This window comes from Natronolimnohabitans sp. A-GB9, from assembly GCF_030848565.1.
In the GTDB taxonomy this organism is placed as follows: domain Archaea; phylum Halobacteriota; class Halobacteria; order Halobacteriales; family Natrialbaceae; genus Natronolimnohabitans.
In genome coordinates this window covers 1-218,484 of sequence record NZ_JAVDDV010000007.1, presented here as the reverse complement: position 1 = coordinate 218,484, position 218,484 = coordinate 1, and the positions used below count along the sequence as shown (strand labels likewise).

The following is a 218,484-nucleotide window of genomic DNA, read 5'->3' as shown; positions in this document are numbered from 1 at the left end:
GGGACAGATTACTACAATGCCCGTCCCGTACCGCTATGCTTAAACGACCGCAGTGTCTACACCCAAATGCGCCAAGGTGGCAGAGTCCGGCCGAACGCAGCGGCCTGCAGAGCCGCCTACCGCCGGTTCAAATCCGGCCCTTGGCTTTTATCGTGGGCTAACTCGTGAGCGGTAGCACTATCTTTTATTCTGTTTGTGGTAGTCCCGCTTCCGGCCATCGACGAATGGATAGTGTGGAAAGCCGATATACAAACCGTATCCATGTAGTTGTGTCCCGTCGTTGGTCACTCACTGTTCGATTTTTCTCGAGTTCGACGAACCGGAATCACTGTCCAAAACCGAACGATAACCGTTTGCAGCTGAGAAGTCGGCACTCTCGAGTCATGATACGCAAACGTGGAACCGAAGCGAATGCATAAACATCGTGTGAACGGACGATCCGGTGCGGTGGTGTAGCCGCGATCGACGAACTGTATAGAAACGACGTGTTCGCCAACGAAGAGTGAATTGACGGCACGAATTGCAGTTCGCTTTTGGGCCGACAACGATAGTACAGGTCCGTCGATCCCGTCGTCGGGTTTTAGGCGCGTCGAAGGGGCGCGATCGTGAACACACGATTGAACGTACGTACCCTCTGCGTTCGAGTCCCACCGATTAGATTACCTGTCGATCACGGATTTGTTCGGCGTCAGAAAGCGGGCCGGGCGCGATTTGAACACGCGACCGTCTGGTTAAAAGCCAGACGCTCTGCCAGACTGAGCTACCGGCCCTGTGGATACTACTTCCCGGGAGTGATGGTTAAACGTTTCTTTCTCCGACGGTCGTGGGATGGTCTATAATGCCACGGCAGTGGACTCCCGATAAACGTGATCGCGAGTTATTCACTCGCTTATTCGAAATAGTCCTCGAGTGCATCGCTGACGATTGCTCCGGGGTCGACACCGTCGATCGAGGCACGCCGTCGGAGGTCGCGGTAGGTCGACGGCGACAGCGTGAGTTCGAGTTCGCCTAACATAACGTCGTAGTCAGCGAGCGCCTGTTTGATCGGGACACCGTCGTTGACGGCGCTGGCAACGCTGCGGACCTGGCGAACGGTGAGGTCGCCATCGAGGATGGACCAGGCGAGCAAGAGCCGGGCTTCACCACCGACGCGAGCGATGTGCTTGGCGGCAGTCGGTGCGATTCGGCCAAGCGCGACCTGTTTGCGCACCGAGCGCGGTAGATCGTGGACGCGAGCCCACTTTCGAATGAACGAGATGGTGGCGTCACCGCCTGCACGTTCGGCGGCTGCCTTGTACGATCCTTCACCACGGACGAGAGCAGCGCAGGCGGCGGCGCCACGCAGCATGAAGAGGTGGTCGTCGTTGGTCTCGCCGCTGGCGAACTCGCGGACGGTTTCGGCGGCATCCGCGAGGCTGTCGGAGTCGTCGGGATCGAACTGGACGGCCTCGCGAGCGCGAGTTCCGGTGATCGATTCGTCGCCCCGGATGACGGGTGCACCGACGGGCGATTCACGGTCCGTCGGGATCGATCGATCATTCTCCTGATGACCACGTGAACGGTCACCGGGACGATCGTTAGACATGTATTACACTACCTGCTTTGACGGTAAAAAGTCGCCGTCGACGCGATTCGTTCATTCGTCGCGTTGTTCGGCGAGGTGCTCCCAGATCTCCGTGCAACCGGCCCCTTCCTCGATGTCGTTAAGGTGAGCATCGTCACGCACGTTGTCTTGCTCGTCGTCGATCGACTGTGGTTTGCATTCGGCTGCGTCAGTCATAGATACCCCTTTGAACGGTAAACGCATAAGTACCGTTTCGGCTGCAAACGATACCCGTGCTCGGCTGTACAGGATAGTCCTGCCGTTATCTCCGAGACGCTATTATCTCGAGCCAACGGATGACGGACGGGCCGTTTCGAACGACTTTCGAAGCGATAGCTGATTTAAGCGCCCGTGAGTAGACAGTCAACTTGTAAGTTCGAGGCGGCCCACGTTTGTACTCGCTGTCCTCGCGTACCAGTATCCCCGCACGGTACTGGGTACAGAGTGGGCGATCGTCGATAAAACCAGTCGGCGGGTTGGACGTGGTCAACCAAGCTGACTGTGAGTCGGTCGAGGGACACTGGACGAACTAGGCCCATCGTCGGATATGCGGCAAAAATGCCTGGTATGTAAGGCAAACTGTCCTCGAGTCACGGAACCGAAATGAGATACCGACGCACAGGTCCGATTTCGCCTGCTGTCGCAGGCTGGCGACTTTTTCGCGAAACCCGCAAACCACCGCTCGGAGCATGCGTACGGCGGCTGCCGAGAAGACCTGCCGCTACGAGACCGACGCGATTTCCACGGAGTGATTCAATGACTGACGACGAATCAACCCAGTCCGACGAGGAACAGACCCAGTACGGCGGTACGGAAGACCAGGAACCGACCACCGTGATCGGAGACGAAGACGAACGCGCCGAGACGGACAACGAAGGCGCCGACAACTGATCACGTTCTCGGATGGTGCTGTCGCATCCGAGAAACGGACGCGATGTCTCGTCCGAAATACGGACGGGACCGTTTTTATCGTTGGACACGCTACTGTCGTCCGTGACGAGGCCGGTGTCTGGAGCAGACGATGGGAGCGGGCTCTCGATCCGTCCAGCCAAGCGTGCGGATTTACTCGCGGTTGTCCGCATCGAGAACGAGTCGTTTCCCCAGCCGTGGCCGTACGACGCCTTCGAGCGGTTCCTCGGCGAACCCGGCTTCCTCGTTGCAGTCCAAAACGGCGAGATCGCCGGCTACGTCGTCGCCGACGTCAACCGGAACTTCGGTCGCCAACTCGGACACGTCAAAGACATCGCCGTCGACCCCGACTGCCGGGGCTCGGGCATCGGAACCGCCTTACTCAGACGATCGCTGGCCGTCCTCGCGGCCCACGGCGCTGACTCGGTCAAACTCGAGGTTCGGCGCTCGAACGAGGGCGCGAAACGGCTCTACCGCGAGTTCGACTTCGAGCCGCTTCGCCGGGTGCCGGGCTACTACGAGAACGGTGAGGACGCGATCGTGATGGTCCGCAAACTCGAGTGACTGTCTCGACGAGGTCAAGGCTCGGACGTGGCCGTTTTACCGCCGGCGCTCTAACCCGCGTCTATGGGATACGCGTGTCCAGTCTGTGGCGCCGAGCAGGCCGACGCGGAACACCTCGCGAACCACCTCGCTGTCACCGCCTCACTCGGGCGGGCGGATCACGGCGAGTGGCTCGCCGAGTACGCACCGAACTGGGGCGACTGTACCCCCGAGGAGTTAGGCGAAATCGTCAGCCAGCACGCTCCCGAGATCGAGACGCCGGAGTTCGAGGCGTCTGGCCACGACCACGACCACGACCACGGGCGGCCGGCTGGTCTCGAGGAGGGAATCGCCCAGCAAAGCCGCCAGCCCGGCCGCGGATCGTTGACCTCGGAGGCCGAAAGCGTCCTCCAGGAAGCCCGGGAACTGACCGAACGGATGCAGGAGTCCGGTGTCGACGATAGCGCCATTGACGACGACGATGGAACCGACGCTGCGGACGACGCGTAGAACGCGAAACTGGTAACTGGCTTCCCCGAGCACCTCGCGGTATGCACACTGTCGGGACGTTCGCGCCGACGTCGGCGGCGGAGGCTCGTGAGCAGTATACAGACGTCGGTCCCGCGGCACAGACCGTCGTTCGCGAGGTCGCCAAGGCCATGGAGTTCGACCGCGAGGAGTACGACGACCGCGTCTCGGGCGAGGTCGTCGAAACTGCCCGTGACGCCCTGTTCGCGAGCTTACTCGAGGTCCACGTCGGAACTCGCGAGGAGTTCGCTGCGTGGCGTGACGGGTACGACGGAACGGTATCTGTCGTCGGCCACGAGAACGTCGACAACGTGGTCTGGCACGCTGGCCCCGAAGATGAGGCCGTCGCCGCGACCTTCCAGAACGAGGAGGAGGCGGCGATCGCGACTCTTCGACGCCAGGCGTTCGGACGGCTCTACCGAGAGCTGATACAGTAATGCTGGCGGACAGCAGGCAGTGATCCGTCGGTCGCGAATTCGCGGCCGTTCCCGCGGATGACGGTCGCAGTCGCGCGACCGATCGTCGACTCGTGTTGTCCAACCGTCTCGTCGGAATCGCTATCTGAGCCGTACGCTTCTCGAAGCGGGAGCTATACGCCGACGGATCGCCAGTACGTGCCTTCGATCCAGTCCGGTTCGACCGGTCGCGTGAGTCCGGTCTCCTGATCGTACGATGGGTTGGCGTCCCCCTTCGTGATGTATCCCTCGTTCGGGGCCGGACAGTGGACCGCTGTCTCACAGGTGAGCGAATCGTCCTCGAGATCATCAACCCAGTTGTCGCCTTCGTCGACGTAGGTCACCGTCCGGTGGACCACGAGCTGGTCCGAGTCATCGCCGTCGACCCGAAAGACGATCACTTCCCCGTCCTCGAGGTCGTCGTGGTCTCCCCAATCGAGGACAACGATACTCGAGTCCTGTTCGATCGTCGGCTCCATGCTGTCGGTGGGGACCTCGTGGACGGCGACGGCTAGCGAGAGGCCGTAGAGGAGGCCGACGACGACGAGGAACGCACTGAGAAAAACGACGACGGAACGATTCATTCGTCAGTGATACCTGGGATACGGACGTGTACTGTTGCACTTTCAGTCGTCTCGACGACCGCTCCGATGTCCTCGTCGTCGTGTTCGAGGACGAGTTTGAAGTCAATCTTCGTTTTCCGTCCAACGCCTGGATACGGCTCGAACTGTCTGTAGGCAGTCCCGTCGTCCTCGTCGCCGTCAGTGATCGCATCGTGTTTCCCGAGTAGGATATTCTCTTCGTCGTCAATGATTTCGGAGAGTTTCACCTCTCCCTCGTCAGGAAAGTCATCGAGAGATACCGGTACTTCCTCGAGGATCGGTTCGAATTCGGTGGAACTACCTGTTTTCTCAGGCGGTTCGGGGTTTTCCTGAAGCTGTGGATAGTCATCTTCTGGCTCCGTTATCTCCTCCCACTTCTCCCCGCTTAATCCGCCCATCTCATCTAACGAACCACTTCCTGTCATGTCGTTAGTTGATAATCCTTCTAACCCATCTGGGCTTCCGATACCTCCGGCCCCAGGGAGATCTAACAGGTTGTCGTCCCAGTAACTACCCGTAATCTCGCCCTCCTTTTCATCACCCTCGTTCGCACCGACGAATCCTCCAAAGGCACTCTCATCTTCGTCGACATCAGCAACGTCAATCCGTTTCACTGCGGCATACGACGACTCAATCATCCCGGTTTCACTGGCGAGGTCGCCATCGTCAATGCCGAAGAGAAGGAGTCCAAGGAGATCCGTCAGTAGCTCAAGAACTATTCCAAGCAACCCAAGAACAAGGCCCAACAATCCGCCGATGTCGTCATCCTGTTCAGCGACGAAGTTTGAGCCGACAAGACCACCAGCAATCACCGCAGATGCTTCATCACCAATTCCACCGATGATGATACCGATTATAGCACCAAGTAGTGATTCAGGATCGGTCTCCCCTTCAGTCTCGAGTTCACCACGAGCATACGAATTCGAAATGGTTGCCAAATTAATGCCAGTTAACACGCCGGTAACGCAAGTGGTGTCCTCGTCTTCAATGTCGATATTCAATTTACAATCCGCATATGACTCCGACACTATCCCCTCTCTCGTCGTCTCCCCGCTTGTTTCGACATTTGCTCCAAGAAGCCCTCCAACTATTACTGCTTCCTCAGAAGTCGTAAGTTCTACTTGACACCCCGCATAGGAACGTTTTATCGAGCCGTTACTCAACGCTGCCAGTCCACCGATGACGACAGCGTCGTCATTGCCAGTAACTGTAGAATCCCATATATACGAATTTCGTATCTCTCCGGAGTTTGCACCTGCGATCCCACCTACAACATCTTCTTCACTCTCAATTTCGCATCCTACTAGCCCAATATTCTCGATCGTTCCATTATTTACACCGACAAACCCGATTGCCTCATCATCATATCTATTTATTGTCAAACCAAATACCTTATAGCCGTTTCCATTTATTTTTCCGGAAAACGGCACTTGTTCATCAAAACCCGGAAGCCCTCGATCAGGGCTCCAGATTGGATCAAAGCCGGTGGAAGAATCGGCTTCCCATTCCCACTGATCTGTTCCAGATGCATCAATATTTTGTGTTAGTTCGTAATGTGCCTTGAGGGAGTCTTCGGTGGCCTTTATCGCCTGTAATTCATGATCGTTGGTTATTTTATATGGGTTCTCTTCGTTTCCTTCTCCATCCAGGCTATCAAACACCGCTTCAAGATCGTCTGGTGGTTTTTCGTGTGGATCGCTCCACCCGGAGTGGTGAGTCCCATCTAAATGGGGTGGCAGGTCGCGATCAACGTATGGGTTCGCCTCGAGCGTAAGCTCGAACTCATCCTTGAGTGTGGATGGTATGTTTTTGTAGTCAATCTCAACCGTCGATTCCTTGCTAACTAACATTTTATTCACACGTCCTCCTTCTGTTGGGATTTCTTCGCCTTCAGTGGTCAACTCGAGATCAGTTTCTGCGAATGCTGATTCGTCAGTTCTAAGAAGACGGTCGTAGCCGATTGCTGATCCCGCGACGCCGCCCAGGAGACCGAGCAGCGCTGTTCGCCTCGAGATCGGTCGGTCGACACTCGAGGTCTCGTTTGTGTCGTCCATCGCTAGTCCTCCGAATTCGGGTCGATTGGTTCGTTTGCCGCTTGTCCTTCGAGAACGATCGTTCCACCGACGTCGACCGTCGCCTCGTCGTCCGTTGGTGGCTTCGACGGTCGGCTCGGCCTCGAGACGACAGTATCTTCCTCGTCGGTCATGATAATCACGACGCTAGTACTGTCGAAGGCTGTGACGTCGTACGTCTTCGATTCGACGAGGACGACGACCTCGAGAGTGGTGATGGACTCGCCCTCGTCGCCCGATTCGAACGCCGAGTACTCCGCTGAGATCGCGGAGTGGTCCGCGAGGTCGATTCGTTTCTCGGAGAACACGCTGGTTACTGTATCGGACGGTGTCTCACCCGCATCGATCGTACCCGTTGCGATCGTCTCGAGGTCATCGGAAAATTCCGGTCGGGCGAGGAGACTGACAGTGAACTCGTCGTCCTGATGAGCAACGTCGTCGTCGAATCGACGATAGGTTACGCCGATCGGAAGCGCTGGCCCGTCGATCGCCATCGACGTGATCTTGCCATCAGCCAGTTCGACGACAACTGCATCGTGAACCGGCCCGGAAGCGACCTCGAGGGCGACCTCCTTCAGGACGGTGACGACGACTGAATGGGTTTGCGACGCAGTGATACCGTAACTTCTGGATTCGGCAGTGACGATAATATCGACGACTGTTTTTGCTATTTCGTCAGTTTCGGCCGGTCTGAACTCGGTGTACTCTTTGGACACTGTTGGGTGATCGGCGAGGTCGAGTTTCGACGGCGAAAAGGTCTCCGAGTCGAACGACGCAGAGACGACGTCGTTTGGAACCGACCCCGATCCAACTGTCCCAGTCGCTATCGGTTCCGGCTCGTCGGCAAACGCCGGCTGGACTGCGATCGTCATGTCGAACTCCTCCGGCCGATCGACTGGAGCCCCGTGAATGAACCGGCGATGAAAGCCGCGGTACTCGAGTTCGAACGAGAGGTCCTCGCCTGGAACGATCACGTCGTCATCCAGGCCGACGGTGATGTCTGTACTCGGAACGTCGGTACGAATAGCAAGTGTGGGCTCTTCCCTGTAGATGCGGTGTCCAACCCCAGTCCCACCGATTGCACCGAGGCCCGCCGCACCAGCAATAACAGTCCGTCGAGAGATCGTATACTTATCATCAATATCCATAGCTATCTGTACGGAATGGGCAAATACTGCTCGAGTCCAGTAGACAGGAGTGCTGTCTACCAGGTCGGTTATTCAGGACGATACGAATTACCGGAACTGTGTTATTTTACTCTTCGTCTTCGTCTGAGTATGCTTCTGTTCCACTCTCGCCCTCGAGTTCGATAGTGCCGCCGACAGAGATTTCTGCGTCTTCGTCGGTCACGGTAACTGTCAGATCATCCGAGTCAGTTGCCGTGTGTTCCTCGTCTCCATAATCGGCCTCACTGAGAGTCGTCGACGTGACCTCGACTTCGAAGCGTAGATCGGTTTCTTTCTCATCCTCGTCATCTTCTGGTTCGAACTCGCTGTAGTCTTCACTGATCTCCGTGTGATCAGTGAGATCGACATCTTCCTCTTCGACATCTGCCTCTGATAGCGTCGTGCTTGGCTCGTGGTCGTCCTCGTCGTACTCGTTGTGGGGGAGATTATCGCTCGCGTTAGGTAAGTCGAGGGTAAACGTCGTTAGCTCGTCTTCTGTCCCGTCTTTCTCGAGTGAGATAGTGACCTCGAACTCGTCATCGATATTATCTGGTACCTCACCGTCATCCTCGAACTCGCTTTGCGGGAAATTTATCCAACTGATCTCGACGGTAGTCGCCTCGGGACTGAGTTCGATCGACTCGACGTTCCCGTCGACGGTGTTGATCTCTAGATTCTCTGCCGAGAGCCCTAGCTCTCCATCGAACGCGAACGCAGGCTCGTCTTCGGAAAGAAATGCACGGTAGCCGAGCAGGCCACCGCCGGCGACCCCACCGAGTCCGAGCAGTGCCGTCCGTCGCGTCAGCAGTCCTGTACCCCCGTTCCCATCTTCTGATTGCGGATTGATCATTGTATACTGAACATTCGAGAAGTATTATATATCGCTTTCGCTTATCTGTTGGTTTGACGAAAGAACGGACGTCGGCGTCGTTGCTGTCGAATTTCGAGAAGTATCGGAGAAGAAATTATTTATGGACTGAATTTTATGGACTTCGTGAAAACTATCGCAGTCACGGCACGGTAGTGCACACCCGCTCGCTCGAGGATTACGTGGGACAGACCGAGCGGTTGTGTCCTGTAACTCGAGCGACGGGCCTCCAACCAGTAGCAGTCGGTGTTCGGACCCCAACTGCTGATACGGTCTGCTGTCGTCACGCTCTGCCGATTACCAGAGCGAGGTCGACAGTACATCGTACAGCGGTCCGTCTGACATCCTCGTTCTACCATCGATCGGTCTGTGTCGGAACTTAAGATCGAGAGAAACGGTCGCTAGTGACAATTTCGAGTACTGAATAGTGATTCGAAATGTTTAATACTCAAACCTCTCTACGCCAAGATGAATGGCGACGATCATAATACGACTAGTAGAGATAAGTTAAAGTTGTGATCGAAGCCATTCGATTCAAAGGAGGTGAATACAAATGCTTGGTGGAATCCTACCTGATATCGACCTCGGACTCGGTCTCGGTCTCGAAATCGACGGGTAAGACCGAAGACACTGCACGGATCGCTAAATAAGCAAACGAGGTAGATTATTTCTACCTTATACTGGATCAGAATTCTCGATGAAGGGAACAAACCGTGGGCTAGAGGATAGTATGGGTGAAGTAGCAGAATCGGTTGACTCACACGTGGGTGGACATGAATATACGTACACTGAACATGCTGCAATTTCGGTCGAGGATCTCGTCAAAGAGTACGGCAGTGGTGAGAGTAAAGTACGGGCCGTTGACGGGGTAACTTTCGATATTGAGCAGAGTACGGCGGTCGGCATCCTTGGACCGAATGGGGCAGGAAAGACGACTATTATCAAATCGATACTGTCGCTGGTATACCCAACCAGCGGAACCGTTCGTATACATGGTCGTGACGTCCATCACGACCAACGAGCCGCGCACAAGCGGGTTGGTGCGATGTTAGAGGGGGCCAGAAACACGTACTGGCGATTGACTGTCCGTGAAAATTTAGAGATCTTTTCGGTCATCGGCGGGCTAGATTACAGAAGCCGGAAGGATCGGATCGACGAACTGTTAGAACAGTTCAATATTGCCGAGAAAGCAGATACCCCCGTTCGTGAACTTTCGAGAGGGCAAAAACAGAAAGTGTCACTTGCAGCGACGATGGTCAAAGAGCCGCAGGTGATTATTCTTGACGAACCTGCACTAGGACTTGATATCGAGAGTTCACTGGAGTTGCGAAAAGAACTCCGTCGCTTAGTGGACCAGGAGGGGACGACAGTGCTATTGTGCAGCCATGACATGGATGTTATCCAAGATGTTTGTGAGAGAGTGATCATTCTGAACGATGGAGACATCGTTGCAGACGATACTGTTGACCGTCTTCTCGATATTTTCAACCTGAAAGTGTACGAAGTGACTGTAGACGGGAGCCTGTCGGAACGTGATTGTCAACGTCTCGAGTCCGAACTCACCGTCGAATCGTTTGAACACTATCATGGCCAAACGACGTTTCGCGTCCAAGTCCCTGAAGACCAGTTTTACTGTATGGTAGACTCCCTCAAACGGCTCGGCGTGACTGTCAAATCAGTCGAAAGTGTCGAACCGGATCTAGAGGAGGTATTCCTACGGATTACTGACCAGAAGGGGACCGAAGAGTTACCACTGGCACAACAACGGAACGGAGGTACCCTGTGATGAGCAATGCGAAAGCCAGCGGTGGCACGTCGGCCCGTACTGCGAGTGTCGGTTTATTACTATGGACGGTTTTACGAATGAATTTTTTGCTGCTTGCTAGGTACAAGGTCAACTTCGCTGCACAAATACTAGGAATCTATTTGTTTTTCGCCATTATCTTCTTCGGAGGACAAGCTGCGGTAGAGAACGTTGGTGGATCCGGAGCTGGATCACTTGGATCGACGCTCGACGCTTTTATCGTGGGTTGGTTCCTCTGGACGATGGCCCAGACTGCGTATTTCAGCCTTTCAAGAGAAGTTACACAAGAATCGAGATGGGGAACACTCGAACAGTTGTATATGTCTCCTCACGGGTTCGGGACTATAATGATCTCAAAAGTCTGTGTGAATATCTTTTTGAGCCTCATTCTCGGCATGCTTATACTAGCTCTCATGATGGTCTCTACAGGGAGATATTTGGCATTTGATGTCATTTCGATACTTCCAATAGCGTTGCTAACGCTAATGTCGATCGTTGGTATTGGCTTTATTTTTGCCGGACTTACGCTGATATATAAAAAGCTAGATAGTGTGTCTCAACTCATGCAGTTCGTAATTATCGGATTGATTGCAGCACCAAGTGCGGGGAGTAATCTCCTGGCACTTCTCCCCCTGGTGCAAGGATCGTCGATGATGCAGGTGGCGATGCGAGATGGCGTTCGATTGTGGGAGTTTTCGCTCCTCGAAATTGGGATTCTTTGTGGAACTGCGATATTCTATTCAGTTGTTGGATACATGGTCTTTCAGTTCTGTGCCCGTGTCGCTCGTTCACGTGGATTGATGGGTCAATATTAATACGTTCCCCACTCGATTTACGTCCATCTCGTCCGACGGAACCGATCCGCCAAACGGCACCTATTACCCGCTCGAGGCCGACAGCTACTCCCGATGACGGCACCAGACGAGGACGGCGTTCCCGAAACGTGGGAACTCCGCGAGGAAGTCACCGAGTACGAGACGCCGTGGTACGACGGCGGCTACGACCTACTCGAACAGCCCGACGGCACGGCAAATCGCTACTACTGGGCGGATCTTCCGCCGGCGGTCGTCGTGGTCGCAAAGATCGAGGGCGACCTCGTCGCGTCCGTCGACGACACCGACTCGACGGACGATGACCGGCTCCTTTTCGTCGAACAGTTCCGGCCGACGATCCGCGAGACCCACCTCGAGCTCCCCGCTGGTATCGTCGAGGACGGCGAGTCCTACACGGCCGCGGCCGAACGCGAACTCGAGGAGGAAACCGGCTTCAGGCCCACGAGCACGGCTCTTCTCCAGGAATACGCGGTCGCAACTGGCGTCCTCCGCCACGACCGGGGGATCGTCTTCGCCGAAGGACTCGAGCCTGGCGAGCGCAAACTAGATACCAACGAGTTCCTCGAGGTGACGACGGTGCCAGTCGACGAGGCTCTCGAGCGCGCTCGCGAGCAGCCGGCCAACGACTCGACGATGACGGCGCTGTTGCTGGCGAAAGAAGACGGCCTGCTGTGATACGGTCGGCAGTTGTCAATCGAGTGGGTCGCCGGCGTCGGCGGGCCTCCTCGAGTCTCCCGGCGTAGCCCGTGTGACGGTCGCTCCGAGATTGGACTCGCTGCGGACTCGAGCCATCTGTGCGTGAAACCGACCCGTGGGCTTATTCACCCGGCGTTCTAACGCGACGGTAATGGACGGCGAAATCTCCCCAGACGAGGTCAAGGAACTCCTCGAGGACAATGGCGACGTCTGTGTCGTCGACATCCGCGACGAGCGGAGCTTCAACCACAGCCACATTCCCGACAGCGAGAACCTTCCGTTCCACGAACTTTCAAGTCGTATCGAGGAACTCGAGGGCGAAGACCACATCGTGACGGTCTGCCCGCATGGTAAGGCGAGCGTCCAGGCGGCACAGCTCATCGGCTCGTATGAGGGCACTGCAGACGCTCGCGTCGAGAGCATGGAAGGCGGACTCGAGAAATATGGGATGAAGTTCGGGCTCGTCCGCGAGGACGACGACACGGAGGAATCGACAAACGCCGAATCGCCGTTTTAGTGAAGTACCGCGGGCGCGGTGACCCGCGGCGTCCGTGTCTACCCTCGCTGCGCAACGATCTTTACTTTCTCCCGCGCTCACCGCAAAGTATGGTTCACGCCCGTTCAAGGGTGAATACCCGAACACGTGTTGTGTCCGTGGGAGTCGGCCCCTCCAGGACACGGTGGCCCGGGACACTCTGCCTGTCCCTAATGTAGACAGTCCGAACGACCGTATCGATCCCTCGTCCCGTCGCCGAGAGAAGTCGGAGACTTGGCGGCTGGAAAAACGGAAAATCGCGAGTCGCTGAGAAGGCGTTACGAGACGGCCGTGAGGTTCGGAAGTCGTCTCAGATCATCGGCGGGCTCGAGTTAGGCGACGTTGAAGCCGCGGTCCCGAAGGAACTCCTCGATACGTCCCGTGTGGTTGCCCTGAAGTTCGATCTGGCCGTCCTCGACGGTGCCACCACAGGCGAACTTGGACTTGAGATCCGACGAGAGACTATCCAGGTCGACGTCCTTCGGATCGAATCCTTCGATGATCGTTACCTCTTTACCGTATCTGCGCTCGTCAATGCGGATGTTGAGTTGCTGTTGGCCCTTGGCTACGTCCTCACAGACGCAGAGTTCCTCAGGCAGCCCGCACGTCGAGCAGACTTCCGACATTACGTTCCATGGTACGAATCGCCCATATTAAACACTATCGGGACCCGTATTCCGTCACGCGGTTCTTTTTCAGTGAGCGACCGATCAGTTCCGCCACGAACCGACGATCGGGAGCCGCTTCCGGGCGATATCGTCGACGACCGCGATCGCCTCGTCTGCCGTCGCGCGACCTACGCCGCCGCCGTATCTCGCGCGTTCGTAGCAGTCGACGACGGATTCGACGCGCGGATCGATCTCCGCGTCGGATTCGGCCTCGAGCGACTCGAGGTAGCGTCGGGCCGACTCGGAGGGTTCGCGCGGTCGGTATTCGCGGGCCAACAGGGACTCGAGGCGCCGATAGGCGCGTGCGGCGTCCCGGTCGGGGTCGTCGGTGGGCCGTTGCCAGTAGCGCCCGATGGTCCGTCGTAGCCGCGTAGTCATTCCGGCCCGGTGGACGCTTGCGGCCAGCCCGATCAGCACCACGACGCCGACGGTGGCCGCCTCTCGAGAGATCGAGACGAGCTCGAGGAGGGTCGTTCGCCAGTCTGCTTCGTCGTCTTCGATTGGCTCATCCGTCGTCGTAGAGTCGGGTGATTCGGTTTCGCCCGGTTCGGTCTCGTTTCGCTCCCTGTCTGTCCCGTCGTCGTCCGATTCGTAGCCGGGGTCCGTCTCGGAGTCGTTCCAGTCTCGGTCCTCGTCTTCGCCGACGTCCGGCGTCTCGGCGTTCTCTTCGGACGCTTCGCTCTCGTCTTCGTCGTCGGTGATCGGCACGTCTTCGCTCGTGTCGGTGTCGACGCTCTCGTCGCCGTCGGAGCGAGCCTGCTGGACCGCGTCGCTGTGGACGTCGTCGCGGGGATCACTCGGGGTCGGCTCGAAGGCGACCCAGCCCTGGTCGGGGAAGTAGACCTCGACCCAGGCGTGGGCGTCGGTGCCACGGACGACGTACTCGTCGTCGTCGACCTGCTGGCCGCTCGTGTAGCCGGTGACGTAGCGTGCCGGTACGTCTTCGGCGCGCAGCATCTGGACCATCGTCGTCGCGAAGTAAACGCAGTAGCCCTCGTCCATCTCGAGGAGGAACTCCTCGGCGACGTTGCCGTCGGGACGCTCGAGATCGAGCGAGTAGCCCTTCGACGAGCGGAGATGCGATTCGATCGCGACGGCCGTCTCGTAGGGCGTGTCTGCGTCGTCGGTGATCTCCGCGGTGCGCTCTTCGAACTCGCTCGAGACGCCCTCGGGTGTCTGGAGGTAGCGGTCAGTGACTGGCTCGGGGTAGTCGGTTCCTGCGTTCCGAAGCGCGTCCGGGTCGGGATCGGCGATCACGCTCTCGACGGCGTAGGTGTCTCCCTCGAGGACCGGCGTCTCGGGATGGAACTGTCCCTGTTGGGAGACGTCGGTGTACTCGGCGAGATCGCCCTCCACGGCGATCGGGTGTGGGGCCGCGGGCATGACGCCCAGTTCGGTCTCGGCGGTGACCAGCTGTTCGACGCGTTCGCCGTCGCCGGGCGGTTCCCCGAGTGGACCGTCGTAGTTGCCGTGCTCGCCGGTCCGGACCCACTCGTCACCGGTAAACCGGTCGTAGACGCCCGTTCGCCAGTAGGATGCCTGCTCGGATTCGACGGTAAATCTGACCGCCGGCGAGAGGTCGACGGAGCCGCCGATTCCCGACCGTTCGGAGGCGTAATCGATCGTTCCCTCGAGCGTCCCGTCCTCGTTGCCGGCGAAGTGTCCAGGCGTGCCCGAGCCGCCGGGGACGAACGTGACCGACAGCGAAAGGACGATGATCAGGGCAAAGAGGGCCGCGAGCAGGTCTGCCTGGGCGATCGATCCGCCTCGTCGCTCGAGTTCGCCGAAGCCGACGGCGCCGATAGCCGCGAGCGTTCCGAGCAGCGTGACCGTCGTTCCGGCATCGCCGGTCAGAACGAGAAAGCACAGTGCGGCGCCGCCGGGGACGACGGCGAGTCCGTACCGGCCCCGGACGGCGAGATACCACGAGAGGAACACCGGCGTCGGGACGAACGCCAGCGTCCAGGTCCCCGCTTCGACCATCCGGATCAGCGGGAGCCCGGTCGCGAGCGCGGCGGTGTCCCTCGCAATCGTATCGCTCGCCGAGAGCACGACGTCGACGCCGAGGCCGGCACGCTCGAGATAGTAGGCGAAGCCGACCGCGCCGGCGGCGACCGCAAGCACCGTCGCAGTCCGGGGGCGGATCGTCCAGGCGAGGACCGTCGCTGCGAGCACCATCGCGCCGACGAGGCCGAACAGCACCTCGGTGCCGCCGACCGCCCGGGTCACCTCGCGCAGGACGCTTACGTACGCCGCCGTCAGGACCAGCACGCAACAACACGCGAGCAGCCGGAACGTCTCCGGACCGATCGTGCCGTCGAGCTCGAGGTCGACTGTTCGGTCGCCGGCGTGCGAACTCCTGTCCGGCGACGAATCCGTGCTCACGGGACCACCCCCGATTCGCGCTCGCCGACGAGTCGCTCGAAGGGAATCGTCCGATCGTCGAGGACGACGGCCGTTCCGTCGTCGTCTACCCGTATCAGCACGTCTGCCGATTCCCGGATACTCTCCTCGAGTTCGCCGGCCTCAAGGACGGCGAACGCGGCCAGGAGATCGCGTCGGTGGTCTCCCCCTGAGCCCGGTTCGTACGCCGTGTCCGGCAGGACGACGCCGACGTCGACGCCGGCCTCGAGCAAGAAGTCGGCGACGCTCGCGACGGCCGTCGCCAGTTCGTCGTCTCGGCCGGGCACACAGTCGGCGGCGATCGTCACGGTGCCGGTGTCCTCGTCGGCAGCGTACTCCGTGACGACGAGGTCGGCGTCGGGACGCTTCGCGGCGGACTTCCAGTGGACGTCCCGCAGGGAGTCGCCCCGCTGGTACTCCCGGAGGTGGTCGAACGCCTCGCGGTCCCGGCCGGCGACCGCGTCGGCGAACGACTGGAGGGCGTCGCCGTGGCCAGCCCGGACATCGCGCACGCGCGGGTAAACAAGAGTAGTCGTCGACTCTTCGTATCGGAACCGGCGTTCGACGAGCCCGAGGACATCGGTGACGGTGATCGAAACCGGTCCGAGCCGGCGTTCGCCGCGGGCCTCGAGCCGGACGTCGTAGGCGAACCGATTCGTGTCCGTAAGCGTCGTCTCGACGACTGGCGTGTCGTCGTCGACTGTCGCCGTTCCACGACCCTCGCTCTCGAGGACCGAGAGCCCGTCGCCGACGGCGTCGCTGACCGTCGCCGAGACGGTCGCGTCGCTCTCGACGACGAGTTCAGCCGTTCGTCGCTCACCGACGGCTCCTTCGGCGACGGGGACGCGTCGAACCGTGGGACGATCGACCCGGACGGTCGCGACCACCCCGGCGACCAGGACGACGATCAGCGGAGCCACCACGGCGTTGAGCGCCCGTGGACCGAACTGCCAGCTCATGACCATCGCGGCCGCGACGACGACGAGGGCCGTCCAGCCGCGTCTCGTGGGTCGCATCGTTACTCGACGGGGACGCGCTCGAGGGCGTTCTCGACGACCGTCGCGCCGTCGCGGTCCCGGTCGGTCGTCTTGATCCGGTGGGGCAGAACGACGGGAGCCTCCGTCCGAACGTCGTCCGGGCGCACGTAGTCGCGGCCGTCGGTGGCGGCTCGGGCCTGTGCGGCCCGCAAGAGCGCGATCGTTCCGCGGGGGCTGACGCCGACGCGTGCGTGTTCGCGAGTGTACCCGACCAGCCGCGTCGCGTACTCCCGGAGTGGCTCCTCGACGCGAACGCTCGCGACGGTCTCGCGGGCGGCGACGACCGTCTCGAGATCGGTGACCGGCTCGAGGGTCTCGATCGGGTGTTCGCCGACCGTCCGTCCGAGCAACTCGACCTCCGCTTCGGGATCTGGGTAGCCCAGACGGAGTTTTTTCATGAACCGATCGAGTTCGGCGAACGGCAGATCGTAGGTCTGGTTCGGCTCGACGGCGTTTTGGGTGGCGACCACGGTAAACGGCTCGGGCAGGTCGCGGGTCTCGCCGTCGACAGTGACCTGTGCTTCTTCCATGGCCTCGAGCAGCGCCGACTGCGTTTTCGCCGGCGCGCGGTTGATCTCGTCTGCGAGGACGAAGTTACCGAAGACGGGACCGGGCTGGAACTCGAACTCGCGGGTCTTCTGGTTGAAGACGTTCACGCCGGTGACGTCGGTCGGGAGGAGATCGGGGGTAAACTGGACGCGACGAAACGTCGAGTCGATCGAGGTCGCGATCGATCGAGCGAGCATCGTCTTGCCGACGCCCGGGACGTCGTCGAGCAAGACGTGACCGCGTCCGAACATCGCGGTGACGACGTGTTCGATTACGTCTTCGTGGCCGACGATCACCTCGGCGACGTTTGCCTCGATCTCGGCACAGAGGTCGGCCACCGTCGATACCTCGAGGGGCGTACTCGCCCGACCGTCGGCCTGGGGCGGATAGTTCGCGTCAGTCATAGCTCGAACACGATCACGACCGCCGGGGACCTGGTCGAACCGCTCATCACTGCGTCAGTTGTGACTCCAGGACATATGCTTTGCGTCAGGTCGAACGACTGTACAGCGTCGACGACGGTCGTCTCCGGTGGTATCCGCCTGGAGCCGTCGCTGTGTCAGTTGTAACGATCAGAAAGCGATACCACTACCAGCGACGCCTTACAGACGCTCGAGGTTCGTCGCTCGGGGGCCTTTTTCGGCCTCCTCGATGTCGAACTCGACCTCCTGCCCCTCTTCGAGATCGGGGCCACCGACGTCTTCCATGTGGAAGAAGACGTCCTCGTCCGCGTCCTCAGTCTCGATAAACCCGTAGCCGCCAGTGTCGTTGAAGAATTCGACCGTACCTTTCGCCATTGCACCTGTATAAAACCACGACGGAGATATAAAGCTTCGGGAGGACATTCGCAGGCCGCCCCATCGAACCGGCTCGTTATCGTCTCACAAGGCCGATCGTAGGGGTTTGGCGTGAGATCACCAGGATTTGCAGTCAGGACAGACCAACGAGCCGTCCTCGCGCCAGACGCGTTCGACGTCGCTGTCGCAGCGACTACAGGTGTACGCACCCCAGGCGTACGTCGAGAGCCCCGAATCGATGGCCGTCGCGTCGGCGTCGTCGCCGTCCGTTTCCCCGGTTTCCCCCACGAACTCCGAGAGCGTCGCGTCGTCGGTCACGACCGCGTCTACGACCGGTGGTGGCTTATACGGTTTGCTATCGTCACTGACCGCCGATCGCCGACCGCGGGGCTGGCAACGCGCGACACAGGACCGGCACGGCCAAGTACCATCGGTGACAACCCCCGAACATGGACACCATCACACCGATGAACGTTATCGTCGACAACATCGTCGAAATGAACGAGTACTTCTCCGACGTCGCGATGGGAGAGGGGCTCGCACCGCTACTCGTTCTCGTCGGGACGATCCTGGTCGTCTTCACGCTCGGCGTCTTCGGCGTCCTCACGCTCGGCGCCATCGGGAGTCTCTTCTCCTCGAGTTCGAGCTAATCCGGTCGAATCGATTCGCCGACAGTACTACTCCTCTCGTCCCGTCGCAGTCGCAAGCGCGTCGCTGGCCCGGACTACCGCGTCCTCGAGGTCCGGCCCCAGCGGCGAGCCGACGACGATACCGTCGACGTACTCGAGAATGGCTTCGAACCGGTCGGCGACCGTCTCGGTCGTCCCGGCGATACAGAAGGCGTCGATCATCTCGGGCGTCACGTGGCCGAAGGCCTCGTTCAGGTCGCCTCGTTCGAGGGCCTCGCTGACGTCGCGTGCGGCCTCGCGGTCGATATCGTGGCGCTCGAGGACGGGTTCTGCTGCGCCGCCGACGATAAAGGCGACGGGCGGGCGGGCAGCCTCGCGGGCCGCATCCTCGGTTTCGGCGACGCTCGTACTCGCGAAGGCAAGCGACTCGAAGTCGCCGCGCTCGTCGGGACGCTCCGCGAGCCCCTGCTCGAGTTGGCCGGCGGCCCACTCGAGGTCGGTGGGGTGGGCCGCGTTGACCAACACGCCGTCTGCGTGTTTCGCGCTCATCCGAAGCATGTGTGGTCCCTGTGCACCGACGTAGACGGGGATCTCCTCGGAGGGCGTCTCGAGATTCAGCGAGGCGTCCCGGGCGGTGAACGTCCCCTCGTGGGTGACGGTCTCGCCGTCCCAGAGGTCCTGGGCGAGTTTGAACGTCTCGAGGACGCGACGGAGCGGGCTGTCGCGCTCGACGCCGAGGTTCGACAGCGTCGACCGATCGCCGGCGCCGACGCCGAAGACGGCGCGGCCGTCGCTGACCTCGTCGATCGTCGCGGTCTGGGCGGCGAGTTTCACGGGGTGGACCTCGTAGGGGTTGACGATCCCCGGCCCGAGGCGTAACTCGTCGGTCGCGTCGGCCATCCGCGTGAGCGTGACGAACGGATCCCGGTTGAAGTAGTGGCTGCTCGAGAAGGCGATATCGTACCCTTCGGCCTCGGCCAGCGCCGCCAGGTCGGCGATGCGCTCGGTCGGATGCTCGGGGGTGAGTTCGACAGCCCAGGTCGCGTCGTTCGCGTCGCTCATTCGATCACCCGTCGCTCGATCGATCGGTCGTCGTGATCGAACTCGAGCGTGCCGAACGCGTTCCGAACGCGACCGGCGACTCGAGCCGATACCGTCTGTCGGTTCATGTCCGCAGGGTAGGGTAGCGCAGTAAAAAGCCCACCGTCACCGGAGAGTAACGTCGGTGGCGCTGACTCTAGCGGTCTACTCGACGTCCGCCCGGAAGAACAGTGCCGCGCCGCGGCGATCGAAGTCGATCCGCGAGAACCCGGCCGCTCGAAGCCGCTCGCGAAGGCCCTCGACGTCGAAGGGCTCTGCGTCGAGCGCTCCGCGAGCGACCGCTCGAACCGGCGGGACGTCGAACACGAACTCGTCGACGAGTGCGCCGCCGGCGAACCGACCGCCAGGTTGCAGGACACGGTGGATCTCCCCCAGTGCCGCGTCGACGTCCGGAAAGAGATGTAGCGCCCAGCAACAGGCCACTCGGTCGAACGCGTCCGCATCGAACCACAGCTCGTCGGCGCTCATTCGCGCGAACGCGACGTCGTCGATCCCGTCCCGGCCGGCGTAGCGTTGGGCCCGCTCGAGCATGCCATCGGCGATGTCGATCCCGGTGACGGACCCGACGTCGTCAGCGATGTGGCGGGTGAACCGTCCGGTTCCGCACGCGACGTCGAGGACGGTGACGTCCCGACCGTCGTCCTCGAGGTCGAGCAGCGACGCGATCCGCGAGCGATCGTTCCACGGTGCGGTGGGACCGCCGACGAACCGGTACAGCGGCTCGAACCACAGCGGCGTCTCGTAGACGGGTGCCAGCCAGTCGAAAACGGTTCCGGACGATCCCGTCACCTCGGGTGTGGGAAACCGCGGGATTCCGTCCTCGAGGGGGACGGTTTGCTCGCAGTTCGGACAGCACAACGCATCTTCCTGCCAGTTGAGGTGCCGGTCGCAGTGCCGACAGACGTACTCCGGCGCGGTCGCGTCCATCGACGCATCGTACGGTCGCATCACCCTTGAGTATCAGCCGTCGAACTCCCACTCCCGGAGCGCCTCGCGCACGAGGTCGTCCGTGACGTTCCTGAACAGTTCGTCGCTGCCTTCGTGGTCGCCGAACTCCCAATCGCGGACGACGACGGCAGGAACGCCACCGGCACCCTCGCCCGTCACGAGATTCGCGGCGGCCGCGAGTTCGTCGACGACCGACTGGACGGTGACACCGAGTTCGTGGCCGTCGCGGTCCGTCTCGCCGCGCCAGTCCCGGCTGGCAGGCATCCCCGCCCAGCCGATCGCGACGCCGGTCTGCCCGTGGCGGAACGGCCGTCCGCAGGTGTCCGTAACGATCACCGCGACGTCCTCGTGGCCGCGGTCGGCGAGTCCGGACCGGATCCGTTCGGCGCTCTCGGACGGCTTTCTGGGGAGTAACAGGATGTCGTGGTCGGGCACGTTCGAGCGGTCGATCCCGGCGTTCGGAGCGATGTGACCGAACCGCGTTTCGGAAAGCACGAACGGTGCCTCGATCAGCAGTTCCGAACTCTCGTCGAGGATCGCCTGGGCGAACCGCGGATCTTTCTCCTCGCCGGTGAACTCCTCGAGTCGGTCGGCGATCTCCCGGGCCCGACCGCTGACGGGGTACTCCGCTAAGTCCGCCGTTCGGCCTTCGGCCTTCGAGACGATCGTGCTCGCGACGGTGAGGACGTCGCCGGCCTCGAGGTCGATCCGGTCAGCGACGAGGGCGGCGATGTCGTCGCCGGGACGGACCTCGGGCAGGCCCGTCACTGGGATGAGTTCCATATCGGTGGGTGGAACAGCGCTGGCAAAAAGTGACCGAACGACGTTTCCCTCTCGAGACGGCGACACGCCCAAACGAGGAAAACAAACATACTCTCCAAACACGAAAACAGAAGTATGCCGATCGATATCGAGACGTTTGAGCGGGAAACGGAGTTCGAAACGGAGCGGACGCAGGCGGAGCGAGTGCTCTCCTTTCTCGTAGCGAACGACGATAAGGCGTTCCGGCGACAGGAGATCGCCGATTCGACGGACATCGATCCGAACGCAGTCAGCGCCGTATTGAGCCGGTTAAAAGACCGCAACCTGGTTCGCCACAAACCGCCGTACTGGGCCGCCGGCGAGCGCCAGCGGATCCGGTCAGCGTTCGATTTCGGACGCAGCCTCGATGCCCTCAACGAACAGCTCGGAACGGAGGATATGGACGCGTGGCGCGAGGCCGGTACCGACGCGAATCACCCAGGTGAGCGAGGGGACGAAGACGAATGAAATACGAGATGGGGAACAGTACATCGCAGTGACGTTGACGACACGGACCTGGCACGACGAGACGATTCCGCTCTCCGAAGACGATTTCATCGATGGTGGGCTACCGAAACGGAGCTTTTTCGTTCCCTGGGGCGTCGTCTCTCTGTCACACGGCGATATTCTCGACTGGTTCGGACGCGTGGAACACGCTCCGCTAGACCAGGTAGTCGATCGGCTCACCGGCTATCTCCGTGAGTGAACGGAGATCTTATACTGTCTGACAGCAGTCAGTGAACCGACGGTCGCAGTAGTGCGACCGACGTTGAGGAGTTTTGTCCGACAGTATCACTCGACGTTATTGATGATCCCGTTCGAACAATGTCCCTACTCCGTCGAGAGCGACCTCGAGTCCCGACGCTCGGCAGGCGTCCCACAGCGTCGCACCGTTGCTGGTGATCACCGGCACCCCCAGTTTCGACTCGAGTTCGTCGACGGCGGCAAGCGACCGGTAGTTCGTACAGGAGACGAAGACGGCGTCGAGATCGTCCGCGTCGCCGACGAACTCGCGGACCTGTCGGCTGGCGTCGCCGGGTGTCAGCGAACCGATCGCCGTGTTCGCCTCGAGTCCGCGGCCGTCGATCGCGGCGACCTCGACACCACTGGCCTCGAGGAAGTCCCGCTCCTTGTCGTCGAGATCGGAAGTGTACGGCGTGACGACGGCGATTCGGTCGGCCTCGAGGGCCTCGAGTGCGCGGACAACCGAGCGAGCTGTCGCGACGGCAGGGACGCCGGCTGCCTCCCGCAGTCGGTCCTCGAGTTCGGCGTCGAACCCCGGACCGTGGATCAGGCTCCCGGTCGTACAGGCGTAGGCGACCACATCGACGTTGGCGTGGCCGAGCAGTTCGGCCGCTCGTGCGGCGTCGTCGCTCATCGCGTCGAGCGCGTCGACGGTCACCGACTCGAGTGCCATCCGCGCGCCGTGGACTGTGACCGCCTCCGGGAGGGCACGTCGAAACTCCGGTTCGGCCGTCGTATTCGAGGAGGGGACGATCAGACCCAGGCGGCCGCACACGTCGGGCGTCTCGGCCGCGTCGACGTCGGAACCCTCGGTCATCGATCGATCACACTCCGTCGTTTGCGTCGGTTCGTTTCCCGGCGACGCGGTCGGCCTCGAGGGACGAATCGTCGCGTTCGTCGGGTTCGCCGTGGCCGCCGCCACCAGGAGTACGGACCGTCACTGTCGTTCCCGCCTCCACGTCGACGGTCGTCTTCGCTGAAACCGACTCACCGTCGATCAGGTTTTCGCCGGTCGCGCCGTCCTCGCCGCCAGCGACGCCTCTTGGCCCGTGGCGCCGGCGTTCGGTCAGCAGCGAGACTGTCGCGTCTTTCTCGACGGTGACGGTTCGCTCGAGGCCGAGGCCGCCACGGAACCGGCCGCGGCCGCCGCTGTCGGGCCGGAGCGCGTAGCGTTCGACCCGCAGGGGATACTCGGTCTCGATCGACTCGACGGGGGTGTTCAGCGTGTTGGTCATCCCGACCTGGACGCCGTCCATCCCGTCGCGGTTGGCACGCGCGCCGAAGCCGCCGCCGATCGTCTCGTAGTAGGTAAAGGAGCCGTCCCGGGCGCCGATCGTGAGGTTGTTCATCGTCCCCTGGCCCTGGGCCGGGACGCGGTCGGGTGCGGCCTTCGCGAACGCCGTAAAGACGACGTCGGTGACACGCTGGCTGGTCTCGACGTTGCCGCCGACGACCGCCGCGGGCGGCTCGGGGTTCAACAGCGTGCCGTCGGGTGCGTTGACCTCGACCGGTTCGTAACAGCCGTGGTTCGGGGGGATCTCGGGATCGGTGATACAGCGCACGACGAAGTAGACCGCGCTTTTCGCTACTGCCAGCGGCGCGTTCAGGTTACCGTCGAGTTGGCCGTCAGTTCCCGAGAAGTCGACGTCGATCTCCGCGCCGTCGATCGTCACCGTGACCGCGATCTCGACGTCGTCGTCGGTGACGCCGTCGCCCTCGAGGACGTCGCTGGCCCGGTAGGTTCCGTCCGGCAATGACGCGATCTCGTCGGCGATTCGCTCGCGGGAGTAGTCGATCACGGCGTCGAACCCGGAGAGGACGGTCTCGCGGCCGTGCTCGTCGAACAGCGCGGCGAGTCGCTCCTCGGCGCGTTCGTTCGCCGCCTGCTGGGCGCGGAGGTCGGCCTGTCGCTCCCCCGCGTTGCGGACGTTCGCGAGGACGAGCGAGCGGACGTCCTCGCGAGGCTTGCCGCCCTCGACGAGTCGCGTCGGCGGCAGCCGAAGGCCCTCCTGGTAGATCTCCTGGGCGCCGGCGGGCATGCTGCCGGGGGTCATTCCTCCGACGTCGGCGTGGTGGGCCCGCGAGACGGCGAAGCCGACGATATCACTTTCGTCGCCGGCCGCGTCGTCGGCGTCGGGTGCGATCGGCGATACCATCGTCACGTCCGGCAGGTGCGTCCCGCCCTGGAACGGATCGTTGAGGACGAAGACGTCGCCCGGCTGTGGGTCGCAGTCGAGGACGGCGTCGACGGCGGCGGGCATCGCGCCCAGGTGAACCGGGATGTGTTCGGCCTGGGCGATCATTCGCCCCTCGGCGTCGAACAGCGCCGTCGAGCAGTCCCGCCGTTCCTTGATGTTTGGCGAGTAGGCACCCCGAATCAGGGTCTGTCCCATCTCTTCGGCGACGCTCTCGAGTTGGTTGCGCAACACCTCGAGGGTCACCGGATCGATACCGCTGTCGTCGGCGTCGGTCGTCGATTGTGTCATCAGTTGTCCACCCCCTCTCGGGTCATCACAAGGGTTCCGTCCGCGAGTATCTCGCCCGCCCACGTCGGCGGGACGACGGTCGTGCTCTCGGCCTGTTCGAGGACCGCGGGGCCGGAGATGGTCGCGCCGGCCTCGAGGCGGTCCCGGTCGTAGACGGTCGTCTTCCGTGGCTCGGTGCCGGACCCGGGGAAGTGTGCGTCCCGGGTGCCGACGAGGGCGCCACCGGGGCCGTCGTGGCGGACCGTCGGCTCCGTGCCCGGCACCGTCGCCGTCGCCCGGAGGTTGACGACCTCGATCGACTCGTCCATCGCGTAGCCGTAGGCGCGTTCGTGGGCCTCGTGGAACCGTTGTGCGACTGCCGCCGGGTCGAACGACTCGTCGACGGGGACGGTCAGCTCGAAGCTCTGGCCCGCGTACCGGCAGTCGGCTGCCCGCTCGATGCGGGCCGCGTCGGGGTCGGAGGCGTCCGCGAGGACGTCCGCCACGAGCTCGTCGTAGACGGCCTCGAGGTCGTCGGGATCCGCATCATAGAGACGCACTCCGACTGTCCGGACGGCGTCGTAGCTTTCGTCGGCCGCGAGCAGTCCGAACGCCGAGAGGACGCCACCCGGCCGCGGGACGACGACGCGATCCACCTCGAGTGAGTCCGCAAGTGCGGCGGCGTGCATCGGTCCGGCGCCGCCGAAGGCGACGAGCGCGAATTCGCGGGGGTCGTGACCCCGTTCGACCGTCACCGAGCGGATCGTTCGGGTCATCGTCGCGTTCGCGACGCGATAGACACCCCGTGCGGCCTCGAGTGCGCTGTCGAGACCGGCTTCGTCGGCGAGTCGCTCGAGGGCGTCGTGGGCCGCCTCGACGTCTAGGGTCATTTCGCCGCCAAGAGCCGTCTCGGGGCCGATGTAGCCGAGGACGACGTTGGCGTCGGTGACAGTGGGTTCGGTGCCGCCTTTTCCATAACAGACGGGTCCGGGTTCGGCGCCAGACGATCGGGGGCCGACTCTGAGGGCGCCGCCGGCGTCGACCCAGGCGATCGAGCCGCCGCCAGCGCCGACGGTGTTGACGTCGACCATCGGCGTTCGGATCGGAAGGCCGTCGATCTCGGCGTCGGTCGTCCGTGCGGCCTGCCCGTCACGGACGAGACTGACGTCGCTCGAGGTCCCGCCCATGTCGAAGGTGACGAGGCCCTCGACGTCCGTGTCGTCGACCGTCGCGGCGGCGCCGACGACGCCCGCGGCGGGCCCCGACAGCGTCGTCGTGACGGCGTGTTCCCGGACGGTCTCGGGGTCGGCGATGCCGCCGTTTGCCTGCATGATCCGTGGCGCCGGGACGCCTGCATCTTCGGCTTCCTCGACGAGACGACCAACGTAGCGGTCGATCGCCGGACGGACGTAGGCGTCGACGGCGGTCGTCGACGTCCGCTCGAACTCGCGAAACTCCGCGAGCACTTCGTGGGACGCCGACACGGGAACCTCGAGTTCCTCGCGCAGCGTCTCGGCCACGAGTCGTTCGTTCTCGGGATCAGCATAGGAGTGAAGCAGGGAGACCGCGACGGCCTCGACGTCGGACTCGCGAAGCGTCGCCGCGAGGTCCCGTACGTCCTCGGGGTCGACAGCCTCCTCGACGCCGTCGGCCGTCGTTCGCTCGCTCACCTCGAACCGTCGCTCGCGAGGGACCAGCGGTTCGGGCTTCTCGGCCTCGAGGTCGTACAGGTCGGGCCGATCCTGGCGGCCGATCTCGAGGACGTCCCGGAACCCGTCGGTCGTGACCAGCGCCGTCTTCGCGCCGCCGCGCTCGAGCAAGGCGTTGACCGAGACGGTCATCGCGTGTGCGAAGTCGTCGATCTCGCCGGGGTCGATGCCAGCGTCGTCACAGGCCTTGTACAGTCCCTCGAGGACGCCCAGGTGTTGGGGCTCGGTCGAGGGCACCTTCGCGGTGACGAGGCTGTCGTCGACCGAGAGGGCGACGTCGGTGAAGGTACCGCCGACGTCGACGCCGATCCGGGTGTCCGGATCGGCACTCGAGGGCTCCGTTCCGCCGTCGGATCGGAGCGTGCTGGCGTGGTCGGTCGTCGATACGGAGTCCGTCGTGTCGAAGTCGTTTTCGTTTGTCATCTGGTTAGAGTACGAGAACGTCGTACAGCGTCTGCAAACCGATACCGACCACGACGAGCGTGACGATCCCGCCAAGCAGGTTCTGGAGCGAGCTGTTCGTGTGCTCGCCTAACAGCTCGTCGTTGTTCATCGCGTAGATGAGGAAGACCGCCAGGATCGGCAACAGGAGACCGTTCGCGACCTGTGCGAAGACGATGACCTCGACGGGGTTGTAGTCGAGCGCCGAGAAGACGATGCCCACGCCGAGGATCGTCATCCAGATCGCCCGGAACCGGGTCGATTTCAGGTCGCGCTCCCAGCCGAGTGCGCCCGCGGTGGCGTAGGCGCCGGCAAGCGGCGCGCTCATCGCGCTCGTAAAGCCGGCTGCGAAGAGACCGATCGCGAAGAACGTCAGCGCGTAGCCGCCGAAGACGGGCTCTAGCTGGTTGGCCATCTCGCCGACGTCGCCGATCTCGGTGCCCGCCGGGAACACCGCGGCGGCGGTGACGACGATCGCCGTCGTGATGACTCCGCCGACGACGATCATCCCGATCGTGTCGGTGCGACACTCGGCGAGGTCGCTGGCGCCGTCCCATCGCTCCTGGACGGTGCTTGCGTGCAAGAAGAGATTGTAGCCGACGACGGTGGTCCCGATGAGGCCGGCGATCAGGTAGGCCGATCCGTCGGGAACCGTCGGCACGAGTCCGCCCCCGAGCGCGAAGGGATCGGGGCGAACGATGATCGCGTTGAGCACGAACGCAAGCCCCATGACGATCACGAGTCCGATGAAGACCCGCTCGATCAGTTTGTAGTTGCCCGTCCAGAGCAGTCCGGCGGCGACCAGCCCGATCAGCGGCCCCCAGACGTTCTCACTGACGCCGGTGATCGTCGCCAGCCCCGCGGCGCCGCCGACGATGTTGCCCGTCTGGAACGCCGCCGTTCCGATTCCGATCGCGCTCACGACGAGGACCACCGTTGCCCCTTTCGCAAACGGGTTGTCGAATTCGCTTCGGAACGCTTCACCCAATCCCTCCTTCGTGATCAGACCGAGTCGCGCGCTCATCTCCTGGAGGACGATCGTCGCCAGAATCGAGAACGCGATCGTCCACACGAGCAGATACGCATACTCCGCGCCGATCACGCTCGCGGTCGTCACAGTTCCCGGACCGACGAACGCCGCTGCCACCAGCGCGCCCGGCCCGATCGCTTTCAGTCGGTCGACAATACCCATGATATGTGTCCACATACATTGCTCGCTGAGGGAACCAAAAACCTTGTTAAGAGGTGGACATACGTCCACTAGATAACGACCGTTCGTTATGTTTGAGTTATGAAGTAGTATGAATGCGTGTGAACGAACGGCCGGAACTCTCGGGCTCGCTCGAGAACGCCGTTCGATCCCGCTCTCGAGGGCGGTCCGACTCTCGGACAACAGTCGGAATCCGCCGGGTCGCATCGCACGGTCCGTCGCCGTCGTGATGGCCGTTTGTCCGATCGTCCGACAGTCTGTTCGCGTCCGTATCGTCTGACACTCTCACTCAGGTGGTCGTTCGGTGATAAACACCTTCGAGACGCCGCGTTCGATCTCGATCTCGACCGGCATTTCGACCGTGCTGCGCTCGATAAACCGGGTCATGAACCAGCGAATCGCCTTCGAGGGGAACACGATGTGGTAGACGTCGCCTTCCTCCCGGCGGACCTCGAGAAAGCCACAGAACGAAAGCCATTCGAGCAGTTCGCCGACGCTCTCGAATCGCTTACCGTACTCACGGGCGTGGTAGTCGGAGACGCGGTCGGCTGCCGCGATGAACTCCGGGTCGGGATCGCCACCGTCGTAGCAGTACTCGAGGAAGGCATGCAGAAAGTCGACGTCCAGTAAGACGTGCTCGCCCGAGGTCAGCATCTGATAGTACTGCTCTAAGTTGTCGCTTGGGCGGCCACTCGCTGCCTCGAAGTTCGCCGCATAGAAGGTGAGCGCACGGCGGACGATCTCGCTTTGTCCGTTCCCCGTCTCAGCCACCAGCGTCTCGAGCGCGGCGCTCGAGTCGTCGTCGAGCGACACCGTAACACGCTGTGTCATGTCTGTAGATGCGCGTCGAGACGGGTATAGTTCACGGCATACGCCGAAAAGCGGGTCGACTGGTGGTCATTCGGAGCGGCATTCGACCTCGAGAGTCCCGTCGTCGACGGTCGCGACGAGCATCGTCTCGCGGCTGGCGGGGCTGGCACCCGTCGCGCTGCCGGGGTTGAGCACGCGGATACCGTCGCCGGACGAGCCGCCCTCGACGACCGTGTCGTAGCCCCGTGTGCCACGAGCTATCGGCGGGCGTTATCGCAGATGAACGTTCTATATGATAACTGTTTTGAAACTCATCTAAAAATATATTTTTACACTACCTAGACTAACAATAACGATCCGACGGTCGTCGGACGCGTCCGAAACAGAGACCCGTCGGGCACGCGATGGATCCGGTATGACCGCTCCCACCGACGAACCGACACACGTCGTTACCGCGTTCCTTCGCCATCGCGGTTCCGTCCTCCTCTTCCAGCGCAGCGATGCCGTCGGCACCTACCAGGGACAGTGGGGTGGCGTCTCCGGTTTCGCGGAGGGCGCGCCCGACGAACAGGTCCGCGTCGAGATCCGCGAGGAAACCGGCCTCGAGCCCGGTGAGTCGGTCTCGCTCGTCCGCTCGGGTCGGCCGGTCGAGTTCGAGGACCCGGAGCTCGAACGCGAGTGGGTCGTCCATCCATACCTGTTCGACGCCACCTCACGCGAGATCGATCTGAGCGAGGAACACGACGCTTCCGAGTGGGTCTCGCCGACGGCGATCCTCGATCTCGAGGACCACGCCGGCGACGACCTCGCCGTTGCCGACCGCAAGACGGTGCCGGAGCTGTGGACCGCCTACGAGCGCGTCGCACCGACGGTGCGATCGATCGCGGCCGACGACGAACACGGGGCCGCGTCTCTCTCCCTTCGAGCCCTCGAGGTGTTGCGCGATCGGGCCGGACTGCTCGTCGCCGAACGGGCCGAGTTCGGCGCCGACCCCGACGAAGAGTGGGACGAACTCGCCGAACTCGCCGGACGACTGCTCGAGGCCCGACCCTCGATGGCAGTCCTGCGAAACCGAGTGAACCGCGTGATGGCCGAGACAGGGGCAGCTACAAGCGACGGTGTGACGCCCGGCGCTCCGGCCGTTCTCGAGGCCGCGCTGTCGGGAATCGAGCGAGCGGCGACGGCCGACGCCGAGGCCGCCGCAAACGCGAGCGACCGCCTCGAGGGGTCGGTCATGACCCTCTCGCGGTCGGGGACCGTCCTCAAGGCGCTGCGTGGTGGCGATCCCGTCCGGGTCTACGTCGCCGAATCCCGGCCCGCAGGGGAGGGGATCGACGTCGCCGAGGAACTGGCCGCAGACGACGAGTTCGAGGCCCCGGTGACGGTCCACACCGACGCGGCAGTGGGACACGTTCTCTCCAGAGAAGACGTCGATCGGGTCCTCGTCGGCGCCGACACGATACGTTCCGACGGCGCCGTCGTGAACAAGACCGGCACCCGGACGCTGGCGTTGCTCGCTGACCGCGAGGACGTGTCGGTCTCGGTCGTCGCCGCGACGGATAAGGTGTCGACACGTGAGGACGTCAATCTCGAGTCCGGTGGTCGATCCGCGGTGTACGACGGCGACGCACCGATCGACGTCTTGAATCCCACCTTCGACGTGACGCCCGCCGACTGCGTCGACGAGTTCGTCACCGAGCGCGGACGCCTCGAGGCCGACGACGTCGCAGACGTCGCCGCGGAGTTACGGGACCTCGAGGCGTGGCGATAGTGTTCGCTGCCGTCCCATTCGTGGGGTTTTTGCCTGCGACGGACTAACCTCCAGTAGGTGGCGATGACGAAGTGTTACCCCCACTCAGCCCCTTGTGATGAGAGCTTTTACTGAGCCACCCCTTCGCTGAGACGGACACCGAGCGTCATCGTTGGTTTTGCCCAAACCTTCAACCCTGACTCGAGCGTACCGCTGGCTATGGAATTCGACCTCGAGCGACTCGGCGTCCACGAATCGGTCGATGCAGTGTTTCCGCCGGGAGAACTCGCCGACTACCTCGCCGACCTCCCAGTTACCGTCGACGTCATCAGCGACGACGAAATCGCGACCTGCGACGCCGTCGTGACCGTCGAGCACCGCCGCGATCTTCTCGAGTGTGCGTGGGTCCACTCCATCCAGGCGGGTGTCGATCGGTTCCCGTTCGACGCGTTCGAGGAACACGACGTGGTCCTGACCAACAGTACGGGCATGCACGACCGAACGGTCGGCGAGACGGTCGCGGGCTATCTGCTCTCGTTTTCACGGCGACTGCACGACCTCGCCGCCAACCAACAGGAGCGTCGCTGGGAGCGACCCGCGTGGGACGAGGCGTTTACGCTCCCGGGGACGACCGCCTGTGTCGTTGGCACGGGAACGCTTGGCCGCGGCGTCGCCGAGACCGTCGGCGCACTCGGCGTTCGGGTCACCGGCGTCCGGCGCTCGGACGAGTCCGTCCCCGGGTTCGAGGAGATCTACACGACCGACGACGTCCACGCGGCGATCGCCGACGCCGAGTTCGTCGTCGCCACCGTGCCGCTGACCGAAGAGACCCACCACCTCTTCGACGCCGAGGCCTTCGAGACGATGCGTGACGACGCCTACTTCGTCAACGTCGCCCGCGGCGCCGTCGTCGACCAGGACGCGCTGATCGCCGCCCTCGAGTCGGGAGCCATCACGGGTGCGGCACTGGACGTCTTCGAGGCGGAACCCTTGCCCGAGTCGTCGCCGCTGTGGGAACTCGACGAGGTGATCGTCACGCCCCACTGTGCGGCCTACACGGAGGACTACTACCGCGACGTCGGCGAGATCGTCCGCGAAAACGTCTCGCGACTCGAGGGCGGCGAGGACGTACACAATCGCGTGGTGTAAGTCGGTGTCTCGAGTTCGGCTCCGCGAGGCGAGAGCGACCGACGCCGCGACGATCGCCGACGTCCACGCGGCGTCGATCCGTGAACTCGGTCCCGAGGCCTACGACGATCGGCAGGTCCGGGCGTGGCGTTCGAACGTCGATCCGGAACGGTATCCGCTCGAGGAAGCCGACGCCCGAATGATCGTCGCCGAACGCGGGGACGACGGTCTCGTCGGCTTCGGGCTACTCGATCTCGAGCCGAACGACGCCGACGACCCGTCGGTCGGGACGATCGGGGCCGTCTACGTCCACCCGGAGCACGTCCGTGAGGGGATCGGTCGGACGATCCTCGAGACCCTCGAGTCGATCGCCCGCGATGCAGGGCTCGAGACGCTCGGACTGACGGCCTCGAAGAACGCGATCGGGTTCTACGAGCGCCAGGGCTACGAGGGCGTCGAGACGGTCGCCCTCGAGATGACCGACGGCGTGTCACTCGAGGCGCTTCGGATGCGAAAACAACTGGACTGACCGCGATCCACGACGAATCGCTGTCGCCCCGCTTTTCGGCCCTAGAAGAATTTGAACAGGTCGTCTCGGTTTTGCTCGTGGAGATGCGTCCGGATAGCGTCGTTCAGCGGCTCGATGCGGCCCTTCTTGGCGGTGATCGGGGCGATCGTCTCCTGCCACTGCTTCCAGGGTGGGTAGAGTCCGAGCCGGTCACAGAGTTCGTTCAGTCGCTCGTCTTTGTCGTCGACTTTGTCCATCTTGTTGACGGCGACCACTGTGGGGACGTCCAGATCCTGCAGGAAGTGAAACATCTCGACGTCGTAGGGGATCTCGTCGGGCCCAGAGTGGCGATCGATGATGTCGATGACGCTTTTGCCGTCGACGACGAGCACGGCGACGAGGATGTTGTCCGCGTACTCCTCGAGATAGTGGACGATGTTCGTCTTGATCTCCTCGCGATACTCCTCGTCGACGCCGCTCATGAACCCGAAGCCGGGGAGGTCGGTGATGACGAAGTCCTCGGGCGCCCAGTCGTAGTGGTTGGGCTGGCGCGTGACGCCGGGTTTCCCGCCGGTATCGAACGTATGGCCGGTCAGTTCACGCATGAGTGTCGACTTGCCGACGTTGGAGCGGCCGACGAGGGCGACTTCGGCCTCGCGGTCGGGACGCGTATCGAACATACGTCTGGATAGGTTCGAGACGGGTTATAAACTACGTGACGCGAGGTGCTGTCCACTCGGTGGGTCGGCGATCCGCCGTGGATGCTGCGGTGTGAGAAGAATCGTCTCGACACCATTCTGCCTACCTGTGCACTTTGTATTCCAGCAAAGTATCATGCGTAGAAAAATATACCGTGATTACAGTCTTTCTATAATCCAGAGTGTGTTAATATCCTCCATACTCCTTGTGGCAAAGCGTTACAATCACTCATTCGGGATGGTTGGTTGATGATTCGAAAACAATATTCGGATTTCGTTTCTTGGTTAGGGCCTATAGACCAGATTCACTCGATGAACGTTCATTACTGTTCGGGGGTGTTAACGTGACATCTCACGACAGGACATGTAGTTGTTGTCGTCCTCGTGATCAGTCAGCGATGCCGGAAGTCAAACGTCGGGCCGAAGCAGTCTACGCACCGGAAGAGCGACTCGATCGGCGTTCGTTTCTCTCGAGTACCAGCAGTCGTCGGTCGTTTCTTGCCACGAGCGGAGTCGCAGCGTCGACGCTGATCGCCGGGTGTGCGGAGTTCGTCGGTGGAGGTGATGGCGACTCGGCTGGACAAAGTAACGAACGGGACGACACGAGCGGAAGCGATGCGGTGGACGACGACACCCCGACGACCCTTCAGGGAACGATAGTCGTTGGCGAAGAGATGCAGGTCATCGAAGGAACGGTCGAAGTTGCCGACGGTCGAATCGAACGCATTACTGAGGAAGGGGTCAACTCGGACGAGATCATCGTTCCCGCGTTCGTCAATCCTCATACACATATCACGGACTCCGTAGCGAAAGACAGCGAACGCGCGCAGAACTACTCGTGGGAAGAGCTGTTTATCGAACCGGATCTGAAAGGCGAAATCCTCGAGTCAGCGAGCCGTAAGGAGAAACTCGAGTCGATGAGCCGAACGATGGAGTTTATGAAGACCACGGGCACGGGCGCGTTCGCCGATTTCAAAGAGGAGGGAGTTCAGGGTGTCGAGGACCTCGAACTGCTCGACGACGAGAGTGACGTCGACGCGACGACGCTCCTGACGGGCCACTATCTGGACGAGGACGACGATCTCGAGGAGGAAATCGAGAAGGCCGATGGCTACAACTCCTACTATCCGTACGACGAGACCGACGAACGGGCGCGAGAGATCTGTGCAGAACTGGGGAAGGTGTTCGCTCTCCACTCCGGTGAGCCGAGTGCAGAGGACATCGACGACAGTCTCGCGTTGAACCCGGACTACACCTCCCATATGGTCCATGCGCGGCCGAAAGACTACGACGTCATGGCGGACAACGATATCGGTCTTGTTTCGCTACCACGATCGAATCTCGTCATCCGAGATCGTCTCCCACCGCTCGAGGAACTTCACGAGGCTACGACGGTCGCGATCGGAACGGACAATGTGATGTTGAACTCCGCCTCGATGCTCCGCGAGATGGAGTTCACAAGCAAGCTGTTCGATTTCACGCCCACAGAAGTGTTACAGATGGCCACAATAAACGGTGCGAAGCTGATCAAGCAGGCCGACGACGTCGGTTCGATCGAAGAAGGAAAACGAGCGCGAATGACGGTTATCGGCACGTCAAAGGAACTCAAAGAGGTCGAAGATCCCGTCGGTGGCGTCGTGAGACGGGCGACCGCGCAGGACGTCAAACGTATAGTGCTTGAATAGTTACTGTCTCGCCTTCGTAATTCAGACGTCAGACAATCGATGCGAGAAGCGCCCCCACTCCCAGCGACGCGACTGCGAGGACGACGACGCCGACGAGCTGGCGCCGAGAGGGGGATCGATCGTGATCGACGTACCGACCGTCCCGTGCGGTCTGGGTGCCGAGCCACGCGAGCACGGCGCTGCCGACTACTAATCCGACCGCGACGAGCCGCGAACTCCCCGTTCCGGTGGTGACGGCGGTTCGGATGCCGAGTACCGCGACGACGGCCGCGATCGTCACGTGCGAAGCGCCGAGGAGGAACTGCTGTGAGAGGGTTACGGAGCCGATCGAGACGTCACCGAAGCCACTGGCGATCGACAGGACGCCGGCCATCGCCAGCCCCGCACAGAGCACGAGGAAGACCGGATCGGCGAGGATGGCACGTCCGAACGTGGCGAAAAAGGCGCCGACGAGGACGAGCAGGAACGCACCGAACCAGGGACCGGAACGAGACATCGTGGCCAGATACCACAACTCGCTCAAAGAAGCTACCGTCCAGTTGCCAACGGTGATACTGTTCAGTATGAACCGACAGGCGGTCGGATGCGGGCCGTACTCCGATAGCCGTCGCCTCTCCGACCGCCACTGGCGAGGTATGCCCGCAAGTTATGCTCCCGGGGGTACTCACCGGGACGTGTGCGGCTCGTTCAGTTGACAGTCCCGACGGGTAAGCGACAGACGATCATCGAGACGCTCGAGGAGCGGAAGATCGACTACGTCGTGACCGACGAGAGCGGCGACCGAGATTACACGGCGGTCGTCTACTTCCCGTTGCCGTCGCCGGCAGTCGAACCCGTCCTCGACGAACTGCAGGACGCGGGCGTCGACGAGGACGCCTACACGGTCGTCGTCGACGCGGAGACGGTCGTCTCCCGTCGATTCGAGGCGTTACGAGACGAGTACGAGAACGGCGACGTCGCGACCGACCGGATCTCGAGACAGGAACTCCAGAGCGAGGCCGAGTCGCTGACGCCGACGTTTTCGGTCTATGCGATCATGACGATCATCAGCGCCGTCGTCGCGACGGCGGGGCTCTTCCTCGACTCGCCGGCCGTCGTCGTCGGTTCGATGGTGATCGCGCCGCTGATCGGTCCGGCGCTCGGACTGAGCGTCGGTTCGGTGATCGACGACGAGGAGCTGTTCAGGGAGAGTCTTTGGTACCAGATCGTAGGAATCGTCCTCGCGATCGCAGCGGCGGCAGTCTTCGCCTGGCTGGTCAGGATGACCAATATCGTTCCACCGGGGCTCGATCTCCTCGCGGTCGACGAGATTTCCGAGCGACTCGCGCCGGATCTGCTCTCGCTTGCGATCGCGCTCGGCGCCGGCGTCGCGGGAATTATCAGCATCGCGACGGGGACCGCCGTGGCCCTCGTCGGCGTCATGATCGCCGCGGCATTGATCCCGCCCGCCGCGGCCGCAGGGATCGCCATCGCCTGGGGACAGCCGTCGGCGGCGATCGGTTCGACGGCGCTCGTGTTGGTCAACGTCCTCTCGGTCAATCTCGCGGGGCTGTTGACGCTGTGGTACGTCGGCTACCGCCCGGAGAATCTCTTCTCGCTCGGCGAGACCGAACAGCGCGTCCGCCGACGGGTTTTCGGACTCGCTGCGATCGTCCTCGTCTTCGCCGTCTTCCTCGGAGCGATCTCCTACACCTCCTACGTCGCCTCGACGTTCGAGCAGAACGCGCAGAACGAGGCCGAGATGGTTCTCTCCGAGGAGGAGTTCGCGGAGTACCAGCTCCTCGAGTTCGAGGTTATCATGGACGACGACTACCCGTTCGTGAGTCCCGAGCGCGTGGTCGTCACCGTCGGCGGACCGACCGACGAGGCCTCACCCGAACTGGCCGATCGATTGAACGAGCGGATCAGTCAACACGCCGACGAACCGGTTACCGTCGAGATCAGATACGTCGGCCTCGTCGAGCGCTGACGGACGGCTGTCCGCACGACCCGAATCGGTCGGGGACCCGCCGGGATTTCGTCTCGAGGAGATCGTCCACTGTCAGTTGTTACCGGCCGAATCGGCCACGGAGGGACGATCGATCGTCGGTGGCGTCCTCGTCGTTGTCGTCGTCGCTCGTGTCACGAGTACTGTCGGGACTCTCTTCGCGGCCGATCCGACGACGGATCCACGTTCGCGGGCCGCCGATCCGTCTGAGCCGCGCGCCGAAACGGTTGACGAGGAACGTCGGGAAATAAAGCACGAGTAGCCCGAATCCGAGAAACGCGACGCCGCCGACGTACTGCCCCGTGAGCAGGTAGCTGCCGGCGAGGTAGAACAGCGGACCGGCCATCGACATGCCGGCTGCGGTCTGGAGCATCCAGAGGATTCCCGGGCCTCTCATCGCCGTGGTACTCGCGTGTTACCGGTCCGCTTCGAACGGCAGTTCGGGCTCGTAATCGACGGCTTCGATCGCCGCCTCGAGCACCGTCTCGACGTCCTCACCGGTCTCGACGCTCATAGTGTAGTCGGCCGCGAGCTCCTCGAGCAGGTCCTCGTTCCACACCTCTTTACGGTCGGCTTTGTTCGCGATGGTGAGTACCGGAACGGTTTCGAACTGGGCGGCGATCGAGTCCCGCAACTCGAGTTGGGACTCGAGGGGGTAGCCACACTCGCCGCTGGGATCGACCATCACGAGCATACAGTCCGCGAGGTGTTCGATGGCGCTGACAGCCTGGTTTTCGATCTCGTTGCGCTCGTCGGCCGGCCGGTCGAGCAGCCCGGGGGTGTCGACCAGCTGGTAGCGGATGTGCTCGTGTTCGAAGTGGCCGACGCCGATCCCCTTCGTCGTGAAGGGGTAGGAAGCGGTCTCGCCGCGGGCGCTGGTGACGTCGTTGACGAACGAGGACTTGCCGACGTTAGGGTAGCCGGCGACGACGATCGTCGGCTCGTCGGGATTGATATCGGGCAGGTCCCGCAGGTCGTTGCGCGCTTCGTTGATGTACAGCAGGTGGTCGTCGACCTGCTCGACGATGTCCGCGAGGCGGGCGAAAGCCTGTTTCCGGTGCTTGCGTGCGGTATCGACGTCGGTCTTTCTGAGTCGGGGCTGGTACTCCTCGTGAATCTCGCGAGCCTTGCGGCTGGCCCACATCACCTCAGAGAGGCTCTGTCGAAGCTTGTCGACGTCGACGATGGCGTCTGCCAGCTCGTAGTAGAAGGGATGGACGTCGTCCTCGTACTCGAAGTCCGGCCACGCCGTGACGACGTTCTCTAGGTTGTCCGAGATGATGTTCGCCGCCGTCTGGAGCATCGACTGCTGGGCCTCGAGGCCGCCTTTCGCCTTGCCAGCCCGTGCCGCCCGCGAAAACGCCTTGTCGATCAGCTCTTCCGACGTGGGCGTCGTCGGAAGGTCTTCGAAAATCATACCGATAGCTACGGGATGGGGTCCTAAAAGGTCGTTCGTTACGAGCCGCGGGTTTATCCTTTCGCGTGACCGTTATGTAGCTATGACAAACTGGCGTGCCGTCGTTATCGGCTTTCTCATCGCGACCGTTATCGGGCTGTTCGGCATCGCCGTGCCGGGGCTTGGACAGCTCGCCGCGGGGCTGATCGGCGGCTTTGCCGCCGGCTATCTCGCCGGCGGCGGTCTCCTGCGTGGGTTCTGGCACGGACTGCTCGCTGGCGCGCTCGGCGGGCTCATCGCCGGGCTGCTGATCGCCGTTATCGTCGCGATCGCCGGCTGGGCGGCCGGCCCCGCCGGCGGCATACTTACGGGAGTGGCCGGCCTCGGTATCTTCGCTGCAGTGGTGCTCGTCGCGTTCGTGATGGCCATCGAAAGCGCGCTCGCGGGCGCACTCGGCGGACTGCTCAACCCCGACCCCGACCGCGACCGTGGTCGACGACCCGATCGGAGACCGTATCAGTGAGCCCGACTCCGACGGTCACGACTGCACGATTTTAGACGGATAGCGGTGTCTCATACGGATTGCTGTACCGATTTCCCGGCGTAACCGCCGCCCGGGTCGCGGTTACGCCGGCAATGACGTACAGTAACCCGTATCACTGCGCGTCCCGAATCGCCTCGAGCGCGCGCCGCTCGGCGATCGGCGGGCAGTGACGACAGGAGACCGTATCAGGTCGATGCCATCTCTCGACAGCTTTCGACGCAGTCGGGCAGGATCTCTGCACAGGCTTGACAGTGATCGTGATCGTGTTGGGCACACTCCTCGGCACACGCCTCGCAGATGTCTGCACAGAGTTCGCCGAGTTCCTCGTGATAGCTCGAGTCCCGCGCCATCCAGCGGGCGTGTAGCGACGCGATGTCCGCAACGTCCCGACAGAGGCGAATACAGCGGGCCATCCCCTCGCCCTCCTCCGCACAGGCGTCGGCACACCACTCACAAACCTGGGCGGCCTCGAGACAGTTGTCGATACACTCCTGCATGTGGTCGTCCGCGTGCTCGATTCGTTGAACTGCCATCACACGGACGAACGCGTGAGACGTCCATCAAGCTATGACGGGCGTCTGCAAGCGGCGCTGACCCCGACCGCTATCGGCGCGCCTCGAGTTCGGCCTCGAGGTCCTCGAGGCTCATCTCCTTCATCGAGAGCAAAACGAGTAGGTGGTAGACGATATCGGCGGCCTCGTAGGCGACCTCGTCGTGGTCGTCGTCTTTGGCCGCGAGCACGAGCTCGGTCGTCTCCTCGCCGAGTTTCTCTAACACCGCGTTCTCGCCTTTCTCGTGGGTGAACAGCGAGGCGGTATAGGAGTCCTCGGGCAGCGTTTCCTTTCGGTCTTCGATGACGGCGAACAACTCTTCGAGCGTGTCTTCCATCTAAATGTCACCCGATACGTTGCGAATATCCTCGAGTTGCTCGAACTTTTCGCTCTCGTCGCGGCCGTCTTCGAAGACGTCCTTGGTGACCTCGATGGGTGCGTTGGTCCGGGCAGCAAGCGCAAGCGAGTCGCTTGGCCGGGCGTCGATGACGGTTTCGCCGCGGGGCGTCTGAACGTGGAGATCGGCGATATACGTCCCGCCCTGGCCGTCGTCGCGGCGTTTGATCTCGCTGATCACGACGCGGTCGATCCGGCCGCCCAGTTCCTCCATCACGTCGAGCAGGAGGTCGTGTGTCAGCGGTCGGCCGATGTCCTCAGCCTCGAGGCCGCGAGCGATGCTCGTCGCCTCGTCGAATCCGATGAAGATCGGGACGACGTCGGTCTCGTCGTCGACGCTGAGGACCACCACCGGCACCGGTCCCTGTGGCGTCCCCGCGACGCGAACCGCATCGATAGAAGCCTGCATATCCTATGTCTTGCGTGCAAGGGAGAAAACAGGTCCGGTCGCGAATGCATGCACGAGACATATCCAGCAGTATTACCACTGGCGATCGTCGTCGGTCGGATCGGTCGACGAGTCGTCGTCCGACATCGGCTCCGTCACTGCCTCCGCTTTCGACTCCGTCGTCCCTTCTGAGTCCGTAGTCGTCCACGAATCCACCGGTAGCTCCGTTCCCGTCCCCGGTGACTCACTCGAGGTCGTCGTCGACTTCGACCCCGCGCTCGTCGCCGTCTCCCCGAGCAAAGCCTCTGCGATCCGGCCACAGACGTACGCGAACGCGTTGACGATGTGTAAGAGGACGATCGCAACGACCAGTCCGATCGGTACGGCGAGGATCGCCTCCGGTAGCGAGTCGATCGTCCACGCGATCGGCTCGTCGTTGATCGTGACGAACTCCACCTCGAGGGGGTACCGAAGCGGCGCGGTCAGTACCGAGAGCGAACTGACGAACAGGGCGACGAGGATGAGTCCGACGATTCCGATCCAGAACTTGAGCAGGAGAAAGCCGGTTCCTCGCCAGGTGGACGCCGCGTCGAGATACGCCTTGCTTTTCGCCCACACACCCGTCGCCGACGTGTCGACGTCGGCCGCGGGCTCGAGGTCGACCGCCAGCAACGCGTTCGCGAGCCAGCGCTCGAATCGGGCCAGCACACGACAGAGAGCGACGGTCACGACCAGGATCCCGATTCCGATCAGAAAGACCGAGAGTATCGCCCCGAACGCGAGTCCGAAGGTGACGACCATCATGTACAGGAAGCCAAGCAGGAACGCCAGGAACAGATACAGGAGGTTCTTGTACGTCTGCCAGTCGGCGACGACACCGACGATATCACGGGCGGCGAAGTCGTCGGTCCCCGATGGAGGTTCTGAGGAGGGCATGTCATTCAGGAATTGTCATTGGAGTAGTAAATATATTCTGTCGGATAGAGCCGTCGCGCTCGGTTCGGATCGATCGTGCTCCCCGTGGAACGCTACTTAGCTCCCTCAAGTGTAGGTACGTCCGCGGCTTCGTTTTCGAAGAAAGCTAGGCCGTGAATCCGGCTGTCGGGGGTCAGTTCGGGGTGAAAGGCCGTGCCGACGACGGGACCCTGCCGTACGGCGACCGGGCGGTCGTCCCAGGCGGCAAGCACCTCGGCGTCACCGCTCTCGACGTCGTCGATCGCCGGCGCGCGGATGAACACCGCTGGATACGGCTCGTCGTCTGCGAGTCCGTCGACCGCGAGCGGGGCCTCGAAGCTGTCTCGCTGGCGGCCGAAGGCGTTGCGCTCGACGGCGACGTCGAGGAGGCCGAGTTCGTCGACGCGGTCGTCGTTCGGATCGCTCGAGGCGACGATCAGGCCAGCACAGGTCGCAAGTAGCGGCTTGCCGGCGTCGACGTGGTCACGAATTTCAGGGGCGATTCCGTCGCTGTGGATCAGTCGGGAGATCGTCGTCGACTCACCACCGGGCATCGCCAGCAGGTCACAGTCGGGGACGAGCCCCGACTCGCGGATCTCGTGGACGGTGACGTCGTAGTTGTGAGCCTGTGCGGCCCGCTCGATAGCGGCTGCGTGTTCTTCGACGTCGCCCTGGACGGCGACGACGCCAGCGGTCAGCGACATGCCCGCGGGTAAGCAGAGGGGGATCAAAAAGCTCGTGCCCCCGGTCAGTCTTCAACGGCGAGGCGAATCTCGAGTCTCGCTCGAATCGCGGCGAACGCGTCGCTCTCGAGCGGATCGTCGACGAGGAGGTGGGAGCGTCGCTTACGCGGCGAACGTCAGGAGCTGTACCAGAATCCCGATCATCACGCCGGTCGCGATGACCGTCTTCGGATCGATCTGGATCGCGTTCGAGTCCTCTGCGTCGAAGTACCGGACGAGTCCGGCACTGGACATCAGCCCACCTGAATTCTGTCCTCGGTCCATACACGGTACTATGAGTCGACGGAACTAAATCTTTCGTCCCTCCGGTCGCGGACGTGTCACGGTTTGCGGCAATCTCCAAGCGGTGGGAAACCCTTATGCGCGCCGCGTCGGAACTAGCGATGAACCGATGACTGTCACACTGAAGGATTTCTACGCGGACTGGTGTGGCCCCTGTAAGACCCAGGACCCGATCCTCGAGGAACTCGAGGAGGACTGGGAGGGCCGATTCGAGGTCGAGAAGATCAACGTTGACGAACAACAGGACGTCGCCAACGAGTACCAGGTACGCTCGCTTCCGACGCTCGTTGTCGAGAACGAGGACGGAATCGTCGAGCGCTTCGTCGGTGTTACCCAGCGCGACGACCTCGAAGACGCCCTCGAGTCCGCCGGCGCCTAACGCACGTCTGCGAACTCCCTTTTCGACGACCGAGATCAGTGGTGAAACTGCCGGACAGCAGTCAGTGCGCCGTCGGTCGCGAATTCGCGGCTGTCACTGTCGGCGACGGCCGCAGTCGTGTGACCGCCCGGTGAATCGTGCTGTCCGACAGTATGAGCGACGGCTCTCTTGGGTCTGAGGTACGTGTTTAGCCCCATAGAGTTGCCGCCTGAGGGGCTAAGACTGCTGAAAATCGCACCCAATATAGCATTTATAAGTCAGAGCGAGGCAAGAGAATTGAGCGAACCGACAGACGTAGCCCGATTTCACTGAACCTAGTGATACCGTGGTGATTTTGAACCCGTTTCCCTCCCCGGTTTCTGGGGGTAAACACTTACGGTCTGAGGTTAGGTCTCGTCCGGGTCGATATCGTCCGTGTCGTCGACGCCGAACTCCTCGTCGGAATCGAACTCGTCGTCGACTGGTGTCTCCTCGGTAGCGCCGAACACGTCGTCGGCGTCGACTTCACTGTCGGATTCCGTCTCGTCGATGACGTCGGTCCCGTCGTCGATTTCGATCTCGGTGTCGGCCCGCTCGGCCGGATCCGGAGACGGCTCCTCGAAGTCGAACTCGTCGGTCGCGAGTTGCTCGCCGTCGACGCTGACCGTTCCCGCTTCGATCTCGATAACGACGCCGTCGTCGCTCTGACTGCGGCCGAGCAACTGATTCGTCGTCGACTCGACCTCCTGGTTGATCGACCAGACGAACCGGAGAACCGACTCGAGTTCGGTTCCGGCCCGGCGTACGTTTTGTTCGGGTGAGAGCTCACCCAGGCTCTGTGCGCCCTCCGGATGCAGATACTGAATCGGATGGTCGTTTGGGACCTCGTGGAGGTCGACGTCGAACGACCAGAGATAGGGCAACAGCTGGATGGCGTACCCCTTCGGTTTGGGCGCTTTGCGACCGATGGCCGTCGTGGCAACGCCGATGGCCGTCGTCCCTGAATCGGTGTCGTAGTAGACGCCAGGGAGGCCAGGTATCGAGAGACGCATACGCGAGCCAAGGGGTCCGTGACGGGTGAGTCTACAGCCGGCACGTGCTACCTCCCTTTTCAAAGACTACCGTCAGTTTTGGTGCGACCGCGAGCAACCCAACGTACCGGAAACTCCGGCGGGCCGTTTCATACTGACTGCTGTCCGGCAGTATCAGAACCGATCGGCGAACTTGTCGCGGCGATTGATGTCGATCTCGCTGATGCTCGAGTGTGCCTGGCTCGCGGCGAAGGCGATGGCCTCGGCGACCTCGTTGGGTTCGCTGGCTTTGCCCTCCTCGAAGTGCTCTTCGAAGGTTTTCCCGTCGGTCGCCTCGAACTCCGTGCGCACCTCGGCGGGATTGACGACCGTGACGCCGACGCCGTCGTCGCCGACCTGTGCCGCGACGCTCTTTGCGAAGCCGCGGGTCCACCACTTCGTCGCCGCGTAAATGGGGTTGAACGACCGCGGATACTGGCCGGCGAAACTGCCGACGAAGATCAGGTGACCGTCGGTCTCACGGACGTGGGGGATCGCCGCTCGTGTCGCATAGAAGAGGCCGTCGACGTTGGTCTCTTGCATCGTCTCGTACTCGTCGGTCGACATCGTCTCGATCTCGCTGCCCCGCGAGAGGCCGGCGTTGTTCACCAGTACGTCGATACCGCCGAAGGTCTCGACCGTTGCTTCGATCAACGCGTCGACGTCGTCCTCCTCGCGGACGTTCGTCGGGACGACCAGCGTCTCGACGCCGTGGTCGGTCTCGAGTTCGTCGGCCAGCTCCGTCAGCCGGTCCTCGCTTCGGGCCGCGAGGACGACGTCTGCACCTTCAGCTGCGAACTCACGGCAGGTCGCTGCGCCGATGCCCGAACTCGCACCCGTCACGATCGCCGTCTTCGACTCGAGTGACGTCGTTGCCATAGTCGGCTCTGACGACGACAGCTGCCTAAAGAACGTGGTTTTCGAGTGCGCGTACGGCGGTCCGTATCAGTACTCCTCGAGTCCGTACAGTTCGCCGTACTTCTCGTCGACGTACTCGAGGAAGTACGCCGCCGTCAGCTCCTCGCCGGTCGCGCGTTCGATCAGCTCCTGGGTCGTGTACCGCTTTCCGTGCTGGTGGACGTTCTCCCGAAGCCAGCCGTTGAGCTCGTCGAAGTCGCCGTTGCGGATATCGTCCTCGAGGTCGCCCAGCTCGTCCTCGGCGGCCGCGTACAGCTGGGCCGCGAGCACGGAGCCAAGCGAGTACGTCGGGAAGTACCCAAAGGAGCCGTGCGACCAGTGGATGTCCTGGAGACAGCCCTCGGCGTCGGTTTCGGGACGGACGCCAAGGTACTCCTCGTACTTGTCGTTCCAGACCTCGGGCACGTCCGAGACCTCGAGGTCGCCACGAATCAGGTCGCGTTCGATCTCGAAGCGGATGACGATGTGGAGGTGGTAGGTGAGTTCGTCCGCTTCGGTCCGAATGAGGTTGTCGTCGTAGACCTGGTTTGCAGCCTCGTAGGCCTCCTCGGGGGTGACGTCTTCGAGAGCGGGGAACCGATCGCGGGCGATCGGCAGGAACTGCTCCCAGAAGGGGCGCGAGCGACCGACGTGGTTCTCCCAGAGGCGGGACTGGGATTCGTGGACCGATAGATCACGCGCTTCACCGAGAGGGGTGCCGTAGCCGTCGTCGGGGAGCCCAAGCGTGTAGTTGGCGTGGCCGAACTCGTGGATCGTCGAGGTGATCGAGCCCAGCAGATCGTCCTCCTCGAAGCGGGTCGTCACGCGGGCGTCGAACTGCGTCCCCGAGGAGAAGGGGTGGGGTGCGGTGTCGAGTCGACCACGATCCCAGTCGTAGCCCAGCGAGTCGAGGACGTCACGGGCAAGTGCCTCCTGGCCGTCGTCGTCGAACTCGCCGGCGAAGGCGTCGGTCTCGAGGTCGGCACCATCGTCGATCGCCTCGATCAACGCCACGAGCTCGTCACGCAGTCGCTCGAGGACCCGTTCGGCCGTCTCCAGATCGATGTAGGGTTCGTAATCGGCAAACAGCACGTCGTAAGGGTCGGCGTCGGGGTCGATGTGCTCGGCGTACTCCCGTTTCAGCTCCACGAGGTCCTCGAGGACGGGCGCGAACGTTTCGAAGTCGTCGTTCTCTTTGGCCCGCTTCCAGACGGGGTGGGCGTTGGCGGTCGTCTCGGAAATCTCCGCGACGAGCTCGCCCGGAACGCTGGTTTCGCGGTCGTAGCGCCGCCGGACTTCGCGGACGACCGCGGCCTGCTCGTCGTCCAGTTCGCTCGACTCGAGTGCCTCGAGCAGTTCGCCGGTCTCGTCGGCGGTCAACAGTTCGTGGCTAATCGAGGACAGCGTCGAGAGCTGCTGTGCGCGGGCGGGCGTTCCCTCGTCGGGCATCACTACTTCCTGATCCCACTGGAGCACGCCCGACGCGTTCGAGACGTTCGCGATCCGTTTGACGCGTTCCTCGAACTGCTCGTAGGTCTCGGTGTCAGCCGCCTCCTGGGCCTGATCGGTCGCCATCGACCGTTCCTACGTGCGGTGATCGTATCAACGTCGGGGTTCCGGTGGACCGACGAACGTGGTGTGGAATCTGCAAGCAGTGACGTGTTCGGTCGCGCTGACGTGTGTACTGGTACCTATGGTCCTTGCATCAGCCGTCGTGTTCTTCGTGAGCCTACTGATCGGTGCACTGGGCATCTACGTCGGTGCTCGCATCATCGTCGGTGCCGGCGATTACGATCACGCGATCGTCACTGCGCTAATCGGGGCGATCGTCTGGGCCGCCGTCGGCTTCTTCGTGGGCTGGATTCCGCTGCTTGGACCGTTGCTGGCCTTGCTGGCGTACATCGCGGTCATCAACTTCCGGTATCCCGGCGACTGGACCGCCGCCGCGATGATCGGGCTCGTCGCCTGGGTGACGGTCCTGATCGTACTCTACGCCCTGGCCGCCGTCGGGGTCACCGGCTTCGAAGCCGCCGGCGTCCCCGGCGCCTGATACTTCCGGACAAAACGATGCACACACCGATCGCACTCGAGACGCTGTCGTGTTCCGCGACAGGCGTCGAGACGCGACCGGGTGTGTATTGACTGTTGTCCGGTAGTATGAACAGCGGTCCCGTCGGCCGGGACAACTGGTTTCTGACGGCCGAACCACCCGGGCGTCGCGTTACTCGTGGGAGTGATGGCCGGCGTCGGAGAGCTCCGGCGGGAGGTAGTGTGGGAGGTCCGGATGGGGGAGATGGATCCCCACGGCCATCAGGCCGTGTGCGAGGAGGACGTAGCCCAGGACGACGAACGCGACGCCGAGAACGCGGTGAAGCCGACTCGCGTGGCGCGATCCAAGCGAGTTGAGGGTGATTCCGTAGAGGAACACGGCGGGAAACGTCCCGAGACCGAGCGCGGCCAGCGACGCGGCGCCGAGGACAGGCGAGCCGACGGCGAAGGCGTAGACGAACGCGGCATACAGCATCGGACACGGGACCAGCCCGTGTGCCAGACCGAGCCCGACGATTCCCGGCCCGTCGGCGATTCGTCGCACCCGATTCGCCGCCCCCTGTAGTGTGTGTTTGAGACCGACGTTCGGAATCGGGAGTCGGTGGAGATCGAACGTGTGCCGTCCGATCAAGGTGGCGACACCGTGGGCGATGATGACGAGCCCGAGTGCGACGCCAACCGTTCCACGGATCGGATTCGCAACGGCCAACAGTGACTCCATCGTCAGATACACCAGTCCGCCGATCGTCCCGAAGAGGGCTCCGAGAAGCGTGTAGCTCGCCGTCCGGCCGAGATTGAACAGTCCGTGGTAGTACAGCGACTCGGTCGACACGCCGGTTGTCGACTGGCCGCTCGAGTGTGCTCCGTCGTACATCGTCACGATCGGCCCACACATTCCGATACAGTGGACGCCACCGAGGACACCGATCGCGAAGAACAACAGGAGATCGACGCGGGTCAGGACGCCGAGCTCGATCATTCGACTCCCTCCGGTGATCGGTTCGGGTCTGACCGGCGTTGACGTGGTTTCATATCGGACGTGAACGTTTGCAACACGAACATCGTGGTTCGGTACCGCTCGAGAGTCGTCCGCTCGGCGGTGGCCGGTTCCTGTCGGACGCGACGCCGAGAAGCGACCGAGCCGCCGTCCCGGTCAGTCGCTCTCGGGACCGGTGTGGTCATCCGGTCTGCCGTACCGAATTACCGGAGCCCGAAAGACGGGTCGTGGGTGTTCCGGAATTGACTTACAGTAACCCGTATCAGTCGTCGTCGCTGGGACTCGTAATGTCGTACTCCGTGTGACACGGCTCGGGCGGCAGATCGATCGAGGGGTTGCCGTCGAGGAATCCTTCGGGTTTCAACTCGAAGTTCGCGATCTCGACCGGCAACACGGGCCAGTCCTCGGCTCGAGGGACGTGGTTGACCCCCTGCGTGTACCAGACGACGAGATCCTCGTCGACGAGCGATCGGTCCTGTTCCGTCCACTCGGGCAGGCCGGTCGTGTCGTCGTTCAGGTTCGGATAATCGCCGGCGGCGAACCGTTCGTCGTCGTCGTGTGGCGTCACCCAGAAGTTGTTCTGGATGAATCCCGACCGCTCTTTGTAACTCGAGGTCGGCTTCATCGGTGCCGAGACGTTCGTGTGGGGCTCGAGCTTGTAGCCACAGCTGCGTCCGTAGGAGTTTTCGGTCTCGCTGTTGGCGATCCGCCAGTATCGACCGCGGAGGGGATCGATATCCTGGCGGGCCTCGTTTTCGCGCTCGAGTAACGTCTCCTTGGCTCGGAACCCGTTCTTTCGGTTGCGTTCGCTGCCCGTCGGCTCGTTGTGGACCTCGTAGGCCCGCATCGGGCCGTCGTCGATGTCGAAGTCCAGCCGGAAGTTGAAGAAGTGCTGGTGGATGGGGGCTTTCACCTGTGGCGCGACGATGGCGTACTGGCCGTACGTGTCCTCGGCGGTCTCCTCGGCCGGCACGACGCCGTTCGAGTCGATGCCGGTCAGTCGGACCTCGGCTTCGATACTCCCGTCGGGGTAGAAGTACCAGTAGAAGCCGTAGTCGTAGTTGTACACCGTCGCGATAAAGGAGACGACGAGCCGACGTCGCCGTCGGACCTCGGTGTGTGGTTTCCGTTCTTCGGTGTGTTTCCAGAGGACGCCGTCGTCCTCCTCGTGCATGCAGATCGCACTCTCTAGGGTCTCGGACTCGCCCTCGATGGTGTTCATCTCGACGTCGAAGTACTTCATGACGCCAAGACAGTCACACCCCTCGGTGAGCCTGTTGGCCATCCGGCCGACGTGATACTCGCCGATGTCGAAGGCGTTCTTCCAGGAGTGGTTGGGGTCCGGGTCGCCGTAGGGAACGGCCATCTCACAGGCCGACGCGCGATGGAGGACCGACCGGGACTCGTCGCCGTCGTCGAACGTGATATCGTGGAAGACGAGCCCCTCGCGGGCGGTCCAGCCGACACGGAACTCCCAGTCGAGCCACTCGACGTTGTGGCCGTCGACTTCCCAGCTTGGGCCGTCGGGCTGGACGACGTCTAGGTGTTCGAAGTCGTCGCGGGTTTCGACCCTGTCGGCCCGGTAGTCGGCGTCCTCCGGCGGCAGCGGATTCTCCGGATCCGGGACGCCGTTGTCCTCGATGTCGACGACCTCCATCTCGTCTAGGTCGACGAACGCGAACAGCCCCTCGATCGGCCGTGCCCGACCGTTGTCGCTCTCGCTCGTTCGAATCCACGAGATCGCTCTACAGAGCCGTTTCCCCTCGTGTTCTTCCGGTTCGAATCCGCTGGCCGACCAGGGGTCGACCATGACGAGATCGAAGTTCTCGACGCCGCGTTTCGCCGCCGCCTCCCGCCACTCGGGGTCGTTCTTGACGACCTCTCGAGCCGCCTCGATCTCTTCGGGCATCACCGCGGGCTGGGCGTCGGGCAGGTGCTCCCACTCGAGGAGCGTCTCGTCGGATAGTGAGACGGTCCCCTCGTAGGTCTCCTCGTCGGCCCTGGCGACGACCGACGCCTCCCGTTCGAACGCGTCACCGGGTTCGAACGCCTTGACCAACTCCTTCGGCGGTTCGTTGAGGACGATGTTGTGGAACTGTATCTCGTCCTCGAGATCAGTTTCCGACTCGACGGTAGCGGCTGCGGTTTCGATTTCGTCGGCAGTGAGCGGATCGAGCGGATGATCGACGGTTACGGATTCTCGTTGTTTGCTCATAGGTTGTGCTGGCCCGATCGCGGTGCTCGTCGTGGATCGGACCGATACGCGTCTTTCTGTCGGGTTTTGTATTGGTGTTTGGTAACAACTCACCAGTAGTAACCTGGCATTCCTGCGCTACTGCGGCCGTCCCAGCGGGTGACAGCCGCGAGTTCGTGACCGACGTGTTACTGACTGCTGTCCGGCAGTATTAGGCCGTGTCACGGCCACCAGACGGGACTCGAGCCACGGGTGTCGGCTACGAGTTCCCCGCTCTCGGACGCACAAGATCGTTGTGTGGTGATGAACCGTCGCCGCACGAACGACACGATAACTCCGTTCGAACTCTCTTTCTCGGACTTCTCGAGTTGATATATTTAATTCGAAAGATACTGAGAATGCATTTCTGGGCCCGGTGTGTGAATACATGACGAACTCTTAACTCGGTCGTCGATGCCGTATGGGTATGGAGCGACGGGTGGTAATGTATCTCAAGGAGATCGGGTTGTCCGAGTACGAGGCGCAGTCGTACGCGTGTCTCCTTCGGCAGGGTGTATCGACCGCACAGGAAGTTTCCGACGGTGCTGACGTTCCACAGCCACGTGTTTACGACGCGCTCGACGAGCTCTCACAGAAAGGGTTCGTCGACGTCCAGTCCGGCCGACCGAAGAAGTTCGGGCCCGTCGAACCCGACACCGCGATCGATCGGTTCAAGCAGTACAAACAGCGCCAGTACGACGAGCGGCTGGCGGAGATCCAGCGCCTCGGCGAACAGCTCGCCGAGACAGTTGATACCGAAACGCGCCCTCCCGGCCAGTCGGACGTCTGTTGGACCTACTCCAACCGTCACCGCATCCTCGAGAAGCTGTCCGAACTGACGAGTTCGACGACCTCGGAGATCCGGATGATCACGACGCCGATCAGCTTCGAGCGGATCCTCAACCACCACGCCGAGGAACTGGCTCGGAAAGCCGACGCCGGAACGACGATTCAGGCGATCGTCTCCGAGGACGAGTCGATCTCGCCCGCCGTCTACGAGCGCGCTGCGGAGATCATGGACATTCGACGCGTCGAGACCATCGAGGGGCGGATCTATCTCTACGACAGCACGCACGTGTTAGTCGCGTTCCCCGTCAGCGACGCCGACGGCTACGCTGCAATCTCCACCACGAGCGACACCTTGTACCGGACACAGGCCCAGCTGTTCGATCTACTCTGGACCAACGGCCGAGAGACGGATCGTCGACCGGCCGGCCCCGTTCGGGCGGGAGACGACGCCGTTTAGGATTTCTCGGACGTCGGCGACGCCGCGAGCCACGACGACGCCGCCAGCCGGTAGGTCTCACGACAGCGTCGCAGCACCTCGAGCGAGACGCTCTCGTCTTCGGTGTGTGCTTCGCCGGGCTCTGCGGCACCGTAGATCACACACTCGGTTCCGGCGTCGGAGAGCCACCCTGCGTCGGTCGCGTGGGGTTTCGTTACCAGTTCCGGCGTCCCCGACTGTGCGCGGTCGGCTGCCTCGAGTACCGCCTCCGCGAACGCGTCGTCGTGACACTGCATCGGCGGCAGATCCTGATCGACGGTCCACTCGACGCCCTCGATCGACTCGACACGCTCGAGATCGGCCCGCTGTCCCGGGACGGTCCGCTCGTCGACGGTCAGCTCACAGCGGTCGGGGACGACGTTCATCGCCGTCCCACCCTCGATTTCGGTGACCGTGAGGCTGCCCTCGAGGCGGTCGCCCGCCACTTCGACGGTCGGGACCTCGAGTCTGCGAACGCGGTCGACGGCGTCGGTCGCGCGGTAGATCGCGTTCTCGCCGGCCCCGACCTCGCTTGCGTGGGCCGCGGTGCCGACGGCGGTGATCGTGCTTCCGCGCCGACCCTTGTGGGCGACGGCGACGTCCGTGACACCCGGACTCGAGTAGCCCGTCGATCCCTCCCCGACGATGGCGTAGTCGGGAGTAAACCCTCGTTCGATGGCGTGGCGTGCGCCGACGCCGCCGACCTCTTCACCGACGAAACTCGCGAAGACGAGTTCGCCCTCGACCGACGCGTCGTCCCCGGTCGTGACGTCGCGAAACGCACACATCGCGGCCGCGACGGCGCCTTTCATGTCCGCCGCTCCGCGGCCGTACAGGCGTCCATTCCGCCGTTCGACGACGTACTCGCCGCTCGAGTCGATCTGAGAGTCGGCCGGTTCGACGACGTCGTGGTGACCGACGAGCGCCATCGTTGGCCCGTCCTCGTCGCCGCTGCGAGCGATCACGTTTCCGGCCTCGTCCCGGACGACGTCGGCGTCGGTTTCGCGTCGCAGCCACTCCTCGATGTAGTCGCCCGCGCCCGTCTCGTCGTCGTGGCTCGGAATCGAGACGAGGTCGCGGGTCAGTTCGGCGACGTCCATGGTCGCGTTATCGGTACGCTGGGTGTTGATTGTGCCGATAGAACCCACGGCAGCCACCGTTTCTCTGCCGGCTCTGACTCTGGAAGTTCCGTACGAACGAGAGATGCGATCAGTCGAGTTGCTCGTACACCGGCGTCTGCTCCCCGGCCGCTCCCTCGTCGGTCAGCCGTGACACCGTCTCGCCGACCTCCTGGAGGCTGGCGGTCTGCTCCTGGCTCGCCGCCGCGACCGACTCGGCGGCAGTGGCGACCTCCTCTGCGGTCTCGGAGATGTCCTCGACGGTCGCCGCCGCCGTCTCGACGTTGCGCGCCTGCTGGTCGGTCGCCGCCGCCACGTCTTCCATCTGGGCCGCCGTCGTCTGGGCCGAGTCGTGGATCGCCTCGAGCGAGTCCATCGCCGCCCGGATCCGATCGGCGCCGTCGTCGAGCCGATCGACGGTGTCGTCCGTCGCTTCGACCGTCTCGACGGCCTCCTCGCGGACGCCCTGGACGGCGTCTTCGATCGCCTCGAGGTCACGTCGCGTCTGTTCGGCGAACGACTCGACTTCGTCGGCAATGACACCCATCGTCTGTGCGCTGTCCTCGCCGTCCGACCGGGAGGCTTCGATCTTCGCGTTTTTCGCCAGCACGGTCGTCCGGTCGGCCACGTCGTCGAGTCGGTCGAGGACCTCGTCGATCTCGTCGGTTCTGTCCTCTAAGTCGCCGGCGGACTGTGCGACGGCTTCGGTCGCCGACTCGATACGCTCGAGTTCCTCGAGGGCCTCGTTGGCCGCCGAGACGCCTTCGGCGGTGAGCTGTTCGGTCCGTTCGCTTTCCTCGGAGACGTTGTCGGTCACGCTGGCGACCTCCTCGATCGCGGCGCTCAACTCGCCCAGCTGGGTCGCCGCCCGATTGGTGTCTGTCGCCTGGTTCGAGGTGTGGTTGCTGATCGCCTCGGCGCGGGTGGCGATCTCCTCGCTGGCCTGGTGGAGCTCCTCGATCGGTCCCTGGACGTCTTCGTCGACCTCGCGGGCGAGCCGTTGGCGCCGTTCGATCGAATCCTCGAGGTCCTGGGCGTAGGAGTCGACGTACGTCTCGGTCGCGATCTGCATGTCTAAGTTGATGATTCGCAACAGCGAGAGAACGTCGTTCATCCCGTCGTCGATCGCTTCCCTGACGGTCTCCTCGAACGACTCCTCGAGGCCGTCTTCTCCGTCGTCGCTGCCGCCGAATCCGAGCGCACCGGCGAGTCCGCCGAGCCCACCGCCGCTTTCGTCCTGTTCGGCCGCCCACGCTTCGATCTCGTCGACGACCTGCTGTTGGATCCGTTCGTTCAACCGCTCGAGAAGGAGATCGTAGTAGACGCCGTACTGCCCGATGTAGTGTTTCAGGGGCATGTCGAGCAGTTCGTGGAGCTTGCCGACCCGGGCCCGGTTCTCGAAGAACTGCTGATCGTAGGGGCCGGTCGCAAGCGAGACTAGATAGGCACGCTGGGTCTGTTTCAGCGCCTCGATGTCTTTGGGAGAGCGTCCGATTACCTCCCGAGTCTGCCGGGACCGAATCAGGTTGTCGTAGAAGTCCTCTGCGATGTCGTTTTGGTTGTCACGCAACAGCGGTTCGAGATCGGCGAGTCGCCGTTCGTCGTCTTCGTCGAACCCGATAAAGTCCTTTCGCCAGGCGATCTCCTCTTCGTCGAGGCCGATTCGGTCGACGAGCTGGTCGGCATCGAAGAAATCGTTGAGTTCACCCTTCCCGAAGGTCTGTTCTGGATTCATCATATGGACGTGTTCGATTTCCGGGTTAAGATGATAGGTGTTTTCCCATCAGTTTAGAAGACAGTCACGTGAACTGTTGGAAGTAGTGCGAACCGCTCGAGGGAGTGTTTCCCGTCGTTTGTCTGCCGTTGCTGGTGGAACACCCTTATAGGGATCCGACGACCAGTTAGCATATGAACGTCGTGCCGGATACGAGCGTGGTCATCGACGGCCGCGTTTCGGCGACGATCGAAGACGGGCAGTTCGAGGGAGCGACGATTTCGGTACCCGAAGCCGTCGTCGCGGAACTCGAGGCGCAGGCAAACGACGGCATCGAGACCGGCTGGGACGGGCTCGAGGAGCTCCAGCGACTCGCTGCACTCGCCGACGAGGGGACAGTCGACCTCGAGTACGTCGGCGAGCGGCCAAGCGCGATCGAGCGCGGCCACGCTTCCGAAGGCGAGATCGACGCGCTGATTCGGGACCTCGCGGAGGACCTCGAGGCGACGTTTCTCACCAGCGATATCGTCCAGGCGGAAGTCGCCCAGGCGAAGGGTCTCGACGTCGAACACGTCTCTCCCGAAGTCAGGACGGTCGGGACGCTGACCGTCGAGAACTACTTCGACGACCAGACGATGAGCGTCCACCTCAAGACGGGGATGGTCCCGATGGCCAAACGGGGCGAACTCGGCGACATGCACTACCAGGAGATCGCCGACGATCCCCTCGAGGAGGAGACGATGGACGAGTACGCTCGCGAGATCGTCGACGGCGCGAAGGAGGCCGCCGAGGGCTTCATCGAACTCTCCGAGCCTGGCATGAAAATCGTCCAGTTCCGGGATTACCGGATCGCCATCGGTCGACCGCCGTTCTCGGACGGCATCGAGATCACTGCCGTTCGACCGATCGCCCAGACGGACATCGAGGACTACGAGAACGCCACTGAACTCAAAGATCGGCTGCTCGAGCGCCAGCGTGGCGTCCTCATCTCGGGGGCGCCCGGAGCCGGGAAGTCGACGTTCGCCCAGGCGGTCGCCCGATTCATCTCGGATCACGACTACGCGGTCAAGACGATGGAAAAGCCCCGGGACCTGCAGGTCGGCCCCGAGATCACCCAGTACACCGAACTCGGCGGCGAGATGGAAAAGACCGCCGACGCCCTGCTGATGGTCCGACCCGACTACACGATCTACGACGAGGTCCGCAAGACCGACGACTTCGAAGTCTTCGCGGACATGCGCCTGGCGGGCGTCGGCATGATCGGCGTCGTCCACGCGACGCGACCGATCGACGCCCTCCAGCGCCTCGTCGGCCGTGTCGAACTCGGGATGATCCCGCAGGTCGTCGACACCGTCGTCTACATCGAGGCCGGTCAGGTCGAGACCGTCTACGACGTCCGCACGGAGGTCAAAGTTCCCGCCGGTCTCACCGAGGAAGACCTCGCGCGGCCGGTCATCCAGGTCACGAACTTCGAGACCGGCGAGCCCGAGTACGAGATCTACACCTTCAACCGTCAGGTCGTCACCGTCCCGCTGAAAGACGAGGAGGGTGGCCCCGGCAGCGAGTCTGGCGTCGACCGCATCGCCAAACAGGAGATCGAACGCGAGATCCGCTCGATCGCGCGGGGCTACGTCGACGTCGAACTCAAGAGCCAGGATCGCGCGGTCGTCTACGTCGAGGAGGACGACATCTCGAGTGTCATCGGGAAAGGCGGCGGTCGCATCTCCGACGTCGAGAACCGACTGGGGATCGACATCGACGTCCGTACGCACGACGAGAACCCCAACTACGGCGCCGGTGCTGGTGGCGGTGCCGGCGCCAGTTCCAACAGCGCCGGCAGCCAGGGGGCGGCGGGCCAGATGGTCACCCCGGAGATCACCTCGAGACACATCGTTATCCCCGTCGACGGCAACCACGGCGAGACCGTCGAAGTCCAGGCTGGCGGCGACTACCTCTTTACCGCGACAGTGAGCCGCGGCGGCGAGATCCAGGTGTCGCGCGGAAGTGCGATCGCCGACGAACTGGAGCAGGCGATCGACCGGAAGGAGCCAGTCACAGTCGTTCCGTCATAGAGGACGTAAAACGCCGCGATCGCGAGGTAGTACGTGATCGTCGGCAACAGCCACGCGACGGTCATCAGCTTCGCGTCCTGATTGCTGAGATGGGCGAGTTCGTGAGCCAGGACGGCCTCGAGTTCGGCCTCGTCGAGTTCCTCGAGCAGCGCCGAGGTGACGACGATGTGCTCGTCTCCGCCGCCGGCGACGGCGAAGGCGTTCGGGGCTTGGCTTTCGACGACCGCGATCTCGGGTTTTGCAACGTCGACCTGGGCGGCCAGCCGCGTTACGGTCGCGTGGAGGTCGGGATATGCGTTTGCGTCGACCGGGCGACCGTCGACGGAGCTGACGACGGCACTCGGACCGAACCAATACTGGACGACGAGGCCGCCGCCGACGACGACGGTAAGCAAGACGGGATCGACGTAGAACTCGCCGTGATACGGCCGCTCGTTGGCCCACTCGAGCAACGCGATGCCGAGGGTGTTTGCGAGAACCACGAAGGTGTAGACGAACGCGAACGGGAGGACGACGAGCAACCCGAGCGCGACGAGCATTCGGAGGCGGAGGTCGTGATCGTCTGGCAGGGACATTACGACAGTGACCGTAGCTGTCGTTCGTTTGTAATCTATCGATATAATGGTGTTCGTCGCCAGCCGAGGGACACCCCTATTTCGTCTGGTCACTCTCGATCGGCTTTGGTGCCCGATCGATCATTGGAACTCGTTACCACTATTGTCTGTTTAAGGGTTAAGCATTTATACGAGACGAATGTCCAACCAGGTACGAAATAAGATGGTGATTGAACGCAATGAGCGTCGATGAGGAAACGACTGTATACTCGAGCATCGGTCACACGAAGGGGTCGTTCGTGACCGACCGGTCGGACCTCGATCGCGTCCGATCGCGGATCGTCGACGATATTCGAACGGCCGTCGCCGACGCCGGTGCCGAAGGCGTCGTCGTGGCGATGAGCGGCGGTATCGATTCGACCGTGACGGCCGCCCTGGCCGTCGAAGCACTCGGCGGTGACCGGGTACTCGGACTCGGCTTACCCTGTCACAAACGAGATCAGACTGACGTCAGCGAGGCTCGAACCATCGCCGACGGACTGGGGATCGAGTTCGAGGAGATCCGACTCCGGCCGGTCCTCGAGGCGTTCGAGGAGACGATCACCGACACGGTCGACGACCGCGATTCGGACGGCAACCGTCCCTACGAGCGCACCCATGCGGTCGGGAACGCGACCGCCAGATTGCGGATGTGTTGTGCGTACTACGCCGCGAACAGGCAACGCCGGCTCGTCCTCGGGACCGCAAACCGGTCGGAGCTGTTGCTCGGCTACTTCACCAAGTACGGAGACGGAGCGGCCGACCGGTTTCCGCTCGGCGACCTCTACAAGACCGAGGTCCGGGCGCTTGCGAAACACATCGGCGTTCCACGACGAATCGTCAGCAAGGAGCCGTCGGCCGGATTCTGGGCGAACCAGACCGACGCCGACGAACTCGGCGCAACTTACGACGATATCGACCCGCTGTTACAGCGACTCGTCGACGACGACGAATCGATCGTCGACGCCGCGGACGCACTCGAGATCGATCGCGAGACGGCCCGATCGGTCGCGTGGCTCTGTGCCGAAACCGAGCACAAACGGGCGATGCCGCCGACGCCGGGGATCGGCGGTCGCGATCAGTAGCGGTCGGCGTCCCGGTACAGCTCCGGGTTTCGCCACCAGAACAACCCCCACGAGAGCATGAAGCCGACGCCCATGGCGACGACGTCACGTGCGATCTGTGGCAGTCCCGTATCGACGAGGGGGACGAGTGCGATGGCCGACCCGATCGCGGCACCGACGAGGATGAATGCCAGGTCGCCGGCGATGTGTTCCCGCGAGTGGTCCCAGTACTGTTGCCGATCCTCGTCGTACCAGATGCCGATATAGATCAACACTGGCGCCATCGACGTGATCACGGTGATCACGTGATACTCCTGGGGCACTCCCGCCGGACCGAGAACGAAGATGTTCACGGCGTTGGCGAGCATCGCCATCACGAACAGTGCCAGTAAGAGCCAACCCCACCGTGGCAGCGTCTCCTTGTCCATGCAAGGTGGCGGTTATCGTGGGAAAATAATCCTCCCGTTTTCGATCCGACTATTGCCGACGGCTACTCGGCACAGCAGGCGTCTTTCTTGGGGGAGTCTTCGACGCCGTTTCCGTCGGCTGCCACCGGTTCCTCGAGACGGTAGAGACTCTGTCGTGCGTCTGCAAAGTAGATATCCTCGTCGACGATACCGATTTCCTCGAGGCGCTCGAGCGCGTACCGGACGGTTCGGGCCGAGAGCATCGACTCCTCGACGATCTGTTTCTGCGTCAGCGGCCCATCGTACTCGAGAACCTTGAAGACTAATTTCGCACTCGGTGGCAAATCTTCGATCTCCTCCCCGTCGGTCTCTGCCATATTACGAAGCGAACGGTCCCAGCAGCATAAAAGTTGAGCCTTACGCAGAGTGAGAATCTTGAAATTTTACAACTAATATAATGTAGTAAAATGGCCGCTAACGATCTGTAGTCCAGTATATCGAGAGTTGACTCGCCAGTCAGGGACCGGTGAAATTTGGCAGCATCGAGAGTTACCGCCGATCGATCAGACGGACCGCTGTCGGCCAGTGCCGGCGCGACCGCGACTCGTCGTGTGAGTTCGTGCCGGCGTGACCGCGACCCATCGTGTGACCGTGTCGGGACATCGGTACAGCAGTCCGTCTCAGAGTTTCTTCCAGACGTCCTCATCCCCGTCGAATCCGTCCTCGGGGTCGTCGAACTCGGCGCTGCCCTCCAGATCCAGATCATCGGGCGAGATCGGCACGTCACCGTCTGCGTCGGCGGCCGTCGTAGACTGGTCCGAGAGGTTCATCTCCGGCCAGGCGGTCTCCTCCCAGCGGCCGCGGTCGCTGTAGTAGTAGACGACGCCGTCGGTGACGACGGCGAACAGCCCCCGCTGCTCGTCGTGGACGACGCGCTCGTTCGTGTCGATCGCGACGTCGACGACGTCCTCTAGGGTGTCCAACGAGACGTGGTAGTCGCCGATCCACATTGGGATCGAGCCACGCGAGATCCACTCCGCGTAGCGCCGTTCGTGGACGGCACGGCGGGCGGCTTCCTCGTCGATCGGCGCCCGGCGAGCGACGACCGCCCCGGCGGCCAGCGACAGCGTTCCCACCAGCGAGAGGCCTGCGATCATCGCGAGGCTTCGCGACTCGGTCGTCTCCTCGAGACCCGTTCTGTGTGTGTGCTCGTCCGACACGGAAAGCGACTCCTCGAGCCAGTAGGCGTCGTCGGTCACCCGAAACGGTGTCGACGCCGTCTGTACGTTCCCGGTCGTTCCGGTGTCGTACTCGGTGCGGAACTCGAGGACGAGGTCGACCGAGCCGACACCGGAGAGTTCGGCCTCGAGTTGCTGTTGTCGGTCCCGGTAGGACTCGACGTCGACCGTCGTCTCCGAACTCGCGACACCGTTCTCGAGGGACGTCGATTCGTCGATCAAAGTGTGTGTCTCGTTCCAGAACGTCGCGTCGTTTCGGGTCGCTTCGAACCGAAGCGTCAGTTCGTGGTGGACGTCACCGTCTTCGATTGGCGTCCCGTCGGTCTCGTTTTGCAGCCGAGTCGTCGGCTCGACGGTCAACTCCGGCGAGTCGTTTAGCAGGTAGACCTCACTGTTCTCGAGGCGATCACCCTCGTTCCAGAGCGTCCCGTCCTGGACGACGACGGTGCTCGTGTCGACGTCGCTCGAGACCCGTTCCTCCGCGTACTGTGGGGTCGTCGTCGTCGCGGGATTCGCGACAGCCCACCCCGAAGCGAGAAGCGCCAGTACGCCGACGGCGACCAGTGCGATCGCGATCGTCCGGCCGTGTCTGGCGAGCAACAACTCGAGGCGTGGGCTATCGATCACGACCCGACCACCCCCGGTCGACTTCGGCGAGCCGACGACCCTCCCCCAAATTCCGAGTCGACCCGCCCCCACGGGCCGACCGACTGACACACATGCGTACAGTCACGTTCTGCGACCAATATAACGGTACTGGCCACCGTTCGATGGCGGCTTGCGTGATCCCGATCATTCTCGCCATTTTCTGAGTTTTCGCTCGAGACGCGTCGACAGCGGGACGTGAGTGCCGGCCGAACGCAACCGAAGGTCGTTGCGACCGAAGACGACGAGCACGAGTGCGACGGCAACGCCGACGATGACACCGTTGACAGCGGCGATCGCGAGCAGCGGGTGCACGCCGTGTAGCCAGACGAGCACCGACGGTGGGAGCACCGCGAGATACCGATACTCGCTAACGTGGCGCGTGTACTCCCCGGTTTCTGCCGGCGCTGTCAACGAGACCGTCGCCTCGCTACTCGAGCGGAGTCCGACCGTCTGGGACGCAGGCTCGACGGCGACGTCGTCGCGTTCGGTCTCGTGGATGGTCACGATCGGCAGGTAGCCCGCGTTGTCGACGGTTCGGGTCAGTTCGCCGGTCTCGCCCGGCTCGAGTACCTGCGGGTCGTCGCTTGGCGAATCGGTGCTTACGAGTCCGTACTCGACCGTTCCAGCGGGGACGACCATCGCTGCGGTCGCGAACGTGACGAACACGAGCAAGACCAGCCCCAATGCCGTCCAGAACGCGATCACGTTCTCACGCGAGCGCGAGCGACGGGGTTCCCGCTGGCCGGGTCCGAGACGGTCGAACAACGCCCCGAACCCGAGCAGGGCGACGCCGATCGCGACCAGGACGGCGCCGAGGCTCTCGGAATCGGTGGTCGTCGTGATCCCGGCGACCGACGCGACGGTCCCGTAAGCCGATTCCGTGACGCTCTGGACGCCCATGATCGCCGTCCCGAGGTGTGGGATCGTTACGACCTCGCCGTTTACCTGCAAGGCTGTGGCGACGATCTGGCTGTCAGAGACGTGTGGCTCTCCACCGTCCTGGTCGGTAAAGGGGTTCGCGTCCCCTCGAGTGACGTACCCCTCGTCGGTCTCACCGACCACGCGATGTGTCGTCAACGCCCCGCCGTGGAGGTCTCGGGCCTCGAAGACGACGACGTCGCCTTCCTCGACCGAACCGGACGCGACGTCCGGAATCGCGACGAAGCCGTCGCCGGCTGCCATCGTCGGCTCCATGCTGTCGGTCGCGACGTACCCAAGCAGAATCGGCTGGCCGAGGAGTTGGCCGACCACCAACAGGACGATGACGAGGGCGACGACCAGACCCAGCGCTCGTTTGAGCAGGCTCGCTCCCGTCATCGTCAGTTGTTGGTGACCGTCATCGTTGAAGTACTATTCAGTGGCATGATCTGTTGGGTGCTGTTCCCCATAAAAACCGCGAGAGTTCCAGCCTCTCGAGGACGCCTCGGGCGACCACGGCGCTCGGCCTGATACGGATCGCTGTAACGGTTTCCCGGCGCAACCGCCGCCCGGGTCGCGGTTGCGCCGGCGATGACTTCCAGTAAACCGTACGACCGAAGACGATCACGTCGACACCAGCGCCCAGCGTCGGTTCGCGGCGATGGATAGACACAACAGCCCCATCGCCATCGGCGGGGCGAGCGCTGCCGTCGCCGCCGCCGAGAGCTCGCGGGTCTCGACGGAGACGGGATCGGGCTCCGAGACGGTCACCGAACCGGCCGTGACGCCGCTGACTGCGACGTCGTACGTCCCTGCCTCGTCGAACTGTCGCTCGAAGGCGACCGTCCGCTCGTCGTTCGGCTCGATCGACACCGTTCGCGTCTCGACGACGATGTCGTCGACCGCGAGCTCGAGGGTGCGTTCGACCGTCCGATCGGTCGGGTTCGACACCGTCGCTTCGACCGTCCCGACTCCACCGGCCGTGAGTTCGGTCTCGGTGACGTCGGCCTCGAGGACGTCGACTGGCGGCCCCTCGACGGTCACCGACTCGCTTGCCGCGCCATCGACGCCGACTTCGTACGTCCCGGGCCACTGCATCGACCGCTCGAACGTAACCGTCTCGGTGGTATCGGGCTCCAGGTCGACCGTCTCGGTGTCGACGATGGTTCCGTCGACGACCAACGCCGCCGTCGTCTGTTTCGTCTCCGAGCCGTGATTGCGGTAGGTCGCGTTCACGACCACCGAGTCGCCGACCGCGACTGTCGACTCGCCGACCGCCAGTGACTCGAGGGCGACGACCTTCGGCTCGTCGTCGTCGGAATCGTCCTCGCCGTCGCTCCCGTCCTCGTCTTCGTAGGCGACGTGTACCGAGAACGTCTCCGTTCCCTGCTGGGCGATGCGCGTATCGACCGCGGCGCCGACGGCGATCGTCTCACCCGCCGCCGGCTCGAGCGGGCTCGAGTCGGTAATCTCGGTCGTCGGATCGGCAGTGCTGTAGAACTCGAGGCCGTCGACGTCGTTCTCGAGCCAGACCGCCTCGACAGTGTCGTCGGTGACCGTGATCGCGAACACACCGTCCGTGTGCGTGACTGCACGCTCGTTGAGCGCCTCGAGATCGAGGCGGAGTTCGTCGTCGTGGACCACGGCGTACTGGGAGGTCGGCTCGAGGACGACGTCGTCGCTCGCTGAATCCTCACCCACCGTGATCGCGACTGTCGGGACTGCGAGTCCGAACAGAAAGCAGACTGCCGCAGCAGTAAGCAGGATCTTGGTGGATGGCTGTCGAGCGATCACAAATGGCGTCCTATCTATGCGAGTCGGGTGTCTTTCAGCGATCGGTAAACCGAAATTTCGTAGAGGGATCAGGGACGAATACTCTTTCCCTTCAGTCTGCTGTCTCTTCGGCGACGATCGTTATCTCTGCTGAGTCGTCTATATCAGTGTCACTATTGACCTCAATTTTGGCGTTGAGGTGTGCCTCATCATTGTCTTCGACAGTTGGTGTAGTCCCATCATCGAGATCGTCGAAGTAGAACTCCACATCCGCAACGTTCCCATCGCCATCGTTTACCGTGACCTGTGTCGAGTCATCTAAGTCACCTGTCTCTCCGAATCCGACTTCGATATCTGTACCGTCTGCTGCATTGTTCCGTAGCGTGACGATTCCTTCAACGACGGTGGTTGCATCCCGGTTGAAACCGCTGTCACCGTCAGGTCCGCCGAGATCGAGTTCCAGTGTATCGTCATCACCGCCACCGTCAGTCACGTAGTCATCGTCACCTTCCATCTCGAGGTACGCACTCCCGTCACCCGCAGTCTCGACGGTCACGTCTCGATCGGCTTCCACGCTACTGAACGCGCCCGTCCCCAGTGCAGCGCCACCGCCCGCGACGATCGTACCCAATCCAACTAACACATTGCGTCGGTTCATGCTCATGTTTGTGATCTCCATCTAACCGCGCCGTGACCCTCACCCGTGGGGTCCGGGCCGCGGTTCTTACTCCACCCTTGGAGCGCCACCCACTTCGTATTGAGTGCCAAGATACTCTACAGACCTGATAATACTCGCTACAGGGCAATCCATACCGGCTTCAAGCCCGGCCTGAACTGCCGAAAACGCCGGTTCCTGGAACACACATAGATATCAATACGCATGTATCCGAGTCACACGGTGGATCGAGTCACTGTCACATCCATCACGCTCGCGACGACTGTCACGACCGGCCACGTTGTCATATCCCACCCGGCGTCGCGCTCCATTGTATGTCATTCTTGAACAGTACCGTGATCTTATACGTCCACACACCGTAGTCTTTGTACGGAATATCTCCTATCCCTACATGTCACGGATACTTTCAGTCGTCGCGATCGGGTTAATCGTCCTCGGAGCGGTAGTCATGGCCGGGCCGACCTTCGGATTCGGGACGATCGCCGCCGATCGCGGCGTGAGCGTCGAGACCGCCCCTGACTCGGAGGCCTACCTCGGTCTCGAGGATCGCTCGTCGTCGGCTGCTATCGACTCGCCGACGGAGACTACGGTCGTCTACACGCTGACCGACGGCCTCGGCGGGCTCGAGCAGGACGATATCGACGCCTCCGTCGTTGGCCTCTCTGGCGACGGCGACGCGACGGCGTCGTCGCTCGAGGCGACGGTTCAGCAGGGAAGCGAGACTGGCACGTTCGACGTGGAACTCGCGTGTACCGACGCGGGAACGGTCGACGGTGCCTACCAGGTCGAACTGGAGTTCGTCGCGTCGGCCACGTCCTCGAGCGTCGACGCGACGCGAACGACGGCCGCGTTCGTCCCTGTGACGTGTGGGACGGACGACCCCCTCGAGATTTCGACCGACGAAGACGGCGACGTCACCACTGGCGGCGACGTCACAGTCGACAACAACGTTGCCGTCGATGGGACGATCTCCAGTGGCGGCTCGGTGACCGTCGACAACAATGCGAACGTCGGAGAGATCGTCTCCCAGGGCGATATCACGGTCTCGAACAACCTCGTCAGTGGTGATATCGTCGCTGGCGGGGACGTCACGATCGGGAACAACGCCGAAATCGACGGCGACGTGACAGCCTGTGGATCGGTCGAGATCGGGAACAACGCGGACGTCAGCGGCACGGTTTCGGACGAGCAGACCGACGTCGATGGCGTCCAGTGTTAGCCTTGTCTCGAGACACCGACCGTCGGTGGAGAGTCAGTCGATCGGCTCGTGTTCCCAGCCGACCGGAATTGGCCAGAATACTTATCGATCCCAAATCAGGAACATCCAGTACGGGTTTCAATGGGGACACAGGGTGAGACACGGCCAGGTCGCGGGGAGATTTTCGACCTGCTGAGTAACCATCGGCGTCGGTACGCCATCCACTACTGCAAACGCGAGGACGAACCCGTCGAACTCGGCGACCTCGCCGAACACGTCGCCGCCTGGGAACTCGACAAGGAGATCGAGGAACTAACCTCGAGCGAGCGCAAGCGCGTCTACACTGCGCTCCAGCAGCAACACCTGCCCACGCTCGAGCGTGCGGACATGATCGAGTTCGACGACCGAACCGTCGAGCTCACCGACGAGGCGAGCCAACTCGAGGTCTACCTCGACGTCGTCCCGGAGAACTCGATTCCGTGGGGGCTGTACTACCTCGGCCTCTCGGTGCTCGCGGCGATTGTGATGGCTGGACTGTGGCTCGAGGTCGTGCCGACCGAGACGGTACCCGAACTCGGCTGGGCGACGCTCGTGTTCGCGCTGTTCGCGGTGTCGGCGATCGTGCACGTGGTACAGAGCCGACGGATGCGTCTGGGTGAGATGGAAAAACCACCATAACAGTCGAATCGATAGAACAGATGCGATCGCTCACGTATCTCGGTGCTGGACTGCTACTCGTCGGCGCGCTGCTCGTCGTCGCACCGAGCGGTGCGTTCGACTCGCTCGTTGCCGATCGGGGAGTCGGGGTCCAGACGGCCGACGACGAGGACGCGTATCTCGGACTCGAGTACGACGACGAACTCGACGATCGAACGCTCGAGTTGGACAGTGACGACGCCGACGATGGTGGTGGCTGCTTTTTCGGTCTCTGTGGCGACTACGAATACAACGATCGAGAGCTGCTCACCCTCGAGGACAACACCCCCGACGGCGGGTTGACAATCGACGACGTCTCGATCGAGTCGGACAACGACGACATCACTGGCGGCGACGGACTTCGAGTCGAACACGACGAGGGATTAGGCGTCGCAAAAGGCGACTTCCGCTGTCCAGCGAGTGGGTTCTTCGGATCCGGCGATCAAGAGTCACGGTCGGCGACAGTCTCGATTTCGGTCATCGCCAGCGACGACGAGGTGACGATCGAACTCGAGCGACAACTCGAGATCGAGTGTCTCGAGGATTGATACGGCCAGGTGTTCCACCGGCGGTGAACCCACGGTGTGACGACCGGCGTCGGTGACGGTGTCCTCGAGGCGGTTGTCGACGACGGTGTGGCATCGCGGCCGATTCGTGAGAGTGAACCGGCGTGCGAGTGTCCACTCCCCGTCTGGCGGCCTCGTTCGGTCCCGTCGCGTCGATCGCTGTCAGAGTCAGTTCGTTGGAATCACCATGAAGATATATAATACATCGTGAATGGATTTCAGTAAATGAAGTCGTGGGAGCGTCCCGAAGAACGGGGTGGGGACTCCGAAGACCGTGCAGCTGCGCCGATACTCGGACTGGTGTTGCTCTTTGCGATGGTGATCCTCGGCGCGATGCTGGTTTTCGTCGCTGCCGGACCCCTGTTCGACGCATTACAAAGCGAAAGCGAACGGGAGCGTGCCGTGACGTATATGAGCCAGACCGATCAGTCGCTCGCGACGGCGACGATTTCGGACGATCCGCAACCGCTCGAGGTGCCACCCGACGCCGACCTGTCCGTCGTCGAGGACGGCGAGCTCGAGGTCGCTTGGTACAACGATTCAGAGAATCCATCGGAGACCCGTTCGGGGGATTCCGTGACTCTCGGTGCACTCGAGTACGAACTCGACGACCGGACGATCGCTCATCAAGGTGGTGCGATCTGGGAGCAAACTGACTCTGGAGTCAGAATCGAATCCCCGCCGGAGACAGGGTTTGATTCTGATGGCACTCTCGAACTGGATCTCATGCAGATCACCAGTGGGACCGATGAGAAATCATCCACACAGATACGAAACAATCCCGAGACTGCGATGGAGGCGGCTGAGGATCTCGAGCAAGTAAAGGAAAACCCCACTGGAGATCATCTTGCTCTCAGGATCGAAAGCACGTATGCTGAAGGATGGGCACAGCACTTCAGTGATGAGAAAGCGGACGTCGACGAGTGGGATATCACTGTAGACGGACCGACTGAGCTGGGTGAAGATGCCGTCGTCGTCAAAATAAACGGCTTCGGTGATCCACAGTCGCAGCCATATTTCCTGGTTGAGGACGATAACGGTCTCACTCCGCACAGTGAGGGGGAACCACACACGATCACCGACAACGTCGTCGAAGATGGTACTGATTTCCATATCAATACTACACTGAGGAACGACGGCGACTCCGAAGAGACAGTTACTGCTACTCTTTCGATCCGTGATGAGTCGGGTGATCTGATCGAGGAACGCGAGATAACGTCGAAAGCGGCGATCGAGTCGGGTGAAAAGATACGAACGGATGATCAAAGTGAGTGGGAAGGTGGAAATCACTTTTTCCGAACAGGCAACGGTGGAAACACCATTGGTGTCGAACCTGGAAACGAGTATCAGTACGATGTTAAGACCGACCCTGGAGGGGACACGTTAGATGAACAAGGGACGTTCATCGTCGTCGATGACGAGCCGACGTTTACTATCGATGATATCGAGTTCAACGATCCGGTCAAGCCCGGTGAGCCGTTAACAGCCGATGTCGAGATTACGAACGAAGGATCGGTTACCGACCAGCAATTCGTCGGACTCGAGGGATTCGATGGGGAGGTAGTCGATATCGAGGCAGTCGAACTCGATGATGGCGAAACCGGCACAACCGAACTCCAGTGGGGTGCTGTCGAAGAGCCGGGACTGAACGATCAGGTAACGATCACGACGGAGACGGATAGTAGTACGACAGACGCTGACAACCTAATCGAGTATATCGAACTAGTCGATCTCGATGTCGAGGAGCCGATTAAACAGGGGCAGACTGTGGATATCGAAGCCGATGTCCTCAGAGCCAGTGGCGATTCGGACGACTACGTTGCTCGATTAGTGGATTCGGACGGCGACGAGATCCAGACCATCGAGTATGGCAATAATGACTGGAGGGGTGGAACGGTAGATTTCGAGTACGAGACTGACGACGATGAGATCACTCACCGGGTTACGGCCGAGGTCTACGACGAGGCAAACGATGTCGTAGACGACGAGATGGAAACCGTCGTTGTACTCGAGCGCGACGGTCCTGTCTGCAGTGAGATCAACTACGAGGGAAGTGGTACGAGTGACGATCCGTACCAAGTGAGTACCGTCGACGAACTCCAGTGTATCGACGATCACGACCTCGAGGCCCACTACGAATTGGTCGATAATATCGACGCCCACGGAACGGAGTTCTGGAGCGACGGTGCTGGATTCGAACCGATCGGCCAGGACGGTAACGAATACGCTAACAGCGACGTAGACGATGGGACTTCCAGTGGCTCGTTCAAGGGAACGTTCGACGGTAACGGCCATCTGATTGATGGATTGTATATCGACCGGCCGGACGAGCGGTTCGTTGGACTGTTCGGTGCAACTGGCCACACGACGAACGTCGATCCGATCGGCTCCGGTTCGACGATTGAGAACGTCAGGCTGGCGGACGTAGATGTCCACGGACGACAACACGTCGGAGCACTCGTCGGACAGGCCGGCGGGGAAGTGATCCAGTCACGGAGTGAAGGCAGAGTGGAGGCCGAAGAGCAACTCGTCGGTGGGCTAATCGGTGACGGCGTCCACGCCAGTCTCGACAACGAACTCGTCGCGGAAGGGACCGTCATCGGTGGGCCGAACAGAGACGGTATGAACGGTGAAGGAATCGGTGGCTTGGTCGGTCGGTCGACGTTCCAGACCGAAGTGTCCGTCGGCTACACACAGAACATGACGGTAATCGCCGACGGGGAGAAGTATAACGGGTACGGGTTCAGCAGCCCACCGGATCGGAGTCACGCAGGTGGACTCATTGGGACGTCGTCCTATCGGGACTCCACGTTCGAACAGATGTATACGATCACCAGCGCGGAGGGATTCGACGACGCGACCGGTGCGGTCGTTGGAACGGTCCTGGGTAGTTGGCGTGAGAGTACCCAAGGCGATACGTTCGCTGAGAGCGTCTACTGGCGAAACACCGAAGAGCCTTACGGCGTCAACGACGTCGACTGGGGTGCGCCGGACCCCACACTCGACTGGAACGGACGGAGTAAAGACGAGATGACCGGTATCGACGTGAACCAGGATGGACGGATGGGGAACCTCAAATTCGAAGAAGAGGGTGGCCCCTGGATTGCGATTCCCGACGACTATCCACGGTTCACCTGGGAACTCGAGGCGGAGGGTATCTTCGAGGTCGAGATCGACGACGTCGAGGAGAACGTGACTGCTGGTGAGGACGCGACAGTCTCTGCGACGATCACCAGCCGATACCAGGACAGAATAGAGTCGACCGAGACACAGCAGATTACGCTTACGGCCGACAATCGAACTGTCGATACAAAGGAAGTAACGCTCGAGAGTCTCCTGGAGGAAGACGATGACGAGCAGATCACACTCGAGTGGGATACCAGCATCGACGACGCTGGGACCAGTGAACTTACGGTTCAAAGTCAGGATAGAGAGGATTCAGCGGAGATCGAGATCGAGGAAGCCAATCTAGAGAGTCGATTTGGAGAGGCAGGTAGTGACGGCGAGATTTCGACCGAAACAGCGATCGATATCGCAATCGACGCTGTTAGCGCCGGCTGACCCGGACTAGTATGCTCGTCGGGAGATCGTGGTTTCGTCGGGACATCGGTACAGTAATCAGTATATGGCGAACGCGACCGTTGCTGATCTACAGCGCGTCCACTGCCGATTATCGATAGCGATCCAACCCGAACCCCTTTTCACTGCTGACCACAGACTTCGATTCATGTCGACCGAATCGATTAGCGACCGACGCGAGCACATTCGCTCGATCAGCGTGACGGCGCTGGCTGCGTTGCTCGGCGTCGCCGCGGCGCTGGCCTCGATGGCGATGGTTGGCGACGTCGAGTCGCTCGAGGCGGCGAGCGAGGCGGCGTCGGACACCCGGGCGCTGTTGCTCGTGTTGGGGGCGATCCTTGGTCAGTTCGTCCTGTACGACTTCACGAGCATCTACGATGACGACGAGTTCGGGGCGAAACACTACCTGTTCATCGTCTTCATGACGTTCGCGCTGTGGTTCGTGACGTGGGGAATCCTGCTCACCGTGGAGGCGACCGCGTAACCATGGCCGACGACAGTATCGCCGTCGTAGACCTCGATCGGTGCCAACCTGACCGGTGTAGCTACGAGTGCAAGAACTACTGTCCACCAAACCGGACGGGCAAGGAGTGTATCACCCTTCGTGGCGAGGAGACCGACGAGGGCCAGCCCGAGCAGGTACAGATCTCCGAAGAGATCTGTCTCGGCGAGAGCTGTGGGATCTGCGTCGAGAAGTGTCCCTTCGACGCGATCGAGATCATCAACCTGCCCGAGGAACTACAGGACGATCCCGCCCACCGCTACGGCGAGAACGCCTTCTCGCTGTACGGACTCCCCGCACCGCAGGAAGGGAACGTAACGGGGATCCTCGGGCCCAACGGGATCGGGAAAACGACCGCCGTCCGCATCCTCGCCGGCGAACTCGAGCCGAATCTCGGCCGCCACGACGAGGACGTCGACTGGGACGAGGTCCTCGAAGCCTACCGTGGGACGGAACTGCAAGATTACATCGCCGACGTTCGCGACGGCGAGGTCACCGTGGCCCGCAAGCCACAGTACGTCGACCAGATCCCGAACACGTTCGACGGCAACACCCGCGAACTGCTCGAGCGAACGGACGAACGCGACGTCCTCGACGAACTGGCCGAACGGCTCTCGATCGAGCCGGTCATGGACCAGTCGATCGACGACCTCTCCGGCGGTGAGCTCCAGCGGGTCGCCATCGCGGCGACGCTGGCTCGAGACACCGACTTCTATTTCTTAGACGAGGTGACGCCGTATCTCGACATCGGGCAACGCGTTACCGCGGCACGGCTGATCCGTGAACTCGCCGAGGAGGAGGACAAGTCGATGCTGGTCGTCGAACACGACCTCGCGATCCTCGATCTGCTCGCCGACACGCTCCACGTCGCCTACGGTGAGCCCGGTGCCTACGGTGTCATCACGGCACCGAAATCGGTCCGCAACGGGATCAACGAGTATCTCTCGGGCTACCTCGAAAACGAGAACATGCGGATCCGTCCGGATCCCATCCAGTTCGAGGAACACGCACCCCGTGTGGGGTCCCACGGCGACACGCTCGTGGAGTACCCGGATCTCACAAAGAGTTACGGCGACGGCGAGTTCACCCTTGAGGTCGATGGCGGCGAAATCCGAGAGAACGAAGTCCTCGGCGTCGTCGGTCCCAACGGGATCGGGAAATCGACGTTTGCGAAGCTACTGACCGGAAACCTCGAGCCCGACGAGGGCGACGCGGACCTCGATCTCGACATCTCCTACAAACCCCAGTACGTCACGATCGACCAGCACATGCGGGTCGACGCCTTCCTCTCTTCGATCACCGATCAGTTCGGCTCTTCGTACTGGAACACCGAGATCGCCCAGCCGCTCCAGCTCGAGCGGATCATGGAACAGAACCTCTCGGATCTCTCCGGCGGTGAGCGCCAGCGAGTCGCCATCGCGGCCTGTCTTTCCGACTCCGCGGATCTGTACCTGCTCGACGAGCCATCGGCTCACCTCGACGTCGAACAGCGCGTCCAGGCTACGAGCGCTATCCGGCGCTACGCCGAACAGCAGGACGCGACGGTGATGGTCATCGACCACGACATCTACATGATCGACCTGCTGGCCGACCGACTGATGGTCTTCGACGGCGAACCCGCCGTCCACGGCCGCGCCGGGAACCCACAGACGATGCGGGAGGGGATGAACGACTTCCTGGCAAACCTCGAGGTCACGTTCCGTCGGGACGAACGAACCTCTCGGCCACGTATCAACAAGCCCGACTCGCAACTCGACAAACAGCAGAAATCCGAAGGCGAGTACTACTACGCGCCCTGACCGGACGTCCACCCGAAATCTCAGTTCTTTGGTAACTTCTTTAGGGATCCACACGGAACCGTCGACCGAATGGTGTGTGGGAAGTCGGATGCTGTGTGGTCGACAGCGACTGATCCGTTAGCCGACCACGGAAGCTCACGGCGAATCCGTCGGTCCGTCATCGGCACCGTGAGTCGTCTCGAGTCGCGTCCGTCCTCGACCGGCCAGTTCGGGCTCGTTTTGAGTCGAAATCGAGGATGACAGGGAGCGATCGATCGGGCGCCGACGAGACGCCCCACGTGTTACTTCTAGAGGACGACGACTCACTGCGTCGGTTGCTCCGGCAGAAACTCGAGGCGAGTGGCTACGAGACGACGGCACTGGCCGACGGCCGGGAGTGTTGGGCTTACCTATCTACCGAAGAACCGCCGGATCTCGTTCTCCTGGACGTCATGGTGCCCGGACTGGACGGGTTTCGGTTGCTGGGCCGTATTCGAAACGACGATCGCCTCGAGGACGTACCGGTCGTCGTCGTGTCGGCCCGCGCTCGTGAAGAAGACGTCCTCGAGGGCTACGATCTCGGGGCCGACGACTACGTGACGAAACCGTTCAGTCCGTCCGCACTCGTCGCCCGCATCCGTCAGTTGTTGTCGTAGCCGTGTGGCCGTACACCTCGAGTATCGGACTGTCGTGTCACGCCGGAGCGGCGCGAATCACGGCGAACAGGCCGTCGCCGTGGCCCGTTCGGACGTCCGGCTTGCCGGCTCCGGTGTTCGACGCCTCGAGTTCGCTTGGGTCGTCGAACACCGTCTGGAGCCGTCGCTCGACGACGAAGCCGGCGTCCTCGAGGGCCGTACACGCTTCTGTGGCGGACAGAAACGACGCATCGGCATAGAAGATCGTCTCGTCTTTGTGTTCCTGGTAGACCTGTCCGACCGGACTCGATCGATCGAGGACGGCGACGACGAGTGTTCCATCTGTGGACAGAACACGCCGCGTTTCGGCAAGCGTCGCCTCGAGATCGGTGACGAACGAGAGAACCGTGACGAACACGGCGAGATCGATCGTTTCGTCGGCGAGAGGAAGAGACTCGGCAACCCCGCGGATCGGCTCGACGCCCCGTTTGCGTGCTCGCTCGAGAGGCGATCGAGCGGGGTCGACGCCGAGCGAAACGTCGAGCGACGCGGCGAAGCGGCCGGTACCGACGCCGATCTCGACGGCGCGTCCGGGATCGTCGGGGAGGGCTCGCTCCAGGGCGGCCAGCTCGGCCCGGTAGGCACCTTCGTTCGCGTCGTACCAGGCGTCGTACTCGTCGATATGCGTCTCGAACGGGTCGGTCACTGCCATTACTGGACCTACGGGCGACGGACGGAAAACTCTCGGTGGGACAGCGAGTTACAGCCGCTCGTCGGCGCGTTCACTTAATCATCCGTTGACAGCTTCCACAGAGGTTCTCCTCTTTGATGTCGACTTCTCGAACGGTCGGCGAGAAGTTCATGACACAGCGGTTGTTGTCGCAGTGTTCGAGGCCATAGGTGTGGCCGATCTCGTGGACGATCTCCTTGCGAACCCGGTCTTCGAAGATGTCCTCGGCGCTTTGGTTCGAGAACCCGCCGTCGCTCGAGGTCTGCAGGCGGTACGTCGAGACGACGCTGCCGCTGCCGTCGAGGTACGCCAGTCCGAAGACGTAGTTTCGCCGCCGATAGAAGAGGTCGTGTGGCGTGATCGCGATGTTCTTCTCCCCCCGGCCGACCCGCTCGGCCAGTTGGATGAAGGTTTCGGCGGTGTACTGGTTCCGGTCGGCGTCGTAGGCGCCGTTGGGAACGGACTGGGCGTCGTTGATCGTAACGTCGCAGTCGTAGACCGATCGCAACGCAGCCGAGGCCGCCCGCTTGACGTTAGCGGAGACGTTGCCGACCGGCACGATATCGACGAGCATAGCAAGGGCTATGGCCGCGGATGTCATAAACGTCCCGCCGTGTCCCACTCTCACCGGAACGAACGGGAATTACTCGCGGTTCTCGCCGACTACGATCGGGTCGTCGAGATCGGAATCGGCCGCCGAACCGACGTCGCGGCGACGCTCGTCGACCGTGGTGTGACCGTTACCGCGACCGACGTCTACGACCGCGCGGTACCCGACGGCGTCCGATTCGTCCGCGACGACGTCGTCGACCCAGAGTCGGCGATCTACGCCGATGCCGACGCGATCTACGCCCTGAACCTCCCGCCCGAACTCCACCGGCCCGCACTCGAGGTCGCTTGCGGGGCCGACGCCGCCTTCCTGTTTACGACACTGGGTGGCGATCAGCCTACGGTACCGGTCGAGCGTCGAACCCTCGAGCGGGAGACGCTGTACGTCGCTCGAACGGCCGCTCAGTAACGCTCCAGGATCGATCTCGGCCAGGACTCGAGTCCGCGTCGAAATACGTTCCCAGTCGAAGGAGTTACCACCGTGTACGATAGTTCAGCGATCGATGGTCGTCGACTCCGTCCCGTTCGCGGTCGCGGTCGTGCTCGGCCTCCTGGCCGTCGTGGTTGGCGTCGCCGTCGTCGACTCGCTGGCCCGTGTGTTCTATCGCCTCGCGATGGCCCCCGGTGTCGTCGTCCACGAGTTCGCCCACCGGCAGGCCTGCCGGTTCGTCGGCGTTCCCGTCACCGAGGTCGTCTATTTCAGGTTCGGTGATCCACCCGGCTACGTTCGCCACGCCCAGCCGGGTCGGTACCGGGAGTCGTTCGTCATCAGCGTCGCGCCGTTTTTCGTCAACACCGTCGTCTCGCTCGCCGCCTTCCTCGGGTTTGGCGTGCTCGCGTGGTCGATCGGTGTCGCGGACGCGATCGTCGTCGGGAACGTCGGCGAAACCGTGAGCGGATTGTGGGCGGTCACGAATGCCGCGTCGCTCGAGACGCTGGCGCTGCTGGTCGTCCTGGGCTGGCTCGGCCTCGTCGTCGGTCTGCAGGCGTTTCCCAGCACTGGTGACGCGAACGCGCTCTGGACTCGCTCGCGGGCGGAGTGGCGTCGGTCGCCGGTCGTGTTGCTCGGGGTGCCCGTCGTCGCCGTGATCTACGCTGTGAACCTGCTCTCGTGGTTGTGGGCGGACGTACTCTATGCGCTCGGACTCGCGATTCTCGCGTTCTACGCGGTCGGGACGCTGGGAATGTGACTCCGGCTCGTATCGGTAAAATCAGATGATGACCATCGATTTCACCCAGCAGTACAGGCGTGGACCGCCATTAGTGTCGCCGATTACGGCAGCCAGTCTGACCCGTCCGGGAGCTGATCGGCGGCTCCCGGTCCGTCGTCCGGCACCTGGGAGTCCGGATCGACGTCGCTTGGCTCGTCGGGACCGGACTGGTCCGTTTTCTCCCCGGTGACGAGGAAGTCGGCGACGTTGCCGATGAGGACATTGTTGTCGGCACGGTAGGCGTTTTCGGGCTCCAGGAAGCTCGAGTCGCCGATGACGGCCAGATCTCCATCGTGTGCGGCCACCGAGTAGGCGTCGGCCTCGCGGGTTGTCGACAGTCGCGTCTCAGCGGCGGTCGTCATTGCGCGTTCGCCCTTGGTGGTCTCGACCACCGCGGCGCTTCGAAGGACGACGGTCTCGACGTCAGCCGTCAGCGGCGACCGATCTTCCGGCTCGGCGTAGATGCTCAGGTAGTTGTTGTCGTTCTCGACGAGGTTGTAGAGATAGCCCGGTTCGGCGTGGATTCCGGCAGTCGAGCCGAGTTCCGTGACACTCGCGGAACTGCCCGGGTCGGCGGTGATCAGGACGCGGCCGCCGGCGTCGGCGAACTCCTCGAGCGCGTCTTGCTCGGCGTTGGTTAGCTGGTCCGGTGCGGTCGTTACGAACGCGTCTGCGTCGGCGAGACTCTGCTGTAGCGGTCCGTCCTCGAACTCGTCGGCGTAGAACTCGACGGCGTGGCCGTTTTCGACGAGGGTCGTGGTGAGCGGACCGACGCTTCGCTCCGGACCGCCGACGGACCCGGTAGAGAGCTCCCGGTCGGCGCCGTCGGCCAACAGCGACTGCATCGGATCGACCGCCATCGCGTCGCCGGTGTGGATCACGACGTCGTTTGCGGGCTCGGAACTGTCCATCGCGATCTCGCCGCCGTCTGGTGTCGTGTCGGGGAGTGCGTGTTCCGGCTGGAAGTGCTCTCTCTCGACTGTCGGCTGCTCGGTGCCGTCGTCGACCACCACCGTCCCGACCGAGACGAGTCCGACGGTCAGAACGAACGCAACGACGAACGTCGCGGCCAGCAGTCTGCCGTGTCCACTCATTGGCCCTCACCTCCGTCGGCTGCCGGCTGTGCGTTCGGCCAGTCGCTCGAGTCGCCGACGGCGTCGTGCCACACTTCCGGCGCGATCAGCTGTGGTTGGTATGGATTCACGTTGGCGCTTGTGTTCGAACCGTGTTCGTCAAGCCCGAACCCGAGCCCGCTGCTCGTGGTGGCGTTGTACGTGACCACATCGTAGGAGTCCAGTCCGGCGTCAGTGGCGACGTCGTGGATCGCGTCGTCGACCGTTCCGATCCCGTCTGCCATCCCGTTGTCGACAGCCTCCGTTCCGTAGTACGTCCGTGCGTGGGCGACCTCCTCACGGGTGAGTTCGAGCCTGTCGCCGCGCTGTTCGAACACGCTCTCGACGAACGTCTGCTGGATGAGTTGGGCGTTTGCTCGCTGGTCGTCTGGGTGTGGACCGCCTTTGTCCGGTGCGGAGTCGCCTTCGTCCGGCCCCGACGGCATCGGCTCCCCGCCAGCGACGCCGACGCTGCCCACTGCCGACGACGAGGTAACGTAGATCTCGTCGGCCGGCAAGACGGTGTAGTAGCCACCGGAGGCACCCATACTATCGACGGCGGCGATCACTGGCATCTCCGCCGTCGTCCGTTCGACCGCCGTATACATCCGCTCGCTCGAGGCGGGCCGACCGCCCGGGCTGTCGACGTCGAGGACGACGCCATCGATCGACTCGTTCTGTCGCACCTCGCGGAGCTGTTCCTCGAACTCCTGGGCGCTGTCCGAATCGATGCCGCCGTCGACCTCGACGACGGCGATCGTTCCGTCGGAATCGTCCGCGTACGCGTAGACCTGTGGTGCCGCGAGTGCACCCGCCGCGATGGCGACGAGCGCGACGGCGGCGACCTGCTGTCGCCGCGTAAGTCGTTTCCATAGTCGAACAGTCATGTGTCGGTGACGTTCTCAACAAGGATATGTGTTTCCAGCAGAGTGTTTTCTGATCGTGAAATAACGAATTTGAATTTATATGTGCGTCGCGACGATCGGGGGACGATGATCCCCAGACGATCACTCCTCCGAACCACCCTTGCACTCGTCGGCGGAGCGACCCTTTCGACGGGTGTCACCGCCGGATCGGCGGAATCTACCACCGCGTCGACTCAGCGGGACGATACCGTGACGACGGCCGTGGCAACCCTCGAGCCTTCGGTGATCGAGGTTACCGGACTCCCCGATCCGCTCGATTCACTGGTCGCGGACGCACGCGACCGAACACGATCACTCTCGCTCGAGGACATCGCAAGCGTGACCGGACGCGCGGCCATCCACGGCGACGCCGTCGTCGGTGGCCGCGCAGTCGTCACCGGTTCGTTCGACACCCAGGCGATCGAATCTGAGCTTCGGGACCACGACCTCGAGTTCGTCGCTGCGGATCGCCGCGACGACGGGGACAGCCGGTTCGTCGCCTCGAACGATTCGTACGCGGTCGCGGTCGGACCGTCGGCGATCCGGATCGGATACGGCCGAACGCGCTCGCGGGCCCGGAGCCGGCTCGACGCGGCGTTCGAACCCCTCCTCCCGGCTCGACGCCGGACCAGACCGACCGCAAGCTATGGGGCCCTTTCGGCGCTGCTCGACGGCCACGCCGTCGTCTACGCCGATCTTGGATCCGGGACCCGCAGCCATCTGCTCGACTCTCTCTCGGACGCACCCGACGAACTCGGTACCGTCGTCGAGGCCGCAAATGCGCTCGGCGTCGCCCTCGAGGCGGGCTCGGCTCGCACCCGGCTTCGATACGGCGTCGTCGCGGATCCGGCTCGGCTCTCCGGGGAGCTACTCGAGACACTCGTCGACGAGGCCACGACTGGCGACAACTCGCTGTCGTCGGCGACGATTCATCGCGACGGGCAGACGGTCATCGTCGACGCGGCCGTCGAGACCCGGTCGCTGTGGTGTGCCCACGAACGGCTCGTCACCGACTCGTCGTAACGACCGCCGCCGTCCATCGCCGATCCGTCGGCCTTTATCCTGGGAGGCCGTTGGCTCGGGTATGCCTATCCGTTCCGACGCCGTCGTCCTCGACATCGATGGCGTACTCGTCGACGTCGCCGACTCCTACCGGCGCGCGATCGTCGAGTCCGTCGAGCGCGTCTACGACCGGACGATCCGCAAGGAAGACATCCAGCAGTTCAAAGACGCCGGTGGGTTCAACAACGACTGGGAGTTGACCTACGCGGCCGCGTTGTACGTCCTCGCGACGAGTGAGGGGTACGACGAATCGATCGACGACGTTACCGACGAGATCGCCGCAAGCGGCGGCGGCCTCGAGGCAGCCGAGACCGTCGTCCGTGACGGCCTCGGCGCCCAGGCGACACAGCGCGTGGTGAACCGCTGGGACTGCGACCGGCTCCGCGACGTCTTCCAGCAGCTGTACCTCGGCGCTGACCTCTACCGTGGACTCGAGGGCGGCGAGCCGGACATCGAGAGCCGCGGATTCATCCACGACGAACCGGTCTTGCTCGAGGAATCGACCCGCGACGCGCTCGTCGAGGACGACGACCTCGGTGTCGGCGTGCTCACCGGCCGTCCCGAGGCTGAAGCCGAGATCGCCCTCGAACGCGTCGGTCTCGACGATGCCGTTCCCGCCGACCGCCGGTTTACGATGGACGACTGGGAGGAAGGAAAGCCCCATCCCCGGGCGCTCGTGACCCTCGCCGAGCGGTTCGACGCCGAGACGGTCGTCTTCGTCGGCGATACGTTAGACGACGTTCGAACGGCGACCAACGCCGCCGATGCGGACCCCGACCGCGACTACCACGGAATCGGCGTACTCACGGGCGGGCTGACGGGCGAAGAGGGGCGCCGAAAGTACGAGGCCGAAGACGCCGCGGCCGTCCTCGAGTCGATCAACGAACTCCCCGACCTGCTCGAATCGTAATCCGAAACTGGACTTGCAGGTCCGCCCGCCCCTTTTTTGCCCGCTGTCGGTGTAACCCTCCCCAGTCGTATGCCCGACTTCTCTCGCGGTAGTGATCTCCCCGGTGAACCGACCTCCCCCTGGCTCGCGAAGACACTCGAGTCGGCTCCCAGTGACCCGACGGAGCGGCGTTCCGAGCGATTCGATCACGATCCTCTCTCGACCGACCGATCGGTCGATGTCGCCGTCATCGGCGGCGGAATCGCCGGCCTCTCGACGGCGATCGAGGGACGCAAACGCGGACAGTCGGTCGCCGTCCTCGAGCGCGATCACGTCGCAGCAGGGACGACTGGCAAGTCGACGGCGAAGCTGACCAGCCAGCACGGCCTGATCTACGACCATCTCCGCCGGGAGTTCGGCCGTCGGCAGGCCCACCAGTACGCACAGGTCCAGGAGGACGCGATCGACACCGTCGAACGGCGTGTCGACGAGCTGGACGTCGACTGTGGGTTCGAACGCCACCCCTCGTATCTCTACAGCAACGAACCGGACGAGATCCGGCGCGAGGCCGACGCAGCACAGGCGGCAGGCCTCGAGGCGACGTACGTGACCTCGGTTCCGCCGTTCGAGCGGGCACAGGCAGCCGTCCGGTTCGAAGAGCAGGCGTGGTTCGATCCGCGGTCGTACCTGCTCGCGATCGCGGCCGAACTCGCGGCCGACGACGGCGCAGGGATCTACGAGGGAACCCGCGTGACCGACGTCGAGCCCGGCTCTCCCCCTCGCGTCCACACCCGAGAGGCGACGGTGACGGCGCGCAAGGTCGTGCTCGCGACCGGGTTTCCGCTTCTCGACCGCGCGGGCTACTTCGCGCGAATGCACCCGAAACGGTCCTACGTGCTCGGGATCCGACTCGACGGCGACCCGCCGGAGGGAATGTACTACCGATCGGGGGACAACTACCGGTCGGTACGAACCCACCGCGACGACGACGGTGAACTGCTGCTGGTCGGCGGGGAAGACCACAAGACGGGCCAGGGCAGCCCGACGGGCGAGCGGTACCGACGACTCGAGCGCTGGGCCCGCAATCGGTTTCCGGTCGACGAGATCGCCTACAGCTGGTCGACCCAGGACTACGTCACGGCCGACAAGGTACCGTTCGTCGGCCGTGCCGGCCCACGAGCCGAGAACGTCCTCGTCGCGACGGGCTTTCGCGGCTGGGGGATGACCAACGGCGTCGCTGCCGGTCGTGCCCTCGCCGAACGCATCGCCGGCGGCAAGCCCCAAGCTCGAGAGCTGTTCTCACCCCTTCGGTTCACGCCGAAGACGTCCCTCGCGGACACGCTTACCGAAAACGCCGACGCGGTGAGTCAGTTCGCCACCGACTGGGCCCGGACGCTGCTCGCTTCCGATCTCGAGTCACTCGACCCTGGCGAGGGCACCGTCGTCCGCCGCGGCGGTAAACCGATCGCCTGCGCTCGTGACGACGACGGCGAACTCCACACTACGTCGGCGGTCTGTACCCACATGTACTGTCTCGTCGAGTGGAACGACGCCGAACGGAGCTGGGACTGTCCCTGTCACGGCTCGCGGTTCTCGCTCGAGGGAGAGCGCCTCGAGGGGCCAGCGACCGAGGATCTATCGACGCAGGGATCGACGCCGGAGCGTCCACCTCGCCGCGACTCGGATTGGTGAGTCCGGGCCACGACAGCCATCTGTCGAGCCGAGGCCGACGGCTGATAGCCGATCGGAACGGTTATCTGTCACTGCTGAGGAATTTTGGCGATGTCGAGGTCCCTGTTCGACGTCGCCTGGCTGACCACCACACCGATCGGCGCGACTATCGCGGTTGGCGTTCAGTTCGCCGCCTGCTGGATCGCTCTCCGGTGACTACTCGCTCGAGAACGCGTCCAGTCCCGGATAGTCGGCGATGATCCCGTCGACGCCCGCCGCGGCCAGTTCGCGGAACTGGTGCCAGTTCGAGACCGTCCAGACGTTGACCGTACGGCCCTCGGCGTGGGCTTTCTCGAGGATGTCGAGTGTCGGCTCCGCTCCGAAGCCGGCGTACGCGGTGTCCGTGAGCGAGGTCCCGACGATCGCGTTTCTGGGCGGATGGATCGCCTCACAGTCGTAGCGACGCGCGATCTCGAGGCCCGCCTCGAGGTCGTCCCAGACGAGCGTCGCAGCGGCGTACTGGGGTGCGATTTCGCGGACGGCCGCAAGCGCTCCCTCACAGAACGACGAGAAGAGGAGTTCGCCAGCGAACGCCTCACACTCCTCGAGGACGCGCTCGACGAACGGTTCCCAGACCGCGCGGCGCTCGTCGCGCTCGTCGTCGGGGAGCGACTCGGCGAACCGCAGGTCGGCGGTTCCGGGGGTCTTCAGTTCGACGTTGATCCCGACGGTCTCGGGGACGGCCTCGAGCAACTCGGCGAGCGTGGGTATCGGTTCGTCCGTTCCCAGAACGCGGGTCGTCCGAAGTTCCTCGAGAGCGGTCTCCCGGACGAGTCCCTCGGCGTCGGTCAGCGGTCTCCCGTCGCGAGTTCCCTCGAGTCGCTCGTCGTGGATCACCACGGGAGTGCCACAACGGGCGGGCTGGACGTCGATCTCGACCATCGCTGTCCCGTCGTCTTCGGCGGCCATCGATACGGCGCCGACGGTGTTCTCGGGCGCGACGCCCGCAAAACCCCGGTGGGCGATGACAGAAGGATCGTCCATACGTGGTCGATGGCCGCCGGAATAATGGGTGCTACGCTCGCTCGAGGCGGGTTGCGATACGGTCTCCTGCCGTCACGTCCCGCCGATCGCGGACCCCGTTCGGGCGATTGGCGGACATCGATACAGCAGTCCGTATGAGACGAACTCGACTTCTCACTGACTGCTGTCCGGCAGTATTACGGTTCGTATTCCTCGCGGTGGACTACTAGCTCCTCGTCGTCGACGAGTGCGGTGACGACGATCTCGTCGCCCTCGGGATCGAAGGGCAACGTCAGCATCGTAATCGGGAGTCCATCGACGTCGTCGGAGCCATAGCCTGTGTTTTCTCGTTCGAGACTCGTCGAGTAGATGTTGACCTCCTCGACGTCGATTCCGAGGTCCCGCTCGAAGTGGACCTCGACTCGTTCCGCCGCCTCGTCGAACTCGAGGTTCTCGACAATCCGGTAGGCCTCGTCTTCGACGGGGTCGTCGTCGGGAATCTCCGGTGGCGCCTCGTACTGGACGAAGACTGTCCACTCGCCGTCGTCGGTCAGCGAGACGAACGTCTCCTCCTCGAGTATCGTTTCGCCGTCCTCGACCATTTCGGTCTCGACGGCGACCAGCGCGGCCTCCTCTCCCTCGAGGACGGTCTCGAGGTCGACGTCCTGGAACCAGAACTCGACGTAGGGAATCTCGTAGACGTCATCGGGCTCGTACTCCGCGTCGACGAGCTCGACCTCGTAGTCGTCGATCTGGTCGCTCTCGAGCGTGAAATCCGTGTTTTCGTCGTCTTTGGCGGCTTCGGACATCTCGAGCGGATCGAACGGGTGGTGTGTGTGCATCGCGTCGGACATCGCCTCCAAATCACCGTCTGCGGCGGCCGCTATGTATGATTCGACTGCCAACACTGCACCGTGTTCCTCGCCGTCGGTCTCGTTCTCTCCACTGTTGTCATCGTCGCCGTTTTCGTCGTTATCGTCCGTCCCGAGCTCGCTGACACAGCCCGCGAGCCCGGTCACAGCACCAGTTCCGACAATCGCAATGAATCTCCGTCGATTCATATCTATAACAGCTCGCAGTTCGGATATATGGTTTATTGAGTTACCAATATAACTATGAAACTATCGATAGTATTCGAATTATCGTTACTATAGTGTCCGTCGCCGTCCGACCGTCGTTGTTCATGCTGTCGGGCAATACACTTCATACACCGATCACACGCGAGATGCCGTCGCGGGACGACAGGCGTCGAGACGCGATCGGGTGTGTACTGAGACTGTCGGATAACATTATTCACTGGTCGGTCACACGACTGCGGCCGTCGCCGACGGTGACGGTCGCGATATCGCGACCGACGGGTCACTGACTGTTGTCAGCCAGTATCCTCGTCGGGCGGCACCGTCACCACTGGAATCGAGGCGAGTTCGATGGTCCGTTGTGTGACGCTTCCGACCAGGAACTTGTGGAGGCCGGTCCGTCCGTGTGTTCCCATGACGATCATGTCGACGTCGTGGTCGTCGGCGTACTCGACGATTTCCTGGGCGACGGGTCCGTGTCGCCGCTCGCTCTCAAACTCGAGGTCTGCCTCCGCGACCAGTTCCTCTCCTCTCTCGAGTGACTCGGTCACGCGTTCTTCCCACTCTTCGCGGAGTCGGGCCCCTCTGGTCATCTCGGGAATCACCGCCAGCACGTGAACCGTCGCATCCGCTGGCTCGGCGATCCGAGTCGCTTGCGCTATCGCTCGGTAGCTGTTTTCGCTCCCGTCCGTCGGGCACAGAATCTCTTGAACCATCGTCTCTGCCCGTGTCTGCCCACGGTGTGGGTAATATAGACGGGGGGTCGTCAGATTCGTCGCCGCCGACCCCCGACCCGCCCATGACGGGCCAGCTTTCAGGACGCTCGCGGTCGAAGCCCGTTTGATGACCGAGACCACACTCGAGGACGTCGAACGGAGTCTCGATCGTGCGACCGACCTCGAGACCGAGGAGGCCGTCTCCGTGCTGCAAACGGCACGCCAGGATCTCGAGGACCTCTCGACGGCCGCGGACGTCGACGAACAGCGACGGCGGGAACTCGAGGACCGACTCGAACAACGGATCCGTGAGGTCAAAGAGCGGGACGCCTACGACAGCGAACTGGGCGCAGCGATGAATCCGGAAGAGGAGGACGCGCCCTGAGACGGATTGCTGTCGGTTAGACAGGACGTTACACATGAAGCGGGGTAACTGACAGCTCGCTGGTCGAAAATCCGGCGAGATCGGCCACTCTCCACCCCTTTTATTCGGATTCCGTCCCGAAGCCAGTGTATGCGCATCGCACTACTCGGCGGAACCGGTGATATCGGACAGGGACTTGCCCTGCGTTTTGCTCGCGATACGGACCACGAGATCCTCATCGGCTCGCGCGATCCCGAGAAAGCACGGGACGCAGTCGAGAGCTACGAGGCCGAACTCGAGGAGCGTGGCGTCGAAGCCAATATCAAGGGCTTTGCAAACGAGATGGCGGCCGACCGGGCCGACGTCGTCGTCCTCAGCGTGCCGCCGTACCACGTCGCCGACACGGTCGACGCGGTCGCGGACAGCCTCGATTCGGACACGATCCTCGTTACGCCTGCGGTCGGCATGCAGGGTGACGAAGACGGCCTTCACTACCACCCGCCAGGGACCGGCAGCGTAACCGAACTCGTCGCCGAACGGGCTCCGGACGCGGTCCCCGTCGTCGGCGCGTTCCACAACCTCGCGGCCGACGCGCTCTCGGATCTGGACACCGACCTCGAGCTCGATACCCTGCTGGTCGCGGACGACGACGACGCCAAGACGACCGTCCGGAACCTGGCAACCGAAATCGAGGGGCTGCGCGCGCTCGACGTCGGCCCGCTCGCTAACGCCAGCGAAGTCGAGAGCGTCACCCCGCTGGTCATCAACATCGCGAAGTACAACGACGACCTGCACGACGTCGGTGTGAAGTTCAAGTAGGTTGTGAGGCGGATTCCACGGGCCACAGTGCCCGTGGCAGTTGACGTAGCCGTCGGTGACCGCTTGCGGGGATCGCCATCCCGGCCATCTGACGGGTGACCGACTCACGATTGACAGCGCTCGTTCCTGTACCGTTAACGTCCGCGAGACCGTACGTCACGGTAATGAGCTCGAGTTCTGCCCAGGCTACCGACCTGCCGGTCGCTGCGGGCGCTGCCGTCGGTCTCGTGACGTGGCTGTTGGGGTACGCGATCACCTACATCGTCGTCGCGCCGGACGTCCGTGATTCGCCGCTACAGCGCTTCGTCGAGGCGTTCGAGGGAGAGCCGGCGACGTACGAGATGGTCGGCTGGGTGTTCTACAACGCTCATTTCGCCAACACCGTCTTTCGTGACTTGCCGATCGTCGGCAGTCACACCACGTCGTTCGTCGGTGGCGAGGAGGGGTTCGCAGCGCTGCTGTACCTCGTCCCGATCGTGACGTTGCTGGCGGGCGGCTTCGCACTCACGAAGTACCAGCGAATAGCTGCGCCGGCTCGCGGAGCGACCGTCGAGCTGACGGTCCTCCCCGGCTACCTGGTGGCGTCGCTTGCCGGCGCGTTCCTCTTTGAAGTGACCATCGCCGGCGCGACCGGCGCGCCGGATCTCCTGCCGGCTGTCTTCCTCGCCGGGATCGTCTATCCGCTCGTGTTCGCCGGAGGCGGCGGGGCCATCGCGGGCGCCCTCGAGACTCGAGCGGGAGAAAGCGCCACGACGTCCAGAACAGAACGGTAACCCGCGTGCGGTCCGATCCGATGACGCCGTTTTTGGTCGCTGCCACCGTACGGCAACCCATGCGAATCGTCACGACGCTCCCCTCGGCGACCGAAACCGTCGCCGCCCTCGGCCTCGAACCGGTCGGTGTCTCCCACGAGTGCGACTACCCGCCTAGGGTCGAGTCGCTGCCGTCGGTTACCGACTCTCGCATCGACGCCGACGCCTCGAGTGCCGATATCGACGCGCAAGTCCTCGAGGCTGCCGACGAGGGCGTCTACGAGGTCGATACCGAGTTGCTGGACGACCTCGAGCCGGACCTGATCGTCACCCAGGGGATGTGTGACGTCTGTGCGGTCGACGAAGTCGCGATCGCCGACGCCGTCGCGGAGATCGACGCCGACCCGGAGATCCTGACGACCGATCCCCACAGCATCGACGACGTCCTCGAGGATCTCGAGCGGATCGGCCGCGCCACCGGACGCGAGAAACAGGCTCGCGAAGTTCGCCAGGACCTCGAGTCCCGAATCGATGCGATCCGGGAGCGAACGGCCGAGATGGACCCTGCCGATCGCCCGCGCGTGGCGATCTTCGACTGGACCGACCCCGTCATGGTCGCTGGCCACTGGACGGCCGAACTCGTCGCGTGGACCGGCGGCGAGTACGGACTCGCGGACGTCGGCGAGCGCTCGCGACCCCGAGAGTGGGACGAGATCCGGGCGTACGATCCCGAACTCGTCGTCGTCGCGCCCTGTGGCTTCGGCCTCGAGCAGACCGCCGCGAACGCGACCGACCTCACCGAGCGCGAGGGCTGGGAGGAGCTGACTGCCGTCCAGGAGGGTCGCGTCTGGGCGATGGACGGCCACCACTACCTGAATCGGCCAGGGCCACGGCTGGTCGACACGCTCGAGGCACTCGCTCCGATCGTCCAACCCGACCGGTTCGACGAGACGACGACGTCCGTGGCGCTCGAGGAGATCGCGGTGCCGTTCGATACACTGTCGGACCGACTCGAGACGACGGGTGCCAGACCGTGACCGACGAACCCGTGCCGACCGACACCGATGGGAGGACCGAACTCGTCGTCCCGGCCGAGATTCGCGACGAGATCCTCGAGCGCGCCCGTGACGGGCATCCGGAGGAGATCTGTGGAGTCTTCGGCGGCACGTACGACGCCGAGGGGCGAAGCCGCGTTCGTTCGCAGTATCCGGCCGAAAACGTCGCCGAGCGGCTCCGGACGCGGTACCGAATCGATCCCGAGGAACAGCTCGCGATCTTCGAACGCCTCGAGGATCGCGGTGAAGAGATCGTCGGCTTCTATCACTCCCACCCGCAGGGACCGCCACGACCCAGCGAGACCGACGCCGCACGGGCTACCTGGCCGGATCGGTCGTATCTGATCGTCTCGCTCGAGCCACTCGAGATCGGCTCCTGGCGGTGGCGAGTGGACGACGATGGTAGCGGTGCTGGGGACGGCTCCGGAACCGACGGTCGCTTCGAGCGGGAACGGGTCATCGTCGATTGATGCAGTATTGACAGCGCATCAGGACGCGTTTCTGAGGACGTTAGGCACCCAGCCACGGTTTGGATCGTCGGTTTCGTCCATCCACTCGATCAGCCGCTCGCGCAGCTCTCGGCGGACGTCCTCGTAGCCGGGATGGTCGATCAGGTTCTGGAGTTCGTCGGGATCGGCCTCGAGGTCGTACAGTTCGTCGATGTCCGGCCCGTTGTAGACGTACTTGTACCGCTTGGTGCGGACCATCCGCTGGGTGTAGAGACCGAACTCGTCGCCGTGGTACTGAGCGAAGACGGAGTCGGGCCACTCGGGGACGTCGTCCGCGCCGACGGTTCCGTCCGCGGCATCTCGGCTGACCTCGAGCAACGATACGAGACTCCGCGCGTCGAAGCGTTCGGGAACGTCGACGCCACCCCACTCGAGAAACGTCGCAGCCAGATCGTGGAGGTGGACGGGCACGTCACAGACCGATCCCGGTTCGGTGACGCCGGGCCAGCGCACCTGCAACGGGATGCGATAGGTATCGTCGTACATCAGCGGTCCCTTGTTGAACTGGCGGTGGCCGCCGATGAAGTCGCCGTGGTCGGAAGCGTGGACGACGGCGGTCTCCTCGGCGAGGCCGTGCTCCTCGAGTGCCGTGAGGATCCGCTCGAGTTGGTCGTCGATCATCGTGACGAACCCCCAGTACTTCGCGATGGCTTCGGCCCAGTGGTCGCGCTCGAGGCCGTCGGCGCCGCGGTACGCGAGGTAGTTCTCCTGTACTCGCGGTTTCCCGGCGTACGTTTCGGCGTAGCTCGCGGGGAGATCGATCGCCTCGGGATCGTACATCGAGGCGTAGGGCTCGGGCACGACGTAGGGGTGGTGTGGGCCGTAGAAGTCCGCCCGGTGGAAAAACGGCCCGTCGCGGCCGTCCGCCGCGTGGGCCTCGATCGCGTCGATCGTCCGCTCGGCGAGGAAGTACGCGCGGGTATCGTCGACGTCGACCGGCGTTTTCGCGGCGACGAACGTCCCTTCGCCGGTATTGCGAGGGTCGTCGCCGGTGTAGAGTTCCTCCTCGAACTCGACCTCGCCGACGGGGACACCCCGTTCCTCGCGGTACTCGCGAAACGCCCGATCGATGTCGTCGTGGTGTTTGTCGCTGCCGCCGAGATACGAGAAGCCGAACTCCTCGGGCGTCTGGTCGCGGCCGACGTGCCACTTGCCAGTGTAGCTGAGTTCGTATCCGCTCTCGGAAAGCAGCTCCGAGAACGTAGGGAGCTCGGACGGCAGATTCGGACGGATCGCGTCGGCCTCGTGGCTGTTGTTGAGCATTCCGTTGCCGTGTGGATAGCGCCCGGTCAGCAGCGACGCGCGGGCGCTCGTACAGATGCTGATCGGCGTGAACGCGTGCGAAAATCGCAGTCCCTCGCTCGAGAGGCGATCCATCGTCTCGGTCTCGACCGGCGGTCCCTCGGGTGCACTGCAGTCGTATCGCTCCTGGTCGGTCAACACGAACAGGACGTTCGGACGGCTGTCGGCGTCTGCATCGGCCATCGAGCGTCGTACACCGACGCCGTAGTTAAAGCGTGGCCCTGCTGCGGTGTCTCGCCGGTGTCAATCCTGGAGCCGGTACTCGATCGAGACTCCTACACGACGTCGTCGTACGTCGGCCGCTCGAGGTCCCCGGGGAACGAATCGACTGGCACCTGCGTCTGATCACCCGATTCCATGTCCTTGATCGTGACCTCGTCGTTCTCTAAGTCCTGTTCGCCGACGATGACGACCGTCTCGGCGTTGATCGAGTCGGCGTAGTTCAGTTGCGAGCCGAACGAACGGCCGGCGACGTCGGTCTCGACGACGTGGCCGCGCTCGCGCAGCTCGCGGGAGATCCGTGCCGCTTCGGTCCGCGTGTCACCAATCTGGAGCACGTAGTAGTCGGTCGTGACCGCTTCCTCGGGCCAGACGCCGGCACGCTGACAGAGCAGGGAAAGCGTCGCGTGACCCGGCGCGACGCCGACCGCGGGCGTCGGCTGGCCGCCGAAGTCTTCGATGAGGTCGTCGTAGCGACCGCCGCCGAAGATCGACCGCGAGACCTCGCCGGTCGAGTCGAAACACTCGAAGACGACGCCCGTGTAGTAGTCGAGTCCGCGGGCCGTCTCGAGCGAGATCGTACAGTACTCCCGGGCCCCGAAGTCCTCCGCGGCCGAGAGCACGGCCTGGAGGTTCTCGATGGCCGCGTCGACGCGGTCGGTCTCGGCGAAGGCCTTGACGGCCGCTAAGTCGCCGCCGGCGACGAGATCGTCGACCTCGGCGGCCTGATCGTAGTCGAGGCCGGCGTCGACGAGCAGATCGTGGTACTCCGCGGTCGAGATCTTGTCCGACTTGTCGACCGCGCGGATCGCGTCGTCGACGTCTACATCGGCGTCGAAACTCTCGAAGATGCCGCCGAGGATATCCCGGTGGGAGATCTGGAACTCGAAGTGATCGCCGGTCAGACCCAGTCCCGTCAGGGCGTCGGCGGCCCACGCGAGGATCTCGGCGTCGGCCTCTGGTTCCGACGAACCGAAGATGTCGACGTTGGTCTGGTAGAACTCCCGCTGGCGGCCCTGCTGGACCTGCTCGTAGCGCCAGAACGGACGCGTCGAGAACCACTTGATCGGCTTCGACAGCTCCTGTTGTTTCGCGACGACCATCCGCGCGACGGTCGGGGTCAGTTCCGGCGTCAGCGTGACGTGGCGTCCGCCCTGGTCTTCGAAGGCGTATAGCTCCTCGACGATGTCGTCACCGCTTTTGTCGGTCCACATCTCCGCCCGCTCGAGTGCGGGCGTGTCGATCTCTCGGAAGCCATACCGGCGAGCGGTCTCCTCGACGGTATCGATCGTCTCCCGCCTGGCGGCCATCTCGCCGGGATAGAAGTCACGAAAGCCCTTGATCCGGTCGTACATGACAATGGGTTCGGGTACGGCGAACTTCTATCCTGTTATTCGGCGACGGACCCACCGCTTTTCGATTCGGACTGGGTGGGAAAACGAGCGGCCGAACGCGTATCGTTTCGACCGGGATAGCGATCCGCGTGCCGGAACGCGACTTGATCTCGAGTTGTGAGTCTCGAGTGCTGAGTCAGTCCCGATGGACGCCGGTCACGTACGTCTGCGTGTGATCCGGGAAGATATCGGCGATAACCTCTGATCCGTCCGTCTCGGCGATGAGCGTCCGGAGTTCGGCCTCGTAGTCGGCTCGATCGATCTCCTCGCTTGGGCCGACGGTCACCTCGAGTCGCGACGCTACCAGCCGATCGACGGCGGTCCGGCCGAACCCGGACAGCGGCGCGATGTAGTCGACGCCGTGGCGGTCCTCCAAGCTCTGCGCTTGGGCTCGGGAGACCGTCGGCACGCGGTCGTCGCGGCGGGTACCGTCGGCGACTGCGTCGTACTCCGTCGCGGCGAGTTCCTCGAGGGCGTGCTGGTGGACCTGCTGAATTCCGTTTCGCGGGAAGCCGTCTTCCTTGATCCGATCGGCGGCCTCGTGAGCGACGTCCGGATCGAGCTCGAGCCGTTCGAACGCGAACCCGATCGCGTCGGCGGTCTCGCGGGCGTGTTTCCAGTCGTCACTGATCCCGAAGTGGCCGGTCACCAGCGTGACGTCGTAAAACTCCTCGAGGAGAAGGGCCGCCAGCGTCGAGTCCTTGCCGCCGCTGTAGAGCACTCCGACCTCCATCAGCGCCGCTTGATGTCGAAGCTCTTGGAGTCGGGCTTTAGCTCCTGGAGGAGCTGTTTCATCTTCTCGTCGTCGATCTTCCCCTGAATGCGTCCGCTGCGGGCAAGCGTGACGACCTGCCGTTCGACCTGTTCGCCGAACTGTGGTTTGCTCATCTTGACGGTGTTGAGCCGTTTGCGCGCGTCGTCGGTCAGGTGCTGGCGCAAGAGCGCGTTCTTCTGGGCCTCGGCCTGCTGCTGGGCCGCCTCCTGGGCGTCGCCGCCCTGGCCCTCGGCGCGCTCCTGAAGTTCTTCCATCTTTTGTTGTCGTAGCTCCTCGAGTTTCTCTTCGTCAGGTGCGCCACTCATAGCTATACGACCGTGTTAGTTCGCGCGGCGGAAAATGATTACGGACCGCGTCGCTACTGGCGGTGCTCGGGGGTTGCTTCGGCGTGAAAACAGGACAATACTCGTCTCTACGCGTAGCGCTCGAGTTCCGGACGGTCGAGTTCCTCGAGGACCTCACCGGCGGTGTCGTCGAGCAGGCTCTGACCCTCTGCCGTGATGCGTCGGCCCTCACCCTCGGCGGTCTCGACGAGGTCTTCCTCTTCGAGTTGCTGGAGGATCGTTCGGATGAGGTTCTTCGAGCCGTCGGCGCGTCGGTCGGGGGCAACGCGGTAGCGGTTCGAGCCACCTTTCGCGCCGCCGTACTCCGTCGAGAGTCGCTCGACGCCGACGGGGCCGCGGTCGGCGACCTTGCGCAGCAGGCTCGCAGCGCGGGTCGCCCAGAAGTCCTCCTGTTCGGGCGGCAGTTCGCGGTCGACGCCAGTCTTGGCGAATTCGCTCCACTCGGGTTCGTCGAGTCGGTCCTCGAGTTCGTCGGCGAGCGCCTCGATGAGGTCGTCCGCCGGAACGTCGTACATCGTAGCCATTGGCGTGTGGTTCCCGTCGGCGGCATTTAAGAGCATCGTATCTCTCGTACAGCGAGCGCGTGGCGACCGGTTCGGGCCGCTTTTCGTCCTGGACTCGAAACGGCCATCTATGGACGAACGCGCCGCCCTGGCGCTGCTGGAGGACGAACTCGATCCCGTCGGTGACGACGCCGCTGTCGTCGACGGGCTCGTGATCACGACGGACATGCTCCACGAGCGGACGGACTTTCCAACGGGGACGACGCGGTATACGGCGGGGTGGCGGGCGGTCGGTGCCTCGCTCTCGGACGTCGCAGCGATGGGTGCCGAAGCCACGGCCGCGGTCGCGGCCTACGCCGCCCCCGAATTCGACGGCGAGGAGCTGCTGGCGTTCGTTCGAGGCGCACGCGACGTCTGCGAGCACGTCGGTGCGAAGTACGTCGGCGGTGATCTCGACGGCCACGAGGAGTTTACCGTTGCGACGACGGCGGTCGGCCGGACCGACGCGCCCGTCTTACGAAGCGGTGCCAACCCCGGCGATCTGGTCTGTGTGACCGGTGCGCTGGGCCGGAGCGCGGCCGCCCTCGAGCAGTTCGAACGCGCCACACAGGGCGAGGAGACCGACGCCGACACACTCGAGAGTGCAAACGAACTCTTCCGGTTCGAACCGCGGATCGAAGCCGGCCTGGGGCTTTCCCCGCATGCCACGGCGATGATGGACTCGAGCGATGGGCTCGCCCGCTCGCTCCACCAGCTCGCGGCCGCAAGCGACTGTGGATTCGCGATCGAATCCGATTCGATCCCGGTCGCCGACGCGCTGTGTGACGTCATCGACGATACCGACACGGCACTCGAGCGTGCGACGACGTTCGGCGAGGATTTCGAACTCGTCGCGACGCTCCCCGAGGCGGCCCTCGAGGACGCTCGCTCGGCGACGGACGTCGAGATCTCGGTGCTCGGAACGGTCGAGGACACCGACGCGGGGATCACGATCGACGGCGAGACGTTGCCGGATCGTGGGTATACGCACGGCGCCTGATACGGACGCGGGACGCCGACCGCGATCACTCGGTCACTGGACGAGCTCGAGCGGCACGGGCATGAAACAGAGCAGCCCCAGGCCGAAGGTGACGAGACCGATGACGAGACGGCCCGTTCCCAGCCGCTCGTCGGTGACCGGTCTCGCAGCGCCGGCCGCCGCGAGGACGGCCGTCAGGAACCCCCAGAAAACCCAGACGAACACCGCCTGGCCGCCGTAGTCGGCGACGTAGTAGAGGTAGCCGGCCAGGAGGAACAGCGCGCCGGGAACGAGCGCGGCGATCGTCTCGTGGAACTCGCCGGTCATCGCCCGGAGGATGTGGCCGCCGTCGAGCTGGCCGACGGGGATCAGGTTGAGGAACGTTACGAACATCCCGACCCAGGCGCCGATGACGACCGGATTGACGGCTGTCGCCGGATCGTCCCGGTACAGTGGCTGGTCGAACGCCGTCGCCAGCAACTCCAGCAGCGGGGGATAGCCGAGCTGGAGCTGGATCGCGTCGGGGTCCTGGACGACCGACTGCGGCGCAGTGACGGGCGGTAGATGGAGGCCGATGACGGCGACGACGACCGTCGCGACGAGTCCGGCCAGCGGGCCGGCGACCCCGATGTCGAACAGGGCCTTGCGGTCGGGCATCCGGCCTTTCAGTTTGATCACCGCACCCATCGTCCCGATGAGCGTCGGCACCGGGATGAAATACGGGAGCGAGGCGTCGACGTTGTGGTACCGACTCATCACGTAGTGGCCCATCTCGTGGACGCCGAGCACGCCGAGAATCGCGACGGTGAACGGCCAGGCGCGCCAGATCTCGGTCGGGTTGGCGATCGGATCGATGTGATACCACATGGCGCCGGCAAACAGCGTCGAGACGACCGTCGCCAACAGGAGCGTGACGTTCGTCCACGGAATTCCGTCGACGCCGATACCGATCGGTTCGGCGACGATGACGTACTCCCCGTATCGTGTCGTCAGTTGCGGCTCGTAGCCCGCCTCCCGAAACGCGGGCCAGAGCTCCTCCATCGCCCGTTCGGGGTGGACACGCGGATCGCCGTAGTAAATCAGCTGGTCGTCTTCGGCCTGCATCTCGTAGACACGAAAGACCGACTCGATGCGTTCGAGTGACGGGCCATCCCGTAGCGACGGTTCGCCCGGTTGCGAGGAGCCGACCCCGGACGATTCGACGTCGTCCATCACTGATTACTCAGGACTGCACGATATAAAACGCCTGTCGTCGGCGAACTCGCCGTTCTCGAGGGTCGGAAACGGGAGACAGAACGTCGGAGCGGACGAGCGATACCGTCCGACAGAACGAACGGGGGCCATTTCAGGGGGACGTGTCGGGTGGCGTCGACGACGCGCCGACACGCAGAGCGTGGTTCGAAACGAGTCACGTCGAACTGGTGGTCATACCGCCGGACAGAAGTCACTGAAGAGAATTCCCGGACGGAAGCGGCGAATTCTCACAATCGTTCTGTCCGGCAGTATCAGCGGCGTTCCGACGGATAGCGGATCGTACCGCTGTCGAGCACGGTCAGGCCGGTTCGACGCGCCACGTGGTCGCACTCGTGTACGACCATTTCTCGATCTCGAGGTCGGTCGCCGACTCCGAGAGCTTGACCATCAGCGCGCCGATCTCCTTGGGGGACATGCCGACGTCGTCCGCGATGAACTTGCCTTTGAAGTAGAGCTCTCCGTCCTCTGCGCGTTCACGCAGGTAGCGCTTCAGGCGGCGTTCCTTGCTTTCCGTGGAGGGTTGGGCTGTCGTGCTCATCGACAGCTACGCCTTGTAGCGAGGAGCTGTTATAATGGCTAGACGGTTAGGGGCAGTTCGTTTGTGTTCAGGAATTCGAGGGGTAATAGACGTTTTATTCTCGTTTTGTTGAGTGTTTATAGAACGATGAGATCGCTCGAGACCTTTTAGAACCGATTCTAATCTATTATCTCCGATCCGATTATCATGACCGATAGACAGTCAGTTTCTGGAACCGTTGGAGAATTTTGAACGAGTCTGGGGTGAAAACTATTCCGTCCGTTCGTGCACCCAGAACTCGTCGTCGACCGTCACTTCCTTCTTGAAGAGGGGGACTTCGTCTTTCAGCCGGTTGATCCCGTCTTCGACGGTGCGAAACGCTTCCTCGCGGTGGCCTGCGAGCACGACGACGAAGACGATATCCTCGCCGTCTTCGACGACGCCAGTCCGGTGGTAGAGTTCGACCTCGAGGACGCCCTCGCGCTCTTCGAGGTCCGTCTCGAGGGCGGCCATCCGTTCGTCGGCGACGCCCTCGTACTTCTCGAACTCGAGAAACTCCGTGCGAGCGTCGTCGGGGTCGTCTTTTGCGCGGACTCGTCCCGTAAAGGTCGCGATCGCACCCGATCGCTCGGCCTTCGGCGACCGCTTGACGCGATCGACCAGTGACTCGAGAGTCTCGTGGGGTTCGGTCGCCTCGAGAGCGGTGACGACGGTCTCCGGGTCGAGGTCAGCTGGTGCCTCGACGGCAGCGAGGACGTCCTCGTCGGGCTCGTCCGTCCCGACGACGAGTTTTGGATACCGGAGGTCGGCGACGCCGACGATCACCGCGTAGTCACAGCCGACTGCGAGTTCGTCTATCGCGTCCGCGACGTTCATTCCGGTTCCCGACGCCGTCCAGTCGCCGTCGGCACCGAGTTCGTAGCTGACGTCGCCGCCGACGACGTTCGGTTCGTGGAGGGCCTGTCCGTCCGCGATCGTCGCGTCGTATCTGACGACGCCGACGCGTCCAGTCCGTTCGAGTCGATCGACCATCCGGTCGACGACGCGCTCGATGGCGTCGCCGTCCGCTCCACGGTCACAGATGCCGAGTACGTGCATATCCGACACAAAGCGGCGTCGGGGTTTGTAGCTGTCGACGGTGAGAGAGTTTTGATCCTTCGGCACGGAGACACACACATGACACGCCGGATCGGCTTTACGGGTGACGTGATGCTCGGTCGACTGGTCGACGACCGACAGCGCCGGCGATCGGTCGACGCCGTCTGGGGGACCGTCCTCGAGCGACTCCGCGCGCTCGACGCCCTCGTGATCAACCTCGAGTGTGTGCTCTCGACGCGTGGCCGGCAGTGGCAACGGACTCACCGGCCGTTTCACTTCCGTGCCGATCCCGGCTGGGCGATCCCTGCACTGGAACGCGCCGGCGTCGACGTCTGTGCGCTCGCGAACAACCACGTCCTCGACTACGAGGAAATCGCCCTGCGGGACACGCTCGAAGCGTTGGACGAGGCGGGGATCGCCCGGACCGGGGCCGGCGAGACGATCGACGAGGCCCTCGAGCCGGCAGTAGTGACGGTCGGTGACGGGACCGACGCGGTGGACGAACACGACGACCCCGAGTTGGCCGTCGTCTCGTTTACCGACAACACGCCCGAGTACGCGGCCGACGAGGACTCGCCGGGGACCGCCTGGATCGAGGTCGATGGCGGCCAGTGGGACTCGAGTGATCGACCCGAGACCGACGGCACGGAGACGAAATCCCGGGTCAGTGCGGCCCTCGAGCGAGCCCGCAAACGGGAGCCCGAGCTACTGGTTGCGTCGCTCCATCTGGGCCCGAACATGGTGACGGAGCCGCCGCCGTCGTTTCGCGAGTTTGCGCGCTGGCTGGTCGAGGCTGGCGTCGACGTGGTCCACGGCCACAGTGCTCACGTCTTCCAGGGGATCGAAGTCCACGAGGGCCGGCCGATCATCTACGACGCGGGCGACTTCGTCGACGACTACGCGGTCGACAGCCGGTTGCGAAACGATCGGAGCTTCCTGTTCGTTCTCTCGGTCGAACCCGTAGACGGGAGCGAAAACGGTGATCGGGCGTGGCGACCGACCGAACTCAGACTCGAGCCGACCGAGATCGACGGCTGTGCCGTCTACGAGGCGAGTCCGGAGGCGGCCCGGTGGTCCCGTGACCGAATGCGGGAGCTGTCCGACCCCTTCGGGACCGACTTCGACCGTGACGGCGAGGCACTCGTGATCGACCTCGAGTCGTAACGCTGTCAGGTGGTTCTCGCTCGACAGCGGACGTCGAGATTCACCCGCGTGGGAGCGTGAGACACGCGCGCTGCCGGGAGTTGGCAACCCTTAAGATAGCGACCCCGTTACACCGGGGTAGTATGAAAGTGGTCGTCTCTATCGGCGGGAGCGTGCTCGTCCCCGAACCCGGTGCGGACCGGGTCGCCGAGCACGCGGCCGTCGTCGAAGACCTCGCCGCGGATGGCTGTCGCATCGGGGCCGTCGTCGGGGGCGGCGGCGTCGCCCGCGAGTACATCGGTGCCGCTCGCGATCTGGGGGCAAACGAGATCGAACTCGATCAGCTGGGAATCGACGTCACGCGACTCAACGCGCGTCTGCTCATCGCCGCACTTGGCGAGGAGTCGGTCACCGCGCCAGCCCGCGACTACGAGGAAGCCAGCGAGGCGCTGCGCCGCGACGACGTCTGTGTCATGGGTGGCGTCGCGCCGGCCCAGACCACAGACGCCGTCGGCGCCGCCCTGGCGGAGTACATCGACGCCGACCTGCTCGTCTACGCGACGAGCGTTCCCGGCGTCTACAGCGACGATCCCAACGAGACCGACGACGCGACCAAGTTCGACGAACTCTCCGCGACGGATCTGGTCGACGCCATCGCCGGCCTCGAGATGAACGCCGGCGCCTCTGCACCCGTCGACCTGCTGGCCGCGAAGATCATCCAGCGGTCGGGAATGCGGACGATCGTCTTAGACGGGACGGATCCCGACCGGATCGCCCGTGCTGTCCGTCACGGAGACCACGACGGCACCGACATCATCCCCGAGGGTGCCGGCGAGGAACCCACTTACTGGGCCGCCGACGAACAATGAGCGACGAGAGTCCGTACACGCTCCAGCGCGACGACGAAAAGCGACACGCCTTCTGGGCGGACACCGTCGCTGATCGAGTCGAAGACCGCGTGGCCGACCAGCGCGAGGCTACGGGCGATGTGAGCGAGGATTCCGAGGAGCCGATCGTCATCAAGGGCGGCATCTCGCCGTCCGGCGTTCCCCACCTCGGCAACGTCAACGAGATCATGCGGGGCTACTACGTCGCCGAGGTCCTGCGCGAACGCGGCCACGAAGTCCGGCAGGTCTTCACCGCCGACGACCGCGATCCACTGCGCGGGCTCCCACGGACGCTCTGTGACTTGGAGGGCAACCTCGTCGACCTCGGAGACGTCGACGCCGGTGCCCTCGGACGCAACCTCGGGGCTCCCTATACGGACATCCCGGATCCCTTCGGCTGCTGTGACTCCTACGGCGACCACTTCTCGACCATCATCCAGGACAGTGCCGACGCCGTCGACGTCCCGATCGAACTGGTCTCGAACACGGAGCTATACGAGTCGGGCGCGTTCGAGGACGTCACCCGGTTCGTCCTCGAGCATCGTGACCGTGCACGCGAGGTCCTCTCCGAGTACCAGGACAAAGTCGACGCCGACGGTGACTACGTCCCGTTCAATCCGATCTGCGAGGAGTGTGGGAAGATCACCGAAACCGTCACGAGCGTCGACCTCGAGGGCGAGACGCCGACCGTCGACTACAAGTGTACCGACATGGACGCCGGCGATCAGACGATCGACGGCTGTGGCCACGAGGGCACCGCGACGCTGCGGGAGGGCAAACTCCCCTGGCGATTCGAGTGGCCCGCCCAGTGGCAGGTACTCGGCGTCGACTTCGAACCCTTCGGAAAGGACCACGCCGAAGGATCGTGGCCAAGCGGCCAGGACGTCGCGCGCAACGTCCTCGAGATCGAGCCGCCCGTACCGATGGTCTACGAGTGGTTTACCCTCGAGGGCGAGCCCTTCTCCTCCTCGGCGGGCAACGTCATCCTCGTCTCTGACGTCCTCGAACTCCTCGAGCCGGAGGTCCTGCGGTATTTCTTCGCGAAAGATCCTGCGAAGGCCCGTGACTTCAGCATCGAACGCCTCGACCAGCTGGTCGACGAGTTCGATCGGCTCGAGGCGATCTACTTCGGGGAGGTCGAAGCAGACGAAGACGAGACGGCCTTCGCGGAGCGTGTCTACCCACTTCTCGTGGACGAGCCACGTGAAGAGCGGATTCGACTGCCCTACACTTTCGCTGCCGTCCTCGGGATGACCGACGACCCCGATCTGCGCGAAGAGATCGCCCGCCGTGAGGGTCACATCCCCGACGACGCACCCGACTGGGCCGTCGAGGACGCCCTCGCACGCGTCGAGAAGGCCCGCAACTGGGCGCGACGTACGGGCAACGAGTTCGATTACGAACTCAAACGCAGCGAGATCCCCGACCACGAGTTCGATGCGGCGACCGAAGCCGCCCTCGAGGAACTCGCCGATTTCATCGAGGAGGGTCACGAGCCCGAGGAGATCCAGGGAGAGATCTACGAGACCGCAAAGCGCCACGACGTCGACGTCGGCGACTTCTTCGCGGCCGGCTACCGCCTGTTCTTCGACGAGGATCAGGGACCGAAGCTCGGTCCCTTCCTCGCGAAGGTCGATCGCGAGTTCGTCGTCGCGCGACTGCGACGGGAACAATAACCCGATCGGATCACTAGTTCGAGACTGACATCCCTCGGCGAGATAGACAAAAGCCCTTTGAGAACTCCTCCCGGAAATACGAGCAATGGATTACGGTTTCCCGGCTGTCGTCTCGGTCCCCGAACTCTACGGTTCGGAGACGCTGACGTGGGTCGTCATCGGGCTCCTCGTCTACTGGTTCGCAGTCATCGCGCTCCGGAACGCGGACCTCCTGCCGTCGTACATCGGCACCCAGGGCCCAATTTTGACCTTCCACACGACTCGTGGGCGAGAGTTCCTCGATCGGCTCTCCGCACCAAAGCGGTTCTGGCGTGCGTGGGCGAACGTCGGCGTCGGCATTGCCGTCGTCGTGATGGCTGTGATGTTCGTCCTGTTGTTGCTTGCAGCCATCTCTGCGATCACCTCGCCACAGCCCGCCGAAGGCGTCCAACAGCCCCGCAACGTCGTCCCATTCCCCGGCGTCAACGACTTCCTGCCGCTGTCGGCGACGCCCGGTATCGTCGCCGGCCTCATCGTCGGGTTGGTCGTCCACGAGGGCGGTCACGGCCTCCTCTGTCGAGTCGAGGACATCGACATCAACTCGATGGGCGTCGCGATGCTCGCGGTCATCCCGATCGGTGCGTTCGTCGAACCCGATCAGGAGGGCAGCAAGGAGGCTTCCCGGGGCGGCCAGACACGGATGTTCGCCGCCGGCGTCACCAACAACTTCGCGATCACGTTGCTCGTCTTCGCGTTGCTGTTCGGCCCGATCGCCGGCTCGATCGCCGTCGCTCCCGGCGCCGCGGTCGGTGGTGTCGCTCCCGACTCACCTGCCGAGTCCGCCGATATCGAGCCCAACGATCGTATTACTGCCGTCGACGGTACCGCAGTCGAGACCAACGACGAACTCGCAGATCAACTCGAGGCCGCCGACGGCGAACAGGTCGAACTCGAACTCGACGGCGAGCGGACAGTCATGGTCGATCGATCGCTGCTCGTGACGGCAGCGATCGAGAACGGACCGGGTGCGCTGTCGGCTGGTGATGCGATCGTCGCGGTCGACGGAGAGCGCGTCGCGACCGAACGTGGCTTCTTCGACGAACTCGGCGACGACGAAGTCGTCTCGCTGACGGTCGACCGCAACGGCGAGACCGAAACGCGCGAGGTCCCGATCGGCGCCGCCGTCGACATCACCGAAGACGACCCGCTCGAGTCGGCGACCGGGCCGACCGACGAGGCGTTCGTCGTCACCGCGTTCGAAGGCGAACGGGTCCATACGTTCGACGATCTCCACGAGTTGCTTTCCGAGACCGAGCCCGGCGACGAGGTCACCGTCGCGGGCTACTTCGGTGACGAACGCGAGGAGTACGAGGTAACTCTCGACGAGCACCCACGTGAGGATAGCGGCTTCCTCGGAATCGTCGGCAACCCCGGAACCTCCGGATTCGAAGTCAACGATATCGGCCTCCAGCTCTATCCGGCCGAGGAGTACCTGGCGATGCTCGGTGGCAGCGACGAGGGGAGCTTCGGCAACCTGACCGACTCCTTCGTCGGGAAGACCGCACTGGCAGTGGCGCTGCCGGTCATCGGCGTTATCGGTCTGTTGCCGTTTAACTTCGCCGGCTTCACCGGCGGCGTCCAGAACTTCTACGAGGTCCAGGGATCGCTGGCGATGCTCGGCGACAGCACGGTCTTTTTCCTCGCGAACGTCCTGTTCTGGACCGGCTGGATCAACGTCCAGCTCGGGCTGTTCAACTGCATTCCGGCGTTCCCGCTAGACGGCGGGCACATCCTCCGGACGAGCACCGAGGCGATCGTCTCGAGACTCCCCATCGAATCGACGCGAGGACACGTCCGAACGGTCACGACGACCGTCGGGCTGACGATGCTCATCAGCTTCCTCGTCGTCCTGTTCCTTCCCTTCGTCATCTAGGGCCGTTGGCCACCTCGCGGCGGCCCTCGTTGTATCCGGTCGAAAAGCAGGTTAACACGCCGGCGCGAAACCCTGTCCTTCTTTGCGTCTCCCTCCTAACCGACGCATATGGAACGACGGCAGCCACCACAGACCGAAGAGGGCTGGTACGTCCTGCACGACTTCCGGTCGATCGACTGGGACGCCTGGCGCGATGCACCCAAGCGGCGTCGCGAGCGGGCGATCGAAGAGGGTATCGAGTTCCTCTCCGCCGCCGAGAACGTGACCGACGCCGACGAGGGCGACTCGGCGACGTTCTCGGTGCTCGGCCACAAGGCCGACCTGCTGCTTTTGCACCTGCGGCCGACGCTCGAGGAGATCGACGCCCTCGAGCGCCGATTCGAACAGACGGAGCTTGCGGCCTTTACCGAGCGGTCCGACTCCTACCTCTCGGTGACGGAGGTCTCGGGATACATGTCCCAGGAGTTCTTCGAGGAAGGCGAGGAAGTCGAAGACACCGGGATGGCCCGGTATATCGAGACGCGACTCAAACCGAACATTCCGGACAGCGAATTCCTCAGCTTCTACCCGATGGACAAGCGACGCGGGCCGGAACACAACTGGTACGAACTCCCCTTCGACGAGCGTGCCGACCACCTCGCCAGCCACGGCGAGATCGGCAAGGAGTACGCCGGTCGCGTCACTCAGATCATCTCCGGCAGTATCGGGTTAGATGACTTCGAGTGGGGTGTTACCCTGTTCGGCGACGATCCGACCGACGTCAAGGACCTGCTCTATGAGATGCGGTTCGACCCGTCGAGTTCCCGTTTCGCCGAGTTCGGCCGGTTCCTCTCGGCCCGACGGTTCCCGCCCGAGAACCTCCCGGCGTTCCTCGCCGGCGAGCCGGTTCCACAGGAGGGCGGCGACGAAAGCGGCCACCCACACGGCGATGCCGGTGGCCACCCACACGGCGATGCCGGTGGCCACCCACACGGCGACTCGGACTCGAGTGGCCACCCACACGGTGACGATGGCGGCCACGGCGGCCACGGCGATTCCGGCGGGCCACACGGTGACGACGACGAGTCGGACATCCGTAGCGAACTCGCCGACATGGACGTCTACGCGGGCCAGCCACACGGCGAGGATATCCATGCGGTTGTCCTCTACTCGGCGGCCGACGCCGACGAACTGTTCGAGGAAGTCGAGGGCCTGCGGACGAACTTCGACCACTACGACACCCACGTCAAGACCGCGGTGTACGAACCGCGAAACGACGACAGCGAGGCCGCAGTCGTCAGTCTCTGGGACACCGAGCGCGCCGCGAACACGGCCGCCGGCTTCCTCGCCGACCTCCCCGAGATCGTCCGGCAAGCCGGCGACGATGACGACGACTCTTGGGGGACGATGGGCATGTTCTACACGGTCAAACCCGAGCACCGCGGGGACTTTACGGACACCTTCGACGACGCCGCCGCCTTGCTCGCCGACATGGACGGTCACCGCAAGACCGACCTGCTGGTAAACCGTGAGGACGAAAACGACATGTTCATCGCCAGTCGCTGGGACTCCCGCGAGGACGCGATGCAGTTTTTCCGCAGCGATGCCTTCTCCGACGCCGTCGAGTTCGGTCGCGACATCCTCGAGGACCGTCCGCGACACGTCTTCCTGGCCTGATCGCTGCTCGAGGCCGGGTTCGGTTTTCGCTTTGTGCCGGCCGTCGAACGACCGTCATACGGGCTGTTGTCGTCACTTACTGCCGATCACCGATCACGTGTGGTGACCGGCGGGACAGCGATACAGCAGTCCGTAGACTGCGATGGGTCGTCCCGCTTCGAAACGGCTATTTGGATTACGTCGAATCCCTCGAGTACAATGGATCTCGCCGCGTTCCTCCTCGCAACGCTGGTCGCCCACGTCGGCTTCGCGATCTTCATCGCGGGCCACGCAGCGTTTACCGGCGAAGACGCCGGGAACTGGCCCTACATCACGCTCGCGCTCGGATTGGCTGGCATCGCCGGCTACTTCTTCTACGACGAGTGGGACTGATACCGGCGGCCGACGCGGTTCGACTGGTGAGGTCGATCGACTGCGAGTTTCCGTCGACCGCATCGGCGATCCGAAACGGCACTCGAGTCGTCACTGATACGGATTGCTGTATCGATTTCCCGGCGCAACCGCGACCCGGGCTGTGGTTGCGCCGGTACCGACTTCCAGTAGTTCGGATCAGGCGTCGCCGGGTGCAGCTGTGGCAGGTTCGTCGACTTCGCCAGGAGCCCGTTCGCGGTTCCGGTAGGAGAGACCGACCAGCATCGCGAGGCCGACGACCCGCAGCGGGAAGGTGACCTGGAAGACGGTCAACGCCGAGGGGATTCCAAACAGCGCGAGTCCCGCTTCGGCGAGGAGAAGGGGGATCTCGGGCACCATCAGGAAGATCGAGGCGACCGAGAACAGTCCGCGGGCCCACTGGTCGACGGACGCGTACTGGTGACCGATGATGGTGACGCCGAGAGCGTAGACCCCGAGGAACATCCCGAGAACCGGGATCACGACGTCGGGGACGAAAAAGCCCAGGTCGGCGACGTCGGCCCAGCCGATGAGCGACCACTCCCCGTCGGTCTGGCGGAACAGCAAGATGCCCGGCGAGAAGACGAACGCGAACGGGACCAACACCTTGTTCAGCGAGAGCACGAACGCGATGATCGCGGTCTGCATCTCCTCGGCCTTCGCGACGCCGGCACCGGCGAAGGCGGCGACGGCGACCGGCGGCGTGACGTCGGCCATCAGTCCCCAGTAGAGGACGAAGAGGTGAGCGGCAAGCACCATCACACCGGCTTCGACCAGCGGCGCCTCGAGCATCGCGATCAGGATGATGTACATCGCCGTCGTCGGCATTCCCATCCCGAAGATGATCGAGGCGATTCCGGTCAGCGTCAGTAAGACCAGCATCGACTCGCCGCTGACCTGACTGATGAGCGCCGCCAGGTTCGGTCCGAGGCCGGAGACGCTGATGACGCCGGGGACGACGCCGGCGGCGGCGACGGCGACGACGACCGTCGTCGCGGTGCGGGCCCCGGCGTCCATCGATCGCAGGACGAACGCGCCGAACCGGTAGGCACGGTTTTTCGACAGCGAGGGACGACCGATCGCGTCGGCGGTCCGGTCGGCTGCCTCGTCGACTGCCGGATCGAACTCGAGCAGCGGTGCGTCAGAACGCGGGCGCAACAGGACGAAGACGAGACTGACGAGGAGGACGATCGTCGCGAAATCCCCCATCGTAGCCGAGGCGGCGGCGCTCAACGACAGCGGGTCCGCCGCCGGCTCGAGTCCGGCCACGACCAGAATCGCGTCGGCGATACCGCCGCCGAACGCCGAGTACGACCAGATCTGGACGATCGAGAGACCCGCGATCGTGACGAACAGTGGGACGCGAGTTCGCTTGTCGTAGGCAGCGAGGACCGCGATCAGGGCGATAACCGCGACGATCGTCAGCCAGCCGGCGCGATTGATCGAGAGCCGGGCGACGATCAGGTAGTACAGCAACAGGACGACCGGGATCAGGTAGAACCACCCCCGTCGCAGTGCGGCTGGAATGTTTGGGAGTTTCTCCCTCGAGAGGCCGCCGATCCCCCCGCGTACCGCCTCGAAGTGGACCATCACCCACATCCCGAAGAAGAACGCGAGCGCGGGCAGCGTGGCGGCGATGATCACGTCCGCGTAGGGTGTCCCCGTAAACTCGACGATGAGAAACGCCGCGGCGCCCATCACGGGCGGGAGCATCTGTCCGCCCGACGAGGACGACGACTCGACGGCCCCGGAGAACTCCGGGGAGTATCCCGAGCGCTTCATCAGCGGGATCGTAAACGCGCCCGTCGTCACCGTGTTCGCGATCGACGAGCCGCTAAGCATCCCCATGAAGCCACTCGAGACGACGCTTGCCTTCGCCGGACCGCCGTCTCGGGTGCCGGTCGCCGAGTACGCAAGATCGATAAACCACTTGCCCGCGCCGCTCATCTCGAGGAACGCGCCGAAGAGGATAAAGATGTAGATAAAGCGGACGCTGACGGAGACAGGCTGGCTGTGGACACCCGCCTCGACCGTGTACCAGAGGTTGAAGACGATGTTGTCCCAGGTGTCGGGCTGGATCGCCAGCGCACCGATCGCCGAGTCACGCGGGATATGGTACCCCCACCGCGCGTAGATGATGAACAAGCCGACCAGCGAGGCGAGCAACAGTCCAAGCGATCGCCGCGTCGCCTCGAGGACGAGCAACATCCCCATGACCCCGAGTAGAAACGCCGCCGAGGCTTCGTCGAGGGGGATGCCGACAGCTGCGAGACCGACGACCAGCGGCTCGAGGATCGGAACCACTTCGTGAAGCGCCTGTGTGTCCTCGAAGCGCTGGACCGAGATCTGGCGAATCTCGTCGAACTGCGTCGCGATGTAGTAGGCTGGAAGCACCGAGAGAACTGCCAGGAGGACGTCGACCGGCGCGATCCGCTTCATGTGGGGATCGAGGAAGAACCAGCGAAAGCCTCGGGCAACGGCCGAGATAGCTCGAGTGAGCGGATGACCGTCCCCCAACCGGCGCTCGACGGCCGGCTCGATTCGACCGAGGCCCCGAGCGACGAACCCGTCGCCGCGACTCGTCGGGAACAACAGGAAGGCAAGCACCAGCGCGAACGCGACGTGGATCGCGTTGACCTGGAGTTGCTGGAACGCGGCGAGTTCGACCTCGCCGATAACCGGCAGCGTCGCTCCGAACGCACGCCCGCGGGCAGCGATCCACATCTGGAACGCCGAAAAGGAGATCGCGATCAGAGAAACGATCACGACCGCCAGCCCGCGATGGCTGCGGCGGCGCTGGACCTCTTCCATGAGCTCTTGCTGTTCCTCCTCGCTGAGTTCGTCCGTGTCGTCGGTGTCGATACTCATGCGTTCGAGTCAGTCGGTCTCCGTGTTTCGGACGGCATTTCGTTCCGGCCGTCCGACGAGCCGTCGCGCTCGAAGGCGTCGGAAACGAACCGGTCGGTTATGAATAGGACGACTCGACCGTCGGACGCGTCGACGAGGTCGTAGCGCTCGCCGGCGACGACGAGTTCGTGACCGGCGATCTCCCCCGGGGCGACGAACAGTTCCGTGTGCGATTCGGAGCCCTCGACGACGTAGCCTTCGTCAGTCCGTTCGACGTCGGCAGGGAGGCCCGCGCCGAAGGACTGAAACACCGAGCGGTCGGCCCGCAGTTCGGACCCGTCGACGACGTAGACGTCCTCGACCGGCGTTCGCTCGACGCTGTGGGTGTACGCGATCGTCACTTCCTCGCCCTGGTCGACCGGAATCTCGAGCAGGTGGTCGTCGGTCTCGGCGTCCGCAACGACCAGCAGGCTGTCGGGTACGACGGACGAGACGGTCGCGGCCGTCGCTCCGAACAGCGCGAGGGCGAACACGACGAGTCGCCGTCTGGTCAGTGCAACCACGGGGGGAGATCAGTGACAGGTGATACGGACTGAGCAGTGACGCCGATCGGTCGAGTCGTAACGGATGCTATTCGTCGTCCTCGTCGTCTGCATCGTTCTCGTCGGGATCGACGTCGTCGACGTCGTCGAAGTAGGCCTGTGCACCGGCGTGAAGCTCGATCGGCATCGCCTCCTGGGACGTCTCGAGGTCGATGAACTCCGACTGGGTGGTGAAATCGTCGACGTTGTCGAACATGGCCGCCGTGACCTCCTCGATGACCGCCTCGTCCATGGCTTCGTAGGTAGCGAGCATCGCCTGGACCGAGATCGTCTCGACGTCGTCTTCGACCCCGTCGTACGTGCCGCCGGGGATGGTGTCCTCGGCCAACCACTCCGCGTCGTCGAGTAACTGATCGCGGACGTCGCCGTCGACCTCGACGAAGGAGATGTCCTGGGTCGTCGCGAGGTCCTCGATCGCCCCCAGTGGGAAGCCGCCGACGGTGATCGCGGCGTCGACGTCGCCGTCGGCGATCTGGTCGGCCGCCGTCCCGAAGTCGGTGTTCGATTCGTCGAAGTCGTCGATCCCTGCGGAATCGAGGATCTGTAAGGCGTTGACCTGCGTTCCGCTTCCGAGGTCGCCGGTGTTGACTGCGGCTCCCTCGAGGTCTTCGACCGACTCGATGCCCGAATCTTCCTGGGTCACGAGATGGATCGTCTCCGGATACAGCGAGGCGATCCCACGGATGTTCTCGAGCGGTTCGCCCTCGAACTCCTCGAGTTCGACCCCGTTGTACGCGAAGTAGGTGATGTCGTTTTGGATCAACGCGAGTTCTGCCTCCTCGCGGCCGAGGCTGGCGGCGTTTTCGACACTGGCGCCGGTCGACTGGACCTGGATGCCGTGTGGTGTGTGATCCTCGACGATAGACTTCATGTCGCCACCCAGCGGATAGTAGGTCCCTTCGGTACCGCCAGCGTGGAGGGCGAGCACCTCTCCGCCCTCCTCGGGTTCGGCCTCCTCGAGGTCGCCGTTTTCGTCCTCCTCGCCGTTCTCGACGTCCTCGCCGATACAGCCCGCAACCGTGACCGTTCCAGCAATCCCTGCCGTCGCAATAAACCGACGGCGTGGCATATGGTTACCCATACCATGATAATATAGCGCGATGTTCTTATGTCTAATTCATTATGTTTGGAACGTCTCACGAGTCGACTACTCCGCCATCGCGGGACCGACTGCGAGACCGTCGCGATCCATACGAACCGTCAGCGACCGTCTTATAATTATAGCAGTCCGCCCCAGCCGATACTGATAGTCCTGCCGGCAGGCCTGTTCGAGACTGAACGTCGTCCTAGAAGTCGTGGTCCGGATCGTCTTCGACGGCGCGTTTCATCGAGTCGCGACGGGCCTTGGCGTCACGGCCGGTCGCCTCGAGCAGGAAGTCGTTTTTCGCGTCGACGGCGTCGGCTGCGGCCTCGAGCTCGTCGGGACCGAGCTCCGTTGGATCGCGCTCGTAGAACTCGACGCCGAGTTTGTCCTTCTTGCCGGAGTACTCGACGGTCCCGACGACGATCTTCTCGAAGACTGGGTTGTCGGGTTCGCCGATGACGTAGAGGTCGCTCCCTTTGTACTCCTGGGTCCCGGTGATGGGGCCGAAGTAGTCCACGACTGTCGACTCCATATCGGGAATTCGCTCCTCGAGATACTCACCGCGACGCATCTTGTACTCCTTCATGGATTGGAGATACACGGGGGAGTGTTTACCTCTTTTCATAGTCGACGCTTTACTCAGCCGACAAACGGCTCGAGAGCGCCTCCAGGCGAGGTGACGGCGTCTCGAGTGATCTGCTCTGAAACCGTTTTTCCCAGTCGATCACCGACGGTCGCGTTCGCCGAGATACCCTTTCCGACACTCCGGACAGATGTCGCCGGCACGAAGCGAGCTGCGGTCGCCGGCCGCAACGTAGTTGCAGTTCGGACAGTAGAACTCCGTCGGGACGCCCTTCCGGGAAGCGTCGTCCTGACCCGGTTCCGGCGCCGTCGTCGCACGTTCGATTCCCGATCCGGTGGTGTCGTCCGTCTCGGCGGGCTCGGATCGGGGCTCGGCCTCGAGCGCGTCGCCGTCGGTCTCGTTGGACTGCGCTGCGGTCATCGATCGGGCGTCGGCTGCGACTCCGGATTCCATGCTGCCGGTGTCGTCCTCGAGGACGATCGCGTCGTCGGTGATCGGTTCGTCGGGATCGGCCGGGTCCTCGAGTTCGCTGTCGGTCGTGGCCGCGGTGGCGGTCGCCGGATCGTCGGCGTCGGGCCACTCGGTCGGTTCGGTTTCGGCGTCGACCGGCGGGCCGACGTCGTCGGAGTCGGGCCACTCGCCGTGGCCGCGGTCGCGATCGATCGCCGTCTCGTCGTCGTCGAGAATTTCGCCGTCGTCGGTCACCGGCTCGCCGTTCTCGTCGGTAGGGACGTCGAACTCGTCGTCGTCATCGTCCGCCCCGGCTGTGGCGGTCCGGGTCTCCGTACCCGACGCGCCGGTGGCGGGGCTGTCGGCATCGGCGTCGATGAGTTCGGCGTCGGTCTCTCCCTCGTCGAATTCGACCGTGGTTCCGTCGACATCGGGTTCGACGGGCTCGTCGGTCGGTGGTTCGACAGCGTCGCTGTCGGTCGGCTCCGCTTCGCGCTCGGCGTCGGGGAAGGAGTCGACGTCCGCCTCCGTGGAGATACTCCTAACTTCAGTGTTCTCACTGATGACGTTGCGATCGCCACAGCGGGCACACTCTTCGAACTCCTGGACGGTTACGACGACTTCGCTGCCCCGCTCTTCGCGCTCGTGTTCGACTTCGGCATCACCGTAGTCGTGTCCGAGCAGCGAACATCGAAGGGCCATTGTCCCACCGTACCCAGCCATACCATAAAAAACGTACTGCCTCCGTGGACTTTCGACACCCCGTCGCAGTGACGTCGGCTACGAGCAGTGACGGCCTATCGGCCTCGTCGCCGGGAAATCGAACGGCAAACGTCAAATCCCCGGTCGTCGAATACGTCGATGGATGAGAGCAAAGCGGGAGTACCGGGACCGAGAATCGACCCAGGTGGCGGTACTCGACGCACTCGTCAATCGGGCCGAGGAGGGGATGAACGTCTTCGAGCTCCGGGCGGCGGTCGAAGTCGACATCGACGACCTCGAGGACGCCCTTGCAACGTTAAAGGAGGACGACCTGATCGTCGTCGAGTCCGAATCCAACGAGACAGTCATCAAGCCCGACGAGCGGGTCGTTCCCGAGGTCCCGACGGACGAGACCGACGACCAGTCGATCGGCGAGTGGCTCCGCGAGCGACTGCCCTTTTGAATCGAAACCCCTGAAGGGACGAGGCACCTCAATTCAGGCATGACCGTCATCGAGTCTATTCATCGCGAACACGGGGCCACGTTCGGCGAGCGTGACGGCCGAACGATCGTCGAACACTTCGGTCGGCCCGAACGGACCCACCAGGCGGTCCGCAACGTCGTCGGCGTCGTCGAGATGGCCTACGGCGTCGTCGTCGTCGAAGGCGAGGACCGAGTCGAGTACGTCGACAACGTCGTCTCGAACCGGGTCCCGGCCGAGGACGGCCAGGGCTGTTACGCGCTCGTCCTCGATCCGCAGGGCGGCATCGAGGTCGAACTCTACATCTACAACGCGGGCGAGCGACTGCTCCTTTTCGTGCCGCCGTCGGAGGCCGAGCCGCTGGCCGAGGAGTGGTCCGAGAAGGTGTTCATCCAGGACGTCGAGATCCGCGTCGCGACCGACGACTACGCGATCTTCGGCGTTCACGGACCTACTGCGACGGAGAAGATCGCCAGCGTCTTAAACGGTGCACCGTCGCCCGACGAGCGCTACTCGTTCGTCCGCGGCTCGATGGGCGATTCGGGCGTCTCCGTCATCCGTACCGACGCGTTGACCGGCGAGGAGAGCTACGAGGTCGTCTGTACCGCCGACGTAGCCGAAAGCGTCTACGACGTCCTCGAGACCCAGGGATTGAACGCTGCTCCCTTCGGCTACCGGACCCTCGAGACGCTCGCGCTCGAGGCCGGCTCGCCGCTGTTTGCGACCGAACTCGAGGGGACCGTCCCGAACGTGCTGGGGCTGCGAAACGCCTTGGACTTCGAGAAGGGCTGTTACGTCGGCCAGGAGGTCGTCTCCCGCGTCGAGAACCGCGGCCAGCCGAGCCGGAAGCTGGTCGGGCTGGCCCTCGAGGGCGAGGCCGTTCCCGAAGCCGGCGCGGCCGTCTTCGACGGCGATTCGACGGTCGGCGAACTCACCCGCGCCGACGAGAGCCCGCTGCTCGAGACCGTTATCGCGCTTGCGATCGTCGACTACGGCCTCGAGCGCGACGACCTGACGGTCCGTGTCGACGGCGAGGAGGTTCCCGCGACGGTGACCGAGTTGCCGTTCGTCGAAGGGTCGGATCGGTCGGATCGGCTCCCAACGTATCAGTAGCGGCAGTCGCGACGAGCGGTCGCGTCCATCGTTCGTCTGCAGCTCCTGTTTCGAAGCAGAACGTTTTCGCCCCGGTAGGCGGTAGCCCTCCCCGTGAGAAGCGATTCTGCTGAACGTCCTGATAGCCGCCACAGCTGGCTCGTCGCGCTCGCCGGGGCGATCGGGATGGTCTTTACGTTCGGTACACCGTTTTCCTACGGCGTCCTTCGAGCGCCGCTCAGTGAGGCCTTCGGGATCTCGCCGATCGCGCTCTCGAGTGTCTTCTCCGTCATGCTGTTTACGTTCTTCATCGGATCCGGGCTCGTCGGCATGTTCGCCGCCCGGGTGCCGGTTCGGGTGGTGCTTCTGGTCTGTGCGGCGGTTGCCGGTGCGATCGCGCCCGCACTGTACGTCACGGGATCGTATCTCGGACTGCTCGTCGTGTTCGCGCTTCTCGGGATCGCACTCGGGACGGTGTTCGTACTCATCGCGTCGGTCGTCCCGCGCTGGTTCGACGAGCGCCGCGGCGCCGCGACGGGGCTGATCTTCGTGGGCAACGGGTTGGGGCTGTTCGTCCTGCCGCCGGTCTGGCAGTTCGCGATCGCCGAGTACGGCATCGATCGTGCGTTCCTCCTGATCATGGCAGCGACCGCGGCCGCCTTCCTGCTTACTGGTCTCGTCTGCCGGCGACCGCGATGGACCGACGGATCGACGGCGACCGTTACCGAGGTCCTCGAGTGGGTCGGTCGTCTGATCGGCACGCGGACGTTCAAGCTGCTGTTCGTCGGGATCGCCTTCGCGTTCTCGTGGTACCAGCTGCTGGCGGCGTTTGCGGTCGATCTCTTCGCTGCCCGCGGGCTGACGGCCGCCGGTGCCTCGGCCGCGTTCGGACTCATCGGCGGCGTGAGTATCGTCTCACGGATCGGCAGTGGCTATCTCGCCGACAGGATCGGCTCGAGGCGTTCGTTTCTCGCGTCGCTTGCCTGTGCGACCGTCGGCATCGGACTGCTCTTTACGTCTCGTCCGTCGCTTCTCGCCGTCGCGATCGTCCTGCTTGGAATCGGACTCGGCGGGACGGCGACGCTGTATATTCCGTTGCTGATGGAAATCTACGATCCGAATCGAGATACTGCGATCGTCGGCACGTTCAACGTCGCGACTGGGATCAGTGCGCTGGCCATGCCGCCGCTTGGAACCGCAAGCGTCGCGTACACCGACGGCTACGCCCTCGCGGTGTCGCTTACCCTGATCGTTACCGTCGTCTCCCTGTGGACGGTCTCCGTCGCTACGCGTCCGTAGCACTCATACTGTCGGACAGCACGATTACGGCGACTCCTCTTGTTCCTCCACGTCGATAGTCGCTCGAGCATGCGTTACATCGAGGTGACGGTACCCGAGGGGAAACGCCAGCGGGTCCTCGACGTCCTCGAAGACGAGGGGATCGAGTACGTCGTCAGCGACGAGACCAGCGACCGGGGATACACCGCCGTCGTCCGGTTTCCGCTTCCGACGCGGGCCGTCGAGCCGACGTTGGATCGGCTGCGGGAAGCCGGCATCGGCGACGAATCGAGCGTCGTGGTGATCGACGCCGAGACGGTCATCTCCGAGCGCTTCGCTACGCTACGAGACCAGTACGGGTCCGGCAGTCAGGTTGGGGCTCGGACCTCGAGACAGGTGTTGCGGACGAAAGCCGACGAACTCACGCCACCGTTTCCGATCTACGCGGTTATGTTGCTCATCAGCGCCGTCGTCGCCACGGCCGGGCTGCTCGCCGACTCGCCGGCGGTCGTGATCGGCGCGATGGTCATCGCGCCGCTTTTGGGGCCAGCACTCGCGGCCAACGTCGGTATCGTCACCGGCGACGACCGTCTCAAGCGGTCCGGGTTTCGGTACCAGCTCGGCGGCGTGGCGCTCGTTATCGCTGCCTCGATCGGACTCGCGGCCCTCGCCCGATTGGCCGGACTCGAGCCCGCGGGTGTCGACATCGTCGTCGTGGCCGAACTCGAGGAACGGGTCTCGCCGAACCTGTTCTCGATCGCGGTGGCGCTTGGCGCCGGTATCGCCGGCATCCTGAGTCTCACGCGGGGGTTTTCGGAGGCGATCGTCGGCGTCATGATCGCCGCGGCGCTGATCCCGCCCTCTGCTGCCGTCGGGATCACGGTCGCCTGGGGGATGTCCGGCGCGGCGACCGGCGCCGCGACGCTCGTACTCGTCAACCTGCTGTCGATCAACGTCGCCGCGCTCGGCACGCTGTGGTTCGGTGGCTATCGGCCACAGGGACTGTTCGAGGTCTCACCGACGCGGCGACCGACGTACGTCTACGGAGCCGTCTTCGCCGCGGCGTTGCTGGTACTGGCAGCGCCCCTGGCCGGAATCACCCTGCTCGACTTTCATACGACGGAACTCGAGTCGTCGGCTGAAACCGAAGTCGAGTCGGTACTGAACGAATCGGCCTACGACCACCTCGAGACCGACGACGTCGTCGTCGAACTCGACGGCGACTATCCGATTCAGTCGGTCGATCGGGTGGTCGTGACGGTCACCGGCGGGGAACCCGGACCGGAACCGGGGCTGGCCGATCGGCTCCACGAAGCGATCGAACCCCACGCAGACGAGTCCCTGATCGTCGAGGTCCAGTACGTGATCGCCGAGGAACGCGGTGAGCCGGCGGACGCGGATCCGTCGATCGAGCGGTCCTCGAGCGATTCGTGAGCTGTTCGGTTCAAAACACGGTCTCAGAGTCACCAACAGAATCGGCTTAGCCTGTCTCCGACGACGGTCGGTACCGTCGACTCACGGCCTTCCAGCGGCCCCTGTGGAACAGCCAGTAGTTGATCCCGCCCGGAACCGCAGTCTCGAGCAGCAAGGCGAGATAGAGCGCAGCGACGCCGAGTGGCGTCACCAACCCGAGCGCGGCCGCCGGAAGGGCGAAGCCGTATCGGCCGATCAGCGAGGCGAGAAACGGCAAGCGCGTGTCGCCAGCGCCGAGCAGGGCACCGGTGGCGGCGCCGTCGACCCCAAATCCGATCGAGCTGACGGCGCCGACGGCGACGAACGTCGCCGCGAGTGCGAGCTCGTCGGCGCCGCTGACGAACAGGCTCGCGATCGGTTCGGCGAAGACGACGACCAGTACGGCCAGGCCGGTGTAACAGACGGCCGACAGCCGGATGATGGCCGCGCCGTAGGCACCGGCCTCGTCCTCGTCGTTCGCGCCGAGTTGCTGGCCGACGAGCGAACTCGCGGCCAGCGAGAGCCCCCAGTTGACGCTGTTGATCAGGCTACGAACCCGTCGTCCGACCTCGAGGGCGGTGACGACGACCGGTCCGAACGAGGCGGCGATCCACAGCAGCGGGAAGACGGCGATACCCTGGGCGAGTCGGCGGCCGATCTCGGGCGTCGAGATCTCGACGATCTGTCGGAGCAGCCGGGGCTCGAGCCACGGTCCGGATCGCGTGATCGGGACCGGACTCGGTTGCATCCCGAAGACGCCGTAGGAGCGACCGACCATACCCCAGGCGAGCACGACCGTCACGAACCCCGTCGAAAGGGTCGTACCGATCGCCGCGCCGGCGACGCCCATTTCGAACCCGAAGATGAGGACACCGCTCAAGACGACGTTGAGGACGGCACCGCCAGCGCGGACGACCATCTCGGTGAACGTGTCGCCGACGCCAGTGTAAGTTCGGCTGGCGATCAGGTTCAACAGCTCGAACAGGACGGCCGGCGCGACGAGTGTGAGGTAGGTGGCGCCGTGGGCAAGCGAGGCCGGGCCGGCACCGAACAGGCCGATCAAGACGTCGGCGAAAAGCCAGAACGCGGCGACGATCGGGAGCGCGATCGCGACGGCCAGCAACACGCTCTGTGTGACGACGAGCGAGGCACGCTCGGCCTCTTCGCCGCCGTAGTTCTGGGAGACGAGGCTGACGGTGCCTCCCGCAAGCCCTAAGCCGACCATTACGACGAGCTCCCAGAACGCGAGCGCAAACGCCAGTCCCGCGGTGCCGGCCGTCCCGACGGCGATCCCAACCATCGCGAGGTCGGCCGTCTGCTTGGACATGATCGCGAAGCCAGTGACGATCCGGGGCCACGCGAGCTCGGCGGTCGGGCGGAACCGCTCGGCGTCGATGATTCCGAGTCGCTCGAGCGCGCCGGCGACGGACTCGAGTACGGCCGACTGCCGTCCTGCCATCCTCGGATGATTTCTCGAGGGTCGCCTTCGGTCTGTCGACTACGGGGAGCGCCAGAAAGTACCGTCGACGGCGGTGCGTGGCGTCGACGGTCCGTGAGAAGCGAACGGATTCGGGGCAACGCTGGTATCGTGGCGAGTGGCTGTCGTCAGTTGGCACACGGACGACTGCTGTGTTGGGGACAGCATCACAGCCACTCGCATGGTATCGTTCAGCGCCGACATTGATCACTCGTCTGGTACGGTTCTCGATAGCTGCGGTCGACCACCGACGACGCTGGCCATCGTTCCGTCCCGATAGCGACGCCGGCGTCGGCTCAGCGAAGCCGTGAGAGCATTGCTCGCAGATGCGACGGTGAGACGAGCGAGGTCGGGCGATCCATGTGGACGCCGATCTCTCCCGAGAGCGCGCCGAGCCCGACGTGCTGGACCGGTTCCGGAAGGGAGTAGGCCCGGCGCAGGTAGTGGCCGAGGGCCTGCTCGCGCTCGAGGTCGTTGCGCCAGGCGTGTTCGTAGGCCGCAAGCGTCGTCGGACGGTCCGGATCGATCTCGCGGGCGGCGTGGTCGGCGCTGGTCATGCTATAGAGGATCCCGCCGCCGGTAAACGGCTTCGTCTGGGCGGCCGCATCGCCGATGAGGAAGGCGCGACGGGTCGTCACGCGATCCGGCGGTCCGATCGGGATCGGCCCGGAACATCGGTGAGAAACGTCGATCTCGTAGCCGTCGATCAGCTCCTCGAAATGTTTGGTCACCTGGACGCCCGGCGGCGCCGCGAGGCCGTACTCGACGCCAGCCTCGCCGCGTGGAATGCGCCAGGCGAAAAACGTCGGTGCCGTCAGGTGGACGTCGACGAAGTCCTGGTGGTCATCCTCGTCGGAGAAGGCGAGGACGCCGTGGAGCAACTCGTCGGGTTCGGGGAGTCCGAGCGCGTCCCGGACCCGCGACCGAGCGCCGTCACAGCCCGCGAGCATCTTCCCTTCGAATTCGACGACACCGTCGGGGCCGTTGGCGACGACCGAGACGCGATCGTGGTGTTCGGTAACGTCGGTGACCGTATGCTCCTCGCGGACGTCGGCCCCCGCCTCGCGTGCGAGGTCGGCGAGGTGGCGATCCAGCCCGACGCGGTCGATGACGTTCGAGGCGATCTCCTGCTTGTAGAAGGGGTAACCGTCGCTTCGGGGGCCGCCGACGTGAAACCGCGCCCCGTAGATTTCGTTTTGGAACAGTTCCTCGCGGGCGCCGGGGCCAGTAAACTCCCAGATATCGGTGCTTACGTGTCCCGAGCAGGCCAACGGCTCACCGACATGTCCCTTCTCTAAGGCGAGCACGTCGTAGCCGTCTTCGGCGGCCCGCCTGGCGAACCGGGCCCCCGGTGGCCCGACACCGACGACGACGAAATCGTACATGTTCGTCCAGTTCTCGTCGGACGGTAAATAGTTTCTCGAGATTCGCTCGCTGCGTGAGAGTCTACCGGGTGCCGTCATCGCCGCCAGAAACAGGGATCGTATCAGGCTGTCTCGAGTACCGCCCAGAACCGGTCGGTGTCCCCTTCGAACCGGTCGAGCAGCGCTCTGGCCTCCGCACGGGTGTCGTCGGTGACGGACACGTGGACCATTCCCTCGTCGGGCTGGCCGTAGACGACGCTCGCTTTCTCGGGCGCAGCGACGATCGCCGGCAACGCGACGAGGTCCTCTTCACCCTCGACCAGGATCGTCGTCGGATCGTCGCGTTCGAGCCCCTCGAGTAAGGCTTCGATCACGTCTTCGGAGATCACCGCCGGCGGGTTGACGGCCTCGAGGGTCGTCTCTTCGGTGACGGTCTCACGGATCTCCTCGTCGACTGCCTGGCGTTTGGTCCGTTCGTCGACGAGGGCGACGTCCGGTGGACGGCCGGCTTCCAGGAAGTGGTAGGTGACGACGTCGCCGACGGCGATCAATGGTCCGTCGACGTCCTCGAGGAGCCGTTCGGCCTCGGTCTCGATCGGACCCATCGGCTCCTTGAGTTCGTGGCGAAGGTCGTCGGGCAGGACCAGTAGCTGCTCGTCGACGTCGGCGTCGGCGTCCGCTGGGTCCGCGGGTGGGTCGTCGCGGCTCACGGCTCGGTCAGCGGACCTTCAGCGCGTACGCGCCGGGTTCGGTGACCTGCATCTCGCTTGCGATTTCGCTGTCCTCGGGGTGGGCGATGACGACGTAGCCCGCCCAGTCCTCGGTCAGCGACGAGGAGTTACAGGCCTCGCAGGTGTCAGCGTCGGGGTCGTTGACCCGGTGACACTCGCGACAGACGAGACGATCCGATGCCATGGTTACTCACCCTCGGCCGTCGTCGCTTCACGTTTCTCGTGTTCTTCCTCGAGCCAGCCGTGTTTGCCCAGCCCCGGCTGTTTCGCGGTGAGACCGATCTTCGAGTCACGCGGGTTGCGCTCGTCGATGCTCTTGGTGACGATACGTGCGCGGACGGCGTCGTCGACGCCCAGCGTGCGGTTGGACTCGTTGGAGGCGAGTTGCTGGTTCTCGCCGTCGAACGCGAGGTACTCGTCGGAGATCTGGGAGACGTGGAGCAGTCCGTCGACGGGACCGATGCCGACGAAGGCGCCGAACTCGACGACCTCGACGACCGTCCCGTCGACGACCTCCTGCATCTGTGGATCGAAGGTGACGGCGTCGAACTCGGCCTCGTAGTAGACGCCCGGTCGATTCGGCAACACCGTCCCCTCACCGATGTCGTGGACGTCGGTGACGGAGACGACGCTCCCGACCTCCTCGTCCATGCGCCCCTCGAGTTTGTCCTGGAGCAGTTTCTTCACGAGGTCCGGCGAGACGTCGCCGAGCTCCTCCGGCGGTACTTCTACCGTATCCGTTAATCTGACCCGTTTGTACATTCTATGGTTGAGTGATCGCTAACTTGTTTCTCCCGCGTAATGCAATTACCGGTACACTCGCCTTGAGCACCCGGTCGCGCAGCGGGCGGTCGTTCGTGACGACGTAGTCGACGGTCCCTTCGCGGGCAAGTTCGACGAGGGCGTCGTCAGCGTACGATGCCTCCGTGTCGACGACGAGACAGCGTTCGGTCGCCAGATCGTGACCCACGTTTGCGGCCGTCCCCTCGGTTCCACCTTTCTCCGAGAGCCGTCGGAGTTCCTCGATGACGGCCTGTGGAGCCGTCGGTTTGAACTCGTCGACCAGCCGTTCGAGTTCGTCGAACAGCCGGACGTCGAGTTCGACCGGCATCATCAGCGCACTCGTATCGAGGGCGACCCGCGTGGGGGTGGACATTCGTGTGTCTCGTCCTCGTCGACCGTCTTATTCTTTGAGCGTGCCTAAGCCGATCAGCCGCCAGCGAGCGCCGATTCGGCGGTTGATCGCGATCTTCGCGCCCGGTTCGGCGGCAACGGGCCGTTTGAGATTGACCTCACACTCGTCCTCGCGAGCGCTGGTGACGGCGCCGACGGTCGTCGCCGTGCCGACGGTCATCATCAGCGGCTCGCCGGTGCTGATCTCGTCGACCGTTTCGCCGCTCTCGGCGCCGACGACACGCTCGAGGAGGTCGACGTCCATCGTAAAGCGCTCCCAGGTCGGGGGGAGCGAGCCAGCGGGACCGGCGAGTCGGCCGGCCAACGCGTCCCCCTTCGTCAGCGAGGGGTCGAGCCCGGTACCGACGCCGAGCAGACCGCCCGGCGTGACGGTGTCGACGGTCTCGCCGCCGGCCTGCAGCGAACGAACCGTCGTCTCGATCGGAACGTACTCGGTCTGACCGCCTTCCTCGACCTCGCGGCCGGGGCGGATCTCGATTTCGTCGCCGACCTCGAGTTCGCCTTCGACCAAGCTGCCGCCGAGGACGCCGCCGGCGAGGTCCTCCGCCGTGGTCCCCGGTTTGTTGATGTCGAAGCTGCGGGCGACGTGCATCCGGGGATCGGCGTCCGGATCACGGTCGGGTGTCGGAATCTCGTCCTCGATCGCCTGCATCAGCAGGTCGAGGTTGACTTCCTGGCCGGCCGACACCGGGACGACGGGGGCGTCTTCGGCGACGGTCCCCGCGACGAACTCCTGGATCTCCTCGTAGTTCTGTCGGGCCTGATCGGTGCTGACGAGGTCGACCTTGTTCTGAGCGATGACGATGTTGTCGATCCCGATGATGTCGAGTGCCATCAGGTGCTCTTCGGTCTGGGGCTGTGGGACGGGTTCGTTGGCGCTGATGACCAACACGGCGCCGTCCATCAGCGAAGCGCCCGACAGCATCGTCGCCATCAGGGTCTCGTGCCCTGGGGCGTCGACGAACGACACGGTCCGCAGCGGCTCGCTTTCCGAGCCGTCCGGACACTCCTCCTCGACGGTGTAACACTCGGGTTCCTCGAGATCCTCACAGTGACGGAACGTAGCGTCGGCATACCCCAGTCGGATGGAGATACCGCGTTTCATCTCCTCGCTGTGCTGATCCGTCCACGAGCCACTCAACGCTTGCACCAGCGTCGTCTTGCCGTGGTCGACGTGGCCGACGAGCCCGATGTTCACCTCCGGTTGTCGATTTCCTACCATAAGACGATGAGTAATCTTAGGTAGTGGTTCCGCCGTGCGCTTGATAAACCTACTGTTCTGGGACCGGCACTGGCATCACACGACGAACATCATGCCGGTAAACTCCGCGCCGTCCGGGAGCCGACAGCCGAGCTCGTATGCCCCTTCGAACGGGAACTGCCACTCGTGGTCTGCACCGTCTTCGACGCCCGACCACTGACAGCCGTCCGGGATGTCGATCGGATAGATCTCGTAGTTTGAATCTCCCGTCCATCTGATCTCAGCCATGCTGTCGACCATCACGGGATCGGGATCGAACCGTGGTTCGCCGTCCGGTGCGACCTGGATGTGGACCGACGACTCTCCCGTTCGATCGACGGGGTCGTACTCCTCGATGCGTTCCTCGAGGTCGGCTTCGTCCTCACTGTCGGCTTCCGTTTCGTCGTCCGTGTCTCCATCGTCCCCGTCGTCTCCGTCGTCGGTATCGTCTCCGAGACAGCCGGCGAGAACGGCCGTTGTACAGACTGCGCCGACGAACGTCCGGCGGTTTACCATGCTCGATCGTACGGAGACGCCGACGATAACGCTTCGCCGAAATTCGACGATCGGACCATCCCCATCGCTTGCTGTCGGCTATCTGTCATAAACGTGGGGCGGTCGCGGTTGCGCCGATACAGTGGTACAGCCATCCGTATGAAACACCGCCTGAACGTCCACGGCGAGTCGTGGCACGAACACATGGCCGAAGAACTCGGCGCGGCGCCAGCCACAGCGGTCGTATAGGGTGTCTGGGGGCCCGTGTTGAGACGATCGCTGTTCGCTCGGCCACTGGCGCAACTAGCATCGTGTTCCCGGCGCCGAGACCACGTTCGCGCGTCAACGCTTGGGAATCAGTAGATCAGTTCGTCGTCGTTGTCGACCATGTACAGCGTTCGCGCGGCGATGTTGACCGCGTGGTCGCCGACGCGTTCGAGGTCACGGATCGTCAACAGCATCCGCCGAACGCCCTCGAGTAATGTGTCGTCGTCGACGGCGTTGCCGGCCGGCGTTTCGACGTCGATCAGGCTTCGGACGACGACCTCACTCGCGTTCGCACAGAGAGTATCGATCTCGTCGTCTGTCGCTGCGATGTCGCGAGTCGACGCGGTGTCGTCGGTTTCGTAGGCTTCCATCGCTTGCTCGACCATGTGGACGGTTCGCTCGCCGATGTAGCCGACGTCGACGTCGCCGTAGCGGTCCCGTTCGGCCTGCAGCGTGTACTCGCCGAGATTTACCGCCAGATCACCGATTCGTTCGAGATCGGTGCTGATCTTGAACGACGACGCGATAAATCGCAGGTCGCCAGCAACGGGCTGTTGAAGCGCCAGCAGGTCGATACATTGGCGTTCGATCTCGAGATACAGGTCGTTGATCTCGTCGTCGCCCGCGATGATCGCCTCGGCCAGTTCGTCGTCTTTCGTCTCGAGGGCCACGAGGGCCTTTCGGAGCCGCTGGCAGACGAGCGCGCTCATCTCGAGGACGTCCTCGCGGAGGGCCTCGAGTTGTCGTTGGTAGTCGTTGCGTGCCATGGTCAGCCGAATTTACCGGTGATGTAGTCCTCGACGCGCTGGTCGTTGGGGTTCTCGAAGATTTTCGTCGTGTCGTCGAACTCGACGAGTTCGCCGCCCGTGAGGAAGACCGCCGTCTTGTCGGAGAGACGAGCCGCCTGCTGCATGTTGTGCGTGACGATGACGACGGTGTAGTCCTGGGTGAGGTCGGCGATGAGGTCCTCGATCTTCGAGGTAGCGATGGGGTCAAGCGCCGACGCCGGTTCGTCCATCAGGATGACCTCCGGGTCGGGGGCGATGGCCCGGGCGATGCAGAGGCGCTGTTGCTGTCCGCCGGAGAGATCGAGGCCCGACGCGTCGAGTTTGGCGTTCACTTCGTCCCAGAGTGCCGCGCCGCGCAGCGCTCGTTCGACCGCTTCGTCGAGATCGACCTCGTCGTCTTTTCCCTGGACGCGTAGCCCGTACGCGACGTTGTCGTAGATCGATTTCGGGAACGGGTTGGGTTTCTGGAAGACCATCCCGATCTTCCGGCGGAGGGCGACGGGATCGACGTCGTCGTCGTAGACGTTCTTTCCGTGGAAGTAGAGGTCGCCCTCGACGCGCGCGACGTCGATCTGGTCGTTCATCCGGTTGATGCAACGGAGGAACGTCGACTTTCCACAGCCCGACGGACCGATGATCGCAGTGACTTTCTTCTCCGGAATCTCGATCGAGACGTCGTCGATCGCACGATCGTGGCCGTAGTAGACGTCGAGATCCGAGGCTTCGACGACGGTTTCGTCGGGTCGATTTCGCTCGTTGGTGTTTATCTGCTGTACACCGGTCGTGATGATCGTATCGTCGTTCGTATTCGTTGCCATTTACAGATCCCTCTCGTACTTGTTTCGCAGGTAGATCGCGATCCCGTTCATCACGAACATGAAGGTGAGTAGCACGACGATCCCGGTCGCCGCGAGATGGATGAAGTGCTGGCTCGGCTCGGCCGCCCAGTTGTAGATCTGGGTCGGCATCGCGCTGAACCGATCGAACGGACCGAGCGCGATCCGGTTGGTAAACAGCGCTCCGACCATAATCAGCGGCGCCGTCTCTCCGATCGCTCGTGCGAGCGCGAGGATCGTCCCCGTCATGATTCCGGGCATCGCGGCCGGGAGGACGACCTGCCGAATGGTCTGCCACTTCGTCGCGCCGGTGGCGTAGGAGCCGTTTCGCATCCCGTCTGGAACCGCGCGCAGCGCCTCCTGGGTAGAGACGATGATGATCGGCATCACCAGCAACGCGAGCGCGATCGCCCCGGCCAGCAGGATCGGTCCCATCCCGACCCCGTTGACGAACGCGGCCAGCGCGAGCAGTCCGTAGACGATCGACGGCACGCCCGCGAGGTTCGCCAGGTTCGCCTCGATGAGCCGCGTGATCCGGTTGTCGGGTGCGTACTCCTCGAGATAGATCGCCGAGCCGACGCCCACGAAGAACGCCAGGATCGCGGTGAAGAGCATCAGCATGATCGAGGCCACGATCGCACCCCTGAACCCGGCCAGTTCCTCGCGTCGCGAGCCGTCTCGCGTGAAGAAGTCGACGAGACTGATGCCGAACTCGGTCTGCCCGCGGTAGAAGTCGGTCGCGACGTCGAGCAACAGCAGCGCCAGCATGACGACGCCGAACATCGACGCGGCGACGATGATCCCGAGGAAGATCCGGTTCTTGCGGTGCTCCCAGTCGAGATCGATGCCGGTAAACGGGGTATCGTCGGTTTGGGTGCTCATCGGTACTCCTCCTGGAAGCGTCGTTTGAACCGGTCGTTGAGCAGATTCATCGACAGCGTCATGAGAAACAGCAACAGCCCGACGGCGAACAGGCTCTGGTACTCGACGGTCCCGACCGCCGACGTCCCACGGGCCTGCGAGACCATGTACGCCGTCATCGTCATGACCTCGTCGAACGGGTTCGCGGTGATGTTCGCGTTGAACCCCGCCGCGAGCGTGACGGCCATCGTCTCGCCGATCGCCCGCGACACCGCGAGGATGTACGACGCGAAGACCCCCGAGATCGACGCCGGCAGTACGATCCGCGTCGAGACGTCGTACTTCGTCGCCCCGAGAGCGTAGGCTCCGTTCCTGAGTTCGTCGGGTACCGCGCTCATCGCGTCCTCGCTGATCGAGGACACCATCGGAATCGTCATGATTCCGACGACGAGCATCCCCGAGAGCATACTGTACCGGCCGATATTGATTCCGAACAGTCTGCTGGCTATGGGGCCGAGGATGACCGGATTGATGAAGGCGATCGCGAAGTAGCCGTAGACGATCGTCGGAATCCCGGCGAGGATCTCGAGCGTCGGCTTGAGTTTCGCACGTACCTCCGGGGAGGCGTACTCCGAGAGGTAGATCGCGGTCGCGGTGCCGATCGGGATCGAGACGAACGCCGCGCCGACGGTGATCGCGAGCGTCCCGAAGATGATCGGGAGCGCCCCGTGGGCCGGCGTCGCGTGAGTCGGCGCCCACCGCGTTCCGGTGAAGAACTCGGTGAACGTGACGAGCTGTTCGACGCTCGCCCCCGTGAGTATCTCGGTGATCCGCGCACCGAAAAAGTAGCTGGCGGCGTTGTCGAACAGCACGAAAAAGATCGCGAGCGTCGTGAGGACCGTGATCGACGCACAGCCAAAGAGGACGCGTCGGATCCGGCGGTTCGACTCGATGTCGTCTCGAGCGACGCCGCCGGTGATCCCCGGTCCGGAGTCGGTTTCAGTACGCATCCTGAATCCTTTCCGTTACTCTCGCTGTACGGTGATTTCGTCCGGATCAGCGCCAACCTGCTCGAGCCACTCGTCGATCTTGTCGTGGTTCTCCGCCTGGGCCTCGTCGGTCGTCGCGTAGAACCCCTCGTCGCGGGCGAACTCGTGCTGGTTGTTGACGTAGAACCGTGCGAACGATCCGATGAGGTCGGGCTCCTCCTCGAGGCTCGCGAGGTTGATGTACGCGAACAGGGGTCGGGCGAGCGGCGAGTACAGGCCCTCTTCGATGTTCTCCTGTTCGGGCAGGTAGAACTCGCCGTCTTCGTCGCTCTCGACGGGCACCGCCTCGATCGGCTCGTCGTCTTCGATGTCGCGGAGGTAGCCGAGACCGCCCCAGCCGAAGCCGTGTTCGTTGCCCGCGACGGCGTTCATGATCTCGTTGGTCTGGCTGGTTGCCGAGTAGTCGTCGCGGATGTTCCCCATCTCGCCGTTGATCGCCTCGGTGAAGTAGTCGAACGTCCCCGACGCGTCGTCCCGGGCGTGCAGCTGGATGTCCTCGTCGGGCCACTCCGAGCGGACGTCGCTCCAGGTCTCGACGTCGGACTCGAACTCCCAGACCTGCCGCAACTCGTCGAGCGTGATCTCATCGACCCAATCGTTCTCCGAGTTCTTGACCACCGATAGGCCGTCGAGACCGACCTCGAGGAAGCCGTACTCGACGTCGTTCTCCTCGCAGAGGCCGACCTCGTCGTCCGTGATCTCCCGGCTCGCACTCTGGACGGCGGAGTTCCCGCGACAGAACTCCTGGAACCCGGCGCCGGTCCCCTCGGGTGCGACGTCGACGAGCACGTCTGGATACTCGTTCTCGAAGTTCTCACCCGCCCAGTCAGTGATCGGTGCGACCGTGTTCGATCCGGACGCATCGATCGTTCCGGAGGGTCCGTCGCCGCCTCCACTCATACAGCCGGCGACCGCCACGACACTCGTCGCGCCCGCTCCCGCGAGGAAACTGCGTCGTGATCGCTTCCCGGTGCCACTAGTTTCGGACGTTTCGTCCGTCATCACCTGGACTGTCGTACAGATCTCATAAAGGAACTGCTATGATCTATATAGCTATTCCCCAATATCAATATCCGACTACGTATTGGAACGTAGGTCTCGGTAACGAGTTCGGGTCGAAGCCTAAACTCGAGTAGTGGTCGGCACACGTACGGCTCACTGTCGGCGGAGGCGTCCTCAAGCGCCGACTATCGTCCACTCCCCATCGGTACTGAGAACTACTGTGTCGAACACCCACATATCTATATAGACACAGTCCAATTTATGGTGTGCCATCGTAATGACAGCGTATGGAAACGCGTAAGGTCCAGGTGACTGGCGGATCGACCTATACGGTCTCACTCCCCAAGGAGTGGGCGATCGAGAACGGTATCAGCAGCGGCTCCATCGTCGAGATTTATTCCGAAGACGACACGCTATCGGTCACGCCGGAGTGCGACACCGACCACCAGGAAGGAGTGCTCGACGTCTCCGCGCTCGAAGACGACCAACTGATCCGCGCCGTGTTCACGATGTACGTCGGCGGCTTCGACGTCATCCGCCTCGAGGCCGGCCGTGTGACGACGACCCAGCGACGGGCGATCCGCAGCGCCGTCCAGGGACTGGTCGGCGTCGAAGTCGTCGAAGAGGGGAGCGATCACGTCGTCGTCCAGGACCTGTTAGACTCCGCGGAGCTGTCGATCGTCAACGCCGTCTCGCGGATGCGCCTGATCGCGACGTCGATGCTCGAGGACGCCGTCACCGCACTCGTCGAAAACGACGACGACGTGGCTCGCGACGTGATCGAGCGCGACGACGACGTCGACCGGCTCTTCCTCGTCGTCTCGCGTATCTTCCGGGCGACGCTGCGCTCGCCGCGGGCCGCCGAAGGTCTCGCTGTCTCTCGCGAGGACTGCTTTGACTTCCACTCGAGTGCTCGCCAACTCGAGCGCGTCGCCGACCACGCCGTCAAGATCAGCCGACTCGCGACCGAACTCGAGGCCGTTCCGGAGACCGTCGCCGAGGGGATCGCTGACTTGCATGCCGACGTCGGACGAATCCTCGAGCAGTCGATGGACGCACTGTTTGCCAAGGAAGGCGACGAAGCGACCGACCTCGGTCACGACGCCCTCGAGTCCGTTCGCGAGATCGACGAACACACGCGACGGATCGACGATATTCTCCGCGACCTCGAGCCCGTCCAGGTCCAGTCGCTCGGGCTGGTCCTCGATTCGCTGTCCCGCAGCGCGGACTACGGTGGCAATATCGCCGAAACGGCGCTACAGAAAGCGGCGCCGCGGCCGTGAAGTCGGCGATTCGCGTACCGCTCAAACGGTAGGGTCGCCCGAACGAAGCCGTTCTCGAGGGTCCCTTTCGAGCGGCGTCGACGGCTGCCACGCTGCCGATAAACGCCGTCAGTGACGACTCGTGTCCGATCAGTGACTCGCTCCGGCAGTCACACGTTAGCGCTCATCGTTCGGCCATCCTCGAGTCGCCGCCGAGTTTCGACTCGAGGTCGTCGAACAGTTCCTGTACGCGAGTCTCGACCGTCGACCGAATCTCACGAACTCGTTCGAGGGCCTCGCCGTGAGGGTCGTCGAGAGCCCAGTCACGGACGTCGACGTCGTCGGCCTCGAACTCGAGCGTCGAACAGCCCATCGTCGCGACGACGTCGCAGGCGGCCAGTTCGTCGTCGGGAATTTCGCGTGGCGTCCGCTGGGCGAGGTCGATCCCGACCTCGGCCATCGCGTCGACGACGACAGGGTGGACCTCCTCGGCGGGGTGGGTGCCGCCGGTGTGGATCTCGATCCGGTCGTCCCAGCCACGACGGTCGCGTTCGCGCTCGGCGAAGGCGGTCGCCATCTGGCTGCGGCCCGCGTTCTGGACGCAGACGAAGCCGACGTGGATGGCGTCGTCAGTCATCGCGTTCACCGCGACTCACGTCGCGTCGACTCCGTTGGTCGGTCTCGCGTTGGCTCGACATTTGGTGACGCTAGTGGCTGCTGGTGAAATAGCGTTGCTATGTTCGCTATATAGCGGTTTGGCTGGTTACGGAGATAGCGGACGCGACCGCCGACGCGCTTCGGTGAAAGAGCCGAACGTTCCCCAGCCCGACGACCTTTTCTCGAGCCGGCCCCTCGCTCCGTCCGTGTCGGAGTTCGCGTTCGAACTCGAGTTGTGTGCCCACCTCGAGGCCCGCAGCGACGACGTCGTCGCCCGCCAGCTTGGGGCGAGCGTGGCCGACCCCGGCGGCCGAATCCTCGACGTCGTCTGTCTCGAGCCCGGACCCGGATTCGACGACCGCGCGGCCATCACGAGCGAGACGATTCCGGACGCGGCGATCGAAGCCGACGTCGGGGCCGGTCGGGCCCGCTACTGGAAAGACGCCTTCGACTGCCATCCCGATCGGGCCCGACGGGCGATGGAGCGAGCCTGCGAGATCGGCTTCTTCGAGCGCGAGTACCGCAACGGTCGCGCGTACGTCCGGCAGGTCGCCCGCTACCCCGACTGGTACGGCCGGCTCGTCGGGATCGAGAACAAGCCCGATCTGGGCCGTCCGGGCGACCTCGAGGCCCAGCTGCGGACCGACGCCAGCCTCGGGCTGGTCGACGAGGTCGTCCTCGCGACCGAGAGCTACGTCACGCGGGCACACCTGCACCGCATTCCGAACGAGGTCGGCGTCTGGCGCGTCCATCGCGACGAGACGACGGGCTCGACGGGCGGTGCTCTCGAGGTCGAGGTGATCCGCGAACCCGAACCGCTGTCGGTCGACGAACCCGGTATCGAACCGCTCGAGTACCATCCCGGGCGGACCGAGATCGCCGTCGTCGATCCGGTCGAAAAGGAACGGGCGCGCCGTCGGCTCGCCGAGCGGGCCTATGGGAAGGGGTGGCGTACCGACGGCCTTCCGGAGTGTGGGGCCTGCCGGGTCGACGACTCGAGCGGCGCGACCCTGCCCTACTGCTCGTGGAAGGGACGGGTGGTCGATGCGAGCGCCGAGTGTGCCCCCTCTTGTGGCGGGTACGAGCCGACAGTCGATCCGCATCCGGGCGAGGAGATCGACCTCGAGGCCGAGCGCGACCGGCGAACGCCCTGGGTCGCGGATCCGGACGGACGACGACGTCGGCAGTCGGGGCTGGACCGGTTCGGATGAACTCATCGCGTCCACGGATTTCGTTTCGAGACGTGCCGTCAGTTGCTGGTACATCACTTTCAACGGTGAAGGTTTTACGATGAATATGCACGGGATCGATCAGATCACCCGTCGACGCATTCTCGAGGGTGTAGGGGTTGTGGGAGCGGCAGCTCTGCTCGCCGGCTGTGCTGACGAAGACGACGAGCCCGAGGAAGAGCCAGAGGACGAACCCGAGGAAGAACCGGAGCCCGACGACGATGAGGACGACGAAGTAGACGATGACGAGGAGGACGACGAGGACGAACCCGAGGACGATATCGAAGCGGACGACGAGGGAGACGACGACCAGGAAATCGACCACGCACCGGACGAGAACGACGACGAAGACGAAGACGACGACGGGTAACGGACGGCACAGAACTTTTGTCGCCGCCGGTTTCGCACGATCTGTGCCGCAGTACGTACCGGTCACACACAGGCGCGAGCGCGACGCCACATCGTCGACGTGTCTACGGCCTGAGATGGTGGAGCGACGCGTTTCCCGAACAGGATCCGTCTGTCGGCACCGGTACTGATTTGCCCCTTCTCTGTGTATTGGTGACTATGTCCATAGATGCGATAGTCGAGTCGAGCGCCGCGTCGATGAGCGAGGACGAGATGCAAGCGCTCCTGACTCAGGAAGGCGTCGGGACGCTCGCCCTGCCGACCGACGACCTCCCGTACGTGATTCCGATGTCGTTCGGCTACGACGGCGAGTCGACGCTCTACTTCGTCTTCCTGCTTTTTGGAACGGACAGCCGCAAAGAGGTCCTCTCGGACCAGTCCCAGCGGGGACGGTTTCTCGTCTATCGCGCCGAGTCAGTACACGAGTGGCAAAGCGTTTCGCTGACCGGCCGTATTACGCCCGTCGACGACGACGGCGAGTGGGACGCCCTTCGGGACGCCATGGAGAACGCCTGGCACCCCAGCATCTTCTCCGCCGCTGCGCCGATGCGTGGCGTACAGGGGTATCGGTTCCAAATCGAGGAGTGGACGGGGATTCAGCAGGAAACCAGTTCCGAGTGAGTGGGTCTATACCACGCTCGAGGGGATCCGCGGTACGCAGACGTCCGAAGAGAGCCGGCAGTATCACTCGTCTCCGTCGTCACCCTCGCGGACCCGAAAGACACCGGTGAACTCCTCCCCATCTGCATCACGACTGCCGTAGAGATACGCTCCCTCGGCCCAGAAGAGCCGATCGAACGCCTCGCCGGCCGTCCGTTCCTCGACTGTCCCTTCGTCGACCGCTTCGTCCCAGATACACTCCTCGGGGACGTCGATCGGGTACACGACCGTACTCGTGCCCTCCCAGACCCAGTCGACGGGCGTGTCCGATTCGATCTCGAACGCCGCGGGCTTGACCCCCTCGTCGTCGGGGTCGACCGTGACGTCGACCGCTCCCTCGTCTGTGTAGTCCTCGAGATCGCGGTCCTCGAGGACTGCGTCTGCGTTCCGCTCGTGGCCGTCGCTGTCGGTGGACGCGTCGTCGTCACTCTCGTCGGATTCGTCGGTGTCATCGGCTCCCTCGTCGCTGTTCCCCCTGTCCTCGCCAAGACAGCCGACGAGGGCGGTCACTGTCACGCCTGTCCCGACCGCGACGACGTGGCGTCTGGTCCAGGCCATAGGTCCTCGGCACCCTCGAGGCTCTTGATACTGCTGGACAACGCGATGCACGGACCGATCGTACGTGCGGCCAACTGGACCGTGCTGAAACCAACGGACCAATGTACTGCCGCGTTGCCCGGGCAATACGGCCGAACCACCAGCTCTTTTCTGTCAGGATATACTATACTCGCTCGCGTACGAAACAACGAAAAACAGGTTCACAGAGACATCCAGCGAAGCGGCTTGATACAGCGATAGACGGTGATCGCGTGCTAACCGATTGCGGTTGCGGTCTTGTCGTTGATGAAGCCATGAGTGTAACCGATGGATTCACGAAGTGGACCGCTCGCGAAATACCCGCGGTAGTCGAAGAGTACGGACTGGCGTTCGTCATGGTCGCCAGTTACTTCGGCTCCGGTTCGGTGTTTATCGCCAGTCAGGCCGGCGTGATGCACGGCTACACGCTGTTGTGGGCCGTCATTGGTGCCGCGCTGCTTGGCTTTATGGCCCAGGACATGAGCGCTCGGCTGGGCATCCACGGAACGCCGTTGATGCGGTTCGTCCGCCACAAACTCGGCCGTGGTCCGGCGACGGCGATCGCGGTGTTTCTCTCGATCGGCTGTGTGGCGTGGACGCTTGGACTGGTCGCTGCCGTCGGCGCCGGCGTCTCGTTTCTGACTGGCGGTGCCGTCTCGTGGCAGCCGGTCGCCGTGGGCGCGACCGTCCTCGCCATCGTGATCGGCCTGCTGAACTACGAGCGCGTCGAGTATCTGATGATCGCGATGATGCTGTCGCTGATGATCGTCTACATCGTCGTCGCCTTGCCGAGCAATCCCGAGACGACCTCGCTCGCGCTCGGGTTCGTGCCGACGCCCGATACTCTCGGCACGCTGGCGATCGCAGCGGGCGTGTTGGGGACGACCGCGCTGTGGCCGAACTTCTTCCTCGAGTCGCGACTCGTCGAAAAGAAGGGGTGGACCGACAAAAGCGACCTCTCGACCGCTCGCAAGGACCTGGCGGTCGGCTACGCCGTCGGCGGCGTGACGACGATCGCGATCCTGATCGTCGCGGCCGCGCTGTTGCGACCGATGGGCTACACCGAGGTGACGACGTTCATTATGCCGGGTGAAGCACTCGTCGAGATCCTCGGCACGTGGGCCATGGTGTTGTTCGTCGTCGGGGTTACGGCCGCGGCGTTCAACAGCATCATCCCGATCATGTGGACGCCGGCGTACATCATCCCCGAAGCGATGGGAACCGAAGTCGGACAAAGCGACCGCCTCTTCAAGCTCCTGTTCGTCGCTGGCACGGCAACCGGCTTCGCGTCGCCGCTGATCAGCAGCGTCCTCGACCTGTCGGTCGTCGACATGGTCATCCTCTTCCCGACGTACAACGGGATCTTCGGGCTGCCGCTTGCGGCTGCCCTGCTGTTCTGGGCGGTCAACGATCGTGAGACGATGGGCGAACACCGGAACTCGCGCTGGCTGAACATCGTCAACGCGGTGCTTGTCCTGCTGGCGATCGTACTGGCGGTGTTTGCCGTCCAGGACTTCCTCGAGTTACTCTTCGGCGGCGGATTCTAACCTGTCGCCGTGACGACTCGAGGCCGTCGTCTCGATCGCTGACCGTTTCATCTGTTCCGTCGTTGACGTGCTCGAGCGACAGCCACGGCGATAGCGATATCGGCGGTAATCGACGACAGTAGACCGTATCAGGCAATACGAGCGAACGATAGTACGGCTCCTGTCCATCAGTGCCGAAGCATCAATCGGCCGACAGCGCTCGATCGAGTTCGATCGTGACGACGCTCCCGCGGGGTGCGTTCGCCTCGAACTCGAGGCTCCCGCCGGACCTGCGGACGATCCAGTAGACGAACCACAGGCCGAGCCCGCTTCCGTGGTACAGGTCCTCTTCGGCCCGGGTTACGTCCAGTATCCGCCGTTCCATCGCCTCGATACCGGGGCCGTCGTCGGCGATGCGTATCCGAACCGTCTCTCCCTCGAGGCGAACGCCGACGTCGATGGTCGGTTCCGATCGATCGGTGTGCTCGATCGCGTTCTCGAGGAGTTCCGCGATCGCCTCGTCGATCCGTCCCGTCGCCGTCGCGACCGCACGTGCCGGCAGGTCGGTCTCGATCCCAACGGAGTCGGCAGATCCCCGAGCCGCCGCGGCCTCCCGTTCGACGACGTCGACGAGATCGATCGGTCGCCGTCGTGCTCGTTCGGACAGCAACTTCGTGATCTTGCGCCCTTTCTCCGCGGTATCGAGGAGATCCGTGGTGCTCTCGAGGATCCGTTCGGCGTAGTCGTCGACCGGTGTCGTTCCCTCGGCCTCGATCTGGCTCGCATAGCCCTCGACGACGGTGAGTTCGTTACGGAGATTGTGTCGGAGGACGCGATCTAACGTCTGTAACTGCTGGTTCTGCTCTTTCCGCTCGGTGATATCGGTCTGGATCGCGACGAACTCGCGGACGGTCCCGTCGTCGTCGGTGATCGGGGCGATCGTCTGCTGGGCGTGATAGATCTCGCCGGATTTGCGCCGGTTGACGATCTGTTCTTCCCACACCTGTCCCGAGAGGACCGTCTCCCATTGCTCTTCGAAGTACTGTTGGTCCATCCGCCCCGAGTTCAGTATGTTCGGCGTTTCCCCGACGGCCTCGGCGGCGGTGTAGCCCGTGATCGATTCGAAGGCGGGATTGACGTAGGTGATCGTTCCATCTCGATCGGTCAGGAAGATGGCGTGTGCGGCGGCCTCGATCGCTCGTTGAAAGCGTTCGAGCTCTTGCTCTCGTTCGTTCCGTTCGGTCACGTCGCGGCTGACGGCGATAATTCGCTCGTCGCCGTCGATCTCGACTTTGTTGAGCCGGACCGAAGCTGGAAACGTCGAGCCGTCTTTCCGCCGGTGGACGCCGGCGACCGCACGCCGCTCGCCGACGTCCATCTCCTTCCAGGTTTGCTCGAGTTCGTCTAACTCGACCCCTACCTCGAAGTCAGAGACGTGCATCGAGAGCAGTTCTTCACGGGTGTATCCCAGGTTCGAGACGTGCGTCTCGTTGACGTCGAGGACGGTTCCCGTTACGTCGTGGACGATGATCACGTTCGGGGACTTGTCGAACAGCACCCGCAGTCGCTCGCTTGCGCGCTCGAGTTCTCGTTCGCGCTCTTTCCGGCCGGTAACGCCCTGGATCGTTCCGCGGACGCGAACTACATCGCCGTCCTCGGTCTGTGGATCGCCCTTCGCCCGGATCCATCGGCTCCCGTCGCCGCGTGTCCGAAGTTCGATCTCGAGGTCGTACGCGATGCCGTCCTCGACCGCACGGTCGAACGCGGCCTCGAACGCGTCCCGGTCGTCCGGGTGGACGGCCTCGAACGCGGCAGGAAGCGACGGCTCGGCGGCTGAATCGTAGCCGAGCAGTCCGGCGACGTACTCGCTCCACCAGAGTTCGTCCGATAGAACGTCGTACTCCCAGGCTCCGACGTCCGCGATCTCCTGGGTCTTGTCGAACAGATCGTCGCGACGCTCCCGCTGTGGTGCCGGCGTCCGTTCAACGGGCTCGAACCACCGGACAACGAGCGTCCGTCCGTCCTGTTCGACGTGCTCGGTCGTGACGTCGACACAGCACCGTCCCGTCTCGGGACGATCGACGACGATCGGCGAGCCGTCCTCGAGCTCGGAGACTGTCCCCGTTGCCGCAAGCGCCTCGCGGTGGTTCCCTCGCGTCCGATCGGGATGGAGATCGAGCAACGCAAGCTCACGAAGCCGTTCACACGAGCGCTCGAGAAAGTCGACAGCGGCCGTGTTGGCGTCGAGAACCCGTCCCGTTTTCTCGTCCGCGACGACGACCGGCTTCGGAACCGCATCGAGAAACAGATCGGCCGACATCGACGTCAGTGGGGGATCCGACCCATCGGCGGACTGATCAGTGCCCATAGGAGGACTATCGGTTTCGGCCACATCATCAGATAGCTGTCGGTTCTCCCAAATTCCCCCGACGGCATTGGATTCGAGCACTACGACGTCGTTCGAACCTGAGGGGAAGCGAACCGATGGCTCGCAGACGACAGCGCCCCATCTCAGGGAAGCACGAACTCCTCGCCGTCGACTGCAAGCGGCTCCTCGAAGGCTTCGTCGGCGGGGTAGTAGTGGGCGACGTGAACGAGCCGTGTTTGCTCGGCGTTTAGCTCGTCGGCCAACGCGAGCGCGCCCTCTCGAGTCATGTGTTTCGTGCCGAACGTCCGCGGGACGCCGTCGTCGGTCTCGTGGCGACCGCCGATCGGGTGATAGTCGGCCAGGTGAGCGGGGACGATGGCGTCGGCGAGTAACAGGTCGGGGTCGGCCAGCACCTCACGGGACTCCTCGGGGACGTTGTAACTCGTGTCGCCCGAGATCGAGAGCTTCGACCCCGTGACGGGGTCCTCGATCGCGAGCCCATAACAGAGCAGCGGCGGGTGTTCGACCGGAACCAGCGTCACGGTGAAGCCGGCGACGTGGATCGGCTCGAGCGGCGTCGTAGGGTGGACCTCGATCGGCTCGAGGTAGTGGTAGTCGTCGCGGACGGTCTCGGCGACGCTTTTGTCCGTCTTGGGATCGGTCTCGTCGGCCGCGTAGACGTCAAGCGAGTCGAAGACGCGGAAGACGTTACCCATTCCGTCGAGGTGATCGAAGTGAATGTGGGTGACGATCGCCGCGTCGGGCAACGGGACGTCTTCGCGAAGGAACTGCGAGCGGAAGTCGGGACTGAAGTCGATCAGCAGCGACTCGTCGACGCGTTCGTTCTCGACGTGGACCGAAAAGCGCGTGCGTTCGACTCCGCGTTCACGGGCGGCTTCACAGGTGTCACAGTCACAGCCGACGGTGGGTGTCCCGGTCGTGTCGCCGGTGCCGAGAAGCGTCACACGCATCGTTACGGTCGCCCTCCGTCGGCGACGTCGATCGAACCGGCCCGAACGGGACGTGGCGCGAACGCTCGTCGCTGCTCATACGAGTCACCCGCCGCCCGCGGCCGGTCGGCAACCGCGGCCGTGGCTTCTCCCTGTCGCGGTTCGTCGCTCATTGGCGTGTGCTTAGAACCCATCACATAAAGGGTATTTCCCCACGAACCGGGCCGTCGCTACTCCGTCCCGGAGTCACCGACTGCGTCCGTCGTACTCGTGTTCCCGGAGCAGATCCGGCTCGACGTCGCGCAACACCGCCTCGTGGGTCGCCTCGAGGACGACCGGCGGGGCACAGTCGGCGTCTTCAGCCTCGAGCCAGCGAGCCAGACAGAGACACCACCGGTCGCCCGGCTCGAGCCCGGGAAACTCGAGTTCGGGTCGCGGCGTGACGAGGTCGTTGCCCTGTGCTCGACTGAACCGCAGGAACTCCTCGGTCATCACGGCACAGATCTCGTGGCGCCCACGGTCGCCCTCGACGCGGCGACAGCAGCCGTCCCGCAGAAATCCGGTCATCGGGTCGGTGCTACATGGCTCGAGTTCGGTCCCGTAGACGTTCCGGTCGTCGGTCATACACGGGCCGTCGGATGCCGCGGGCAAAAACGTGTGGTCCGCGGCGTCGATTCGGCCGTTCGCTCCGAATCAGCAGTACCCGTATGAAGGAGGTCAATTCAGTCCCGGCGGTACGACCGGCTCGAGGTCGCGTTCCGCGACGAACGCCTCGAGGAACGCGGCGCGCTCGCCGATCTCGCCCGGCCGGTGGGAGTCGGTTCCGATGGTGATGGAGACGTCGTACTCCTGGAGGATCTCGAGGAAGGTCTCGGAGGGGTGGACGATCGCCATGTCGGCGACCGCTCGTCCGGCGTTGATTTCGGGGACCGTCCGCGAGTCGGCCAGCGCCCGTGCGATTCGGTCGTACTGGTCGGTCGTCGCTCGCCCCCGCAGCGCGGGCGTTCGCTCGATCAGATCGAGGTGGGCCGCGACGTCAAACAGCTCCGACTCGATCAACGAGACGAGATCGTCGACGTAGCCCTCGACGATGGCGTCCAGTTCGGGCTCACTCATCGCCGTGAAGTTACTGGGGACCTGGACGTTTAGTCCGTCGACGGCGTGGACGCTCCCGATAGTGTACTCGAAGTCGGCGTCCGCGAGGAACTCGCGGATCTCGACCTCGTCGCGCCGATCGTAGTCCATCTCGACGCCGTCGTAGATCGACACCGAGAGGTCCTCGCGGTCGCGCTGAGCTTCGATCGCCCGTCGCCGCCGCTCGTAGGTCAGGTCCAGATTGAAGCCGTAAACTGTCCGGACCGTCGCCGGCTGCTCGCGGGTCGATACCGTACAGTGGTCGGTCAGACCGACGCCCTCGAGTCCGGCCGCGTCGGCGGCCTCGACCATCCCCTTGAGAAATCCCCCGTCAGAGTAGTTGGTGTGGGTGTGGAAGTCGTTCATATTGCAACGACGCCGAAGGGACAGTTGGGCGTTTCGCCCGCGACAGCCACGTCCCGACGCCGTCGGCGGTCGTCCTCCGCCTCGAGTGGCGTGATCGAAATCAGTGATCGTGGTCGTGGTCGTGGTCGTGGTCGTGGTCGTGGCCGTGGTCGTGGTCGTGGTCGTGTGAGTGGCCACTCGGCTCGCCCCCGTCGCTGGCTTTTCCGAGATCGCCGCCCGCGACGAGCGCGTCGTGGTCACCGCCCATCATGTCCATGTTCTTCAACGTGTCACGTTCCTCGAACTCCTCGACGGCGTGGAGCAGGTCCTCCTGGGTCAGCGTCGTCCGATCCTCGGTTAGGGCCTCGAGGACGGCCTCCCGGAGAACCATCCGGAGATCGCTGCCGGTCAGCCCCTCCGTGGCCTCGGCGATCAGTTGCGGATCGAACTCCTCGATGTCCATCTGGCGGGTGATGACCTGAAGGATGTCCGCCCGCATGTCGTAGTCCGGCTTGGGGAAGTTGATGATCTCGTCGAACCGGCGCCAGGCGGCGTCGTCTAACTGATCGGGGTGGTTGGTCGCGCCGATCAGCAAGACGTCGTCCTCGATCAGCGAGATGTTGTCGATGCTCTTGAGTAAGGTGTTGACGGCCCGTTTCAGGGCAGCATGTTCGTCGCTGCTGCGGGTCTTGGCGACGAAGTCGAACTCGTCGATAAAGAGAATACACGGCGAGAGCCGTTTGGCGACCTCGAACGTCTTATCGACGTTTTTGGCCGTCTCGCCGAGGTACTGTGAGGTAATCATCGACAGCTTGACCTCGACGAACGGGAGATCCATGTCCTGAGCCAGTGCCTGTGCCGTCGAGGTCTTCCCGGTTCCCGGCGGCCCGACGAACAGCAGCTTGCCGATCTCGCGCAGGCCGATATCCGAGAGGTAATCGCGGTGTTCGATCGCCTTCGAGATCTTGTCGAGTTCGTTCTCCTGGTCCTCGGTGAGGACGAGTTCGTCGAGGCTGGTGTCGACCTCCTCGGGTGCCCGAACCTCGACGAGGTCGAGCATCTCCTCGTCCTCATCTTCGTCGAAGTACTCGTCTAAGAGCCCGTCGATCCAGACGCGATCGGCCTGTATCGGCCGGTTTTGCTCGCGGGCCTCCTCGTGGGTGACGTCGAACTGATCGCCGTACTCCTCGTGGTTGGCAAAGTGTTTTGCCAGCGTCGGATTCTCGCGCAATCGCTCGTCGTCGACGCGCTCGGCAAACCACTGTTCGGCCATTCCTTCCTGGGCGAGCGTGATCGTTCCCGAGAACTCGTCGCGCTCGGTGAACATCAGGTCGGACACCGCCTCCCAGGGCTGGCTGACGCTGGTCGCCTCTCGTGCCGTTCCGTTCGTCACCGAGAGCGGCCGGCTGATCCCTGCGGGCTTGCGCCCGCCGCCACCACCGTCGCTGTCGTCGTCGCCGTCGTCTACGCTACCGGTCCAGTAGACTCGGCGAAACGATGGGGGGAGGTCGTTCTCGTCCAGCGTCCGGTCGTCCGAATACACGCTCGCCGTGAGCAGGAACTCAACGACATCGAGCGCTGCGTCACTCATTCGGTCAACGTATTCACCACACGCTCTTAACGTCGTCGTCCTGTGCAACGTCTGCGACAATCAATCATGATAGATTTGCACACGCTCGAGACCGCGATCGGGGCCGACAGTCGCCGTCGCTGGCCGGCTGTGGCACAATTGTTTTCGTTCATCGGTACACAAGCATGCATATGAACGTCTTAGTGGGCCTCGTCGGGAGCGACGAATCAGTTAAAACGCTTCGTCAAACCGTCGATCGGACACACGATGTCGGCGACGACCTCACCGTCGCCGTCGTCGAGAAGCCCGAATCGAAGCGATCCCAAGAGGAGATGGTCGAACAAGCCGAAGAGTTGCTTGCTGACGCCGACGTCGAGGCAGAGATCGTTACACTCGAGGGCGACCCCGGAAGCGCGCTGGTCGACTATGCCGAACAAGGCGAGTTCGATCAGCTGGTGATCGGTGGCGGCACGCTGAGTCCAATGGGGAAGATTCAGCTCGGCCCGATCACTGAGTTCGTCCTGCTGAACGCTCCGACGACCGTCAAACTGGTGCGATAACGATGGCTGGAACGCGACCGTACCCCGACGAACCGGTGGGACCGTTCCCCTCGCCGCCGACGACCGACGAGGACCGGGAGGGACGAGCGATCGAGTTCGTCGCACCGGACGACTTCGAGGACGTCATCGGCGACGTCGTCGAGATGTACGTCCAGTTCGATCCGACCGATCGGGCCCAGGGCATTCCACCGACCGGCGAGGACCGTATCCGCAACTGGCTCGAGACGATCGCCGAGGAGAGCGTCAACGTCGTCGCTTACCACGACGACGACGTAATCGGACACGCGATGCTCGTTCCCGATACGAGCGATCCCGCGGCGATCGAGGACAAAGGCGACATCGAGTGGGAGCTCGCGATCTTCGTCCTTCAGGACTACCAGCGGGCCGGTATCGGGACGAAGCTGCTCGAGCACTTACTCGGCCACGCCAGCGACATCGGCATCGAACGCGTCTGGCTGACCGTCGAGCGCTGGAACAACCCGGCGATCGCCCTCTACGAGCGGGTCGGTTTCGAGTCGACCGGCACCGAAAGCTTCGAACAGGAGATGGCGATCTTGCTGGAGTGACCGACTACACCGAGAGGACGGGCTGGCTCGCATACGAGAGGACGTATTCGGCGACCTGCTCGAGGACCTCCGCCGAGGCGGTGTCGGTCGGCTCCCTGGGGAGGACGATGAAATCGGCGTCGACGGCGTCGGCGGTGTCGAGCACGACGTTGCCCGGATGACGGGTCTTTCGAGTCTGTGAGAACCCGTCGTCGACGGAGGTTACGAGCGGGACGTTGGCCTCGTCGGCGATGAGGCTCACGTCGTCGAAGAAATCCTGTGTGTCGGCAGCGATCGCGTCTTCGTCGACGGTTCCGGCGTTCATTCCCTGGATGACGCCCCGTCCGAGGACGAACAGGGCGTGAACTGAGGCGTCGTACCGATCGGCGACGGCGACGGCGTACTCGACGGCGGTCGCTGACTCTTCACTCCCGTCGACCGGTGCGAGAACTGTGTCGACGGTAACCGGCTCGTTGGGGTCCATACGCGCTGGTGTGTCCCGCGTCGCAAAAAAGCCATCCCACATCCGACGCTCGACAGTACTGCGTGTTACCGTCCACCACACGGTCGACAGCGGCTTCTCGAGTCGGAACAGCGGGACCATGCCGCCGGTGTTTAAGCCGGTTCGGCTGTAACCCCCGTGTATGTTCGATACGGTCGTTGTCGCCACCGACGGCTCCGAGAGTGTCAAACGGGCCGTCGACGTCACACTCGATCTCGCCGACCGGTTCGACGCCGATGTCCACGCGCTCTCGGTCGTCGACGCCAGCGAGGTCGATGCCTCTCCCCAGCAGCTCCGGGACGAACTGCGGACCGCCCTCGAGACGACCGCCGACGCCGCGCTCGCGACTGTCGAGGATCGAGCCGACGAGGAGAACGCACTCACCACTGCGGTCCGCGAGGGTCGGCCGGCCGCCGAGATCTGTGCCTACGCCCGCGATATCGACGCCGACCTGATCGCGACCGGAACGCGGGGTCGACACGGTGAGAACCGCCTCCTGCTCGGTAGCGTCGCCGAACGCGTCGTCCGCTCCGCACCGGTGCCCGTCCTGACGGTCCGGCAACTCGAGACGACGGACAGCGATGGCGAGACGGCAGCGGCCGGCGACTGAGACGGTCTCCTGTCGTCACGTCCCGCCGATCGCCACATGGGGGTCGGCGACCGGTGAGACATCGGTACAGCAGTCCGCCATCGACGCCTCGAGACCGTGGACCTGAACACGAAGACCGGCGGTTACTTCCGCTGGCGGGCCGCAGTAGCCGACATGTACGACGAACTGATCGACAGCGGCGAGTTGCCGATCGCTCGCAAGTCGGTCCTGCCGGGTACCGGTTTCTTCCTCCCTGACTCCCTCGAGGAGGACCTCGAGGACGAACAGACTGCGGCCGCCTTAGCGGGCGCCGAGGTCGCCGTCGTCGCCGATCCCGACGCCGACGGGCTGGCCTGTGTCGCGTTGCTTCGGGAGGCCTACGACGACGTCCGGAACGTACCAGAACCCGACGCGGACACGAGCGAAGAGCCAGCGGAGGAGATACGGTCCGCGGCCGACGCGGTCGACGACGCCGACGAGCCGACCGCCGCGCTCGCCGACGACGAGACACCGCTCGAGGAACCCGAGCCGACACCCCACGAGGTCGCGCTGGTTCCGGCGAGTCCCCACGACGTCGAGGATGCCCTCGCTCGCGTCGCCGAACACGGCGACGAGGGGATCGACATCTACGTCTGTGATCTCGCACCGGACAAATACGAGTACGTCGAGGACGAACTCGACGCGGCACTCGAGACCGCCGACGCCGTCGCGTGGTACGACCACCACCAGTGGGACGACGAGGTCGAGACGGCAGTTCGAGCGGCCGGCGCCGACCTCGAAATCGGCGACTCCGACGAGGAGTGTTCCGCCGACGTCGTCTATCGGGAACTCGAGTACGAGTTCGACCCGATGTACGCGGAACTGGCCGAAGTCACCCGCGATCACGACCTGTGGCTGCGCGAAGATCCCCGTAGTGACGATCTGGCCGACTACGCCTACTGGACCGATCCCGCCGAGTACGTCGAAGTCGTCCGCGAGTACGGCGCCGAGTTGCCCGACTGGGTCCAGGAGTTCCTCGCCGAGCGCCGCGAGGAAAAAGAGGCGCTGATCGAACGCGCCCTCGCTCGCGCTGAGTTTCGCGAGATCGGCGGCTACACCGTCGGGATCACCTACGGTCGCTGTTCACAGAACGAGGTCGCGGAATCGATGCGCGAGGACGGCGCCGACGCCTCGGTGATCGTCAAGCCAGCCGGCTCTGCGTCGATCCGTGGCACCGATGCCTTCGACCGCTGTCACGAGGTCGCAAAGAAGGTAAACGGCGGCGGCCACCCCAAAGCCGCCGGCTGCAAGCCGGATATCTACGACGACATGTTGGACTACGCGAATCACTGGACCTCCCGTGGGGCGGTGACGAAACAGGTCATCCTCGACGCGTTCCGCGAGGTCGTCGACGAGGCGGCCGAGGCTGACGACGACGACGCGTAACCGACTCGAGCGTCGTCACATTGCGAACGGTATACGAGGTTTGACTCGATTTGTGACGGTGGTGATCGTTCAGTATAGTCGATGGTTCATCGATCCAGGGTAGGATTTCTGGGATGGGTTTTATTCCGGAGATTGTGGGATAGGGGTTGATGTGCCCTAATGAAGACGCAGTATACAGGAGGTATGAGTTGTCCAGCGATCAACCGTTAAGTGATGTGGTTCTCGAAACGATCGCCGAGCTGAAAGGGGAAGAGATCACGGAAGAGACGTGCATACTGTACAACGATATTGATCCAACAGGACTTGATCTCCTGTTCGGAGAACCTATCGCTGGCGACACTGTTGTAACATTTGAGTGTGTGGATTGCGAGGTAACGCTTCTCGTTGACGACGAGATTGAGATCCGCGCCACGCCGATCCCCGATGAGTAGAAGTAAAGTCAGGGAACCGATCAGTCCTGCGAAGCCATATACCGCATCACGAGCTGGAGGACGTGGACGAAGACACCGGCAACAGCGATGTAGACGCCGATCGTCTGGAGCGTGGCCGACGCGTCGCGCTGGTCCCGGACCTGCCAGATCTCGTAGCCCAGTCGGAGCAAAAACCCGAGGAAGATCAGGACGAAGCCAACGAGCAAGACGGGAGCGACGAACGTCCCGATCAGCACGGCGACGACACCACCGATAAACGAGAAATTGGCGTACCGTCCCCAGCTCTCGAACGTCTTCGCTCGAGCGTAAATGTAGCCGGCGATGATGGCCGTCAGCAGGGCCGTGACGATCGCCGTCACGCCGAGGATCGTCAGATGTGTCTCCGGCGGTGCAAAGCGAAGCACCCCGGCGCCGAAGATCCCGAAGGCGAGTTGCAGAATCACCATCCCGACGAAGGCGACCCCCATGTCGCCGCCCTTGACCCCCCGCTCGGCGATCAACTCGCCGCCCATGATCGCCGCCCCGTAGACGAGGACGCCGACGATCGGGAACTGGAACAGGTACTCGTTGACCTGCTGGAGCGGCGTCGCCGTGATGACGTACATCAACAGTACGTTGATCGCCATCAGGATGCTCGCACCGCCGATCACCCGCAGTTCGCGACTCGAGAGCCCGAAGCCGCGGCTGGTTTCGTGTGGTGTCTCGAAAGAACTCATTGCTCGAGCGTAACCGATCAGGCCGCAAAAACGTATGCCTTACCGCACGCCGCCTGTGGCCCGATCAGACGTCCGGAACGTTCCACTTGTCGGAGTACGCCGTTCCACACGTACACCGTGCGTACGCGTGAATCACGTCGCCATCGGCGTAGATCCCGCCGACGTCCTCGTTTTGTGCCTCGGCGAAGGCAAAGACGAACTGGACCGCGTGCTCGTCGTCGTCGGGTGCCTCCGGACAGCTGCCACCCGCCAGGTCGTCGTCGATGATCCCCTCGAGTTCCATCGCAGACTTGGCGAACTGCATCGCCTGCATCCCGGTGGCGGCCTGGAACGCGTTACGGCCGCGCTCGCCGTCGACGACGATTACGATGCCGTCGTCGACCGGTTCGCCGAACTGCTCGAGTCGGTCGTCGGAGACGTAGGAGTCGGCCAGAAACAACGCGACGTCGTCGAGTCGCTCGCCAGCCAGAAACTCCTCGCGTGGGTCGGTCATGACGCCCAATCGTCGCTCGAGGTGGAAAAAGGGCCCGTCATCGGGTCGTGAACGGTCGCTTGGGTTACCGTCTTGGCTCGAGCACAGCGGCGCTGCTCTCGAGAGGGTGTGGCGGTCGATCAAGCGAGTGCGTCGCCGCTACCGATCCTCGAGTTCCGCCGCGATGTCGCTGAGACTATCGCTTGGCGGTTCCCGGGCGTCGTAGTAGATCGTTTCGCCGGGTTCGCGCAGTCCGTAAAGGAACTCGGGTTCGATGACGTCGATCAGGACCGAGCCGCCCACGACGACGCCGTGGTCGTCGGTCCACTCGAGGAGTCGGTCGGTCGCGCCGCTTGGATCGCGAGCGAGATCCGGCGTCTCGTAGATCCCCGGCACCGAGAGGTCGTCACCGGTCAGCGCTCGCTCGACCCGGCCGAACAGTTCCTCGCCGTCGAGAACGAACCGGACGATCTCGTCTGCCTGAAAGGCGTCGCGGTCGCCGGCTGGGATCTCGAGTCGAACACCGGTCGCGGTTTCCGCACACGTCGCTCTGACCGTTTGTACTGACGGATGGTCGCTCGCAATTCGATCTGCCATTGGAGAAGACTCGCTTCGGTCGTTACTCGCCGTCCTCGCCTTCGCCGAGGAGTTCGTCGACGTCGGTGCTGCCGCGGTCGACGATCGAGGCGTTGATCTGTGCGACGGCATCGGAGACTTCGCTGCCGCGAACCGTGACCCGGCGTCGCTCGCCGTCTCGGGACGGCTTGTAGCCGGTCTGTCGGCCTTCCATCAGCACTTCCTTCAGGTTCGAACCGGCAACCTCGGGGTTGAGCGGGCGGCCGGCCTCGTCGGAGCCACCGGTGATCTCGAGCGTGTAGCCGTCGAGACCGACGGCACCGCCGTCGACCTCATCGCCGATCGACTTCCCGATAAAGCGGTTTGCGTCCTGTTCTTCCGCCTCGAGCTGGTAGGACGACCCGGAATCGGGGTCGCCGACGACGACAGTGAAACTTGCCATACCCGACGAAAGAGGGTCGCCGCTCAAAAGAACATCGATCGAACTTTCGGCTGTCGTTCGAGAGCGCTCTGTGCTCTCGGGATCGAGCGATCCGCCGGCTCCGGTCCGTGTCGTTCGGCGCTACGCGCGCGTGGTCGAAGAATCAAGTGCATCGACGACCTACGCTCGAGTGTGTTCATCGATCCCGAACGACTCGAGACGCGCCTCCAGGAGGCGTTTGGCGGAACGGACAGCCAGTCACGCGTGGTCGTCCGCCAGGCCGTCGATCTCGCCGATTCCGGCCAGTACGAAGCCGATACGGGGGTGCCCCTGACGAACGACGTCGTCGTCGACGAACTAGCCGACGCCCCGGAGGGACCGCCGACCGACCGGTGGAACTGGTGGATCGGATCACTCGAGATCGCCTACGGTGACTACGGCCGGTTCGGGATCCGTCGGTATCGAACCGAAGAGTGAACGGGCCAGGAGAACGGGCGAACCTGTTCGAACCGAAACGTCTTTTGTTCCTACGGACTGACTACTCGGTCAGTGACCAGTCCAGACACACGTGACGCGATCATGGGTGCCACCTACGAGGCGCTTTGCGAGGAGGGATACAGCGACCTCACCGCCCAGGCGATCGCCGATCGGACGGATCGCAGCAAGTCCGCGCTGTTTTATCACTACGACTCGCTCGAGGCGCTGGTCGCCGACTTCATCGAGTATCTGCTCGAGGGACTCGACGAGCGAGTCGAGCAGACGCGGGATCGGCCGGCTCTCGAACGCCTCGCGATATTCATCGACTGGTTTCTCAGCGGACCGGACGAACACCTCGGCTTCCATACCGCGTTGCTCGAACTGCGTGCACAGGCGCCGTACAACGACGTCTACCGGGAGAAACTCCGTGAGAGCGACGATCAGCTTCGGGGTACTCTCGAGGCGATTCTCAGCGACGGTATCGAGGAGGGTGTCTTCCAGGATCACGACACGGAGGCCGTCGCGGCGCTGTTGCTCGCAACCTTCGACGGCGCGCGGATCCGTCAGTTCACACTCGGTCGCGACGAGTATCTCGAGACGATCAGGTCGAGAAGCGTCGACCACGTGCTCGCGGATATCCTCGAGCCAGGCGTCGAGCTTCCCGACGATATCGACGCCGAGTTCCCCCGTGACGAGCGCCTCCTGGGCGAGGTCGAGACATCGACGGCGGAATCGAACCAGTCCGACGCGGACGACGAGGGTTCCGAATGAGCGAACGCCGCGCCCTCCAAGACGCTACTCCCGAGGGAACAGTCGACGACGTTACGAGCCCGGCCGACGCGGTGTCGGGACTGGCGCCGTCGATCCGATCACTGGCTACTGCATCGCTCCCGTCGCGTGAGCGGTCCCTTCCCGCTGCGCTTTGTACCGTCGCCGGCGAGATCGGTCTCGAGGCCGCCGACCGCCAACCGCCGGACACCGATCGGATCGATCACGTTCTCGAACCGCCGTCGAACGCCATCGTCCTCCTCGAGGGGTACGTCCGGCTCCGATTCGCACTGGTAGCCACTGCCGACGGCGCCGGCAATCACGGCGAGACGGCTCTCGCGATCGACCCACAACCCAGTTGGCTTCCCGACCTACTCGAGGACCTCCAGTTGCCGGCCGATCGGGACGCCGCTATCCTGGCGAGTGACCACCTTCACGCCAGCGCCGACGCGGTCATCGCCGACACGCCGATCCCCGACCGACGCCACCTCGAGCTCTACCGGCTGTTGACGGCGGGATCGACCGCGATCGCCCACCGATTCTTGACACACGCCGACGCGAAGCGAGACGACGGCAAACGGCCGTCAGACGCCTGTGCCGGCGTGGAAGCGAAACTGGCAGCGACGGCAAGCGCAGTCGGTGCGGCGGCCGTCGACGCCCCGACCGAAACACGGAGGGCCCTGGAGACCTACAGCCACGCCATGATGGCCGCACTCGCGTCGCAAGCGACGACTGACGCCGACGACGATCCGCGCTCGCGCGTCGCTCGTCTCCTCGCCGGCGAGGTGCCACAGCGGACGATCGGAAACGACACCGGCGGCGAGCCCGCCGTCGATCGTCACCTCGAGCGCGCCCGCAACGCACTCGAGACGATCGCCGGGACGATCGATGCCGACGCGACCGACGCGAGTATCGACGACGACTCGACACCGCTCGAGCGACTCGAGCGAGCAACGCATATTCCGTTCCAGAAGTAAGGCGAGCCGACGATGAGTCCACTCTCGCGACCGATCTGGCCGGCCTATCCCCTTTCGGTCTTCGTCGCCGGACTCGGGCACTGCTATCTCGGCGAGTGGAAACGCGGTGCGATCTGGTTCGTCCTCTATATACTCGCACTCGCGTTTCTCTCCGCGCGGACGCTGTCGGGCGCGTTCGACCTGAGCGAGCCGTTTTTCGTGACAGCATTACAGTTCGAATCGGTCGCCTACACCGACGTCGCCGTCCCCCTCGCCGTCTTGCTCGTCTGTCTGCTCGACGTCTATCTCATCGGTCTTACGAAACGGTCGGATTCGATCGCGGCCAGTCCGAACGAGACCCACTCGAACGGCTCGTGACACGTCGGTGGTATCTCACTGGGCTGCTGGTAGGCTTTTGTTGGTGTAGACCAAACAGTACGTATGGCACGTCTCGGCCCACTCCTCCTCAAAGGAGCAGGCGCCCTCCTGCTTGTGATGATCGTCCTCGGCGTCGTCGCAACGATCGCCGGCGTCCTCCTCTCGATCGTCGCCACCGCCGTCGCGGCGGTCGTGACGCTCACCGTTTTCGCGGTCCTCGTCCTGGCCGTCTTCGGACTCGTCTCGCTGCTCGGAAGCAACGACGGGGCCGGAGACAGCGGTGAATACACCACCGACATCACAACGTCGGCCGACGCCACCGACCGCGCCGACCGGCTGCAGTCGCGCTACGTCGACGGCGAACTCAGCGAGGCGGAGTTCGAACGGGAACTCGAGCGACTGCTCGAGGACGACAGCGCTGGACGAGCCGACGTTCTCGATTCGAATCTCGACCTCGAGGGAGATCGTTCGCGTGAGCCGACGAGCGATCGGTCGCGGCTCTGGGATCGATAGCTGAGACGGACTGCGCTGCTGTCCCGCTATCCCGCTGATCGCCGTCCCTGTGTGGCGATCGGTGGGCAGTGACGACAGGAGACCGTATGAGCCGTCGCAGAAGCTGGCGCGTTTGCTACCGCTTATTCGCCTCGAGCACCGACCACCGACAATGGATATTCGGTTTCTCGGCGGCGCTCGCGAGGTGGGCCGCAGTGCGATCCTCGTAAACGACTCCTTGCTGCTTGATTTCGGAATGCTGACGGCCAATCCGCCGCAGTTTCCCGTCGAAACGCCCGACCCCGAGGCGGTCGTCGTCTCTCACGGCCATCTCGACCACGTCGGGACCGTTCCGGCGTTGCTGTCGGGCGATTCGCGGCCGCCGATCCACTGGACACCCCCGACGTACGAACTGACGCTGACGCTCGCTCGGGACACGCTGAACCTCCACGGCGGGTCGTTTCACTGCCCGTTCACCGAGACCGACGTCGAGCGCGTCACGCAGGTCTCGGAGACCCACGGCTACCGGGAGCCGTTCGACGCCGCTGGCCACGAGGTGACGTTTTTCAACGCCGGTCACATTCCCGGCAGCGCACACGTCCTGATCGATGACGGCGAGACACGGCTGTTGTATACGGGCGACTTCCACACCGACGACCAGCGTCTCGTGTCGGGGACGACGGCCCGACCCGACGCCGATATCGTGCTCTGTGAGAGTACCTACTCCGACGTCGAACACGAGGATCGCTCGAGCGTCGAGGAACGGTTCGCCGAAAGCGTCGAGACGACCCTCTGGGAGGGCGGCACGGTCGTCGTCCCCGCGTTTGCGATCGGCCGGACCCAGGAGATGTTGCTGGTCTGTGCGGCCCACGACATCCCCTGTTACGTCGACGGGATGGGCAAACAGGTCACTGAGATGCTCCGTCAGTATCCCGAGTTCGTTCGGGACGCCGACGCGCTCTCTCGAGCCATCTCGAGAGCGCGGTTCGTCACCGGTCGGAACGGCCAGCGAAAGCGAATTACGGACCAGAAGGCCGCGATTATCACCACCAGCGGGATGCTCTCGGGCGGCCCAGCGATGACCTACATCCCCGAGATTCGGGCCAATCCGACGAACAAGATCACGATGACCGGCTACCAGGTCGAGGGGACGCCCGGCCGAGAGCTCCTCGAGACCGGCAGCGCCGAGATCGACGGCCGGATGATGCCGATCAGCGCCCAGGTCGAACAGTACGACTTCTCGGCACACGCCGACAGAGACGGGATCCTCGAGTTCCTCGAATCCTATCGCGACAGCGAACTGCTGATCAACCACGGCGACCGCTGTGTGGCGTTTGCCGAGGAACTGCGCGCCGACGGATTCGACGCGAGCGCCCCCGAGATCGGCGAGACCGTGACCGTCTCCGGGTGAGACTGTCGGGCGGCAGACGGTGTTCTCGAGTTCCGCTCGCTCGTCGAATCCAGCTGGGCGGTACGGCGACGGGCCGGCTGACGGCCCGCGGGACAGCCGTCGCTCGGCAAAGATTTATCCGCGCTTCGGTGGTCCGTCACCCATGCCGACGTCGCCACGCACCAATCTCCTTCGCCAGACCCTCGAGGACGACGCCGTCGCGCTCGGCGTCCTCGAGAACACGTACAACCCGACGCTGGTCGAGTTCTACGGCGAGCTCGGCCTCGAGTTCGTCTGGATCGACTTAGAGCACGCGGGTCCGAGTCCGTTCGACGGTGACCGACTCGAGGAGCTGGTCCGGGCCGCCAACGTAACGGGGACGGAACTACTCGTCCGGCTGCCGGAGCCCGATCCCGGCATGATCCGAAAGACGCTGGATGCCGGCGTGCGGTCGCTGTTCGTCTCGCGGATCGAGACGGCCGACGAGGTTCGACGGGCCGTGGAGGCGTCGCAGTTCGAGTACGATGGCGATCCCGGCAAGCGGGGCTTTGCGAGTCCGCGAGCGAGCCGGTGGGGGACGACCGACGACTACGCCGGCACCGAGGACGCGGAGATCGTCGTCGGCGTGACGATCGAGAACCCGACCGCGGTTGCGAATCTCGAGGACATTCTCGCGGTCCCCGAACTCGGCTTCGTCTTCGCCGGGCCGTTGGATCTCGCGGTGTCGCTTGGCCACCCCGGCGAGCCGACACACGAGGACGTCGACGCCCACATCGAAGCGATCCGAACGACCACGCTCGAGACAGACGTTCCGCTGGGCGGTCTCGGCTTCGGAATGGACGACGTCAACGAGAAGGTCGACTCGGGATATCAGCTGCTGAACCTGGGGAGTACGACCGGTGCGCTGCAGGGTGTGGTACGGTCGTGGCTCAACGAATATCAGGGGGACCGAGCAGTCTGACGCCTTTCACGGCTCACAGTGGCTGCAGATCTGGTTGCTGTACAGATCAGCAACGACTGTGAGACGGACTACCGCTGTGATGTTCATACTGGCGGACAGCAGTCAGTGAAGCGAATTCGCCGGACGGAAGCGGCGAATTCACACACTAGTTCTGCCCGGCAGTATCAGTCGTCGGCTTTTGCCGCCTCCTGTTGCTCGAGGTAGTCGACGATCTCCGCGGTTTCGTCGACGAACTCGTCGACGTCGACCTCGCTCCCGTGGAGTCCCGTCGAGAAGTACTGGGTGGAGCTAGCGATCGTAACCGTTTCCTCGAGTTCGGCCTCCGTGACGCCGGCCAGTCGCGCCTCTTCCTTGTGGAAGTGGGTACAGTAGGGGCAGTTCATCGCGGCCGCTACCGCGGGCTACAGATAGTTATCCGGTGACGGTTTCGCAACTGCTGCCGTCCGTACAACCGTCGGGGAATCGTCAGGGTCCATCTCGAACGTCCCGCTGTGCGAGTCACAGCGACGAACGGAGTCGGCCGAGAGCCCTCGCCCGGCGCATCGGGATCGCGGTCTGGAGCGGCGTGGTCCGCTCCGCGCTGGCGCTTTTGGGAGTACCGTACTGGTTCCCGGAGCCGTATCCGACGCCGGTCGTCGTCCTCGCGATGCGCATCCGGCCGGTCGGAGCCGCCGTCGAGCCCGCGTCGCTCGAGGAGCGGCGACGCGACAGCCCCGCGCTTTGAGATCTCCCTGTGCCGACGCGAGACTTCGTCCCGAGTGAGTGTGCCGGGTGAGGAGACACGGGACCGGATCAGCGCTCGTCGTCCGTGTTGGCGTCAGCACCGGCGTCATCGGCATCATCGGCATCGGAACTGCCTTTCTGGCGTGCCGGCGGCGTCTTCGACATCACCCGTCCCCACTTGTCGCGGTTGTCAGCCACCTGCCGGTAGCCCCACTCGCGGACGCGCTCGTAGTCCTCGAAGTTCCGCAAAAACCGGAGGGCGCTGCCGACGGGGCCACCGCTGTCGTACCGGCGCAGCGCCTCCTCGATCGAGGCTCCACAGGAGTAAACCCGCTCGTCGGTCACAAGGTGTGAACACTCCTCGTAGTACTCGGGGAGCCGCTCGCGGACCTCGGGGTAGTCGGGGAGGTCCTCGAAACCGATAACACGGAGATCCGTCCGCTCGTCGAAGTAGTCGGCCCACCACGTACAGAAGCCGCAGTCGTCGTCGTAGACGAGGGTCGGCTCTGGCATATACTGCGGTAGGACCTCGAGACACAAACGCCTGACCCGGAGTTGCCCGAACTGATAGCACGACGGTCAGACGGACGGGTGACCGGCTGATACTTGATGGCTCGGCACATACGTCGGCTATGGAGTGGTTCGTCCAGCTCATCGTGATCGGCGGCCTCGTTCTCGTCGGTGCGCTCTGGATCGTAGCGCTGTTCGAAGCGGGCTCGATGCCGTGGATCGGCGGCCTTATCCTCGCCGTCCTCGGTGTGGGTGGCGTTATGGCCGGTATCGTCATCGAACTCGAGGCCGACGCGTTTCGCACGACCTGAGACGGACCGCTGCCCGTCAGCTCCACCGCGACAGCGAGCCGTCGGAAGGTTATTGTGGCTTCTGGCGAATCGGAGCGCATGAGCAGCGCGGCCGGATCGTTGTCGGAACCGCAGGTGCTTGCCCACACCAAACGGCGGCTCTTTCCGATAGAGGAGAGGGATGCGTCGAGATCGTACGTCGTGGCCGATACGCAGTTCTCACAGGACGAGTGGCTCCCCGGACGTCCGATCGAGCCCGAGATCCGGGATCGTCTGGCCCCGTTCAATCGCGTCCAGGTCGGCGGCGGCTATCCGGACCTCGTCGGCGTCTGCGACCTCGAGTCGGAGCTGTTGGCGGTCGATCGGCTCGGCGAGGAGCCGCCGCTGATCGCCATCGAGGCCAAGGGACACACAAGTGGCGGCGTCGACACCGAACGCGGAATCGTCCAGGCGTACGACCGCCTCCACGAGGCCAACGCGGCCTACCTCGCTGCGCCGACGGCTGCGATCACGGGCACCGATCGGACGCTGGCTCGAGAGCTAAACGTCGGCGTGCTCGGCGTCGACGCCGGCGGCGAGGTCGAGGTCCTCGAGGTGCCCCGTATCGTCGGGAACCGGACCTCGAGCGAGGCCACCGCATTGCGGTTTCAGGCCGGCGCCCAGGGCGTCGCGGACAAATCCTTCGGGCTGAACCACCCGAAGAACTACCTCGGCTACCCCCTGGCCCACTACGCAGAGGGCGATACCGAGACGCTCCTCTCGGAGTACGACGTCGTCGGCGCTGCCGACAGCGCCAGACAGGGGGCCGCGTTTCTGGGACTGATCGAGGACGGAGCCAGGGTCGAACTGACCTCGCTCGGACGAGAGGTCGTCCGGTTTGCCAATGCGCGCTATGGGTCCGTCGAGGACGCACTCGAGGAGTTTCGGGACTGGTATCGGTCACGGAAACGGTTCGTCGAGATCGCACCTGGATGGGGCCAGCTGGCTCGACGGGTGATCTTCGCGTATCCGGCGACGGAACTGCTCGTCACGGAACTGCAGGCGATGTGCGACGACTGGCAGCCGGAGCCGTCGCTCGTGGATCTCGTCGACCACCTGCATACGGTCCATCCGACGTTTACCGTGGAGCTGTTCCTTCGCGGTGACGACGACGTCCGACGACGGGTGTTGACCGCCGACGGCGAGTTGCGCCGCGAGGCGCTCGCGGACGGCACCGTCTACCACTCGCCGACGGTCTTCCAACTCAAGACGATGCTGTACCATACCGGGATCCTGACCGAACGCGGGACCGAGCCACATCGACTCGACCCCCTCGAGGACGTCTGGGCGCTCCGCGAACCCGTGTGACCGGAGGGCGGTCCGTGTGTACCGTTCCGGCGCGTGGCGACGACGCGAGTCGCGGGACCGATCGTCGAATCGTGCTGTCCGACAGTATGAATAGCGATCCTCGCCCGCCAGGGCAGGGCGGAACTCACGCCTCGGGGAACGGAGCGATGCCGATGGCGTAGATCGACAGTACCGCTAGTGCGACGGTTGCGACGAGCAGGGTGGGCCAGATTCGGGTGCCGTCGACCGGCGGGGCGACGCTACCGCCGCCGAAGTACTTCACGAGCAGTTCGATCCCGAACAGCGTGGCCGTCGCCGCCGCGGAGAGCATACAGAACGGGCAGATCGCCCCGATAGGGATCAGTTGGAGGTAGACGAAGTACGCCGAGGCCGCGAGTCCGGCACCGGTGATCCCGAGGATCGGCAGTTCGAGACGGTCGTCTTTGGTCTCGAGCCAGAGCCCGCCGAGGACGACCATCGTCAGGTAGTAGCCCACGCCGAACAACGCGAGTGGAAGTGGGCCGACGTAGGCCCACGTGCTGCTGAGAACTATGAGTCCGCCCTCAGGTGTGACTCCGTCGGGAAGCGGCAGTACCAGGAAGTGAACAGCCGTAAGAAGGAGGCTCGTCCCCAGGCCGACCACTGCGACGACCAGGAACGCGCCGAGCAACGTGTTCACGATGGGACGGCTGTTCTCGGCGGTGTCCGTCGTTGCTCGAACCGGATCGGTCATGGTACTACTCTTCGAGCCAGCCGACGTCGAGGTCTCCCTCGACCGTTCTGACGTGTGGTTTCAGATCGAGCACAGGCGTCCCATCGACGAGGTCGAGTCCACGGACACGGACTCTCGGGCCATCGATCTCGAGTACCTCGACGACCGTCTGGGCGATCGGGGTCGGTCGGAAGGGGCTTCGCGTCGCGAACACGCCGACCTCGACGTCGTCGACGTGTGGCGGCCGTGCGGTGAGCCGACTCTCGTCGACCTCGTCGAGATGAGCCAGGACGACGGCGTGAGAGAACTCCTCGAGTCCCTCGAGTCCACGCTCGTACTCGTCCTCGAGGACGATCTCACCCGTCGTGTCGGCGACTTCGTCGTGGGCGACGTCTTCGGGTGTGTCGTGTGGCGAGTGAACGTGACCGATCGGTGTGTAGCGTACTTCCATCGGAGACATCGTCAGTAGTCGATAGTCGTCCATAAGATAGTGCTTACTACTGAATATTGTGGTGTTCGAGAACTGAACCAATTGGACCATAACCGCTTGCTATTCGATAAACCCGATCAATTGGACCTCATCACCCTCTAGTTGCTGGTTTAGTATTGTGTGTCCTAAGCAATTATGAAGTCGGCCTCTACAGAAAAAGAGTCCGTGCCGTGGAACCGGACGGACGTTTCCGACTCCGTTCGAGGCTGTCGGATCGATGGACGGCGGCTGTTCTCCGCGGTCCGCACATCCGCCGCGGTTCCGCCCCTGGCCTTTTTCACCTTGTTCGGATAGTATCGACCATGAGCGACGGGCTCGAGCCTACGGAAGAGTACGACGGATCGATCACGGTACGGCTTCTCGACGACCGGGCGGGTCGAGAGGAGATCCGGTGTTCGTCGTACGAACGCGCGATCGAACACGTCAAGACACGCGAGCATTCGGTCACGGTGGCGAAGATCGTCGACGGCAGCGACAGCGTCGTGTTCACCTCCGCCGAGATGGACATCGACGACTGGGAACGTGCCTGGAGACGGGAGAAACGCCGCCAGTCAGTGCAGGTCGAGGATCACGACTGCCCGTACGATAGCGTCTCCTGTTTCGCCGACGACCGCTGTGTGCAGTGTCAGATCGACGCCGTCCGGGACCAGTACTGATACGGTCTACCGCAGTCATGTCGGCTGCTGTCCGACGTGACCGCTCGATCGTGCTACGCAGATTCGAACCCGTGGCGCTTGCGGTGTGCAGCCAGAAACGTCGCGTGTGGTCGCTTCGTTTCGTCTGCCGGCAGCGTCAGTTCGTCGCCCTCGAGTCTGACGAACTCCTCGTAGCCCTCGAGGTCGGGTCGATCGGCAACGAGGATACGATAGTCGTCGGTGACTGCGAGCCACCCTGCGTCGAACGCCCAGTGGTGGAGCCGACAGAGTGCAAGCCCGTTGCGTACGTCGTCGCGGCCGTTTTCGCGTTTCGGATAGATGTGTGCGGCCTCGATATCGACCGTTCCGGCCGGTGACTCGCGTGCGGTATCACAGATCGCACAGCGAAAGTCGTACGCCTGCTTGACTCGTGTCGCGAAGGCACTCGAGCGGACCCGTCGCTCCGTCACGGTGAACGCTTCCTCGTCATCGGTGAGGGCGGGTTCGTCCTCGTCTGCGGCCCCATCGTCGACCACCGATTCCGCGAGCGACTCGACCATCGTCGGATCCTCGAGGTCGAGTCGCTCCATCGTGAACCGATAGACCATCCGTTCGCCGTCCGCGTCGGAGACGTACTCGGCGTCGACGACGTCGACGACTCCCTCGTACCGGAGCTCGTCGCGGTCCGCCGGCTGGTAGAAGAAGTAGACGGGCACGACGCCGCCTTCGGCGTGCTCGAGCAACGCCGTATTCGCTGGCGTTGGCCGCTGATCGCCTTTCGAGGGCACACCCTCCCCGATGTAGGTGAACCGATCCCCGTCGAGATCGTCGCGATAGGGACTGTCTTCGTGGGCTTTCAGGACGATGTACGCCAGTTCGCCGTCGTCGCCCGTTCGCGGATTGATTCCCTTGATGTACGACCCGAAGCTCGTGTCGAACGCCGCCTCGAGGTCGGCCTGCGCGTAGTAGTCACCGCGCTCGAACGCCGGCAGTCCGGACGTCACTCGTCGCGCCAGCTGCCGTCCGGAGTCTGTAAGCGAGTTTACGCCGTCCGAGCGGTCGACGTAGCCGAGGCTCTGCAACCAGCCACGATGGCCCGCCGGGCCGGTGGGATCGTTCCAGCCGAACTCGGCGTGGGCGGCCGCGATCGCCTCACCCAGTTCGGCGTCGGTCTTCGGCCCCTCGAGCAACGCTTCGAGGACCGTCTCGAACCCGGTGACGGTCTCGGTGAGCGCGTCGAACAGGCGTTCGTGATCGCCCGTCGAAACCCACTGGAGTCCGCGCTCGGTCACGCGAACGCGATCCGACTCGATCTCGAGCACGCCGAGAGCGGCCACGAACCGTAGTCGTCGTGAGATCCCGTCCTCGCTCGAGGCTCGCGTGTTGGTCCTGACCCACTCGACTACTGTGTCTTCGTCCGGTCGCTCGGCGAGTACGAATCGACAGAGGTCCTCGAGGACGTCCGTGTAGTTTCCCGCCCCACCGAAAAACCGAACCGCGATGTTTCGTTCGTCCGTGCCCATCGGCACGAACTTGTTCGAACATCGAACTCATAAACTGCCTGGTCGATAGCGACCGAGCGTACCGCCGGTGACGCCGCTGGTCGGTCACCGAGCCAGAAATTCGCGACTGCACCGCGAAAACGATAGTTGTCACTGCAGTCTGTGGATACTCGATCGGCGAACTCGTTTCAGTCGCTACTATAGTAACAGCTGAAACTGTTTGCACACCGATCCACAGCCCTCGTGCGATCGGGTGCGTACTGACTTTCAGTGGCTACTATAGCGCTTAAGCAGACGGTCCGCTGTCTGCAACGTCGACCGTTCGCTCGGAGCCGATCGTCACCGGCTCGAGCGAGATCTCGATATCGGTTCCGACCTGTTCGACGACGACGGTACGACCCGAGTAGTCGAACTCGAGCGAGGAGAATCCGGAACTGTCCGTACAAAGCGAGTCGAGCGCTTCGGGATCGATCGCATGATAGAGAGGTTCGAGCTCGAGAGCATCGACGCCGGTTGCTTCGGCAACGAGATCGATAACGGCCATGCTCGGCCGCTGCTCGTCGGTCGCCGTCACTGTCGTCGAGTAGGTAGAGTTCATAACTACCGGTGAGGGGACCATGGGTGAAGAAAATGACTCAATATTTCGGTCCAGGACCGACAGTGAAAATCACCGTTCCAAGAAACGGAATATCCAGTTCGATGTCGAACGCTGACCGGTTTCTACACCAACGGTTTCGGTCGACTGTATACCGGCGTCGGTCTTCAAGATTCTCCGAGTCGTGTGAACATCTCTCTACCTCTCGCCTTTCGATCCGCCATCAGTCATCCGAGGTGTGCGCACGAAACCGCGCTCTTCGGGACAGAGTCACTCCCGTCGCGGGACCTCGTGCCGGCCGAAACCGTACCGAAGTCGGTTGGCGAGTCGACGCGAGAACCGGCCGTCGTCGGCCCGCGAGCCGAACCGTTCGGACAGTGCGGTGTAGATAAGCGGCAGCGGTACTTCCTGCTCGAGCGCTTCCTGGACGGTCCAGGTGCCCGTCGAGCCGCCCTCGACGCGGTCGGCGACGTCGCCGAGGTCGCTTCCTTCCTCGCGGAACGCTTCCTCACAGAGTTCGAGCAGCCACGAGCGGATCACGGCGCCGTTGTTCCAGACCGACGCCACAGACTCGAGGTCCAGATCGTACCGACCCTCGTGGAGTAGTTCGAAGCCCTCGCCGTAGGCTTGCATCAGCGCGTACTCGACGCCGTTGTGGATCATCTTCACGTAGTGGCCCGAGCCCGCGGGGCCCATGTGCTCGTGACCGTCGGGACCGGTCGCGACGGCGTCGAAGACGGGTGTCAGTTCGTCGTAGGCCCACTCGGGGCCGCCGATCATCAGCGAGAAGCCGAGTTTCGCCCCCGCGGGCCCACCCGAGGTCCCACAGTCGAGATATGCTGCGGGACAGGATTCGGCGCGCCGGACGGAGTCCTCGAAGTAGGAGTTGCCACCGTCGACGACGACGTCGTCCGAATCGAGGTGGGTCTCGAGTTCGTCCAGCGTCGCGTCGACGGCCTCGCCCGCGGGGACCATCAGCCAGATCCGTTTCTCCTCGCCGAGCCGATCGACGAGATCCGCGATCGAGTCCGCCGGCTCGGCGCCCGCATCGGCCGCGGTCGCGACGGCTTCCGGTTCGAGATCGTAAGCGACGACGTCGTGACCTGCCTCGAGGGTTCGGTCGACGACGATCTGTCCCATGCGTCCGAGTCCGATTACGCCCAGTTGCATAGAGGCCACTCGGCGGGGGTCGGTGGTAGTGGTTGTGATTTCGGGCCTCCGCGATTACACACTCGAGTCGAGATCGAACGACCCGCAGTCACCGGAGGGACCGACGGACGCCGAGACCGAACGACTCGGCTGGGTCATGTCGGAGATTCGGTACAGGAGACCGTCTTAGTGCAGCGGTTCCTCGAGTCGGGCCCAGCCGATCGCGTCGAGGACGACGACGTGGTCGCCGTACCGAACGTAGACGCCGTTGTACTCGTGGCTGGATCCATCGTAGTAGGGGAGCGATTCACGGATCGTGTCGACGACCGACCAGGCACCGTCGCGCTCGAGGGTGACGTGTTCCCACTCCTTGCGGGCATCGTTGCGGACGGCGCGTTCGATCGCACGGCGTGCGCCGGGGATCTCGGCCAGTCGCTGCGAGGTCGCATCGACGAGGGTCACCCCGTCGGGTACCTCGTCGTGCCCGACGATTCGCGCGCCGAGGTCGGCTTTCGACCGTGACGGGCGATCGACCTCCTGGCCCGAGCGAAGCACGTAACCGGCAACCGCCGCCGCCCCGACCGCCAGCAGCGACAGCGCCATTTCTTTACCCCTGATCATCATGGGAGTACCTTACAGTAACTGACTAAGTATCTTTCGCAAGAATGTATCGATTCTGTCGACACTCGAACGACGGAATTCGTAAGAACGTGAAGAGGAGTCGCCGGAAATGGCACCGTCAGAGGAGCCGTGGCACGTTCGGAATCGCACCGGCAACGACGAACAGCGCGATACCGACGATCGCCGCCACCCGATACAGCGGCAGAGCGTCGCTTGCGGGTTCGCGCAGTTTCTTCCCGTTGAGTCCCGCCTCGAGTCGCTTGGCACCGATCTCGACTAAGGCAGCCAGGATCGCCCAGAGGACGACCATCGCGAGCACGAGGTGACCTCGAGTCGAACCGAAGAGGCTTTCGACAGTGTAGCCCGTCCCAGCGAGGTGACCACCCGTCAGGAGCAAGACGAGCGCGCTCACGCGCGAAATAGTGGTCAACTTTCCGGAGATCGTCTCGAGGGGTTTCGTCGTGTTGAACGCGCCGTCGCGGGCGAGAGGCAACACGACGAACGCGACGTAGAAGACGCTGCCGGCCCAGATCGCGGCAAACACCAGATGAACCGTCTGGGCGACGAACGTATCAACCATACCGAGTTCCTCGGCGGGTGGCAGTATCAGCGTTCCGACTCGCGGCTGGCGCGATCACAAGCGGGCGGTCGAGTTGCTCGTCCCCGTATTACTCGACCCAGTCGGGCAGCCACGCGACCAGTCGCCGCCGGAGTGCGGTGTAGGCGAGCGTGATGGCAAGTCCGACGACGACGACGGTAGTGACCCAGCCGTCGAAGACCAACAGCGTTGGGATGGCAAGCGCGACGGCGAGGACGGCGTCCTCGGGGGCGCCATCGTAACGGATCCAGCGCCGTGGGCGGATCCACCGGCCGCGAACGTGGTCGTAGACGGCTCGCTCGCTCCGATCGTTCCAGGGATCCATCTCGGGGCCGCCGCCGATGGCGTCGCTTCCGGCGTGGAGCCACGCGGCGACGGTAAACGCAGCGACGGCGACGGTGAGACTCGAGGGTGTGACCGCGGCGAGTCCGGCTGCGGGAACGGCGACGGCGCCTCCGGCGACGGGAAAGTGAAACGTCCGCCGGTGCGTGCCGACGAAATCGAAGTCGGGTGCGAGCCCGCCCAGTATCGCGCCGGCGGCAAGCGACGTCGCAAACTCCGGATAGTGGATAGCAACGGGGGCGACGACAGCGAGGCCGGCGAATACGTGAGTCGTCGCCATCATGTGTACGAACGACTCCGGTAGGAACGGTCAAAAGCGTGTCCGAAACGACCCGCTATCGTACGGACTGCTGTACCGGTTTCCCGCCGATCGCCAGGACGGGGTCGGCGATCGGCAGGGCGTGACGACAGGCGACCGTATCACTCGAGGTTTTCACGCTGGTAGCTTCCGTCGTAGACGTCCTCGTGGTCGGCTTCGGCCAACACGAGCTGGGCGATCCGGGCGCCGCGTTCGATCTCGATATCGTGGTGGACCTGCAACAGTCCCTCGCCACGGCCCTCGTAGCCGGCGTCCCACACCGCCGTGTTCAGCATACAGGAGTTACGCAGCAGCGACGATCGGGGGTAGACGAAGCCGACGTGCCCCTCCGGAATCCGCAGCTGTTCGCCGTACCGGACTACGTAGGCCCCTTTAGGCAGATAGTAGGTGTCGGGATCTTTCTGCTCGAGTTCCTCGAGCGGCCGGGCGACTCGATCGCCGATCTCCTTTCCGTCCCGGCCGATGCGACCCGGCTCGAGTTGCTCAAAGACGATGTCGACGGTGAGGTCGACCCCGTTGGGTTGGATCTGGTCTTCGGTCGTCGGCGAGACGTGCTCGCCGACGAACGTGCCGGCGCGGAACATGTCCTAACAACGCCGTGGCATCGAGAAAAGCGTGTCCGTTCACTGGCCGTTCGGGTCGGTAGGACGTGGCGGTTGACAGGGCCTCTCTCCCGTTTACTCGGATTATGATATGTATTCATTGTTGGCCAGACGTTCGTCCACTCGACGAGCAAGTTTTGCGCGAAACGTATCGAACTTCATGGTCCGTGGGGGCTGACCCTCATGGAAACACGCTGGATTTATCAGGCAGGACAGCCGAGTTCAGAGTGCTATGGGACAGACTCTCACCGAAAAGATCCTCGACGACCACCTCGTCGAGGGCGAACTCGAGACCGGCGAGGAGATCGGGATCGAGATCGACCAGGTGCTCACACAGGACACGACCGGTACGATGGTCTGGCTCCAGTTCGAAGCGATGGGACTGGACGAGGTCCAGACCGAGATCGCAGCCCAGTACTGCGACCACCAGACATACCAGTTCGACTTTAAGAACACTGACGACCACCGCTTCCTCCGTTCTGCGGCCGGCAAATACGGCGCTTACTTCTCTCGCCCCGGCAACGGTATCTGTCACAACGTCCACCGCGAGAACTTCGCGGCCCCCGGCAAGACGCTGCTTGGCTCCGACAGCCACACGCCGACCCCCGGCGGACTCGGCGAACTCGCGATCGGCGCCGGCGGGATCGACGTCACCGTCGCCATGGGCGGCGCTCCCTACTACATCGAGATGCCCGAAATCGTCAACGTCCGCCTCGAGGGTGAACTCCCCGAGTGGGCCACGGCGAAAGACGTCATCCTCGAGTTGCTGCGGCGCCTCTCCGTCAAAGGCGGCGTCGGCAAGATCCTCGAGTACACGGGCCCGGGCGTCGAGACGCTCACCGCGCCCGAGCGGATGACGATCACCAACATGGGTACCGAGCTCGGCGCAACGAGTTCGATCTTCCCGACCGACGAGCAGACGGAAGACTACCTCGAGCGCGTCGGCCGTGGCGACGAGTACGTCGAGCTCCAGCCCGACGACGACGCCGAGTACGACGACGAGATCGTCGTCGATCTCTCGGACCTCGAGCCGCTGATCGCTCAGCCGTCGATGCCCGACAACGTCGTCCCCGTCAGCGAAGTCGAGGGCGAGTCCGTCGAGCAGGTCATCGTCGGTTCCTGTACCAACGGTGGCTACGAGGACATCCTCCCCGCCGCGAAGATGCTCGAGGGTCGCGAGGTCGACAAGAAGACCGAGATGATCGTCGCGCCCGGCTCCAAGCAGGCCTCCGAGATGCTCGCCCGTGAGGGGTGGGTCGCGGAGATGATGGCCGCTGGCGTCAATTTCTCCGAGGCGACGTGTGGTGCCTGTATCGGCATCGGTCACGTCCCCGCCTCCGATTCGGTCTCGCTGCGGACCTTCAACCGCAACTTCGAGGGCCGCTCGGGTATCGAAGACGACAACGTCTACCTCTGTTCGCCGGAAGTCGCCGCCGCCGCGGCGATCAAAGGCGAGATCATCGATCCGCGCAACCTCGCGGAAGAAGAGGGCGACCTCGAGGCCCCCGGCGTCGAGCTTCCCGACGAGTACGACGGCTCGAAGACCGACCTCATCACGCCCGAAGAGGCCGTCGACGACGAGCTCGTCAAGGGCCCGAACATCGGCGACGTCCCGCTGCGTGACGAACTCGGCGACGATATCGAAGGTGAGGCCCTCCTGAAGATGGAGGACAACATCACGACCGACCACATCATTCCTGCGACCCAGGACATCCTGATGTATCGGTCGAACATCGACAAGCTCTCGGAGTTCACCCTCTCCCGCGTCGACGACACCTTCGCCGAGCGCGCGTCCGAAGCCGACGGCGGCGTCCTCGTCGCCGGCGAGAACTACGGTCAGGGCTCCTCCCGGGAACACGCCGCGATGTGTCCGATGTACCTCGGCATCGAGGCCGTCCTCGCACAGAGCTTCGCACGCATCCACCGTGCGAACCTCTTTAACTTCGGGATCGTTCCGCTGACGATCGACGAGGACACCTACGAAGAGATCGACCAGGGCGACGAGATCGAGATCGTCGACGACGTCTACGATGGCGTCACTTCCGGTCAGGAAGAGTTCACGGTCCGCGTCAACGGCGAGGACGAGTACACGGCCGTCCTCGACGCCTCCGAGCGCGAGCGCTCGATCCTCGCGGCCGGTGGCAAGCTCTCCTGGACGAAAGAGCAGGCCGAAAGCGGCTCCGGCGCTGCACCCGCCGACGACTGATCGGCTACTCAGCGTCACCACGACGAGTCGTCGTTCCCGACGTTCTCCATTTTTCGACGCGCAGACAGCGACCCTGTCTCGACCGACAGACTTCGGTCCGTAACCGCGGCCAAACGGTGTCCGGTGATCGTCATCGTCATCCGTCCGTGTCCGCTACCGCGAGTGAATGTCGACAGGATACGAACACGCCGGCTATCGTCGTCTCTTCGACGCGGACGGTCTCACCTTCGGTGCCGGATTTCCACTCACCGGCGCGAACCGTTCGACGCCCGACGTCTCCGAAGAACTCCGACTCGCGCGCCATGCAGAGTCGGTCGGCTTCGACGGGCTCTGGGTCCGGGACGTCCCGACCTACTGGCCGAAGTTCGGCGATGCAGGCCAAACGTTCGACGTCTGGCCGTGGCTCTCCCACGTCGCCGCACACACCGACGATATCGCGCTTGGCACTTCGAGTGTCGTCCTCACGCTTCGGCATCCGATTCACGTCGCCAAGTCGGCCGCAACGGTCGATCAGCTTTCGGACGGGCGACTCGTCCTCGGGGTTGCCTCCGGCGACCGTGATCCCGAATACCCCGCGTTCGACGTCGACCGCGAGGAACGGGGCCGGCTGTTTCGCGAGCGGTTCGAGGCGCTCCGAACGCTGTGGGGCGAGGCGTATCCGGAACTCGAAGGGGAGTGGGGTCGTCTCGAGGGCGATCTCGACGTCGTTCCGAAACCGACCGCGGAGACGATTCCGCTGCTTCCGACGGGCAACGCCCGCCAGACGCGGGGCTGGATCGCCGACCACGGCGATGGCTGGCTGTTCTATCACCTGCCCGAGCGCACGCTCGAGGACTACATCACCGACTGGCGCGAGACCGCAGGCCAGAAACCGTTCGCGATCGCCGTCCGGGTCGAGTTGGCCGACGAGCCGACGGCCGAGCCCGAGCCGTTACATCTCGGCTTTCACGCCGGTATCGAGTGGTTCCGCGATTATTTCGATCGACTCGAGGGCTACGGGCTCGATCACGCGATCGTCGGGATCGAAAACGACGACGCGGAGTGGGCGGTATCGACGTTCGCCGACGAGATTATCCACGGCCGGTAGCGTCGGAGCGCTCTCCTCGAATGCCGGAACGGTGTGCGTCTTCCAGTAATCCGTTATACGGTCTCCTGTAGTCAATTACCGCCGATCGCCGACCCCGGTCCTGGCGATCGGCGGGAAACCGGTACAGCAGTCCGTATCAGCCGTTGCTGTCGTCCAGTTGTGCCAACGAGATCGGGATCGTGGTCGTCGTCTCGGTCTCGACGGTCGTGTCGGGATCGACCTCGACGACGACCGATCTGGCGGTCCCGGTATGGTGGTCGACGGCCGTCTCGGATTCCGTCTCGATGGACCGACTGTTGGGTTCCGTCTCGACGTCGACCGCGACGTCCCCGGCCGCTCTCGTGTCGATCTCCCGTTTGTCGCGTTGGCCGTGATCCGACCTGGTGGACGCGGCTGTAGCCGCCGGTCGCCCGCTTTCGTTTAGCTCCGTGAGTCCCTGTATGTCGAGTCGAAGCGCCTGCTCTGGCCGACACGGGACGTCCGTTACGAAACGCGAATCGCTGGCGAGACACGTGGTTGTCTCGATCCGTATCAGTTTCTTCCCGTCGTCTACGACGTGTCGAACGACGATCACGGCGCTTTCGAGCACCGAGATTCGTGCGACGACGTTCGACTCGAGTGTGAACGGACGCGCTGCCTCGATCAACGTACTGTCGCCTTCGGCGGTGACGGTAAGCGTCGCGTCTTCTCGCTCACCGTCCAATGGTACGTGCTCACACCAGTCGAAGTCGACCGCGAGGTCGGCGCTTCGTTCGCCGGGGACCAGCGTCGTCGTCATTCGGTCGGTCGTCCCGGCGTCGTCACCTCGCTCGAGTCGGACGCCGGACCCCTCGAGTGCGAGATCGACGGTAATCGGTTCGGCCACCTGATTCGTTACGGTAAATTCCGTCGGTGGTCGGCGCGGCGCCCCCTCGAAGAGCACGCCGCCGTCTTCGAGGCCGTCCGCCGTCAACCCGAGGTAGGCGTCTCGATCACCGACGGTATCGACGGTGAACTCACGTTCGGCTTTCGTACTCGAACTCCCCAGCGTGTCGACGGCGAGTACGCTACTCGAGCCAGCGATCAGCGCCAGCGCAGCCCGCCTCGTTCGTTTCATGGTCGGTTATCGTAGAGCGGTCGTATCGGACGCAAGCGGTCGTGGTCCCGTTTCGGCGTCGGTCATCGGTCACCTAACTCGTCGTACTCGAGTGTGGTTCCCGGCGGATCAGTACCGATCCCGAGTCGATTGCGTCGGGCGAGATATCGATGTGCCAGCGCCGACACGCCAAGCGTGACGACGACGAACACCATCCACGCGGACGTCGAAAGGAGCGAAAACGGCCAGAACTCGAGTGTGGCACCGGTCAGTACGATCGCGATGAGCGTCGTCAACCCGAGGTAGTAGTCACTCCAGGGAATCTCGCGGCCCCGGACGACGTCCATGTAGATTTCGACGTCCTCGAGGGTCGACGTCGGCTCGACCGTCCCACGATCGCGATCGAAATCGACGACACCGGCTGTATCGAGCTTCGGTAGGTGTGTCTGCTGGAGCGCGGTATAGACTCGCTTTCGGTCGGTACTCGAAACCTCGTCGAACGCGTTGCCATCCTCCCAGGCGGCGATCCGTTGGGCCAGCGTCCCGATATCGACCGTTCGGTCGGTATCGGTCTGCATGAGCGTATGCAGGATGTAGCGCCGCCGCTGGTTCGAGAGTAGTTCGAATAGCTCGTCTTCGGTGAGCACACCGCGGTTTGACTGCGATTCCGTTGAGTCCCCGAACTGCTGTGCTTGACAGCCCCCCATTCAGTTCAATAGAGCAACACTTCATACATAAAGCCATTGGAAATTTCATCTCACAACGTTGGGGTTCTCACTAAAATGGCCCAGTTATCGATTGTGAAAACAGTCGCTGAAAGTCCTCACAGTGTGATGATCTCTGGATAGCGGTACTGAACGACCATCTGCTGTGCTATGTCCGAATACGTACTGGTAAGCGAGTCAACCGGTCGTAGCAGACCGGACGGTGGCTTCAAGCCGACGTTTTCACCCTCTCAACCTCGTCGATACGATCTCGCGGCGCGATCTCGAGGCCGTTGACCCCGGGTCAACCGACCGTCGACTCGATGGGGTCTCGGTCCGTCGACTATTGACCGATAGTCAACGCTGCTCGGAATCGTCTCCACGTCTGTATTACAATATCCCTTGCCAGTCATCGATGAGATGTGATCCCCGCGACGGGGATCGGGCGGGCGACGGCCTCGAGTCGGACCGTGACGTGACGTCGGCGCCCGTGAACACGATACGACAACGGAGAATCCAACCATGCAACGACGCAAATTCGTCATCGGAATGGGAGCACTGGCATCGGGAGCAGCTGCGGCCGTCGGTACGGGCGCGTTCTCGAGCGTGACCGCGACACGAGACGTCGAGGTCGAAGTCGCTGACGACGCCTCCGCCTACCTGCGACTCGAGGGCAGCGGTGGCGATAACTCGGAGTACGTTACCGACGACGGAGACGGCGGAACGCTAGAAATACAGCTCAACTCGAGCAACGAAACCGAGGCAGGTGGTGAGGGTGTCAACCCCGACGCGGTCACGAAGATCGACGATCTGTTCGTCGTCGAAAACCAGGGTACCCAGGAAGTCGATGTGGGTATCACCAAGACCGGTGACAATGCAGGGCTCGTCGAGTTCTATCCCGACGATGGCGACTACGACAGCACTCCACTTTCGGACAGCGACGAGACACTCGAAGCCGGTGGGAGCACATCGGTCAGCATCAAAGTCGACACGGAAGGTGAAGACGTCGATAATGAAGACGAACTGCTCGAGTCAGTGACCTTCAACGCGGACGCATCGAACTAGCCGAGTTGAAACGTCATGCAACGACGTAAATTCGTCTTGAGTGTCGGCGCGCTCGCCGCCGGTGGCAGCCTCGCGCTCGGAACCGGCGCGTTCAGCAGCGTCGAGGCCGAGCGTGACGTCGCCGTCACCGTCGCCGACGATGCAAGTGCATATCTCGGTATTCAACCCGGTGACGGACCGAACGGCAACTACGTCGATACGACGGCCAGCGACGCGCTCGCGATCAATCTCACTGGCGACAACGACAATATCGGCGACGGACTCGCCGGTGGCGAAGGGCTGAACGCGAACGCGGCGACGGCGATCGACGATCTGTTCACGATCCAAAACCAGGGTACCCAAGAGATCGACCTCGAGGTCACGCCACTGGCGTTCGGTGATGTGGACTGGCTCGATTTCGATGGCGTTCTTGGCGTTCTTCTGGCGCCACAGGCTGGAGAAATCGACATCGAAGTCGAATGGGGGATTCCGCCGTCGATGAACGTTATCTCCCTATCGACGCTGTCACCCGGCGACGAAATCGACTTCGGTCTCGTAGCGTTTGCGCTTCCTGAAAGCGCAGTCGACTCCGTCATCGTCGACGACGAAATCGAAATCACCGCGGAGGAGAGCTAATCATGTCAGACACACCACCAACGCTCAGTGACTACGAGGAACTGATGGATGGCGACGGGTTCGATCTGGATGGTCAGGATCTGGACAGGGAAACGATCAACACGGAACTGGAGCGACTCTTCACCAGTCAGTAGCGACACACCCACAACCTACCTGTGGGATCGCCGGACGGCATGAGGAACCGTACGACAACTGTGGCTGCCCGCAGGTATCGGCCTCCAATAGGAACGTCTGTTCCTATTGAAGAAATCGCAATATTTTAATTAGGTAAGTTACATAACCTGTGTTATAGGTGGGTGACTGTAGCTGCTGTAGGTGGTGACGAATGATTCGATGGGGGGTAAGACGGGGTCTACAGGCGCTGCTAGCCCTTGTTTTCGTCGCACTCATCGCCGGACAAATACTTGGACAGCCGATTCTCCTCGGGTTCGTCGAGACGGGAAGTATGGAACCGACGATCGAGACCGGCGATGGGTTCGTCGCCATTCCGAGTGACGTGGCTGGGCAGCCAGAGCCCGGGGACGTCGTCGTTTTCGAGGCCCAGCAACTACACGGCGGCGGGCTGACGACCCACCGAATAGTCGAAGAGACAGACCGAGGCTACGTCACACGGGGCGACGCAAATCCATTTCCGGATCAAGATGGTGACGAGCCATACGTCCAGGACGAACAGATCGTCGCAGTCGCCTGGCAACCGTCCGACGAAGTCGTTACTGTTCCGTCTCTCGGAACGGGGGTGATGGTGACCAGTAACGCCCTCGAGAGCGTTCAAGTCCGACTCGCGACTGCGTCCGGTATCAACTCACTCCATGGAACCGGTGGGCTGGCGTATCTCGTGCTCGGACTCTCTATCGGCCTTTATGTCGTCGAGACGATTCGCGAGCGACGTGAAACGTCCACCAAATCACGTCTGGCCCGTGACGATGAAACCGAACGCCTCAACTCGCGACTGCTCTGTGCGACGTTTGCGCTGCTGGTCGTCGTCGCCGCAGCAGGGGCGATGCTCGTCCCTGCCGGAACGCAGTCGTACGGCGTCGTCAGCGCCGAGTTCGACTCCGAACAACCATTGATGATCGAACAGGGCACTACCGAAGACGTCCCATACAGCGTCTCGAACGGTGGCATCGTCCCTATCATTTCCTACGTCGAGGCCGGAAGCGACCGCGTTGCACTCGACGCCGAACGGACGGCTGTCGGACCGCGCGATACCGACGACGTAACGATGTCGATAACGGCACCCGAAGCGACCGGACACTACCCGACCTACGTCACCGAGTACCGGTATCTCCACGTGTTGCCGCTGCCGCTCATCGACGTTCTCTACGACGTCCACCCCTGGGTACCGTTCCTGGCGATCGTGTCGCTGCTTGGCGGCGGAACGTACGGCCTCGGTCGCCTCCTCCTCGGATCAGCGGATCCACGCTCGAGGCGCAAATCGGTTCGAGACCGCGGTCGGAAGATTAGCCGTCCTTTCAAACGTCACTGAGACATGCTATCACAACCTGCTGACACGGACGAGACAGACGAGACAGCACACGAGCGACGGCTGCGAGTTCGGGTCTTCTTGATGGAGTATCGAACCGCACTCCTAGTCGCCTTCGTCCTCCTGTTCGCGCTGGGAGCGTGGGTGACCTACGGCGCCTACGCCGACCCTGGCGAGGAGACCGACCAGCGACTCGAGCACGCCTGGACTGCGACCGGAGAGCTCTCCCACGAGGCGACCGTCACCGAGTCGACGGCCGTCTTCCCGAACGGGACCGTCCTCCAGAACGAACCGGTGTACTACACGTCGATCACACCGGAACTCGAGGGCGAGTTCGTCGGCGGTTACGAGGGAGAAACCGCCGAGGACGTCGCCGTCGACGTATCCGTCGACCTCGTCTATCGAGCCGTCGATTCCGAGGACGGGACCGTCTACTGGAGCCAGCGAGAGACGGTTGGGTCCGCGAGCGAACCGACCGTCGCCCCGGACGACTCCGTCACCGCCGCGTTCGCCGTCGACGTGACCGACGTCGCGGCGTCGATCGACGAGATCGAGGCGGAGCTCGGTGCCAGTCCCGGCGAGACCGAGATCTACCTCGAGATCGATCGAGAAATCGAGGGAACGATCGACGGAGAGTTTCTCTCCGCTGGCGACCAGTATACGGTCGACCTCGAGTACGACGGCGACACCTACGAAGTCGTCGACGGCGGTGACGGCGCGTACGACGAGACCCGTGAGGAGTACGAGACGGTGACGGTACCCGCGACGGTCGGCCCGCTGCGGTCGATCGGCGGGCCGCTGGTGGCGTTGCTCGGGCTGGCTGGAGCCGGCGGCCTGGCGATCGCTTCGTGGCGACTCCCCGAGCCGACGGCGGCCGAGCGGGAGTGGCTGGCCTATCGGGACGATCGCGACGAGTATGCGGAACTGATCACGAACGTCCGGCTACCGGCGTCCAAGTCCACCTTCGCGTTCGACGAAACGGAAGACGACGGCGCCACGACCGCGAACGAATCGACGGCTCCCGAATCCGCGACCGTCGATTCCCTCGAGGAACTCGTCCAGTTCGGGATCGACGTGGGGGCTGCGGTCGTCTTCGATCGGCGAGCCGAGCGATACGTCGTCCACCATCGGGGGATCGCCTACGTCTACGAACCACCCTCCCTTCGGCCCACCCAGGCAAGCGACGAGCGTCCGGACGCCGACGCCGGCGACGATTCCGACACCGGTACCGATCTCGATCGCGACACGGAGACGTCGACCGACGGGTTCGACGCGTTCGAGACGGCCGAAGCGGCCGAGGTGGACCGTGAGAGTGAGATGGAGACAGCCGGGGAAGGAGAACCGAACGAGCGGCCGGACGACACCGAAACGGACGCAGCGACGTACCGCGACTAGGACGGTCCCAGCGAGGGCGTTCCACTGACGTGTTGACTCGCTGGGCGCGATCGGTTCGCTCTCGAGGGCGGGGTCCACGTCTATCACCACTGGCGCGACCGATCGTCGAATAGTGCTGTCCAACAGTATGAGCAGACGACAGCCGAGACCGCTCTCAGCCGTCGTTCGGCGCGTCCGTGGACGGCTCCTCGCTGTCGCCGTCTGCCGCGCGCTCGCGTAGCCGTCGTTTTTGCCGGCGTTCGGTCACGTGGTCGATACCGTCGGCCAACTCCGTTCTGACTTCGTCCTCGAAGGCGGCGGTCTCCTCGAGGAACTCACTCGAGAACTCCTCGACGAGTTCGAACGTCCACTGGTCGCTGATCGCACCCGCGGGAAGGTGCTCGTCACGGAGTTCGTCGGCCCACTCTTCGTGGCCGGCCTCCCGGAGCGCGTCTTCGGCGTCGCTCATCCGGTCCATCGCGTGGCCGAGTTGATGGTGAAACTCCAGGAGGGAGCCGTACGCCCGGTGGATATACTCGATACCGAGTTGCATCTCGTGGAGGGCCGTTTCCTCGGCATCGTCTAACTCGAGATCGTCGGGGTCGGTCGCCATAGCCGTTCGACGACGGACGCGATGAAAGTAGTTGCAGGCCCGGCAACGGCTTCCGACTCTCGACGACGCGTGGGCCAAAACACTATCGTCGGTTCGATATCTAGGTCAGCGTGAACGCGATGGCGATACTCGACGAACTCTCGGGCTACGAGTTCGAGGATCTGATGGAGGACGTGTTTCGACACCTCGGGTACGAGAACGTTCGGCAGTCGCCGCGGACGGCCGACGAGGGACGGGACATCCTGATGGAGGAGGTCGTCGACGGCCGTCGCCGGGCAGTCGTCGTCGAATGTAAGCATACGGACTCGGTGAGCCGTCCGGTCATCCAGAAACTCCACTCCGCGGTCGCGACCTACGACTACGATGGGCCGGTTCGGGGCATGGTGGTAACGACCGGCCGCTTTACTGGACCGGCACGCGAGTACGCCGACGAGTTGGGGGCGCGAGTCGATGGCGGCGTCGAACTACTCGACGGGCAGGACCTCCGGGAGATCGGCGAAGAGATCGGGATGGACCTCTACAACGGCCGGATCGAGATCCTCTGTGAGGAGGCGTTGCGCCCGACTCATCCCACCGCCAGCCGCGACGCCCCGGTCTTCGAGGCCGTCCGCGAGATCGACAACCTCGAGGCCGCGACGATTCCGACGCCGGAAACGCGCCTCGAACTCGAGCCGACGGTGACGGTCACTGCACGGACGAACGCGACGTTCGAGACGTCCGTCGGCGTCATCCACCGCGTCGACGAGACGAACGACCTGGTGATCCACGCTGCCCGCGACACACCGCGGGTTCCCGACGGGGAGGTCCAGTCGCTCGTGGCGACGCCCAACGCACCCCGGATCGACCTCGAGGACGAGCGTCGGAACCTCGAGCGGACGTTCGACGCGGTCGAGCGCAAGCGGTTCGGCCAGACCGAGACGGAGTACAAGGAGTGGGCGGTCGAGCGGCTACGACAGGCACACACGACGACGGTCCACTATACGGGCGACAACAACGTCGACTACGAGAAGACCTGTACGCCCTCTCGGTCCGACGTCATGGTCCACCAGATCGATCCCGTCTATCTTCCCTCCGTCCGGTCGCGGCTCCCGCTTGGCGAGTACGACTACCGCTACGAGTACTACGCCGCCGGCCCCTCGCGGTCGACCACGAGAAACGACCTCGAGGAGTGCGTTCACTGTGGGACCGGAGCGGGGACGCTCACCTACTGTGCCAACTGCGGCAGTATCAACTGCGAGGACCACATCGAGACGGAGCGAATCGAGGGCGAACCGGTCTGTACCGGCTGTGCCGTGACCGAACGGTTCGCGTTGAAGACGAAGTACTTCTACGACGAGGACAACCTCGAGGCCTTCCGCGCGGAGTACGACGAGATGGCGCTCCACGAGAAGGCAAGAGAGAACGTTCCCCTCGCGGTCGGTGTCGTCCTCGCGGCGCTGTTTGCCGTCCTCTTCGTCGTGGGGTCGGTCGGCATCGTCTGATACGGTCTCCGGTACCGATTTGCCGGCACGACCGCAGGGGTCGCGGTCGCGTCGGGAACGACGGACGTAGACCGTTTTACCGACGACCGCGCTCGACACCGCATCACAGCAGCGTCGCAAAGTCGTGGGCGAACGCCTCGACTTCCTCCCAGTCGGTGTACTCGTAGTCCCTGGAGGTGTCGGTATCTCCGCCTTCCTTCCCGACGACCCGTCGCATCAGGAACCGTTTCAGCAGGCCGTACTCGCTGTATTTCAGCGCACCCCCGACGAGCAGCGTCGTGTCCGGGTCCCAACCAGTCTCCTCGAGGAAGTCTTCGAGGATCTCCCGAACGGGCTCCCGATCGGCCGGATCGGGGTGGGCTGCAGTCAGACTCACGGAGAAAAACGCCGACGGGCATCGATTCAGCGTCGTCCGGTGATCACGAACGAACTGGTCGATGGCGGTCTGGTGCGATCCCATGTGGATCGACGCGCCGACGACCACGCCGTCGTACTCGCCCGGATCGAGCCCCGATGGTGGGTGTTTCGCGTGGACGAGATCCGTGTCGTGGCCGTCGGTCGCGAGCACGTCACCGATTCGTTCGGCGATCGTCGCCGTCTGTCCCTCACTCGTGGCATAACAGACGAGCACGCGGGCCATCAACGGCCACCTCGAGCGAATGCGGATGCTGTCTGGCTGGCCTCGACGTCGGCTCGACACGCGAACGCGAACATACGGGTCGTTCGTCGAACAACCCTATCAAACGGTGGTTGCCACAGCGAATGCGGATCGCCGACGGCCCGCCGGTTAGCGATCGGGTTCGTCCTCGAGCAGCGACCGCGAGGAGTTCGCGGCGATCAGCAGGCCGCTGACGGCCAGCGCAGCCGTCGTGACAAGCGGGCTCAACAGGCCGGCCAGCGCGACGGGGACGACGATCGCGTTGTAACCAAGCGCCAGCCCGAGGTTCTGGACGACGCGTCGTCGGGCGTTTCGCGCGAGCGCAAAGGCACGTTCGACGGCGGCGAGGTCATCAGAGACGATCGCGAGGTCGGCCGCGTCGGCGGCCAGCGCCGTCCCGCCACCCAGTGAGATACCGAGGTCAGCCGCCGCAAGCGCCGGCGCGTCGTTGGTTCCGTCGCCGACCATCGCCACTCGCTTTCCGTCGCCGAGCCGGCGGATCGCCGCCGTCTTGGCAGCCGGCGAGGCGTTCGCGAAGGCGTGTGTTACCGCCGAGTGCTCTCGGAATCGACTCGCCGCGGCGTCGTCATCCCCGGTGAGCACGACGACGTCGACGCCGCTTTCGGCCAGTGCCGTCACCGTCTCCGCCCATCCAGTTCGGGGTTCGTCGCCGACGACGACCAGCCCCTCCGCCCGACCGTCCCGGCCGACGAGGACGGGTAGATGTCCCTCAGTCCGAGCCTCGGTGATCCGCTCCTCGAGGCCGTCCTCGGGGATCCAGTCGCGTTCGCGAAAGAGATCGGGATGGCCGACGAGGACGCGATGCCCGTCGACGGTGGCCTCGACGCCGGTCGCGTGGCGCTCGAACTCACGGACCGGTCCCGAGATCGGCTCGTCGGTGATGCCGCCATCGGACCGCGTCGGGTCGTCGGTGGGCCCCCGGGAGTCTTCGTTGCTGTCGGGACCGTCGGAACCCGTATAGGCGTCCGCGATCGCCGCCGCCGCTGGATGCGACGCACGTTGTTCGATCGCGCCTGCCGCCCGCAACAGGTCCTCGGGTGCGTCGGCCTCGAGGACGCGCATCTCGCCGGTCGTCAACGTTCCAGTCTTGTCGAAGACGACGATGTCGACGTCGCGCAGCCGTTCGAAAACGCTCTCGTCGAAGACGACGATCCCACGCTCGAGCGCGTCGCGGACGCTCGAGGCGATCGAGCAGGGAGTCGCGAGGCCGAGCGCCCACGGACTGATAACGACGATCGCCAGGAGGACGGCCGCCGCGCTCTCTATCGTGGTTGCGTCGGTCGACGCGGACACGAGACCGACGACGATGGCAGCGACGACGACGACAGGGAGGAGGAGTCCGGCGAGCGTGTCGGCACGGCGCTGGACCCCGTGGTCGACGCTCTGGAGATTCCAGACGGTTCGGGTCAGCCCCTCGATGCTGCTCGTCGTTCGCTCGCTGACGTCGACGACCGCGGCGTCGTCGGTGACGACCGAGCCCCCGATCACCCGATCGCCCTCGGTCTTCGAGACGGGGAGCGATTCGCCGGTGACGATCGCCTCGTCGATCGTACAGGTTCCCTCGGCGAGCCGTCCGTCGACTGGGACCCGCTCGCCGGCACGGACGAGCAGCCGATCGTCGCTCGTGACGTCCTCGACGGGCACCTCGTCGGTCGTACCGTCGTCCTCGAGAACGCGGGCCGTTCCGACCTGCGAGACCGTGAGGTCCGTCAGCCGGTTCAGTGCCCGCCGTTTGATCGTCTCCTCGTAGAAGACTGCGGCCATCACGACGGCCGCGACGAGGATCGTCAGGTCGTAGTAGATGTCGGGTCGTTGAGCGAAAAAGGAGAGCGTCCCGTAGGCGTAGGCGGCCACGATCGACAGCGCCGCGAGCAGGTGGGTGCTCGGCCGGCGCAGCTTCAGGCTGACGTATGCACCCCGCAACAGCGGCATGCCGGTCAGATAGAGGACGGCACCGGTCAGTACGAAAAACAGCGGCAGGAACAGGAAGCCGTCGAACGTCTCGAACGCCCCTTCGTAGAGTCCGAACAGCCAGTAGTCGGTGTAGTCGGCGAGATACACCGGATAGAACACCGTAAGATAGGGCACCAACAGAAACGAGCCGAAAACGATCCCGACGATGTAACGCATCTCGAGGACGTCCTCGGTGCGTCGCTTTCGCAACCCGTTCATCTCACGGGCCCGACGGGTCGTGTTCGCGTCGTCGCACCCGTCGGTCTCGTCGCCTGGGGCCTCCTCGCGACGATACGCCGTGTAGCCGGTTCGCGTCAGCGCGTCCTCGAGGGCGGCCACGGAGACGCGATCCGGATCGTGATCGACCCGGACCGTCTCCGTGACGTAACTGGCCGCCGCGTCCGCGACGCCATCCTGGCTCTCGGCGACCGCCTCGAGGTAGGACTCACAGAGCGCCGAGTGCATACCGTCGACCCGAAAGAACGTTCGCTCGAGTCTCTCATCACCGGTCTCGTCGGTGGCCGGCCCCGCTACGTCCACGCTCGGAACGGGACCGTCGCCGTCGGCCGTTCCGAGGGCGTCGGCGATCTCCCGACAGCCACGCGAACAGAACGGCCCGTCGGTACCCGACCCGTCGGCGGTGGTGTCTGCGGCCGCGCCACACAGCCGACAGCGATCGGTCCCAGGTTCGTGATCGCTCACTACGTGGGTCTCCACCCTCGAGTGTCATAATAGTCACCAATCGTCGTTCGGCTGTCCCGATCGATCGCTCGGGCTGTCGCTATCCGCGCTCGAGAACCGTCCCCGACTCGCCGACTGCGACCGTCCGATTCGAACCGATCGAGACCGACAGCAGGGGTGTCGAGACGTCGGGATCGGACCGGTCCCACGCCGCGGTCGGCCCGTCGCGCTCGTAGACGTGGCCGTCGTCGGCACACACCGCCGTCCGCTCGTCGCGGCGAGCAATCCCCGAGAGCACCCCGTCGAGGACCCGATCGGGTGTCCACTGCGTGCCGTCGTAGCGGTGGACGACGCCGTCGTCCGCGCTCACGGGACAGTCTCCCTGACCCGTCGTCGCGACGTCGGTGAGCGTGCCGTCGGCACCCTCGAGTCCGATTCGGTCGAACGAGTCGCCGCCGTCGGTCGTCTCGAAGACGCCGTCGTTGGTGTCACAGCAGTAACCGACGTCGCCGGCGAGTGCGACCCCGCTGAGACTCGATCCGCTTCCGGGTTTGTCGGGCCCCGTCCACTCGAGACCGTCGTCTCGATATCGACCGCGTAACACGGCGCCGGAGCCAGTTATCAGGAGAATCGTCTCCGTGTCGCGTTCCCCGCCGACGGCGACGCCCAGCCAGTTGTCGGTGACGTCCTCGGGAGCCGTGTAGTCGGTGTGACGGCCGGTCGCGGCGTCGATCCGTCCAAGCGAGCCGCTGTCGCCGGCGATCCAGACTGCCTCGCCGGCCGCCGTCGTGTCGACGCCGCGGAGGTCGTTGCCGCCGGCGGCGGGGCCGTCCTCGAGGACGACCGTCCAGTCGTCGCCCGAATCGCCGTTTCGGTCGGTGGCGTCCCGCGAGTCGTCGGTGGCAGCGAGGACGATCCCGCCGTCGCCGACCGCGTAGACGCCGTTCGTTCCGACGACGACGTCGCGCAGCGTCGCATCGGTCGGAACGTCGACGGTGTGCCAGCCGCGTCTCTCCCTCGGTTCCTCGCCGACGGCGGATTCCGCGTCGGCACTCGAGTCGGCCTCGCTGTCTGCCGGCTGTGTGGCCCGTTGGTCCCGACTCCGGTAGCGGAGGTACAACGCGATCGGCGGCACGACGTAGACGGCCAGCGCCAGCGCGGCGAACCAGTTGTGGACGATCGTCAGTGTCCCGAACGCGGTCAAGCCGGCCGTCGCGACGGCGTGAATCCAGGTCCTCGTGTAGGACCGAAAGAACGGAACGAAGCCGTCGGCCTCGAGTCGCGTCTCCTGGGCCGTCATCGGTAACGATCACCCGCGGGGAGTCGTACGGATACTCGCGTTCGGGTTCGGTTCGACAATTCACGGTAGCGTATCGGGCTGGTGGCAAAAAGCGTGGTGCCGGCACGCGCGATGGCACGCCGACGGGACGTTATCGATAGTGGCGGCTCGTCTCGAGGGAGACGCTGAGCACACCGTTGTTGTAGACGGCCTCGCGATCGTCGCCGAAGACGAAGCGACCGGGTGCCGGAACGGTTCGTTCGGTGCGTTCGCCGTCGCGGTCGATCACCAGCCGGAGTCGCTTCGCGCTGGCTTCGACCGTGAGATCGTCGACATCGGCGGGAAAGACGTCGACGACGGCCTCGAGCCGGCCGGCTGATCGATCGTGCGTGAGTCGGAGCGGGAACGGAAACGCTGTGCCGTCGGCATCCGTCGGACTGGTCGCGGACATATGGCGTGGTTCGACTGCGGTCGGAAACGGAACCGCGTGTACGACTGGCGGCTTGATATGGGATGGCGTCGCCCGGCTCGAACCTTAGAGATACCCCAGATCCGCGAGCCGCTCTTTGGTCCCCTCGCGCATCTCGACCGCGTCCGTCTCACCGGCGTCCTCGAGCGGCTCGAACTGCTCCTCGAGTCGGTCGCGGAGCGCCCGAACCCGCTCGGGTTCTCGCTCCGAGAGGTCGGTTCGTTCGTTCGGGTCGGTCCGGAGGTCGTGCAGTCGCTCGGAGCCGTCGTCGCCGCGAACGTATTTGTATTTGCGCGTGCGAGCGGTCCGGAGCCGTCGATCGTACTCGTAGACGTGGTCGGGAAGCTCGCCGAATCGCGCCTCGAGGCGATCGATAGAGGGCTGTGGTGCGACGTACTCGGCGAAGACCGCCTCCCGCGGCTCGGCCGTCGATCGAGGGTGCAGCGATCGTCCCGACCCCTGATCGCGGAGTTCGGAATCGTCGACGCCGGCGGCGTCGAGTACGGTCTCGGGGAGATCGAGCAACTGGACGAGGTCGTCGCGGCGGCCGCCGTCGGTGAAGGGGCCACCGTGACAGACCAGCGGGACCTCTATCAGCGTGTCGTAGAGGTTGTACTGGTGGCCGAAGAAGCCGTGTTCGCCGATGTGCTCGCCGTGGTCGCCACAGACGACGAACAGCGTCTCCGCCCACGTTCCGGCGTCCTCGAGGGCCGCCCTGAGTGTTCCCAGTTGCTCGTCGACGTAGGCGAGTTCGGCCCGGTAGAGACCACGCAGGAGGGCGAACTCGCGGTCGGTGAGCTCGTACTCCTCGCAGTCGAAGGCGCGTGGGTCTTGCCGGATCGCAGTCGCATCGTCGTAGCTCGCACCGGCGGGCAGGAACCGTTCGGCGTACTCCCGGGGTGGATCGTACTCGACGTGGGGTTCGATGAAGTTACAGAACAGAAAAAACGGTTCGTCGTCGTCGCGGTCGGCCAACCAGTTTGCGATCCAGGTCGTCGACCGATCGGCGCCGTCGTCGCCGGCGGGCTGAAACACCTCGCTGTAAAGGATGTTCGCGGCGTTGACCAGCGGATTACCGTCGAAGAGTCGATCTCGTGTGGCCTGCAGCTTCTCCCGGAGGTCCTCACCGCGGACGACCGCTCCCATATCCGCGTCGGACTGGATGTACTGCCAGCCCTTGCGCAAGTCATCGAACCCGCGATGAAAGCCAAACTCCTCGGTGATCCAGGTGTTGTTCGAGACGCCGATCGTCTCGTAGCCCGCGTCGGAAAACGCTTCGGGCAGCGTTCGCAGTTCCGCGTCGAGATAGGTGTGCCCGCCGTGGGTGCCGTGTTCGGACGGGTAGGTCCCCGTGAACATCGACGCGTGCGATGGGAGCGTCCACGGCGCGGCCGCGAAGGCGTTGTCGAACGTCGTCCCCTCCTCGGCGAGTCGGGTCAACGCTGGAGTCGTCTCCGGACCGCTGCTTTTCGCTCGAGCGGTGTCGAGAACGACGAGGACGACGTTTCGAACGGTCGAATGTGACTCCGGATCACGCTCGTTGGACGACGCTGACGTAGTTTCGGAAGGTCCCGCCATGTCTGTCCCTTACTCCACCCCTCGACGGGAAGGTCACCCGCCCCGATTATGCAGGTCGTTCACGATCGTCTCCTGTCCGTCGGACACCGACATTCCCACTCGAGCGAGCATCTCCCTGCAAGGCAAGCGCGAACGCTTACTCGAGTCGTGGCCGTATCCGGCAGCGATGGTGTCGCCGAACGTCGTTTTGATCCACTGCCACGATCTGGGGAAATACGTCGGGTGTTACGGTGCGGACGCCGAAACGCCCCGGATCGACGCTCTCGCAGCTGACGGCGTCCGCTTCGATCAGCACTTCGTGACCGCACCGCAGTGTTCGCCGAGCCGTTCGAGCCTGCTGACCGGTCGCCACCCCCACCAGAACGGAATGTTGGGCCTCGCACACGGAAACTGGGAGGTCGGGCCCGACGAGCAGTTCCTCCCAGCATTGCTCGCCGACGCGGGCTACGAGACACACTTGTTCGGCCTCCAGCACGTCACCGAGCACCTCGAGCGACTCGGCTACGACCGGATCCACAGCGACGAGTCCTTGCGGCCGGATACCTCGCCGTCGGTCCACGAGACGGCCCGCGCTCGAGACGTCTCCGACGACGTCGCGGCGACCCTCGAGGCGGGGGACCACGAGGAACCCTTCTTCGCTTCGGTCGGCTTCTTCGAACTCCACCGTGTCGAGGAAAACGGCGGCTTCGGCTTCGAGGCCGACCGCTACGGTGCGCCCGATCCCGTGGACGTCGAGCCACTCGAGTTCCTCCCCGACTGCCCGGGAATCCGGTCAGACATCGCCGAGATCCACGGCATGGTTTCGGCGATCGACGACGGCGTCGGGACGATCGTCGACGCACTCGAGGATGCGGGACTCTCCGAGGATACCCTCCTCGTCTTCACCACCGAGCACGGGCTGGCGATGCCCCGCGCGAAGGGCTGTTGTTTCGATCCAGGAATCGAGGGGGCGCTGCTGTTGTGCTGGCCGGACGTCCTCGAGTCGGGCCGAGTCGTCGACGATCTCGTGAGCAACGTCGACGTCTTCGCGACGCTGCTCGAGATCGCCGACGCACCCGCTCCCGAGAAACCGATCGCCGGCCGGAGCTTCGCTCCGCTGCTCGGGAACCGCGAGCGCTGGGGCGAGTACGAACCGCGCGACCGACTCTTCTCCGGGATGACCTGGCACGATCGGTACAACCCGATCCGGGCGATCCGCACCGACCGCTGGAAGTACGTGCGGAACTTCTGGCACCTGCCCGCCGTCTACATGACGTCCGACGTCTACTGCAGCGCTGCCGGTCGCGAGGTCCGCGGGGCGTACTACAGCGAGCAACGGCCCTACGAGGAACTGTACGACCTCGAGGCGGATCCGCTCGAGCAGGAGAACCTCGCCGCGGGCGACGACCCGGACGATCCGGCCGTCGTGGCCGTCCGTGATCGGCTTCGCGGGGAACTACTCGAGTGGATGGCCGACACCGACGATCCGTTACTCGAGGGACCGGTGGTACCGAACGACTGGGAAACGGTCCACCCACGCCTGGACGACGATCGAGACGCGACACGGAACTGAACGAATTATGATCTCGCGCCCGAACTCGAGAACCGAATGACTGACGTCGTCAGCCTGGGGAGCGTCAACGTCGATCGAACGTGGGATCTGTCGTCCGACCGAATCCGTGAGTTCGAGCGGCGGTACGACTGGTTTCCGGACGCAGGCGAGACCGTCCGACTCGACGATCGATCACGACTCGTCGCCCTCGAGCGCGACCTCGAGGCCGAGGGCATCCGTCCGCGGACCGTCGTCGGCGGCAAGGGCGCAAACCAGGCGGTCGCGGCGGCGCGTGCACTCGGCGAGGCGACGCTGCTTGGCTGTGTCGGGTCCGACGAACGCGAGTACGGCGTCCGCGAGACGCTCGCCGACCGCGGCGTCGACGTCGATCGGGTCGCCGTCGCCGACCGCGAGACGGGGACCGCGTTCGTCTTCGTCGACGAGACCGGCGAGTCCTGGATCGCGATCGGCGGCGGCGCCAACGACGCGGTCGACGCTGCTTACGTCGATCGTCACGACGACCGAATCCGGCACGCGGACGTCCTTCTCCTCCAAAACGAGATTCCAGCCGCGACGGCCGAACGCGTCCTCGAGCGACTCGAGCGCGACCCCGAGAGCGAGCGGCCGACGATCGTCTGTAATCCCGCGCCGGCAGACGGCGCCGAACCCCTGCTCGATCGTGCGGTCGACGTCGTCGTGGTCAACGAGGCCGAGTACGCGGCCCTCGAGTCGTCCCTCGCCGACTTCGAGGGACCGGTCGTCCGAACCCGGGGTCCCGACGACGTCGTCGTCGAGGATCGCTCCCTCCGAATCACGCCGCCGACTGTCGAGCCAGTCGACGCGACGGGGGCCGGCGACGCCTTCTGTGGCTATCTCGGAGCGCTGCTGGCAGCGGGTGCGACCCTCGAACGAGCGCTCGAGGCCGCCACCGTTGCAGGCTCGCTGACGACCGAGACGGCCGGCGTCGGGAACGCGATACCGGCCCGTAAGCGGGTACGCGACGCACTCGAGAAGCGGTAAGCGGTGCGTGAGCGACTACTGTGTGACGTCAGACGGCGTCCGCGCGAGTCGCCGCTCGAGCGACCTGACGACCAGCTCCCGGTATCGCTCGTAGTCGGCGTCGACGGCGACGCGTCCGTTTGGCTCCTCGCCGGTCACGTCGTTGGCGTCGGCGACCAGCGCACCGCGTGCGAGATCGCCGTCCGCGCCGACCTCGAGGTGATAGACCGACGTCTCCACTACGTCGTCGTCGATGAGGCTCGCGACGACGAGCGCGTCGTGGATCGCCGCCGAATCGATCCCGTAGCGCTCGAGACGGTCGTCCTCGTAGTAGGTGAGCCACGCCTGCAGCGACCGCTCGAGTGGGCCGTCTCCCTCGCTTCCGTCGAGCCCGTCGACGAGTTCCGGCGGGACGGCAGCCCGCTGGGTCACGTCGAGGCCGACGATCGTGGGGTCACAATCTCGGACGACCCGGCGAGCGGCGTGGGGGTCGGAGTGGAAGTTCGCCTCGGCAAGCGGCGTGACGTTGCCGGGGGTAAACGCAGCGCCACCCATGATCACGAGCTCGTCGAGCAGGTCGGGGAGGTCGGGCTCGATCGCCACCGCCAGCGCGACGTTCGTCAGCGGCCCGATCGCCGCGAGCGAGAGGTCGCCCTCGTGGGCCCGGGCCTGCTCGACGATGTACTGTGCGGCGTGTGTCTCGATCGGCCGCGTCGCCGGCCCCGGATCCGGAAGGTCGCCCATGATGCCGCCCTCGCCGTGGACGTGTTCGGACGTCTCGAGGTCGACGAGCAACGGCCGATCGGCTCCCATTGCGACGGGCACGTCCGTCCGGTCGACGAACTCGAGGATCGCGCGGGCGTTCGCCGTGGTCTCCTCGACCGGCGCGTTCCCGTGGACGGTCGTCAACCCGGTCACCTCGAGGGCGTCACACTCGAGGGCCAGCAGGATCGCAACCGCGTCGTCACAGCCCGGATCCGTATCGATCAGTAGGGGGCGCGTCATATCGGTAGCGTCGGGGCCTCCGGGGGATAAAACGCCGGATCGCAGATGCCGGCCGCTCGATTTCGACGGTCGATGTGCCGCAGGCGACCGCCGTCCCGAACTGGATCACCGACGTCATGGATCACCGACCTCACGCGAAACGAGAGCACCTCGATGTCACGTGGATCGCGGTCTCGCTCGACCCTGTGTCGGCTCCGTTCGACGGGCCTAACAGCCTGGCGCGTCTCCGTCGACTCGATGCCGACCCGCGCGTTCCGGATCGCCTACGACGGCACCGGCTACTACGGTTTCCAGCGCCAGCCCGACGTCACGACCGTCGAGGACACTCTCTTCGACGCCTTGCGCGAACTCGACGTACTCGCGTCCGACGCGGATAAACCGGCCGGCTACGCCGCCGCGGGGCGGACCGACGCCGGCGTTTCCGCACTCGGCCAGACGATCTGTCTCGAGACCCCCGACTGGCTCACCCCGCGGGCGTTCAACGCCGCGCTCCCCGCGTCGATCCGGGCGTGGGCCGCGACCGACGTCGATCCCGACTTTCATGCCACCCACGACGCGGTCAGCCGGACGTACACGTATCACCTGCATGCGCCGCCGTCCGACTCGCTGCGCTCCGAGCGCGAACGCGCCGTCGACGACGACCGCTTTCGTGCCGCCTGTGAGTCCCTCTCGGGCCGGCACGACTTCCACAACTTCACGCCGGACGATCACAACACCGTGCGTGCGCCGACGCTCGAGGCGTCTCGCGACGGCGACTATCTCGTCTGTACGGTCACCGCCGGCGGCTTCGCCCGCGAACTCGTCCGCCGGCTCGTCTCGCTTGCCCGCGACGTCGGGACCGGCGCCGAACCCCTCGCGAAGATCGATCGCGCACTCGCGTCCGACCCCCTCCCCGGTCACGAGGGGATCGCGCCCGCACCACCGGAGCCGCTGGTGTTGACCGCCGTCGACTATCCCGGCCTCGAGTTCGAGATCGATTCGGACGCCGCCGCGAGCGCACGTGCGGTCTTTCGCACCCGCCGGATCGAGCGACGAACGGGCGCTCGAGTCGCGGGACAGTTGGCAGAAGGCTGTGGTGAACGCGGCCGATAGCCGGTCTCCGGCGCGTGTACGAGCGCTTTTTACGGTCGCGCCCGACAGTTCGGCGCATGGAACTGTCGCCTGAAGAGTACGGTGCCTACTGGCGGGCGTCGATTCGCGTCGCGGCGGGCGTGACCATCATCGTGCTGGGGTATCACCTCGTCTCACCGCTGCTGTCGGGGCCGACCGCCGGCGCGATCGGACTCGCGGTCTTCCTGCTGGTCGCTCTCATTCTCGCAGGCTCGTTCGTTGCGATGCTCGGCGTCGCCCGCGTCGTCCGGACCGCCGTCGACGCCGAGATGCGGGGTTGAATCCATCGATCGAGGCTATCTCTACCGTCGGACAGATGCGTTGAGACACTGTCACCGGGGACGCCTCCGGTGACTGTATCAACCGTTCTGTCCGACGGTACCGCGGTCGCTCGAGCGAGCAGTCGGTGAACAGAGATATACCCATGCAACGCTTTGCCCCGGTACGATGAGTGAGTCTGCACCGGGACCCACCGAGGACCAAGTTCGAGAGGACGTCTCGCTGTTCCTCCAACGAAACTTCCCCCAGATCCAGGCCCACGGCGGCGACTCCTCGATCACCGAGGTCGATCTCGAGGAGGGCCACGTCGCGATCACCCTGAGTGGTGCCTGTGACGGCTGTGGCGTCAGTTCGATGACTACCGAGGCGATCAGGCGACGACTCCCGCGGGACGTCGAGGCGATCGACTCGGTCGCGGTCAGCACCGGATTCGACGGCCTCTCCGAAGGGACGAACCGGCACATCTCGGACGACGTCCCGTTCTGAGCGGCGTTGCCGGCGTGGTTGTACTGTCGGACGAACGCCATTCAGGTTACACTGAAATAGCGTGAGTTTCACTCCGCTCTCGAATACCAAAACCGTAGTACCAACTACCGATAGTTCTCTCCAGCAGTATCAGTCCCACTCGTCCGGCCAAATCTCGGCCGCACGCATTCCGGGCTCGAACTCCTGATCACGGAGCCGTTCGCGTAGCTCTTCGACGTCGATCCGGTCCACGTCCGTCCGCGTCAGTTCCCGAACCAACAGCGCCGTCAGGATGGCGTGTTCGCGCAGGTTTCGGGGATCGGCCTTATCTCGCGTGTCGGCCGTCGTGTGTCCCCAGCCCCGTCCCCGTTCGCCGCCCTCGGGCGGTTCGCTGTGCAGTTGCAGCGTCGGAACGCCCTCCCGGAGGAACGGCCAGTGATCACTGAAAGGATGTGGATCCGGATCGTGAACGACCGGCTGACCAACCGCGTCGGTCACCTCGTCGGCGAGTTCCGCGAGCCGATCGGCGCCGTGTGAGAGCGCTTTCAGGTTCCGGTATCGGCCCGCTCCGTCGACGTTGACCACCGCACGTACCGACTCGAGATCGAGTTGCTCAGTCAGGGCCTCGGCGCCCAACAGCCCGAGTTCCTCGCAGCCGACCCCCGCGATACGGACCCGACAGCCGAGGTCGTCCGCGAGCGCCTCGAGGATCGACACCGTGCCGGCGACGGTCGCGATCCCACAGCCGTTGTCGAGTGCGCCCTCCGTGATGTCGTGGGCGTCGTAGTGAGCGACGACGAGGAGTTCGTCGTCCGTCTCGGGGCCGACGACACCGTGGACGTTCTGACTCGAGCCGGCCTCCGTCGAGGCGTCGACGCGGACGCGGGCCCGCGCGCCGCGGTCGGCGTACTCAGTCAGCCAGTCGTGGGTCTCGGCGCTGACGCCGATCCCGGGGACGGCGGCCTCGCCGTCGAACTTCAACGCACCCGTCGGCGGCAACTGACCGGGAACGTGGTTCGCGAAGACGAACGCCTGCGCACCGGCGGCGACCGCGTGGCCGAACTTCTCCATGCGATGGACGAACCGCTGGCCCGGCGGCGTCGTCGTCGAAGCGACCGCGATCGCCCCCTGCAGGTCGACGGCCTCGAGCTCTTCGGGGGTGCCGTAGCCGACGTCGACCAGCGGTCCCTCGACGTCGCCGGCCGGCGCGTACGGCAGTGCAAGCGCCTCGAAGGAGCGGTCGATGCGTTCCGCGTCGGCGGACTCCGAATCGATCGCGTCGGTACTGGCCGGTCCCGTCCGCTCGCCGCCGACGACGGCGAATTCTGTCGCTCCACGCTCCCAGTACTGCATCGAAAACTCCTGGAACCGTACCTCTTCGAGTCCGGCGCTGGAAAACGTCTCCCGGACGATCTCGGCGGCACGGCGTTCGGTCGGCGAGCCCCCCATCCGGTGGGGGAGTTCGGTGAGTCGAGTCAGCAGTCTCCAGGCTCGGTCGTCGGTCCAGGCGCGACCGAGCGCGCGCTCGAGTCGATCGTCGAAACGATCCCGTCTCTCCATACTCCCGTGTTCTCGCTCGAACGGGATATTCTACGGGTTGGAAACACACGGGATCGGCAAACCGCCTCGAGTCGGCGTCTCCTCTGCCGGTTCCCCCTCCGACACGCTTTACCACCTCCGTTCCGAAACGCGGGGTATGAGTACCGTACCCGACCGCTCCGAGGTCGACGAGGAGTATACTTGGGACCTCGAGAGCATCTACGCGACCGACGACGAGTGGGAGGCCGCCTACGAGCGGGTCGCAGAACGCGTCGAGGAGCTCGCGACCTACGAGGGGCACATCACCGACGACGCCGAAACCCTTCTCGAGACCCTCGAACTGCGCGACGACGTCATGCGCGAGGTCTCGACGGTCGCCGCCTACGCCCGGATGCGCCGCGACGAGGACACGACCGACCAGCACTACCAGGCGCTGACCGCTCGCGCCCAGTCACTGTCGGCCGACGCCCAATCCGCGGCCTCCTTCATCGAGCCCGAACTCCAGGAGCTAACTCGCGAGGAGTTCGACGAGATGATCGCCGAAGAACCCGACCTCGAGACCTACGATCATTACGTCGACGACGTGTTGCGGATGAAACCCCACACCCGCTCGGCGGAGGTCGAGGAACTGCTCGCGGACTTGAGCGAGGTCACGGGCGCGACGGGGGAAGTGTACAACATGCTCTCGAACGCGGATATGGCGTTTCCCACCGTCGAGGATCCCGACGGAGAGGCCGTCGAGATCACCCAGAGCAACTTCGTCAACCTACAGAAGCGTCCCGACCGCAAGTTCCGTAAGCGAGTCTACGAAGCGTACTACGACGAGTGGTCGGAGCTTCGGAACACGGTCGCAAGCGCCTACAAGAACAGCGTGAAAGCCGACGTCAAGACCGCACAGGCGCGGAACTACGACACCGCACGCGAGGCCGCCCTCGACGGGCCGAACGTCCCCGTCGACGTCTACGACACCCTCGTCGACACGGTCCACGACAACCTCGAGAAGCTCCACCGCCACGCCGAACTCAAACGACAGGCGCTCGACGTCGACGAGCTTCGGATGTGGGACGTCTACATGCCCCTGACTGGCGACGAAGGACCCGACGTCGACTACGATCAGGCCACCGAGTACGTCGTCGACGCGCTGGAACCGCTGGGCGAGGCGTACCAGTCCCGCGTCGCGTCCGGTCTCGAGTCGAACTGGGTCGACGTCTACGAAAACGAGGGCAAGCAGTCCGGGGCCTACTCGGGGGGCACCTACGACACCCAGCCGTTTATCCTGATGAACTATCAGGACGACATCTCCTCGATGTACACGCTGGCCCACGAGTTGGGGCACTCGATGCACTCCGAACTCACCAAAGACAAACAACCCTTCGTCTACTCGAGTTACGAGATCTTCGTCGCCGAAGTCGCGAGTACGGTCAACGAGGCGCTGCTTACGAGTCACCTCCTCGAGACCGTCGACGACCCCGAGTTCCGCAAACACGTTTTGAACGAGTTTCTCGAGCGCGTTCGCTCGACGCTGTACCGTCAGACCCTCTTTGCGGAGTTCGAACACGAGACCCACCGACTCGAGGAAGACGGCGAACCGCTCACCGCCGACCGACTGGACGAACTCTATCGCGGACTCAAGGAAGACTACTACGAACCCGCCGTCGTCGACGACCGGATCGCCCGCGAGTGGATGCGGATCCCCCACTTCTACCGGGCCTTCTACGTCTATCAGTACGCGACCGGTATCTCCGCCGCGCTGGCGATCGTCGACGACGTCCTCCCCGAGGGGGCCGGCGGCGAGCCGAATCGTGACGCCGCCGAGGACTACCTCGAGTTCCTCCGGCGTGGCTCCCGGGAGTACCCCCTCGAACTGCTTCGGATCGCTGGCGTCGACATGAGCAGTTCGGGCCCGATCGATCGAGCACTGGAGACGTACGGCCAGCGTCTCGAGGAGATGGACGCGCTGCTCGAGTAGTTCGGCGTACCGTTTAAAAACCACGTTTTGTGGTGGTAAACTCTCACGAACCCAGTGGTCCGTGATGTTATTGTTCCCCGGTTGAAAATCGTGAGAACGATCGGTAGCGATCAGACGAAACTCTGGCAATCGTCGTAACACTGCGTACAGGCGTATCCACCAGCACTACAGCTCGCTACCAGACAGACCGCACACGCAACTGCACCGATTCCCGTGACGCTTCCAGCACAGGCAATCGCACACCGCACACAAACGGCGGAACCTGTCACACACGTCCCACACCAGGTGATGCAGTCGCTTCGGCTACCCTGCACTTGGATTTCGTCCGGCGATTTGGTTACGACGTCCGCGTTTGCGAACCCGTCGGGTTCGACCGCTGCATACGCCGGATCGAGATCGTTTCTCACCGTCGGGTCGGCTCGTTTGGTCTCGGGCAAAACCCGTTTGACAACCGTCTCTTCCGTCGAGTCGTCGTGCCGAATCACCTGAAACCCATCGGACGTGTCGCTTATAAAGACGAGCGCGTCGTCCACTCCTCCGTCTACGACCTGTTCGAGTCGGGTCCGTTCGTTCTCGGTTGGTGACCGAAAGAGTCCCTTCCCTCCTTCTCCGGCGAGAAACACCGTATGTGATGTTTCCGGCAAGTACCGATACTGTTCCGGGAGCCGACCCCGGACCTGATCGAACGACCGGTCGGATTCCGGATCGGTCAGCCGTAGCTGTGCCATCTCCGACTCGCCGTCGCGTTCGTAGTATTCTAGCTTTCCGAGATTCGTTTCGAGGTGGACTACTTCGTATTTGGATTCCTCGTCCTCTATGACCTGCATTCGAGCCGTCTCGTACCCGATATCGAGAGATCCAAACTCATTGACGATCTCTTGCACTGGCTTCGTATTTTTTAGGGCGTCGATTCGAGTCTGATCAACGTCGGTCGTCGCACTCACGCTATTACTTCCCAGATAGCCCAGACCGACAACAGCGCCGGTGGTACCCATCGTATTGAGAAACGATCGTCGATTAATTCCGTGTTCCCTTTTAGTAGGTCTATCGGACATACGATATAGTATCACTCATACAGATATTTATATTCTTTAATTTGATTATCAAAACATTTTATAGATAGAATAATATATGAAACTGTTGCATGGCAGACAACAGTGACTTAGAGATCGAACGACGGAAAGTGATGAAGACGATTGGTGGCGGTATCGGGATCAGCACCGTTGGACTCACACAGTCGACCGCCGCAGCACGATCGAAAGACGTCGACCGCGCGGAAATCTCGAGAATCGAATCGTCGGAGAAGGTCCAACAGCTCCTCGACGACGTCGGCGGAGTCGCACTACCGGTAGGCCGAGCAACGCAGACGGTTCTCGGTGAGGAGTCTCACGTTACCGTGACGGAGATCGAGAACAAGTACGGATCGTTAGTATACATCGAACCAGACAATAACGAGCCGGAAGCGATGTTTTTCCTCTCGGAGGAGGGTCCCCGTCCGCGGAACTATTCGGACCTTCCCGACGAAACTAGTCCGACACTGTTCGCGACGGACGACGGAAGCGAGTTTCGCCGCCATGCAACCGATGCTGAGCACGCAAAATTGGCATCGGTCGTAGACGAACAACAGGAGGATACGACCGCGTTTACCGGTTCGGACATCGATGGGTTTTACGTCGACGTTCGACGGTCCGGGAGCGCGCAGAGTTTGGTAGAAAACGAGGAACAAACCCTTCGGTATCACGTTCGGCTCGATCACGCGTCGACATCGACCGCATCCGACGATATCCGAGCTACATCGGTTTCCACGGCTTGGACACCCAGTCTCCCGAGTATTCCGGACGAGGCGGTCGAAGAATGTGCCCCTGACTGCACCAGTTGTATCGCATCCGTCGGAAGTTGTTCCCGCTGTGCACTCGTTTGTGCCGGTTCACCGACTGGCATCGGCGCTGTCAAGTGTGCTGTGTGTATCAAGATCGCCTGTAGTCTCGGCGGCGGTGTAAGTTGCGCGGCGTGTTCGGGCTGTCTGCTAAGCCACGTGCCTGGCTGTTGTTAAGACATCCGAGCCGTTTTTGTAGCATCCAGCCCCTGGTTTCCGTCTGGGCCACAATAAAGTAAAACTCCACATCCGTTATTTACAAGTATGCTGGATAAACGACGAACCCGAAGACGAAAAGAGCCACTGCGAGGACGATCGAAATAGTGATCCTCGTTTTCGAAGGAGTAGTCTCGAGATCGCTGTGGGGACCGTCCGTCATTCCTTGATACCCAACGAATACGAGTACCAGTCCACCAAGGAGCGTTATCGCTCCAAACATCGGTGAATTAACGGCAAGCGGAATGGACGCGATCATCCATCCACCTGCGAGCAATATCGTTCCGACGCCGTTCAGTTGTGTCCAATGGACAGTTCTACCAGCAAGGGTAACTGTCTCTTCTATTCCCGATACGATGAACAGTATTCCCGAACCAATTAGAAGAACTGTTCCCGCGATCGACGATAGAGGCGCATCTATACCAGCTATTACAAAAAAAGTGCCACCATACATTAGGAGTCCTATCCCAAGGATTAACGTCGAATATCGTTGAAATCGTCCCATAGTGGACGCATCAAGATCAACCTTCATAACATTATTGGCTGAGTGGGATTGACGTATAAAACTCGTACCCGAAACCGATCGTAACGCCGACAGTTGGCGAGTCAGTTCCATTCCGTCGATCGAAACGGACGATCTGGGCTCGTGTCGCCTGCTCGTGCTCGGCCACCAAATCCGTCCGCGACCCAAAGGCACATTTATCGTGGGGGACTTACGGGCGTACGTCAGGATGTCTCGAAGCCCGTCTATCCCCGACCGACCTCACCGCGATATCGATCCCGATCTCCCCGACGACGAGCGACTCGAGGCGCTGCGTGGCCACTACGAGGATCTCGTAGACGTCAACGAACAGCTGTCCGAACAGCTCGACGAAGCCGAACAGCGACGCCAGCGACTTCGCGAGCGCGCCGACCGCATCGAGCGCGAAAACGAGACGCTGAAAAGTTCCTCGCTGTACATCGCGACCGTCGAGGACATCCTCGAGAACGAGGAGGTCGTCGTCAAACAGCACGGCAACAACCAGGAGGTGCTGACCGACGTCTCGCCGCGGATCGTCGACCGCGTCGAGCCCGGCGACCGCGTCGCAGTCAACGACTCGTTTGCGATTCAGTCGGTGTTGAGCGCCGAGACCGACGCGCGAGCCCAGTCGATGGAGATCACCGAGCGGCCGGAGGTCACGTACGCCGACATCGGTGGGATCGACGAACAGGTCCGTGAGGTCCGCGAAGCTGTCGAACAGCCGCTGTCCGAGCCCGAGCTGTTCGACGAGGTCGGTATCGAACCGCCAAGCGGCGTGCTCCTGCATGGCCCGCCGGGGACGGGCAAGACGATGCTCGCGAAGGCCGTCGCCCACGAGACCGACGCCACCTTCATCAAGATGGCCGGCTCCGAACTCGTCCGGAAGTTCATCGGCGAGGGCTCGCGGCTCGTCCGTGACCTCTTCGAGATGGCCCGCGAGCGCGAACCGGCCATCATCTTTATCGACGAGATCGACGCTATCGCGACCCGTCGCTCCGAGTCAAAGACCTCCGGCGACGCCGAAGTCCAGCGGACGATGATGCAACTGCTCTCGGAGATGGACGGCTTCGAGGCCCGCGGCGAGATCCGTATCATCGCCGCCACGAACCGCTTTGACATGCTCGACCGCGCCATCCTCCGACCCGGCCGGTTCGATCGCCTCATCGAGGTGCCCGAACCCGACCGTGACGGCCGCGAGCAGATCCTCCAGATCCACACCCGCGGGATGAACGTCGCCGACGACGTCGACTTCGGCGACCTCGCGGACGACACTGGCGGCTACTCCGGTGCCGAAATCGAGAGCCTCGCCACCGAAGCCGGCATGTTCGCCATCCGTAACGACCGCGACGAGGTCCAGCATCAGGACTTCGTCGACGCTCTCGAAAAGATCGAAGAGGACGACTCGAGCGACGTCATCTCGTCGGCCGGCTACTTCTACCAGTAGGTCGGTCCGTTTCTGTTTCTTTTCGAGCGCACTTCCTGTCCGTCTCTTATCGAGGCTGACTCGAGACCGACGGGTTTCGAGCACGAATCGCAACGCCTTACGCTGTCGGTCTCCGAAGGCGAATATGAGCACCATTCGAGTCGTTTGGGGGTCCGCGTCGGCCCCGACGAAGATGGCGTCCTACGACGCCGCCCTCGCCGAGGCCGGCGTCGAGAACTACAATCTCGTCTCCGTCTCGTCGGTGATCCCGGCAAACGCCGACGTCGAGGCCGTCGGGACGGCGCCGGATCTCGGCCCCGCCGGCGAGCGACTGACCGTCGTCGAGGCTCGAGCCACCACTGCGGGTCCGGGACAGGTCAGTGCAGCACTCGCGTGGTCACAGTCCGCCGAAGGGCCGGGCCTGTTCTACGAGACCTCGGGCGAGACCGACCAGGCTGACGTCGAACGTCGCGTCCGAGAGGGACTGCGTGCCGGTCAAGAACTACGTGACTGGGAGTTTTTCGATCCGCGAGTCGCCGTCGAGAGCGAACAGGCCGAACCCGGCGTCCACACGACGGCGCTCGTCCTCGCCGTCTACGGCGAGAGCGAGCCGATCTGTTGACATCCTGTTGTGATTTCCCGAAGGCGAACCCTTTTGATGCGTCGGTGCGTTGTGGTCGACGTACACTTCTCATGAACGGAAATACGCCGTACGCCGGGCTGCCGGGAGAGACGGGTGCTGGTCAGCGTGCCGCGGCGGACGTTCCGGACCTCTCGCGAACACAGAAACGGACGCTCCACCGCGACGTCTCGCGGATCGCCTCCCGAACCCGTGAGTTCCTCCCCGACGAGTACGTCGTCGACGCCGACGTCTCCCACAGCATGACCGGTCCCCAGGTCACCGTCGCCGTCCGACCACCGGTCGGACACGCCGTCAGCGCTGGGTTCACGCCCAACCTCGAGGAGGCTACGGCCGACGAGGCCCTCATCACTGCCGACGAACGCGACGAGGTCGCTCGCGGTCTCGCCGCAAGCGCCGCTTTGCAGGTCAAACAGGCCATCAGCGACAACGTAACGCCGACCGGGAAGTAGCGTCGCGTCACCGGCCCTTTTCGTGACGTCCGACGATAGGATCGGTCGTGGCGTCGATTAGTACAGCAACTGTTCGATCTGGTGTTGTCGGCGCTCGAGATCGATCGCTGGCTCGAGATCCGGATCCGCGATGAGTCGGTCGAGGACCAACAGCGGATCCGTCCCCGCGCGTTCGACGGCCTCGAACAGCGTTTCGATCGCGTCTCGGTTAGTCGCCAGCGACGAACACAGTCCGATCGCGAGTACCAGCGCTACGGCGGCGTCGGGATCGGCCGGGAACGCGTCGCTGATCCGCGTGAAGTCGGGCTCCTCGAGTGTGTCGTCGTCGGCCGCGTCGACGGTGAGACAGCGGGTACAACACGTCGCCACTGCCGCCGATTCTGGTGCGTACTCGCGGTGCTCCTCGGGAACTGAAAAGACGACCGTCGGCGATCCACAGTCGGAACAGGCCATCTCGGGGGAGTCGAACGCGTTCGCGTTCAGTCGCCGCCCGGAACGCCACCCGCAGTCGACTGCTCCATGTCGGGTTCGGCCGTCCCTGCCTCGTCTTCCTCGTCGTCTTCGTCTTCGGCTTCGGCTTCGGCTTCTTGCTCTTCTTTCTCGGCCTGTTCTTTCTTCTCCTTGATCTTCTTCAGGCGGAACGTCTCCTCGCGTTCCTGTTCCTCGAGTTTCTGTTCGATGTACTCCTGGCTGTCGTAGAGGTCGGGCAGGAGTTTGAACTCGAGGGCGTTGACGCGCCGTTTGGTGGTCTCGATCTCCCGGAGCATCTTCTTCATCGCCGTCTCGACTTCGGCAGCGAGGATGATGCTCTCGAGTAAGTCCTCGTAGGCTTCGGCGGCTTCGTCGATGCGGGCGGACGTACCCATGATCCCGTAGCCGCGCTGGTCTAAGCTCTTCGAGACCCGGGAGGACTCGATCTGTGGGACGACCACACCCATGATGTTTTTCGACTCGGTGGTGATCTCGGGGTGTTCCTGGAGTGCAGCCGCGGCTCCGCGGACGGCGACGTCGCCTTCCATCGCCCGCGCCATGTTGAGCTTCTTTTGGGCTTCCTCGTAGTCGTCGGCGAGGTCTCCGCGGACGTCCTGGGCCTTATCCAGGATGTCCATGAACTCCATGATCAGCCCGTCCCGTTTCTTCTCGAGTGTGCCGTGTCCCCGCTCGGAGAGTTCGATTCGATCCTCGATCTCCATCAGGTTCTTGCGGGTGGGCTTGACGTCCTTGGCCATCTTGTGGGGTGTTTGCGCCCCCAGCCGGATAACTGTTTACAGTTTCGTACGAATCGCCGACACCACTCCGTCCCGGTCTGTATCACCACGGCCCATAATGAATAAAGACAGAATGTATTCGAAGCGTTAAATATTGTAGATATGAATTGATATAAATAGATTGAAAATAATATGAGAACACGGTATGATAGGTAAAAGTGAATTACTGAAAGCTAGTGGTAGTGGTATCACACCATCTCTATACTCCTTTTCATAGTACAAATGGGTTTATTCACGATCGATCTCGGTGTGGACCGCCGAAAAGCGAACGTGGTGATAGGTCTGTTAGGAATGGCGATATTTGCGTCCTACGCTATTGTAACTGGACGAGCAAGCTACCTCACGACACCTCCATTGTATCTACTCATTGCGGCTACTCTTGGAATGATTGGAGCAGTTATAGAGAGTACTCGAGACAGTACGGCGCTTATGATCGTATGGGGAATACTAATTGGTGGGTTTATCGGCGCACTCCTCTCCAGTGAAACGTGGTTCGAACTCCTCTTCGCTATGTTCTTAGGCGGGGTCCTCGGTACGATCGCGACTATCATTGCCGACTGATGCGGACTACTGTACCGATGTCCCGCCGATCGCACTCGAGACGCGATCGGGTGTGTATTGACTGTGTCCGGGAGTATGCCTACAGGAGATTGTATGAATTGTTGGCAGCGAGTCGCGGTGCAGTCACAGCCGACTGTCTCGCTGTATAGTTGCTATTGTACGAACTCGACGATGCCTGCTCTCGTACCAGAAGACGGTGGAGACGCTCTCTAGCTCTCTACCCCTGCCCGACCATCCGGTCTTCGTCTTCCCACTCCTCCTGGCGGAGTTCGTACTTCTGGACCTTCCCGGTCGCCGTCGTCGGCAGTTCCTCGACGAACTCGACTTCGCGGACCACCTTGTAGCTCGCGAGGTTGTCCCGCGTGTAGTCGACGAGTTCGTCCCGCGTTACGCTTGGATCGTCGGGATCTTCGTTTCCAGGCACGACGAACGCCTTCGGCGTCTCACCCCACTCTTCGCTTGGTGCCGGGATCACCGCGACGTCGGAGACTTCGGGGTGGTCGAACAGCGTATCCTCGAGTTCGATACTCGAGATGTTCTCACCGCCGGAGATGATAATGTCTTTCTTGCGGTCCTGGATGGAGATCATCCCGTTCTCGTCGACCGTCGCGAGGTCGCCCATGTGGTAGTAGCCCTCGACGCGATCGTTGAAGGCTTCCTCGGTCTGTTCGGGCTTGTTCCAGTATTTCTCCATGACCTGGTTGCCTTTGACGACGATCTCGCCGATCGAGGCGTCGTCGCGGTCGACGTCGTTGCCGTCCTCGTCGACGACACGGATCTCGGTACCGAGAAGGCCCATCCCCTGGCGCTTCTTGATCGCGAATCGGTCCGAATCGTCGTCGTCGAGCGTCCGTCGAGCGTCGGACGTCGTGATCAGCGGTCCGGTCTCGGTCGCGCCGTAGACGTGTTTCAGATACCAGCCGAACTCGTCTTCGACGGTGCGGATGGTGGCTTCCGGCGGTGCCGAGCCCGCGGTCGCGATCCGCACGTCGTTTTCGCCCGTCGTCTCGGGATCGTTTTCCTCGTAGTAGTCGATCAGCATGTTCAGCACCGTCGGCGCGCCACACATGTACGAGACGTCCTCCGTCTGGACGGCCTCGAAGATGCCGCCGGCGTCGACGCCACGGGTACAGACGTGTTTCGCGCCCATGCCCGTGACCGAGTAGATGTGGCCCCAGCCGTTGACGTGGAACATCGGCAGCGTCCAGAGGTAGACGTCGTCGTCCCGAATTTCCTGATGGGCCGCCGCAATATACGCGTGGATCGTCTCGGCCCGGTGGGTGCGACAGACGCCTTTCGGATCGCCGGTCGTCCCCGAGGTGTAGTTGATCGTGACGATCTCTTCTTCGTTCATCTCGGGACGGTCGTACTCGGTGTCCGCCTCTTCGAGTACTGCCTCGAAACTCTCCCAGTCGCCGTCGACTTCGTCGACATCGTTCGTGATGAACGTCTCCGTGGGGACCTCGTCACGGATCGGTTCGATCTTGTCTGCGTACTCGTAGTCCGCGTAGATGGCGTCGACCCCAGCGTCCTCGAGCATGTAGGAGAAGTCGTCGGGCGTCAGCCGGTAGTTAAGCGGCGTATGGATCGCACCGACTTGCATGCTCCCGTAGGCTGCCTCGAGGTGGTAGTGGGTGTTCGGGTCAAGCACTGCGACGCGATCGCCCTTCTCGATACCCCGCTCTTGCAACGCTGCCGAGAACCGATCGACGCGTTCTCCCAGTTCGTCGTACGTGAACCGCTCCCCCGTCGTTGCGACGACAGCCTCCTTGTCGCCGTAGTGGTCCCGCGCTCGATCGAGGAAGTCTGTCACGAGCAGTGGCTTATGCATACGTGTGAATGCAACATCAACGATCATCAAGTTGATTTCGGTTCGGCCCAGCGCGTGGGCATATCGGCTCCTCGCCTTCGAATCCGGACTCGACCGATGCGAGCGAGCAGTTATTGATACGGGCTATTGTCCAGTAGTATACCACTCAGATACAGGAAACCAGTACCACGACCGTTCGTGGAGATACTCGAGTCTCGGTCAGTCGGCGTTGGAGATGGATCGTCCGTACTCGCCCGCCTCCACGGCGGCGTCGGCGTACTCCTCGGCCGTGATCGTATACCGGTGTGCGTCGACGACGACGTCGCCGTGTGCACGCCAGTTTCGAAGCACACCGTCGTAACTGCCGCCGTAGGTCTCGAGGTACCGCTCGATCGCCTGCCGCGACCGGTCGTTTCCGTCCTGGTGGATTACCTCGACGACGGCGAGATCGAGGCGGTCGAAGGCCAGATCCAGCAGCGCCCCGGCACGCTCGCCGGAGTATCCCCGCCCCCAGAACCGCTTGCGCAGCCAGATCCCGAGCGAACCGGCGCGACGAGACCGGTCGACGTCGAGTTTCGCGACGCCGGCCAGTTCGCCGGCGTTTGGCTCCGATTCGTTCGGCCGAACGAAATACCGGGCGACCTCACCCGTCTCCCACTCCCGTTCGATTCGATCGAGCAACGCGACGGTTTCCGCTCGCGTGTCGTGGGGCTCCCAGGGGAGATATTCGGCGACCGATTCGATACCGTCGTCGCTCGAGCGGATTCGGTGGAACTCGTCGACGTCTACGGCCTCGCGACACGCACGCTCGAGTCGTAACCGTTCGGTGGTAAGCGTCTCGGGAAACATCGATCCCATCACGACACGGCAACCGGATACGTAATACGTCGGTAGCGCAGTTGCACGGACGCAAACGGAGGTGAAACGGTCGTCTAATGACACGATAGCCGGCGTTGCTACTCGCGACCGTTCACTCGAGTCAGGCAAAAAACGAAAGCGACGAATCGAACGCGGAGCGTTCGATCAGTCCGCCTGAACGGCTTCCGGCTCCTCTTCGCGGTAGTGCTCCTCGATGAGGTCCTCGTCGATACGGTTGAGCTCCTCTTTGGGGAGCATCGAGAGGAGGTCCCAGCCGAGGTCTAGGGTCTCGTCGATCGACCGGTTGGTGTCGTACCCCTGCTGGACGAACTCCTGCTCGAAGCGGTCGGCGAAGTCGAGGAACTTGTTGTCCCGCTCGGAGAGCGCCTCGCGACCGACAATGTTCACGAGGTCGCGCAGGTCCTCACCCTCTGCGTAGGCGGCGTACATCTGGTCGGAGACGTCGCCGTGGTCGCCGCGGGTCAGGCCCTCACCGATCCCGTCGTCCATCAGTCGAGACAGCGACGGAAGGACGTTGATCGGTGGCTCGATACCCTGGCTGTTCAGGTCTCGATCCATCACGATCTGCCCCTCGGTAATGTATCCGGTGAGGTCCGGGATCGGGTGGGTGTCGTCGTCGCCGGGCATCGTCAGGATCGGAATCTGCGTGACCGACCCTTCCTTGCCCTCGATACGACCGGCACGCTCGTAGAGCTGTGCCAGGTCGGTGTACATGTATCCGGGGTAGCCACGGCGTCCCGGGACCTCCTCACGTGCGGCGCCGATCTCACGCAGCGCCTCACAGTAGTTGGTCATGTCCGTCAGGATGACCAGCACGTGGTAGTCCTTCTCGAAGGCCAGGTATTCGGCGGTGGTCAGTGCCAGTCGCGGGGTGACCTGGCGCTCGACTGCCGGGTCGTCCGCGAGGTTCATGAAGACGACCGACCGCTCGAGTGCGCCCGTGCGCTCGAAGTCGTCCATGAACTCGTTTGCCTCTTCCTGGGTGATCCCCATCGCACCGAAGACGACGGCGAACTCGGAGCCTTCCTCGCCGCCTTCTTCCTCTTCCGGCACGGTCGCCTGTCGGGCGATCTGCAGGGCGAGTTCGTTGTGGGGTAGCCCCGACCCGGAGAAGATCGGCAGCTTCTGGCCACGAACGAGCGTGTTCATGCCGTCGATGGCCGAAACGCCGGTCTGGATGAACTCCTCGGGGTACTCCCGGGAGTAGGGGTTGATCGCTTCGCCGACGATGTCCTGGCGCTGGTCCGGAACGATCTCCGGGCCGCCGTCGATCGGGTTCCCGGAACCGTCGAGCACCCGCCCGAGCAGATCCTCGGTGACGGGCATCTTCATCGTCTCGCCCAGGAAGCGAACGGAAGCGTTGCGGTCGATACCGCCCGTTCCTTCGAACACCTGGATCGAGACGATCCCTTCGCTCGATTCCAGCACCTGTCCGCGCAGGGTCTCTCCCTGTGGCGTCTCGATTTCGACGATCTCGTCGTACCCGACGGGCTCGTCGACCTCGGCGAACACCAGCGGACCGCTGATTTCCGTGATAGTCTGGTACTCTTTCATCGTTAGTACAGTGCTCGCAGTTGTTCGGTGAGATCTGCTTCGAGCTCGTCGATGAACTCGTTCCAGTCCTCGGCGGTACCCATGCGGTTGAGCCGCGGGGCGGCGTCGACGTCCTGAATCTCTTCGACCGGCACGCCGGCCTCGAGTGCATCGAACGCTTCGTCGTTGAACGTCTTGATCGCCTGGAGCATCCGGTAGGTCTTCTCGGGCTCACAGTAGGTGTCGACGTCGTGGAGCGCGTTCTGCTGGAGCCAGGCCTCACGCAGGTAGCGAGCGACCTCGAGCGTGAGCTGCTGGTCCTCCGGCAGTGCGTCCTTGCCGACGAGCTGGACGATCTCCTGGAGCTCGTCTTCCTCGTCTAGGACGTCGACTGCCCACTGGCGAACCTCCGGCCAGTCGTCTTCGACGTTGTCCTCCCACCACGGATCGAGCTGGTCTTTGTACAGCGAGTAGGACTCGTTCCAGTCGATCGCGGGGAAGTGTCGTCGTTCCGCGAGGTCGGCGTCCAGTGCCCAGAACGTCTTGACGATACGCAGCGTGTTCTGGGTGACCGGCTCGGAGAAGTCCCCGCCCGGCGGCGAGACTGCGCCGACGACCGAGATCGATCCTTCGTCGCCGTTGATCAGTTGGAACTTGCCGGCGCGCTCGTAGAACTCGGAGAGTGCAGCCGCGAGGTACGCGGGATACCCCTCTTCGCCGGGCATCTCCTCGAGTCGGCTCGAGATCTCACGCATGGCCTCGGCCCACCGGGAGGTGGAGTCGGCCATCAGCGCGACGTCGTAGCCCATGTCACGGTAGTACTCCGCGATCGTGATCCCCGTGTAGATACAGGACTCGCGGGCCGCGACGGGCATGTTCGACGTATTTGCGATAAGACAAGTCCGGGCCATCAGCGGGTTCCCGGTCTGTGGGTCGGGCAGTTCCGGGAAGTCCTCGATGACCTCGGTCATCTCGTTGCCACGCTCGCCACAGCCGATGTAGACGACGATGTCCGCGTCGGACCACTTGGCGAGTTGCTGCTGCGTGACGGTCTTCCCGGAGCCGAAGGGACCGGGAATCGCGGCCGTTCCGCCCTTCGCGAGCGGGAACAGGCCGTCCTGGATCCGCTGACCGGTGACCAGCGGTTCCGTCGGCGTCTCCTTGTCGCCAGCAGGACGGGCCTCTCGGACCGGCCACTCCTGGCGCATCTGGATCTCTTCGCCGTTGTCGAGTTCGACGACCGTCTCCTCGACGGTGAACTCGCCACTTTTGACCGCCGTCACTTCGCCGCCTTCGTAGTCCGGCGGCACCATGACCTTGTGGTCGATGGTGACGGTCTCGGGGACGATCCCGACGACGTCGCCGGGCTCGACCGTGTCGCCTTCCTCGACTTCGGGCGTGAACTCCCATTCTTTCTCCAGGTCGATACCGGGAGCGTCGACCCCGCGGTCCAGGAAGGCCGTCCCCATCTTGTCCTCGAGGACGTCAAGCGGGCGCTGGACACCGTCGTAGATGGAGTCCATCATGCCCGGTCCGAGGTCGACCGACAGGGGTTCGCCCGTGTTCTGGACGGGTTCGCCCGGGCCGACGCCGGAGGTTTCCTCGTAGACCTGAATCGTGGTCAGGTTCCCTTCGATCTCGATGACCTCGCCCATCAGCCCTTCGTCGCCGACGTAGACGACGTCGTTCATCCGGGCGTCGAGGTCCGTGGCGGTCACGACCGGACCGCTCACGCTTTCGATTACACCGTCTTCGTCGACGGATTCGATGTCTTCTGCCTGGCTCATAGTGTTACTCGTTGTCGCTGTCTTCGTCCTCTTCCATCAGGTCGATACCGATCGCGCGTTTGATCTGGTCGCGCAGTCCGCCACCGCCGGTTCCGCTACCGAGCGTCACGACGACCGGCTCGACGCTCGTCTCGACGTCCTGGCGGACGTTTCGCGAGAGGAACTCGAGATCGTCGTCGTGCATCACGACGATGCCGACCTCGTCGTCGTCGAGAACCGTCGTGACGGCGTCGTCGAGCGACGACTCCTTCTCGTCGTCCGGAACGTTCTCGAACCGACGCACTCCCGCGAGGCGGAAGCCGGTCGTAAACTCCGGACTGCCGACGACTGCGATTTCCTGGCTCATAGGATCACCAGCTCCTGTTCGATCTCGCTTTCGGAGAGGCCGACCTCTCGACCGCGAGCGATCGCACGGATGTTCTCGACTTCGCGTTCCTTCGCGAGGATGTACGACAGCACGGCCGACACCGACACCGGATAGATGCTCGAGAGCGTATCAGCGTACTCGAGCAACGCAGCGTCTAGTGCGTGCTCGAACTGGATAAGGCTATCAGCATCGCGAAGCCGATCCAGGGCACCCGCGAGTCGGTCGCCGTAGCGTTTGTTCTCGGCGATGTGGTCGACCAGCGCGTCGTAGTCGTTGACGAGCTGTCGCAGCTCCGACTCGTCGAACAGGACGCCGCCCTCGATGTAGTAGGTCGCCGGATCGAGGTCGGCGCCGCTGCGTGCGAGTCGCAAGGCGTTGCGAGCGTTCCGGAAGTCGATTTCGGCCTGCAGGAACTCGACGTACCGTGCCTGTGGCCCCTGCTGGGGCTCCTGGGTTACCGACGTTCGACCGACGTCCTCGAGCAGGTGCTCGTAGAACTCACGGTCTAAGGTGTTCTCGAGGGGGACGAGCGCTCCTGTCTCCTCGAACTCCTCGTAGGCCGCTTCGAGTGGCGCGGCGTAGATCGTCCGGTCGAGGACGGTGATCGCGTCCTCGATCGAGTCGACCTCGAGGAGTCGATCGATCGTCGTCTCCTCGAGTTCGCCGGCCATGATCAGGTCCGTCCGAATCTCCTCGGGATCGGTTTCGGTGTAGATCCCGCGGATGATCGTCTTGATGTTCCAGACGTCGAACTTCCGGAGGTACCGGGCGATGAGGTCGTAGAGCCGACCCTGCGACCAGTCGAGCAGGTCCTGGAAGTGCTTCGCGAGGTTGCGGTTCAGGGCGAACTCGATCAGATCGACGCCCGAGAACCGCGCACCGAGATCGTTGATCTCGCGTTCGTACTCCGACTCCTCCATGAACCGTGCGATCCCGCTCGGCCCCATCCGGATCAGCTTCCGATAATCTTCGTCCGCGAACAGCTTGGCTCGGCGCGACCGAACGCGAGCGTTCACGTATTCCGGATTCGAGGCGCCTACACTCATTGGTCGAAGAGTCGGGTGCTGATCTCCCGGAGGTTGTCTTCCCAGACGTCCTCTAAGACCGAGTCGAACGTGTTGTTGACTCGGACGCGGGACTGTTCACTCTCGACGACGACGCCACCGAGACAGTCGTACTCGCCGGCGTACTCGTAGCCGTCGTACTCCTCGAGGATCGACTCGAGTAACTCCTCGTCGTCGCTGCGACCGTAGACGCTGACGTCGTGGTCGTCGTCGAACTCGCTGCTTGCGGCATCGAGTAGGTCGCGGGTCAGCTCCTCGCGAGTCGATCCCTCGAGGGCGACGAGCTCGTCTTCGACCTGCTCGCGGACGTCGCCGAGCACGTCACGACGGGCCTCCAGGCGCTTTTGCTTCGCCTCCAGTTTCGCACTGGAGAGACGCTGTTCGCGCAGCTGCTCGATCTCACGTTCGACCTCCTGCTCGGCCTCTGTGAGGATCTCCTCGGCGTCCTCCTCGGCGGCCGATTCGATCTCTTCGGCGCGCGCTTCGCCCTCGGCGCGGATATCCTCCGCACGCGCGTGGGCCTCTTCTCGAATGTCTTCTACGACTGTGTCCAAACTCATTGTGGGAGAAGGGGGGTGTTGTCTAGACGACGAAGACGACGACCAGCGCCAGGATCACGAGCGTCTCCGGAAGGACGGTCATGATCAGGCCTGGGACGAACAGGTCGTCGTCCTCGGCGAGCGCACCGACTGCGGCTGCACCGATACCACGCTCAGCATACCCTGCTGCGAGCGCGGCGAGACCGACTGCGATAGCGGCCGCACCTTCGTTGCTCAGGAACGGACTCTCTTCAACGGTTTCGGCACCATTCTGCGCCAGTGTTGCGATTGCGTCTTCCATTGTTAGTAATCCTCACTGTGGTTTCGATCGTTTCCGAACGGTTCGTAGTTCTTTCCACCGCCTTCATAAAACTTCCCAAAGAACTCGACGTACTCGAGCCTGACACCCTGCAATCCTGCGCTCGTGATACCAAGCAACAGGACCAGGATGTGGCCGACGACCAGCACGACGATCCCGACGAGGAACTCGGCGGGACCCATGTGGAACAGGCCGGGGAACATCTCGGTCGAGCCTTCGGGAATGACGTTCCATGGGGCGTCGAACGGTCGGGCACCCTCGGGAGTCTGGTAGGCCCCGAAGGTGAGCAGGTTGACGACGAACGCCATCCCACCCTTTGCGAGCAGGACGGCGGTCATCCGTGCGTAAGAGACGGCGTGAGCGAACGGCATCGCGAACTCGGCGAGTTCGGCTGCGTCACCGACCGCAAGCAGCGCGAACCCGAGCAGGATGGCCACGAGCGGAGCCGTCACCTCGAATCCGCCGACGGAGAACAGGCTCATCATGCCGAACCCGTCGAATCCGAAGGCGAACGGCTGGCCGTCGAACGTGGTGTAGATGAAGTCAGGCTTGACGCCTGCGGCCTGCTCGGTGAACACCCACACCCAGATGCCGTTGAGCATCAGGAGCCACGAGCCGCTGTGGGTGATCGCACCCCAGAGACCGTGGCCATGTTGGATGTTCTCGACGAAGTCGAGGATCCAACCGATGTTCAGGTGGAGCACGCCCAGCGCGACCGCGACGATCAGCCACGCGTTGACGTAGTCAGTCGTCGCCGGTGAGAGACCCTTGTCTCCCATCGGGGCGCCGCCGTCACCGAAGATCATATACCCCAGCTCGTGGAGGCCGAAGAACTCTCCGAACAGGATGCCGAAGAAGATCGTCAGCGCACCACACCACATCGCAACGCCGCCGAGACTCGAGATCCCGGGGCTCTCGAAGCTGCTGTACATGTAGTATCCGACCAGCACGTACAGGAGCCCGTAGCCGACGTCGCTGATCATGAAACCGAAGAACAGCGGGAACGTCAGCCACAGGAAGATGGTCGGATCGAGTTCGTTGTACTTCGGCCGGTTGACTGCCTTCACCAGCGTCTCGAACGATTTCGATCCTTTCGGGTTATCCTGAATCGTCGGCGGCTGGTTGTCCATCGTCACCGCCGTGCCGCCGTCCGTGACGGCCTTCTGCTGTGAGGAGTCGGCTTCGGCCGCCGTCTCCTCGTCGTCTTTGGCGTCCTGGGTCCCCTGGTGGACGTCTTCGGTGTGTGTCTGGCCGTGGCGGTCGTAGCTCGCACGCTCGAGCTCTTCGACCTCGACGCTGTCACCGACCGCGTCGTTCAGTTTGGCGAGGAGACGGTCGTACTCCTCGGCGGGAACCCATCCCTCCGCGATGAACGCGTGATCGGTCGTCGCGAACTGCAGGGGGGCTTCGGCCTGCTGGACCTCGACGGTCAGCTCTTCCTCGACGCGCAGGAGGAACGGGCCCTCCGAGCGCTCGATCTCCTCGAGTTCCGCGTCGATCTCCTCGAGTTCGTACTCGAGTTCCTGCTTGCGCCCCTCGAGTTCGTCGACGTACGCGTTCGGACTCTGTTCGGTGTCCGGTACTTCATGGCGGTTGAACTCGACGCCGACGAGCGCGTCGTCGATCGGGTCGTCGGCGTCCTCGGTGGGCGCGGCCACGACGGCCACGACGTCACCGCCGGTAAACGTCTCGAAGGCGCGGACGTCGTCCGACGCCGCAAGCGCCTCCTCGATCGCGTCGGTCGGCCCGTCGCCGACGACGACGTCGACGGTCTCGTATCCGGAGAGGAGATCGAGGTCGATCCCGAGCTCCGCAAACGGCGCGACGCGGTCGATCCGATCCTCGACCTGTCGGAGCTCCTCTCGGATCTCGCTGCGCTTGTCGTCGAGTTCGTTGACGCGGGTCCGGATCTCTTCTAAGCGATCCTCCCAACCGTCTTCGAGGGATCCTGGTTCGGCCTCCTCGGCCGACAGCTCCAGGGTGCTCTCGAGGGCGCGAACGGTCACCAGCTTCTCGGACGCCTCGTCGGCGCCCTCGATCGGGTTTCCGTTGTCGAACCCGTCCCAGGAGCCGTCGTAGTCCGAGAGATGAACCAGGTTCATCTCGTGGATCGTCTCGATGACCGTGGGCATGACGCCCGTAGAGCCGGTCACCGAGACCTTGCTCATCTGCTTAGGTCTGAGCATGGACGTCCTCCTGGAACAGTTCGACGACGTGGTCGGTCACTTCGTCGACCCGGTCCTGGGCGCGCTCCGCGAGGGCTTCGCGTTCCTGCTCGCCCTCCTCGAGGACGCGTTCGCACTCCTCGTCGATCTCCGCGCGCGCCTCCTCGAGGCGGCGCTCTTTGAGTTCGCTCGCTTCTTGTTCCGCTTCCGTGCGAATTTCCTCGGCACGCTCCCGGGCCTCGGCTATTCGCTCGTCGCGGTCGTTCTCTGCCAATGCGACGATCTCGTCGGCTTCCTCCTCCGCCGACTGTATTCGTTCGAGAACCTCTGGCCTCGGCATACTCTAAGCGCTTGAAACTTTGCGAGAGCGCGTATATGGTAGTTGCGATAGTCGGCCAGTAGCACTTCGATCGAACCGGCCGCGTGCTGTCGATCGTTCGTCGCGTGATCGGGCCGAACAGCAGACATTATCCCGGTTCGCTCGAAAGCGGTCACGCATGGGAATCCTCGAGCACAAGGCCCGGGCCCGACTGTTCTATAAGTACCTCTCGAAGGTCTACGATCAGGTCAACCCATTTATCTGGAACGAAGAGATGCGCGCCGAGGCGCTTTCCCTCCTCGACCTCGAGTCCGATATGCGGGTGTTAGACGTCGGCTGTGGCACCGGTTTCGCGACCGAAGGACTGCTCGAACACGTCGACGAAGTGTACGCCGTCGACCAGAGCGAACACCAACTCGAGCAGGCCTACGAGAAGTTTGGGAAACGCGGCCCGCCGGTACACTTCCACCGCGGCGACGCCGAACGACTGCCCTTCGCGACCGACACGTTCGACGTCGTCTGGTCCTCGGGATCGATCGAGTACTGGCCGAACCCGATCCTCGCACTGCGGGAGTTTCGCCGCGTGTTGAAACCCGGCGGCCAGGTACTCGTCGTCGGGCCGAACTACCCCGACAGTTTCCTCGCACAGAAGCTGGCCGACTCGATCATGCTCTTTTACGACGAGTACGAGGCCGACCGCATGTTCAAACGGGCCGGCTTCGAGGACGTCAAACACATGTTCCAGGGACCGTCGTACGATCCCGACGTAGCGATTACGACGATCGGACGCGCACCCGAGTAAGTCGGTATCTCCCGTCTGTTTTACGCTGTTCCTCGAAAGCACGACCCGTCGTTACGAGTGCAATGTAGGGCAGCGGTAAGCGTCGTAATTTTTCTCCGTGCTGATCGACCGGCATTCGTTTCGTCGCGTTCAGTTTGCTGATGCCTCGAGATCCGCGACGACCGTCCCGTCGACGACGAGCGTCACCGTTACCGTATCGCCCGTCTGGATCGTCGGCGTGTTCGTCTCGGCGACGCGCAGCGTCGCTCGCTCGCCGGCTCGCCACTCGGCGTCGGCTTCTGGATTGAACGGCCCGCTCGGCGTCCCACGATAGCCGTCGGCGCCGACGAACGGAACCGGCGGCTGGTGCTCGAGTGACTCGTCTTCGACGGCGACGCGGACCTCGAGTTCGGTGACGTCGATCGGATCACCGCTACGGTGCTCGACAGTGATCGTCGATCGGTCACCGTCGACCGTCAGTCCGAACGTTGCAGTCGGGGCGGGTGACTCCATCGACCACGCTCCGACACTGACCACGATGGCCGTCGCCAACAGGAGTGTGATCGCGAGCAAGAGGAGCGTCCCGACGAGTGGAGCGATCCCTCGATCCTGGTTCGTGGACCGACGGCGGCCGTCGTCACAACAGCTGTCACTGTGTTTTCGAAATCCGGCTCCGACTCGACGAGCACGCGAACGAAGACACACGCACGCTGCTGGCCGCTCGTTCCCGGATAAAGGTTCGGTGGATCGAAATCGCAGCTACTCGACCGAGACGGTCACGTCTTCGGTGTCCGTCTCGACCGTGAGCTCGTAGTCACCGAGCGGCGGGATAAACCACAGCGTCCCGTCGGTACCTGTCGTTCCGACTTCGGTTCCATCGGCCAGGACCGTCGCCTCAACCGATTCGTTGGACTCGGCGTCGGTCACAGTAATTTCTGCCGGCCCGTTCGCAGGCGTCGTCGTCAGTTCGAGTTCGAGACTTCCGTCGGTCCACGTTTCGACGTCGTCCGCTGGTAGTGACTCGACCGAGAGCTCCTGGTATTCGCGGTAGACTTCACCAGCGCCGCCGTCGAGATAGACCTCGAGCTGGTTCTGGTCGCGCTCCATGGACAGTACGTAGAGATTCCGGTTACTTTGGTCGGAGTACCACGACCAGCCTTGCTCTTCACCAGCCCACGGGTATCGATCGGTCGCGTACGCCATGGTTTCGGAGTTGGTGCTATCCTCGAAGTCGTCCGGCACGGCCAGCGACCGACGGTTGTCGAAGCGAACCGTCTCACGAACGTACGTACCTTGTTCGATCGTCGAGAGGCTGTACCCGATCACGTCATCATCTTTCTGTGCCGTGCGAACCCTGACGTCGACCTCCTGATCGGGTGCCTTCGCCGCCTGTTCGAGGCTCGAGCGGATCGATGTCTGATGCAGGTCGAGAACCGTTTTGTCGGCTCCGATTTGCTGATACGAGAGATCGTAGCCGTCAATTCTCGGCGTTCGCTCTTCGGTGAGATCGTCGAGTGCGTTTTCGAGCGCTGCTGCCTCGTCTTGGTTCCGTAATAGCGTCTGGATGAGCTCTCTGTCCGTCAGATCCCCCCTAGCGTGAGCGAGAACCGCCTCCTCTTCTCTGTCTTCGATCGCTTCGATTCGATCGAGAATATCGTTGTACGCCGACCGAACCATCTCTTCGCGTTCGGCGTCCGACGCGTCGTCGAACTCCCGTTCGACGAGCGTATACTGAGCGTGGTCGACCCGGAGCTGGCTATCGCTGCTGGCAAGCGAGACGCCCAAGTCAGAACCGTATTCGGCTCGTTCATCTCTGATCTCGCCGATCAGCGGAAGCCGGTTCGTCGTGTCGTCGACCTCGACCGGCGTTTCTTGCTCGGAGTGTGTGTGATGGTAGGAAGCATTCAGATCCACCTGTGCCGCGGGACCAGCCGTCGGACCCGAAGAGACGACAGGTATCGCAAGCAGTGACGCCACGAGTATCGTGGCGAAAAAAGCGGGGATCGCGTTATTCATCGGCCCACCCTATGGGCTCCTGATACAAAAACTGGTCGCACGAACTGTACGTTCGAAAACGGCGTCGAAAGCGGCTAATAGCCGCATTTACAGCCAAAAGTAACCGTTTATTTTCCGATGGAAAGTGTTTTTTCCCCGGGGAAACCACCCGTTGATACGTATGCGGTTATTCACCGCCGTTACAGTCGCCCTCACAGTCCTCCTCGCGACGTCTCTCGTGGGGGCGGTGGCCGCCGCTCCGTCAGCGCCGGGTGGTGCGTCCGAGCCACCGCCGGCCGGTTCGGCACAGCCCTCGCTCGAGTCGGGGAGTGGAATGTCCGTACAAACGGCTACTCCGGCGTCGTCTACTCCGTCTCTTATGTCGACTAGCTCGTCGGCGGAACCAGATCCGAAACAGGTAATTCGCGTCTCTATCGACGAGTCCGGTGACGCCCAGTGGACTATCGAGAGCCGGTTTCTCTTGACCGACGACGACGATATCGACGATTTCGACGACTGGGCCGAGCGCGTCACGGCCGGTGAGCGAAACGTCGCGTACGATCGACAGTGGTTCGAAGCACGTGCAAGCGACGCCGCGGACCGAACCGATCGCGAGATGTCGATCGAAAACGCGAGATGGGACGACCCACGCGTCCAGCCAGCGGAAGACGATCCGATCGTCGACACCGAGTCGGCCGACATAGAAGACGACGACCAGTTACACGTCGGCGTGATCAGTTACTCGGTCACCTGGACTAACTTCGCGACCGCCGAAAACGACCGTCTCTACGTCGGCGACACGTTCGACACTCCCTACGGTGTTTGGCTTTCGTTGAGTGCTGACCAGCGTCTTGTCATCGAGTATCCGGACGACTACGCCCTCGAGACGCCGACTCAACTCGAGTGGGACGGCCCATACGAGTTTACCGAGGACGAACTCGAGATCATCTTCGTCCAGAGCGGGGGTGGAGACGGCGGTATCGATCTTTCTACCGTGCTGGGAGGCGGTCTTGCCGTGCTCGTAATCGGCGTTGTGGTTGGTGTGTTCTTCCTCATACGTCGCGGTACCGATGCTGATCTCCCCGAACCACTCGACCGTGTTCGCGATTTCGCCGGTGGACGTCCTCGGTCGGGTTCGTCTGCTGGCGGTGACGGACGGAAAGCCGACGTCGATCGGCGCCGTGACGTCGATTCGCCTCCAGAAACGACGGGGACCAGCAGCGACGCGGCGACCGGAACGGAACTCGAATTCAAAGAGGGGATCGACAACGAGATCGATCCGGAGCTATTGAGCGACGAAGAGCGTGTTCTCCGTCTGCTCAAGCGAAACGGCGGCCGAATGAAGCAGGCAGCGATCGTCGCGGAAACTGGCTGGTCGGACGCCAAAGTCTCACAACTCCTCTCTCAGATGGACGACGAAGGCGATATCGAGAAACTCCGTATCGGTCGGGAAAACCTCATTACGCTCCCGGAAGTGGAGCCGACCGAGATCGAGTGATACGGACTGCTGTACCGAGTTCAGAGAGTCGTCTGTGTGAGAGGGTCGTGTCCGTAAATCGGTATCGAGAACCGTCCGTACAGCAGTCTGTATCAGCCGCTCGTGGCCTTCACGCTAGGGGGGTCCGCTCGACTACCTGTCCGTCGTAGGTCGGATACTGCTCGACGATCTCGCCGTCCTCGAGGTCGCCTTCCTCGATCATCTCCTCTAAGAGCCACCAGGCGATTTCGACGTGGTCGGATTTGACGGTGTAGAACTCCTCGGGGACGCCGAGTTCGACGAAGCGCTCGGGGTCGGCGGAGGTCTTGCCGTAGACGAGCGTGCCGTCGTCGGTGATGTCGTCGAACTCGCGGCGGATGTTGCGGGCCATGCGTTTCAGGCGGCGACGGTGCTGGGCGGCGTCCTTGAAGACGGAGGTACAGAAGTAGACCCGTTCGTGGTCACCCATCACCTCGAGGATCTCCTCGCGGGAGCCGTCGACGGCGCTCATGTGGTCTTCTTTGAGTTCGAACCCCTGTTCTTGCATCCGGCGATAGTTGCCCTGGGACATCTCGAACTCGTTGACGTTACAGAAGTCAGCGGCGCCCTCGTCTAAAAACTCGAGGAACTCCTCCTCGGCGCGGATGCCGGGAATCTCGAATGCGGGGGTCAGCCCCTCCTCCCGGGCGATATAGAGAATGTCCTCCCACTCGGTGCCGTGGAGGTCGCCCCACAGTTCGTACGGCGGGTGGAAGCGAATCTCGTCTAAGCCGGCCTCCGAGAGGCGGCGCATGTTCTCGCGGCCGCCCGTGATTCCCGTATAGAGGTGGGTGTGGTGGTCTTCGCCGAACTCGTCTTTGAGCAGTTCGAGATAGTGGCAGGTCCGGCCGAGGGCCTCCTGGGGTTCGCCGCCGGTGATCGACGTCCCCAGCGCGTCCATCCGGTGGGCCTCCTCTATGACGTCCTCGTCGGTCTCGACGAGCCGTTCGTTGGCGTAGACGTCCGTGACGTTCTTTCGGTTCTCGCCGAGTGGGCAGTAAAAGCAGTCGCGCTGATCACAGTATCCGTATACGAACAGCACCATCTTCCCGCCTTTCGCGCACTGCTCACAGCCCTTCGAGATCATTCGAACGTACGTACTGGCCCGACTCACAAAAGCCGTGCGAAACGGAGAGGCCTACGCGAGACGCTCCCGTAGGGCCGGTCGGTGGCCCCGTCGACGAGCTGACGGATCCGAGACGTGGTTCGGGCACCCGGCATACTATATACGGTGCTCACTAAAAAAACGGCAGTAGATGTCGCCCGGGACCACCGTTCTCTACGTCGACGCCAACCCGGAGATTCGCTCGGTGGCGGCTGCCGTCCTCGAGCGAACCGGCACTGGCCTCGAGGTGACGACAGCGAGAAGCGGCCGTGAGGCGCTCTCACGGTTGGATCGGGACGACGTCGACTGTCTCGTCAGCGAGTACGAACTGCCGAGGATGGACGGCCTCGAACTCCTCGAGTCGGTCCGCGAACGCGAGTCCGGATCAGAGCTCCCGTTTATCCTGTTTCTCGAGGCAGGAAGCGAGGAGCTCGCAAGCGAGGCGATCTCAGCCGGCGTCACCGACTACCTCCGGAAGGGGTCGGGAACGGATCAGTACACCGTCCTCGCTGACCGGATCGAGACCGCTATCGAGAAACGCCGTCGGGACCGTACTCGACGCGAGAAGGAACGCGAACTCGAAGGATACCGGACGCTCGTCGAGACGGTCGACGATCCGATGTACGTCCTCGACGAGGACGGCTGCTGTACGATCGCCAACGACGCCTTCTGTGAGTTAGTCGATGTTGCCCGGGACCGGCTCGTCGGCGAGCACATCGTCGAGTTCCTCAGCCGGGAATCGTTCGAGCGGGGTGCCAAAGTCGTCCACCGCCTCTATACCAGCGACGCCGAGTCGGATCGGTTCGAGTTCACCGTCGAGACGGACGACGGCGAGCGACGCGTCGGCGAGGCGAACGTGACCGTTCTCACCGACGACGATGGCGAGTTCGCCGGCTCGACGGCCGTCGTCCGCGACGTCACCGAGCGAAAACGCCGAGAACGCGAACTCGCACAGTACGAGCGGATCACAGCGCTCGCACCGGTCTCCCTCTTCGTTCTCGATGCGGACGCGACCATCACCTGGCTCAACGACGAGTTCGCCGACGCCTTCGCCGAGGACGCCGACGAGCTGCTCGGGATGTCGTTCCCGGACCTCATCGATCGGGGCTATTACCACGAGCGCGTCAAAGCCACGTACACCGACGAGGTCCGGAAGCTCCTCTCCTCGTCGGTCGATAAGGAGTGTGCGACGTACGACGTTCGATTTCGGACCGCCGACGGTCAGGAGCGCATCCACGACGTCCACACCACACTCCTGCCGCTCGAGGACGGGGAGTTTACGGGAACGATTCACGCGATCCGCGATACGACCAAGCAGCGTCGATACCAGCGCGAACTCGAGCGTCAGAACGAGCGGTTAGCCGAGTTCACCAGCGTCGTCAGTCACGATCTGCGCAATCCGTTAAACGTCGCCAAGGGACGACTGACGCTTCACGAAGAGGCGTGTCCGGCCGACGACGGCGAGTCGCTCGAACAGCTTCGACAGTCACTCGAGCGGATGGACGATCTGATCGAGAACCTGCTGTCGCTTGCTCGCCATGGACGGACGGTCGGCGACCGGGAGCCGGTCGCGCTCTCGCGACTCGTCCGCGAGGCCTGGTCGGCCGTCGACACCGACGGTGCGACGCTCGTGTGTTCGATCGAGGGGACGGTCAGCGCCGACGAGGGACGCCTCCGAGCGTTGCTCGAGAATCTGTTTCGAAACGCAGCGGAACACGGTGTCGAGAACGCCCCGGAGCCGGCCGTCACCGTCTCTGTTGGACGTCTCGAGGGTGACGCTGACGGCGAATCCGGATCGGGGTTTTACGTCGCCGACGACGGAACCGGGTTCGAGTCCGATCCGGAGGACGTCTTCGCGTTCGGACACACGACCACCAACGACGGCACCGGGTTCGGACTGGGAATCGTCGCGGAGATCGCGGCGGCCCACGGCTGGAGTGTCACCGCATGTGAGAGTCGTGATGGCGGCGCCCGATTCGAGATCCGGGACGTGACGTTTCTCGACGAACGGCCCTCGATCGACCGCAGCGAAAGCGTATCTGTCGACTGACGTTCACTCGAGCGGTCGTCGATAGCGACGACCCACGAGACGCGGTCGAGTGTTCACTGACTACATCAGTCCCGCCACACCCACAGACGATCGCGAAGGGACGACCGTCGAATTCTGTCGTCCCCAGAAGATGGAAATACCCCGCGGTCGAACGTTCGACAGATGCTGCTGGTCCTCTGTGTCGACCTTGACGACGACCTCGGTCGCAAAACTGGGTTCTCGACGCCGGTTATCGGCCGCGAAGCCGTCGAGGAGGCAGCCGTCGCGCTCGCGACCGCGGACCCGGAGGACTCCGACGTCAACGTAATCTTTCAGGGAATCCACATCTACGACGACCTGGCCGATCGCGACGAGAGCGTCGAGGTCGCCGTCGTCACCGGTAACGACGAGGGCGACGTCAAGGCAAACCGCGAAGTCGGCGACGAGGTCGATACCGTCCTTGCGAATCTCTCGACGGCCGAGGACGTCACCGCGCTGGTCGTCACCGACGGTGCACAGGACGAGTCCGTCATTCCGATCATCCGCTCGAGGGTCCCTATCGACGGCGTCCGCCGCGTCGTCGTCCGGCAGGCACAGAATCTGGAGTCGATGTACTATACGATCAAACAGGTCCTCGACGATCCGGAGACGCGGGGGACGGTCCTCATCCCGCTGGGGATTCTCCTGTTGATCTACCCGCTCGCACTGATCGGGAGCGCCCTCGAGATGCCCGGATTCGTCATCGGGACGACCTCTGCGCTGCTTGGACTGTATCTCATCTCACGGGGGCTCGGACTCGGCAAGCGCCTCGACGAGGCCGTCGAGCGCGCCCGTCGCTCGCTGTACGCCGGTCGGACGACCCTCCTCGCCTACGTCGTCGCTGCCGCGTTGTTCGTCCTCGGCGGGGTCAGCGGAGTGAACACGCTCGAGAGCGTCCAGGAGTCAGCGGGCGGCGAGGTCGGCGCTCCGGTCATGCTCGCCGCGCTCGTCTACGGGTCGGTTCAGTGGATTGCCGCTGCCGGCGTCACGACCAGCCTCGGCCAGATCACCGACGAGTACATCGCCGGCTCTCTCGAGTGGCGCTATCTCAACGCGCCCTTCTACGTGCTCTCGATTGCGATCGTCCTCCACGCGGTGAGCGCGTTCTTCCTGGACGAGGCCGGGATCAGCTATCTCGCGACGGCGCTGACGGTCGGTACCCTGCTCGGGATCGCGAGCACGCTCGTCTTCGCCGTCGTCGAATCGCGGTATTCCGACGGCGACGGCGACGACGCCGGCGAGACGCCCCGAACCGACAGCGCTTGAGACGGACCGCTGTCCGTCGGTGCCGGCGTCGCTGCGATCGACTGCGGGTGGAAGACCGGGAATCCGTCCGGGACCGAACCGACGGTGCCGCTACCGTTCGCGCTCGACGACGAACTCCGCCAGTTCGGCGAGATAGTTCCTGGCTGCCGGATCGGCGACCGTGACCCGGTCTAGGGCGTCGATCGCTCTGTCGGACTCGGCGCGGGCGCGGGCGTTTGCCTCCTCGGGCGTGAGGTCGGTTACCTGAACGACCGACGGTCGCTCGAGGGCGGCGTCGTGGCCGGTCGGCTTGCCGAGCGCTTCGGGGTCGGCGATCGCGTCCAGGACGTCGTCCCGGATCTGGAACGCGATACCGACCCGTTCGGCGTACTCCCCCAGTGCCTCGACGGTCATCGGATCCGAGTCGGCAGCGATGGCACCGAGCTCCGCGGCAGCACGGAACAGCGCGCCCGTCTTGCGCCGGGCGAGGGTCATATACTCGTCTTCGGTTTCGGGCTCGGCCGACAGCTCTGTCGCCTCGCCGATCCCGAGTTCGACCATCGCCTCGGCGACGACCTGTGTGGCGTCCGGATCCGACGAGAAGAGCGCGAAGGCTTCCCCGAGCAGACCGTCGCTCGAGACGATCGCCGGCCCGTAGCCGAACTCGGCCCAGGCGCTTGTCGTCCCCCGACGGAGCTCCGAGCGGTCGATGATGTCGTCGATCACGAGCGAGGCGCTGTGGACGAGTTCGATCCCGACGCCGAAGTCCACTGCGTCCTCGACCGTCCCCCCGACGGTCTCACACGCCAACACAGTCACCATTGGCCGGACGCGTTTCCCACCCGACAGTGTCGTGTGGCGCACTTCCTTACGCAGCGCGTCCGGCTCGAGGTCGTCGACTACCTCGACGAGACGGTCCTCGATCAGCGCCCGACGACGCTCCAGACGATCCATTAGCAGCGCTTAGGACGGGGGTAAAAAGTAGGTGACGGATCGACAACGAGCTCCGCCCGCCCGAACGGCCGCTCACGTGTGGAATATCACTGGTTCTGTGACGTTCCGGACTCGAGTACGCAAAAGTTGCGTGAGTTCCGATGGTTCGCCGCGGCTGGCCCGTTCTTCGAGCAAAAAGGACCGCACGAGCGCAGCGAGTGCGGTGAACTTACTGGAACTCTTCGGTCAGCGCGGGGACGACGTCGAAGAGGTCGTCGACGATCGCGTAGTCGGCGATATCCATGATCGGCGCGTTGGGGTCGGTGTTGATCGCGACGATCGTATCGGAGCCTTTCATGCCGGCGACGTGCTGGACGGCACCCGAGATGCCGATCGCGACGTAGACGTCGGGTGTGACGACCTTGCCGGACTGGCCGACCTGCCGGTTTTTCGGCAGCCAGCCGTTGTCGACGATCGGCCGCGAGGACGAGACCGTCGCGTCGAGTGCGTCGGCCAGTTCGCGGATGATCTCCAAATTCTCCTCTTCTTCGATCCCACGACCGACGGAGACGAGCACGTCGGCCTCGCTGATGTCGACGTCGCCGCCGCCGACCTCCTCGAATCCCGTCACGGTGGAGCCGACGGCGTCCTCGTCGATGTCGACGTCGAAGGCCTCGATCGAGGCGTCGCCGGTGCCCTCTGCGGCAGGCCACTCGGCGCCACGGATCGTGACGACGGCGTCACCGGAGAGTTCGGCCGTGGTCTCGACTTTGCCGCCGTACATCTCGCGGGTGGCGGTCAAGCTGTCGCCGTCGGCTTCGAGGTCGACGGTGTCGGTGACGATCGGCAGGTCGAGTTGGTTGGCGACGGCGGGGGCGTAGTCCAGTCCGTTGACGCTGTTAGGTGCAAGCACGTACTGGGGCGCGAGTTCGTCGTAGAGCTGGGTAACCGTCTGCGTGTAGACGTCGTGGTTGAACTCCTCGCCGTGGTCGACGGTGTGGATCGTGTCGACGCCCTCACGGTCGAGTTTCTCCGCGAACTCGTCGACGGTACCGCTGATGACCGCCACGTGGAGGGCGCCACCGGTCGCGTCGGCAAGCTCACGGCCCGCGGTGATGAGCTCGTAGCTGACGTCGCGCAGTTCGCCGCGTCGGTGGTCCGTAACTGCCAGAACGTCGCTCATGGTGCCACCCCCTTCTCGCGAAGCAGCTCACCTAACTCCGAAGCGGTCTCGTCGGCACCGCCCTCCCAGACGGTGACGTCGCTTTCGCTTTCGGGCTCGTACATGTCGGTCAGCTCGAGTTCGGAGTCGACGGCGCTTCCCTCGACACCCAGGTCGTCGAGGCTCTGGACGTCCAGTGGCTTTCGCTGGGCCTGTCGAATACCGCGCAGGCTGGCGTATCGAGGCTCGTTGATCCCCGTCTGGATCGTCAGGACGGCGGGGAGTTCGATCTCGGTGAGCTCCTCGACGCCGCCCTCGAGTTCGCGCCGTACGGAAGCGACGCCGTCCTCGAGATCGTGCTCGAGGTGGTTGACGACGGCACCCCACTGTGCGCCGATCTCCTCGGCCAGCGAGACGCCGGTCGCGCCGAAGCTATCGTCGCCGGCCTGGACGCCGGTCAGTACGAGGTCGGGGTCTTCGGCCTCGACGACGGCGCTGAGGATCTCCGTCTTCGCGCCGACGTCGAGCAGGTCGGCCTCGGCGAGTGAGTCGTCCCAGACCCTGATCGCGCGGTCGGCTCCCTTCGCCAGCGCCTGGCGGATGGTCTGTTCGCAGTCTTCCGGCCCGATCGTGACCGTGACGACTTCGTCGGCGACGCCGTTCTCCTGGAGCTGGACGGCTTCCTCGACGGCGTAGTCGTCCCACTCGTTTAAGTCAGCACCCAGGTACTGATCGGCGATCTCAGTACCCTCGATCTCGAACTCGTCTTCCACGGTCGCGACTTCTTTGACCGTTACGAGGATTTTCATCGTCTACTACTGCCGACGTCTACCCCGTAAACCTTTTCCAAACGGCTTTTCAAACCGCTATCGTTTATTTAACAGTCTTTACTGTCAATGATGTACGGGTTACAGCGGTTACAGTATCAACACAGTACTTTCCATCGTTACCGGTTCTGCGCCACTAGAGTCGCAAGACGGAAACGGTTTAACGCCACCGCTGGTAGTGCGTGATATGGCTGACTGTCCACTCGCCGACGATTGTCCGAGTTTCTCCGAGCGGATCTCGGGAATGGGGTGTCAACACTACGGTGACCGGGGCGGCAAGGAGTGGTGCAACCACTACAATCAACCCATCGAGGACTTGCAGACCCAGCCCGTCAAGGCCGGCGAGGAGATCGTCATCGACGTCGTCGACATGCACGAAAGCGGAGCCGGCGTTGGCCGGACCGAGGACGGCTTCATCGTCCTGGTCGACGGCATCTTGCCCGAGGCCCGCGCTCGCGTCGAGGTCACACAGGTCCACAGCAACCACGCTCGAGCCGAGGAACTCGAACTGCTCCCGATGGATCCGGACGAGGAAGCCGACGACGGGGCCGATACGGCGGAGGCGGAGGCGGACTCCGACATCGACGAAAGCGAAGACGGAGACGAAGACGAGGATAAGACATCCCGTGAACGACTCGGCAGTCGGGAGAACTTCTGGGGCTCGTAACACCACCTCGTGGGCAGTCGTCGCGGTCCGTCGCGTTCCCGATCTGTTTCTGTAGCGCTTGACGTCTACTACTGTCGGAGAGACTATTCACCGGTCGGTCCGGATGCCGTCGATCACCGACGTTCGGCGCTGTCAATCACCTCGAGGCTCTACAGTTACGCAACCCTGCCGCGGGCGGAAGGATTTTCTTCCCGCCCGTGCGCGAAGAGGACATGGAGCGGCTTTCGCTGTCGAACTCGGCGTTCGAAGGCAACAACAACGCGTATCTCTTTGCGGACGATCGAGAGGTCGTCCTGATCGATACGGGCGACGGTATGGCGACGACGCGCGAGCAACTCGAGGCCGCGTTTGCGGACCGCGGTCTCACCTTTGCCGACGTCGATCGGATCTTTCTCACACATTGGCACGGCGATCACACCGGACTGGCCGGGACGATCCAGGCCGAGAGCGGCGCCGACGTCTACGTCCACGCCGACGACGCTCCGCTCGTGGAGGGGGACGAGGACGCCTGGGCCACAATGGAAGAGACCCAGGAGGCGTACTTCGAGGAATGGGGGATGCCCGAAGAGAAACGGGCTGCGCTCCGCGAGCGGCTCGCCGACGGCAAGACGGCGCCACAGGCGCCGACGGTCACGACGTTTACGGACGGCGAGACGTTCTCGATCGGCGAACGCACTCTCGAGGTCGTCCACACGTCGGGCCACGCAGCGGGGCTTAGTACGTTCGAAACGACCCACGACGGACAGCGGGTGGTGTTCTCCGGCGACGCGCTGTTGCCGGTCTACACGCCGAACGTCGGCGGCGCCGACGTCCGCGTCGATCGGCCACTCGAGAAGTACCTCCGGGCGCTTCAGCGCATCGTCGACGCCGACTACGACCTGGCGTGGCCGGGACATCGCGATCCGATCGAGGAGCCGGCCACACGGGCCCAGCACATCATCGACCACCACGAAGAACGGGCCTGGCGGGTGCTCGACGCCCTCGATCGGCACGGACCCTGTGACACCTGGACGGTCAGTGCCGACCTGTTCGGCGACCTCGAGAGCATCCACATCCTCCATGGACCCGGCGAATCGTACGCCCACCTCGAGCACCTAGAGCGGGCTGGGACCGTCGTCCGCGAGGGGACCGACTACCGGCTGGCCGACGGCGTCACGGACGAACTGGCCGAAACCGACGAACAGCGGTGGGTACTCGAGTACTGATCGTCCGCCTCTAATTATCACATCGACGCCGAGAGCATCGCCGCCGAACTCAAACAATCAGCAGGGTAACGTATTCGGCGATCCGAGTCGGGCTATGACCGCAGCGATCGACGAGTCTGCGCGCGTCGTCGAATCGGACGTCGGGCGGGCGGAAATCCGCGAGTACGTCACCGTCAACGACTCCGATATCGGCGACGATTGTCGAGTGTACGAACGGACCTCGATCAAGAAGTGCCGGATCGACGATCGCGTCGATATCAACGCGGGGTCGTACGTCGAGAACGCGGAACTCGGGCCGACCGTCCAAATCGGGCCGAACTGTAGCGTCGTCGGAGTGACACACGAGTTGACCGAGGAGGGACTGACCTTCCGCAACGACGTCTTCGAACGAATCATCCTCCACGAGGGCGTCTTTCTCGGAGCCGGTGCGGTCGTCGGCCCCGGCGTCGAGATCGGTGCGGGATCGGTTATCGCGGCCGGAGCGGCCGTCACGGACGATGTCGGTCCCGAACGGGTCGTCCTCGGCTCGCCGCCCGCCCAGCGGATCGTCGATCTGGCCGAGTGGCTCGACGGGTGACCCGCTTCGATTCGGTGCTCGTTCAACGACATTTGTCGAGTGAATACCACCCGGGACGGGGATTCGGTGTCCGTCCCGCTGGTCGAGTGCGACCTCGAGACGACCGACGATCCTCGATGCGGTCTTTCTCGAGCACGGGTTTGAAGAACTCCTCCGGCGTGAATGGGATTTCAGGGAAGTCTACGATGGTAGTTCTGACCGATGCCGGATTTGATAATATATT

At 63.5% G+C, this 218,484-nt stretch carries 225 protein-coding genes, 2 tRNA genes and 3 pseudogenes; 97 read left to right on the top strand and 133 right to left on the bottom strand.

The window, feature by feature from the left end; all coding sequences use genetic code 11:
• The first annotated feature begins 70 nt into the window (after positions 1 to 70).
• A tRNA-Cys gene (locus tag RBH26_RS11955) sits at positions 71 to 146 on the top strand.
• Positions 147 to 696: 550 nt separating this feature from the next.
• On the opposite strand, the gene RBH26_RS11950 is transcribed toward RBH26_RS11955, so the two are convergent.
• The 3 genes from RBH26_RS11950 to RBH26_RS11940 all read right to left on the bottom strand — a co-directional run bounded on the left by RBH26_RS11950 (position 697) and on the right by RBH26_RS11940 (position 1,780).
• Positions 697 to 770: transfer RNA gene (locus tag RBH26_RS11950), tRNA-Lys, on the bottom strand.
• A 119-nt stretch (positions 771 to 889) separates the two neighbouring features.
• A complete protein-coding gene (locus RBH26_RS11945; RefSeq protein ID WP_306758531.1) occupies positions 890 to 1,585 on the bottom strand; it encodes a hypothetical protein in 696 nt (231 codons plus the stop codon).
• Positions 1,586 to 1,636: 51 nt separating this feature from the next.
• On the bottom strand, positions 1,637 to 1,780 hold the full coding sequence (locus tag RBH26_RS11940) for a hypothetical protein (protein WP_306758530.1): 144 nt from the start codon (positions 1,778 to 1,780) through the stop codon (positions 1,637 to 1,639).
• A 579-nt stretch (positions 1,781 to 2,359) separates the two neighbouring features.
• Here RBH26_RS11940 and RBH26_RS11935 point away from each other — a divergent pair.
• From RBH26_RS11935 to RBH26_RS11920, 4 genes are all read left to right on the top strand, one after another.
• Positions 2,360 to 2,494: a hypothetical protein gene (locus RBH26_RS11935; RefSeq protein WP_306758529.1), complete on the top strand. Its 135-nt coding sequence runs from the start codon at positions 2,360 to 2,362 to the stop codon at positions 2,492 to 2,494.
• Between the two features lie 102 nt (positions 2,495 to 2,596).
• Positions 2,597 to 3,076 carry a ribosomal protein S18-alanine N-acetyltransferase gene (gene rimI, locus RBH26_RS11930; RefSeq protein ID WP_306758527.1) on the top strand — a complete coding sequence of 160 codons (480 nt, stop codon included), beginning with the start codon at positions 2,597 to 2,599 and terminating at the stop codon, positions 3,074 to 3,076.
• A 63-nt stretch (positions 3,077 to 3,139) separates the two neighbouring features.
• A complete protein-coding gene (locus tag RBH26_RS11925) occupies positions 3,140 to 3,565 on the top strand; it encodes a DUF5810 domain-containing protein (protein ID WP_306758526.1) in 426 nt (141 codons plus the stop codon).
• A gap of 41 nt (positions 3,566 to 3,606) precedes the next feature.
• On the top strand, positions 3,607 to 4,020 hold the full coding sequence (locus tag RBH26_RS11920) for a DUF5809 family protein (protein WP_306758525.1): 414 nt from the start codon (positions 3,607 to 3,609) through the stop codon (positions 4,018 to 4,020).
• 152 nt (positions 4,021 to 4,172) lie between these two features.
• On the opposite strand, the gene RBH26_RS11915 is transcribed toward RBH26_RS11920, so the two are convergent.
• The 4 genes from RBH26_RS11915 to RBH26_RS11900 all read right to left on the bottom strand — a co-directional run bounded on the left by RBH26_RS11915 (position 4,173) and on the right by RBH26_RS11900 (position 8,728).
• Positions 4,173 to 4,622: a S26 family signal peptidase gene (locus tag RBH26_RS11915; RefSeq protein WP_306758524.1), complete on the bottom strand. Its 450-nt coding sequence runs from the start codon at positions 4,620 to 4,622 to the stop codon at positions 4,173 to 4,175.
• Entirely contained in the window at positions 4,619 to 6,694 is a 2,076-nt protein-coding gene (locus RBH26_RS11910) for a hypothetical protein (protein WP_306758523.1), read from the bottom strand. The genes RBH26_RS11915 and RBH26_RS11910 overlap by 4 nt, the downstream gene beginning before the upstream one ends.
• A gap of 2 nt (positions 6,695 to 6,696) precedes the next feature.
• Positions 6,697 to 7,860, bottom strand: coding sequence for a hypothetical protein (locus RBH26_RS11905; RefSeq protein ID WP_306758522.1), 1,164 nt, complete (start codon positions 7,858 to 7,860; stop codon positions 6,697 to 6,699).
• Positions 7,861 to 7,966: 106 nt separating this feature from the next.
• Entirely contained in the window at positions 7,967 to 8,728 is a 762-nt protein-coding gene (locus RBH26_RS11900; protein WP_306758520.1) for a hypothetical protein, read from the bottom strand.
• A gap of 748 nt (positions 8,729 to 9,476) precedes the next feature.
• On the opposite strand from RBH26_RS11900, the gene RBH26_RS11895 reads away from it, so the two are divergent.
• From RBH26_RS11895 to RBH26_RS11880, 4 genes are all read left to right on the top strand, one after another.
• A complete protein-coding gene (locus RBH26_RS11895) occupies positions 9,477 to 10,532 on the top strand; it encodes an ABC transporter ATP-binding protein (RefSeq protein ID WP_306758519.1) in 1,056 nt (351 codons plus the stop codon).
• The gene (locus RBH26_RS11890) at positions 10,532 to 11,365 is read left to right on the top strand and encodes an ABC transporter permease (protein WP_306758518.1); all 834 of its coding nucleotides are present in this window, start codon (positions 10,532 to 10,534) and stop codon (positions 11,363 to 11,365) included. Before RBH26_RS11895 ends, RBH26_RS11890 begins: the two co-directional genes overlap by 1 nt.
• 93 nt (positions 11,366 to 11,458) lie before the next feature.
• On the top strand, positions 11,459 to 12,058 hold the full coding sequence (locus tag RBH26_RS11885) for an NUDIX domain-containing protein (protein WP_306758516.1): 600 nt from the start codon (positions 11,459 to 11,461) through the stop codon (positions 12,056 to 12,058).
• A gap of 172 nt (positions 12,059 to 12,230) precedes the next feature.
• Positions 12,231 to 12,596 (top strand): rhodanese-like domain-containing protein, encoded by a 366-nt coding sequence (locus RBH26_RS11880; RefSeq protein ID WP_306758515.1) that lies wholly within the window; start codon positions 12,231 to 12,233, stop codon positions 12,594 to 12,596.
• 350 nt (positions 12,597 to 12,946) lie between these two features.
• On the opposite strand, the gene yciH is transcribed toward RBH26_RS11880, so the two are convergent.
• The 6 genes from yciH to RBH26_RS11850 form a co-directional block, all read right to left on the bottom strand.
• Entirely contained in the window at positions 12,947 to 13,240 is a 294-nt protein-coding gene (yciH, locus tag RBH26_RS11875; protein ID WP_306758514.1) for a stress response translation initiation inhibitor YciH, read from the bottom strand.
• 84 nt (positions 13,241 to 13,324) lie between these two features.
• Complete coding sequence (locus tag RBH26_RS11870; protein WP_306758512.1) at positions 13,325 to 15,667, bottom strand: DUF3488 and transglutaminase-like domain-containing protein; 2,343 nt, start codon at positions 15,665 to 15,667, stop codon at positions 13,325 to 13,327.
• Positions 15,664 to 16,701 (bottom strand): DUF58 domain-containing protein, encoded by a 1,038-nt coding sequence (locus RBH26_RS11865; RefSeq protein WP_306758511.1) that lies wholly within the window; start codon positions 16,699 to 16,701, stop codon positions 15,664 to 15,666. Before RBH26_RS11865 ends, RBH26_RS11870 begins: the two co-directional genes overlap by 4 nt.
• A 2-nt stretch (positions 16,702 to 16,703) precedes the next feature.
• Positions 16,704 to 17,675: an AAA family ATPase gene (locus RBH26_RS11860; protein WP_306758510.1), complete on the bottom strand. Its 972-nt coding sequence runs from the start codon at positions 17,673 to 17,675 to the stop codon at positions 16,704 to 16,706.
• Between the two features lie 198 nt (positions 17,676 to 17,873).
• Complete coding sequence (locus tag RBH26_RS11855; protein ID WP_306758509.1) at positions 17,874 to 18,068, bottom strand: cold-shock protein; 195 nt, start codon at positions 18,066 to 18,068, stop codon at positions 17,874 to 17,876.
• A 117-nt stretch (positions 18,069 to 18,185) separates the two neighbouring features.
• The gene (locus RBH26_RS11850) at positions 18,186 to 18,386 is read right to left on the bottom strand and encodes a hypothetical protein (protein ID WP_306758508.1); all 201 of its coding nucleotides are present in this window, start codon (positions 18,384 to 18,386) and stop codon (positions 18,186 to 18,188) included.
• 131 nt (positions 18,387 to 18,517) lie between these two features.
• Between RBH26_RS11850 and RBH26_RS11845 the strand changes: the two genes are divergently transcribed.
• A complete protein-coding gene (locus tag RBH26_RS11845) occupies positions 18,518 to 18,718 on the top strand; it encodes a hypothetical protein (protein WP_306758507.1) in 201 nt (66 codons plus the stop codon).
• A 27-nt stretch (positions 18,719 to 18,745) separates the two neighbouring features.
• Here the strand turns inward: RBH26_RS11845 and RBH26_RS11840 are convergent, their stop codons facing one another.
• The 3 genes from RBH26_RS11840 to RBH26_RS11830 form a co-directional block, all read right to left on the bottom strand.
• A complete protein-coding gene (locus RBH26_RS11840; RefSeq protein WP_306758506.1) occupies positions 18,746 to 19,759 on the bottom strand; it encodes a 5,10-methylenetetrahydromethanopterin reductase in 1,014 nt (337 codons plus the stop codon).
• Positions 19,760 to 19,942: 183 nt separating this feature from the next.
• A complete protein-coding gene (locus RBH26_RS11835) occupies positions 19,943 to 20,725 on the bottom strand; it encodes a methyltransferase domain-containing protein (RefSeq protein WP_306758505.1) in 783 nt (260 codons plus the stop codon).
• 33 nt (positions 20,726 to 20,758) lie between these two features.
• Entirely contained in the window at positions 20,759 to 21,529 is a 771-nt protein-coding gene (locus RBH26_RS11830; protein WP_306758504.1) for a coenzyme F420-0:L-glutamate ligase, read from the bottom strand.
• Positions 21,530 to 21,643: 114 nt separating this feature from the next.
• Between RBH26_RS11830 and RBH26_RS11825 the strand changes: the two genes are divergently transcribed.
• Positions 21,644 to 22,015 (top strand): helix-turn-helix domain-containing protein, encoded by a 372-nt coding sequence (locus RBH26_RS11825; RefSeq protein WP_306758502.1) that lies wholly within the window; start codon positions 21,644 to 21,646, stop codon positions 22,013 to 22,015.
• Positions 21,990 to 22,253: a hypothetical protein gene (locus RBH26_RS11820; RefSeq protein WP_306758501.1), complete on the top strand. Its 264-nt coding sequence runs from the start codon at positions 21,990 to 21,992 to the stop codon at positions 22,251 to 22,253. The genes RBH26_RS11825 and RBH26_RS11820 overlap by 26 nt, the downstream gene beginning before the upstream one ends.
• 96 nt (positions 22,254 to 22,349) lie before the next feature.
• Here RBH26_RS11820 and RBH26_RS11815 read toward each other — a convergent pair whose 3' ends face one another.
• The 6 genes and pseudogenes from RBH26_RS11815 to RBH26_RS11790 form a co-directional block, all read right to left on the bottom strand.
• On the bottom strand, positions 22,350 to 23,108 hold the full coding sequence (locus tag RBH26_RS11815; RefSeq protein WP_306758500.1) for an aspartate/glutamate racemase family protein: 759 nt from the start codon (positions 23,106 to 23,108) through the stop codon (positions 22,350 to 22,352).
• A gap of 7 nt (positions 23,109 to 23,115) precedes the next feature.
• Entirely contained in the window at positions 23,116 to 24,777 is a 1,662-nt protein-coding gene (locus RBH26_RS11810) for a hydantoinase B/oxoprolinase family protein (protein WP_306758499.1), read from the bottom strand.
• Positions 24,777 to 26,888 (bottom strand): hydantoinase/oxoprolinase family protein, encoded by a 2,112-nt coding sequence (locus RBH26_RS11805; RefSeq protein ID WP_306758497.1) that lies wholly within the window; start codon positions 26,886 to 26,888, stop codon positions 24,777 to 24,779. The genes RBH26_RS11810 and RBH26_RS11805 overlap by 1 nt, the downstream gene beginning before the upstream one ends.
• 4 nt (positions 26,889 to 26,892) lie before the next feature.
• Positions 26,893 to 28,098 carry an Nramp family divalent metal transporter gene (locus tag RBH26_RS11800; protein WP_306758496.1) on the bottom strand — a complete coding sequence of 402 codons (1,206 nt, stop codon included), beginning with the start codon at positions 28,096 to 28,098 and terminating at the stop codon, positions 26,893 to 26,895.
• 303 nt (positions 28,099 to 28,401) lie between these two features.
• A complete protein-coding gene (locus RBH26_RS11795) occupies positions 28,402 to 28,947 on the bottom strand; it encodes a ribbon-helix-helix protein, CopG family (protein ID WP_306758495.1) in 546 nt (181 codons plus the stop codon).
• A gap of 66 nt (positions 28,948 to 29,013) precedes the next feature.
• Positions 29,014 to 29,142: pseudogene (locus RBH26_RS11790) on the bottom strand (YfcE family phosphodiesterase); the annotation flags it as partial.
• A gap of 199 nt (positions 29,143 to 29,341) precedes the next feature.
• Here RBH26_RS11790 and RBH26_RS11785 point away from each other — a divergent pair.
• The 3 genes from RBH26_RS11785 to RBH26_RS11775 all read left to right on the top strand — a co-directional run bounded on the left by RBH26_RS11785 (position 29,342) and on the right by RBH26_RS11775 (position 32,333).
• A complete protein-coding gene (locus RBH26_RS11785) occupies positions 29,342 to 30,697 on the top strand; it encodes an NUDIX domain-containing protein (protein ID WP_306758494.1) in 1,356 nt (451 codons plus the stop codon).
• Positions 30,698 to 30,895: 198 nt separating this feature from the next.
• Positions 30,896 to 31,825: a D-2-hydroxyacid dehydrogenase gene (ddh, locus tag RBH26_RS11780; RefSeq protein WP_306758492.1), complete on the top strand. Its 930-nt coding sequence runs from the start codon at positions 30,896 to 30,898 to the stop codon at positions 31,823 to 31,825.
• Positions 31,826 to 31,829: 4 nt separating this feature from the next.
• Positions 31,830 to 32,333 (top strand): GNAT family N-acetyltransferase, encoded by a 504-nt coding sequence (locus RBH26_RS11775; RefSeq protein WP_306758491.1) that lies wholly within the window; start codon positions 31,830 to 31,832, stop codon positions 32,331 to 32,333.
• A gap of 41 nt (positions 32,334 to 32,374) precedes the next feature.
• On the opposite strand, the gene engB is transcribed toward RBH26_RS11775, so the two are convergent.
• The gene (gene engB, locus RBH26_RS11770) at positions 32,375 to 32,992 is read right to left on the bottom strand and encodes a GTP-binding protein EngB (RefSeq protein ID WP_306758490.1); all 618 of its coding nucleotides are present in this window, start codon (positions 32,990 to 32,992) and stop codon (positions 32,375 to 32,377) included.
• A 416-nt stretch (positions 32,993 to 33,408) separates the two neighbouring features.
• On the opposite strand from engB, the gene RBH26_RS11765 reads away from it, so the two are divergent.
• Positions 33,409 to 34,695: an amidohydrolase family protein gene (locus RBH26_RS11765; protein ID WP_306758489.1), complete on the top strand. Its 1,287-nt coding sequence runs from the start codon at positions 33,409 to 33,411 to the stop codon at positions 34,693 to 34,695.
• Positions 34,696 to 34,723: 28 nt separating this feature from the next.
• On the opposite strand, the gene RBH26_RS11760 is transcribed toward RBH26_RS11765, so the two are convergent.
• A complete protein-coding gene (locus RBH26_RS11760; protein ID WP_306758488.1) occupies positions 34,724 to 35,191 on the bottom strand; it encodes a hypothetical protein in 468 nt (155 codons plus the stop codon).
• A gap of 180 nt (positions 35,192 to 35,371) precedes the next feature.
• Between RBH26_RS11760 and RBH26_RS11755 the strand changes: the two genes are divergently transcribed.
• Positions 35,372 to 36,664, top strand: coding sequence for a TIGR00341 family protein (locus RBH26_RS11755; RefSeq protein WP_306758486.1), 1,293 nt, complete (start codon positions 35,372 to 35,374; stop codon positions 36,662 to 36,664).
• A gap of 79 nt (positions 36,665 to 36,743) precedes the next feature.
• On the opposite strand, the gene RBH26_RS11750 is transcribed toward RBH26_RS11755, so the two are convergent.
• Both RBH26_RS11750 and RBH26_RS11745 read right to left on the bottom strand, forming a co-directional pair.
• Complete coding sequence (locus RBH26_RS11750; RefSeq protein WP_306758484.1) at positions 36,744 to 37,079, bottom strand: hypothetical protein; 336 nt, start codon at positions 37,077 to 37,079, stop codon at positions 36,744 to 36,746.
• A gap of 18 nt (positions 37,080 to 37,097) precedes the next feature.
• Positions 37,098 to 38,099 carry an NOG1 family protein gene (locus tag RBH26_RS11745; RefSeq protein ID WP_306758482.1) on the bottom strand — a complete coding sequence of 334 codons (1,002 nt, stop codon included), beginning with the start codon at positions 38,097 to 38,099 and terminating at the stop codon, positions 37,098 to 37,100.
• An 82-nt stretch (positions 38,100 to 38,181) separates the two neighbouring features.
• Here RBH26_RS11745 and RBH26_RS11740 point away from each other — a divergent pair, with 82 nt between their 5' ends.
• A complete protein-coding gene (locus RBH26_RS11740) occupies positions 38,182 to 38,601 on the top strand; it encodes a DUF5518 domain-containing protein (protein WP_306758481.1) in 420 nt (139 codons plus the stop codon).
• Between the two features lie 206 nt (positions 38,602 to 38,807).
• Here the strand turns inward: RBH26_RS11740 and RBH26_RS11735 are convergent, their stop codons facing one another.
• The 6 genes from RBH26_RS11735 to RBH26_RS11710 all read right to left on the bottom strand — a co-directional run bounded on the left by RBH26_RS11735 (position 38,808) and on the right by RBH26_RS11710 (position 41,918).
• Entirely contained in the window at positions 38,808 to 39,155 is a 348-nt protein-coding gene (locus tag RBH26_RS11735) for a four-helix bundle copper-binding protein (protein ID WP_306758479.1), read from the bottom strand.
• A 70-nt stretch (positions 39,156 to 39,225) separates the two neighbouring features.
• On the bottom strand, positions 39,226 to 39,510 hold the full coding sequence (gene hisE / locus RBH26_RS11730; RefSeq protein ID WP_306758477.1) for a phosphoribosyl-ATP diphosphatase: 285 nt from the start codon (positions 39,508 to 39,510) through the stop codon (positions 39,226 to 39,228).
• The gene (locus RBH26_RS11725; RefSeq protein WP_306758476.1) at positions 39,511 to 39,978 is read right to left on the bottom strand and encodes a bifunctional nuclease family protein; all 468 of its coding nucleotides are present in this window, start codon (positions 39,976 to 39,978) and stop codon (positions 39,511 to 39,513) included.
• A gap of 72 nt (positions 39,979 to 40,050) precedes the next feature.
• On the bottom strand, positions 40,051 to 40,893 hold the full coding sequence (locus RBH26_RS11720; RefSeq protein ID WP_306758475.1) for a sensor domain-containing protein: 843 nt from the start codon (positions 40,891 to 40,893) through the stop codon (positions 40,051 to 40,053).
• Positions 40,894 to 40,985: 92 nt separating this feature from the next.
• The gene (gene pdxT / locus RBH26_RS11715; RefSeq protein WP_306758474.1) at positions 40,986 to 41,615 is read right to left on the bottom strand and encodes a pyridoxal 5'-phosphate synthase glutaminase subunit PdxT; all 630 of its coding nucleotides are present in this window, start codon (positions 41,613 to 41,615) and stop codon (positions 40,986 to 40,988) included.
• Positions 41,616 to 41,756: 141 nt separating this feature from the next.
• On the bottom strand, positions 41,757 to 41,918 hold the full coding sequence (locus tag RBH26_RS11710; RefSeq protein WP_306758473.1) for a preprotein translocase subunit Sec61beta: 162 nt from the start codon (positions 41,916 to 41,918) through the stop codon (positions 41,757 to 41,759).
• Positions 41,919 to 42,045: 127 nt separating this feature from the next.
• Between RBH26_RS11710 and RBH26_RS11705 the strand changes: the two genes are divergently transcribed.
• Positions 42,046 to 42,315 carry a thioredoxin domain-containing protein gene (locus tag RBH26_RS11705; protein ID WP_306758472.1) on the top strand — a complete coding sequence of 90 codons (270 nt, stop codon included), beginning with the start codon at positions 42,046 to 42,048 and terminating at the stop codon, positions 42,313 to 42,315.
• A 386-nt stretch (positions 42,316 to 42,701) separates the two neighbouring features.
• On the opposite strand, the gene RBH26_RS11700 is transcribed toward RBH26_RS11705, so the two are convergent.
• The 3 genes from RBH26_RS11700 to RBH26_RS11690 form a co-directional block, all read right to left on the bottom strand.
• On the bottom strand, positions 42,702 to 43,346 hold the full coding sequence (locus tag RBH26_RS11700) for a hypothetical protein (RefSeq protein ID WP_306758471.1): 645 nt from the start codon (positions 43,344 to 43,346) through the stop codon (positions 42,702 to 42,704).
• A gap of 153 nt (positions 43,347 to 43,499) precedes the next feature.
• Positions 43,500 to 44,243 (bottom strand): SDR family oxidoreductase, encoded by a 744-nt coding sequence (locus tag RBH26_RS11695; RefSeq protein WP_306758470.1) that lies wholly within the window; start codon positions 44,241 to 44,243, stop codon positions 43,500 to 43,502.
• Between the two features lie 66 nt (positions 44,244 to 44,309).
• Positions 44,310 to 45,836: a carboxypeptidase M32 gene (locus RBH26_RS11690; RefSeq protein WP_306758469.1), complete on the bottom strand. Its 1,527-nt coding sequence runs from the start codon at positions 45,834 to 45,836 to the stop codon at positions 44,310 to 44,312.
• A gap of 118 nt (positions 45,837 to 45,954) precedes the next feature.
• Here RBH26_RS11690 and RBH26_RS11685 point away from each other — a divergent pair, with 118 nt between their 5' ends.
• Positions 45,955 to 46,311, top strand: coding sequence for a hypothetical protein (locus RBH26_RS11685; RefSeq protein WP_306758467.1), 357 nt, complete (start codon positions 45,955 to 45,957; stop codon positions 46,309 to 46,311).
• A gap of 171 nt (positions 46,312 to 46,482) precedes the next feature.
• On the opposite strand, the gene RBH26_RS11680 is transcribed toward RBH26_RS11685, so the two are convergent.
• The gene (locus RBH26_RS11680) at positions 46,483 to 47,289 is read right to left on the bottom strand and encodes a sulfite exporter TauE/SafE family protein (RefSeq protein ID WP_306758465.1); all 807 of its coding nucleotides are present in this window, start codon (positions 47,287 to 47,289) and stop codon (positions 46,483 to 46,485) included.
• Between the two features lie 280 nt (positions 47,290 to 47,569).
• Entirely contained in the window at positions 47,570 to 49,522 is a 1,953-nt protein-coding gene (locus tag RBH26_RS11675) for a primary-amine oxidase (protein ID WP_306758464.1), read from the bottom strand.
• Positions 49,523 to 49,967: 445 nt separating this feature from the next.
• On the opposite strand from RBH26_RS11675, the gene RBH26_RS11670 reads away from it, so the two are divergent.
• Positions 49,968 to 50,786, top strand: coding sequence for a helix-turn-helix domain-containing protein (locus RBH26_RS11670; protein WP_306758463.1), 819 nt, complete (start codon positions 49,968 to 49,970; stop codon positions 50,784 to 50,786).
• Here RBH26_RS11670 and RBH26_RS11665 read toward each other — a convergent pair.
• Together RBH26_RS11665 and RBH26_RS11660 are read right to left on the bottom strand one after the other, a co-directional pair.
• Entirely contained in the window at positions 50,783 to 51,904 is a 1,122-nt protein-coding gene (locus RBH26_RS11665) for a M20/M25/M40 family metallo-hydrolase (protein WP_306758462.1), read from the bottom strand. The two genes, RBH26_RS11670 and RBH26_RS11665, sit on opposite strands and share 4 nt — an antisense overlap.
• Before the next feature lie 109 nt (positions 51,905 to 52,013).
• Positions 52,014 to 53,657 carry a globin-coupled sensor protein gene (locus tag RBH26_RS11660; RefSeq protein WP_306758537.1) on the bottom strand — a complete coding sequence of 548 codons (1,644 nt, stop codon included), beginning with the start codon at positions 53,655 to 53,657 and terminating at the stop codon, positions 52,014 to 52,016.
• 173 nt (positions 53,658 to 53,830) lie between these two features.
• Here RBH26_RS11660 and RBH26_RS11655 point away from each other — a divergent pair, with 173 nt between their 5' ends.
• A complete protein-coding gene (locus tag RBH26_RS11655; protein WP_306758461.1) occupies positions 53,831 to 55,708 on the top strand; it encodes a PINc/VapC family ATPase in 1,878 nt (625 codons plus the stop codon).
• Here RBH26_RS11655 and RBH26_RS11650 read toward each other — a convergent pair.
• A pseudogene (locus RBH26_RS11650) lies at positions 55,705 to 56,283 on the bottom strand (M48 family metalloprotease); the annotation flags it as partial. The gene RBH26_RS11655 and the pseudogene RBH26_RS11650 overlap by 4 nt on opposite strands.
• 218 nt (positions 56,284 to 56,501) lie before the next feature.
• Here RBH26_RS11650 and RBH26_RS11645 point away from each other — a divergent pair.
• Positions 56,502 to 57,386: an NAD+ synthase gene (locus tag RBH26_RS11645; RefSeq protein WP_306758460.1), complete on the top strand. Its 885-nt coding sequence runs from the start codon at positions 56,502 to 56,504 to the stop codon at positions 57,384 to 57,386.
• Here the strand turns inward: RBH26_RS11645 and RBH26_RS11640 are convergent.
• The 6 genes from RBH26_RS11640 to RBH26_RS11615 all read right to left on the bottom strand — a co-directional run bounded on the left by RBH26_RS11640 (position 57,380) and on the right by RBH26_RS11615 (position 63,028).
• Positions 57,380 to 57,793 carry a hypothetical protein gene (locus tag RBH26_RS11640; protein ID WP_306758459.1) on the bottom strand — a complete coding sequence of 138 codons (414 nt, stop codon included), beginning with the start codon at positions 57,791 to 57,793 and terminating at the stop codon, positions 57,380 to 57,382. The two genes, RBH26_RS11645 and RBH26_RS11640, sit on opposite strands and share 7 nt — an antisense overlap.
• A 62-nt stretch (positions 57,794 to 57,855) precedes the next feature.
• A complete protein-coding gene (locus RBH26_RS11635) occupies positions 57,856 to 58,149 on the bottom strand; it encodes a helix-turn-helix domain-containing protein (RefSeq protein WP_226039562.1) in 294 nt (97 codons plus the stop codon).
• A 303-nt stretch (positions 58,150 to 58,452) separates the two neighbouring features.
• On the bottom strand, positions 58,453 to 59,637 hold the full coding sequence (locus RBH26_RS11630) for a DUF5305 domain-containing protein (protein ID WP_306758457.1): 1,185 nt from the start codon (positions 59,635 to 59,637) through the stop codon (positions 58,453 to 58,455).
• Positions 59,638 to 59,802: 165 nt separating this feature from the next.
• On the bottom strand, positions 59,803 to 60,975 hold the full coding sequence (locus RBH26_RS11625; RefSeq protein WP_306758456.1) for a signal peptidase I: 1,173 nt from the start codon (positions 60,973 to 60,975) through the stop codon (positions 59,803 to 59,805).
• A gap of 225 nt (positions 60,976 to 61,200) precedes the next feature.
• Positions 61,201 to 62,370 (bottom strand): CARDB domain-containing protein, encoded by a 1,170-nt coding sequence (locus tag RBH26_RS11620; protein WP_306758455.1) that lies wholly within the window; start codon positions 62,368 to 62,370, stop codon positions 61,201 to 61,203.
• Between the two features lie 91 nt (positions 62,371 to 62,461).
• Complete coding sequence (locus tag RBH26_RS11615; RefSeq protein ID WP_306758454.1) at positions 62,462 to 63,028, bottom strand: hypothetical protein; 567 nt, start codon at positions 63,026 to 63,028, stop codon at positions 62,462 to 62,464.
• Between the two features lie 445 nt (positions 63,029 to 63,473).
• On the opposite strand from RBH26_RS11615, the gene RBH26_RS11610 reads away from it, so the two are divergent.
• The 7 genes from RBH26_RS11610 to RBH26_RS11580 all read left to right on the top strand — a co-directional run bounded on the left by RBH26_RS11610 (position 63,474) and on the right by RBH26_RS11580 (position 72,000).
• The gene (locus tag RBH26_RS11610; RefSeq protein WP_306758453.1) at positions 63,474 to 64,244 is read left to right on the top strand and encodes a polymer-forming cytoskeletal protein; all 771 of its coding nucleotides are present in this window, start codon (positions 63,474 to 63,476) and stop codon (positions 64,242 to 64,244) included.
• A 120-nt stretch (positions 64,245 to 64,364) separates the two neighbouring features.
• Positions 64,365 to 64,901, top strand: a complete 537-nt coding sequence (locus tag RBH26_RS11605; protein WP_306758451.1) for a hypothetical protein — start codon at positions 64,365 to 64,367, stop codon at positions 64,899 to 64,901.
• A 20-nt stretch (positions 64,902 to 64,921) separates the two neighbouring features.
• The gene (locus RBH26_RS11600; protein WP_306758450.1) at positions 64,922 to 65,467 is read left to right on the top strand and encodes a hypothetical protein; all 546 of its coding nucleotides are present in this window, start codon (positions 64,922 to 64,924) and stop codon (positions 65,465 to 65,467) included.
• Positions 65,468 to 65,710: 243 nt separating this feature from the next.
• Positions 65,711 to 69,046, top strand: coding sequence for a hypothetical protein (locus RBH26_RS11595; RefSeq protein WP_306758449.1), 3,336 nt, complete (start codon positions 65,711 to 65,713; stop codon positions 69,044 to 69,046).
• A gap of 166 nt (positions 69,047 to 69,212) precedes the next feature.
• Positions 69,213 to 69,548, top strand: a complete 336-nt coding sequence (locus RBH26_RS11590) for a hypothetical protein (protein WP_306758448.1) — start codon at positions 69,213 to 69,215, stop codon at positions 69,546 to 69,548.
• A 2-nt stretch (positions 69,549 to 69,550) separates the two neighbouring features.
• Positions 69,551 to 71,365 carry a ribosome biogenesis/translation initiation ATPase RLI gene (locus tag RBH26_RS11585; protein WP_306758447.1) on the top strand — a complete coding sequence of 605 codons (1,815 nt, stop codon included), beginning with the start codon at positions 69,551 to 69,553 and terminating at the stop codon, positions 71,363 to 71,365.
• A gap of 236 nt (positions 71,366 to 71,601) precedes the next feature.
• Positions 71,602 to 72,000, top strand: coding sequence for a response regulator (locus RBH26_RS11580; RefSeq protein ID WP_306758446.1), 399 nt, complete (start codon positions 71,602 to 71,604; stop codon positions 71,998 to 72,000).
• 37 nt (positions 72,001 to 72,037) lie between these two features.
• On the opposite strand, the gene RBH26_RS11575 is transcribed toward RBH26_RS11580, so the two are convergent.
• Both RBH26_RS11575 and RBH26_RS11570 read right to left on the bottom strand, forming a co-directional pair.
• On the bottom strand, positions 72,038 to 72,691 hold the full coding sequence (locus tag RBH26_RS11575) for a class I SAM-dependent methyltransferase (RefSeq protein WP_306758445.1): 654 nt from the start codon (positions 72,689 to 72,691) through the stop codon (positions 72,038 to 72,040).
• A 70-nt stretch (positions 72,692 to 72,761) separates the two neighbouring features.
• A complete protein-coding gene (locus RBH26_RS11570; RefSeq protein ID WP_306758444.1) occupies positions 72,762 to 73,283 on the bottom strand; it encodes an archaemetzincin family Zn-dependent metalloprotease in 522 nt (173 codons plus the stop codon).
• A 39-nt stretch (positions 73,284 to 73,322) separates the two neighbouring features.
• On the opposite strand from RBH26_RS11570, the gene RBH26_RS11565 reads away from it, so the two are divergent.
• Positions 73,323 to 73,727 (top strand): UPF0146 family protein, encoded by a 405-nt coding sequence (locus tag RBH26_RS11565; RefSeq protein ID WP_306758443.1) that lies wholly within the window; start codon positions 73,323 to 73,325, stop codon positions 73,725 to 73,727.
• 94 nt (positions 73,728 to 73,821) lie between these two features.
• Positions 73,822 to 74,508 carry a metalloprotease family protein gene (locus tag RBH26_RS11560; protein ID WP_306758442.1) on the top strand — a complete coding sequence of 229 codons (687 nt, stop codon included), beginning with the start codon at positions 73,822 to 73,824 and terminating at the stop codon, positions 74,506 to 74,508.
• A gap of 83 nt (positions 74,509 to 74,591) precedes the next feature.
• On the opposite strand, the gene RBH26_RS11555 is transcribed toward RBH26_RS11560, so the two are convergent.
• Together RBH26_RS11555 and RBH26_RS11550 are read right to left on the bottom strand one after the other, a co-directional pair.
• On the bottom strand, positions 74,592 to 75,623 hold the full coding sequence (locus RBH26_RS11555) for a DUF4350 domain-containing protein (RefSeq protein ID WP_306758441.1): 1,032 nt from the start codon (positions 75,621 to 75,623) through the stop codon (positions 74,592 to 74,594).
• Positions 75,620 to 76,528, bottom strand: a complete 909-nt coding sequence (locus tag RBH26_RS11550) for a S49 family peptidase (protein WP_306758440.1) — start codon at positions 76,526 to 76,528, stop codon at positions 75,620 to 75,622. The genes RBH26_RS11555 and RBH26_RS11550 overlap by 4 nt, the downstream gene beginning before the upstream one ends.
• Before the next feature lie 105 nt (positions 76,529 to 76,633).
• On the opposite strand from RBH26_RS11550, the gene RBH26_RS11545 reads away from it, so the two are divergent.
• The 3 genes from RBH26_RS11545 to RBH26_RS11535 all read left to right on the top strand — a co-directional run bounded on the left by RBH26_RS11545 (position 76,634) and on the right by RBH26_RS11535 (position 80,189).
• Complete coding sequence (locus tag RBH26_RS11545; protein ID WP_306758439.1) at positions 76,634 to 77,569, top strand: hypothetical protein; 936 nt, start codon at positions 76,634 to 76,636, stop codon at positions 77,567 to 77,569.
• Positions 77,570 to 77,636: 67 nt separating this feature from the next.
• Positions 77,637 to 78,518, top strand: a complete 882-nt coding sequence (locus tag RBH26_RS11540) for a TIGR01548 family HAD-type hydrolase (protein WP_306758536.1) — start codon at positions 77,637 to 77,639, stop codon at positions 78,516 to 78,518.
• A 69-nt stretch (positions 78,519 to 78,587) separates the two neighbouring features.
• Positions 78,588 to 80,189, top strand: a complete 1,602-nt coding sequence (locus RBH26_RS11535; protein WP_306758438.1) for an FAD-dependent oxidoreductase — start codon at positions 78,588 to 78,590, stop codon at positions 80,187 to 80,189.
• 195 nt (positions 80,190 to 80,384) lie between these two features.
• On the opposite strand, the gene RBH26_RS11530 is transcribed toward RBH26_RS11535, so the two are convergent.
• The 3 genes from RBH26_RS11530 to RBH26_RS11520 all read right to left on the bottom strand — a co-directional run bounded on the left by RBH26_RS11530 (position 80,385) and on the right by RBH26_RS11520 (position 82,983).
• The gene (locus RBH26_RS11530; RefSeq protein WP_306758437.1) at positions 80,385 to 81,212 is read right to left on the bottom strand and encodes a glycerophosphodiester phosphodiesterase family protein; all 828 of its coding nucleotides are present in this window, start codon (positions 81,210 to 81,212) and stop codon (positions 80,385 to 80,387) included.
• A 176-nt stretch (positions 81,213 to 81,388) separates the two neighbouring features.
• Positions 81,389 to 82,252: a hypothetical protein gene (locus tag RBH26_RS11525; protein WP_306758436.1), complete on the bottom strand. Its 864-nt coding sequence runs from the start codon at positions 82,250 to 82,252 to the stop codon at positions 81,389 to 81,391.
• Positions 82,253 to 82,563: 311 nt separating this feature from the next.
• Positions 82,564 to 82,983 carry a universal stress protein gene (locus RBH26_RS11520; protein ID WP_306758435.1) on the bottom strand — a complete coding sequence of 140 codons (420 nt, stop codon included), beginning with the start codon at positions 82,981 to 82,983 and terminating at the stop codon, positions 82,564 to 82,566.
• Positions 82,984 to 83,110: 127 nt separating this feature from the next.
• On the opposite strand from RBH26_RS11520, the gene RBH26_RS11515 reads away from it, so the two are divergent.
• The 5 genes from RBH26_RS11515 (at position 83,111) to RBH26_RS11495 (ending at position 86,443) form a co-directional block, all read left to right on the top strand.
• Positions 83,111 to 83,368: a hypothetical protein gene (locus tag RBH26_RS11515; RefSeq protein ID WP_306758433.1), complete on the top strand. Its 258-nt coding sequence runs from the start codon at positions 83,111 to 83,113 to the stop codon at positions 83,366 to 83,368.
• A 129-nt stretch (positions 83,369 to 83,497) separates the two neighbouring features.
• The gene (gene npdG / locus RBH26_RS11510; RefSeq protein ID WP_306758432.1) at positions 83,498 to 84,166 is read left to right on the top strand and encodes an NADPH-dependent F420 reductase; all 669 of its coding nucleotides are present in this window, start codon (positions 83,498 to 83,500) and stop codon (positions 84,164 to 84,166) included.
• Between the two features lie 164 nt (positions 84,167 to 84,330).
• Complete coding sequence (locus RBH26_RS11505) at positions 84,331 to 84,939, top strand: hypothetical protein (RefSeq protein WP_306758431.1); 609 nt, start codon at positions 84,331 to 84,333, stop codon at positions 84,937 to 84,939.
• A gap of 59 nt (positions 84,940 to 84,998) precedes the next feature.
• Positions 84,999 to 85,955, top strand: coding sequence for a cobalamin-binding protein (locus RBH26_RS11500; protein WP_306758430.1), 957 nt, complete (start codon positions 84,999 to 85,001; stop codon positions 85,953 to 85,955).
• On the top strand, positions 85,952 to 86,443 hold the full coding sequence (locus tag RBH26_RS11495) for a desampylase (protein ID WP_306758429.1): 492 nt from the start codon (positions 85,952 to 85,954) through the stop codon (positions 86,441 to 86,443). The genes RBH26_RS11500 and RBH26_RS11495 overlap by 4 nt, the downstream gene beginning before the upstream one ends.
• 18 nt (positions 86,444 to 86,461) lie before the next feature.
• Here the strand turns inward: RBH26_RS11495 and RBH26_RS11490 are convergent, their stop codons facing one another.
• The 5 genes from RBH26_RS11490 to RBH26_RS11470 form a co-directional block, all read right to left on the bottom strand.
• Entirely contained in the window at positions 86,462 to 87,967 is a 1,506-nt protein-coding gene (locus tag RBH26_RS11490) for a sulfatase-like hydrolase/transferase (protein WP_306758428.1), read from the bottom strand.
• 92 nt (positions 87,968 to 88,059) lie between these two features.
• Positions 88,060 to 89,358: a histidine--tRNA ligase gene (gene hisS, locus RBH26_RS11485; protein ID WP_306758427.1), complete on the bottom strand. Its 1,299-nt coding sequence runs from the start codon at positions 89,356 to 89,358 to the stop codon at positions 88,060 to 88,062.
• Between the two features lie 175 nt (positions 89,359 to 89,533).
• Positions 89,534 to 90,130 (bottom strand): asparagine synthase-related protein, encoded by a 597-nt coding sequence (locus RBH26_RS11480; protein WP_306758426.1) that lies wholly within the window; start codon positions 90,128 to 90,130, stop codon positions 89,534 to 89,536.
• Positions 90,130 to 90,477, bottom strand: a complete 348-nt coding sequence (locus RBH26_RS11475; RefSeq protein ID WP_306758425.1) for a DNA-binding protein — start codon at positions 90,475 to 90,477, stop codon at positions 90,130 to 90,132. Before RBH26_RS11475 ends, RBH26_RS11480 begins: the two co-directional genes overlap by 1 nt.
• 107 nt (positions 90,478 to 90,584) lie before the next feature.
• A complete protein-coding gene (locus RBH26_RS11470) occupies positions 90,585 to 91,040 on the bottom strand; it encodes a 30S ribosomal protein S19e (RefSeq protein ID WP_306758424.1) in 456 nt (151 codons plus the stop codon).
• Between the two features lie 109 nt (positions 91,041 to 91,149).
• On the opposite strand from RBH26_RS11470, the gene thiL reads away from it, so the two are divergent.
• Entirely contained in the window at positions 91,150 to 92,058 is a 909-nt protein-coding gene (thiL, locus tag RBH26_RS11465) for a thiamine-phosphate kinase (protein WP_306758423.1), read from the top strand.
• Positions 92,059 to 92,091: 33 nt separating this feature from the next.
• On the opposite strand, the gene RBH26_RS11460 is transcribed toward thiL, so the two are convergent.
• The 3 genes from RBH26_RS11460 to RBH26_RS11450 all read right to left on the bottom strand — a co-directional run bounded on the left by RBH26_RS11460 (position 92,092) and on the right by RBH26_RS11450 (position 94,906).
• Positions 92,092 to 93,249: a site-2 protease family protein gene (locus tag RBH26_RS11460; protein WP_306758421.1), complete on the bottom strand. Its 1,158-nt coding sequence runs from the start codon at positions 93,247 to 93,249 to the stop codon at positions 92,092 to 92,094.
• A 340-nt stretch (positions 93,250 to 93,589) separates the two neighbouring features.
• Complete coding sequence (locus RBH26_RS11455; protein WP_306758420.1) at positions 93,590 to 93,829, bottom strand: hypothetical protein; 240 nt, start codon at positions 93,827 to 93,829, stop codon at positions 93,590 to 93,592.
• Between the two features lie 249 nt (positions 93,830 to 94,078).
• A complete protein-coding gene (locus RBH26_RS11450) occupies positions 94,079 to 94,906 on the bottom strand; it encodes a molybdopterin synthase (protein WP_306758419.1) in 828 nt (275 codons plus the stop codon).
• 78 nt (positions 94,907 to 94,984) lie between these two features.
• Here RBH26_RS11450 and RBH26_RS11445 point away from each other — a divergent pair, with 78 nt between their 5' ends.
• From RBH26_RS11445 to RBH26_RS11420, 6 genes are all read left to right on the top strand, one after another.
• A complete protein-coding gene (locus RBH26_RS11445; protein ID WP_306758418.1) occupies positions 94,985 to 96,070 on the top strand; it encodes a CapA family protein in 1,086 nt (361 codons plus the stop codon).
• Positions 96,071 to 96,192: 122 nt separating this feature from the next.
• Positions 96,193 to 96,918, top strand: coding sequence for a UMP kinase (gene pyrH, locus RBH26_RS11440; RefSeq protein WP_306758417.1), 726 nt, complete (start codon positions 96,193 to 96,195; stop codon positions 96,916 to 96,918).
• Complete coding sequence (lysS, locus tag RBH26_RS11435) at positions 96,915 to 98,612, top strand: lysine--tRNA ligase (protein WP_306758416.1); 1,698 nt, start codon at positions 96,915 to 96,917, stop codon at positions 98,610 to 98,612. Before pyrH ends, lysS begins: the two co-directional genes overlap by 4 nt.
• An 85-nt stretch (positions 98,613 to 98,697) precedes the next feature.
• Positions 98,698 to 100,524, top strand: a complete 1,827-nt coding sequence (locus RBH26_RS11430; protein WP_306758414.1) for a site-2 protease family protein — start codon at positions 98,698 to 98,700, stop codon at positions 100,522 to 100,524.
• A gap of 108 nt (positions 100,525 to 100,632) precedes the next feature.
• Entirely contained in the window at positions 100,633 to 102,180 is a 1,548-nt protein-coding gene (locus RBH26_RS11425) for a heme-binding protein (RefSeq protein ID WP_306758413.1), read from the top strand.
• 198 nt (positions 102,181 to 102,378) lie between these two features.
• Positions 102,379 to 102,552 (top strand): hypothetical protein, encoded by a 174-nt coding sequence (locus RBH26_RS11420; RefSeq protein WP_306758412.1) that lies wholly within the window; start codon positions 102,379 to 102,381, stop codon positions 102,550 to 102,552.
• Positions 102,553 to 102,729: 177 nt separating this feature from the next.
• Here the strand turns inward: RBH26_RS11420 and RBH26_RS11415 are convergent, their stop codons facing one another.
• The 5 genes from RBH26_RS11415 to RBH26_RS11395 form a co-directional block, all read right to left on the bottom strand.
• Entirely contained in the window at positions 102,730 to 105,438 is a 2,709-nt protein-coding gene (locus RBH26_RS11415) for a TRAP transporter fused permease subunit (protein ID WP_306758411.1), read from the bottom strand.
• Positions 105,435 to 105,980: a DUF1850 domain-containing protein gene (locus RBH26_RS11410; RefSeq protein ID WP_306758410.1), complete on the bottom strand. Its 546-nt coding sequence runs from the start codon at positions 105,978 to 105,980 to the stop codon at positions 105,435 to 105,437. Before RBH26_RS11410 ends, RBH26_RS11415 begins: the two co-directional genes overlap by 4 nt.
• Positions 105,981 to 106,047: 67 nt before the next feature.
• Positions 106,048 to 107,100 carry a TAXI family TRAP transporter solute-binding subunit gene (locus RBH26_RS11405; protein ID WP_306758409.1) on the bottom strand — a complete coding sequence of 351 codons (1,053 nt, stop codon included), beginning with the start codon at positions 107,098 to 107,100 and terminating at the stop codon, positions 106,048 to 106,050.
• A gap of 205 nt (positions 107,101 to 107,305) precedes the next feature.
• Complete coding sequence (locus RBH26_RS11400; RefSeq protein WP_306758408.1) at positions 107,306 to 107,689, bottom strand: DUF5611 family protein; 384 nt, start codon at positions 107,687 to 107,689, stop codon at positions 107,306 to 107,308.
• A gap of 138 nt (positions 107,690 to 107,827) precedes the next feature.
• A complete protein-coding gene (locus RBH26_RS11395) occupies positions 107,828 to 108,838 on the bottom strand; it encodes a hypothetical protein (protein WP_306758407.1) in 1,011 nt (336 codons plus the stop codon).
• Positions 108,839 to 109,001: 163 nt separating this feature from the next.
• Here RBH26_RS11395 and RBH26_RS11390 point away from each other — a divergent pair, with 163 nt between their 5' ends.
• From RBH26_RS11390 to RBH26_RS11375, 4 genes are all read left to right on the top strand, one after another.
• A complete protein-coding gene (locus RBH26_RS11390) occupies positions 109,002 to 109,301 on the top strand; it encodes a DUF6432 family protein (RefSeq protein ID WP_306758406.1) in 300 nt (99 codons plus the stop codon).
• Between the two features lie 39 nt (positions 109,302 to 109,340).
• Positions 109,341 to 110,432 carry an aminomethyltransferase family protein gene (locus RBH26_RS11385; RefSeq protein WP_306758405.1) on the top strand — a complete coding sequence of 364 codons (1,092 nt, stop codon included), beginning with the start codon at positions 109,341 to 109,343 and terminating at the stop codon, positions 110,430 to 110,432.
• Between the two features lie 93 nt (positions 110,433 to 110,525).
• Entirely contained in the window at positions 110,526 to 111,710 is a 1,185-nt protein-coding gene (locus tag RBH26_RS11380) for an MFS transporter (protein ID WP_306758404.1), read from the top strand.
• Between the two features lie 69 nt (positions 111,711 to 111,779).
• Positions 111,780 to 113,123, top strand: a complete 1,344-nt coding sequence (locus RBH26_RS11375; protein ID WP_306758403.1) for a TIGR00341 family protein — start codon at positions 111,780 to 111,782, stop codon at positions 113,121 to 113,123.
• A gap of 46 nt (positions 113,124 to 113,169) precedes the next feature.
• Here the strand turns inward: RBH26_RS11375 and RBH26_RS11370 are convergent, their stop codons facing one another.
• The 13 genes from RBH26_RS11370 to RBH26_RS11310 form a co-directional block, all read right to left on the bottom strand.
• Positions 113,170 to 114,600, bottom strand: a complete 1,431-nt coding sequence (locus RBH26_RS11370) for an MATE family efflux transporter (protein ID WP_306758402.1) — start codon at positions 114,598 to 114,600, stop codon at positions 113,170 to 113,172.
• A 314-nt stretch (positions 114,601 to 114,914) separates the two neighbouring features.
• Positions 114,915 to 116,003 (bottom strand): geranylgeranyl reductase family protein, encoded by a 1,089-nt coding sequence (locus RBH26_RS11365; protein WP_306758401.1) that lies wholly within the window; start codon positions 116,001 to 116,003, stop codon positions 114,915 to 114,917.
• A 101-nt stretch (positions 116,004 to 116,104) separates the two neighbouring features.
• Positions 116,105 to 116,692: a GTP-dependent dephospho-CoA kinase family protein gene (locus RBH26_RS11360; protein ID WP_306758400.1), complete on the bottom strand. Its 588-nt coding sequence runs from the start codon at positions 116,690 to 116,692 to the stop codon at positions 116,105 to 116,107.
• 7 nt (positions 116,693 to 116,699) lie between these two features.
• Positions 116,700 to 116,897, bottom strand: coding sequence for a transcription elongation factor subunit Spt4 (gene spt4, locus RBH26_RS11355; protein WP_306758399.1), 198 nt, complete (start codon positions 116,895 to 116,897; stop codon positions 116,700 to 116,702).
• Positions 116,898 to 116,899: 2 nt separating this feature from the next.
• Complete coding sequence (locus tag RBH26_RS11350; RefSeq protein WP_306758398.1) at positions 116,900 to 117,475, bottom strand: DNA-directed RNA polymerase; 576 nt, start codon at positions 117,473 to 117,475, stop codon at positions 116,900 to 116,902.
• Position 117,476: 1 nt separating this feature from the next.
• Positions 117,477 to 117,869 (bottom strand): DUF188 domain-containing protein, encoded by a 393-nt coding sequence (locus RBH26_RS11345; protein ID WP_306758397.1) that lies wholly within the window; start codon positions 117,867 to 117,869, stop codon positions 117,477 to 117,479.
• Positions 117,870 to 117,896: 27 nt separating this feature from the next.
• Complete coding sequence (locus RBH26_RS11340; RefSeq protein WP_306758396.1) at positions 117,897 to 119,129, bottom strand: translation initiation factor IF-2 subunit gamma; 1,233 nt, start codon at positions 119,127 to 119,129, stop codon at positions 117,897 to 117,899.
• Positions 119,130 to 119,204: 75 nt separating this feature from the next.
• On the bottom strand, positions 119,205 to 119,663 hold the full coding sequence (locus RBH26_RS11335) for a hypothetical protein (protein WP_306758395.1): 459 nt from the start codon (positions 119,661 to 119,663) through the stop codon (positions 119,205 to 119,207).
• Between the two features lie 335 nt (positions 119,664 to 119,998).
• Positions 119,999 to 120,676 carry a phosphate signaling complex protein PhoU gene (gene phoU / locus RBH26_RS11330; RefSeq protein ID WP_306758394.1) on the bottom strand — a complete coding sequence of 226 codons (678 nt, stop codon included), beginning with the start codon at positions 120,674 to 120,676 and terminating at the stop codon, positions 119,999 to 120,001.
• Positions 120,677 to 120,678: 2 nt separating this feature from the next.
• On the bottom strand, positions 120,679 to 121,515 hold the full coding sequence (pstB, locus tag RBH26_RS11325; RefSeq protein ID WP_306758393.1) for a phosphate ABC transporter ATP-binding protein PstB: 837 nt from the start codon (positions 121,513 to 121,515) through the stop codon (positions 120,679 to 120,681).
• The gene (pstA, locus tag RBH26_RS11320) at positions 121,516 to 122,415 is read right to left on the bottom strand and encodes a phosphate ABC transporter permease PstA (RefSeq protein WP_306758392.1); all 900 of its coding nucleotides are present in this window, start codon (positions 122,413 to 122,415) and stop codon (positions 121,516 to 121,518) included.
• On the bottom strand, positions 122,412 to 123,404 hold the full coding sequence (gene pstC / locus RBH26_RS11315) for a phosphate ABC transporter permease subunit PstC (RefSeq protein WP_306758390.1): 993 nt from the start codon (positions 123,402 to 123,404) through the stop codon (positions 122,412 to 122,414). Before pstC ends, pstA begins: the two co-directional genes overlap by 4 nt.
• Positions 123,405 to 123,419: 15 nt before the next feature.
• Positions 123,420 to 124,445 (bottom strand): PstS family phosphate ABC transporter substrate-binding protein, encoded by a 1,026-nt coding sequence (locus RBH26_RS11310; protein ID WP_306758389.1) that lies wholly within the window; start codon positions 124,443 to 124,445, stop codon positions 123,420 to 123,422.
• A gap of 287 nt (positions 124,446 to 124,732) precedes the next feature.
• Here RBH26_RS11310 and RBH26_RS11305 point away from each other — a divergent pair, with 287 nt between their 5' ends.
• Positions 124,733 to 125,728: a phosphate uptake regulator PhoU gene (locus RBH26_RS11305; protein WP_306758388.1), complete on the top strand. Its 996-nt coding sequence runs from the start codon at positions 124,733 to 124,735 to the stop codon at positions 125,726 to 125,728.
• A 163-nt stretch (positions 125,729 to 125,891) separates the two neighbouring features.
• Here the strand turns inward: RBH26_RS11305 and RBH26_RS11300 are convergent, their stop codons facing one another.
• Positions 125,892 to 126,344, bottom strand: a complete 453-nt coding sequence (locus RBH26_RS11300; protein WP_306758387.1) for a low molecular weight phosphatase family protein — start codon at positions 126,342 to 126,344, stop codon at positions 125,892 to 125,894.
• Between the two features lie 226 nt (positions 126,345 to 126,570).
• Here RBH26_RS11300 and RBH26_RS11295 point away from each other — a divergent pair, with 226 nt between their 5' ends.
• The 3 genes from RBH26_RS11295 (at position 126,571) to RBH26_RS11285 (ending at position 128,622) form a co-directional block, all read left to right on the top strand.
• Entirely contained in the window at positions 126,571 to 127,575 is a 1,005-nt protein-coding gene (locus RBH26_RS11295) for a DUF5787 family protein (RefSeq protein ID WP_306758535.1), read from the top strand.
• 85 nt (positions 127,576 to 127,660) lie between these two features.
• Positions 127,661 to 127,963, top strand: coding sequence for a twin-arginine translocation signal domain-containing protein (locus RBH26_RS11290; protein ID WP_306758386.1), 303 nt, complete (start codon positions 127,661 to 127,663; stop codon positions 127,961 to 127,963).
• A gap of 197 nt (positions 127,964 to 128,160) precedes the next feature.
• Entirely contained in the window at positions 128,161 to 128,622 is a 462-nt protein-coding gene (locus RBH26_RS11285; protein ID WP_306758385.1) for a pyridoxamine 5'-phosphate oxidase family protein, read from the top strand.
• A 63-nt stretch (positions 128,623 to 128,685) separates the two neighbouring features.
• On the opposite strand, the gene RBH26_RS11280 is transcribed toward RBH26_RS11285, so the two are convergent.
• Positions 128,686 to 129,219: a hypothetical protein gene (locus RBH26_RS11280; RefSeq protein WP_306758384.1), complete on the bottom strand. Its 534-nt coding sequence runs from the start codon at positions 129,217 to 129,219 to the stop codon at positions 128,686 to 128,688.
• Positions 129,220 to 129,512: 293 nt separating this feature from the next.
• Between RBH26_RS11280 and RBH26_RS11275 the strand changes: the two genes are divergently transcribed.
• On the top strand, positions 129,513 to 130,784 hold the full coding sequence (locus RBH26_RS11275; RefSeq protein WP_306758383.1) for a divalent metal cation transporter: 1,272 nt from the start codon (positions 129,513 to 129,515) through the stop codon (positions 130,782 to 130,784).
• Positions 130,785 to 130,965: 181 nt separating this feature from the next.
• Here the strand turns inward: RBH26_RS11275 and RBH26_RS11270 are convergent, their stop codons facing one another.
• The 6 genes from RBH26_RS11270 to RBH26_RS11245 all read right to left on the bottom strand — a co-directional run bounded on the left by RBH26_RS11270 (position 130,966) and on the right by RBH26_RS11245 (position 137,151).
• The gene (locus tag RBH26_RS11270) at positions 130,966 to 133,131 is read right to left on the bottom strand and encodes a PAS domain-containing sensor histidine kinase (protein ID WP_306758382.1); all 2,166 of its coding nucleotides are present in this window, start codon (positions 133,129 to 133,131) and stop codon (positions 130,966 to 130,968) included.
• Positions 133,132 to 133,274: 143 nt separating this feature from the next.
• Positions 133,275 to 134,102, bottom strand: coding sequence for an MBL fold metallo-hydrolase (locus tag RBH26_RS11265; RefSeq protein ID WP_306758381.1), 828 nt, complete (start codon positions 134,100 to 134,102; stop codon positions 133,275 to 133,277).
• Positions 134,103 to 134,104: 2 nt separating this feature from the next.
• Positions 134,105 to 134,254 (bottom strand): hypothetical protein, encoded by a 150-nt coding sequence (locus tag RBH26_RS11260; protein ID WP_306758380.1) that lies wholly within the window; start codon positions 134,252 to 134,254, stop codon positions 134,105 to 134,107.
• A gap of 73 nt (positions 134,255 to 134,327) precedes the next feature.
• Positions 134,328 to 134,705, bottom strand: a complete 378-nt coding sequence (locus RBH26_RS11255) for a DUF2237 domain-containing protein (RefSeq protein ID WP_306758379.1) — start codon at positions 134,703 to 134,705, stop codon at positions 134,328 to 134,330.
• Positions 134,706 to 134,798: 93 nt separating this feature from the next.
• Entirely contained in the window at positions 134,799 to 135,581 is a 783-nt protein-coding gene (locus RBH26_RS11250; RefSeq protein ID WP_306758377.1) for a PHP domain-containing protein, read from the bottom strand.
• A 100-nt stretch (positions 135,582 to 135,681) separates the two neighbouring features.
• Positions 135,682 to 137,151 (bottom strand): ATP-binding protein, encoded by a 1,470-nt coding sequence (locus RBH26_RS11245; RefSeq protein ID WP_306758375.1) that lies wholly within the window; start codon positions 137,149 to 137,151, stop codon positions 135,682 to 135,684.
• 170 nt (positions 137,152 to 137,321) lie between these two features.
• Here RBH26_RS11245 and RBH26_RS11240 point away from each other — a divergent pair, with 170 nt between their 5' ends.
• Entirely contained in the window at positions 137,322 to 137,690 is a 369-nt protein-coding gene (locus tag RBH26_RS11240; RefSeq protein ID WP_306758374.1) for a universal stress protein, read from the top strand.
• Between the two features lie 2 nt (positions 137,691 to 137,692).
• Complete coding sequence (locus RBH26_RS11235) at positions 137,693 to 138,256, top strand: GNAT family N-acetyltransferase (RefSeq protein ID WP_306758372.1); 564 nt, start codon at positions 137,693 to 137,695, stop codon at positions 138,254 to 138,256.
• A gap of 4 nt (positions 138,257 to 138,260) precedes the next feature.
• On the opposite strand, the gene RBH26_RS11230 is transcribed toward RBH26_RS11235, so the two are convergent.
• The gene (locus RBH26_RS11230) at positions 138,261 to 138,719 is read right to left on the bottom strand and encodes a universal stress protein (protein WP_306758371.1); all 459 of its coding nucleotides are present in this window, start codon (positions 138,717 to 138,719) and stop codon (positions 138,261 to 138,263) included.
• 160 nt (positions 138,720 to 138,879) lie between these two features.
• On the opposite strand from RBH26_RS11230, the gene RBH26_RS11225 reads away from it, so the two are divergent.
• The 3 genes from RBH26_RS11225 to RBH26_RS11215 all read left to right on the top strand — a co-directional run bounded on the left by RBH26_RS11225 (position 138,880) and on the right by RBH26_RS11215 (position 141,182).
• A complete protein-coding gene (locus RBH26_RS11225) occupies positions 138,880 to 139,347 on the top strand; it encodes a universal stress protein (RefSeq protein WP_306758370.1) in 468 nt (155 codons plus the stop codon).
• A gap of 153 nt (positions 139,348 to 139,500) precedes the next feature.
• Positions 139,501 to 140,751, top strand: coding sequence for a phosphohydrolase (locus RBH26_RS11220; protein ID WP_306758533.1), 1,251 nt, complete (start codon positions 139,501 to 139,503; stop codon positions 140,749 to 140,751).
• 149 nt (positions 140,752 to 140,900) lie between these two features.
• Positions 140,901 to 141,182, top strand: a complete 282-nt coding sequence (locus tag RBH26_RS11215; protein WP_306758369.1) for a HalOD1 output domain-containing protein — start codon at positions 140,901 to 140,903, stop codon at positions 141,180 to 141,182.
• 20 nt (positions 141,183 to 141,202) lie between these two features.
• Here RBH26_RS11215 and RBH26_RS11210 read toward each other — a convergent pair whose 3' ends face one another.
• The 4 genes from RBH26_RS11210 to RBH26_RS11195 all read right to left on the bottom strand — a co-directional run bounded on the left by RBH26_RS11210 (position 141,203) and on the right by RBH26_RS11195 (position 143,388).
• Entirely contained in the window at positions 141,203 to 141,898 is a 696-nt protein-coding gene (locus RBH26_RS11210) for a hypothetical protein (protein ID WP_306758368.1), read from the bottom strand.
• 64 nt (positions 141,899 to 141,962) lie between these two features.
• A complete protein-coding gene (locus tag RBH26_RS11205; RefSeq protein WP_306758367.1) occupies positions 141,963 to 142,391 on the bottom strand; it encodes a DUF5807 family protein in 429 nt (142 codons plus the stop codon).
• A 138-nt stretch (positions 142,392 to 142,529) separates the two neighbouring features.
• Entirely contained in the window at positions 142,530 to 142,967 is a 438-nt protein-coding gene (locus tag RBH26_RS11200) for a hypothetical protein (protein ID WP_306758366.1), read from the bottom strand.
• Between the two features lie 22 nt (positions 142,968 to 142,989).
• On the bottom strand, positions 142,990 to 143,388 hold the full coding sequence (locus RBH26_RS11195) for a 30S ribosomal protein S6e (protein ID WP_306758365.1): 399 nt from the start codon (positions 143,386 to 143,388) through the stop codon (positions 142,990 to 142,992).
• 171 nt (positions 143,389 to 143,559) lie between these two features.
• Here RBH26_RS11195 and RBH26_RS11190 point away from each other — a divergent pair, with 171 nt between their 5' ends.
• From RBH26_RS11190 to RBH26_RS11160, 7 genes are all read left to right on the top strand, one after another.
• Entirely contained in the window at positions 143,560 to 143,844 is a 285-nt protein-coding gene (locus tag RBH26_RS11190; protein WP_306758364.1) for a hypothetical protein, read from the top strand.
• Positions 143,845 to 143,916: 72 nt separating this feature from the next.
• Complete coding sequence (locus RBH26_RS11185) at positions 143,917 to 144,615, top strand: TetR/AcrR family transcriptional regulator (RefSeq protein WP_306758363.1); 699 nt, start codon at positions 143,917 to 143,919, stop codon at positions 144,613 to 144,615.
• Positions 144,612 to 145,589 carry a hypothetical protein gene (locus tag RBH26_RS11180; protein WP_306758362.1) on the top strand — a complete coding sequence of 326 codons (978 nt, stop codon included), beginning with the start codon at positions 144,612 to 144,614 and terminating at the stop codon, positions 145,587 to 145,589. The genes RBH26_RS11185 and RBH26_RS11180 overlap by 4 nt, the downstream gene beginning before the upstream one ends.
• A 12-nt stretch (positions 145,590 to 145,601) precedes the next feature.
• Positions 145,602 to 145,946 (top strand): hypothetical protein, encoded by a 345-nt coding sequence (locus RBH26_RS11175; RefSeq protein ID WP_306758361.1) that lies wholly within the window; start codon positions 145,602 to 145,604, stop codon positions 145,944 to 145,946.
• A gap of 63 nt (positions 145,947 to 146,009) precedes the next feature.
• Entirely contained in the window at positions 146,010 to 146,459 is a 450-nt protein-coding gene (locus tag RBH26_RS11170) for an SHOCT domain-containing protein (protein ID WP_306758360.1), read from the top strand.
• Positions 146,460 to 146,610: 151 nt separating this feature from the next.
• A complete protein-coding gene (locus tag RBH26_RS11165) occupies positions 146,611 to 147,849 on the top strand; it encodes an MBL fold metallo-hydrolase (RefSeq protein WP_306758359.1) in 1,239 nt (412 codons plus the stop codon).
• A 142-nt stretch (positions 147,850 to 147,991) separates the two neighbouring features.
• A complete protein-coding gene (locus RBH26_RS11160; RefSeq protein WP_306758358.1) occupies positions 147,992 to 148,789 on the top strand; it encodes an aldolase/citrate lyase family protein in 798 nt (265 codons plus the stop codon).
• Between the two features lie 164 nt (positions 148,790 to 148,953).
• Here RBH26_RS11160 and RBH26_RS11155 read toward each other — a convergent pair.
• Positions 148,954 to 149,184 (bottom strand): annotated as a pseudogene (locus RBH26_RS11155) (carboxymuconolactone decarboxylase family protein); the annotation flags it as partial.
• Between the two features lie 170 nt (positions 149,185 to 149,354).
• Between RBH26_RS11155 and RBH26_RS11150 the strand changes: the two are divergent.
• Positions 149,355 to 149,513 (top strand): hypothetical protein, encoded by a 159-nt coding sequence (locus RBH26_RS11150; protein WP_306758357.1) that lies wholly within the window; start codon positions 149,355 to 149,357, stop codon positions 149,511 to 149,513.
• 68 nt (positions 149,514 to 149,581) lie between these two features.
• On the opposite strand, the gene RBH26_RS11145 is transcribed toward RBH26_RS11150, so the two are convergent.
• Positions 149,582 to 150,025 carry a DUF393 domain-containing protein gene (locus tag RBH26_RS11145; RefSeq protein WP_306758356.1) on the bottom strand — a complete coding sequence of 148 codons (444 nt, stop codon included), beginning with the start codon at positions 150,023 to 150,025 and terminating at the stop codon, positions 149,582 to 149,584.
• Positions 150,026 to 150,144: 119 nt separating this feature from the next.
• On the opposite strand from RBH26_RS11145, the gene RBH26_RS11140 reads away from it, so the two are divergent.
• Together RBH26_RS11140 and RBH26_RS11135 are read left to right on the top strand one after the other, a co-directional pair.
• Positions 150,145 to 150,333, top strand: a complete 189-nt coding sequence (locus RBH26_RS11140) for a hypothetical protein (RefSeq protein ID WP_306758355.1) — start codon at positions 150,145 to 150,147, stop codon at positions 150,331 to 150,333.
• Positions 150,334 to 150,411: 78 nt separating this feature from the next.
• Positions 150,412 to 151,659 carry a hypothetical protein gene (locus RBH26_RS11135; protein WP_306758354.1) on the top strand — a complete coding sequence of 416 codons (1,248 nt, stop codon included), beginning with the start codon at positions 150,412 to 150,414 and terminating at the stop codon, positions 151,657 to 151,659.
• Between the two features lie 124 nt (positions 151,660 to 151,783).
• Here RBH26_RS11135 and RBH26_RS11130 read toward each other — a convergent pair whose 3' ends face one another.
• Complete coding sequence (locus tag RBH26_RS11130; protein ID WP_306758353.1) at positions 151,784 to 152,371, bottom strand: vitamin K epoxide reductase family protein; 588 nt, start codon at positions 152,369 to 152,371, stop codon at positions 151,784 to 151,786.
• Positions 152,372 to 152,375: 4 nt separating this feature from the next.
• Positions 152,376 to 152,801, bottom strand: a complete 426-nt coding sequence (tsaA, locus tag RBH26_RS11125; protein WP_306758352.1) for a tRNA (N6-threonylcarbamoyladenosine(37)-N6)-methyltransferase TrmO — start codon at positions 152,799 to 152,801, stop codon at positions 152,376 to 152,378.
• A gap of 341 nt (positions 152,802 to 153,142) precedes the next feature.
• On the opposite strand from tsaA, the gene RBH26_RS11120 reads away from it, so the two are divergent.
• Complete coding sequence (locus tag RBH26_RS11120; protein ID WP_306758351.1) at positions 153,143 to 153,496, top strand: hypothetical protein; 354 nt, start codon at positions 153,143 to 153,145, stop codon at positions 153,494 to 153,496.
• Between the two features lie 53 nt (positions 153,497 to 153,549).
• Here RBH26_RS11120 and RBH26_RS11115 read toward each other — a convergent pair whose 3' ends face one another.
• The 7 genes from RBH26_RS11115 to RBH26_RS11085 all read right to left on the bottom strand — a co-directional run bounded on the left by RBH26_RS11115 (position 153,550) and on the right by RBH26_RS11085 (position 159,185).
• Positions 153,550 to 154,998 (bottom strand): HNH endonuclease, encoded by a 1,449-nt coding sequence (locus RBH26_RS11115; protein WP_306758350.1) that lies wholly within the window; start codon positions 154,996 to 154,998, stop codon positions 153,550 to 153,552.
• Between the two features lie 265 nt (positions 154,999 to 155,263).
• The gene (locus RBH26_RS11110; protein WP_306758349.1) at positions 155,264 to 155,575 is read right to left on the bottom strand and encodes a HalOD1 output domain-containing protein; all 312 of its coding nucleotides are present in this window, start codon (positions 155,573 to 155,575) and stop codon (positions 155,264 to 155,266) included.
• 267 nt (positions 155,576 to 155,842) lie between these two features.
• Positions 155,843 to 156,742 carry a phosphogluconate dehydrogenase (NAD(+)-dependent, decarboxylating) gene (gene gnd, locus RBH26_RS11105; RefSeq protein WP_306758347.1) on the bottom strand — a complete coding sequence of 300 codons (900 nt, stop codon included), beginning with the start codon at positions 156,740 to 156,742 and terminating at the stop codon, positions 155,843 to 155,845.
• A gap of 165 nt (positions 156,743 to 156,907) precedes the next feature.
• A complete protein-coding gene (locus RBH26_RS11100; RefSeq protein WP_306758346.1) occupies positions 156,908 to 157,345 on the bottom strand; it encodes a hypothetical protein in 438 nt (145 codons plus the stop codon).
• Between the two features lie 115 nt (positions 157,346 to 157,460).
• Positions 157,461 to 157,922 carry a CopD family protein gene (locus RBH26_RS11095; protein ID WP_306758345.1) on the bottom strand — a complete coding sequence of 154 codons (462 nt, stop codon included), beginning with the start codon at positions 157,920 to 157,922 and terminating at the stop codon, positions 157,461 to 157,463.
• Positions 157,923 to 158,010: 88 nt separating this feature from the next.
• Positions 158,011 to 158,565: a metal-dependent hydrolase gene (locus tag RBH26_RS11090; RefSeq protein WP_306758344.1), complete on the bottom strand. Its 555-nt coding sequence runs from the start codon at positions 158,563 to 158,565 to the stop codon at positions 158,011 to 158,013.
• Positions 158,566 to 158,702: 137 nt separating this feature from the next.
• Entirely contained in the window at positions 158,703 to 159,185 is a 483-nt protein-coding gene (locus RBH26_RS11085) for a deoxyuridine 5'-triphosphate nucleotidohydrolase (protein WP_306758343.1), read from the bottom strand.
• Between the two features lie 250 nt (positions 159,186 to 159,435).
• On the opposite strand from RBH26_RS11085, the gene RBH26_RS11080 reads away from it, so the two are divergent.
• Entirely contained in the window at positions 159,436 to 161,409 is a 1,974-nt protein-coding gene (locus RBH26_RS11080; protein ID WP_306758342.1) for an aconitate hydratase, read from the top strand.
• Between the two features lie 166 nt (positions 161,410 to 161,575).
• The gene (locus tag RBH26_RS11075; RefSeq protein WP_306758341.1) at positions 161,576 to 162,496 is read left to right on the top strand and encodes a TIGR03571 family LLM class oxidoreductase; all 921 of its coding nucleotides are present in this window, start codon (positions 161,576 to 161,578) and stop codon (positions 162,494 to 162,496) included.
• Positions 162,497 to 162,632: 136 nt separating this feature from the next.
• Here RBH26_RS11075 and RBH26_RS11070 read toward each other — a convergent pair whose 3' ends face one another.
• Positions 162,633 to 163,592, bottom strand: coding sequence for a hypothetical protein (locus RBH26_RS11070; protein ID WP_306758340.1), 960 nt, complete (start codon positions 163,590 to 163,592; stop codon positions 162,633 to 162,635).
• Positions 163,593 to 163,654: 62 nt separating this feature from the next.
• Entirely contained in the window at positions 163,655 to 164,278 is a 624-nt protein-coding gene (locus tag RBH26_RS11065; RefSeq protein ID WP_306758339.1) for a DUF308 domain-containing protein, read from the bottom strand.
• Between the two features lie 519 nt (positions 164,279 to 164,797).
• On the opposite strand from RBH26_RS11065, the gene RBH26_RS11060 reads away from it, so the two are divergent.
• The 5 genes from RBH26_RS11060 (at position 164,798) to RBH26_RS11040 (ending at position 168,833) form a co-directional block, all read left to right on the top strand.
• Positions 164,798 to 165,340, top strand: coding sequence for a DUF1102 domain-containing protein (locus tag RBH26_RS11060; protein WP_306758338.1), 543 nt, complete (start codon positions 164,798 to 164,800; stop codon positions 165,338 to 165,340).
• A gap of 15 nt (positions 165,341 to 165,355) precedes the next feature.
• Complete coding sequence (locus RBH26_RS11055) at positions 165,356 to 165,955, top strand: hypothetical protein (RefSeq protein ID WP_306758337.1); 600 nt, start codon at positions 165,356 to 165,358, stop codon at positions 165,953 to 165,955.
• Positions 165,956 to 165,957: 2 nt separating this feature from the next.
• The gene (locus RBH26_RS11050; RefSeq protein ID WP_306758336.1) at positions 165,958 to 166,089 is read left to right on the top strand and encodes a hypothetical protein; all 132 of its coding nucleotides are present in this window, start codon (positions 165,958 to 165,960) and stop codon (positions 166,087 to 166,089) included.
• Between the two features lie 191 nt (positions 166,090 to 166,280).
• Positions 166,281 to 167,441, top strand: coding sequence for a signal peptidase I (locus RBH26_RS11045; RefSeq protein WP_306758335.1), 1,161 nt, complete (start codon positions 166,281 to 166,283; stop codon positions 167,439 to 167,441).
• 3 nt (positions 167,442 to 167,444) lie between these two features.
• Positions 167,445 to 168,833, top strand: a complete 1,389-nt coding sequence (locus RBH26_RS11040; protein ID WP_306758333.1) for a DUF5305 family protein — start codon at positions 167,445 to 167,447, stop codon at positions 168,831 to 168,833.
• Positions 168,834 to 168,987: 154 nt separating this feature from the next.
• Here the strand turns inward: RBH26_RS11040 and RBH26_RS11035 are convergent, their stop codons facing one another.
• Positions 168,988 to 169,425, bottom strand: coding sequence for a hypothetical protein (locus tag RBH26_RS11035; RefSeq protein ID WP_306758332.1), 438 nt, complete (start codon positions 169,423 to 169,425; stop codon positions 168,988 to 168,990).
• 119 nt (positions 169,426 to 169,544) lie between these two features.
• Between RBH26_RS11035 and RBH26_RS11030 the strand changes: the two genes are divergently transcribed.
• Entirely contained in the window at positions 169,545 to 170,906 is a 1,362-nt protein-coding gene (locus RBH26_RS11030; RefSeq protein WP_306758331.1) for a restriction endonuclease, read from the top strand.
• A gap of 103 nt (positions 170,907 to 171,009) precedes the next feature.
• Here RBH26_RS11030 and RBH26_RS11025 read toward each other — a convergent pair whose 3' ends face one another.
• From RBH26_RS11025 to RBH26_RS11005, 5 genes are all read right to left on the bottom strand, one after another.
• The gene (locus tag RBH26_RS11025) at positions 171,010 to 171,546 is read right to left on the bottom strand and encodes a flavodoxin domain-containing protein (RefSeq protein WP_306758330.1); all 537 of its coding nucleotides are present in this window, start codon (positions 171,544 to 171,546) and stop codon (positions 171,010 to 171,012) included.
• 147 nt (positions 171,547 to 171,693) lie between these two features.
• Positions 171,694 to 174,240, bottom strand: a complete 2,547-nt coding sequence (locus tag RBH26_RS11020) for a cation-translocating P-type ATPase (RefSeq protein ID WP_306758329.1) — start codon at positions 174,238 to 174,240, stop codon at positions 171,694 to 171,696.
• 79 nt (positions 174,241 to 174,319) lie between these two features.
• A complete protein-coding gene (locus RBH26_RS11015; RefSeq protein WP_306758328.1) occupies positions 174,320 to 175,519 on the bottom strand; it encodes a hypothetical protein in 1,200 nt (399 codons plus the stop codon).
• Positions 175,520 to 175,649: 130 nt separating this feature from the next.
• The gene (locus RBH26_RS11010; RefSeq protein WP_306758327.1) at positions 175,650 to 175,949 is read right to left on the bottom strand and encodes an Hsp20/alpha crystallin family protein; all 300 of its coding nucleotides are present in this window, start codon (positions 175,947 to 175,949) and stop codon (positions 175,650 to 175,652) included.
• 84 nt (positions 175,950 to 176,033) lie between these two features.
• Positions 176,034 to 177,545, bottom strand: coding sequence for a sulfatase (locus tag RBH26_RS11005; RefSeq protein WP_306758326.1), 1,512 nt, complete (start codon positions 177,543 to 177,545; stop codon positions 176,034 to 176,036).
• 166 nt (positions 177,546 to 177,711) lie between these two features.
• On the opposite strand from RBH26_RS11005, the gene RBH26_RS11000 reads away from it, so the two are divergent.
• Together RBH26_RS11000 and RBH26_RS10995 are read left to right on the top strand one after the other, a co-directional pair.
• Entirely contained in the window at positions 177,712 to 179,097 is a 1,386-nt protein-coding gene (locus tag RBH26_RS11000; RefSeq protein ID WP_306758532.1) for a sulfatase, read from the top strand.
• 36 nt (positions 179,098 to 179,133) lie between these two features.
• Positions 179,134 to 180,096, top strand: coding sequence for a PfkB family carbohydrate kinase (locus RBH26_RS10995; protein WP_306758325.1), 963 nt, complete (start codon positions 179,134 to 179,136; stop codon positions 180,094 to 180,096).
• 15 nt (positions 180,097 to 180,111) lie between these two features.
• Here the strand turns inward: RBH26_RS10995 and RBH26_RS10990 are convergent, their stop codons facing one another.
• The gene (locus tag RBH26_RS10990; protein WP_306758324.1) at positions 180,112 to 181,080 is read right to left on the bottom strand and encodes a nucleoside hydrolase; all 969 of its coding nucleotides are present in this window, start codon (positions 181,078 to 181,080) and stop codon (positions 180,112 to 180,114) included.
• Positions 181,081 to 181,317: 237 nt separating this feature from the next.
• Here RBH26_RS10990 and truA point away from each other — a divergent pair, with 237 nt between their 5' ends.
• The 3 genes from truA (at position 181,318) to RBH26_RS10975 (ending at position 182,955) form a co-directional block, all read left to right on the top strand.
• Complete coding sequence (gene truA / locus RBH26_RS10985) at positions 181,318 to 182,172, top strand: tRNA pseudouridine(38-40) synthase TruA (protein ID WP_306758323.1); 855 nt, start codon at positions 181,318 to 181,320, stop codon at positions 182,170 to 182,172.
• Between the two features lie 56 nt (positions 182,173 to 182,228).
• Entirely contained in the window at positions 182,229 to 182,471 is a 243-nt protein-coding gene (locus tag RBH26_RS10980) for a hypothetical protein (protein ID WP_306758322.1), read from the top strand.
• A gap of 166 nt (positions 182,472 to 182,637) precedes the next feature.
• Complete coding sequence (locus RBH26_RS10975) at positions 182,638 to 182,955, top strand: NifU family protein (protein WP_306758321.1); 318 nt, start codon at positions 182,638 to 182,640, stop codon at positions 182,953 to 182,955.
• A 129-nt stretch (positions 182,956 to 183,084) separates the two neighbouring features.
• Here RBH26_RS10975 and RBH26_RS10970 read toward each other — a convergent pair whose 3' ends face one another.
• Positions 183,085 to 184,494 (bottom strand): M28 family metallopeptidase, encoded by a 1,410-nt coding sequence (locus RBH26_RS10970; protein WP_306758320.1) that lies wholly within the window; start codon positions 184,492 to 184,494, stop codon positions 183,085 to 183,087.
• Between the two features lie 136 nt (positions 184,495 to 184,630).
• Here RBH26_RS10970 and pepF point away from each other — a divergent pair, with 136 nt between their 5' ends.
• Positions 184,631 to 186,442 (top strand): oligoendopeptidase F, encoded by a 1,812-nt coding sequence (gene pepF / locus RBH26_RS10965; protein ID WP_306758319.1) that lies wholly within the window; start codon positions 184,631 to 184,633, stop codon positions 186,440 to 186,442.
• Positions 186,443 to 186,552: 110 nt separating this feature from the next.
• On the opposite strand, the gene RBH26_RS10960 is transcribed toward pepF, so the two are convergent.
• Together RBH26_RS10960 and RBH26_RS10955 are read right to left on the bottom strand one after the other, a co-directional pair.
• Positions 186,553 to 187,269: a hypothetical protein gene (locus RBH26_RS10960; protein WP_306758318.1), complete on the bottom strand. Its 717-nt coding sequence runs from the start codon at positions 187,267 to 187,269 to the stop codon at positions 186,553 to 186,555.
• Between the two features lie 1,305 nt (positions 187,270 to 188,574).
• Positions 188,575 to 189,066: a hypothetical protein gene (locus RBH26_RS10955; protein WP_306758317.1), complete on the bottom strand. Its 492-nt coding sequence runs from the start codon at positions 189,064 to 189,066 to the stop codon at positions 188,575 to 188,577.
• 199 nt (positions 189,067 to 189,265) lie between these two features.
• On the opposite strand from RBH26_RS10955, the gene RBH26_RS10950 reads away from it, so the two are divergent.
• The 3 genes from RBH26_RS10950 (at position 189,266) to RBH26_RS10940 (ending at position 191,569) form a co-directional block, all read left to right on the top strand.
• Positions 189,266 to 190,498, top strand: coding sequence for a proteasome-activating nucleotidase (locus RBH26_RS10950; protein ID WP_306758316.1), 1,233 nt, complete (start codon positions 189,266 to 189,268; stop codon positions 190,496 to 190,498).
• A 124-nt stretch (positions 190,499 to 190,622) separates the two neighbouring features.
• The gene (locus RBH26_RS10945) at positions 190,623 to 191,099 is read left to right on the top strand and encodes a pyruvoyl-dependent arginine decarboxylase (RefSeq protein ID WP_306758315.1); all 477 of its coding nucleotides are present in this window, start codon (positions 190,623 to 190,625) and stop codon (positions 191,097 to 191,099) included.
• Between the two features lie 71 nt (positions 191,100 to 191,170).
• Positions 191,171 to 191,569 carry a DUF5811 family protein gene (locus RBH26_RS10940; protein ID WP_306758313.1) on the top strand — a complete coding sequence of 133 codons (399 nt, stop codon included), beginning with the start codon at positions 191,171 to 191,173 and terminating at the stop codon, positions 191,567 to 191,569.
• 57 nt (positions 191,570 to 191,626) lie between these two features.
• Here the strand turns inward: RBH26_RS10940 and RBH26_RS10935 are convergent, their stop codons facing one another.
• Together RBH26_RS10935 and RBH26_RS10930 are read right to left on the bottom strand one after the other, a co-directional pair.
• Complete coding sequence (locus RBH26_RS10935; RefSeq protein WP_306758312.1) at positions 191,627 to 192,022, bottom strand: DUF6276 family protein; 396 nt, start codon at positions 192,020 to 192,022, stop codon at positions 191,627 to 191,629.
• Between the two features lie 26 nt (positions 192,023 to 192,048).
• Positions 192,049 to 192,798, bottom strand: coding sequence for a V-type ATP synthase subunit D (locus RBH26_RS10930; RefSeq protein ID WP_306758311.1), 750 nt, complete (start codon positions 192,796 to 192,798; stop codon positions 192,049 to 192,051).
• Positions 192,799 to 193,086: 288 nt separating this feature from the next.
• On the opposite strand from RBH26_RS10930, the gene RBH26_RS10925 reads away from it, so the two are divergent.
• Complete coding sequence (locus tag RBH26_RS10925) at positions 193,087 to 193,398, top strand: hypothetical protein (RefSeq protein ID WP_306758310.1); 312 nt, start codon at positions 193,087 to 193,089, stop codon at positions 193,396 to 193,398.
• 217 nt (positions 193,399 to 193,615) lie between these two features.
• On the opposite strand, the gene RBH26_RS10920 is transcribed toward RBH26_RS10925, so the two are convergent.
• The 10 genes from RBH26_RS10920 to ahaH all read right to left on the bottom strand — a co-directional run bounded on the left by RBH26_RS10920 (position 193,616) and on the right by ahaH (position 204,201).
• Positions 193,616 to 195,229 (bottom strand): long-chain-fatty-acid--CoA ligase, encoded by a 1,614-nt coding sequence (locus RBH26_RS10920; RefSeq protein ID WP_306758309.1) that lies wholly within the window; start codon positions 195,227 to 195,229, stop codon positions 193,616 to 193,618.
• A gap of 198 nt (positions 195,230 to 195,427) precedes the next feature.
• On the bottom strand, positions 195,428 to 196,066 hold the full coding sequence (locus RBH26_RS10915; RefSeq protein WP_306758308.1) for a GNAT family protein: 639 nt from the start codon (positions 196,064 to 196,066) through the stop codon (positions 195,428 to 195,430).
• A 165-nt stretch (positions 196,067 to 196,231) separates the two neighbouring features.
• Positions 196,232 to 197,641, bottom strand: coding sequence for an ATP synthase subunit B (locus RBH26_RS10910; protein ID WP_306758307.1), 1,410 nt, complete (start codon positions 197,639 to 197,641; stop codon positions 196,232 to 196,234).
• 2 nt (positions 197,642 to 197,643) lie between these two features.
• Entirely contained in the window at positions 197,644 to 199,407 is a 1,764-nt protein-coding gene (locus RBH26_RS10905) for an ATP synthase subunit A (protein ID WP_306758306.1), read from the bottom strand.
• 4 nt (positions 199,408 to 199,411) lie between these two features.
• The gene (locus tag RBH26_RS10900; RefSeq protein WP_306758305.1) at positions 199,412 to 199,753 is read right to left on the bottom strand and encodes a V-type ATP synthase subunit F; all 342 of its coding nucleotides are present in this window, start codon (positions 199,751 to 199,753) and stop codon (positions 199,412 to 199,414) included.
• A complete protein-coding gene (locus tag RBH26_RS10895; protein WP_306758304.1) occupies positions 199,750 to 200,820 on the bottom strand; it encodes a V-type ATP synthase subunit C in 1,071 nt (356 codons plus the stop codon). The genes RBH26_RS10900 and RBH26_RS10895 overlap by 4 nt, the downstream gene beginning before the upstream one ends.
• A complete protein-coding gene (locus RBH26_RS10890; protein WP_306758302.1) occupies positions 200,817 to 201,398 on the bottom strand; it encodes a V-type ATP synthase subunit E in 582 nt (193 codons plus the stop codon). The genes RBH26_RS10895 and RBH26_RS10890 overlap by 4 nt, the downstream gene beginning before the upstream one ends.
• Positions 201,399 to 201,420: 22 nt before the next feature.
• On the bottom strand, positions 201,421 to 201,678 hold the full coding sequence (locus RBH26_RS10885; RefSeq protein WP_306758300.1) for a hypothetical protein: 258 nt from the start codon (positions 201,676 to 201,678) through the stop codon (positions 201,421 to 201,423).
• Between the two features lie 2 nt (positions 201,679 to 201,680).
• Entirely contained in the window at positions 201,681 to 203,882 is a 2,202-nt protein-coding gene (locus tag RBH26_RS10880) for a V-type ATP synthase subunit I (protein WP_306758299.1), read from the bottom strand.
• Positions 203,869 to 204,201: an ATP synthase archaeal subunit H gene (gene ahaH, locus RBH26_RS10875; RefSeq protein ID WP_306758298.1), complete on the bottom strand. Its 333-nt coding sequence runs from the start codon at positions 204,199 to 204,201 to the stop codon at positions 203,869 to 203,871. The genes RBH26_RS10880 and ahaH overlap by 14 nt, the downstream gene beginning before the upstream one ends.
• A 157-nt stretch (positions 204,202 to 204,358) precedes the next feature.
• Here ahaH and RBH26_RS10870 point away from each other — a divergent pair, with 157 nt between their 5' ends.
• Positions 204,359 to 204,982, top strand: a complete 624-nt coding sequence (locus RBH26_RS10870) for a methyltransferase domain-containing protein (protein ID WP_306758297.1) — start codon at positions 204,359 to 204,361, stop codon at positions 204,980 to 204,982.
• 129 nt (positions 204,983 to 205,111) lie between these two features.
• Here the strand turns inward: RBH26_RS10870 and RBH26_RS10865 are convergent, their stop codons facing one another.
• Complete coding sequence (locus RBH26_RS10865) at positions 205,112 to 205,666, bottom strand: type IV pilin (RefSeq protein WP_306758295.1); 555 nt, start codon at positions 205,664 to 205,666, stop codon at positions 205,112 to 205,114.
• 54 nt (positions 205,667 to 205,720) lie between these two features.
• On the bottom strand, positions 205,721 to 206,977 hold the full coding sequence (locus tag RBH26_RS10860; RefSeq protein WP_306758294.1) for a hypothetical protein: 1,257 nt from the start codon (positions 206,975 to 206,977) through the stop codon (positions 205,721 to 205,723).
• Between the two features lie 358 nt (positions 206,978 to 207,335).
• On the opposite strand from RBH26_RS10860, the gene RBH26_RS10855 reads away from it, so the two are divergent.
• Entirely contained in the window at positions 207,336 to 208,454 is a 1,119-nt protein-coding gene (locus RBH26_RS10855) for a hypothetical protein (protein ID WP_306758293.1), read from the top strand.
• Between the two features lie 109 nt (positions 208,455 to 208,563).
• Here RBH26_RS10855 and RBH26_RS10850 read toward each other — a convergent pair whose 3' ends face one another.
• A complete protein-coding gene (locus RBH26_RS10850) occupies positions 208,564 to 209,559 on the bottom strand; it encodes a radical SAM protein (protein ID WP_306758292.1) in 996 nt (331 codons plus the stop codon).
• Between the two features lie 169 nt (positions 209,560 to 209,728).
• Here RBH26_RS10850 and RBH26_RS10845 point away from each other — a divergent pair, with 169 nt between their 5' ends.
• Together RBH26_RS10845 and RBH26_RS10840 are read left to right on the top strand one after the other, a co-directional pair.
• Positions 209,729 to 211,627, top strand: a complete 1,899-nt coding sequence (locus RBH26_RS10845; RefSeq protein ID WP_306758290.1) for a PAS domain S-box protein — start codon at positions 209,729 to 209,731, stop codon at positions 211,625 to 211,627.
• A gap of 162 nt (positions 211,628 to 211,789) precedes the next feature.
• Positions 211,790 to 212,911: a DUF373 family protein gene (locus RBH26_RS10840; protein WP_306758289.1), complete on the top strand. Its 1,122-nt coding sequence runs from the start codon at positions 211,790 to 211,792 to the stop codon at positions 212,909 to 212,911.
• A gap of 90 nt (positions 212,912 to 213,001) precedes the next feature.
• Here RBH26_RS10840 and RBH26_RS10835 read toward each other — a convergent pair whose 3' ends face one another.
• The 3 genes from RBH26_RS10835 to RBH26_RS10825 all read right to left on the bottom strand — a co-directional run bounded on the left by RBH26_RS10835 (position 213,002) and on the right by RBH26_RS10825 (position 215,794).
• Positions 213,002 to 213,844 (bottom strand): polyprenyl synthetase family protein, encoded by an 843-nt coding sequence (locus RBH26_RS10835; protein ID WP_306758287.1) that lies wholly within the window; start codon positions 213,842 to 213,844, stop codon positions 213,002 to 213,004.
• Positions 213,845 to 214,052: 208 nt separating this feature from the next.
• Positions 214,053 to 215,006, bottom strand: coding sequence for an electron transfer flavoprotein subunit alpha/FixB family protein (locus tag RBH26_RS10830; RefSeq protein WP_306758286.1), 954 nt, complete (start codon positions 215,004 to 215,006; stop codon positions 214,053 to 214,055).
• On the bottom strand, positions 215,003 to 215,794 hold the full coding sequence (locus RBH26_RS10825; protein WP_306758284.1) for an electron transfer flavoprotein subunit beta/FixA family protein: 792 nt from the start codon (positions 215,792 to 215,794) through the stop codon (positions 215,003 to 215,005). The genes RBH26_RS10830 and RBH26_RS10825 overlap by 4 nt, the downstream gene beginning before the upstream one ends.
• Before the next feature lie 205 nt (positions 215,795 to 215,999).
• On the opposite strand from RBH26_RS10825, the gene RBH26_RS10820 reads away from it, so the two are divergent.
• The 3 genes from RBH26_RS10820 to RBH26_RS10810 all read left to right on the top strand — a co-directional run bounded on the left by RBH26_RS10820 (position 216,000) and on the right by RBH26_RS10810 (position 218,261).
• The gene (locus tag RBH26_RS10820; protein ID WP_306758283.1) at positions 216,000 to 216,479 is read left to right on the top strand and encodes a TRAM domain-containing protein; all 480 of its coding nucleotides are present in this window, start codon (positions 216,000 to 216,002) and stop codon (positions 216,477 to 216,479) included.
• A gap of 212 nt (positions 216,480 to 216,691) precedes the next feature.
• Positions 216,692 to 217,684 (top strand): MBL fold metallo-hydrolase, encoded by a 993-nt coding sequence (locus RBH26_RS10815; protein ID WP_306758282.1) that lies wholly within the window; start codon positions 216,692 to 216,694, stop codon positions 217,682 to 217,684.
• A gap of 94 nt (positions 217,685 to 217,778) precedes the next feature.
• Positions 217,779 to 218,261 (top strand): DapH/DapD/GlmU-related protein, encoded by a 483-nt coding sequence (locus RBH26_RS10810; protein WP_306758281.1) that lies wholly within the window; start codon positions 217,779 to 217,781, stop codon positions 218,259 to 218,261.
• Positions 218,262 to 218,484 lie beyond the last annotated feature (223 nt).

Excerpts from the sequence above, each read along its gene's own strand:
- RBH26_RS11945 (WP_306758531.1), bottom strand. The coding sequence starts at position 1,585 with ATGTCTAACGATCGTCCCGGTGACCGTTCACGTGGTCATCAGGAGAAT.
- RBH26_RS11940 (WP_306758530.1), bottom strand. The coding sequence starts at position 1,780 with ATGACTGACGCAGCCGAATGCAAACCACAGTCGATCGACGACGAGCAA.
- RBH26_RS11935 (WP_306758529.1), top strand. The coding sequence starts at position 2,360 with ATGACTGACGACGAATCAACCCAGTCCGACGAGGAACAGACCCAGTAC.
- RBH26_RS11925 (WP_306758526.1), top strand. The coding sequence starts at position 3,140 with ATGGGATACGCGTGTCCAGTCTGTGGCGCCGAGCAGGCCGACGCGGAA.
- RBH26_RS11920 (WP_306758525.1), top strand. The coding sequence starts at position 3,607 with ATGCACACTGTCGGGACGTTCGCGCCGACGTCGGCGGCGGAGGCTCGT.
- RBH26_RS11915 (WP_306758524.1), bottom strand. The coding sequence starts at position 4,622 with ATGAATCGTTCCGTCGTCGTTTTTCTCAGTGCGTTCCTCGTCGTCGTC.
- RBH26_RS11910 (WP_306758523.1), bottom strand. The coding sequence starts at position 6,694 with ATGGACGACACAAACGAGACCTCGAGTGTCGACCGACCGATCTCGAGG.
- RBH26_RS11905 (WP_306758522.1), bottom strand. The coding sequence starts at position 7,860 with ATGGATATTGATGATAAGTATACGATCTCTCGACGGACTGTTATTGCT.
- RBH26_RS11900 (WP_306758520.1), bottom strand. The coding sequence starts at position 8,728 with ATGATCAATCCGCAATCAGAAGATGGGAACGGGGGTACAGGACTGCTG.
- RBH26_RS11895 (WP_306758519.1), top strand. The coding sequence starts at position 9,477 with ATGGGTGAAGTAGCAGAATCGGTTGACTCACACGTGGGTGGACATGAA.
- RBH26_RS11890 (WP_306758518.1), top strand. The coding sequence starts at position 10,532 with ATGAGCAATGCGAAAGCCAGCGGTGGCACGTCGGCCCGTACTGCGAGT.
- RBH26_RS11885 (WP_306758516.1), top strand. The coding sequence starts at position 11,459 with ATGACGGCACCAGACGAGGACGGCGTTCCCGAAACGTGGGAACTCCGC.
- RBH26_RS11880 (WP_306758515.1), top strand. The coding sequence starts at position 12,231 with ATGGACGGCGAAATCTCCCCAGACGAGGTCAAGGAACTCCTCGAGGAC.
- yciH (WP_306758514.1), bottom strand. The coding sequence starts at position 13,240 with ATGTCGGAAGTCTGCTCGACGTGCGGGCTGCCTGAGGAACTCTGCGTC.
- RBH26_RS11865 (WP_306758511.1), bottom strand. The coding sequence starts at position 16,701 with ATGCGACCCACGAGACGCGGCTGGACGGCCCTCGTCGTCGTCGCGGCC.
- RBH26_RS11860 (WP_306758510.1), bottom strand. The coding sequence starts at position 17,675 with ATGACTGACGCGAACTATCCGCCCCAGGCCGACGGTCGGGCGAGTACG.
- RBH26_RS11855 (WP_306758509.1), bottom strand. The coding sequence starts at position 18,068 with ATGGCGAAAGGTACGGTCGAATTCTTCAACGACACTGGCGGCTACGGG.
- RBH26_RS11845 (WP_306758507.1), top strand. The coding sequence starts at position 18,518 with ATGGACACCATCACACCGATGAACGTTATCGTCGACAACATCGTCGAA.
- RBH26_RS11840 (WP_306758506.1), bottom strand. The coding sequence starts at position 19,759 with ATGAGCGACGCGAACGACGCGACCTGGGCTGTCGAACTCACCCCCGAG.
- RBH26_RS11835 (WP_306758505.1), bottom strand. The coding sequence starts at position 20,725 with ATGGACGCGACCGCGCCGGAGTACGTCTGTCGGCACTGCGACCGGCAC.
- RBH26_RS11830 (WP_306758504.1), bottom strand. The coding sequence starts at position 21,529 with ATGGAACTCATCCCAGTGACGGGCCTGCCCGAGGTCCGTCCCGGCGAC.
- RBH26_RS11825 (WP_306758502.1), top strand. The coding sequence starts at position 21,644 with ATGCCGATCGATATCGAGACGTTTGAGCGGGAAACGGAGTTCGAAACG.
- RBH26_RS11815 (WP_306758500.1), bottom strand. The coding sequence starts at position 23,108 with ATGACCGAGGGTTCCGACGTCGACGCGGCCGAGACGCCCGACGTGTGC.
- RBH26_RS11810 (WP_306758499.1), bottom strand. The coding sequence starts at position 24,777 with ATGACACAATCGACGACCGACGCCGACGACAGCGGTATCGATCCGGTG.
- RBH26_RS11805 (WP_306758497.1), bottom strand. The coding sequence starts at position 26,888 with ATGACAAACGAAAACGACTTCGACACGACGGACTCCGTATCGACGACC.
- RBH26_RS11800 (WP_306758496.1), bottom strand. The coding sequence starts at position 28,098 with ATGGGTATTGTCGACCGACTGAAAGCGATCGGGCCGGGCGCGCTGGTG.
- RBH26_RS11795 (WP_306758495.1), bottom strand. The coding sequence starts at position 28,947 with ATGACACAGCGTGTTACGGTGTCGCTCGACGACGACTCGAGCGCCGCG.
- RBH26_RS11785 (WP_306758494.1), top strand. The coding sequence starts at position 29,342 with ATGACCGCTCCCACCGACGAACCGACACACGTCGTTACCGCGTTCCTT.
- ddh (WP_306758492.1), top strand. The coding sequence starts at position 30,896 with ATGGAATTCGACCTCGAGCGACTCGGCGTCCACGAATCGGTCGATGCA.
- engB (WP_306758490.1), bottom strand. The coding sequence starts at position 32,992 with ATGTTCGATACGCGTCCCGACCGCGAGGCCGAAGTCGCCCTCGTCGGC.
- RBH26_RS11765 (WP_306758489.1), top strand. The coding sequence starts at position 33,409 with ATGCCGGAAGTCAAACGTCGGGCCGAAGCAGTCTACGCACCGGAAGAG.
- RBH26_RS11760 (WP_306758488.1), bottom strand. The coding sequence starts at position 35,191 with ATGTCTCGTTCCGGTCCCTGGTTCGGTGCGTTCCTGCTCGTCCTCGTC.
- RBH26_RS11750 (WP_306758484.1), bottom strand. The coding sequence starts at position 37,079 with ATGAGAGGCCCGGGAATCCTCTGGATGCTCCAGACCGCAGCCGGCATG.
- RBH26_RS11745 (WP_306758482.1), bottom strand. The coding sequence starts at position 38,099 with ATGATTTTCGAAGACCTTCCGACGACGCCCACGTCGGAAGAGCTGATC.
- RBH26_RS11740 (WP_306758481.1), top strand. The coding sequence starts at position 38,182 with ATGACAAACTGGCGTGCCGTCGTTATCGGCTTTCTCATCGCGACCGTT.
- RBH26_RS11735 (WP_306758479.1), bottom strand. The coding sequence starts at position 39,155 with ATGGCAGTTCAACGAATCGAGCACGCGGACGACCACATGCAGGAGTGT.
- hisE (WP_306758477.1), bottom strand. The coding sequence starts at position 39,510 with ATGGAAGACACGCTCGAAGAGTTGTTCGCCGTCATCGAAGACCGAAAG.
- RBH26_RS11725 (WP_306758476.1), bottom strand. The coding sequence starts at position 39,978 with ATGCAGGCTTCTATCGATGCGGTTCGCGTCGCGGGGACGCCACAGGGA.
- RBH26_RS11720 (WP_306758475.1), bottom strand. The coding sequence starts at position 40,893 with ATGCCCTCCTCAGAACCTCCATCGGGGACCGACGACTTCGCCGCCCGT.
- pdxT (WP_306758474.1), bottom strand. The coding sequence starts at position 41,615 with ATGTCGCTGACCGCTGGCGTCGTCGCCGTCCAGGGCGACGTCGAAGAA.
- RBH26_RS11710 (WP_306758473.1), bottom strand. The coding sequence starts at position 41,918 with ATGGACCGAGGACAGAATTCAGGTGGGCTGATGTCCAGTGCCGGACTC.
- RBH26_RS11705 (WP_306758472.1), top strand. The coding sequence starts at position 42,046 with ATGACTGTCACACTGAAGGATTTCTACGCGGACTGGTGTGGCCCCTGT.
- RBH26_RS11700 (WP_306758471.1), bottom strand. The coding sequence starts at position 43,346 with ATGCGTCTCTCGATACCTGGCCTCCCTGGCGTCTACTACGACACCGAT.
- RBH26_RS11695 (WP_306758470.1), bottom strand. The coding sequence starts at position 44,243 with ATGGCAACGACGTCACTCGAGTCGAAGACGGCGATCGTGACGGGTGCG.
- RBH26_RS11690 (WP_306758469.1), bottom strand. The coding sequence starts at position 45,836 with ATGGCGACCGATCAGGCCCAGGAGGCGGCTGACACCGAGACCTACGAG.
- RBH26_RS11685 (WP_306758467.1), top strand. The coding sequence starts at position 45,955 with ATGGTCCTTGCATCAGCCGTCGTGTTCTTCGTGAGCCTACTGATCGGT.
- RBH26_RS11680 (WP_306758465.1), bottom strand. The coding sequence starts at position 47,289 with ATGATCGAGCTCGGCGTCCTGACCCGCGTCGATCTCCTGTTGTTCTTC.
- RBH26_RS11675 (WP_306758464.1), bottom strand. The coding sequence starts at position 49,522 with ATGAGCAAACAACGAGAATCCGTAACCGTCGATCATCCGCTCGATCCG.
- RBH26_RS11670 (WP_306758463.1), top strand. The coding sequence starts at position 49,968 with ATGGAGCGACGGGTGGTAATGTATCTCAAGGAGATCGGGTTGTCCGAG.
- RBH26_RS11665 (WP_306758462.1), bottom strand. The coding sequence starts at position 51,904 with ATGGACGTCGCCGAACTGACCCGCGACCTCGTCTCGATTCCGAGCCAC.
- RBH26_RS11660 (WP_306758537.1), bottom strand. The coding sequence starts at position 53,657 with ATGAATCCAGAACAGACCTTCGGGAAGGGTGAACTCAACGATTTCTTC.
- RBH26_RS11655 (WP_306758461.1), top strand. The coding sequence starts at position 53,831 with ATGAACGTCGTGCCGGATACGAGCGTGGTCATCGACGGCCGCGTTTCG.
- RBH26_RS11645 (WP_306758460.1), top strand. The coding sequence starts at position 56,502 with ATGAGCGTCGATGAGGAAACGACTGTATACTCGAGCATCGGTCACACG.
- RBH26_RS11640 (WP_306758459.1), bottom strand. The coding sequence starts at position 57,793 with ATGGACAAGGAGACGCTGCCACGGTGGGGTTGGCTCTTACTGGCACTG.
- RBH26_RS11635 (WP_226039562.1), bottom strand. The coding sequence starts at position 58,149 with ATGGCAGAGACCGACGGGGAGGAGATCGAAGATTTGCCACCGAGTGCG.
- RBH26_RS11625 (WP_306758456.1), bottom strand. The coding sequence starts at position 60,975 with ATGACGGGAGCGAGCCTGCTCAAACGAGCGCTGGGTCTGGTCGTCGCC.
- RBH26_RS11615 (WP_306758454.1), bottom strand. The coding sequence starts at position 63,028 with ATGGAGATCACAAACATGAGCATGAACCGACGCAATGTGTTAGTTGGA.
- RBH26_RS11610 (WP_306758453.1), top strand. The coding sequence starts at position 63,474 with ATGGCCGGGCCGACCTTCGGATTCGGGACGATCGCCGCCGATCGCGGC.
- RBH26_RS11605 (WP_306758451.1), top strand. The coding sequence starts at position 64,365 with ATGGGGACACAGGGTGAGACACGGCCAGGTCGCGGGGAGATTTTCGAC.
- RBH26_RS11600 (WP_306758450.1), top strand. The coding sequence starts at position 64,922 with ATGCGATCGCTCACGTATCTCGGTGCTGGACTGCTACTCGTCGGCGCG.
- RBH26_RS11595 (WP_306758449.1), top strand. The coding sequence starts at position 65,711 with ATGAAGTCGTGGGAGCGTCCCGAAGAACGGGGTGGGGACTCCGAAGAC.
- RBH26_RS11590 (WP_306758448.1), top strand. The coding sequence starts at position 69,213 with ATGTCGACCGAATCGATTAGCGACCGACGCGAGCACATTCGCTCGATC.
- RBH26_RS11585 (WP_306758447.1), top strand. The coding sequence starts at position 69,551 with ATGGCCGACGACAGTATCGCCGTCGTAGACCTCGATCGGTGCCAACCT.
- RBH26_RS11580 (WP_306758446.1), top strand. The coding sequence starts at position 71,602 with ATGACAGGGAGCGATCGATCGGGCGCCGACGAGACGCCCCACGTGTTA.
- RBH26_RS11575 (WP_306758445.1), bottom strand. The coding sequence starts at position 72,691 with ATGGCAGTGACCGACCCGTTCGAGACGCATATCGACGAGTACGACGCC.
- RBH26_RS11570 (WP_306758444.1), bottom strand. The coding sequence starts at position 73,283 with ATGCTCGTCGATATCGTGCCGGTCGGCAACGTCTCCGCTAACGTCAAG.
- RBH26_RS11560 (WP_306758442.1), top strand. The coding sequence starts at position 73,822 with ATGGTCGTCGACTCCGTCCCGTTCGCGGTCGCGGTCGTGCTCGGCCTC.
- RBH26_RS11555 (WP_306758441.1), bottom strand. The coding sequence starts at position 75,623 with ATGAGTGGACACGGCAGACTGCTGGCCGCGACGTTCGTCGTTGCGTTC.
- RBH26_RS11550 (WP_306758440.1), bottom strand. The coding sequence starts at position 76,528 with ATGACTGTTCGACTATGGAAACGACTTACGCGGCGACAGCAGGTCGCC.
- RBH26_RS11545 (WP_306758439.1), top strand. The coding sequence starts at position 76,634 with ATGATCCCCAGACGATCACTCCTCCGAACCACCCTTGCACTCGTCGGC.
- RBH26_RS11535 (WP_306758438.1), top strand. The coding sequence starts at position 78,588 with ATGCCCGACTTCTCTCGCGGTAGTGATCTCCCCGGTGAACCGACCTCC.
- RBH26_RS11530 (WP_306758437.1), bottom strand. The coding sequence starts at position 81,212 with ATGGACGATCCTTCTGTCATCGCCCACCGGGGTTTTGCGGGCGTCGCG.
- RBH26_RS11525 (WP_306758436.1), bottom strand. The coding sequence starts at position 82,252 with ATGAATCGACGGAGATTCATTGCGATTGTCGGAACTGGTGCTGTGACC.
- RBH26_RS11520 (WP_306758435.1), bottom strand. The coding sequence starts at position 82,983 with ATGGTTCAAGAGATTCTGTGCCCGACGGACGGGAGCGAAAACAGCTAC.
- RBH26_RS11515 (WP_306758433.1), top strand. The coding sequence starts at position 83,111 with ATGACCGAGACCACACTCGAGGACGTCGAACGGAGTCTCGATCGTGCG.
- npdG (WP_306758432.1), top strand. The coding sequence starts at position 83,498 with ATGCGCATCGCACTACTCGGCGGAACCGGTGATATCGGACAGGGACTT.
- RBH26_RS11505 (WP_306758431.1), top strand. The coding sequence starts at position 84,331 with ATGAGCTCGAGTTCTGCCCAGGCTACCGACCTGCCGGTCGCTGCGGGC.
- RBH26_RS11500 (WP_306758430.1), top strand. The coding sequence starts at position 84,999 with ATGCGAATCGTCACGACGCTCCCCTCGGCGACCGAAACCGTCGCCGCC.
- RBH26_RS11490 (WP_306758428.1), bottom strand. The coding sequence starts at position 87,967 with ATGGCCGATGCAGACGCCGACAGCCGTCCGAACGTCCTGTTCGTGTTG.
- hisS (WP_306758427.1), bottom strand. The coding sequence starts at position 89,358 with ATGTACGACCGGATCAAGGGCTTTCGTGACTTCTATCCCGGCGAGATG.
- RBH26_RS11480 (WP_306758426.1), bottom strand. The coding sequence starts at position 90,130 with ATGGAGGTCGGAGTGCTCTACAGCGGCGGCAAGGACTCGACGCTGGCG.
- RBH26_RS11475 (WP_306758425.1), bottom strand. The coding sequence starts at position 90,477 with ATGAGTGGCGCACCTGACGAAGAGAAACTCGAGGAGCTACGACAACAA.
- RBH26_RS11470 (WP_306758424.1), bottom strand. The coding sequence starts at position 91,040 with ATGGCTACGATGTACGACGTTCCGGCGGACGACCTCATCGAGGCGCTC.
- thiL (WP_306758423.1), top strand. The coding sequence starts at position 91,150 with ATGGACGAACGCGCCGCCCTGGCGCTGCTGGAGGACGAACTCGATCCC.
- RBH26_RS11460 (WP_306758421.1), bottom strand. The coding sequence starts at position 93,249 with ATGGACGACGTCGAATCGTCCGGGGTCGGCTCCTCGCAACCGGGCGAA.
- RBH26_RS11455 (WP_306758420.1), bottom strand. The coding sequence starts at position 93,829 with ATGAGCACGACAGCCCAACCCTCCACGGAAAGCAAGGAACGCCGCCTG.
- RBH26_RS11450 (WP_306758419.1), bottom strand. The coding sequence starts at position 94,906 with ATGCACGTACTCGGCATCTGTGACCGTGGAGCGGACGGCGACGCCATC.
- RBH26_RS11445 (WP_306758418.1), top strand. The coding sequence starts at position 94,985 with ATGACACGCCGGATCGGCTTTACGGGTGACGTGATGCTCGGTCGACTG.
- pyrH (WP_306758417.1), top strand. The coding sequence starts at position 96,193 with ATGAAAGTGGTCGTCTCTATCGGCGGGAGCGTGCTCGTCCCCGAACCC.
- lysS (WP_306758416.1), top strand. The coding sequence starts at position 96,915 with ATGAGCGACGAGAGTCCGTACACGCTCCAGCGCGACGACGAAAAGCGA.
- RBH26_RS11430 (WP_306758414.1), top strand. The coding sequence starts at position 98,698 with ATGGATTACGGTTTCCCGGCTGTCGTCTCGGTCCCCGAACTCTACGGT.
- RBH26_RS11425 (WP_306758413.1), top strand. The coding sequence starts at position 100,633 with ATGGAACGACGGCAGCCACCACAGACCGAAGAGGGCTGGTACGTCCTG.
- RBH26_RS11420 (WP_306758412.1), top strand. The coding sequence starts at position 102,379 with ATGGATCTCGCCGCGTTCCTCCTCGCAACGCTGGTCGCCCACGTCGGC.
- RBH26_RS11415 (WP_306758411.1), bottom strand. The coding sequence starts at position 105,438 with ATGAGTATCGACACCGACGACACGGACGAACTCAGCGAGGAGGAACAG.
- RBH26_RS11405 (WP_306758409.1), bottom strand. The coding sequence starts at position 107,100 with ATGGGTAACCATATGCCACGCCGTCGGTTTATTGCGACGGCAGGGATT.
- RBH26_RS11400 (WP_306758408.1), bottom strand. The coding sequence starts at position 107,689 with ATGAAGGAGTACAAGATGCGTCGCGGTGAGTATCTCGAGGAGCGAATT.
- RBH26_RS11395 (WP_306758407.1), bottom strand. The coding sequence starts at position 108,838 with ATGGCCCTTCGATGTTCGCTGCTCGGACACGACTACGGTGATGCCGAA.
- RBH26_RS11390 (WP_306758406.1), top strand. The coding sequence starts at position 109,002 with ATGAGAGCAAAGCGGGAGTACCGGGACCGAGAATCGACCCAGGTGGCG.
- RBH26_RS11385 (WP_306758405.1), top strand. The coding sequence starts at position 109,341 with ATGACCGTCATCGAGTCTATTCATCGCGAACACGGGGCCACGTTCGGC.
- RBH26_RS11375 (WP_306758403.1), top strand. The coding sequence starts at position 111,780 with ATGCGTTACATCGAGGTGACGGTACCCGAGGGGAAACGCCAGCGGGTC.
- RBH26_RS11370 (WP_306758402.1), bottom strand. The coding sequence starts at position 114,600 with ATGGCAGGACGGCAGTCGGCCGTACTCGAGTCCGTCGCCGGCGCGCTC.
- RBH26_RS11365 (WP_306758401.1), bottom strand. The coding sequence starts at position 116,003 with ATGTACGATTTCGTCGTCGTCGGTGTCGGGCCACCGGGGGCCCGGTTC.
- spt4 (WP_306758399.1), bottom strand. The coding sequence starts at position 116,897 with ATGGCATCGGATCGTCTCGTCTGTCGCGAGTGTCACCGGGTCAACGAC.
- RBH26_RS11350 (WP_306758398.1), bottom strand. The coding sequence starts at position 117,475 with ATGTACAAACGGGTCAGATTAACGGATACGGTAGAAGTACCGCCGGAG.
- RBH26_RS11345 (WP_306758397.1), bottom strand. The coding sequence starts at position 117,869 with ATGTCCACCCCCACGCGGGTCGCCCTCGATACGAGTGCGCTGATGATG.
- RBH26_RS11340 (WP_306758396.1), bottom strand. The coding sequence starts at position 119,129 with ATGGTAGGAAATCGACAACCGGAGGTGAACATCGGGCTCGTCGGCCAC.
- RBH26_RS11335 (WP_306758395.1), bottom strand. The coding sequence starts at position 119,663 with ATGGTAAACCGCCGGACGTTCGTCGGCGCAGTCTGTACAACGGCCGTT.
- phoU (WP_306758394.1), bottom strand. The coding sequence starts at position 120,676 with ATGGCACGCAACGACTACCAACGACAACTCGAGGCCCTCCGCGAGGAC.
- pstB (WP_306758393.1), bottom strand. The coding sequence starts at position 121,515 with ATGGCAACGAATACGAACGACGATACGATCATCACGACCGGTGTACAG.
- pstA (WP_306758392.1), bottom strand. The coding sequence starts at position 122,415 with ATGAGCACCCAAACCGACGATACCCCGTTTACCGGCATCGATCTCGAC.
- pstC (WP_306758390.1), bottom strand. The coding sequence starts at position 123,404 with ATGCGTACTGAAACCGACTCCGGACCGGGGATCACCGGCGGCGTCGCT.
- RBH26_RS11310 (WP_306758389.1), bottom strand. The coding sequence starts at position 124,445 with ATGACGGACGAAACGTCCGAAACTAGTGGCACCGGGAAGCGATCACGA.
- RBH26_RS11305 (WP_306758388.1), top strand. The coding sequence starts at position 124,733 with ATGGAAACGCGTAAGGTCCAGGTGACTGGCGGATCGACCTATACGGTC.
- RBH26_RS11300 (WP_306758387.1), bottom strand. The coding sequence starts at position 126,344 with ATGACTGACGACGCCATCCACGTCGGCTTCGTCTGCGTCCAGAACGCG.
- RBH26_RS11290 (WP_306758386.1), top strand. The coding sequence starts at position 127,661 with ATGCACGGGATCGATCAGATCACCCGTCGACGCATTCTCGAGGGTGTA.
- RBH26_RS11285 (WP_306758385.1), top strand. The coding sequence starts at position 128,161 with ATGTCCATAGATGCGATAGTCGAGTCGAGCGCCGCGTCGATGAGCGAG.
- RBH26_RS11280 (WP_306758384.1), bottom strand. The coding sequence starts at position 129,219 with ATGGCCTGGACCAGACGCCACGTCGTCGCGGTCGGGACAGGCGTGACA.
- RBH26_RS11275 (WP_306758383.1), top strand. The coding sequence starts at position 129,513 with ATGAGTGTAACCGATGGATTCACGAAGTGGACCGCTCGCGAAATACCC.
- RBH26_RS11270 (WP_306758382.1), bottom strand. The coding sequence starts at position 133,131 with ATGGGCACTGATCAGTCCGCCGATGGGTCGGATCCCCCACTGACGTCG.
- RBH26_RS11265 (WP_306758381.1), bottom strand. The coding sequence starts at position 134,102 with ATGCGTGTGACGCTTCTCGGCACCGGCGACACGACCGGGACACCCACC.
- RBH26_RS11260 (WP_306758380.1), bottom strand. The coding sequence starts at position 134,254 with ATGAGCGACGAACCGCGACAGGGAGAAGCCACGGCCGCGGTTGCCGAC.
- RBH26_RS11255 (WP_306758379.1), bottom strand. The coding sequence starts at position 134,705 with ATGACCGACGACCGGAACGTCTACGGGACCGAACTCGAGCCATGTAGC.
- RBH26_RS11250 (WP_306758377.1), bottom strand. The coding sequence starts at position 135,581 with ATGAACGACTTCCACACCCACACCAACTACTCTGACGGGGGATTTCTC.
- RBH26_RS11245 (WP_306758375.1), bottom strand. The coding sequence starts at position 137,151 with ATGAGTGACGCAGCGCTCGATGTCGTTGAGTTCCTGCTCACGGCGAGC.
- RBH26_RS11240 (WP_306758374.1), top strand. The coding sequence starts at position 137,322 with ATGAACGTCTTAGTGGGCCTCGTCGGGAGCGACGAATCAGTTAAAACG.
- RBH26_RS11235 (WP_306758372.1), top strand. The coding sequence starts at position 137,693 with ATGGCTGGAACGCGACCGTACCCCGACGAACCGGTGGGACCGTTCCCC.
- RBH26_RS11230 (WP_306758371.1), bottom strand. The coding sequence starts at position 138,719 with ATGGACCCCAACGAGCCGGTTACCGTCGACACAGTTCTCGCACCGGTC.
- RBH26_RS11225 (WP_306758370.1), top strand. The coding sequence starts at position 138,880 with ATGTTCGATACGGTCGTTGTCGCCACCGACGGCTCCGAGAGTGTCAAA.
- RBH26_RS11220 (WP_306758533.1), top strand. The coding sequence starts at position 139,501 with ATGTACGACGAACTGATCGACAGCGGCGAGTTGCCGATCGCTCGCAAG.
- RBH26_RS11215 (WP_306758369.1), top strand. The coding sequence starts at position 140,901 with ATGTGCCCTAATGAAGACGCAGTATACAGGAGGTATGAGTTGTCCAGC.
- RBH26_RS11210 (WP_306758368.1), bottom strand. The coding sequence starts at position 141,898 with ATGAGTTCTTTCGAGACACCACACGAAACCAGCCGCGGCTTCGGGCTC.
- RBH26_RS11205 (WP_306758367.1), bottom strand. The coding sequence starts at position 142,391 with ATGACCGACCCACGCGAGGAGTTTCTGGCTGGCGAGCGACTCGACGAC.
- RBH26_RS11200 (WP_306758366.1), bottom strand. The coding sequence starts at position 142,967 with ATGGCAGATCGAATTGCGAGCGACCATCCGTCAGTACAAACGGTCAGA.
- RBH26_RS11195 (WP_306758365.1), bottom strand. The coding sequence starts at position 143,388 with ATGGCAAGTTTCACTGTCGTCGTCGGCGACCCCGATTCCGGGTCGTCC.
- RBH26_RS11180 (WP_306758362.1), top strand. The coding sequence starts at position 144,612 with ATGAGCGAACGCCGCGCCCTCCAAGACGCTACTCCCGAGGGAACAGTC.
- RBH26_RS11175 (WP_306758361.1), top strand. The coding sequence starts at position 145,602 with ATGAGTCCACTCTCGCGACCGATCTGGCCGGCCTATCCCCTTTCGGTC.
- RBH26_RS11170 (WP_306758360.1), top strand. The coding sequence starts at position 146,010 with ATGGCACGTCTCGGCCCACTCCTCCTCAAAGGAGCAGGCGCCCTCCTG.
- RBH26_RS11165 (WP_306758359.1), top strand. The coding sequence starts at position 146,611 with ATGGATATTCGGTTTCTCGGCGGCGCTCGCGAGGTGGGCCGCAGTGCG.
- RBH26_RS11160 (WP_306758358.1), top strand. The coding sequence starts at position 147,992 with ATGCCGACGTCGCCACGCACCAATCTCCTTCGCCAGACCCTCGAGGAC.
- RBH26_RS11145 (WP_306758356.1), bottom strand. The coding sequence starts at position 150,025 with ATGCCAGAGCCGACCCTCGTCTACGACGACGACTGCGGCTTCTGTACG.
- RBH26_RS11140 (WP_306758355.1), top strand. The coding sequence starts at position 150,145 with ATGGAGTGGTTCGTCCAGCTCATCGTGATCGGCGGCCTCGTTCTCGTC.
- RBH26_RS11135 (WP_306758354.1), top strand. The coding sequence starts at position 150,412 with ATGAGCAGCGCGGCCGGATCGTTGTCGGAACCGCAGGTGCTTGCCCAC.
- RBH26_RS11130 (WP_306758353.1), bottom strand. The coding sequence starts at position 152,371 with ATGACCGATCCGGTTCGAGCAACGACGGACACCGCCGAGAACAGCCGT.
- tsaA (WP_306758352.1), bottom strand. The coding sequence starts at position 152,801 with ATGGAAGTACGCTACACACCGATCGGTCACGTTCACTCGCCACACGAC.
- RBH26_RS11120 (WP_306758351.1), top strand. The coding sequence starts at position 153,143 with ATGAGCGACGGGCTCGAGCCTACGGAAGAGTACGACGGATCGATCACG.
- RBH26_RS11115 (WP_306758350.1), bottom strand. The coding sequence starts at position 154,998 with ATGGGCACGGACGAACGAAACATCGCGGTTCGGTTTTTCGGTGGGGCG.
- RBH26_RS11110 (WP_306758349.1), bottom strand. The coding sequence starts at position 155,575 with ATGAACTCTACCTACTCGACGACAGTGACGGCGACCGACGAGCAGCGG.
- gnd (WP_306758347.1), bottom strand. The coding sequence starts at position 156,742 with ATGCAACTGGGCGTAATCGGACTCGGACGCATGGGACAGATCGTCGTC.
- RBH26_RS11100 (WP_306758346.1), bottom strand. The coding sequence starts at position 157,345 with ATGATGATCAGGGGTAAAGAAATGGCGCTGTCGCTGCTGGCGGTCGGG.
- RBH26_RS11095 (WP_306758345.1), bottom strand. The coding sequence starts at position 157,922 with ATGGTTGATACGTTCGTCGCCCAGACGGTTCATCTGGTGTTTGCCGCG.
- RBH26_RS11090 (WP_306758344.1), bottom strand. The coding sequence starts at position 158,565 with ATGATGGCGACGACTCACGTATTCGCCGGCCTCGCTGTCGTCGCCCCC.
- RBH26_RS11085 (WP_306758343.1), bottom strand. The coding sequence starts at position 159,185 with ATGTTCCGCGCCGGCACGTTCGTCGGCGAGCACGTCTCGCCGACGACC.
- RBH26_RS11080 (WP_306758342.1), top strand. The coding sequence starts at position 159,436 with ATGGGACAGACTCTCACCGAAAAGATCCTCGACGACCACCTCGTCGAG.
- RBH26_RS11075 (WP_306758341.1), top strand. The coding sequence starts at position 161,576 with ATGTCGACAGGATACGAACACGCCGGCTATCGTCGTCTCTTCGACGCG.
- RBH26_RS11070 (WP_306758340.1), bottom strand. The coding sequence starts at position 163,592 with ATGAAACGAACGAGGCGGGCTGCGCTGGCGCTGATCGCTGGCTCGAGT.
- RBH26_RS11065 (WP_306758339.1), bottom strand. The coding sequence starts at position 164,278 with ATGGGGGGCTGTCAAGCACAGCAGTTCGGGGACTCAACGGAATCGCAG.
- RBH26_RS11060 (WP_306758338.1), top strand. The coding sequence starts at position 164,798 with ATGCAACGACGCAAATTCGTCATCGGAATGGGAGCACTGGCATCGGGA.
- RBH26_RS11055 (WP_306758337.1), top strand. The coding sequence starts at position 165,356 with ATGCAACGACGTAAATTCGTCTTGAGTGTCGGCGCGCTCGCCGCCGGT.
- RBH26_RS11050 (WP_306758336.1), top strand. The coding sequence starts at position 165,958 with ATGTCAGACACACCACCAACGCTCAGTGACTACGAGGAACTGATGGAT.
- RBH26_RS11045 (WP_306758335.1), top strand. The coding sequence starts at position 166,281 with ATGATTCGATGGGGGGTAAGACGGGGTCTACAGGCGCTGCTAGCCCTT.
- RBH26_RS11040 (WP_306758333.1), top strand. The coding sequence starts at position 167,445 with ATGCTATCACAACCTGCTGACACGGACGAGACAGACGAGACAGCACAC.
- RBH26_RS11035 (WP_306758332.1), bottom strand. The coding sequence starts at position 169,425 with ATGGCGACCGACCCCGACGATCTCGAGTTAGACGATGCCGAGGAAACG.
- RBH26_RS11030 (WP_306758331.1), top strand. The coding sequence starts at position 169,545 with ATGGCGATACTCGACGAACTCTCGGGCTACGAGTTCGAGGATCTGATG.
- RBH26_RS11025 (WP_306758330.1), bottom strand. The coding sequence starts at position 171,546 with ATGGCCCGCGTGCTCGTCTGTTATGCCACGAGTGAGGGACAGACGGCG.
- RBH26_RS11015 (WP_306758328.1), bottom strand. The coding sequence starts at position 175,519 with ATGACGGCCCAGGAGACGCGACTCGAGGCCGACGGCTTCGTTCCGTTC.
- RBH26_RS11010 (WP_306758327.1), bottom strand. The coding sequence starts at position 175,949 with ATGTCCGCGACCAGTCCGACGGATGCCGACGGCACAGCGTTTCCGTTC.
- RBH26_RS11005 (WP_306758326.1), bottom strand. The coding sequence starts at position 177,545 with ATGGCGGGACCTTCCGAAACTACGTCAGCGTCGTCCAACGAGCGTGAT.
- RBH26_RS11000 (WP_306758532.1), top strand. The coding sequence starts at position 177,712 with ATGGTGTCGCCGAACGTCGTTTTGATCCACTGCCACGATCTGGGGAAA.
- RBH26_RS10995 (WP_306758325.1), top strand. The coding sequence starts at position 179,134 with ATGACTGACGTCGTCAGCCTGGGGAGCGTCAACGTCGATCGAACGTGG.
- RBH26_RS10990 (WP_306758324.1), bottom strand. The coding sequence starts at position 181,080 with ATGACGCGCCCCCTACTGATCGATACGGATCCGGGCTGTGACGACGCG.
- truA (WP_306758323.1), top strand. The coding sequence starts at position 181,318 with ATGCCGACCCGCGCGTTCCGGATCGCCTACGACGGCACCGGCTACTAC.
- RBH26_RS10980 (WP_306758322.1), top strand. The coding sequence starts at position 182,229 with ATGGAACTGTCGCCTGAAGAGTACGGTGCCTACTGGCGGGCGTCGATT.
- RBH26_RS10975 (WP_306758321.1), top strand. The coding sequence starts at position 182,638 with ATGAGTGAGTCTGCACCGGGACCCACCGAGGACCAAGTTCGAGAGGAC.
- RBH26_RS10970 (WP_306758320.1), bottom strand. The coding sequence starts at position 184,494 with ATGGAGAGACGGGATCGTTTCGACGATCGACTCGAGCGCGCGCTCGGT.
- pepF (WP_306758319.1), top strand. The coding sequence starts at position 184,631 with ATGAGTACCGTACCCGACCGCTCCGAGGTCGACGAGGAGTATACTTGG.
- RBH26_RS10960 (WP_306758318.1), bottom strand. The coding sequence starts at position 187,269 with ATGCAGGTCATAGAGGACGAGGAATCCAAATACGAAGTAGTCCACCTC.
- RBH26_RS10955 (WP_306758317.1), bottom strand. The coding sequence starts at position 189,066 with ATGAAGGTTGATCTTGATGCGTCCACTATGGGACGATTTCAACGATAT.
- RBH26_RS10950 (WP_306758316.1), top strand. The coding sequence starts at position 189,266 with ATGTCTCGAAGCCCGTCTATCCCCGACCGACCTCACCGCGATATCGAT.
- RBH26_RS10945 (WP_306758315.1), top strand. The coding sequence starts at position 190,623 with ATGAGCACCATTCGAGTCGTTTGGGGGTCCGCGTCGGCCCCGACGAAG.
- RBH26_RS10940 (WP_306758313.1), top strand. The coding sequence starts at position 191,171 with ATGAACGGAAATACGCCGTACGCCGGGCTGCCGGGAGAGACGGGTGCT.
- RBH26_RS10935 (WP_306758312.1), bottom strand. The coding sequence starts at position 192,022 with ATGGCCTGTTCCGACTGTGGATCGCCGACGGTCGTCTTTTCAGTTCCC.
- RBH26_RS10930 (WP_306758311.1), bottom strand. The coding sequence starts at position 192,798 with ATGGCCAAGGACGTCAAGCCCACCCGCAAGAACCTGATGGAGATCGAG.
- RBH26_RS10920 (WP_306758309.1), bottom strand. The coding sequence starts at position 195,229 with ATGCATAAGCCACTGCTCGTGACAGACTTCCTCGATCGAGCGCGGGAC.
- RBH26_RS10915 (WP_306758308.1), bottom strand. The coding sequence starts at position 196,066 with ATGGGATCGATGTTTCCCGAGACGCTTACCACCGAACGGTTACGACTC.
- RBH26_RS10910 (WP_306758307.1), bottom strand. The coding sequence starts at position 197,641 with ATGAAAGAGTACCAGACTATCACGGAAATCAGCGGTCCGCTGGTGTTC.
- RBH26_RS10905 (WP_306758306.1), bottom strand. The coding sequence starts at position 199,407 with ATGAGCCAGGCAGAAGACATCGAATCCGTCGACGAAGACGGTGTAATC.
- RBH26_RS10900 (WP_306758305.1), bottom strand. The coding sequence starts at position 199,753 with ATGAGCCAGGAAATCGCAGTCGTCGGCAGTCCGGAGTTTACGACCGGC.
- RBH26_RS10895 (WP_306758304.1), bottom strand. The coding sequence starts at position 200,820 with ATGAGTGTAGGCGCCTCGAATCCGGAATACGTGAACGCTCGCGTTCGG.
- RBH26_RS10890 (WP_306758302.1), bottom strand. The coding sequence starts at position 201,398 with ATGAGTTTGGACACAGTCGTAGAAGACATTCGAGAAGAGGCCCACGCG.
- RBH26_RS10885 (WP_306758300.1), bottom strand. The coding sequence starts at position 201,678 with ATGGAAGACGCAATCGCAACACTGGCGCAGAATGGTGCCGAAACCGTT.
- RBH26_RS10880 (WP_306758299.1), bottom strand. The coding sequence starts at position 203,882 with ATGCTCAGACCTAAGCAGATGAGCAAGGTCTCGGTGACCGGCTCTACG.
- ahaH (WP_306758298.1), bottom strand. The coding sequence starts at position 204,201 with ATGCCGAGGCCAGAGGTTCTCGAACGAATACAGTCGGCGGAGGAGGAA.
- RBH26_RS10870 (WP_306758297.1), top strand. The coding sequence starts at position 204,359 with ATGGGAATCCTCGAGCACAAGGCCCGGGCCCGACTGTTCTATAAGTAC.
- RBH26_RS10860 (WP_306758294.1), bottom strand. The coding sequence starts at position 206,977 with ATGAATAACGCGATCCCCGCTTTTTTCGCCACGATACTCGTGGCGTCA.
- RBH26_RS10855 (WP_306758293.1), top strand. The coding sequence starts at position 207,336 with ATGTCGACTAGCTCGTCGGCGGAACCAGATCCGAAACAGGTAATTCGC.
- RBH26_RS10850 (WP_306758292.1), bottom strand. The coding sequence starts at position 209,559 with ATGATCTCGAAGGGCTGTGAGCAGTGCGCGAAAGGCGGGAAGATGGTG.
- RBH26_RS10845 (WP_306758290.1), top strand. The coding sequence starts at position 209,729 with ATGTCGCCCGGGACCACCGTTCTCTACGTCGACGCCAACCCGGAGATT.
- RBH26_RS10840 (WP_306758289.1), top strand. The coding sequence starts at position 211,790 with ATGCTGCTGGTCCTCTGTGTCGACCTTGACGACGACCTCGGTCGCAAA.
- RBH26_RS10835 (WP_306758287.1), bottom strand. The coding sequence starts at position 213,844 with ATGGATCGTCTGGAGCGTCGTCGGGCGCTGATCGAGGACCGTCTCGTC.
- RBH26_RS10830 (WP_306758286.1), bottom strand. The coding sequence starts at position 215,006 with ATGAGCGACGTTCTGGCAGTTACGGACCACCGACGCGGCGAACTGCGC.
- RBH26_RS10825 (WP_306758284.1), bottom strand. The coding sequence starts at position 215,794 with ATGAAAATCCTCGTAACGGTCAAAGAAGTCGCGACCGTGGAAGACGAG.
- RBH26_RS10820 (WP_306758283.1), top strand. The coding sequence starts at position 216,000 with ATGGCTGACTGTCCACTCGCCGACGATTGTCCGAGTTTCTCCGAGCGG.
- RBH26_RS10815 (WP_306758282.1), top strand. The coding sequence starts at position 216,692 with ATGGAGCGGCTTTCGCTGTCGAACTCGGCGTTCGAAGGCAACAACAAC.
- RBH26_RS10810 (WP_306758281.1), top strand. The coding sequence starts at position 217,779 with ATGACCGCAGCGATCGACGAGTCTGCGCGCGTCGTCGAATCGGACGTC.